204 protein-coding genes, 4 tRNA genes and 1 other RNA gene are annotated in these 225,510 nt (G+C 59.7%); 74 read left to right on the top strand and 135 right to left on the bottom strand.

Going from position 1 to position 225,510, the window contains the following annotated elements; genetic code table 11:
* Positions 1 to 350: 350 nt before the first annotated feature.
* Positions 351 to 914 (bottom strand): D-glycero-beta-D-manno-heptose 1,7-bisphosphate 7-phosphatase, encoded by a 564-nt coding sequence (gmhB, locus tag GT753_RS20260; RefSeq protein WP_015378880.1) that lies wholly within the window; start codon positions 912 to 914, stop codon positions 351 to 353.
* A gap of 189 nt (positions 915 to 1,103) precedes the next feature.
* Here gmhB and metN point away from each other — a divergent pair, with 189 nt between their 5' ends.
* From metN to proS, 6 genes are all read left to right on the top strand, one after another.
* Positions 1,104 to 2,135, top strand: coding sequence for a methionine ABC transporter ATP-binding protein MetN (metN, locus tag GT753_RS20265; RefSeq protein WP_004932012.1), 1,032 nt, complete (start codon positions 1,104 to 1,106; stop codon positions 2,133 to 2,135).
* Positions 2,128 to 2,781, top strand: coding sequence for a methionine ABC transporter permease MetI (locus GT753_RS20270; RefSeq protein ID WP_004932010.1), 654 nt, complete (start codon positions 2,128 to 2,130; stop codon positions 2,779 to 2,781). Before metN ends, GT753_RS20270 begins: the two co-directional genes overlap by 8 nt.
* 39 nt (positions 2,782 to 2,820) lie before the next feature.
* Positions 2,821 to 3,636 carry a MetQ/NlpA family lipoprotein gene (locus GT753_RS20275; protein WP_004932008.1) on the top strand — a complete coding sequence of 272 codons (816 nt, stop codon included), beginning with the start codon at positions 2,821 to 2,823 and terminating at the stop codon, positions 3,634 to 3,636.
* A 114-nt stretch (positions 3,637 to 3,750) separates the two neighbouring features.
* Complete coding sequence (rcsF, locus tag GT753_RS20280) at positions 3,751 to 4,155, top strand: Rcs stress response system protein RcsF (protein WP_004932006.1); 405 nt, start codon at positions 3,751 to 3,753, stop codon at positions 4,153 to 4,155.
* Complete coding sequence (gene tsaA, locus GT753_RS20285) at positions 4,152 to 4,859, top strand: tRNA (N6-threonylcarbamoyladenosine(37)-N6)-methyltransferase TrmO (RefSeq protein WP_004932003.1); 708 nt, start codon at positions 4,152 to 4,154, stop codon at positions 4,857 to 4,859. Before rcsF ends, tsaA begins: the two co-directional genes overlap by 4 nt.
* A gap of 120 nt (positions 4,860 to 4,979) precedes the next feature.
* Positions 4,980 to 6,698 (top strand): proline--tRNA ligase, encoded by a 1,719-nt coding sequence (gene proS, locus GT753_RS20290; protein ID WP_015378882.1) that lies wholly within the window; start codon positions 4,980 to 4,982, stop codon positions 6,696 to 6,698.
* A 60-nt stretch (positions 6,699 to 6,758) separates the two neighbouring features.
* Here the strand turns inward: proS and nlpE are convergent, their stop codons facing one another.
* The 3 genes from nlpE to GT753_RS20305 are packed head-to-tail and all read right to left on the bottom strand — an operon-like array spanning position 6,759 to position 8,437.
* Positions 6,759 to 7,442: an envelope stress response activation lipoprotein NlpE gene (gene nlpE / locus GT753_RS20295; RefSeq protein WP_004932000.1), complete on the bottom strand. Its 684-nt coding sequence runs from the start codon at positions 7,440 to 7,442 to the stop codon at positions 6,759 to 6,761.
* A gap of 29 nt (positions 7,443 to 7,471) precedes the next feature.
* The gene (arfB, locus tag GT753_RS20300) at positions 7,472 to 7,885 is read right to left on the bottom strand and encodes an alternative ribosome rescue aminoacyl-tRNA hydrolase ArfB (protein WP_160125893.1); all 414 of its coding nucleotides are present in this window, start codon (positions 7,883 to 7,885) and stop codon (positions 7,472 to 7,474) included.
* Between the two features lie 3 nt (positions 7,886 to 7,888).
* Complete coding sequence (locus GT753_RS20305) at positions 7,889 to 8,437, bottom strand: YaeQ family protein (protein WP_160125894.1); 549 nt, start codon at positions 8,435 to 8,437, stop codon at positions 7,889 to 7,891.
* Between the two features lie 214 nt (positions 8,438 to 8,651).
* Between GT753_RS20305 and GT753_RS20310 the strand changes: the two genes are divergently transcribed.
* Entirely contained in the window at positions 8,652 to 8,852 is a 201-nt protein-coding gene (locus GT753_RS20310) for a YaeP family protein (RefSeq protein ID WP_004931993.1), read from the top strand.
* Complete coding sequence (gene rof / locus GT753_RS20315; RefSeq protein WP_004931991.1) at positions 8,839 to 9,102, top strand: Rho-binding antiterminator; 264 nt, start codon at positions 8,839 to 8,841, stop codon at positions 9,100 to 9,102. The genes GT753_RS20310 and rof overlap by 14 nt, the downstream gene beginning before the upstream one ends.
* Positions 9,103 to 9,152: 50 nt before the next feature.
* Here rof and GT753_RS20320 read toward each other — a convergent pair whose 3' ends face one another.
* From GT753_RS20320 to rpsB, 25 genes are all read right to left on the bottom strand, one after another.
* Entirely contained in the window at positions 9,153 to 9,467 is a 315-nt protein-coding gene (locus GT753_RS20320) for a c-type cytochrome (protein ID WP_004931989.1), read from the bottom strand.
* Positions 9,467 to 10,798, bottom strand: a complete 1,332-nt coding sequence (tilS, locus tag GT753_RS20325) for a tRNA lysidine(34) synthetase TilS (protein WP_160125895.1) — start codon at positions 10,796 to 10,798, stop codon at positions 9,467 to 9,469. The genes GT753_RS20320 and tilS overlap by 1 nt, the downstream gene beginning before the upstream one ends.
* Positions 10,799 to 10,854: 56 nt before the next feature.
* Positions 10,855 to 12,306, bottom strand: a complete 1,452-nt coding sequence (gene dtpD / locus GT753_RS20330; protein ID WP_021505644.1) for a dipeptide permease DtpD — start codon at positions 12,304 to 12,306, stop codon at positions 10,855 to 10,857.
* Between the two features lie 68 nt (positions 12,307 to 12,374).
* On the bottom strand, positions 12,375 to 14,513 hold the full coding sequence (gene cadA, locus GT753_RS20335) for a lysine decarboxylase CadA (protein WP_004931982.1): 2,139 nt from the start codon (positions 14,511 to 14,513) through the stop codon (positions 12,375 to 12,377).
* A 95-nt stretch (positions 14,514 to 14,608) separates the two neighbouring features.
* Positions 14,609 to 15,952, bottom strand: coding sequence for a cadaverine/lysine antiporter (gene cadB / locus GT753_RS20340; protein ID WP_004931980.1), 1,344 nt, complete (start codon positions 15,950 to 15,952; stop codon positions 14,609 to 14,611).
* A gap of 370 nt (positions 15,953 to 16,322) precedes the next feature.
* Entirely contained in the window at positions 16,323 to 17,879 is a 1,557-nt protein-coding gene (gene cadC / locus GT753_RS20345) for a lysine decarboxylation/transport transcriptional activator CadC (protein ID WP_021505645.1), read from the bottom strand.
* An 89-nt stretch (positions 17,880 to 17,968) separates the two neighbouring features.
* The gene (locus GT753_RS20350) at positions 17,969 to 18,358 is read right to left on the bottom strand and encodes a VOC family protein (protein WP_015378887.1); all 390 of its coding nucleotides are present in this window, start codon (positions 18,356 to 18,358) and stop codon (positions 17,969 to 17,971) included.
* 107 nt (positions 18,359 to 18,465) lie between these two features.
* A complete protein-coding gene (locus GT753_RS20355) occupies positions 18,466 to 20,610 on the bottom strand; it encodes a lysine decarboxylase LdcC (RefSeq protein WP_004931974.1) in 2,145 nt (714 codons plus the stop codon).
* A gap of 112 nt (positions 20,611 to 20,722) precedes the next feature.
* Positions 20,723 to 21,682 carry an acetyl-CoA carboxylase carboxyl transferase subunit alpha gene (accA, locus tag GT753_RS20360; RefSeq protein ID WP_004931972.1) on the bottom strand — a complete coding sequence of 320 codons (960 nt, stop codon included), beginning with the start codon at positions 21,680 to 21,682 and terminating at the stop codon, positions 20,723 to 20,725.
* A gap of 12 nt (positions 21,683 to 21,694) precedes the next feature.
* Positions 21,695 to 25,183, bottom strand: coding sequence for a DNA polymerase III subunit alpha (dnaE, locus tag GT753_RS20365; protein WP_004931970.1), 3,489 nt, complete (start codon positions 25,181 to 25,183; stop codon positions 21,695 to 21,697).
* 77 nt (positions 25,184 to 25,260) lie between these two features.
* Positions 25,261 to 25,854, bottom strand: a complete 594-nt coding sequence (gene rnhB, locus GT753_RS20370; protein ID WP_015378890.1) for a ribonuclease HII — start codon at positions 25,852 to 25,854, stop codon at positions 25,261 to 25,263.
* Complete coding sequence (lpxB, locus tag GT753_RS20375; RefSeq protein ID WP_015378891.1) at positions 25,851 to 26,999, bottom strand: lipid-A-disaccharide synthase; 1,149 nt, start codon at positions 26,997 to 26,999, stop codon at positions 25,851 to 25,853. The genes rnhB and lpxB overlap by 4 nt, the downstream gene beginning before the upstream one ends.
* Positions 27,000 to 27,002: 3 nt before the next feature.
* Positions 27,003 to 27,791 carry an acyl-ACP--UDP-N-acetylglucosamine O-acyltransferase gene (gene lpxA / locus GT753_RS20380; RefSeq protein WP_004931964.1) on the bottom strand — a complete coding sequence of 263 codons (789 nt, stop codon included), beginning with the start codon at positions 27,789 to 27,791 and terminating at the stop codon, positions 27,003 to 27,005.
* 3 nt (positions 27,792 to 27,794) lie between these two features.
* Positions 27,795 to 28,250, bottom strand: a complete 456-nt coding sequence (gene fabZ, locus GT753_RS20385) for a 3-hydroxyacyl-ACP dehydratase FabZ (RefSeq protein ID WP_004931962.1) — start codon at positions 28,248 to 28,250, stop codon at positions 27,795 to 27,797.
* Between the two features lie 160 nt (positions 28,251 to 28,410).
* Positions 28,411 to 29,433, bottom strand: coding sequence for a UDP-3-O-(3-hydroxymyristoyl)glucosamine N-acyltransferase (lpxD, locus tag GT753_RS20390; RefSeq protein ID WP_004931959.1), 1,023 nt, complete (start codon positions 29,431 to 29,433; stop codon positions 28,411 to 28,413).
* Positions 29,434 to 29,436: 3 nt separating this feature from the next.
* Positions 29,437 to 29,934, bottom strand: a complete 498-nt coding sequence (gene skp / locus GT753_RS20395) for a molecular chaperone Skp (protein WP_004931958.1) — start codon at positions 29,932 to 29,934, stop codon at positions 29,437 to 29,439.
* Positions 29,935 to 30,090: 156 nt separating this feature from the next.
* Complete coding sequence (bamA, locus tag GT753_RS20400) at positions 30,091 to 32,517, bottom strand: outer membrane protein assembly factor BamA (RefSeq protein WP_004931955.1); 2,427 nt, start codon at positions 32,515 to 32,517, stop codon at positions 30,091 to 30,093.
* A 35-nt stretch (positions 32,518 to 32,552) separates the two neighbouring features.
* Positions 32,553 to 33,908, bottom strand: coding sequence for a sigma E protease regulator RseP (gene rseP, locus GT753_RS20405; RefSeq protein ID WP_004931952.1), 1,356 nt, complete (start codon positions 33,906 to 33,908; stop codon positions 32,553 to 32,555).
* 27 nt (positions 33,909 to 33,935) lie between these two features.
* Positions 33,936 to 34,778, bottom strand: a complete 843-nt coding sequence (cdsA, locus tag GT753_RS20410; protein ID WP_004931949.1) for a phosphatidate cytidylyltransferase — start codon at positions 34,776 to 34,778, stop codon at positions 33,936 to 33,938.
* Between the two features lie 9 nt (positions 34,779 to 34,787).
* The gene (ispU, locus tag GT753_RS20415; protein ID WP_021505651.1) at positions 34,788 to 35,546 is read right to left on the bottom strand and encodes a (2E,6E)-farnesyl-diphosphate-specific ditrans,polycis-undecaprenyl-diphosphate synthase; all 759 of its coding nucleotides are present in this window, start codon (positions 35,544 to 35,546) and stop codon (positions 34,788 to 34,790) included.
* A gap of 268 nt (positions 35,547 to 35,814) precedes the next feature.
* On the bottom strand, positions 35,815 to 37,020 hold the full coding sequence (ispC, locus tag GT753_RS20420) for a 1-deoxy-D-xylulose-5-phosphate reductoisomerase (protein ID WP_015378893.1): 1,206 nt from the start codon (positions 37,018 to 37,020) through the stop codon (positions 35,815 to 35,817).
* Positions 37,021 to 37,177: 157 nt separating this feature from the next.
* The gene (gene frr / locus GT753_RS20425) at positions 37,178 to 37,735 is read right to left on the bottom strand and encodes a ribosome recycling factor (RefSeq protein WP_004931943.1); all 558 of its coding nucleotides are present in this window, start codon (positions 37,733 to 37,735) and stop codon (positions 37,178 to 37,180) included.
* A gap of 118 nt (positions 37,736 to 37,853) precedes the next feature.
* A complete protein-coding gene (gene pyrH / locus GT753_RS20430) occupies positions 37,854 to 38,579 on the bottom strand; it encodes a UMP kinase (RefSeq protein ID WP_004931940.1) in 726 nt (241 codons plus the stop codon).
* A 153-nt stretch (positions 38,580 to 38,732) separates the two neighbouring features.
* Entirely contained in the window at positions 38,733 to 39,584 is an 852-nt protein-coding gene (gene tsf, locus GT753_RS20435) for a translation elongation factor Ts (protein WP_004931939.1), read from the bottom strand.
* Between the two features lie 129 nt (positions 39,585 to 39,713).
* On the bottom strand, positions 39,714 to 40,439 hold the full coding sequence (gene rpsB / locus GT753_RS20440) for a 30S ribosomal protein S2 (protein WP_004931937.1): 726 nt from the start codon (positions 40,437 to 40,439) through the stop codon (positions 39,714 to 39,716).
* A gap of 345 nt (positions 40,440 to 40,784) precedes the next feature.
* On the opposite strand from rpsB, the gene map reads away from it, so the two are divergent.
* The 4 genes from map (at position 40,785) to GT753_RS20460 (ending at position 45,693) form a co-directional block, all read left to right on the top strand.
* On the top strand, positions 40,785 to 41,579 hold the full coding sequence (map, locus tag GT753_RS20445) for a type I methionyl aminopeptidase (RefSeq protein WP_004931936.1): 795 nt from the start codon (positions 40,785 to 40,787) through the stop codon (positions 41,577 to 41,579).
* A gap of 73 nt (positions 41,580 to 41,652) precedes the next feature.
* Positions 41,653 to 44,307 (top strand): bifunctional uridylyltransferase/uridylyl-removing protein GlnD, encoded by a 2,655-nt coding sequence (glnD, locus tag GT753_RS20450; RefSeq protein ID WP_004931933.1) that lies wholly within the window; start codon positions 41,653 to 41,655, stop codon positions 44,305 to 44,307.
* A 42-nt stretch (positions 44,308 to 44,349) separates the two neighbouring features.
* On the top strand, positions 44,350 to 45,174 hold the full coding sequence (gene dapD, locus GT753_RS20455; protein ID WP_004931932.1) for a 2,3,4,5-tetrahydropyridine-2,6-dicarboxylate N-succinyltransferase: 825 nt from the start codon (positions 44,350 to 44,352) through the stop codon (positions 45,172 to 45,174).
* Positions 45,175 to 45,303: 129 nt separating this feature from the next.
* The gene (locus GT753_RS20460) at positions 45,304 to 45,693 is read left to right on the top strand and encodes a DUF3461 family protein (RefSeq protein WP_004931929.1); all 390 of its coding nucleotides are present in this window, start codon (positions 45,304 to 45,306) and stop codon (positions 45,691 to 45,693) included.
* Between the two features lie 57 nt (positions 45,694 to 45,750).
* Here the strand turns inward: GT753_RS20460 and GT753_RS20465 are convergent, their stop codons facing one another.
* From GT753_RS20465 to GT753_RS20485, 5 genes are all read right to left on the bottom strand, one after another.
* Positions 45,751 to 46,203 carry a flavodoxin gene (locus tag GT753_RS20465; protein ID WP_075685645.1) on the bottom strand — a complete coding sequence of 151 codons (453 nt, stop codon included), beginning with the start codon at positions 46,201 to 46,203 and terminating at the stop codon, positions 45,751 to 45,753.
* A gap of 33 nt (positions 46,204 to 46,236) precedes the next feature.
* A complete protein-coding gene (gene truC, locus GT753_RS20470; RefSeq protein ID WP_031300599.1) occupies positions 46,237 to 47,007 on the bottom strand; it encodes a tRNA pseudouridine(65) synthase TruC in 771 nt (256 codons plus the stop codon).
* 60 nt (positions 47,008 to 47,067) lie between these two features.
* A complete protein-coding gene (gene pbpC, locus GT753_RS20475) occupies positions 47,068 to 49,416 on the bottom strand; it encodes a penicillin-binding protein 1C (RefSeq protein ID WP_075685643.1) in 2,349 nt (782 codons plus the stop codon).
* Between the two features lie 49 nt (positions 49,417 to 49,465).
* Complete coding sequence (locus GT753_RS20480) at positions 49,466 to 55,441, bottom strand: alpha-2-macroglobulin (protein ID WP_075685641.1); 5,976 nt, start codon at positions 55,439 to 55,441, stop codon at positions 49,466 to 49,468.
* Positions 55,442 to 55,587: 146 nt separating this feature from the next.
* The gene (locus tag GT753_RS20485; protein ID WP_028127529.1) at positions 55,588 to 55,914 is read right to left on the bottom strand and encodes a YqcC family protein; all 327 of its coding nucleotides are present in this window, start codon (positions 55,912 to 55,914) and stop codon (positions 55,588 to 55,590) included.
* 178 nt (positions 55,915 to 56,092) lie between these two features.
* On the opposite strand from GT753_RS20485, the gene GT753_RS20490 reads away from it, so the two are divergent.
* Entirely contained in the window at positions 56,093 to 57,331 is a 1,239-nt protein-coding gene (locus GT753_RS20490) for an MFS transporter (RefSeq protein WP_015378900.1), read from the top strand.
* A 609-nt stretch (positions 57,332 to 57,940) separates the two neighbouring features.
* Here the strand turns inward: GT753_RS20490 and syd are convergent.
* Positions 57,941 to 58,489, bottom strand: coding sequence for a SecY-interacting protein (syd, locus tag GT753_RS20495; protein ID WP_015378901.1), 549 nt, complete (start codon positions 58,487 to 58,489; stop codon positions 57,941 to 57,943).
* Positions 58,490 to 58,552: 63 nt separating this feature from the next.
* Here syd and queF point away from each other — a divergent pair, with 63 nt between their 5' ends.
* The 3 genes from queF to xni all read left to right on the top strand — a co-directional run bounded on the left by queF (position 58,553) and on the right by xni (position 61,768).
* Positions 58,553 to 59,398, top strand: a complete 846-nt coding sequence (gene queF, locus GT753_RS20500) for an NADPH-dependent 7-cyano-7-deazaguanine reductase QueF (RefSeq protein ID WP_021505657.1) — start codon at positions 58,553 to 58,555, stop codon at positions 59,396 to 59,398.
* 192 nt (positions 59,399 to 59,590) lie between these two features.
* Entirely contained in the window at positions 59,591 to 60,955 is a 1,365-nt protein-coding gene (gene ppnN, locus GT753_RS20505; protein WP_021505658.1) for a nucleotide 5'-monophosphate nucleosidase PpnN, read from the top strand.
* 54 nt (positions 60,956 to 61,009) lie between these two features.
* Entirely contained in the window at positions 61,010 to 61,768 is a 759-nt protein-coding gene (gene xni / locus GT753_RS20510; RefSeq protein ID WP_021505659.1) for a flap endonuclease Xni, read from the top strand.
* A 39-nt stretch (positions 61,769 to 61,807) separates the two neighbouring features.
* On the opposite strand, the gene rlmM is transcribed toward xni, so the two are convergent.
* The 4 genes from rlmM to GT753_RS20530 all read right to left on the bottom strand — a co-directional run bounded on the left by rlmM (position 61,808) and on the right by GT753_RS20530 (position 64,878).
* The gene (gene rlmM, locus GT753_RS20515) at positions 61,808 to 62,911 is read right to left on the bottom strand and encodes a 23S rRNA (cytidine(2498)-2'-O)-methyltransferase RlmM (RefSeq protein WP_015378905.1); all 1,104 of its coding nucleotides are present in this window, start codon (positions 62,909 to 62,911) and stop codon (positions 61,808 to 61,810) included.
* Complete coding sequence (locus tag GT753_RS20520) at positions 62,904 to 63,299, bottom strand: DUF423 domain-containing protein (RefSeq protein ID WP_021505660.1); 396 nt, start codon at positions 63,297 to 63,299, stop codon at positions 62,904 to 62,906. Before GT753_RS20520 ends, rlmM begins: the two co-directional genes overlap by 8 nt.
* 51 nt (positions 63,300 to 63,350) lie before the next feature.
* Positions 63,351 to 64,268, bottom strand: coding sequence for a transcriptional regulator GcvA (locus GT753_RS20525; RefSeq protein ID WP_004931894.1), 918 nt, complete (start codon positions 64,266 to 64,268; stop codon positions 63,351 to 63,353).
* Between the two features lie 385 nt (positions 64,269 to 64,653).
* Positions 64,654 to 64,878 (bottom strand): YgdI/YgdR family lipoprotein, encoded by a 225-nt coding sequence (locus GT753_RS20530; RefSeq protein ID WP_004931891.1) that lies wholly within the window; start codon positions 64,876 to 64,878, stop codon positions 64,654 to 64,656.
* 196 nt (positions 64,879 to 65,074) lie between these two features.
* On the opposite strand from GT753_RS20530, the gene csdA reads away from it, so the two are divergent.
* Positions 65,075 to 66,280 (top strand): cysteine desulfurase CsdA, encoded by a 1,206-nt coding sequence (csdA, locus tag GT753_RS20535; protein WP_015378907.1) that lies wholly within the window; start codon positions 65,075 to 65,077, stop codon positions 66,278 to 66,280.
* A 19-nt stretch (positions 66,281 to 66,299) separates the two neighbouring features.
* Positions 66,300 to 66,734 (top strand): cysteine desulfurase sulfur acceptor subunit CsdE, encoded by a 435-nt coding sequence (gene csdE / locus GT753_RS20540; protein ID WP_021505663.1) that lies wholly within the window; start codon positions 66,300 to 66,302, stop codon positions 66,732 to 66,734.
* Here the strand turns inward: csdE and tcdA are convergent.
* Complete coding sequence (gene tcdA, locus GT753_RS20545) at positions 66,725 to 67,531, bottom strand: tRNA cyclic N6-threonylcarbamoyladenosine(37) synthase TcdA (RefSeq protein ID WP_004931886.1); 807 nt, start codon at positions 67,529 to 67,531, stop codon at positions 66,725 to 66,727. The genes csdE and tcdA overlap by 10 nt on opposite strands.
* An 84-nt stretch (positions 67,532 to 67,615) precedes the next feature.
* A complete protein-coding gene (gene mltA, locus GT753_RS20550) occupies positions 67,616 to 68,752 on the bottom strand; it encodes a murein transglycosylase A (RefSeq protein ID WP_004931884.1) in 1,137 nt (378 codons plus the stop codon).
* Between the two features lie 216 nt (positions 68,753 to 68,968).
* On the opposite strand from mltA, the gene GT753_RS20555 reads away from it, so the two are divergent.
* From GT753_RS20555 to GT753_RS20565, 3 genes are all read left to right on the top strand, one after another.
* Positions 68,969 to 69,045: transfer RNA gene (locus GT753_RS20555), tRNA-Met, on the top strand.
* A gap of 58 nt (positions 69,046 to 69,103) precedes the next feature.
* Positions 69,104 to 69,180, top strand: a tRNA-Met gene (locus GT753_RS20560).
* A gap of 65 nt (positions 69,181 to 69,245) precedes the next feature.
* Positions 69,246 to 69,322: transfer RNA gene (locus GT753_RS20565), tRNA-Met, on the top strand.
* A 90-nt stretch (positions 69,323 to 69,412) separates the two neighbouring features.
* Here the strand turns inward: GT753_RS20565 and amiC are convergent.
* Positions 69,413 to 70,666, bottom strand: a complete 1,254-nt coding sequence (gene amiC / locus GT753_RS20570; RefSeq protein ID WP_021505664.1) for an N-acetylmuramoyl-L-alanine amidase AmiC — start codon at positions 70,664 to 70,666, stop codon at positions 69,413 to 69,415.
* Between the two features lie 239 nt (positions 70,667 to 70,905).
* Here amiC and argA point away from each other — a divergent pair, with 239 nt between their 5' ends.
* Entirely contained in the window at positions 70,906 to 72,231 is a 1,326-nt protein-coding gene (gene argA, locus GT753_RS20575) for an amino-acid N-acetyltransferase (RefSeq protein ID WP_031300600.1), read from the top strand.
* A 38-nt stretch (positions 72,232 to 72,269) separates the two neighbouring features.
* Here the strand turns inward: argA and recD are convergent, their stop codons facing one another.
* The 12 genes from recD to rppH form a co-directional block, all read right to left on the bottom strand.
* On the bottom strand, positions 72,270 to 74,120 hold the full coding sequence (gene recD / locus GT753_RS20580; protein ID WP_160125896.1) for an exodeoxyribonuclease V subunit alpha: 1,851 nt from the start codon (positions 74,118 to 74,120) through the stop codon (positions 72,270 to 72,272).
* On the bottom strand, positions 74,117 to 77,668 hold the full coding sequence (gene recB / locus GT753_RS20585; RefSeq protein ID WP_160125897.1) for an exodeoxyribonuclease V subunit beta: 3,552 nt from the start codon (positions 77,666 to 77,668) through the stop codon (positions 74,117 to 74,119). Before recB ends, recD begins: the two co-directional genes overlap by 4 nt.
* Positions 77,665 to 80,553, bottom strand: a complete 2,889-nt coding sequence (ptrA, locus tag GT753_RS20590) for a pitrilysin (protein ID WP_015378913.1) — start codon at positions 80,551 to 80,553, stop codon at positions 77,665 to 77,667. Before ptrA ends, recB begins: the two co-directional genes overlap by 4 nt.
* Positions 80,554 to 80,785: 232 nt before the next feature.
* A complete protein-coding gene (gene recC, locus GT753_RS20595) occupies positions 80,786 to 84,157 on the bottom strand; it encodes an exodeoxyribonuclease V subunit gamma (protein ID WP_075686104.1) in 3,372 nt (1,123 codons plus the stop codon).
* A 32-nt stretch (positions 84,158 to 84,189) separates the two neighbouring features.
* Positions 84,190 to 84,546 (bottom strand): prepilin-type N-terminal cleavage/methylation domain-containing protein, encoded by a 357-nt coding sequence (locus GT753_RS20600; RefSeq protein ID WP_015378915.1) that lies wholly within the window; start codon positions 84,544 to 84,546, stop codon positions 84,190 to 84,192.
* A complete protein-coding gene (locus GT753_RS20605) occupies positions 84,536 to 84,982 on the bottom strand; it encodes a YgdB family protein (protein WP_015378916.1) in 447 nt (148 codons plus the stop codon). Before GT753_RS20605 ends, GT753_RS20600 begins: the two co-directional genes overlap by 11 nt.
* The gene (locus GT753_RS20610; protein ID WP_160125898.1) at positions 84,979 to 85,557 is read right to left on the bottom strand and encodes a prepilin peptidase-dependent protein; all 579 of its coding nucleotides are present in this window, start codon (positions 85,555 to 85,557) and stop codon (positions 84,979 to 84,981) included. Before GT753_RS20610 ends, GT753_RS20605 begins: the two co-directional genes overlap by 4 nt.
* Entirely contained in the window at positions 85,551 to 86,054 is a 504-nt protein-coding gene (locus GT753_RS20615) for a prepilin peptidase-dependent protein (protein WP_015378918.1), read from the bottom strand. The genes GT753_RS20610 and GT753_RS20615 overlap by 7 nt, the downstream gene beginning before the upstream one ends.
* Positions 86,055 to 86,228: 174 nt before the next feature.
* Positions 86,229 to 87,023 (bottom strand): thymidylate synthase, encoded by a 795-nt coding sequence (gene thyA, locus GT753_RS20620; protein ID WP_015378919.1) that lies wholly within the window; start codon positions 87,021 to 87,023, stop codon positions 86,229 to 86,231.
* A 7-nt stretch (positions 87,024 to 87,030) separates the two neighbouring features.
* Positions 87,031 to 87,903: a prolipoprotein diacylglyceryl transferase gene (lgt, locus tag GT753_RS20625; protein WP_015378920.1), complete on the bottom strand. Its 873-nt coding sequence runs from the start codon at positions 87,901 to 87,903 to the stop codon at positions 87,031 to 87,033.
* A gap of 223 nt (positions 87,904 to 88,126) precedes the next feature.
* Positions 88,127 to 90,373, bottom strand: a complete 2,247-nt coding sequence (gene ptsP, locus GT753_RS20630; protein ID WP_015378921.1) for a phosphoenolpyruvate--protein phosphotransferase — start codon at positions 90,371 to 90,373, stop codon at positions 88,127 to 88,129.
* Positions 90,374 to 90,385: 12 nt separating this feature from the next.
* Positions 90,386 to 90,913 (bottom strand): RNA pyrophosphohydrolase, encoded by a 528-nt coding sequence (rppH, locus tag GT753_RS20635; RefSeq protein ID WP_004931849.1) that lies wholly within the window; start codon positions 90,911 to 90,913, stop codon positions 90,386 to 90,388.
* Positions 90,914 to 91,609: 696 nt separating this feature from the next.
* Between rppH and mutH the strand changes: the two genes are divergently transcribed.
* The 4 genes from mutH (at position 91,610) to GT753_RS20655 (ending at position 94,732) form a co-directional block, all read left to right on the top strand.
* The gene (mutH, locus tag GT753_RS20640; RefSeq protein WP_004931848.1) at positions 91,610 to 92,296 is read left to right on the top strand and encodes a DNA mismatch repair endonuclease MutH; all 687 of its coding nucleotides are present in this window, start codon (positions 91,610 to 91,612) and stop codon (positions 92,294 to 92,296) included.
* Between the two features lie 100 nt (positions 92,297 to 92,396).
* Complete coding sequence (locus GT753_RS20645) at positions 92,397 to 93,113, top strand: TerC family protein (RefSeq protein WP_004931845.1); 717 nt, start codon at positions 92,397 to 92,399, stop codon at positions 93,111 to 93,113.
* 154 nt (positions 93,114 to 93,267) lie between these two features.
* Positions 93,268 to 93,486: a YgdI/YgdR family lipoprotein gene (locus tag GT753_RS20650; protein WP_004931843.1), complete on the top strand. Its 219-nt coding sequence runs from the start codon at positions 93,268 to 93,270 to the stop codon at positions 93,484 to 93,486.
* Positions 93,487 to 93,691: 205 nt separating this feature from the next.
* Complete coding sequence (locus GT753_RS20655; protein ID WP_015378923.1) at positions 93,692 to 94,732, top strand: NADP(H)-dependent aldo-keto reductase; 1,041 nt, start codon at positions 93,692 to 93,694, stop codon at positions 94,730 to 94,732.
* 33 nt (positions 94,733 to 94,765) lie between these two features.
* Here GT753_RS20655 and lplT read toward each other — a convergent pair whose 3' ends face one another.
* The 3 genes from lplT to GT753_RS20670 all read right to left on the bottom strand — a co-directional run bounded on the left by lplT (position 94,766) and on the right by GT753_RS20670 (position 100,708).
* Entirely contained in the window at positions 94,766 to 95,950 is a 1,185-nt protein-coding gene (gene lplT, locus GT753_RS20660; protein WP_160125899.1) for a lysophospholipid transporter LplT, read from the bottom strand.
* A complete protein-coding gene (gene aas, locus GT753_RS20665; protein WP_103086262.1) occupies positions 95,950 to 98,103 on the bottom strand; it encodes a bifunctional acyl-ACP--phospholipid O-acyltransferase/long-chain-fatty-acid--ACP ligase in 2,154 nt (717 codons plus the stop codon). Before aas ends, lplT begins: the two co-directional genes overlap by 1 nt.
* A 346-nt stretch (positions 98,104 to 98,449) precedes the next feature.
* Positions 98,450 to 100,708 carry a molybdopterin guanine dinucleotide-containing S/N-oxide reductase gene (locus GT753_RS20670; protein ID WP_044030593.1) on the bottom strand — a complete coding sequence of 753 codons (2,259 nt, stop codon included), beginning with the start codon at positions 100,706 to 100,708 and terminating at the stop codon, positions 98,450 to 98,452.
* Between the two features lie 221 nt (positions 100,709 to 100,929).
* Here GT753_RS20670 and galR point away from each other — a divergent pair, with 221 nt between their 5' ends.
* From galR to GT753_RS20685, 3 genes are all read left to right on the top strand, one after another.
* A complete protein-coding gene (galR, locus tag GT753_RS20675) occupies positions 100,930 to 101,949 on the top strand; it encodes an HTH-type transcriptional regulator GalR (RefSeq protein WP_160125900.1) in 1,020 nt (339 codons plus the stop codon).
* 159 nt (positions 101,950 to 102,108) lie between these two features.
* Entirely contained in the window at positions 102,109 to 102,453 is a 345-nt protein-coding gene (locus GT753_RS20680) for a type II toxin-antitoxin system RelE/ParE family toxin (RefSeq protein ID WP_160125901.1), read from the top strand.
* 5 nt (positions 102,454 to 102,458) lie between these two features.
* Entirely contained in the window at positions 102,459 to 102,761 is a 303-nt protein-coding gene (locus GT753_RS20685) for a helix-turn-helix domain-containing protein (protein ID WP_004931828.1), read from the top strand.
* A gap of 27 nt (positions 102,762 to 102,788) precedes the next feature.
* Here the strand turns inward: GT753_RS20685 and lysA are convergent, their stop codons facing one another.
* Positions 102,789 to 104,051: a diaminopimelate decarboxylase gene (gene lysA, locus GT753_RS20690; protein WP_021505676.1), complete on the bottom strand. Its 1,263-nt coding sequence runs from the start codon at positions 104,049 to 104,051 to the stop codon at positions 102,789 to 102,791.
* A 133-nt stretch (positions 104,052 to 104,184) separates the two neighbouring features.
* Between lysA and GT753_RS20695 the strand changes: the two genes are divergently transcribed.
* Positions 104,185 to 105,108, top strand: coding sequence for a LysR family transcriptional regulator (locus tag GT753_RS20695; RefSeq protein ID WP_160125902.1), 924 nt, complete (start codon positions 104,185 to 104,187; stop codon positions 105,106 to 105,108).
* A gap of 27 nt (positions 105,109 to 105,135) precedes the next feature.
* Here the strand turns inward: GT753_RS20695 and GT753_RS20700 are convergent, their stop codons facing one another.
* Entirely contained in the window at positions 105,136 to 106,044 is a 909-nt protein-coding gene (locus GT753_RS20700; protein WP_015378928.1) for a LysR family transcriptional regulator, read from the bottom strand.
* Positions 106,045 to 106,152: 108 nt separating this feature from the next.
* On the opposite strand from GT753_RS20700, the gene GT753_RS20705 reads away from it, so the two are divergent.
* Positions 106,153 to 107,037 (top strand): MBL fold metallo-hydrolase, encoded by an 885-nt coding sequence (locus tag GT753_RS20705; RefSeq protein WP_004931820.1) that lies wholly within the window; start codon positions 106,153 to 106,155, stop codon positions 107,035 to 107,037.
* Between the two features lie 68 nt (positions 107,038 to 107,105).
* Positions 107,106 to 107,753: a DsbA family protein gene (locus tag GT753_RS20710; protein ID WP_015378930.1), complete on the top strand. Its 648-nt coding sequence runs from the start codon at positions 107,106 to 107,108 to the stop codon at positions 107,751 to 107,753.
* Between the two features lie 28 nt (positions 107,754 to 107,781).
* On the opposite strand, the gene GT753_RS20715 is transcribed toward GT753_RS20710, so the two are convergent.
* Positions 107,782 to 108,489: a hypothetical protein gene (locus tag GT753_RS20715; RefSeq protein ID WP_021505679.1), complete on the bottom strand. Its 708-nt coding sequence runs from the start codon at positions 108,487 to 108,489 to the stop codon at positions 107,782 to 107,784.
* A gap of 205 nt (positions 108,490 to 108,694) precedes the next feature.
* Here GT753_RS20715 and GT753_RS20720 point away from each other — a divergent pair, with 205 nt between their 5' ends.
* Positions 108,695 to 110,422, top strand: a complete 1,728-nt coding sequence (locus GT753_RS20720) for an ABC transporter ATP-binding protein/permease (protein ID WP_015378932.1) — start codon at positions 108,695 to 108,697, stop codon at positions 110,420 to 110,422.
* Between the two features lie 36 nt (positions 110,423 to 110,458).
* Here GT753_RS20720 and agaF read toward each other — a convergent pair whose 3' ends face one another.
* Genes agaF through agaR form a run of 6 tightly spaced genes read right to left on the bottom strand, consistent with a single transcriptional unit; the run spans position 110,459 to position 115,139 of the window.
* The gene (gene agaF / locus GT753_RS20725; RefSeq protein WP_015378933.1) at positions 110,459 to 110,893 is read right to left on the bottom strand and encodes a PTS galactosamine/N-acetylgalactosamine transporter subunit IIA; all 435 of its coding nucleotides are present in this window, start codon (positions 110,891 to 110,893) and stop codon (positions 110,459 to 110,461) included.
* A gap of 10 nt (positions 110,894 to 110,903) precedes the next feature.
* Entirely contained in the window at positions 110,904 to 111,797 is an 894-nt protein-coding gene (locus GT753_RS20730; RefSeq protein ID WP_015378934.1) for a PTS system mannose/fructose/sorbose family transporter subunit IID, read from the bottom strand.
* Entirely contained in the window at positions 111,787 to 112,566 is a 780-nt protein-coding gene (agaW, locus tag GT753_RS20735) for a PTS N-acetylgalactosamine transporter subunit IIC (protein ID WP_015378935.1), read from the bottom strand. Before agaW ends, GT753_RS20730 begins: the two co-directional genes overlap by 11 nt.
* A gap of 14 nt (positions 112,567 to 112,580) precedes the next feature.
* The gene (gene agaV / locus GT753_RS20740) at positions 112,581 to 113,057 is read right to left on the bottom strand and encodes a PTS N-acetylgalactosamine transporter subunit IIB (RefSeq protein ID WP_004931808.1); all 477 of its coding nucleotides are present in this window, start codon (positions 113,055 to 113,057) and stop codon (positions 112,581 to 112,583) included.
* 1 nt (position 113,058) lies between these two features.
* Positions 113,059 to 114,342 carry a D-tagatose-bisphosphate aldolase, class II, non-catalytic subunit gene (locus GT753_RS20745; RefSeq protein ID WP_021505681.1) on the bottom strand — a complete coding sequence of 428 codons (1,284 nt, stop codon included), beginning with the start codon at positions 114,340 to 114,342 and terminating at the stop codon, positions 113,059 to 113,061.
* A gap of 23 nt (positions 114,343 to 114,365) precedes the next feature.
* Complete coding sequence (agaR, locus tag GT753_RS20750; protein WP_004931804.1) at positions 114,366 to 115,139, bottom strand: transcriptional repressor AgaR; 774 nt, start codon at positions 115,137 to 115,139, stop codon at positions 114,366 to 114,368.
* A 504-nt stretch (positions 115,140 to 115,643) separates the two neighbouring features.
* Between agaR and GT753_RS20755 the strand changes: the two genes are divergently transcribed.
* On the top strand, positions 115,644 to 116,855 hold the full coding sequence (locus tag GT753_RS20755) for an MFS transporter (protein ID WP_099982439.1): 1,212 nt from the start codon (positions 115,644 to 115,646) through the stop codon (positions 116,853 to 116,855).
* Here GT753_RS20755 and GT753_RS25735 read toward each other — a convergent pair.
* The 3 genes from GT753_RS25735 to GT753_RS20765 all read right to left on the bottom strand — a co-directional run bounded on the left by GT753_RS25735 (position 116,848) and on the right by GT753_RS20765 (position 119,193).
* Positions 116,848 to 117,015, bottom strand: coding sequence for a hypothetical protein (locus GT753_RS25735; RefSeq protein WP_021505683.1), 168 nt, complete (start codon positions 117,013 to 117,015; stop codon positions 116,848 to 116,850). The genes GT753_RS20755 and GT753_RS25735 overlap by 8 nt on opposite strands.
* A 23-nt stretch (positions 117,016 to 117,038) precedes the next feature.
* The gene (locus GT753_RS20760; RefSeq protein WP_103086267.1) at positions 117,039 to 117,152 is read right to left on the bottom strand and encodes a YmiA family putative membrane protein; all 114 of its coding nucleotides are present in this window, start codon (positions 117,150 to 117,152) and stop codon (positions 117,039 to 117,041) included.
* Between the two features lie 388 nt (positions 117,153 to 117,540).
* Positions 117,541 to 119,193: a multidrug ABC transporter permease/ATP-binding protein gene (locus tag GT753_RS20765; RefSeq protein ID WP_099982454.1), complete on the bottom strand. Its 1,653-nt coding sequence runs from the start codon at positions 119,191 to 119,193 to the stop codon at positions 117,541 to 117,543.
* Positions 119,194 to 119,370: 177 nt separating this feature from the next.
* Between GT753_RS20765 and GT753_RS20770 the strand changes: the two genes are divergently transcribed.
* The 3 genes from GT753_RS20770 to lldD all read left to right on the top strand — a co-directional run bounded on the left by GT753_RS20770 (position 119,371) and on the right by lldD (position 123,380).
* On the top strand, positions 119,371 to 120,291 hold the full coding sequence (locus tag GT753_RS20770; protein ID WP_021505685.1) for a LysR family transcriptional regulator: 921 nt from the start codon (positions 119,371 to 119,373) through the stop codon (positions 120,289 to 120,291).
* Between the two features lie 323 nt (positions 120,292 to 120,614).
* Entirely contained in the window at positions 120,615 to 122,198 is a 1,584-nt protein-coding gene (locus GT753_RS20775) for an L-lactate permease (RefSeq protein ID WP_160125903.1), read from the top strand.
* Positions 122,199 to 122,240: 42 nt separating this feature from the next.
* A complete protein-coding gene (gene lldD / locus GT753_RS20780) occupies positions 122,241 to 123,380 on the top strand; it encodes an FMN-dependent L-lactate dehydrogenase LldD (RefSeq protein ID WP_004931747.1) in 1,140 nt (379 codons plus the stop codon).
* Position 123,381: 1 nt separating this feature from the next.
* On the opposite strand, the gene GT753_RS20785 is transcribed toward lldD, so the two are convergent.
* From GT753_RS20785 to GT753_RS20795, 3 genes are all read right to left on the bottom strand, one after another.
* Positions 123,382 to 124,191: a MoaF C-terminal domain-containing protein gene (locus GT753_RS20785; protein ID WP_015378943.1), complete on the bottom strand. Its 810-nt coding sequence runs from the start codon at positions 124,189 to 124,191 to the stop codon at positions 123,382 to 123,384.
* 36 nt (positions 124,192 to 124,227) lie between these two features.
* Positions 124,228 to 125,442, bottom strand: coding sequence for an MFS transporter (locus tag GT753_RS20790; protein WP_254071036.1), 1,215 nt, complete (start codon positions 125,440 to 125,442; stop codon positions 124,228 to 124,230).
* Between the two features lie 401 nt (positions 125,443 to 125,843).
* On the bottom strand, positions 125,844 to 126,026 hold the full coding sequence (locus GT753_RS20795; RefSeq protein ID WP_154747461.1) for a hypothetical protein: 183 nt from the start codon (positions 126,024 to 126,026) through the stop codon (positions 125,844 to 125,846).
* Between the two features lie 137 nt (positions 126,027 to 126,163).
* Between GT753_RS20795 and GT753_RS20800 the strand changes: the two genes are divergently transcribed.
* Positions 126,164 to 127,081 carry a TIGR03571 family LLM class oxidoreductase gene (locus tag GT753_RS20800; protein WP_004931740.1) on the top strand — a complete coding sequence of 306 codons (918 nt, stop codon included), beginning with the start codon at positions 126,164 to 126,166 and terminating at the stop codon, positions 127,079 to 127,081.
* Between the two features lie 158 nt (positions 127,082 to 127,239).
* The gene (locus GT753_RS20805; protein ID WP_015378948.1) at positions 127,240 to 127,671 is read left to right on the top strand and encodes a VOC family protein; all 432 of its coding nucleotides are present in this window, start codon (positions 127,240 to 127,242) and stop codon (positions 127,669 to 127,671) included.
* Positions 127,672 to 127,677: 6 nt separating this feature from the next.
* Here GT753_RS20805 and GT753_RS20810 read toward each other — a convergent pair whose 3' ends face one another.
* Complete coding sequence (locus GT753_RS20810) at positions 127,678 to 129,222, bottom strand: BCCT family transporter (RefSeq protein WP_160125904.1); 1,545 nt, start codon at positions 129,220 to 129,222, stop codon at positions 127,678 to 127,680.
* Positions 129,223 to 129,380: 158 nt separating this feature from the next.
* Here GT753_RS20810 and betI point away from each other — a divergent pair, with 158 nt between their 5' ends.
* Positions 129,381 to 129,977, top strand: coding sequence for a transcriptional regulator BetI (gene betI / locus GT753_RS20815; RefSeq protein WP_160125905.1), 597 nt, complete (start codon positions 129,381 to 129,383; stop codon positions 129,975 to 129,977).
* 18 nt (positions 129,978 to 129,995) lie between these two features.
* Here the strand turns inward: betI and GT753_RS20820 are convergent, their stop codons facing one another.
* On the bottom strand, positions 129,996 to 131,765 hold the full coding sequence (locus tag GT753_RS20820; RefSeq protein ID WP_033633586.1) for an ABC transporter ATP-binding protein/permease: 1,770 nt from the start codon (positions 131,763 to 131,765) through the stop codon (positions 129,996 to 129,998).
* A 179-nt stretch (positions 131,766 to 131,944) separates the two neighbouring features.
* Between GT753_RS20820 and GT753_RS20825 the strand changes: the two genes are divergently transcribed.
* On the top strand, positions 131,945 to 132,802 hold the full coding sequence (locus tag GT753_RS20825; RefSeq protein ID WP_015378952.1) for a GyrI-like domain-containing protein: 858 nt from the start codon (positions 131,945 to 131,947) through the stop codon (positions 132,800 to 132,802).
* Positions 132,803 to 132,836: 34 nt separating this feature from the next.
* Here the strand turns inward: GT753_RS20825 and actS are convergent, their stop codons facing one another.
* Entirely contained in the window at positions 132,837 to 133,586 is a 750-nt protein-coding gene (gene actS, locus GT753_RS20830) for an amidase activator ActS (protein WP_160125906.1), read from the bottom strand.
* Between the two features lie 149 nt (positions 133,587 to 133,735).
* On the opposite strand from actS, the gene GT753_RS20835 reads away from it, so the two are divergent.
* Positions 133,736 to 134,305: an HdeD family acid-resistance protein gene (locus GT753_RS20835; RefSeq protein ID WP_004931723.1), complete on the top strand. Its 570-nt coding sequence runs from the start codon at positions 133,736 to 133,738 to the stop codon at positions 134,303 to 134,305.
* Positions 134,306 to 134,440: 135 nt separating this feature from the next.
* Positions 134,441 to 134,779 carry a hypothetical protein gene (locus tag GT753_RS20840; RefSeq protein ID WP_015378954.1) on the top strand — a complete coding sequence of 113 codons (339 nt, stop codon included), beginning with the start codon at positions 134,441 to 134,443 and terminating at the stop codon, positions 134,777 to 134,779.
* A 188-nt stretch (positions 134,780 to 134,967) separates the two neighbouring features.
* Here GT753_RS20840 and GT753_RS20845 read toward each other — a convergent pair whose 3' ends face one another.
* A complete protein-coding gene (locus tag GT753_RS20845; RefSeq protein WP_015378955.1) occupies positions 134,968 to 135,576 on the bottom strand; it encodes an OmpA family protein in 609 nt (202 codons plus the stop codon).
* 3 nt (positions 135,577 to 135,579) lie between these two features.
* A complete protein-coding gene (locus GT753_RS20850) occupies positions 135,580 to 136,056 on the bottom strand; it encodes a hypothetical protein (RefSeq protein ID WP_015378956.1) in 477 nt (158 codons plus the stop codon).
* Between the two features lie 388 nt (positions 136,057 to 136,444).
* On the opposite strand from GT753_RS20850, the gene GT753_RS20855 reads away from it, so the two are divergent.
* The 3 genes from GT753_RS20855 to GT753_RS20865 all read left to right on the top strand — a co-directional run bounded on the left by GT753_RS20855 (position 136,445) and on the right by GT753_RS20865 (position 139,557).
* Complete coding sequence (locus tag GT753_RS20855) at positions 136,445 to 137,059, top strand: 2OG-Fe dioxygenase family protein (RefSeq protein ID WP_228392538.1); 615 nt, start codon at positions 136,445 to 136,447, stop codon at positions 137,057 to 137,059.
* Positions 137,056 to 138,288, top strand: a complete 1,233-nt coding sequence (locus GT753_RS20860) for a cysteine desulfurase-like protein (RefSeq protein WP_160125907.1) — start codon at positions 137,056 to 137,058, stop codon at positions 138,286 to 138,288. The genes GT753_RS20855 and GT753_RS20860 overlap by 4 nt, the downstream gene beginning before the upstream one ends.
* Positions 138,289 to 138,564: 276 nt before the next feature.
* Positions 138,565 to 139,557, top strand: coding sequence for a LacI family DNA-binding transcriptional regulator (locus tag GT753_RS20865; RefSeq protein ID WP_031300612.1), 993 nt, complete (start codon positions 138,565 to 138,567; stop codon positions 139,555 to 139,557).
* Between the two features lie 119 nt (positions 139,558 to 139,676).
* Here the strand turns inward: GT753_RS20865 and GT753_RS20870 are convergent, their stop codons facing one another.
* From GT753_RS20870 to GT753_RS20885, 4 genes are all read right to left on the bottom strand, one after another.
* Positions 139,677 to 141,074 (bottom strand): cytochrome c, encoded by a 1,398-nt coding sequence (locus GT753_RS20870; RefSeq protein ID WP_015378960.1) that lies wholly within the window; start codon positions 141,072 to 141,074, stop codon positions 139,677 to 139,679.
* Positions 141,071 to 142,723 (bottom strand): GMC family oxidoreductase, encoded by a 1,653-nt coding sequence (locus tag GT753_RS20875; protein ID WP_004931708.1) that lies wholly within the window; start codon positions 142,721 to 142,723, stop codon positions 141,071 to 141,073. Before GT753_RS20875 ends, GT753_RS20870 begins: the two co-directional genes overlap by 4 nt.
* Positions 142,720 to 143,307, bottom strand: coding sequence for a sugar dehydrogenase complex small subunit (locus GT753_RS20880; protein ID WP_015378961.1), 588 nt, complete (start codon positions 143,305 to 143,307; stop codon positions 142,720 to 142,722). The genes GT753_RS20875 and GT753_RS20880 overlap by 4 nt, the downstream gene beginning before the upstream one ends.
* 375 nt (positions 143,308 to 143,682) lie before the next feature.
* Positions 143,683 to 144,153: a YhcH/YjgK/YiaL family protein gene (locus GT753_RS20885; RefSeq protein ID WP_015378962.1), complete on the bottom strand. Its 471-nt coding sequence runs from the start codon at positions 144,151 to 144,153 to the stop codon at positions 143,683 to 143,685.
* Between the two features lie 571 nt (positions 144,154 to 144,724).
* On the opposite strand from GT753_RS20885, the gene GT753_RS20890 reads away from it, so the two are divergent.
* The 5 genes from GT753_RS20890 to GT753_RS20905 all read left to right on the top strand — a co-directional run bounded on the left by GT753_RS20890 (position 144,725) and on the right by GT753_RS20905 (position 149,170).
* Positions 144,725 to 145,675: a 2-hydroxyacid dehydrogenase gene (locus GT753_RS20890; protein ID WP_021505698.1), complete on the top strand. Its 951-nt coding sequence runs from the start codon at positions 144,725 to 144,727 to the stop codon at positions 145,673 to 145,675.
* Positions 145,676 to 145,760: 85 nt separating this feature from the next.
* Positions 145,761 to 147,071: an MFS transporter gene (locus tag GT753_RS20895; RefSeq protein WP_044030560.1), complete on the top strand. Its 1,311-nt coding sequence runs from the start codon at positions 145,761 to 145,763 to the stop codon at positions 147,069 to 147,071.
* Positions 147,072 to 147,377: 306 nt separating this feature from the next.
* Positions 147,378 to 148,574: a tyrosine-type recombinase/integrase gene (locus tag GT753_RS20900; RefSeq protein WP_160125908.1), complete on the top strand. Its 1,197-nt coding sequence runs from the start codon at positions 147,378 to 147,380 to the stop codon at positions 148,572 to 148,574.
* Between the two features lies 1 nt (position 148,575).
* Complete coding sequence (locus GT753_RS25740; RefSeq protein ID WP_174242166.1) at positions 148,576 to 148,749, top strand: hypothetical protein; 174 nt, start codon at positions 148,576 to 148,578, stop codon at positions 148,747 to 148,749.
* Positions 148,750 to 148,882: 133 nt separating this feature from the next.
* The gene (locus GT753_RS20905; RefSeq protein ID WP_160125909.1) at positions 148,883 to 149,170 is read left to right on the top strand and encodes a hypothetical protein; all 288 of its coding nucleotides are present in this window, start codon (positions 148,883 to 148,885) and stop codon (positions 149,168 to 149,170) included.
* A 64-nt stretch (positions 149,171 to 149,234) separates the two neighbouring features.
* Here the strand turns inward: GT753_RS20905 and GT753_RS20910 are convergent, their stop codons facing one another.
* The 15 genes from GT753_RS20910 to xerD form a co-directional block, all read right to left on the bottom strand.
* Positions 149,235 to 149,813 carry a GNAT family N-acetyltransferase gene (locus GT753_RS20910; RefSeq protein WP_160125910.1) on the bottom strand — a complete coding sequence of 193 codons (579 nt, stop codon included), beginning with the start codon at positions 149,811 to 149,813 and terminating at the stop codon, positions 149,235 to 149,237.
* 31 nt (positions 149,814 to 149,844) lie between these two features.
* Positions 149,845 to 150,003 (bottom strand): hypothetical protein, encoded by a 159-nt coding sequence (locus GT753_RS25745; protein ID WP_174242167.1) that lies wholly within the window; start codon positions 150,001 to 150,003, stop codon positions 149,845 to 149,847.
* A 126-nt stretch (positions 150,004 to 150,129) separates the two neighbouring features.
* Positions 150,130 to 150,633 (bottom strand): HNH endonuclease, encoded by a 504-nt coding sequence (locus tag GT753_RS20915; RefSeq protein WP_160125911.1) that lies wholly within the window; start codon positions 150,631 to 150,633, stop codon positions 150,130 to 150,132.
* Positions 150,634 to 150,640: 7 nt separating this feature from the next.
* Positions 150,641 to 151,126 (bottom strand): hypothetical protein, encoded by a 486-nt coding sequence (locus tag GT753_RS20920; protein ID WP_160125912.1) that lies wholly within the window; start codon positions 151,124 to 151,126, stop codon positions 150,641 to 150,643.
* Between the two features lie 943 nt (positions 151,127 to 152,069).
* Positions 152,070 to 153,011: a hypothetical protein gene (locus GT753_RS20925; RefSeq protein ID WP_160125913.1), complete on the bottom strand. Its 942-nt coding sequence runs from the start codon at positions 153,009 to 153,011 to the stop codon at positions 152,070 to 152,072.
* 59 nt (positions 153,012 to 153,070) lie between these two features.
* Positions 153,071 to 153,457, bottom strand: a complete 387-nt coding sequence (locus tag GT753_RS20930; RefSeq protein ID WP_160125914.1) for a hypothetical protein — start codon at positions 153,455 to 153,457, stop codon at positions 153,071 to 153,073.
* 319 nt (positions 153,458 to 153,776) lie between these two features.
* Positions 153,777 to 154,562, bottom strand: coding sequence for a helix-turn-helix domain-containing protein (locus GT753_RS20935; protein ID WP_160125915.1), 786 nt, complete (start codon positions 154,560 to 154,562; stop codon positions 153,777 to 153,779).
* A gap of 318 nt (positions 154,563 to 154,880) precedes the next feature.
* On the bottom strand, positions 154,881 to 155,435 hold the full coding sequence (locus GT753_RS20940) for a recombinase family protein (RefSeq protein WP_089184989.1): 555 nt from the start codon (positions 155,433 to 155,435) through the stop codon (positions 154,881 to 154,883).
* Positions 155,436 to 155,802: 367 nt separating this feature from the next.
* Positions 155,803 to 156,540 carry a hypothetical protein gene (locus GT753_RS20945; RefSeq protein ID WP_160125916.1) on the bottom strand — a complete coding sequence of 246 codons (738 nt, stop codon included), beginning with the start codon at positions 156,538 to 156,540 and terminating at the stop codon, positions 155,803 to 155,805.
* A 526-nt stretch (positions 156,541 to 157,066) separates the two neighbouring features.
* A tRNA-Gly gene (locus GT753_RS20950) sits at positions 157,067 to 157,140 on the bottom strand.
* A gap of 147 nt (positions 157,141 to 157,287) precedes the next feature.
* On the bottom strand, positions 157,288 to 158,805 hold the full coding sequence (lysS, locus tag GT753_RS20955) for a lysine--tRNA ligase (protein WP_004931697.1): 1,518 nt from the start codon (positions 158,803 to 158,805) through the stop codon (positions 157,288 to 157,290).
* Positions 158,806 to 158,814: 9 nt separating this feature from the next.
* Positions 158,815 to 159,913 (bottom strand): peptide chain release factor 2 gene (gene prfB / locus GT753_RS20960; RefSeq protein WP_096242572.1). Its coding sequence is split into 2 segments (ribosomal slippage): positions 158,815 to 159,837 and positions 159,839 to 159,913, totalling 1,098 coding nucleotides; the frame shifts between segments, so codons are not numbered across the junction.
* A 166-nt stretch (positions 159,914 to 160,079) separates the two neighbouring features.
* Positions 160,080 to 161,813: a single-stranded-DNA-specific exonuclease RecJ gene (gene recJ / locus GT753_RS20965; RefSeq protein WP_033639478.1), complete on the bottom strand. Its 1,734-nt coding sequence runs from the start codon at positions 161,811 to 161,813 to the stop codon at positions 160,080 to 160,082.
* A 6-nt stretch (positions 161,814 to 161,819) separates the two neighbouring features.
* The gene (gene dsbC / locus GT753_RS20970; RefSeq protein WP_004931688.1) at positions 161,820 to 162,536 is read right to left on the bottom strand and encodes a bifunctional protein-disulfide isomerase/oxidoreductase DsbC; all 717 of its coding nucleotides are present in this window, start codon (positions 162,534 to 162,536) and stop codon (positions 161,820 to 161,822) included.
* 26 nt (positions 162,537 to 162,562) lie between these two features.
* Positions 162,563 to 163,462, bottom strand: coding sequence for a site-specific tyrosine recombinase XerD (gene xerD / locus GT753_RS20975; protein WP_004931685.1), 900 nt, complete (start codon positions 163,460 to 163,462; stop codon positions 162,563 to 162,565).
* A 106-nt stretch (positions 163,463 to 163,568) separates the two neighbouring features.
* Between xerD and fldB the strand changes: the two genes are divergently transcribed.
* On the top strand, positions 163,569 to 164,087 hold the full coding sequence (gene fldB / locus GT753_RS20980) for a flavodoxin FldB (protein ID WP_160125917.1): 519 nt from the start codon (positions 163,569 to 163,571) through the stop codon (positions 164,085 to 164,087).
* A 63-nt stretch (positions 164,088 to 164,150) separates the two neighbouring features.
* Here fldB and GT753_RS20985 read toward each other — a convergent pair whose 3' ends face one another.
* The gene (locus GT753_RS20985; protein WP_004931681.1) at positions 164,151 to 164,573 is read right to left on the bottom strand and encodes a protein YgfX; all 423 of its coding nucleotides are present in this window, start codon (positions 164,571 to 164,573) and stop codon (positions 164,151 to 164,153) included.
* Positions 164,554 to 164,820, bottom strand: a complete 267-nt coding sequence (gene sdhE / locus GT753_RS20990; protein ID WP_004931679.1) for an FAD assembly factor SdhE — start codon at positions 164,818 to 164,820, stop codon at positions 164,554 to 164,556. Before sdhE ends, GT753_RS20985 begins: the two co-directional genes overlap by 20 nt.
* 320 nt (positions 164,821 to 165,140) lie before the next feature.
* On the opposite strand from sdhE, the gene ygfZ reads away from it, so the two are divergent.
* Positions 165,141 to 166,133: a tRNA-modifying protein YgfZ gene (gene ygfZ / locus GT753_RS20995; protein WP_160125918.1), complete on the top strand. Its 993-nt coding sequence runs from the start codon at positions 165,141 to 165,143 to the stop codon at positions 166,131 to 166,133.
* 38 nt (positions 166,134 to 166,171) lie between these two features.
* Here ygfZ and GT753_RS21000 read toward each other — a convergent pair whose 3' ends face one another.
* Positions 166,172 to 166,669, bottom strand: coding sequence for a DUF2165 family protein (locus tag GT753_RS21000; protein ID WP_044030541.1), 498 nt, complete (start codon positions 166,667 to 166,669; stop codon positions 166,172 to 166,174).
* A 150-nt stretch (positions 166,670 to 166,819) separates the two neighbouring features.
* Positions 166,820 to 167,494, bottom strand: coding sequence for a hemolysin III family protein (locus GT753_RS21005; RefSeq protein ID WP_021505704.1), 675 nt, complete (start codon positions 167,492 to 167,494; stop codon positions 166,820 to 166,822).
* 183 nt (positions 167,495 to 167,677) lie between these two features.
* Here GT753_RS21005 and GT753_RS21010 point away from each other — a divergent pair, with 183 nt between their 5' ends.
* Positions 167,678 to 168,286, top strand: a complete 609-nt coding sequence (locus GT753_RS21010) for an HD family hydrolase (RefSeq protein ID WP_004931670.1) — start codon at positions 167,678 to 167,680, stop codon at positions 168,284 to 168,286.
* Positions 168,287 to 168,326: 40 nt separating this feature from the next.
* Here the strand turns inward: GT753_RS21010 and rbsK are convergent, their stop codons facing one another.
* The 12 genes from rbsK to GT753_RS21070 all read right to left on the bottom strand — a co-directional run bounded on the left by rbsK (position 168,327) and on the right by GT753_RS21070 (position 178,404).
* Entirely contained in the window at positions 168,327 to 169,253 is a 927-nt protein-coding gene (rbsK, locus tag GT753_RS21015; protein ID WP_015378971.1) for a ribokinase, read from the bottom strand.
* Positions 169,250 to 170,158 carry an allose kinase gene (alsK, locus tag GT753_RS21020; protein WP_015378972.1) on the bottom strand — a complete coding sequence of 303 codons (909 nt, stop codon included), beginning with the start codon at positions 170,156 to 170,158 and terminating at the stop codon, positions 169,250 to 169,252. The genes rbsK and alsK overlap by 4 nt, the downstream gene beginning before the upstream one ends.
* A gap of 10 nt (positions 170,159 to 170,168) precedes the next feature.
* Positions 170,169 to 170,840, bottom strand: coding sequence for a D-allulose 6-phosphate 3-epimerase (gene alsE / locus GT753_RS21025; RefSeq protein ID WP_015378973.1), 672 nt, complete (start codon positions 170,838 to 170,840; stop codon positions 170,169 to 170,171).
* A 31-nt stretch (positions 170,841 to 170,871) separates the two neighbouring features.
* Positions 170,872 to 171,906 (bottom strand): ABC transporter permease, encoded by a 1,035-nt coding sequence (locus tag GT753_RS21030; RefSeq protein ID WP_160125919.1) that lies wholly within the window; start codon positions 171,904 to 171,906, stop codon positions 170,872 to 170,874.
* Positions 171,907 to 171,916: 10 nt separating this feature from the next.
* Entirely contained in the window at positions 171,917 to 172,903 is a 987-nt protein-coding gene (locus tag GT753_RS21035; RefSeq protein WP_160125920.1) for an ABC transporter permease, read from the bottom strand.
* Complete coding sequence (locus GT753_RS21040) at positions 172,896 to 174,413, bottom strand: sugar ABC transporter ATP-binding protein (RefSeq protein ID WP_082997434.1); 1,518 nt, start codon at positions 174,411 to 174,413, stop codon at positions 172,896 to 172,898. The genes GT753_RS21035 and GT753_RS21040 overlap by 8 nt, the downstream gene beginning before the upstream one ends.
* Positions 174,414 to 174,415: 2 nt before the next feature.
* Positions 174,416 to 175,399: a substrate-binding domain-containing protein gene (locus GT753_RS21045; protein WP_025304134.1), complete on the bottom strand. Its 984-nt coding sequence runs from the start codon at positions 175,397 to 175,399 to the stop codon at positions 174,416 to 174,418.
* 47 nt (positions 175,400 to 175,446) lie between these two features.
* The gene (locus tag GT753_RS21050) at positions 175,447 to 176,265 is read right to left on the bottom strand and encodes a DeoR/GlpR family DNA-binding transcription regulator (protein WP_004931653.1); all 819 of its coding nucleotides are present in this window, start codon (positions 176,263 to 176,265) and stop codon (positions 175,447 to 175,449) included.
* Between the two features lie 381 nt (positions 176,266 to 176,646).
* Positions 176,647 to 176,964 (bottom strand): BrnA antitoxin family protein, encoded by a 318-nt coding sequence (locus GT753_RS21055; RefSeq protein ID WP_004931651.1) that lies wholly within the window; start codon positions 176,962 to 176,964, stop codon positions 176,647 to 176,649.
* A complete protein-coding gene (locus GT753_RS21060; protein ID WP_160125921.1) occupies positions 176,927 to 177,250 on the bottom strand; it encodes a BrnT family toxin in 324 nt (107 codons plus the stop codon). Before GT753_RS21060 ends, GT753_RS21055 begins: the two co-directional genes overlap by 38 nt.
* 77 nt (positions 177,251 to 177,327) lie before the next feature.
* On the bottom strand, positions 177,328 to 178,074 hold the full coding sequence (locus GT753_RS21065; protein WP_160125922.1) for an SDR family oxidoreductase: 747 nt from the start codon (positions 178,072 to 178,074) through the stop codon (positions 177,328 to 177,330).
* A 96-nt stretch (positions 178,075 to 178,170) separates the two neighbouring features.
* Positions 178,171 to 178,404 carry a hypothetical protein gene (locus GT753_RS21070; protein WP_004931645.1) on the bottom strand — a complete coding sequence of 78 codons (234 nt, stop codon included), beginning with the start codon at positions 178,402 to 178,404 and terminating at the stop codon, positions 178,171 to 178,173.
* A 189-nt stretch (positions 178,405 to 178,593) separates the two neighbouring features.
* Between GT753_RS21070 and GT753_RS21075 the strand changes: the two genes are divergently transcribed.
* The 3 genes from GT753_RS21075 to GT753_RS21085 are packed head-to-tail and all read left to right on the top strand — an operon-like array spanning position 178,594 to position 181,203.
* Entirely contained in the window at positions 178,594 to 179,253 is a 660-nt protein-coding gene (locus GT753_RS21075) for a response regulator (RefSeq protein WP_004931642.1), read from the top strand.
* Positions 179,254 to 179,257: 4 nt separating this feature from the next.
* Positions 179,258 to 180,664, top strand: coding sequence for an ATP-binding protein (locus GT753_RS21080; protein WP_021505718.1), 1,407 nt, complete (start codon positions 179,258 to 179,260; stop codon positions 180,662 to 180,664).
* Between the two features lie 11 nt (positions 180,665 to 180,675).
* A complete protein-coding gene (locus GT753_RS21085; RefSeq protein WP_031300620.1) occupies positions 180,676 to 181,203 on the top strand; it encodes a GNAT family N-acetyltransferase in 528 nt (175 codons plus the stop codon).
* Between the two features lie 10 nt (positions 181,204 to 181,213).
* On the opposite strand, the gene GT753_RS21090 is transcribed toward GT753_RS21085, so the two are convergent.
* From GT753_RS21090 to GT753_RS21125, 8 genes are all read right to left on the bottom strand, one after another.
* Positions 181,214 to 182,179, bottom strand: a complete 966-nt coding sequence (locus GT753_RS21090; RefSeq protein ID WP_044030533.1) for a zinc-binding alcohol dehydrogenase family protein — start codon at positions 182,177 to 182,179, stop codon at positions 181,214 to 181,216.
* A 108-nt stretch (positions 182,180 to 182,287) separates the two neighbouring features.
* Positions 182,288 to 185,167, bottom strand: a complete 2,880-nt coding sequence (gene gcvP, locus GT753_RS21095) for an aminomethyl-transferring glycine dehydrogenase (protein ID WP_015378983.1) — start codon at positions 185,165 to 185,167, stop codon at positions 182,288 to 182,290.
* 92 nt (positions 185,168 to 185,259) lie between these two features.
* Positions 185,260 to 185,646: a glycine cleavage system protein GcvH gene (gene gcvH, locus GT753_RS21100; RefSeq protein ID WP_004931633.1), complete on the bottom strand. Its 387-nt coding sequence runs from the start codon at positions 185,644 to 185,646 to the stop codon at positions 185,260 to 185,262.
* A gap of 46 nt (positions 185,647 to 185,692) precedes the next feature.
* A complete protein-coding gene (gene gcvT / locus GT753_RS21105) occupies positions 185,693 to 186,790 on the bottom strand; it encodes a glycine cleavage system aminomethyltransferase GcvT (protein ID WP_004931631.1) in 1,098 nt (365 codons plus the stop codon).
* A 506-nt stretch (positions 186,791 to 187,296) separates the two neighbouring features.
* The gene (gene ubiI / locus GT753_RS21110; RefSeq protein WP_004931629.1) at positions 187,297 to 188,499 is read right to left on the bottom strand and encodes an FAD-dependent 2-octaprenylphenol hydroxylase; all 1,203 of its coding nucleotides are present in this window, start codon (positions 188,497 to 188,499) and stop codon (positions 187,297 to 187,299) included.
* An 81-nt stretch (positions 188,500 to 188,580) separates the two neighbouring features.
* Positions 188,581 to 189,759, bottom strand: coding sequence for a 2-octaprenyl-6-methoxyphenyl hydroxylase (gene ubiH, locus GT753_RS21115; protein ID WP_088381904.1), 1,179 nt, complete (start codon positions 189,757 to 189,759; stop codon positions 188,581 to 188,583).
* A 1-nt stretch (position 189,760) separates the two neighbouring features.
* Positions 189,761 to 191,077 carry a Xaa-Pro aminopeptidase gene (gene pepP / locus GT753_RS21120; RefSeq protein ID WP_004931624.1) on the bottom strand — a complete coding sequence of 439 codons (1,317 nt, stop codon included), beginning with the start codon at positions 191,075 to 191,077 and terminating at the stop codon, positions 189,761 to 189,763.
* A gap of 55 nt (positions 191,078 to 191,132) precedes the next feature.
* Positions 191,133 to 191,711 (bottom strand): YecA family protein, encoded by a 579-nt coding sequence (locus tag GT753_RS21125; protein ID WP_004931622.1) that lies wholly within the window; start codon positions 191,709 to 191,711, stop codon positions 191,133 to 191,135.
* 319 nt (positions 191,712 to 192,030) lie between these two features.
* On the opposite strand from GT753_RS21125, the gene zapA reads away from it, so the two are divergent.
* The 3 genes from zapA (at position 192,031) to GT753_RS21140 (ending at position 193,244) form a co-directional block, all read left to right on the top strand.
* On the top strand, positions 192,031 to 192,360 hold the full coding sequence (gene zapA, locus GT753_RS21130; RefSeq protein WP_004931621.1) for a cell division protein ZapA: 330 nt from the start codon (positions 192,031 to 192,033) through the stop codon (positions 192,358 to 192,360).
* 40 nt (positions 192,361 to 192,400) lie between these two features.
* Positions 192,401 to 192,583, top strand: a non-coding RNA gene (ssrS, locus tag GT753_RS21135) — 6S RNA.
* Between the two features lie 52 nt (positions 192,584 to 192,635).
* Complete coding sequence (locus tag GT753_RS21140; RefSeq protein WP_048324702.1) at positions 192,636 to 193,244, top strand: 5-formyltetrahydrofolate cyclo-ligase; 609 nt, start codon at positions 192,636 to 192,638, stop codon at positions 193,242 to 193,244.
* A 48-nt stretch (positions 193,245 to 193,292) separates the two neighbouring features.
* Here GT753_RS21140 and serA read toward each other — a convergent pair whose 3' ends face one another.
* Positions 193,293 to 194,531, bottom strand: coding sequence for a phosphoglycerate dehydrogenase (gene serA / locus GT753_RS21145; RefSeq protein WP_004931617.1), 1,239 nt, complete (start codon positions 194,529 to 194,531; stop codon positions 193,293 to 193,295).
* 292 nt (positions 194,532 to 194,823) lie between these two features.
* On the bottom strand, positions 194,824 to 195,480 hold the full coding sequence (gene rpiA / locus GT753_RS21150; protein ID WP_004931614.1) for a ribose-5-phosphate isomerase RpiA: 657 nt from the start codon (positions 195,478 to 195,480) through the stop codon (positions 194,824 to 194,826).
* 204 nt (positions 195,481 to 195,684) lie between these two features.
* Here rpiA and GT753_RS21155 point away from each other — a divergent pair, with 204 nt between their 5' ends.
* Entirely contained in the window at positions 195,685 to 196,578 is an 894-nt protein-coding gene (locus GT753_RS21155; RefSeq protein ID WP_004931613.1) for a LysR family transcriptional regulator ArgP, read from the top strand.
* Positions 196,579 to 196,626: 48 nt separating this feature from the next.
* Here GT753_RS21155 and GT753_RS21160 read toward each other — a convergent pair whose 3' ends face one another.
* Together GT753_RS21160 and argO are read right to left on the bottom strand one after the other, a co-directional pair.
* Positions 196,627 to 197,358 (bottom strand): oxidative stress defense protein, encoded by a 732-nt coding sequence (locus tag GT753_RS21160; protein WP_031300626.1) that lies wholly within the window; start codon positions 197,356 to 197,358, stop codon positions 196,627 to 196,629.
* 121 nt (positions 197,359 to 197,479) lie between these two features.
* Positions 197,480 to 198,097, bottom strand: a complete 618-nt coding sequence (gene argO, locus GT753_RS21165; RefSeq protein ID WP_004931603.1) for an arginine exporter ArgO — start codon at positions 198,095 to 198,097, stop codon at positions 197,480 to 197,482.
* 210 nt (positions 198,098 to 198,307) lie between these two features.
* Between argO and GT753_RS21170 the strand changes: the two genes are divergently transcribed.
* On the top strand, positions 198,308 to 199,006 hold the full coding sequence (locus GT753_RS21170; RefSeq protein ID WP_160125923.1) for an RluA family pseudouridine synthase: 699 nt from the start codon (positions 198,308 to 198,310) through the stop codon (positions 199,004 to 199,006).
* Between the two features lie 7 nt (positions 199,007 to 199,013).
* Here GT753_RS21170 and GT753_RS21175 read toward each other — a convergent pair whose 3' ends face one another.
* Positions 199,014 to 199,553 carry a DUF2058 domain-containing protein gene (locus GT753_RS21175; RefSeq protein ID WP_004931599.1) on the bottom strand — a complete coding sequence of 180 codons (540 nt, stop codon included), beginning with the start codon at positions 199,551 to 199,553 and terminating at the stop codon, positions 199,014 to 199,016.
* A gap of 304 nt (positions 199,554 to 199,857) precedes the next feature.
* Between GT753_RS21175 and GT753_RS21180 the strand changes: the two genes are divergently transcribed.
* From GT753_RS21180 to GT753_RS21190, 3 genes are all read left to right on the top strand, one after another.
* The gene (locus GT753_RS21180) at positions 199,858 to 200,835 is read left to right on the top strand and encodes a DUF1852 domain-containing protein (protein WP_033632135.1); all 978 of its coding nucleotides are present in this window, start codon (positions 199,858 to 199,860) and stop codon (positions 200,833 to 200,835) included.
* Positions 200,836 to 200,860: 25 nt separating this feature from the next.
* Complete coding sequence (locus tag GT753_RS21185) at positions 200,861 to 201,892, top strand: methionine synthase (RefSeq protein WP_015378990.1); 1,032 nt, start codon at positions 200,861 to 200,863, stop codon at positions 201,890 to 201,892.
* 172 nt (positions 201,893 to 202,064) lie between these two features.
* Positions 202,065 to 203,414 (top strand): MFS transporter, encoded by a 1,350-nt coding sequence (locus GT753_RS21190; protein ID WP_160125924.1) that lies wholly within the window; start codon positions 202,065 to 202,067, stop codon positions 203,412 to 203,414.
* A gap of 81 nt (positions 203,415 to 203,495) precedes the next feature.
* Here GT753_RS21190 and mscS read toward each other — a convergent pair whose 3' ends face one another.
* On the bottom strand, positions 203,496 to 204,362 hold the full coding sequence (gene mscS / locus GT753_RS21195; protein ID WP_015378992.1) for a small-conductance mechanosensitive channel MscS: 867 nt from the start codon (positions 204,360 to 204,362) through the stop codon (positions 203,496 to 203,498).
* Positions 204,363 to 204,567: 205 nt separating this feature from the next.
* Here mscS and GT753_RS21200 point away from each other — a divergent pair, with 205 nt between their 5' ends.
* The gene (locus tag GT753_RS21200) at positions 204,568 to 205,236 is read left to right on the top strand and encodes a DUF1345 domain-containing protein (protein ID WP_160125925.1); all 669 of its coding nucleotides are present in this window, start codon (positions 204,568 to 204,570) and stop codon (positions 205,234 to 205,236) included.
* 219 nt (positions 205,237 to 205,455) lie between these two features.
* Here GT753_RS21200 and fbaA read toward each other — a convergent pair whose 3' ends face one another.
* The 4 genes from fbaA to GT753_RS21220 all read right to left on the bottom strand — a co-directional run bounded on the left by fbaA (position 205,456) and on the right by GT753_RS21220 (position 210,173).
* Positions 205,456 to 206,535, bottom strand: a complete 1,080-nt coding sequence (fbaA, locus tag GT753_RS21205) for a class II fructose-bisphosphate aldolase (protein ID WP_004931586.1) — start codon at positions 206,533 to 206,535, stop codon at positions 205,456 to 205,458.
* Between the two features lie 116 nt (positions 206,536 to 206,651).
* Positions 206,652 to 207,815, bottom strand: coding sequence for a phosphoglycerate kinase (pgk, locus tag GT753_RS21210; RefSeq protein WP_025160206.1), 1,164 nt, complete (start codon positions 207,813 to 207,815; stop codon positions 206,652 to 206,654).
* Between the two features lie 70 nt (positions 207,816 to 207,885).
* A complete protein-coding gene (gene epd, locus GT753_RS21215; protein ID WP_160125926.1) occupies positions 207,886 to 208,902 on the bottom strand; it encodes an erythrose-4-phosphate dehydrogenase in 1,017 nt (338 codons plus the stop codon).
* A 311-nt stretch (positions 208,903 to 209,213) separates the two neighbouring features.
* Entirely contained in the window at positions 209,214 to 210,173 is a 960-nt protein-coding gene (locus GT753_RS21220) for a LysR substrate-binding domain-containing protein (protein WP_274517900.1), read from the bottom strand.
* 82 nt (positions 210,174 to 210,255) lie between these two features.
* Between GT753_RS21220 and GT753_RS21225 the strand changes: the two genes are divergently transcribed.
* From GT753_RS21225 to GT753_RS21245, 5 genes are all read left to right on the top strand, one after another.
* Complete coding sequence (locus GT753_RS21225) at positions 210,256 to 211,341, top strand: tartrate dehydrogenase (protein ID WP_004931578.1); 1,086 nt, start codon at positions 210,256 to 210,258, stop codon at positions 211,339 to 211,341.
* 364 nt (positions 211,342 to 211,705) lie between these two features.
* The gene (locus tag GT753_RS21230; RefSeq protein WP_021505733.1) at positions 211,706 to 213,316 is read left to right on the top strand and encodes a BCCT family transporter; all 1,611 of its coding nucleotides are present in this window, start codon (positions 211,706 to 211,708) and stop codon (positions 213,314 to 213,316) included.
* 26 nt (positions 213,317 to 213,342) lie between these two features.
* Positions 213,343 to 214,467, top strand: coding sequence for an aromatic ring-hydroxylating dioxygenase subunit alpha (locus GT753_RS21235; RefSeq protein WP_015378998.1), 1,125 nt, complete (start codon positions 213,343 to 213,345; stop codon positions 214,465 to 214,467).
* A 45-nt stretch (positions 214,468 to 214,512) separates the two neighbouring features.
* On the top strand, positions 214,513 to 215,961 hold the full coding sequence (locus GT753_RS21240; protein WP_160125927.1) for an NAD-dependent succinate-semialdehyde dehydrogenase: 1,449 nt from the start codon (positions 214,513 to 214,515) through the stop codon (positions 215,959 to 215,961).
* A 41-nt stretch (positions 215,962 to 216,002) separates the two neighbouring features.
* A complete protein-coding gene (locus GT753_RS21245) occupies positions 216,003 to 216,968 on the top strand; it encodes a PDR/VanB family oxidoreductase (RefSeq protein ID WP_076741296.1) in 966 nt (321 codons plus the stop codon).
* A 30-nt stretch (positions 216,969 to 216,998) separates the two neighbouring features.
* On the opposite strand, the gene GT753_RS21250 is transcribed toward GT753_RS21245, so the two are convergent.
* The 4 genes from GT753_RS21250 to GT753_RS21265 all read right to left on the bottom strand — a co-directional run bounded on the left by GT753_RS21250 (position 216,999) and on the right by GT753_RS21265 (position 222,085).
* Positions 216,999 to 218,069 (bottom strand): ABC transporter ATP-binding protein, encoded by a 1,071-nt coding sequence (locus GT753_RS21250; RefSeq protein WP_015379001.1) that lies wholly within the window; start codon positions 218,067 to 218,069, stop codon positions 216,999 to 217,001.
* Positions 218,062 to 219,831: an iron ABC transporter permease gene (locus GT753_RS21255; protein WP_004931567.1), complete on the bottom strand. Its 1,770-nt coding sequence runs from the start codon at positions 219,829 to 219,831 to the stop codon at positions 218,062 to 218,064. The genes GT753_RS21250 and GT753_RS21255 overlap by 8 nt, the downstream gene beginning before the upstream one ends.
* Positions 219,832 to 219,909: 78 nt before the next feature.
* Positions 219,910 to 220,998 carry an ABC transporter substrate-binding protein gene (locus GT753_RS21260; RefSeq protein ID WP_041922370.1) on the bottom strand — a complete coding sequence of 363 codons (1,089 nt, stop codon included), beginning with the start codon at positions 220,996 to 220,998 and terminating at the stop codon, positions 219,910 to 219,912.
* Positions 220,999 to 221,167: 169 nt separating this feature from the next.
* On the bottom strand, positions 221,168 to 222,085 hold the full coding sequence (locus GT753_RS21265) for a DMT family transporter (protein ID WP_004931563.1): 918 nt from the start codon (positions 222,083 to 222,085) through the stop codon (positions 221,168 to 221,170).
* Between the two features lie 287 nt (positions 222,086 to 222,372).
* Between GT753_RS21265 and GT753_RS21270 the strand changes: the two genes are divergently transcribed.
* The 3 genes from GT753_RS21270 (at position 222,373) to brnQ (ending at position 225,139) form a co-directional block, all read left to right on the top strand.
* Positions 222,373 to 222,705, top strand: coding sequence for a tRNA-binding protein (locus GT753_RS21270; RefSeq protein ID WP_160125928.1), 333 nt, complete (start codon positions 222,373 to 222,375; stop codon positions 222,703 to 222,705).
* Between the two features lie 30 nt (positions 222,706 to 222,735).
* Entirely contained in the window at positions 222,736 to 223,617 is an 882-nt protein-coding gene (locus GT753_RS21275; protein WP_015379003.1) for a 2OG-Fe dioxygenase family protein, read from the top strand.
* Positions 223,618 to 223,816: 199 nt separating this feature from the next.
* Entirely contained in the window at positions 223,817 to 225,139 is a 1,323-nt protein-coding gene (brnQ, locus tag GT753_RS21280; RefSeq protein ID WP_076741295.1) for a branched-chain amino acid transport system II carrier protein, read from the top strand.
* Between the two features lie 69 nt (positions 225,140 to 225,208).
* Here the strand turns inward: brnQ and GT753_RS21285 are convergent.
* On the bottom strand, positions 225,209 to 225,510 hold a 302-nt coding region (locus GT753_RS21285; protein WP_275430434.1), incomplete at its 5' end, for a transketolase C-terminal domain-containing protein.

The raw sequence follows: 225,510 nt of genomic DNA on the forward strand, positions 1-225,510 counted from the left end.
TTACTGCATGAATTTTACTTCAGTTAGTCACTCTTCAAGACTTGATATTTTTTTGCATCCGAAGATGCTGGATATCGTCTTGTGGAGTGCCCACACAGATTGTCTGATAAATTGTTAAAGAGCAGTGAGTTAGGCGCTTTCGCTTGCTAACTCGAGGTGGCGTATATTACGCTTTCCTCTTTCAGAGTCAACCCTAATTTTCAGGATTTTTTCTCTTTCTTCCCGGCCGCCGTGTGAAGTGAATCACTTGCGCCGTGTCGATGGAGGCGCATTATAGGGAGCCGGTTCAGAATGACAAGCGATAATATGCATTTTTTATCTGACCGCTCACTATTCATGCGTAACGCCTATTAAACCCGCTTTTTGATGGCTGCCGGCAGGTCCGCCAGGCTATTTAGCACCCAATCGGCCAGCTTTTCACCCTGCTCCGTCACCGGCTTGCCGGTACGCACCAGCACCTTGGTGCCGACGCCGGCCGCGATCGCCGCCTGCATATCTTCCGGTTTATCGCCCACCATATAAGAAGCGGCCATATCGATGTTCAATTCCTGCTGCGCTTGCAGCAGCATGCCCGGCTGCGGTTTACGGCAGTCACAGACCTGACGATACTCTTCCACTACCGCCTCCGGATGATGCGGGCAGAAATAGATGCCGTCGAAGTCGACGTCGCGATCGGCCAGCGACCAGTCCATCCACTCGGTCAGGTACATAAACTGGTCTTCGCTGAACTTGCCGCGCGCAATGCCCGACTGGTTGGTCACCATCACCAGCGCGAACCCCATCTTTTTGAGTTCGCGACAGGCGTCAATCACGCCGTCAATAAAGTGGAAATTGTCGATTTCATGGACATAACCATGGTCAACGTTAATCGTACCGTCACGATCGAGAAAAATTGCTGGAACGCTTTGTGTCACCGCTTTGCTCCTGAGGGGCTGAATACGCTGACAAGTATCGCATGTTTTACCCCGCACTGAGAACGCCGGAGAACGTCGCTGGTCGTTGACTTAGACGTCTAGACGCCTTAACATCTGAGTCATACCTTGGTTCCACGCCGAGGTTTACTTTTATCTAGCCACGGGCAACCACGCTAAAATAAGAAGAATATGATTAAACTTTCTAACATCACTAAAGTGTTCCAGCAGGGTTCGCGCACCATTACCGCGCTCTCTGACGTGACCCTTCACGTCCCTGCCGGGCAAATCTATGGCGTTATCGGCTCTTCCGGCGCCGGCAAAAGCACGCTGATCCGCTGCGCCAACATGCTTGAGCGCCCTACCTCCGGCCAGGTGCTGGTCGATGGCCAGGATCTGACGTCTCTGTCGGAAAGCGAACTGACGCGCGCCCGTCGCCAAATCGGCATGATCTTCCAGCACTTCAACCTGCTCTCTTCCCGCACGGTGTTCGGCAACGTGGCGCTGCCGCTGGAGCTGGACAATACGCCGCGCGCCGAGATCAAAAAGCGCGTGACCGAACTGCTGGAGCTGGTCGGCCTGGCGGACAAACACGACGCCTATCCGGCCAATCTGTCCGGCGGCCAGAAACAGCGCGTGGCGATCGCCCGTGCGCTGGCCAGCAATCCCAAAGTGCTGCTGTGCGACGAAGCCACCAGCGCGTTGGATCCGGCCACCACCCGTTCCATCCTGGAGCTGCTGAAAGACATCAACCGCCGTCTGGGCCTGACCATTCTGCTGATCACCCACGAAATGGACGTGGTGAAACGCATCTGCGACCAGGTCGCGGTCATCAGCCAGGGGCAGCTGATCGAAAAAGACAGCGTCAGCGAAGTGTTCTCACACCCGAAAACCCCGCTGGCCCAGCAGTTCATTCAGTCCACGCTGCATCTGGATATCCCGGACGACTACGCCGCGCGCCTGTCGCCGGAGCGTCAGGGCGACCGCCAGCCGCTGCTGCGCCTGGAGTTCACCGGTCAGTCGGTCGATGCGCCGCTGCTGTCTGAAGCCGCTCGCCGCTTCAACGTGAACAACAACATTATCAGCGCCCAGATGGATTATGCCGGCGGCGTGAAATTCGGCGTGATGCTGGCGGAGCTGCACGGCAGCGACGAAGACGCGCTGGCGACGATTAAGTTCCTGCAAGAAAATCAGGTAAAAGTAGAGGTTCTGGGTTATGTCTGAGGCAATGATGTGGTTGATGGCGCGTGGCGTGTGGGAAACCGTCATGATGACCTTTGTCTCCGGCTTCTTCGGTTTCGTGCTCGGCCTGCCGGTAGGCGTGCTGCTGTATGTCACCCGCCCGGGGCAGATCATCGCCAACAATTCGCTGTATAAGATCCTGTCCGGGCTGGTGAACATCTTCCGTTCCATTCCGTTCATTATCCTGCTGGTTTGGATGATTCCGTTTACCCGCATGATCGTCGGCACCTCGATCGGCCTGCAGGCGGCCATCGTGCCGTTGACCGTGGGCGCCGCACCGTTCATCGCGCGCATGGTGGAAAACGCCCTGCTGGAAATCCCGTCCGGCCTGGTGGAAGCCGCGCGCGCCATGGGCGCCACGCCGATGCAGATCATCAAGAAAGTGTTGCTGCCGGAAGCCCTGCCGGGCTTGGTCAACGCCGCAACCATCACCCTGATCACCCTGGTGGGTTACTCCGCCATGGGCGGCGCGGTCGGCGCCGGCGGCCTGGGCCAAATCGGTTACCAATACGGTTATATCGGTTATAACGCCACAGTGATGAATACCGTATTAGTATTACTGGTAGTTTTGGTTTATCTGATCCAATTCTGCGGCGATCGCATCGTCAAAGCCGTTACCCATAAATAATTTCACCGCATATTAATGCGAGTCTAATGAGGAAGGGATATGTCGTTAAAATTTAAATCCATCGCGGCAATTGGCGCACTGATCGGCACGCTGGCTCTGGCGGGCTGTGGCCAGGATGAAAAGAATCCGAACCACATCAAGGTCGGCGTGATCGTCGGCGCTGAGCAGCAAGTGGCTGAAGTGGCGCAGAAAGTGGCGAAAGAGAAATACGGTCTGGACGTTGAACTGGTCACCTTCAACGACTACGTGCTGCCTAACGAAGCGCTGAGCAAAGGCGATATCGATCTGAACGCCTTCCAGCACAAGCCTTATCTGGATCAGCAGATCAAAGACCGCGGTTACAAGCTGGTGCCGGTCGGCAACACCTTTGTTTACCCGATCGCCGGTTACTCCAAGAAAATCAAATCGCTGGACGAGCTGAAAGAAGGTTCGCAGATCGCGCTGCCTAACGATCCGACCAACCTGGGCCGTTCGCTGCTGCTGCTGCAGAAAGTCGGTCTGATCAAGCTGAAAGACGGCGTTGGCCTGCTGCCGACCGTGCTGGACGTGACCGAGAACCCGAAAAACCTGAAGTTGGTTGAGCTGGAAGCGCCTCAGCTGCCGCGTTCTCTGGACGATCAGCAGATCGCGCTGGCGGTGATCAACACCACCTACGCCAGCCAGATCGGCCTGACGCCGGCGAAAGACGGTCTGTTCGTGGAAGATAAAGACTCGCCTTACGTCAACCTGCTGGTTGCGCGCGAAGATAACAAAGATGCGGAAAACGTGAAGAAATTCGTTCAGGCCTATCAGTCTGACGAAGTTGACGCGGCCGCCAACAAAATCTTCAACGGCGGAGCGGTGAAAGGCTGGTAAGCGCTTATTCACCCATTTTATTCCTATAATTGCAAGACGGGCCAAGGCCCGTCTTGTTATTTCCGCCATAGCTTGCTTCAATAGCGCCACTTTCATTAAGGCAGAGGAATCTCAATGCGTGTTTTACCTCTCTGTTTGTTAGCGCTCGCGCTGGCCGGATGTTCATCGCAGCGTATCGCGCCGTCCTCAACAAGCAGCACCAGCAAGCCGACCACCACCGCTCCGGCCAAGACCACGCCGGCCGCCCGCCCCGCTCCGGTAAAACTGTACAAAAGTGCAGAAGAGCTCGTGGGCAAGCCGTTCCGCGATCTGGGTGAAGTGTCCGGCGAATCGTGCCAAACCACCGTGCAAGACTCTCCACCGAATCTGGCCACCGCCCGTAAACGCATGCAAATCCGTGCGTCTTACATGAAGGCCAACGCCGTGCTGCTGCACGACTGCCAGATTGTCAGCGGCGTCGCCGGTTGCTATCAACAGGCCGTTTGTCAGGGCTCGGCGCTTAACGTCTCGTCCAAATGACCGAATTCGTTTTCGAGCAGATCGGCGTGATCCGCTCGCCCTATAAAGAGAAATTCGCCGTGCCCCGCCAGCCGGGGCTGGTCGAAGACGGCGGCGGCGAACTGCTGCTGCTGCCGCCTTACAACCAGGCGGAAGCGGTGCGCGGCCTCAGCGATTTCAGCCATCTGTGGGTGATGTTCATTTTCCATCAAACCATGGAGGGCGGCTGGCGCCCGACGGTGCGTCCACCGCGTTTAGGCGGCAATGCCCGCATGGGCGTGTTCGCCACCCGCTCCACCTTCCGCCCCAACCCGCTCGGCATGTCGCTCATTGAGCTGAAGGGCGTACGGGTGAAAAACGGTGAAGTGGCGCTGGAACTGGGCAGCCTCGACCTGGTCGACGGCACCCCGGTGGTGGACATCAAGCCTTATCTGCCGTTCGCCGAGAGCCAGCCGCAGGCCCGCGCCGGCTTTGCTCAGGCCGCGCCCGCCGGCGATATGCCCGTGCGTTTCGCACCGCAGGCCGAGCAGCAGCTGCAGCAACATCAGGCGCGCTACCCGCAATTAAGGCGTTTTATCAGCCAGGTGCTGGCGCAAGACCCCCGTCCCGCCTATCGTAAAGGAGAGGACATCGAACGGGATTACGCCGTCTGGCTGTTGGATTTCAACGTGCGCTGGCGCGTCGTGGACGGCCACACCGAAGTGTTGGCGCTCGACCCGCGTTAAAATTCCGCCGCCTCTCTTTTGGCGACCCGCTCGCGCTGGTAAACTAAACCACTTTTGTCACTTTTGGCCGCCACTCTGGCAGCCCGATGCAATTTGCAGTTCTAACGGAACCAAAACACCATGCGTACTAGCCAATATCTGCTCTCCACTTTGAAGGAGACACCTGCCGACGCCGAAGTGATCAGCCACCAGCTGATGCTGCGCGCCGGGATGATCCGCAAGCTGGCCTCCGGTCTTTACACCTGGCTGCCGACCGGCCTGCGCGTTCTGAAAAAGGTTGAAAACATCGTTCGCGAAGAAATGAACAATGCTAACGCGATCGAAGTTTCCATGCCGGTGGTTCAGCCTGCCGATCTGTGGCAGGAAAGCGGCCGTTGGGAGCAATACGGCCCCGAGCTGCTGCGCTTCGTCGACCGCGGCGATCGTCCGTTCGTACTGGGCCCGACGCATGAAGAAGTGATCACCGATCTGATCCGCAACGAGATCAGCTCGTACAAGCAGCTGCCGCTGAACTTCTTCCAGATCCAGACCAAGTTCCGTGATGAAGTGCGCCCGCGTTTCGGCGTGATGCGTTCCCGTGAGTTCCTGATGAAGGATGCCTACTCCTTCCACACCTCACAGGAGTCTCTGCAGGAGACTTACGACGCGATGTACGAAGCATACAGCAAAATCTTCAGCCGCATGGGCCTGGATTTCCGCCCGGTGCAGGCGGATACCGGCTCGATCGGCGGCAGCGCCTCGCACGAATTCCAGGTGCTGGCACAGAGCGGTGAAGACGATATCGTGTTCTCCACCGGTTCCGATTTCGCCGCCAACATCGAGCTGGCGGAAGCTGTCGCGCCGGCAGAGCCGCGCGCTGCAGCCAGCGAAGAGCTGCGCCTGGTGGATACGCCGAACGCCAAAACCATCGCCGAGCTGGTCGAGCAATTCCAGCTGCCGGTGGAAAAAACCGTGAAGACGCTGATGGTGCGCGCCACCGAAGAGAGCGGCCATAAACTGGTCGCCCTGCTGGTGCGCGGCGATCACGAACTGAACGAAATCAAGGCAGAGAAGCTGGCGCAGGTTGCCGCGCCGCTGACCTTCGCCACCGAAGAAGAGATCCGCGCCATCGTCGGCGCCGGCCCAGGCTCGCTTGGCCCAGTCAAGCTGCCGATGCCGGTGGTAGCCGATCGCAGCGTAGCGGCGATGAGCGATTTCGGCGCCGGCGCCAACGTTGACGGCAAACACTACTTCGGCATCAACTGGGAGCGCGATCTGCCGCTGCCGCAGGTGGCCGATATCCGTAATGTGGTGGAAGGCGACGCCAGCCCGGACGGTCAGGGGACGCTGCTGATCAAACGCGGCATCGAAGTGGGCCATATCTTCCAGCTCGGCACCAAGTACTCGGAAGCGATGAAAGCGACCGTGCAGGGTGAAGACGGCCGCAACCAGGTGCTGACCATGGGTTGCTACGGCATCGGTGTCACGCGCGTCGTGGCCGCCGCCATTGAGCAGAACCACGACGAACGCGGCATCATCTGGCCGGACGCCATCGCGCCGTTCCAGGTGGCGATCCTGCCGATGAACATGCACAAGTCATTCCGCGTGCAGGCGCTGGCGGAAGAGCTGTACAACACCCTGCGCTCCCACGGCATCGATGTGATCCTCGATGACCGCAAAGAGCGTCCGGGCGTGATGTTCGCGGATATGGAACTGATCGGCGTGCCGCACTCTATCGTTATCGGCGATCGTAACCTCGATAACGAAGAGATCGAGTACAAGAACCGCCGCGTCGGCGAGAAGAAAATGATCAAAACCGGCGAAATCGTTGATTTCCTGCTGGGCCAGATCAAACGCTAAGCGCCGATCGCCAGAGAATAAAAAACCCGCCTAGGCGGGTTTTTTTATATCCGAAACGCGTTACTTGCTGCTGCAGCTTTTACTGCGGTCGAACGCGATCTTGCCGTCCGGCACCACCGCTTTTTCAATCTGCCCCTCTTCCATCGACGGCTGCACGCTGAAGTGCGCGTTGAAGGTCAGGAACACCGGCTCGCCTGCAGTCTTATTGGCCTTGGCGTAACCTTGCTCCAGCGCGATGTTGTTATCCACCGGGAAAGTGATGCCGGTGGCGCAATCTTTGAACACCGCCGCGTCGGCCATATAGCTGTAGCTGCCTTTCATCACCATCGGGGTTTTAGGCAACGGCTTTTCGACCGGCTCCAGACGGTAATTCAGCTTGGACTCGATCGGCGCGCCGCTGCGATCCAGCATCTCCAGGCTCTTGCCCACCGGACGGAAGTAGCGTTTCTCGCCGGTGCTGTCGGTCAGCACCAGCTTATCCGCGGTGCGCGCCCATTTGCCGTAGTCGGCAAAGGTCTGATCGCCGTCTTTGCTGCCGCGATAGGTTTCCTGCAGCACGAAGGTGCCGTCTTCATCCAGGAACAGCGCCGTATCCAGACCGCCGCAATCGGCGCAAGGCAACACCCCTTGATAACTCTGCGGCATCGCCTGCAGCGGTTGTTCCTTCGGTTGATAATGATTGTTGCATCCCAACAACGAGAGTGCGCCTGCCGCCAAGAACAGGGCTATCGTAATTTTCTTCACAGTTATTCTCCTACTGTGTTCATGTATTCCTAAGTGCGAACCTTGCCGCGCAGCGCCTTGGTGGCGCCTTTACGCGTCTTGCCTTCCAGGCGACGCAGTTTCGCTCCTTTCGTCGGCTTGGTCGCCTTGCGCGTTTTTTCCACCACCATCGCCTGCTGAATCAACGCGACCAGCCTGGCCAACGCCGCTTCGCGATTCAATTCCTGACTGCGATACTCTTGCGCCTTGATAATCACCACGCCTTCGGCGGTAATTAAATGATGATTCAGCGCCAGCAGCCTTTCCTTATAATACTCTGGCAGGCTGGATGCCCGGATGTCAAAGCGCAAATGGATCGCCGTTGAGGTTTTGTTCACGTGCTGGCCGCCCGCGCCCTGCGCGCGGATAGCCGTCAATTCCAGCTCATTATCCGGTATGGCGACGTTTCTTGACAGTTCCAGCACCGGTCACACCTGCGCCCGCTGCCACTCGGCAAACTGGATTTCCAGACTATTCTGAGCATCGGACAGCCAAATAGTTCCTTCCTGCAGCGTCGCCTGCAGCGTCATGGTGCGGCTGGCCAGCGCCGTCAGCCGCACCAGCTGCTCGTCGTCGAGGAAGCGTACGCTCAGGTTCTTGTAACCGGCCACTTTGCCCTGCATCGCCTGCCACCAAACGTGCGCGGCGCGCTCGCCGTAAGCGTACAACACCACGCGCGGCGACTGGTTGCAGGCCTTGCGAATGCGCTTCTCGTCAGGCAACCCCATCTCGATCCACATTTCCAGCCCGTTATGGTCGTTGCGCTGCCAGATCTCCGGCTCATCGTCGGCGCTCAGCCCTTTGGTGAACACCAGCCGCTCGTCGGCATGGCAGATCCAGGCCAACAGGCGCAGCATCATGCGCTGTTCATTTTCGGACGGGTGTTGCGCCAGCGTCAGCGTGGCGTCGTGATAGAAGTGACGATCCATATCAGCGATATTGACCGCGGCTTTATAAATGGTTGCTTTCAGCGCCATGGGTGACCTCGTTGTTATTCGGCGACAGTGTACTTGATCAGGGGTGAACGCCGCCAGCGCAGCCCGGCTCGGCGCAGAACGAAAGGCGTGTCGGGGTGCTGATAACTCCATAACAGCTGTGCTATAGTCGTCTAGGATAGGATAAAACTCCGAGAGCCTGCGCCTCATCGCGAGAGCGGTCTTGATGATGCAGAGGTTCTTAAGGGAGGAAACTGTGCAACAATACTGTGAGTTAGTACGCCGTACTTACGCCGAGATTGGCAGTGGAGATCTTGGCTACGTGCCTGATGCGCTGGCTTGTGCGTTAAAGGCATTGGACGATGTCGCAGCGAACGACGCGCTACCGTCCTCCGTTAGGGAACAGGCGGCCTTTGCCGCCGCTAACTTATTGGTGAGCGACTATGTTGATGAATGATGAGTACCAACCCATCAATTGCGATGACTACGACAACCTGGAACTCGCCTGTCAGCATAAACTTATTCTGAAGCTGGAGTTACGCGACGGAGAAGTGATCGAGGCCAAGGCGATCGACCTGCTGCAAAAGAAACGCGTTGAGTATCTGACCATCGAACAGAACGGCCAGCAGCGCGACCTGCGGCTGGACCATATCAGCAGTTTCAGTCATCCGGAAATCGGTACCGTGGTCGTCAGTCTGTCGGACTGAGCAGCGGTAACCCCATCCCAACAGGGCAGCCCAACGGCTGCCCTCGTCATTTAGGGCTTCAGGCTGGCGTAATAAGCCGCCAGATCGGCGATATCGTCATCCGACAGCCCCGACACATAGGCCTTCATCACCTCGGCCTGGCCGCCGTTGCGCTCCCCTTTCTTATACGCCTGCAACGCGTGCTGCAGGTACATGGCGTTCTGCCCGGCCAGATTCGGGTACATCGGCACCGTCACCTTGCCCTGCGCGCCGTGGCACGCCGCACAAGCGGCGGCTTTGGCCTGACCGGCGGCCGCATCCCCCGCCGCCAACGCCGGCAGGCTGAACAGGCCGGCGGCCAACAGCGTGATCCCCACTAACTTCATCAGTGCTCCTCGCGATTATGATTTTTTTCCCAGCGCAGCCGCCACGGGCGTTCGCCTTCCGGCACCTGCCCCGCCTCACAGACGAATACGCCCAGCGCGGCGATCAGCTGCTCATCATAATAAATCAACGGGATGCGTTCACGCTGCCAGGGAGGAATGCCCAGCTCCTGCCACAGTTTTTTTATCGGCCGCGAATGGGCGCGCCCCACGATGCGCACCGCGCCCTGCACGCCGCCGAAACGAATGCTAATCTGCTGCGATAGCAGCGGCGCGCGCAGCGCCAGATCGCCCTCACCGGCAACCAACAGCCCCAGCCCGTCCGGCAACGTCAGCGGCTGGTCAGGCCGCCAGGGCAGATGCACACCGCGCAGCGCCGCCAGCGGCGGCAGCAGGTGCAGTCGGCCACGGAAACGGCGGATCTGATAGGCGCCGAGCTGCAGCTGCGGTTCGGCGTCTTCCCGGCTGAGTGCCACCTCCTCCCACAGGCGCTGTAGCTGCTCACGCGCCGGCATAGTGACGTTAAACAACGCGATCCAGCGCCGCAACAAGGCGAAACGCCGTACCGGCGAACAGTCGGTCAGGCCGTCGATCGCCAATGAGCGATCCGCCGCCAACAGGCTTTGCAGCGGTTCCGCCAGCAGTTCGTCCAGCAGCTGCTCCTGCTCGGCGCACAGGCTGGCGCTGCGCGCCACCGCCGAAGCGAAGTGCGGCCAGCGCTGGTTGAGCTGCGGCAAAACCTGCAAACGCAGGAAATTGCGATCGAAGCGCGTGTCCTGATTGCTGTCGTCATCTATCCAGCTTAAGGCGTGGCGCTGCGCGTAGCTTTCCAGCGTTTGACGCGAGCAGCCCAGCAACGGCCGCAACAGCAAGTGCTCGCCCAGCATGGCGCACGCCGCCATCGCCGATAGCCCCGCCGGCCCGCTGCCGCGCTTGAGCGCCAACAGGAAGGTTTCGCTTTGATCGTCAAGGTGTTGGGCGGTAAGCAGCGCTTCTCCCTCAACCAATGCTGCGCTGAAAGCGGCATAGCGCGCCGCACGCGCCGCCGCTTCGATGCCGCCCTGGCGGGCATCCACCTGCACGTGCGTCACCGTCAGCGGGATCCGCCACTCGGCACATCGGCTGCGGCAATGCTCCACCCAACGGTCGGCAAAGGCGCTCAGGCCATGATGCACGTGCAGCGCACGCAGCTGCAGCGCCGGACGTTGGCGGCGCAACGTCGCCAGCAGATGCAGCAGCACGCTGGAATCCAGGCCGCCGCTGAACGCCACCATCAGCCGCTGCTGCGCGCCCAGCTGGTCCGCTACCTGCGTCGTTAATTGATCAGTATCCATCGGTAGGCTTTGTCACTTCTACATAGCTGCACGTTAACCCCGCCTACCGCCATCAATCAAGCATTAACCGTCCGGGCCTGGCGTCGCGTCAGCAGCCACCAGCCGCCCAGCACCGCGATCACCGCCAGCGCGCACCCGGCCGCCCCCCAGCCGATCTGGGCGAAAATGCGGCCATACGCCTGCATCGCCGCCCCTTCGATGTGATCCTCGGCGGTCTGATTGGCGATGATGCCCGCCAGATAGTTGGCGATCGAACCGGTCGCCAGCATATAGATACCGGTCAACACGCCGGTGGCGCCGGGGATATTCAGCCGGGTGATCTGCGCCATCGCCACCGGATCGATAAACAGTTCGGCGAAGCCCATCACCGCCAGGCCGGCGATCATCAGCCCCATCGAACCCGGCCCGTGCAGCCGCGTATTGAGCGCCATCAGCATAAAGCCGACGCCGATCAACAGCAGACCGAAGGCGAACTTGCACCAGATGCGCAGCGTCCGGTCGCCCGCGCCACCGCCGCTCGCCAGCCAGGCCAGCGCCACGCCGCCCAGCATCACCGCGCAGGCGTTAACCGACTGGAACAGCGCGGTCGGCACCGTCCAGCCGAACCAGCGCCGGTCGACGAAGTGATCGATAAACAGGCTGATGGAGCTGCCGCCCTGCTGGGCAAAAGCCCAGAACAGCGTGCCCAGCAGCATCAGTACGATGATCTGCCACAGCCCCCGCCGCTGGCCGGCGTCCGCACGCAGCATAATGCGCGCCACCAGCGCCACCGCCGCCACGCACACCAACCCGAGCAAATAGCCGGCCCAGTCGCGTTCAAACAGCAGCGTGAAGAACAGCGGCGACGCCAGCAACGCCGCCAGCAGCCATCCCCAGTGCGGCAGGCCCAGGCTTCTGGCGCGCATCAGCGGGGCATTCACGCCGCGGGTGTGGCGGAAATGGCGTCCGCCCAGCAGAAAAATCACCAGGCCGGCGAACATGCCGATCCCGGCCAACGCAAAGCCGACGTGCCAGCCATAGCGCTCGGCCGCCAACCCACAGGCGATCGGCGCCAAAATGGAACCGACGTTGCCGGCGGCGTACAGCAGCGAGAAGCCCCCTTCGCGGCGCGAGTCCTGCGCCGGGTAAAGCTCGCCCAGCAGGCAGCTGATATTGGATTTGAACAGGCCGTAACCGCAGATGATGATCGCCAGCGCCAGATAGAGCGACTGGGCGGAGACCGCGCTCAGGCCGAGCACGATATGCCCCAGGGTCATCAGCGCCGCGCCGGCGATCACCGCGACGCGGTTGCCCAGCAGGCGGTCGGCGAGCCAGCCGCCCAAAATAGGAGTGACGTAAACTAACGAAGCGTAAGCGCTGTAGAGATCGATGGCGTGGCTGTCGGTATAGCCGAGTTGGTGGGTCAGATAGAGGATCAGTAACGCACGCATGCCGTAAAAGCTGAAATATTCCCAAATTTGTATCGCTACGACATAGTAGATTGCGCGCGGCTGTGAGGGTGTTTTCATGGTGGTCTCCCATCAGTCGGTGAACGACAAAGGGGAAGCGCGAGCGCCTCCCCTGTTTTTGGCTGCGGTTATTTCGCCTTCAGCACTTTCACCCGATAACGTCCGTCCGCCTGACGGTAGGCGCCGTGAATGTCGGTTTCAAAGCCCGGATAATGCGCGCCGATTTCGCACAGCATCTGCAGGAACTCCAGCACTGGCCGGCTCTCTTCGGTCAGCATCTCGCCCGGCATCACCAGCGGCACGCCCGGCGGGTATGGGAGGATCATGTTGGCGTTGACCTTACCGACCATCTCTTCCAGATAGACCTCTTCCACTTCGCCGTGCAGCTCTTTCTGGAACGCCTGGTACGGGTTCATCACCATGGTTGGCAGCACTTCGAATGCGCGGTACATCAGGTCCGGCAGGTTGTGTTGCTCCACCAGGCGGTGAATATTCTGCGCCAGATCCTGAATGCGCATGTTTTCATAGAAATCAGGCGCTTCCTGATACAGCGAAGGCAGCATGTTTTTCACCCGCAGGTTCAGGTCGAACGAACGTTTGAAGTCGGTCATCGCGCGCAGCAGGCTGAGCGCCTTGGTTTTATCGATGCCGATGCTGAACAGGAACAGCAGGTTGTACGGCCCGGTTTTCTCGACGATGATGCCGCGCTCGTCGAGGTATTTCGCCACGATGCTGGCCGGGATGCCGAACGGCTGCATCTCGCCTTCCTTGCTCATCCCCGGCGTCAGAATGGTGACCTTGATTGGGTCCAGATACATGTGTTCATTGTCGATGTTCTTGAAACCGTGCCAGGCGCTGTCGGAGCGCAGCGGCCAGCATTCCGGCTCATCGATATGCTCCGGCTGCCAGACGTCGAAGAACCAGCCGTCGGACTCGACTTTCAGGCGTTTGATCTCTTTACGGAACTTGATCGCGCGTTCGATAGAACCGTGGATCAGACGCTTGCCGGCGTTGCCTTTCATCATCGCCGCAGCGGTTTCGGTCGAGGCCACAATGCCGTAGTGCGGCGAAGTGGTGGTATGCATCATGTAGGCTTCGTTGAAGGTCTCTTCGTTGATGTCGCCCTTCACATGGATCATCGACGCCTGCGAGAAGGCCGCCAGCAGTTTGTGGGTGGACTGGGTTTCATAGATCACCTTGCCCTCCACGCGGCCGCCGCTCATGCCGCACTTGCCTTTATAGATCGGGTGGAAATTGGTGTAAGGCACCCAGGCGGAGTCGAAGTGGATAGACTTCACGTCCAGGGTGTTCTTGATAAAGTCGGTGTTGTACAGCAGGCCGTCATAGGTGGAGTTGGTGATCACCGCGTGCACCGGCCAGGTGGCGTTCGGGGTGTCCTTCACGCGTTTGGCGATGGTGGCGCGCTGGAACTCGCTCTGCGGAATGCCGCCGAGGATGCCGTAAGCGTTGCGGGTCGGGCGGAAATAGATCGGCGTGATGTCGCTCATCATCATCAGGTGAGTCAGCGACTTGTGGCAGTTACGGTCAATCAGCACCGTGCTGCCCGCCGGCGCCGAATACATGCCGACGATCTTGTTGGCAGTGGAAGTGCCGTTGGTGACCATGTAGCTGCGTTCGGCGTTGAACACGCGGGAAATGTACTCTTCCGCCTCTTTGTGCGGGCCAGAGTGATCCAGCAGCGATCCCAGCTCGGACACCGAAATCGAGATATCCGACTTCATGGTATTCGGGCCGAAGAAATCGTAGAACAGGCTGCCGACCGGGCTTTTCTGGAACGCGGTGCCGCCCATGTGGCCCGGCGTACAGAAGGTGTATTTGCCTTCGCGCACGTATTTGAACAGCGCCTTGGTCAGCGGTGGCAGGATGGTGTCGATATATTCGTCGGTATTCTGTTTGATCTTGGCGGCGATATCGGTTGCCGCGCCGAGCGCATACTCGAAGAAGCGCACCTGCATGCGCAGATCGTTCAGGCTGACGTCCAGCGTCGAATAGGTGTTGGCGAATGCGTACAGCGGCATGTACTCGTTCAGTTGGCTGATCTCTTCGCACAGCTCCAGGTTGTATTTGTCCCAGTCGAAGATCACCCCGCACAAGCGGGCGTTGTTCTCAATCAGTTTCAGCAGGTCTTCGCGATCGTTAGGGTAAACGATGCGGAAATCCAGACTTTCCAGCGCCTGATGCAGTTCACGGATAGGCTCTTCTTTAAAGTAGACACCCATGTGATTCATGATGGCGATAACGTTCATATGCATTTCTCCTGGCAAAGCAAGCCCCTTCCCGTCGCGGCTGACAGGTCGGAAAGAAAGGGGCTGGGTAAATTCAGTCGGTCAGCGGACGCGAATCAGTGCGCTTTGGCCGTGGTGTTTTCATCGACCGCCGCTGCGCTGGCAGCCTGGCGGGTATTCATTTTCCGGGCGTAGAACATCAGGATAATCAGGCTGATGATAAAGGTGCCGGACAGTTCGAAAGAGTTGGCGCCCATCAGCGCGATGAAGCAGAAGCCGCAGCCGCACACTGAAGCGATCAGGCTCAGCAGGTTGCGCACGTTGACCCCTTCAAAGCGGATCAGGTCTACGCAGGAGTAGAAGTAAGGCAGCATGGTCAGCAGCACCGCGATGCCGGTCAGCTCGCCGAACAGGTCGGACGCTTTGCCGCCGGCGGAGCTCATCAGGGTGATCAGCACCATCAGCGCGGTCATTTTGCAACCGGCCAGCAGCAGGCCTTTCTTCGGAATGCCGTTTTTATCCAGCTCGCCGTACACTTTCGGGAAGTTGCCGTCGTTGGCGGCGCGCACCCCGGCCTGGCCGACCAGCATCATCCACGAACCGAGCGAGGTCAGGCAGGCGAAGGCGGTGAAGGCGGAAACCATCGGTGCGGCCCAGTTGCCCATAATCGCCGAGGCGCTGATGGCGAACGGCGCGCCGCTGGCGGCCATTTCAGACGCCGGGAACATGCCGCTGATCACCTGGGTGGCGGCGATGTAGATGATGCCCGCCAGACCGGTGCCGAGCATGGTCGCCAGCGGTACGGTGCGTTTCGGGTTTTTCACCATGCCGGTGCTGACCGCCGCGGATTCCACGCCGATGAACGCCCACAGGCACAGCAGGATACTTTTGATGACCGCATGGCTGTCGGTGGTGCCGGAGGTGTTCCAGTTAGCCTGGTAGGTGGCGGCGTCAAACCAGTGCCAGCCAAGGGTGGCGGTCACGATCACCGGGATCAGCACCAGCACCAGGCCCAGGGTGGTCAAACGGCTGACCCAGGTTCCGCCCAGCATGTTCACGAAGGTGAAGACCCACACGATGGCGATACAGGCGATGCCGGCGGGTACCGGGTTATTCAGCGCCGGGAAGAAGGTGGAGAGATAAGAAACGGCGGTAATGCCGATGGCCAGGTTACCGATCCAGTTGGCATGGTAATAAAGCACGCCGGTCTGGAAACCGAAGGCCGGGGAAATTTCACCGGCGTAGGCGATAGGGCCGCCCTGCTGTGGGTTTTTGGTGGCGAGGCGGGCATACACATAAGCCAGCGACATCGCCCCGATAATCGAGATCACCCATCCCCAAATGGCGATGGATCCGAGACTCGCCAGGTTGGCGGGCAATAAGGCAATCCCGCTCCCCATCATATTACCGGCGACCACGCCGGTGCAGGCAATAAGCCCTATTTTCTTGGGTGAAGCCATGGTCAGTTTCTCCTGATTTACGTTTCTTATAAGCCACGCCCATAAATAAAAGATTTTAATGAGCCGGCTTGATAGTCAGGATGCTAACCATCGGGGGGAATAAAGTCCTAAAGATAAAGTGAGATTACGCTCATGATCATACAAATGATAACCTGAGGTTTTTCATTAACACATCAAGATAAAAAGACAGGCTAAAGAAAAGATAAACATCATTTAAAAACAAAAAGATGACAAGGTTAATAACGCATAACAAATGGCAAAAAAGAAATAATGTCGCGCAGCAAAATAATACATTCATGCAACATGACTTCACCAATAAATAACGCCGCCATGATCCCCGAAGAATAAGAGCGGCGTGATATTGGGTTAATTATTGGCGCTGATAGTTATTTAAATAAGGCACCACGTTGGTCAATGACGTCTGGAATACGCCATTGGTGATCCAATGCAAGGTATCCTCACCGGGGCGAAGATTGAAGGCGGTAATATAAGAGTCGGCCGCCAAATGATTCTGCCCCTGCATTTCATACACCTTGCCCAGCAGCACATAATTCAGCCACGACATTTGCAATTCAATCCCCAGATCGATCGCCCGGTGCGCCTCGTCAATACGCCCCTGCGTCAAAGCATCTACCGCCAGAACCTGCTGCATAATCGGCGTGTTCTTCAATTCGGGGATCGCCGCCAGATGGCTGATATCGGCGCGCAGTTGCCCCAAGGCCGGGCTGTCGAACGGTTGATAAGAATTGCGCAGCAGATCCACCAACGCTTTTTCAGCCAGCAGATAGCGGAAGTTCGGCGCGCTGTTAATCAGCTCGCTCAGCTGGGCGCTGGCGCGGGTCAACGAATCGGCGTCACCGCGGATCAGCAACTGATGCGCCTGGTAGAAACGCTGCAGCAACGGCCCGTTGTCCGGCAGCAACTGCGCCAGACGCTGCTCCAGCTGTGGCGGCCAAGGCTGCTTCAGCGCCGCGGACAGGCTGGCGAGGAAGTCGGTCTGGATCTTCAGCTGGTTATCGGCGGTGATGAAGTAACGCTTGTCCAACATGATCGAACTGTCGGCGTTATCCACCAGCCGCACGGAGAGGAAACACTGCTGGGCGCGGTAGTGGCGCTGATTGACGAACTCGATATACAGCGACTTGCCCGAGTTGCTGGGGCCGGAATAGTTGTAGTTGGTCTGGTCGTGCACCAGGAAGGTCGAGTAAGTGTTCAACGAATCGGTAATCAGCTCGCTGACGCCCACCACATAAGAGAGCTGCGGCATCCAGTTGCTGCAGCTCTCGCCGCCCTGAATGCGGATATCGATATCGCGCGGGTTGAGCAGCACCGGCATGGTCGATACCGGCACGCGCTGCGACAACGTGGCGATGCCGACAAACGCCACGCAGACGCTTAGCGCACTCAGAAACGCCAGCCACACCCAGAACGTCGAGCGGCGATAAAAATGTGGCTTCTTCTCGCCGGGCGCGGCAGCCGGCACGCTTGCCCGGCGCGGCGGCACATAGGGCGTATCCTCTTCATCATCGCTGCCGTCTTCCGGCTCATGCATGATCACCGCGATCTGCGGCGCCGGTGCAATCGCGGGTTGTGTCTCCCCCTCTTCACACCAGATCACCGACGTCGCCAGCTTATACCCGCGCTTGGGCACGGTGATAATGTATTCCGGGCTATCGCTGTCGCCGTCTTTCAGGTACTTGCGCAGCTCTGAAATACATTGGGTCACCACGTGGTTGGTGACAATATTGCGCTTCCAGACGTTGTCAATCAGCTCGTCGCGGCTCAGCACCACGTCGGGGTGCCGGGCGAAATAGCACAGCATGTCGATCAGGCGCGGTTCCAGCGTTTTCTGGCGACCATCGCGGCTGATGGTGTTGTCGGCAGGAGTAACCAGCCACTCCCCGACGCGAAAAGCAGGCTCTTGCATGGCGGAAATAACTCTGTAGGCATGTAGGGCAAGGGCGCGATCATAGCATAACCGCCCCCGGCTGTGGCCGCCGGGAGGCGATTAAGCCGTTAACTCTCGTATAATTCTAACGGTAAACCATCGGGATCGCTGAAAAAGGTAAAGCGGGATTGGGTGTAGGGATCGACACGCACCGGTTCGCAGGCAACGCCGGCCGCCTGCAGATGAGCGATAGCCTGATCGATGTCGTCGACGCTGAACGCCAGATGGCGCAGGCCGCAGGCCTCCGGGCGGCTGACGCGAGCCGGCGGCGAGGGGAAAGAAAACAGCTCGATGGTGTATTGCCCGTTGAGCGCCAGATCCGCTTTCCAGGAGCCGCGCTCCTCACGGTAGACTTCGCTCAGCAGGGTAAACCCGAGAATGTCGCAGTAAAAACGCTTGCTGGCGGCGTAGTCCGCGCCAATGATCGCGATGTGATGCACCTGACGTAATGCCAGCATAGAAACCCTCTCCTGTTCATTCTGATGGGGCACGGTATCCGGCGGCGGCGATGCCGTCAATGAAAAAGCCCGGCTTATCTTGCCAAACCGCCGGGCGCGTTATGGCCTTATGGCTGCGGGGCTTTCAGCACCTTCACCAGATAGCACCCGTCTTCCGTCAGTTTGGCGCCGTGGATATCGGTTTCAAAACCGGGATAGCGCTCACCGATCGAGCATAGCATCAGCAGGAAATCGAGCACCGCCCGGCTCTCTTCGGTGATCATTTCCCCCGGCATCACCAACGGCACGCCCGGCGGATAAGGCAGGATCATATTGGCCGCCACCTTGCCCACCAGCTGATCCAGCTCGCAGGTTTCGACATTGCCGCGCACCTGCTCCTGGAACATCTGGTGCGGCGTCAGCTTCATTTCCGGCAGCACGTCGAACGCCCGCTGCATCAGGCCTGGCAGATCGTGTTGGCGGATCAGGCGATGAATGCCGGCGGCCAGATCCTGGATGCGCATATGGCGATAGAAATCCGGATCTTCGGCGTACAGATCCGGCAGCATGTTCTTCACCCGCAGGTTGAGATCGTAGGCGCGCTTGAAGTCGGTCAGGCCGCGCAGCAGGCTCATCGCCTTGGTTTTATCGATGCCGATGCTGAACAGGAACAGCAGGTTGTACGGCCCGGTCTTCTCCACCACGATGCCGCGTTCGTCGAGATACTTCGCCACCAGCGCCGCCGGGATCCCCTCTTCCTCCAGCGCGCCCAGCTCATTCATGCCCGGCGTCAGGATCGTCACCTTGATCGGATCGAGGTACATATGATCGCGATCGGTCTGGCCGAAACCGTGCCAGTTATCGTCCGGATCCAGCGGCCAGCACTGCGCCTCATCGATCTCTTCCGGCTGCCAGATATCGAAGAACCAGCTGTCGCTTTCCTCGCGCAGCCGCTGCACTTCACGGCGAAAATGCAGCGCGCGTTCCACCGAACGGTTGATCAAACGGCGCCCCGGGTTGCCGCGCAGCATGGCGGCGGCGGTCTCCATCGACGCCACGATGCCGTAGTGCGGCGAAGTGGTGGTGTGCATCATGTAGGCTTCGTTGAAGGTGCTCTCATCGTAGTCACCCTTGATATGAATCATCGAGGCCTGCGAGAAGGCGGCCAGCAGCTTGTGGGTGGATTGGGTTTCGTAGAAAACCTTGCCGGGCACCCGCTCGCCGCTCATGCCGCTTTTGCCGTCGTAAATCGGATGGAAGTTGGTGTAAGGCACCCAGGCGGAGTCGAAGTGGATCGATGGCACCTCCAGCGTCTGCTTAATGTAGTCGGTGTTGTACAACAGACCGTCATAGGTCGAGTTGGTGATCACCGCGTGCACCGGCCAGGTGGCATTCGGCGTCGCCTGCACCCGGGCGGCGATGCTCTCGCGCGTGAATTCGCGCTGCGGGATCCCGCCGAGGATGCCGTAGGCGTTGCGCAGCGGGCGCAGATAGATCGGCACGATATCGCTCATCATCAGCAGGTGGCACAGCGATTTGTGGCAGTTGCGGTCGATCAGTACCGTGCTGCCCGCCGGCGCCGAATACATGCCGACGATCTTGTTGGCGGTGGAGGTGCCGTTGGTGACCAGATAGCTCTGCTCGGCGTTGAAGGTGCGCGCGATGTACTCTTCGGCCTCCAGGTGCGGCCCGGTGTGATCCAGCAGCGAACCGAGCTCGGTAACCGAAATCGAGATGTCGGCCTTCAGGGTATTGGCGCCGAAGAAGTCATAGAACAGGCAGCCGACCGGGCTTTTTTGAAACGCGGTGCCGGCCATGTGGCCCGGCGTGCAGAAAGTGTACTTGCCTTCGCGCACATAATTGAACAGCGCCTTGGTCAGCGGCGGCGTAATGGTGTCGATGTATTCCGCGGTGTACTGCTGGATGCGCTGCGCGATGTCGTCCGCCGCATTCAGGCCGTACTCGAAGAAATAGAGCACCATGCGCATTTCATGCAGGCTGACGTCGAAGGTGGAGTGGGTATTGATAAAGGCGTACAGCGGCAGGTATTCGTTCAGCTCGTTGATCTCGCTGCACAGCTCCAGGCTGTAGTCGTCCCAGTCGAAGATCACCCCGCAGATGCGGGCGTTGGCTTCGATCAGCTTCAGCAGGTCACCGCTGTTTTTGGGGTACACCAACTGGAATCCCATGGCGGCCAGCGCAGCGTGGAGCTCGCGAATCGGCTCATCTTTGTAGTAGACGCCCGTCGGGCCCATGATGGCGATGATATTCATCGGCAGCTCCTGTCAGTTAACGGCCAAGTCTCTATAACACCACGAAAATCCGGCGGTGTGTAGCCAAAAAAAAAACCGCCCGGAGGCGGTTTCTTGCAGCGAAGCACAGAACTCAGCAGTAGCCGTAGTTCATCAGACGCTGGTAACGGCGGTTGAGCAACTCTTCGTCGTTCAGACCATCCAGATCTTTCAGATCGGCCAGCAGCTGCGCTTTCAGCGCGGCGGCCATCGCCGGCACGTCGCGGTGCGCGGAACCCAGCGGCTCCGGGATCACCGAGTCGATCAGCTTCAGCTCTTTCAGACGCGGTGCGGTGATGCCCATCGCTTCTGCCGCCAGCGGGGCCTTATCGGCGCTCTTCCACAGGATGGAAGCACAGCCTTCCGGCGAAATCACCGAGTAGGTGCTGTACTGCAGCATGTTCACCTTGTCGCCCACGCCGATCGCCAGCGCGCCGCCGGAGCCGCCTTCGCCGATGACGGTGCAGATGACCGGCACGTTCAGACGCGACATCTCACGCAGGTTGCGCGCGATAGCTTCCGACTGGCCGCGTTCTTCCGCGCCCACGCCCGGATAAGCGCCCGGGGTATCAATAAAGGTGATGATCGGCATCTTGAAGCGTGCGGCCATTTCCATCAGGCGCAGCGCCTTGCGGTAGCCTTCCGGCGCCGGCATGCCGAAGTTGCGGCGGATCTTCTCTTTGGTTTCACGGCCTTTCTGATGCCCGATGATCATCACCGGGCGGCCATCCAGGCGCGCAATGCCACCGACGATCGCTTTGTCGTCAGCGTAAGCGCGATCGCCCGCCAACTCTTCGAAGTCGGTAAAGATGTGTTTGATATAATCCAGGGTATAAGGACGGCGCGGGTGGCGTGCCAATTGGGCAATCTGCCAGGCCCCAAGATCGGCAAAAATCTTGCGCGTCAGCTCAACGCTCTTTTCACGCAGGCGCTGAACCTCTTCGTCCAGATTAATATCTAATTTTTCGTCTTGACGGCTGACTGCAGTCAGCGAGTCAATTTTCGCTTCCAGCTCTGCAATCGGCTGTTCAAAATCAAGAAAATTCAGACTCATAGCATTCCTATTTTAGTCAAATTCCAAGTCCACCTGCTCATTGCCTACCAACGTCCGCAAGTCGATCAACAAGCGGTCGGTGGGCGTCACGCGCCAGGTTGCGCCAAAACGCAGCTTGGCTCGCGCATCTTCCCGTTGATAGTAGAGATGCACTGGAATCGTCCCCGATCGATGGGGTTCCAACGACTGACGGAGACGGTTCAAAAGCTGGTCATCAATTTGCCTGTCAGTCAGCGAGATAGCAAGCCCGCGAGCGTATTTTTCCCGGGCTTCACTGATGTCCATTACCTCGCGGGCCATCATTTTAAGCCCGCCGCTAAAGTCATCAAAGCTGACCTGTCCACTGGCGATAAGGATACGGTCTTTTTCCAACAAATGCTGGTATTTTTCTAACGCTTCGGTGAATAACATCACTTCCAGACGGCCCGAACGGTCATCCAGCGTGCAGATGCCGATGCGGTTGCCGCGCTTGGTCACCATCACCCGCGCGGCGACCACCAACCCGACGGCGGTAGTCATTTTGCCCCGATCCGTCGGGTGCATGTCTTTCAAACGCTGGCCACCGGCGTAACGTTCGATCTCCTTCAGGTACTGGGTGATCGGGTGGCCGGTCAGGTACAGCCCCAGCGTCTCCCGTTCACCGTCCAGCACCACCTGCTCCGGCCAGGGCGCGATATTGGCGTAGGATTGCTCTACCTGCTCCGGCGCTTCCGCCAGCACGCCAAACATATCCACCTGGCCGATAGCTTCGGCTTTCGCATGCTGATCCGCCGCTTTCAACGCGTCGCCGAGCGAATTCATCAGCGCGGCGCGGTGCGGCCCAAGGCGATCGAACGCCCCGGACATGATCAGTTTTTCCAGAATGCGGCGGTTCAGTTTCTTGATGTCGGAGCGCGCGCAGAGATCGAACAGGTCTTTGAAGTAACCTTGTTCGCCGCTGTTGCGCGCCTCGATAATCGCCTCGATTGGCCCTTCCCCTACGCCCTTGATGGCGCCGATGCCGTACACGATCTCGCCGTCGTCGTTGACGTGGAAGTGATACAGGCCGCTGTTGATGTCCGGCGGCAGGATCTTCAGCCCCATGCGCCAGCATTCGTCCACCAGCCCCACCACTTTGTCGGTGTTGTCCATATCGGCGGTCATCACCGCCGCCATAAACTCGGCCGGGTAGTGGGCCTTCAGCCACAGCGTCTGGTACGACACCAGCGCATAGGCGGCGGAGTGCGATTTGTTGAAGCCATAACCGGCGAATTTCTCCACCAGGTCGAAGATTTTCACCGACAGTTCGCCGTCGATGCCGCGCGCTTTGGCGCCGTCTTCAAAGCCGCCGCGCTGCTTGGCCATTTCGACCGGGTTCTTTTTACCCATCGCACGGCGCAGCATGTCCGCGCCGCCCAGCGTGTAGCCGGCCAGCACCTGGGCAATCTGCATCACCTGTTCCTGATACAGGATGATGCCGTAGGTCGGCTCCAGCACCGGCTTGAGCGACTCGTGCTGCCACTGAATGTCCGGGTAGGAGATCTCTTCACGGCCGTGTTTGCGGTCGATGAAGTTATCCACCATGCCCGACTGCAGCGGCCCCGGACGGAACAGCGCCACCAGTGCGATCATGTCTTCGAAGCAGTCGGGCTTCAGACGTTTGATCAAATCTTTCATGCCGCGCGATTCAAGCTGGAACACCGCCGTGGTTTCCGAGCGCTGCAGCATGTCGAAACTTTTCTTGTCGTCGAGCGGGATGGCGGCGATGTCGATCGGTTCCAGCCCGGTCTTGGCGCGCCGGGCGTTGATCATCTCCAGCGCCCAGTCGATGATGGTCAGGGTGCGCAGACCGAGGAAGTCGAACTTCACCAGCCCGGCGTATTCCACGTCGTTCTTGTCGAACTGTGTCACCGGGTGGTTCCCTTCGGCATCGCAGTACAGCGGCGCGAAGTCGGTGATCTTGGTCGGCGCGATCACCACGCCCCCGGCGTGTTTACCGGCGTTGCGCGTTACCCCTTCCAGCTTGCGCGCCATGTCGATCAGCGCCTTGACCTCTTCGTCGGCCTCGTAAATTTCCGGCAGCTGCGGTTCGGCGGCGAAGGCTTTCTCCAGCGTCATGCCCGGATCCGGCGGCACCAGCTTGGAGATGCGATCGACGAAGCCGTACGGGTGCCCCAGCACGCGGCCCACGTCGCGGATAACCGCTTTCGCCGCCATGGTGCCGAAGGTGATGATCTGCGATACCGCTTCGCGGCCGTACATCTCCGCCACGTGCTCGATCACCTGGTCACGCTTCTCCATGCAGAAGTCGACGTCAAAGTCGGGCATTGAGACACGTTCCGGGTTCAGGAAGCGTTCGAACAGCAGATCGAACTCCAGCGGATCGAGGTCGGTGATTTTCAACGCATAGGCCACCAGCGAACCGGCGCCGGAGCCGCGCCCCGGGCCCACCGGCACGTTGTTGTCCTTCGACCACTGGATAAACTCCATCACGATCAGGAAGTAGCCGGGGAAGCCCATCTGGTTGATCACCTTCAGCTCTACGTCCAGACGCTCGTCATATTCCGGGCGGCGCTGCGCGCGCACTTCAGGATCGGGGAACAGGAACTCCAGACGCTCTTCCAGCCCCTCTTTCGATTTGAGCACCAGGAAGTCCTCGGTGCTCATATCGCCGGTCGGGAACTGCGGCAGGAAGTATTCGCCGAGGCGAATGGTGACGTTGCAGCGCTTGGCGATTTCGACGCTGTTCAGCAGCGCTTCCGGGATGTCGGCGAACAGTTCGCACATCTCGTCTTCGCTGCGCATGTACTGTTGCGGGCTGTAGTTGCGCGGCCGCTTAGGGTCGTCCAGCGTAAAGCCGTCGTGAATGGCGACGCGAATCTCATGAGCGTCGAAGTCATCTTCCACCAGGAAGCGCACGTCGTTGGTGGCCACCACCGGCAAGCCGCGCTCAGTGGCCAGCGCCACCGCCGCATGCAGGTAGTTCTCTTCGTCCTGACGGCCGGTGCGGATCAGTTCCAGATAGTAACAGTCCGGGAAATGCTGCTGGTAGAAATCCAGACACTGATCCACCTGCGCCTGGTTGCCGCGCAGCAGAAACTTGCCGACGTCGCCCTGACGCGCACCGGAGAGCAGGATCAGCCCTTCGCGATGTTCAATCAGCCAGTCGCGATCGATAGTCGGGCCGGCGGCGCCGTAGCCGCGCTGATAGGCGCGAGAAATCAGCAGCGTCAGGTTCTGGTAGCCTTCGTTGTTGCTGGCCAGCACCGTCAACTGAGCCAGTTCATCGCCCAGCTCTTCGCTTTGCACATGGAAATCCGCGCCGATGATCGGTTTGATCCCGGCGCCGTGCGCGCTGCCGTAGAATTTCACCAGCCCGCACAGGTTGGTGAAATCGGTGATTGCCAGTGCAGGCATGGCTAACGCGGCGGCTCTTTTCACCAGCGGCGCCGTCTTGGCCAATCCATCAATCATGGAGTAGTCACTGTGGACGCGCAGGTGAATAAAACGAGGTTCGGCCATCTCCAGATACCTGATTGAAGGGGCTCAGCAGGCTGAGCCCGGGTTAATGCTATCGTCGAGCCGGTCAGGCTCGCAGACTACAGCGCCAGCGCTCTTTTCACCGGCGCGAAACTGCGGCGATGATGCTCGGTGGCGCCCAGCGCGGCCAGCCGCTCCAGGTGGAAGGCGGTCGGGTAGCCTTTATGCTGCGCGAAACCGTAGTCCGGGTACTCGCTGTCCAGCTCGGCCATTTCGCGATCGCGCGTGACCTTCGCCAGAATGGACGCCGCGCTGATCTCCGCCACGCGGCTGTCGCCCTTCACCACCGCCTGCGAACGCATCGGCAAGCTCGGGCAACGGTTACCGTCGATTAAAACCATGTCCGGCGCGATATGCAACCCGGCCACCGCGCGCTGCATCGCCAACATGGTGGCGTGCAAAATGTTCAGTTGGTCGATTTCCGCCGGTTCGGCGCGCCCCAGGCTCCAGGAGAGCGCCTTGGCGACGATTTCGTCATACAGCGCCAGGCGGCGTTTTTCACTGAGTTTCTTGGAGTCCGCCAGACCGACGATCGGCTGCGCCGGATCGAGGATCACGGCGGCGGTGACCACCGCGCCGACCAACGGGCCGCGGCCCACTTCGTCCACACCGGCAATCAGCGTGGCAGCGGGATAGATAAAGGGTTCAATCATGCTTTCGCCAGCTCCAACACAGCCTGAGCGGCCTGTTCGTCCGCACCGCAACGGATGCTTTGGTGCAAGGTAAGGAAAGTCTGTTTCAGCGCGTCGGTTTCCGGGCTCTCTTCCAGCAGCGGCATCACGGCGGCGGCCAGTTTGTCCGGCACGCAGTCATGCTGCAACAGCTCGGTGACGATCTCGCGCCCCGCCAGCAGATTCGGCAGCGAAACGTAAGGCGTTTTTACCAGCTTCTGCGCCAACCAGAAAGTGAACGGCTTCATGCGATAGCCCACCACCATCGGGCACTTGGCCAGCATGCACTCCAGCGCCGCCGTACCGGATGCCAGCAGCGCCGCGTCGCTGGCGATCATCGCTTCGCGCCCCTGCCCGTTCAGCAGGTGTACGGTCAAATCCGGTGCAACCTCGGCCTTGATGCGCTCAAACTGCTCGCGCCGTTTGGCGTTGACCAGCGGCACCACCACTTCCAGCTCGGGATAACGGGTGCGCAGCAGCTGCGCGGTTTTGAGGAAATCGGCGCTCAGCATCTCGACTTCGGCGCCGCGGCTGCCCGGCAGCAAGGCCAGACAGCGCGCCTGCGGAGCGATGCCAAGCTGAGCGCGCGCCGCCAGCCGGTCGGGCTGCAACGGCATGGCGTCCGCCATAGTGTGGCCAATAAACCGGCAGGGGACGTTGAAACGATCGTAAAACGCTTTTTCGAAAGGGAGAAAGGCCAGCACCAAATCGGTGGCTTTGCCTATTTTGAAAACGCGCTTTTGTCGCCAGGCCCACACGGAAGGGCTGACGTAGTGGATGGTGCGAATGCCGCGCTGCTTGAGGCGGCCTTCCAGCGTGATGTTGAAGTCCGGCGCGTCGATGCCGACAAACACGTCCGGCCGCAGCTCACCGAAGCGGCGGGTAAGATCCTTGCGGATCTTCAACAGGCGTGGCAAACGCTCGAGCACTTCCACCACGCCCATGACCGCCAGCTCTTCCATTTCGTACCAGGCTTCGCAGCCTTCGGCCTGCATCAGCGGGCCGGCGACGCCTACGAAACGCGCGCCGGGGATCTGCGCCTTGAGCGCACGGATCAAGCCGGCGCCGAGAATGTCACCGGAGGTTTCTCCGGCGACCAGTCCGATAGTCAATGGACGATTCGACATAACTCAGCGAATGATGCCACGGGTGGAACGGGTGAAGAAATCGAGGTATTGCTGCACCACCGGCTGTTCTTTGGCCAGGGCTTCGATTTCCGCTTTCGCTTCATCCAGCGTTTTCTCGCTGCGATACAGGATTTTGTAGGCGTTGCGGATTGCCTGCATTTCATCCTTGTCAAAACCGCGGCGCTTCAGGCCGACCGCGTTGACGCCGAACGGCGTAGCGTGGTTGCCCTGAGCGATGACGAAAGGAGGCACGTCCTGAGCGACACCGGAACAACCGCCTACCATCACATGCGCGCCGATAATGCAGAACTGGTGGATCGCCGTCATGCCGCCGATGATGGCGTGATCGTCGATTTCCACATGCCCCGCCAGCGTGGCGTTGTTGGCCAGCACGCAAGCATTGCCGACCACGCAATCGTGGGCGACGTGCACGTTGACCATCAGCAGGTTGTCGTTGCCCACTTTAGTCAGGCCGGTACCCTGCGCGGTGCCGCGATGAATGGTCACGCTTTCGCGGATGCGGTTGCGATCGCCCACTTCAACGCGCGTCGGTTCGCCCGCGTATTTCAGATCCTGATTCACTTCGCCGATAGAGGCGAACTGATAAATCTGATTATCGCAGCCAATCTTGGTAATGCCGTTCACCACCACGTGGGATTTCAGCACCGTGCCGGCGCCGATTTCCACCTGGGAGCCGACGTAGCAGAAAGGGCCGATATGCACGTTGGCGCCGATCACGGCGCCTTCTTCGACTATCGCGCTAGGATGGATAAAGGCGGTTTGGTCAATCACGGATTAAGCCTCCCGGCTGCGGGCACACATCATGGTTGCTTCGCAGACAATTTTACCGTCAACGGTCGCCACGCCTTTGAAGCGAGTCAGACCGCGGCGAGTTTTCTCGAAGGTGACTTCCATGACCATCTGATCGCCTGGCACCACAGGGCGCTTGAAACGTGCTTCGTCGATACCGGCGAAGTAATACAGCTCGCCCGGCTCCAGTTTGCCGACGCTTTTAAACGCCAGAATACCGGTGGCCTGCGCCATGGCTTCCAGGATCAATACGCCTGGGAAAATCGGTTTGCCAGGGAAATGGCCCTGGAAAAACGGTTCATTCACCGATACGTTCTTCACCGCACGCAGATATTTGTGCTCTTCAAACTCGAGGACGCGGTCGACCAGCAAGAACGGGTAACGGTGAGGAAGCAGATCCAAAATTTCTGCAATATCCAGAGTATGAGTGTCAGTAGTCAAAATACTCTTCCTGTCTCTAAAAACTGATGGCATCAACAACACGGCCTGCGCTGACCCCAAAAGGAGATCATCATGCAGGCCGCAAATTAACATCTCTTTGCGCTTTTGGTCTCACGACCAACGCGTTTCGTTTTGTACCCGCCAGGGCGGGCGGCAATGATTAGTCTTTTCCGACTTTACGTTCGACAGCTTTCAAGCGTTTGCTGATCTCATCGATATTCATCACCAACGCAGCGGTTTTACGCCAAACCTTGTTAGGCTGCAACGGAATGCCCGAAGAGTATACCCCAGGTTCGGTGATTGGTCGCATAACCATTCCCATTCCGGTAACAACAACCTTGTCGGCAATCTCCATGTGACCGTTGATCACGCTGGCACCGCCGATCTGGCAGTAGCGGCCGATTTTCAGGCTGCCGGCCATGATCACACCGCCGGCGACGGCGGTATTGTCGCCAATCACGACGTTATGTGCAATCTGACATTGGTTGTCGATGATAACACCATTCCCGATTTGGGTGTTATCCAAAGCGCCGCGGTCAATGGTGGTGCAAGCGCCGATTTCGACGCGATCGCCGATAATCACCGTGCCCAACTGAGGGATTTTGATCCACTCGCCGCGCTCGTTCGCATAGCCGAAACCGTCCGCGCCAATCACGGTGCCGGACTGGATCAGGCAGCGCTGGCCGATTTCAACCGCATGATAAATTGTGACATTCGCCCACAGACGCGTTCCCGCGCCGATGCGTGCGTGTTTGCCGATGAAGCAGCCCGGACCGATAACCACGTTATCGCCAAGCACCGCACCCGACTCAATCACCGCGTTTGCCCCAATGGCGACGTTCTGCCCCAGCTGCGCTTCAGGCGAGATCACCGCGCTTGGCGCGATATCCTGCGCTGGTGCCGGCGTAGTGTCCATCAGTTGCGCCATGCGCGCGTAGGTCAGATAAGGGTTTTTAACCACCAGCGCCGCAGCACGGCAGTGTGGTAAATCCGCTTCGGTAAGCACCACGGCGCTTGCCTGGCAGGAAGACAGCTGCTCTTGATAGCGGCTGTTTGACAAAAACGTGATTTGGCCAGGCTGTGCCGAATGCATAGAAGCAATGCCGGTGATGACGAGATCGCCATCACCGTGCAATTGTGCATCCAACTGCTGCGCTAAATCAGCCAGTCGAATTGAAAGCATGTGTTATTTAACCTGTTTCAGCACGTCAGCAGTGATATCTTTGGAAGAGTCTGCATAGGCAACGGCGTTGGCGTCGATCACCACGTCATAACCGCCTTTGCTGGCGACAGATTTCACCGCGTCCTGAATACGGCTCAGGATCTTGTTACGTTCTTCCATCTGGCGACGGCGGTTGTCCTGCTCGAAAGCCTGGGCTTTCTGAGAGAACTGCTCGCGTTGCGCCATCACGTCTTTTTCCAACTTGCTGCGGTCGCTGGCTTTCATGGTAGCGCCGTCACGCTGCAGACGTTGCATTTTGGTCTGCAGGCTACGTTCCATGTTCTGGAGTTCGCTTGCACGGCCTTTAAACTCGTTTTCCAGCTGTTTAGCGACCGCTTCGCGGGCCGGCAGCTGTTGGAAAATGCTGGAGACGTTAACGACAGCGATCTTATCTGCTGCCTGAACGCCAGCTGAAGCAGCCATTGCTAAACCGAGGCCTGCGGCACACAACCACTTTTTCACTATAAACTCCTTACCATCACCCATTTGTGTCATATGACACTGAAGTACACAATTTGCCAGACTTGTCCCACCAAACAATGAGAATCATCTCCCTCTGCCGGCGGGCGCCTGGCCATTGCGATTCTTAATAACTGTTATGCCCAGAGGCGAGACCCGTTACCAGGTCTTACCGATGTTAAACTGGAACTGTTCGGACTTGTCGCCTTCGTATTTCTTGATCGGGTTGGCGTAAGAGAACACCAATGGCCCCAATGGCGACATCCACTGCAGCGCGATACCGGCGGAAGAACGAATATTGCTGGCCTTGCTGTAGTCCGGCACGCCGTACATCAGCGTTTCGTCGGTATTCTTCCACTTGGTATCCCACACGGTACCGGCATCGATGAACAGCGAGGTCCGCACCGAGTTGGCGTATTTCTCGCTGATGAACGGCGTCGGGGTGATCAGCTCCAGGCTGGCGACCGCCATGGCGTTACCGCCCACCGCGTCATCCGAGCTACAGATGCTCTGACGCGAGGTCGTGCTGCCGGCGTTGAACTGACACTGGTACGAGTTGGAGTTGTAGTACACCGCCTTCGGACCAATGGTGTTGGACTGGAAGCCGCGCACGGTGCTCGAACCACCGGCGTAGAAGTTCTCGTAGAACGGCATTTCCTTGCCGCCCAACCCATCCGCGTAACCCAGACGGCCACGGCCCAACAGCACCCAGGTGCGATCGTCGTTGATCGGCACGTACTGTACGCTGTCCAGCGTCACCTTGTAGTATTCGTTGTCCGAGCCCGGAATGGTGACCTTACCGTTCAACGTGGTGCGGTTACCCGAGGTCGGGAAGTAGCCGCGGTCCAGGTTGTTGTAGGTCCAGCCCAGGTTCAGCGTAAAGTCGTCGGTCGAGTAGCTGGCGCGGTCGGTTTTGTTCGCATCCACGCCCATCGAGTCGAGGTAACGCCACATGGCGATCTGCGGCTGCATGTTCGACAGGCCGTTGTGGACGTAGCCCAGGCCGGTACGCAACGAGTTGTTTTCGTTGATCGGGAAGCCCAGCGTGCCGTCGATACCGTAACTCTTGTTGGTATAGTCCGACAGATCCGCGTCATCCGCCTTAAAGTCGTTGTAGAAGATGCGGCCGCCCAGGCTCACACCGTCAACGGTGAAGTACGGGTTGGTGACCGACAGTTCGGTATAGGTCTGATAGTCGTTCTTGGTGCCGCTGATGCCGACCGAGTACCCGGTACCCAACCAGTTATCCTGCTGCACGCCCGCCTGGAAGCTGACGCCGCTCTCGGTGCCGTAACCGACGCCGAAGTTGAAGGTACCGGTGTTGCGTTCTTTCACCTTGTAGGTCACATCGACCTGATCGGCGGTGCCCGGCACGCGCTGGGTTTCCACGTCAACCGTTTCGAAGTAGCCCAGACGGTTCAGACGCTCTTTGCCCTGCTCGACCTGCTCGTTGCCGAGCCAGGCGCCTTCCATCTGGCGCATTTCGCGACGCAGTACGGAATCCTTGCTGGTGTCGTTGCCTTCGAACTTGATGCGACGCACGTAGAAGCGGTTGCCCGCGTCAACGTTGACGTGCAGTTTGACGGTTTTATCCGCGTCGTTGATCTCAGGCTGAGTGCCGACGCGCGGGTAGGCGTAACCATAACGGCCCAACATCGTTTTGATGTTGTCTTCCATTTTGGTCACCTTGCTGCCGTTGTACAGCTCGCCTGGCTCGATTTTGGTGATCTGAGCGACTTCCGCCGAGTGGCCGGCCAGATTGCCGTTCACGACAACATCGGAAAGCTTGTACTGCTCGCCTTCGGTGATGTTGATGGTGATGTAGATGCCTTTTTTATCCGGCGTCAGGCTCACCTGGGTAGAATCGATGTTGAAGCGGGCATAGCCGCGATCCAGATAGAAGCTGCGCAGGGTTTCGAGATCGCCCGCCAGTTTTTGCTTCTGGTATTTGCGATCGCCGACCAGGTTCCACCATGGCACTTCGTCACGCAGTTGGAAGCGTGAGATCAGTTCGTCGTTGGTGAAGGCATGGTTGCCGACGATGTTGATTTGTTGAATCTTGGCGGAGACCCCTTCCGTGAACACCAGCTTCAGGTCGACACGGTTGCGCGGCAACGGCGTGACTACGGCTTTCACCGAGGCGCTGTATTTACCGACGCTGTAGTAGAAGTCTTCCAGCCCTTTTTCAATGCTGGAGATCGTGGTGCGGTCGAGCGCCTCGCCCACCCGGACGCCGGAGGCTTCCAGGTTCTGCTTGAGCATGTCATCCTTCACCGACTTGTTGCCGGAGAAAGTGATGCTGGCGATGGTAGGACGTTCCTTCACCTGCACGATCAAGGTATTACCATCGCGCAGCACGCGCACGTCCTCGAAGTTGCCGGTGGCAAACAAGGCACGGATGGTATTACTGATGTCATCGTCAGTGACGGTATCGCCGACGCGAACCGGCATGTTGAGTAACGCCGCACCGACGGCGACTCGCTGCAGGCCTTCGAAATGAATGTCTTTCACTACGAACCCGTCTGCACCGTATACGGTGGCGCTGCCAAACAGCAGCGACGCTATGAGCAACTTTTTCATCGCCATCGTTGTTATGCGTTCTTCCTAACCTATCCCCGCCCCTAGAGGCGGGAAAAATCATTGAAAAGTGCAAGACCCATCAACAACACCAGCACGATCGAACCTATGCGGTAGCTGTAGTCCTGTACTCGCTCGGAAACCGGCCCCCCCTTCAGCTTTTCTATCGCCAGGAAGAGGAGATGCCCACCATCTAACACCGGTAATGGGAACAGGTTGATGATACCCAGGTTGACGCTAATCAACGCCAGGAACATCAGATAATACACGAACCCGACTCCGGCTGACGCCCCAGCTCCCTGTGCAATCGAGATCGGGCCACTCAGGTTGTTCAGCTTTACATCACCGGTTATTAATTTGCCCAGCATGTTGACCGTCAGCCGCATCAGCTGCCAGGTCTTGTCGCCGGCCTGATACAGCGCCGGGAACGGTCCATACTGGCGAATCGTTTTATACTCGTCCGGCAGCGGCAGCACTTTTGGAATGATGCCTGCAAACCCCACCGATTTGTCTTTTCCCACCGGCTTTGTATCCGGTATCAGCGTCAAAGACAAGGGGGCGCCGTTTCTTTCAATCTCCAAAGCCAGCGGTTGCCCCGGGCCATCGTGGATACGCTTCACCAGCGTCTGCCAACGACCCAACGGCTGACCATCGACTTTAACGATCCTGTCCCCCGCTTGTAAACCCGCCTTTTGCGCCGCCGAGTTAGGCTGCACTTCCGCCAACACGGATTCGATCTGCGGGCCGCGCGGCATAATGCCCAGCGCGACAACGGGATCCTGCTTGTCCGGTTCAAAGTTCCACTGGCGCAAGTCCAGGGTTTTGGTCACCACCTGCGAAGAGCCGAACGGCGCTACGCCGACTTCGGTTTGCGCATCGCCAATCTTCGCCACCAGCGCCAGACGAACTGACTCCCAATCAGGCGTTTCGATGCCGTCAACCGACTTTAGTTCCATGCCAGACGAAATTTCGGCCTTGGCGGCGATGGATTGCGGCGCGATTTCGCCGATCACCGGGCGGAAACTCGGCACGCCGATGATGAACACCAACCAATAGGCAAGGATAGCAAACAGGAAGTTGGCGATGGGGCCGGCGCTGATGATGGCCGCGCGCTGCCAGACGGTTTTGTTGTTGAAGGCCTGATGGCGCATTTCCGGCGCCACCGACTCCACGCGCTCGTCCAGCATCTTCACGTAGCCACCGAGCGGAATCAAAGCGATGACGTACTCGGTGCCCTGGCGATCGGTGCGGCGCCACAGCGCCCGGCCGAAGCCGATGGAGAAGCGTTCAACGCGCACGCCGCAACGACGGGCAACCCAAAAGTGTCCGAACTCGTGCACGGTAATCAAAATACCGAGCGCAATCAGAAACGCCACCAGGTTCCAAAGCACGCTGACCATCATCCCTCACTTTCCGTCATTGACGGATTAAAACACCAACAGCATCAGGCAGGCAAACACCGGCACCGCCGCGGTCAGGCTGTCGATACGGTCCAGTATGCCGCCGTGGCCGGGAATCAAATGACCGCTGTCCTTGATGCCCGCTTCGCGTTTGAACATGCTTTCGGTCAAATCGCCCAGCACCGAAGCCAGCGCGGCGATCACCGAACAGGCCAACAGCGTGGTCGGCACCACGTTCAGCGGCGCGTAGCGGCCGAACAGCCAGGAAATGACCGCCGATGTCAGCAGCCCGCCGATCAACCCTTCCCAGGTTTTACCCGGCGAGACCTTCGGCGCCAGCTTATGCTTGCCGAACAGCTTGCCGAACATATAGGCGCCGGAATCCGCGCCCCACACCAGCAGCATCACGTACAGCAGCCACCAGGCGCCGGTAAACGGGTTTTGCTCATAGCCGAACTGGCGCAGCGCCAGCATGCCCCAAAAAAACGGCACGATGGTCAGCAGGCCGAACAGCAGGCGCAGCGGGCGCGAATTGCGCCAGATGGCGGCCGAGCCGGGGTAAAACAGCACCAGCAGCAGCGCCGCCAGCCACCAGGCCAGCGACAGCCACAGCGAGCCGCTTACCTGCGGCACGGATTGATGGTAGGCGGGAACGCTGAGCATCATCAGCGCCAGCAGAAAACCGCACAGTATCGCCAGCCAGATGCGCTGCGAACGGGAGGTAAAACCGGCCAGTTGGCCCCACTCCCAGGCTGCTAACATGCACACGACGAGCGTTACCAGAGCAAAGGCCAGCGGCGGCAACAGGAACAGCGCCGCGATAACGATCGGGATTAAAATCAGAGCAGTTATGAGGCGATACTTCAGCAAAAGTTCTCCCTAGGACGCATCGGCGCCGATAGGTGTTGTTCCCCCGAAGCGGCGCTCACGTTGTGCAAATGCATTCAGCGCACCTTCAAAGACAAGTTCATCGAAATCAGGCCAGAGCACATCAGTAAAGTAAAGTTCAGCATAGGCGATTTGCCACAGCAGGAAGTTACTGATGCGATGCTCGCCACCGGTGCGGATAACCAGATCCACCGGCGCCAGGTCGCTCATGCAAACCCGTTCGCTCAATAATTCCTCGCTGATCTGATCCGGGTGCAACCCCCCGCCCCGAACCTGCTCGGCCAGTTCCCTTACTCCCTGAATGATATCCCAACGGCCGCCGTAGTTGGCAGCGATATTGAGCGTCAGGCCATCGTTATTTTCCGTCAGTGCTTCAGAGCGGCGGATCCGCTCCTGCAAACGCGCGCTGAACCGGCTAATATCGCCGATCACCCGCAGCCTGACGTTATGTTTATGCAGGCTTTTTACTTCACTATCCAAAGCGCGGACAAAAAGCTCCATCAGGGCAGAAACTTCCTGCACCGGACGGTTCCAGTTTTCGCTGCTGAAGGCATAAAGCGTGAGTGCATCTAAATGGTGGCTGGCGGCAAAACTGACCGCGCGGCGAACCGATTTCACCCCTGCTTTATGACCGAAGACACGTAACTTGCCCTGACGTTTGGCCCAGCGTCCGTTACCGTCCATGATAATGGCGACATGGCGCGGCCCCGGGGAAGATGGATTAGCCTCTTGTTGGTTTGCGGACGACATAACTCGTACTTATTTCCTCAATAGAAATATAACTGCCTTTCCGGAACATCAGACCCTTACGCGCAAAAAAAGCCGTGTGCCCGACACGGCTTTCAGCCTGCCCACGCGATACCCGACGCAGCCGGGTCGCCATTGGCGCACAAGGCGCCAATCGAGCCATAATTCAACGGTATAACCGCTGACAGGTGGCGCAGACTATACCACCTCAGCGGGGCATGAACAAACGGCCCCGCGGCGGCACGCGCGAATTACGAGCAAAATCGGATAATCACCGTGATCGGCCGCACAACGTGCGAACGCGTTCCTCGGCGGCGGCGCGCGCCTGGCGGTCAATGTCTAAGACCGCTTCGATGCTGGTCGGTTCCTGCAGCGCGAGACGCTCCACCACCTGGCGATTGACCGCCGCAATGTCGGTAAAGCGAATCTGCTGCTGCAAAAATGCCGCCACGGCGATTTCATTGGCCGCGTTCAGCGCGGTGGTCGCCGCCTGGCCGGCCTCGAACGCTTCGATCGCCAAATACAGGCAAGGATAACGTTCGCGTTCCGGTTCAGCGAAGGTCAGCGAACCGATGCGGCAGAAGTCCAGCGCTTCCACGCCGGAGTTCACGCGCTGCGGATACGCCATCGCATGGGCGATCGGCGTGCGCATATCCGGCGTACCCAACTGCGCCAGCACGCTGCCGTCGGCATAGCGCACCATCGAGTGAATCACCGACTGCGGGTGCAGGATCACTTCCATTTGCTCGGCCGAGGCGTTAAACAGCCAGCGGGCCTCAATGTATTCCAGACCTTTGTTCATCATGGTGGCGGAGTCCACCGAGATCTTGCGGCCCATCGACCAGTTCGGGTGGGCGCAGGCTTGATCCGGCGTCATCGCGGCGAACTGTTCCAGCGGCGTGGTACGGAACGGGCCGCCGGAGCCGGTAAGTACGATGCGCGAAACACCATGACTGTCCAGTGAAGAGTATCCCAACTGGCGCTGAATACTCTCAGGCAAACTCTGAAAAATCGCGTTGTGCTCGCTGTCGAGCGGCAGCAGTTGCGCCTGGCTTTGCCGCACCGCGTCCATAAACAGGCGGCCGCAGGTGACCAGCGACTCTTTGTTGGCCAGCAGCACCTGCTTGCCTGCGCGGATCGCCGCCAGCGTCGGCAACAGCCCCGCAGCGCCAACGATGGCCGCCGTCACTTGATCGACGTCGTCCAAAGCCGCCAGTTCGCAGGCCGCTTGCTCCCCGGCCAATACCTCGGTAGCGACGCCGTTTTCCGCCAGAATGGCGCGCAGCTCGCGGGCGGCGCTTTCATCCGCCATCGCGGCGAAGGCGGGCCGGAATTCGATGCATTGCTGCGCCATAACCGCGACGTTGCGGCCGGCCACCAACGCTTTGATCGCAAAACGCTCGGGATTCGCCCTGACCACGGCCAGGGTGCTGGTCCCTACCGAGCCGGTCGAGCCAAGAATGGTCAGTTGCTTCATGAGTTCACTCTGAATAACTGTCTGATGAGATCGGAGGTGCTCCAGTGTGGAACCTTGGACAGCGCTTGTCCATGATCTTTCAGTACGATGAAACGGGATCTGCGCCACAAAAAACAAAGCGCCGCCCAGGCGACGCTTTTTTTCTGCGCGATGCTGATTAGAAATCCATCAGCTCTTTTTCTTTCTCCGCCAACGCGGCGTCGACCAGCTTGATGTAAGCGTCGGTCATTTTCTGAATCTCGTCTTGTGAACGACGTTCTTCGTCTTCGCTGATCTCTTTGTCTTTCAGCAGCGCCTTGACCTTGTCGTTGGCGTCGCGACGCACGTTACGCACCGCTACGCGGCCCTGCTCGGCTTCACCGCGTACGATCTTGATCAGATCCTTACGGCGTTCTTCGGTCAGCGGAGGCAGCGGAACGCGAATGTCAGAACCGGCGGAAGACGGGTTAAGGCCCAAATCGGAGCTCATGATCGCTTTCTCAACGGCCTGGCTCAGGCTGCGGTCGAACACGTTGATTTTCAGCGTGCGGGAGTCTTCCACGGTCACGTTGGCCAGCTGACGCAGCGGGGTAGCGGCGCCGTAGTATTCCACCATGATGCCGTCCAGAATGCTTGGCGAAGCGCGGCCGGTGCGGATCTTGCTGATTTGGTTTTTGAATGCTTCTACGCTTTTTTCCATGCGTGAATCAGCATCTTTTCTGATTTCATTAGTCACGTTGCAAACCCTTGGAAGCTGGTTACTTGGCAGGCGATACTCAAGTATAGCCCGTAATCGTACTCGGAGAGCGCGCGGCGCCTAGCGTCACGCGCTCCGAAAAGGGGTGTGAACAGCCTTATTTGCTGATCAGCGTACCTTCGTTCTCACCCATCACCACGCGGCGCAGCGCGCCAGGCTTGTTCATGTTGAACACGCGGATCGGCAGACCGTGATCGCGAGCCAGCGTAAACGCCGCCAGATCCATCACTTTCAGCTCGCGCTCCAGCACGTCCTGATAGGTTAATTGTTCATACAGCGTCGCATCCGGGTTTTTCACCGGATCGGCGGAGTAGACGCCATCCACTTTGGTGGCTTTCAGCACCACGTCCGCTTCGATCTCAATGCCGCGCAGGCAAGCAGCGGAATCGGTGGTGAAGAACGGGTTGCCGGTACCGGCGGAGAAGATCACCACGCGGTTGTTGCGCAGCAGGCTGATCGCCTCTGCCCAGCTGTAATTGTCACACACGCCGTTCAGCGGGATCGCCGACATCAGGCGGGCGTTCACATAGGCACGGTGCAGTGCATCACGCATAGCCAGGCCGTTCATCACGGTAGCCAGCATTCCCATGTGGTCGCCCACTACGCGGTTCATGCCGGCTTGCGCCAGGCCCGCGCCGCGGAACAGGTTCCCGCCGCCAATAACTACACCGACCTGAATTCCCAGTTCGACCAGCTCTTTCACTTCCTGAGCCATGCGATCCAAAACGCTGGCGTCGATACCAAAACCTTCTGCACCTTGCAGGGCTTCGCCACTCAGTTTAAGCAGAATACGCTGATATACGGGTTTTGCATTGGTTGCCATGGTGTTCTGTCCTAAGAAGCAGTATTAGTATTGGGGATTTCAGCCGATGAAACGCGCCTGAGGTGAGGTGAGTATCACGCTGCAGGGCTTGCCACCGGTGTAATTCTGGCTGGATAGTATGGAACCGCCAGACGGCGGTTCCATCGACAGTCATTAAGACTGTTTGCTCATCGCGGCAACTTCAGCAGCGAAGTCGGTTTCGACTTTCTCGATGCCTTCGCCCACTTCGAAGCGAATGAAGTTGGTCACGTCAGCGTTGTGCTCTTTCAGCACCTGAGCAACGGATTTGCTCGGATCCATAACGAAAGGCTGACCGGTCAGAGAAACTTCGCCGGTGAATTTCTTCATGCGGCCTTCAACCATTTTCTCTGCGATTTCTTTCGGCTTGCCGGACTGCATGGCGATGTCCAGCTGAACCTGGTACTCTTTTTCTACCACTTCAGCAGACACGTCTTCTGGCTTCACGAATTCTGGCTTGCTCGCCGCAACGTGCATTGCGATTTGCTTAACCAGCTCTTCGTCAGCGCCTTTAGCCGCAACCAGAACGCCGATACGCGCGCCGTGCAGGTAGCTGCCCAGCACTTCGCCTTCCAGGGAAGCAACGCGACGAATGTTGATGTTTTCGCCGATTTTTGCCACCAGCGCTACGCGCTCTTCTTCGAACTGTGCTTTCAGCACGTCAACGTCAGTGATTTTGCCAGCCATAGCGGCATCCAGCACTTTGTCGGCGAACGCCTGGAAACCGGCGTCTTTTGCTACGAAGTCAGTCTGGCAGTTAACTTCCAGAATGATGCCGTAGTTGCCTTCGATCTTGGTTTTGATCACGCCGTCAGCAGCCACGTTGCCTGCTTTTTTAGCGGCTTTGATCGCACCGGACTTACGCATGTTTTCGATTGCCAGTTCGATGTCGCCGTTGGATTCAACCAGCGCCTTCTTGCAATCCATCATGCCAGCGCCGGTACGCTCGCGCAGTTCTTTTACCAGGGCAGCGGTAATATCAGCCATTTCTTTTTCCTCGGTTATCTCGCGTGGAGACAGTTCTCATTCAGATAAGCAAAGGGGGCCTTAACAGGCCCCCCTAACCAACATATGTCAATACCTGGTTAATAAGGGCTCAGTGACGAGCTTGCCTTATTATTCAGCTTCTACGAAGCCTTCTTCCGCCTGAACGGCCAGATCTTGAGAACGACCTTCACGCACAGCGGCAGCAACAGCAGTCAGGTACAGGTTTACTGCACGGATTGCGTCGTCGTTACCAGGGATGATGAAGTCAACGCCGTCTGGGTTGGAGTTGGTATCAACGATAGAGAATACCGGGATACCCAGGTTGTTGGCTTCTTTGATCGCGATGTGCTCGTGATCGGCATCGATAACGAACAGTGCGTCTGGCAGACCGCCCATATCTTTGATACCGCCCAGGGAGTTTTCCAGCTTGGCCAGTTCACGAGTGCGCATCAGCGCTTCTTTCTTGGTCAGCTTGTCCAGGGTGCCGTCTTGAGACTGGATTTCCAGATCTTTCAAACGCTTGATGGACTGACGAACGGTTTTCCAGTTAGTCAGCATACCGCCCAACCAGCGGTGGTTCACGAAGAACTGGTCACAGCTGTTCGCAGCGTCTTTTACCGCTTCGCTTGCTGCGCGCTTGGTACCAACGAACAGGATCTTGCCTTTACGGGAAGAGATCTTGGTCAGTTCAGCCAGAGCGGCGTTGAACATTGGTACGGTCTGCTCCAGGTTGATGATGTGAACCTTGTTACGAGCGCCGAAGATGAAAGGCTTCATTTTCGGGTTCCAGTAACGGGTCTGGTGACCAAAGTGAACACCAGCCTTGAGCATGTCGCGCATGGAAACAGTTGCCATGATTAAACCTCTATAGATTAATTGGGGTTATGCCTCCACGTATCCCATAACGCCGACCCTGGCGGCGACAAGTCACCTCAGGGCACCCCGGCGGATGTGCCGATACGTGTGTGTTATTTACACAAAATGAGTGCAGTTAAAGTATTTTCGGCCGATTCCCGCCAGGTCACAAGAACCAAGTCGCGGATCGCCGGCGCGCTTTATACCATAAACCCGCCGCCGACACCAACTTTTGTTGCGTTTCGCCGGGCGTCAGGAAATGAGATTTGGCAGCCCCCGGCCGGGCTGATACCATAAGTCACTGCTTCTTATTGTCGACGATAACGACACCTGCGGACGAATTTCATGGCAATCTCAATTAAAACACCTGATGACATCCAAAAAATGCGCGTGGCCGGCCGCCTGGCCGCCGAAGTGCTGGAGATCATCGAGCCGCACGTCAAACCTGGCGTGACCACCGGCGAGCTGGACCGTATCTGTCACGAGTACATCACCAACGAGCAGCAGGCCATCTCCGCCTGCCTCGGCTACCACGGCTTCCCGAAATCCGTGTGCATCTCGGTGAACGAAGTGGTGTGCCACGGCATCCCGAGCGACGACAAAACGCTGAAAGACGGCGACATCGTCAACATCGACGTGACCGTGATTAAAGACGGTTTCCACGGCGACACCTCGAAGATGTTCATCGTCGGCAAACCGACCATTCTGGGCGAGCGCCTGTGCCGCGTCACTCAGGAAAGCCTGTATCTGGCGCTGAAGATGGTCAAACCGGGCATCCGTCTGCGCACCCTGGGCAAGGCCATCCAGCAATTCGTCGAGGCCGAGAAATTCTCCGTGGTGCGCGAGTACTGCGGCCACGGCATCGGCGAAGTGTTCCATGAAGAGCCGCAGGTGCTGCACTATGACGCGGACGACGGCGGCGTGGTGCTGCAGGCGGGCATGGCCTTCACCATCGAACCGATGGTCAACGCCGGCGACTATCGCATCCGCACCATGAAAGACGGCTGGACGGTAAAAACCAAAGATCGCAGCTTGTCGGCGCAGTATGAGCATACTATTGTGGTCACTGATAACGGCTGCGAGATAATGACGTTGCGCAAGGATGACACCATCCCCAACATCATTACGCACGAGATGTAAGCACTGCGGCGCACGCCGCGTGCAGAATGTCACCAGGCCGGCTTATGCCGGCCTTTTTTATGGGCTGCGCACTATGTCTGACAATCTCCTTCAACCGGCTGTGCCGATGCCGCCCGCCTCTCCCAGCGTCTACGGCGACGACGAGCTCACCTGCCCGCTGCTGAAACAGCGGCTGGAGCAGTTCCAGCTGTGGCTGGCGGCGGCGTTCGACGCCGGATCCAGCGCCGAAAGCCTGGTGGCGGCGCGCAGCGACTTCATCGATCGCCTGCTGCGCCGGCTGTGGACGTTCTACGGCTTTGAAGATATCCCGGAAACCGCGCTGGTGGCGGTCGGCGGCTACGGCCGCGGCGAGCTGCATCCGCTGTCGGATATCGACGTGCTGGTGCTCAGCCAGCGCCGGCTGACGGAGCAACAGTCGCAGCGGGTCGGCGAATTCATCACCCTGCTGTGGGATCTCAAACTGGAAGTGGGCCACAGCGTGCGCACCCTGGAAGAGTGTCTGCTGGAAGGGCTGGCGGATCTGACCGTGGCCACCAACCTGATCGAATCGCGCATGATCTGCGGCGACGTTGCGCTGTTCCTGCAGATGCAAAAACATATCTTCAGCGACGGCTTTTGGCCTTCGCCGCAGTTCTTCCACGCCAAGATCAGCGAGCAACAGGAGCGTCATCAGCGCTACCACGGCACCAGCTATAACCTGGAACCGGATATCAAAAGCAGCCCCGGTGGCCTGCGTGACATCCACACGCTGCTGTGGGTGGCGCGTCGCCACTTCGGCGCCACCTCGCTGGACGAAATGGTCGGCTTCGGTTTCCTCACCCAGGCCGAGCGCAACGAGCTGAACGAATGCCAGAGCTTCCTGTGGCGCATCCGTTTCGCGCTGCATCTGGTGCTGCCGCGTTACGACAACCGTCTGTTGTTCGATCGTCAGCTCAGCGTCGCGCAGCTGCTGCGCTATGAAGGCGAAGGCAACGAGCCGGTCGAGCGCATGATGAAAGACTTCTACCGCATGACGCGCCGCGTCAGTGAGTTGAACCACATGCTGCTGCAGCTGTTCGACGAAGCCATCCTGGCGCTGGACGCCACCGAAAAGCCGCGCCCGCTGAACGACGATTTCCAGCTGCGCGGCGATCTGATCGATCTGCGCGATGAAACGCTGTTCATCCGCGAGCCGCAAGCCATCATGCGCATGTTCTACCTGATGGTGCGCAACCGCGAGATCAAAGGCATTTACTCCACCACCGTGCGCCAGCTGCGCCACGCGCGCCGCCACCTGAAACAGCCGCTGTGCACCATCCCGGAAGCGCGCGATCTGTTTATGGCCATCCTGCGCCACCCCGGCGCGGTGTCGCGCGCGCTGGTGCCGATGCACCGTCACAGCGTGCTGTGGGCCTATATGCCGCAGTGGGGCAAGATCGTCGGGCAGATGCAGTTCGATCTGTTCCACGCCTATACCGTCGACGAACACACTATCCGCGTGCTGCAGAAGCTGGAGAGCTTCGCCGAGCCTGAAACCCGGCCGCGCCATCCGCTGTGCGTGGAGCTGTACCCGCGCCTGCCACACCCGGAACTGCTGCTGCTGGCGGCCTTGTTCCACGATATCGCCAAAGGGCGCGGCGGCGATCACTCGATCCTCGGCGCGGAAGACGTGGTGGAGTTCGCCGAACTGCACGGCCTCAACTCGCGCGAAACCCAGCTGGTGGCCTGGCTGGTGCGCTGCCACCTGCTGATGTCGGTCACCGCGCAGCGCCGCGATATCCAGGATCCGACGGTGATCCAGCAGTTCAGCAGCGAAGTGCAGAGCGAAACCCGCCTGCGCTATCTGGTGTGCCTGACGGTGGCGGATATCTGCGCCACCAACGAAACCCTGTGGAACAGCTGGAAGCAGAGCCTGTTGCGCGAGCTGTATTTCGCCACCGAAAAACAGCTGCGCCGCGGCATGCAAAACAGCCCGGATCTGCGCGAACGGGTGCGCCACCATCGCCTGCAGGCGCTGGCGCTGCTGCGCATGGACAACATCGACGAAGAGGCGCTGCACCGCATCTGGAGCCGCTGCCGCGCCGATTACTTCCTGCGCCACTCGCCGAATCAGCTGGCCTGGCACGCCCGCCACCTGCTGGCCCACGACTCCACCCAGCCGCTGGTGCTGGTCAGCCGCCAGGCGACGCGCGGCGGCACCGAGATCTTCATCTGGAGCCCGGATCGCCCTTACCTGTTCGCCGCCGTCGCCGGAGAGATGGATCGCCGCAACCTGAGCGTGCACGACGCGCAGATCTTCACCAACCGCGACGGTATGGCGATGGACACCTTTATCGTGCTGGAGCCGGACGGCAGCCCGCTGGCGCAGGATCGCCACGCGGCGATCCGCCAGGCGCTGCTGCAGGCCATCACCCAGCGGGAGTACCAGCCGCCGCGCGTACGCCGGCCGTCATCCAAGCTGCGCCACTTCAGCGTGCCGACCGAGGTCACCTTCCTGCCGACCCACACCGATCGCCGCAGCTACCTGGAGCTGACCGCGCTCGATCAACCCGGCCTGCTGGCGCGGGTGGGCGAAGTGTTCGCCGATCTGGGGCTGTCGCTGCACGGCGCGCGCATTTCCACCATTGGCGAGCGGGTCGAGGATTTGTTTATCCTGGCCGACGGCGAGCGGCGCGCGCTCGACCAAGAAACGCGCAGAAAGTTGGAGCAACGGTTGACAGAGGCCCTCACCCCAAACGATAAAATGTGATACAAGTAACTTTTTACCGACAACATCAGGAAAGAGAACAGCATGCAGCAATTACAGAACGTTATTGAAAGCGCCTTCGAACGCCGTGCGGACATCACCCCGGCGAACGTAGACACCGTAACGCGCGAAGCGGTAAACCAGGTGATCGGCCTGCTGGACAGCGGCGCCCTGCGCGTCGCCGAGAAGATCGACGGTCAATGGGTCACCCATCAGTGGCTGAAGAAAGCCGTGCTGCTCTCTTTCCGCATCAACGACAACAAGGTGATGGACGGCGCGGAAACCCGCTACTACGACAAAGTGCCGATGAAATTCGCCGACTACGACGAAGCGCGCTTCCAGAAGGAAGGCTTCCGCGTCGTGCCGCCGGCCACCGTGCGCCAGGGCGCGTTCATCGCTCGCAACACCGTGCTGATGCCGTCTTACGTTAACATCGGCGCCTACGTCGACGAAGGCACCATGGTCGACACCTGGGCCACCGTCGGCTCTTGCGCGCAGATCGGCAAAAACGTTCACCTGTCCGGCGGCGTCGGCATCGGCGGCGTGCTGGAGCCGCTGCAGGCCAACCCGACCATCATCGAAGACAACTGCTTCATCGGCGCGCGTTCCGAAGTGGTGGAAGGCGTGATCGTGGAAGAAGGCTCGGTGATTTCGATGGGCGTATACCTCGGCCAGAGCACCCGCATCTATGATCGCGAAACCGGCGAAATCCATTACGGCCGCGTGCCGGCGGGTTCGGTGGTGGTTTCCGGCAACCTGCCGTCGAAAGACGGTTCTTACAGCCTGTACTGCGCGGTGATCGTCAAGAAGGTCGACGCCAAAACGCGCGGTAAAGTCGGCATTAATGAGTTATTGCGCACTATCGACTAAATTGAAATAGCGGGTGATTCACCCGCTATTTTTTTGTCTGCGTTTCGCTGGCAGTCACAGTCGCAGATCTCGCTTTCCGCCATAATCGCAGTCGTGGAATATAACGATCACATCTAAAGAGGGCGCAGTATGTACGATAACTTGAAGAGTTTGGGCATCAATCAACCGGAAGACGTCGATCGCTATAGCCTGCGTCAAGAGGCCAACAACGACATCCTCAAGATCTATTTCCGCAAGGACAAGGGCGAGTTCTTCGCCAAGAGCGTGAAGTTCAAGTACCCGCGCCAGCGTAAAACCGTGGTGGCGGACAACGCCGGCCAGGGCTACAAGGAAATTCACGAGATCAACCCGAACCTGCGTTATGTAATCGACGAGCTGGATCAGCTGTGCCAGCGCGATCAGGTGGAAGTGGATCTGAAGCGTAAAATCCTCGACGACCTGCGCCATCTCGAAGGCGTGGTGTCGCACAAGATTGCCGAGATCGAAGCCGATCTGGAAAAACTCACCCGCGGCAAATAATGCGGTTCGGTTGACCCGCATCATCGCCAAGGCGCCCTTTTGCGGCGCCTTTTTACTTTACGATTGCAGCAGCGTGCTCCACTGCTCGACCCACGGGCAGGCGGCCACTTCCGGCTCCGGCTGTTCCATCGCATCGATCTCCAGCACTTCGCCAACGCGGGTGGCGCCCTGCTCCTGCAGCAGCGCGTCGAACGCGCGCCCGGCGCCGCAGAAGTTGTCATAGCTGCTGTCGCCCAGGGCGATCAGCCCATAGCGCAGCTCCGGCTGATAGCCAACCTGATCGCGGATAGCGTGGAACAGCGGCGCGATGCTGTCCGGCAGATCGCCCTGCCCGGTGGTGGAGGTGATCACCAGCGCGTAGTGCTGACGATAAAACTGCCAGGCCTCCAGCGTGCCCTCTTCGAACAGTTTGACCTCATGGCCCTGCTCGCTGAGGATGTTTTGCGCCTCTTCCGCCACCAGCAGCGAATTGCCGTAGACCGTTCCCACGAAGATACCAACCTGAGCCATGGCTCCTACTCCCTTCATTATCTTTAAAAATTGTCAGCTATCCTGACCGTTAGCCGCGCTAAACTCAACCCCGGCAAGTTCAGGGAATACCCCCGCCCAGCCGAACTGCGCCATCACCCCTTGCCAGGCTTCGTCCCAGCGCGCCGTTACCTGCAGCGGCTCGCCGGTCACCGGGTGCTTCAGCTGCAGATGGCTGGCGTGCAGCATCAGGCGCGGGCAACCGAAATGCTGCGCCATCCCGCGGTTCTGCCGCAGATCGCCGTGCTTGCTGTCGCCGATGATCGGATGGCGAAGATGCGCCATATGGCGCCGCAGCTGATGTTTGCGGCCGGTTTCCGGCTGCAGTTCCACCAGGCTATACCGCGCGCTGTCGTAGCGGCCGACGGCCACCGGCATCTCCACCTGCGCCAACGGCCGGTAGTGCGTCACCGCCGGCTGCGGCCCCTTGTCGGCATCGGCATGTTTATCGGCGATTTTGTCCAGTTCCGCCGTCAGCGGATAATCGAGAGTCGCCCCCTCCTGCACGTAACCCCGCACCACCGCATGGTAGGTTTTCTGCACCTGATGTTGTTCGAACTGCTGCGACAGCAGGCGCGCCACCTCGCTGGACAGCGCCATCAGCAGCACGCCGGAGGTCGGGCGATCGAGACGGTGCACGGTAAAAACGTGCTGCCCGAGCTGATCGCGCACCGTCTGCATCATAAAGCGGGTTTCATGACGATCCAGCCAACTGCGGTGCACCAACCAACCCGACGGCTTGTTCACCGCCACCAGGTGCTCATCCTGATATAAAATCTCAATCACATCACGTTCCCAGGTCAATAACCGTTTCGGGCGCGAGTATAACAGGCATGAGACGCAACGCTAGTTCACCCATTCGATGGTCACCAGCCGCGTATCGGCGCGGCCGCGCTCGTCTACCGCCCGAATGCGGTAGCGCCCGTTGTCGATAGGCCGCCAGTCGATCGGCTTTTTGCTGGCACTGCTGCCGAGATAGATATCGTCGACGAACCAGTACACCGTCTTGCTGTCGGCGTCCGTCACCGCATTGAAGGCGATTTTGTCCCGCCCCTGCTGCGACTGGCGCAGGGTATAGGTGGTGTTTTTCAGCGGTGAAGTGATGCGCGGCGCGCTGCCGCCGACGGCGATGCCGTTGTCCTTGCAGCGATTGACCGGCGGCGCCCGCTTCGGCAACCCGGCCTGAGCGAACACATTGGCCAGATCGGAAGGCCAGAACTCAAAGATTTCGGTGCGGGTCTGCGCCGCATCATACGGCGGGCAAACGACCTCACCGCTGTGAATATCCAGCACCACCGGCCGGTAAACGCTGTCGACCTTGATCGGCGACTTGCCGGGAATGAACCAGGTCTTGCCCTTTTGCTGGCACCACGGCGTCGGCAGATCGCCGCTGGCGAGACAAATGTCCACCCGCCGCAGCCGTTGGGGGAACGGGTGTTTCGGTTCCCGCAGGCCGGGATAGCTGGCGTTGACGCTGTCGATGATGTTGAAGAACAGCGGCGCGGCGGCTTCGGCGCCGACCAACGCATTGTTGCCTCGCCCATCGAAGTTGCCTTCCCACACCACCAGCACATAAGGGCCGAAAATCCCGACGCTCCAGGCGTCGCGAAACCCCCAGGAGGTGCCGGTCTTCCAGTACACCGGCAGCGACGAAGAACGCTGCGCCAGCGTATCGCCCGGCCGCCGGTGCTGGCGCAGCATATCCAGCGTGATGAAACTGGCCTCCTCGCTCAGCAGCCGTACCGGCGTCGATTCGGCCTGGTTCAGCTGCATGCGCAGCGGCCGCAGCTCGCCGCGATTCGCCAGCAGCGCATACAGCTTCGCCAATTCCTGCGCCGTTACCTCGCCGCCGCCCAGCACCAGCGACAGCCCATAGTGGCTCTCGTTGGCCATATTGGCGACGCCGGTCAGGCGCAAGAACTGATAAAAGGTTGGCTGACGCAGCTGCGAGGCGACATAGACCGCCGGGATGTTACGGCTGAAATTCAGCGCGTCGGTGGCGGTCACCGGGCCGAGAAAGCGCCGGTCGAAATTTTCCGGCGCATAGGCCCCAAACGACGAAGGCACGTCTTTCAGAATGGTCATCGGATGCAGCACGCCCTGCTCCATGCCCAGCGCGTAGATGAACGGCTTCAGCGTCGATCCCGGCGAGCGTTTGGCGTTGGTGCCGTTCACCTGCCCCTGAATCGGGCGATTGTAATAGTCCGCCGAACCCACCAGCGCGCGCACCCCCATATCGCGGCTGTCCACCAGCAGCACCGCGGCGTTCTGAATGCCGCGGCTGCGGTTGCGGGCGATAAAGGCGTTGACCTGCCGTTCGACCAGCCGCTGCAACCCGGCGTCCAGCGTCGTGTCGACGCGGGTATCGCGCTGCACCAATTGCTGCGTCTGCAGGCGCAGCTGTTCGATAAAGTGCGGCGCAATATAGGGCACTTGTTCAGGCTGCCGCAGCGCCAACGGCAGGCGGAACAGCGTTTGCTGGCTGGCGTCGGTGGGGTAAACCTGTTGCCAGCGCAGGAACAGACGGTTGCGCGCCTGCGTCAATGCGGCGCCGAGCACGCCGGTTTTCGGCTCCAGACGGTAGCTGGGTGACTGCGGCAACACCGCCAGCGTCAGCGCCTCCGGCAGAGTCAACTCCCGCGGCGACTTAGCGAAATAGATCAGGCTGGCGGCGCCGATGCTTTCAATGTTGCGGCCGTAGGGCGCGTAATTCAGATAGGCTTCCAGGATATCGCGCTTGGAGTAGCTCAGTTCCAGCTGCACCGCACGCAGCACCTGCAGCAGCTTGCCGCCCGGCGTACGGGTATTGAGATGCCAGCGCATGCGCGCCAGCTGCATGCTGATGGTCGAACCGCCCTGCATTTTGCCGCCGGCGACATAGCTGCGCCAGAAACCGCGCATCAGGCTGACGGGGTTAAAGCCGGGGTTATAGTAGAACCAGCGATCTTCGTGCAGCAGCAATCCGCGCACCGCCAGCGGCGACACTTGCTCCAGCGGGGTCCACAGCCGGTAGCGATCGTCGTTGGCCAGCGTAATGCGCAGCAGCGCGCCGTGCCTGTCGTAATAAACGGAAGACTGCGGCAGCCCCTGCCACAGGGGCGGATGCGGCCACAGCCGAATTGCGGTCAACAGCAGCGCCAGTAAAAACACCGCCATCAAGCCGTTTTGCAGCACGCGCCCGGTCAGGATCTTCATACGTTCTCAGCATTCCGGCGCCAGACGCTGGCCTGGCGCCGGATACGGCCTAGTCGTTGCCCGCCGGCACCACCACCAGCTTGCCGCCGCCGGCCGACATGGCCTGCACTTCACGGTCGTACATGGCTTCGCCGTAGGCCGGTGGAACAATAAAGCTGCCGGTATTGGTGGCTTTGATTTGATAAACGAACTCCTGCACCTCAGTGCCGGCGCTGCCGTAGATAATCACCCGGTCTTCGCGGATATCGCTGTAGTCCGGTGCCCAGGTGGAGCCAGATGCGGCCAGCGGCGACTGCCAGCCGCCGCGATCGTCGCTCTCTTCACCGGCGTCGGCCGGCTCCGGCGGCGTCTGCTGCACCACTTCGAACCCGCCCGGCAGCAGATCGACGATCGCCAGGTTGCTCTGCCCCTCTTTCGAGTTGGCGCGCACCTTCAGATGGACGTTGATCTTCTGCCCCAGCGTCACCTGCGTCACCGGCTTGCCCTGTTCGTCGGTGTAATCGCGGACGATCTCAATCCCGCGCGACAGCGCTTTTTGTGGCGCATTCAGATCGTAACCGGCCTGCGTCACCACATACCAGGCCGGCGCGCTGCCGCCGTTGGTGAAGCGCACGGCGGTAGCGTCGGCGTTAAATTGCCCCTGAACGAACAGCCCCTGCAGCTCGCTGATGCGCTGCGGGTCGCCGCCGCTTTTGCCCACCTGCACGATGCCTAACGCGTCCGCATTGGCGGATTGCGCCGCCACCTGGATCGAATAGCTTTCCAGCGCCAGAATGCTCATTGCAGAGGAGTAGGTGGTGTAACGCTCTTCTTTCAGTGCCTTGACCATATTCTCCAGCACCTGCGGCGGGATCGACGCCACCTTCTCAGGGAAGTGACGGGTAATCAGATACAGCCGCGTCGCATCCTGCACCAGCGGATCGAAATAGTTCTGCGTCCACCAGGCGCTGTCATAGGCTTTGCTCAGTTGCTGCCAGCTCGGTTGCAACAGCGCGGCGGCTTCGTCGTCCATCTTCAACAGGCGATAGGAAGAGGCCAGATAGAGTGCGCTCAGATCGGTTTTCCAGCCTTCGCCATAGCGTTTTTGCAGCGTATCCTGCACCGCCGCCAGCGAGTTGGTGGTCACTTCGCCCTGCAGCGTCAGCAGGTAAACCGCCCAGCTGCGCAGGCGCAGCAGATACAGATCGTCGAATCCGCTGGCCGCCAGCTCGCGCAACGCGCCGTTGGCTTCATCCAGCATGCCTTCCGGCAGGGCGTAGCCCGCCGCTTTGGCTTCGAGCAGATACTGCACCACATAAGGCGTGACGAAAGGATCGGCATCCGGCGACGAACGCCAGGCGCCGATCGCCCCGCTGTCATTCTGACGGGCGCGCAGCACGCCCAGCAGATTGCGCAGCTGCTTGCTGACTTCCGCCTGGCTCAGGCTGCTTTTCATCTCCGGATGACGGCTCTGCAGCATCAGCGGAATGGAGCGGCTGACGATCTGCTCGGAACAGTAATACGGGTAATCCGCCAGGTATTGCGCCAGCCCGCTGGTCAGCACCAGCGGCGAATTCGACACCGCCGCCCGGCGCTGCGCGAAGGCGTCGAACATCTGGCGCAGGCCGTCGACGTTCTGGCTGCCGCCGCTCATGCGCCCCATCACCGACTGGGTGCGGTACGGCGCCGCCGGCCGTACCGAGGTGCTGACGGTGCGGCGGCTGGCCTGATCGCCGTAACGGGCGTCGAACACCAGCGGCGCATCACCCAGCACGGCTTTGGCGCGCAGGCGGAAGGTGATAACGCCTTCACGTTTTTCCGCCAGCGTCAGGCTTTGCGTCGCGTTGCCCACCACCTCCAACTGCGGCGGCGGCGTCAGCAGGACGTTGATGGCCACCGACTGGCCGTTCAGCCCTTCGAGGTTGTTGCTGACACCCACGCTGACGTCGAACTCGTCGCCCGGCGCCACCATCGCCGGCACATTCGGCGTCATGATGAAGCTGTCGCGCACCGTGGCGGCGGTTTGCGCCTTGCCGATTTTCTCCGGCGTCACCGAAATCGCCATGACGCGGATCTTGCCGTTGAAGTAATCCGGCACCGGATAGACGAACTGTTTCTCGCCGCTGACCTCGGTAATGCCGGACCAATAGGCCACCGGCTTATCGCGCTTGCGCTTGAACGGGTTGAGGTTGAGATCCAGCCCTTCGCCCGCATCGCCGCCCGGCGCCGCGGTCAGCGCCATCAGCTTGCTGAATTCCGGCAGGATCAGATCGAGGATCTGCGAGCTGCTCACGTTGAGTTCGCGCTTGCTGAAGAAGAACTCCAGCGGATCCTTCAGACGGTAACGCGCCACCTGCAGAATGCCCTCATCGACGGCGAACAGCGCCACCTGCTGCGGCGCATCGGTCTTGACCGTCATCGTCAGGTTTTCACCCGGCTTGATGACCTCCGGCGCCGTCACCTCGAGGCTGTTTTGGCGCGCCTTGGTGCTGATCTTGAACGGCATCACGCCGTAGCTCAGCGGGCTCATGAAGATCTCGCTGGAGTTGATGTCGCGCACGAACTGCACGTTGATGTAGCCGTTGCCCTCCATGCCGGCCGGCACGCGGATCGTCTGCACCGAGCTGGTGGTGTCGGTGTGGAACCACTGCCAGGCGTAAACCTTGTCCTTTTCAATGGTGATCAAGCCGCTACCGGTATAAGGCGCGTTGATCGCCACCTCGATCTCCTCGCCCGGCTGGTATTCCGCCTGGTTGAGTTTCAGCTTCAGTTCGGCATTGCGATCCAGCGAACGGCTCAGGTTGGCGTTGCCGGCCACGCTGTAGGCGACGCGATTGAGCGTCTTGCCCTGCGCATCTTCAATCACCAGCACGAAGTCGCCCGGCTTATCGGTCGCCAGCCGCAGATCCGCGCCCTGCTCGCTCAGCGCCAGCGGCTGTTCCGACAGCTGCACTTCCTTCATCTTCGACTGGTATTTGTAAACGCCCGAATCCTGTTTGGTCAGCACCGAAATGTATTTCTGCTCGATCAACACCTGCTTCAGGTTCGGCATGGCGATCTGTTTCAGGGCCGGATCGATGGCGATCACGTTCAGATGCCGCTCCGCGTCGCGGTTGATGTAGCCCAGATCGCCGTCCGCCTTCACCCCAATCAGGTAATCGTAAGGGGAAACCAGCGTACGGGCGGTCGCCGCCACCGAGCGCCCGCCGCCGGCAACGAACGCCTCCGACAACAGCTGCAGCTGATAAGTGGCGTCGGCGTAGGATTTCAGATCGAGCGGAATATCGGCCGCGCCGTGCTCATCGGTGGTGCGATCTTCCAGCTCGGTCTCGAACCCGTCGCTGTTTTGCCGGTTTTCGTAGAACGCATAATCCGGGAAGCGATCGAAGCTCGGATACATTGGCCGCAGCGTCAGCCTGGTGGTCACACGGCGATCCTGCGCCGGGGTGCCGAACAAGTTCTGCACATCGATGCTGGCCTTCAGCTCGGACGGTTTTACCCAGCCTTGCTGGCGGTCAGGCGTCAACGCCAGCTTCACTTTCAGCTGATCCGGTTCGAACTCCTTCACATTGACTGCGGTATGGCCGAGCAGCGTGGAGGTATCGTTATTTTTGCCGATCAGATACAGATAGACGTTCCACTCGCCGGTAGGCGAATTTTCATCGGTGGTATAGCTCAGCTCGTTGAAACCGCTGGCGCCCAGCGTCAGCGGCACGGTGGACATCAGCTTATCGCGCGGATCGCGGATTTCGGCGCGCACCGGCACGCCGGCCAGGCCAACGCCCCAGTCGGCGGCGCGGGTGATCAGGCCGATGTTAAAGGTATCCCCCGGCCGATAAACGCCGCGATCGGAGAACAGGTAGCTGCTGAGCGTGCGCGGATCGGTCGGCGTTTGTTCACCGGCAACGTCGAAGCGCGAGAAATCCAGCCCGCGATCGTTATAGCTGCCGGTCGGCAGGAAGGAGACATCCCCTTCTTTCTCCACCAGGAACATCACCGGCTGGCGCTCGTTGGTGTACACATCCAGCGCCGGGAAACGCACGTGCCCATCGGCGCCGGTGGTTTGGCTGAGCAGCGTCACGCCGTTTTTGGCCACCACCGACACGGTGGCGCCGCTGACCGGCGCGCCGCTTTGGATCGACTGCACAAAGACGTCGCGCGTCTTGTCCTGCGAGCTCTTGGCGACGATGCCCAGATCGGTCACCACCACAAAGCGCGAATCGCCGACGTCGGGCTGTTCTTCCCCTTCGCTCTCATCCTGTTCCTGATCCTGCTCGGCGCCCGCCTCTTCCGCCGCCGGTTTTCGATTCGGCTGCCATTCAGACAGCGTCAGCAGGAACACCCCGCGATGGGAACTGGCGTTGGTGGAGAGATAGCGGGAAAGATCGATGCCCTGATAGTTCACTTCCCCCGGCCGCTCGTTGTTGAGCGCCGTCTGGTATTTGAAATGCTCGGTGAAATACTCGTCGTTGAGCCGGTTGAATTCCGTGGAGGAGTATTCCCGGCTTTTGAAGGAGACGATATGCTGCAGCTGGCTCGGGATCACCCGCTTGATGTCCAGCCGCAGGCCCGCCACGTTGCGCGCCGCCACGCTGATCTGCTTGTCGCCGTTGACCGACAGCAGCGAGCCCTGCGACATGAACTGCAGCGATTTCGGGAACTCCGGCACTTCGACCACGCGGTAAACCTTCTTCGGCATTTTGTAACCGCCGGCGGAAACCAGCTGGTTATCGATCTCGAGCAGCACAAAGCGGTGCGCCGGGGCGTCGAAACGGAAGCTGAACTGCGGTTGGTAGGCCTCTTCCGCCTCGTTAAGCGTCAACGGCAGCGACGTCGCCTGCGCCAGCACGTTTTTACCGACGCTGTCGATCGTCCATTGATAGAAATCGTCGGCATCGTTGGCGGTCTCGGCATCGCTCGGATCGTGCTGCGGCAGCAGCCAGGCTTTCGCGGCCCGCGCCAGCTCTTTATCCTTCACCGCATCGCTGAAACCGACCACCAGGGCACGCTGCCCTTGGCCGCCGTCGGTATCCACCACCTGGGCGCTGGCGTCGCTCAGCGCCAGGCTGTACAGCGTCGGTACTTTGACCCAGTTGCTTTTCGCCTCTTCGACCGTATTGCCGGCCGCCGTCGATTTAACGCCCTTGCCGACGGTCAGATGCACTGCCCCGCCCTGATCCAGCGCCTGCAGCGGCTCGGAATGCACCCAGGCGTTCAGTTTTTTCTCGTCATAGACCAGAGAGAAATTCAGCTTTTTCTCGGAGGTGGCGCTGCCTTCTTTCAATCCCAGCGAAATCTGTTTTTCAAAGCTGCCGACGTCAACCGGCGCGTTGAACTGCAAATTGAAGATCGCGCTGCGTTTTTGCGCATTTTGCGGATCGCGGTAATACTCGGCCTGCCCCAGGCGGTAATCGAACGCGGGCACGGTGAAGGCATAACGGGTTTTGACTAGCTTGACCTGCGGCGCCAGCAACGTGGCGGGTTCAAGGGTCACCTCATATTTCGCGCCCATCGGCAGCGGCTTTTTCGCCGTGAACACCAGTGTCGACTCATTGCTCCATGCCCACTGCCCTTCCGCCGACGGTTTCAGAGTGATGCCGGCGCTCACGGTTTTGCCCGCCGCGGTTATCGGCGCAGCCGAGCCGCTGAAGGTCAGGCTCACCGTTTGCGGCGCCTGCCGGGCGGCGGCGTAGTCTATCGGCTCGGGGTTGGACAACTCGGCGTTGATCTCCTGAACCACCATCGGCGCCGGTTCAATCGGTTGGGGCCGGTTTTGCCACCAGTGCCAACCGTAAAATGCGCCGCCCGCAACGCCTGCCAGCAGCAGCAGGCTCAGACCGACCGCTTTCGGGTGTTTATCCACGCCGCTTTCCAGCCGCAAAAAACCGCGCGGCAGCGCAGCCCACCAGGCCGGCGCACGCCAGCTGAGGTTGCCGACCAGCGGTCTCAGCAACCGCCCCAACAGCGACAACGCCCCGCCCAGCAGGCGACAAACGCCCTTAACCAGGGTAAAAGGCAAACGCAGGATAAACCTTAATAAATCCATTATTGCAGCACCTCATCATCCTAATGCAGCTCCCGGTCAACCGCCGCGGTTAAACCGAGCCGAAAGACGCCGTCGGCTCTCCTGCCCGGCATCCGCGCGAGTACTCTACACTGCCGGGCGGCAAAAATCTGCGCGCCGCCGGCGCATTACGGCTCTTTATTCAACATCAAATCCAGCTGTTGCAGCAGCACCAGCAGCGGCAGACTGCTCGGTTCACGATCTTTCAACGCCTCTTCGAAATAAGGCGTGATGGCGAAGCGCGTCGGCAACGGCGCCTCGGCGTCCAACAACGCATACATGCGCGGCAAGAACACCCACTGCAGCCAGGCTTCGGCCGACATGCTGTCGATGCAGAACGGCTCGGTGCTGGAGAAAGCCTCATGCTCAGGGGGCGCGGCCTGCCACAGCGCCAGATCGCGCATGGATTGTTCAATCGCCTGCAAACTGCGGCGCACCTGGTTATGTATACTCATCTGCATTCCCGATCTCTTTTCATCATGGTATTCAGCGCTCTGGCTGAAAGGCGGCAAAGCATAGCATTTTTATAGCCCAAATTCGGCGCGCCTGAGACAGCTCGCCGTTTTTATCTGGTGACGTTCGCCGTCGCGCGGCACAATAGGCCCACCGAATTCACCACACAGATAAAGATTCATGTCCGTAATAACAGAGAAAAAAAACCACGCGACGCCCGGTAAGGCCATGTTGGCCTCGGTCACCGGTTATGCCATGGACGGGTTTGACCTGCTGATCCTCGGCTTTATGCTGCCGGCCATCAGCATCGAATTGGGATTATCCTCATCGGCAGCCGGTTCGCTGGTCACCTGGACGCTGATCGGCGCGGTGCTGGGCGGCGTGATCTTCGGCCACCTCAGCGATCGTTTCGGCCGCATCCGGGTACTCACGATCACCATCCTGATGTTTTCCCTGTTCACCGGCCTGTGCGCCGTGGCGCAAGGCTATTGGGATCTGCTGGCCTATCGCACCCTGGCGGGCATCGGGCTGGGTGGCGAGTTCGGCATCGGCATGGCACTGATCGCCGAAGCCTGGCCGGCGGAGAAGCGCAACCGCGCTTCGGCTTACGTCGGCATGGGCTGGCAGTTGGGGGTGCTGGCGGCCGCTTTCCTGACGCCGCTGCTGCTGGAACACATCGGCTGGCGCGGCATGTTCCTGGTCGGCCTGCTGCCGGCGCTGGCGTCATTCCTGATCCGCCGCACGCTGGGCGAACCGGAGGAATTCGTGCGGCAGAAAGACGCCGGGCAGCCGCTTTCCTTCCTGCAGCGTTTGCGCCTGCTGTTTAAGGATCGCGCCACCGGCAAGGCCAGCATCGGCATCTTCATTCTCTGTTCGGTGCAGAACTTCGGTTACTACGGGCTGATGATCTGGATGCCGACTTACCTGGCGAAAAACTTTGGTTTCTCGCTCACCAAGTCCGGCCTGTGGACGGCGGTGACGGTCGTGGGCATGACGTTCGGCATCTGGCTGTTTGGCGTGCTGGCCGACCGCTTCGCCCGCTGGAAGATTTTCGTGCTGTATCAGGTCGGCGCGGTGGTGATGGTGATCGGCTACGCCCAGTTGAGCGACCCGATGCTGATGTTGTTCGCCGGCGCCGTGATGGGCATGTTCGTTAACGGCATGATAGGCGGCTACGGCGCGTTGATTTCCGATACTTACCCGGTACAGGCGCGCGCCACCGCGCAAAACATCTTGTTCAATCTCGGGCGCGGCGTCGGCGGCCTGGGGCCATTGGTGATCGGCGCGCTGGTGACGCAGGTGTCGTTCACCGCCGCTATCAGCCTGCTGGCGGCGATTTACCTGCTGGATATCTACGCCACGCTGTTCCTACTGCCGAAAAAACAGGGCGCAGGCGATACGCTGGGCGCGATTGGTTAACGCTGGCGATGGATTAAGCAGAGAAGCACGCACGGCGGGATAGAACAAAAAGTTGGGGGCACTGCGTTAACAGTGCCCCCGGTTCGTTTTATAGCCATCCCGCTACACAGCGTGCTCCCTGCTCAATCCTTGAAAACTTTTCCTGCGGCCATCCTGACCAAGTGGTCCTTGCATCATCCTGCAGCATCGTCCTGACGCGGTTCCTCAGCCTTCCTGACCCGCCGACAGTCCTGTGCCGGCTCTCAATCTCCGTCCTGGAGGTGTCCCTGGTTTCTATCCTGAAACATCCTGGGCATCTCCTGACGCCATCCTTCGCTCTTGCCTGAGCGCATCCCTTTCTTCGTCCTGAAGCTGCATCATCCTGATGCTTTCCTGCTCCACCGGTTCCGTTCCGGTAACGATAAGATCGCTTAAATTCCCCGGAATCACAAGGGTTTGGGAGGCGTCTCACACTAAATTAAGCCTAAGAGTTATCCTAAAGAAATTCTAACCAATTGATCTGGATAACAATAATCTCATAGTCTGGAAAAAGGTGGGAAAAATTAAGAGCGATCTCTCACACCCTGTGTGAGAGATCTCTTACACGGGCGACGGCGAATCCGCCGCGCTTCAGTCCAGCACCGGGCGCAGCGCATCGAGGAAATTCCCCAGCGTCGCCGCCAACAAGGTGCGCTTATCGCTGCCGAATTGTTCCAGCACCACGTTGCCGCTAACGTTGCACAGCGACACCATCGTCATCTCGGATTCGGTGGTCGCCAGGAACAGCGTTGGCGACAGTTTGAGACGTTTTTGCGTCACCAGATGACCGATCAGGTTCTCCTGCAGGCGGATAAAATCCTCCTCGCTCCAGACCTGCAGCAGGCTCAGGCGATGCTCCCCAAATTGCGCGCTCATGTCGCCCGCGTATTGCTGCGTGTAAAAACGGTGCGCATCCGGCTGCAAACGCAGCTCCAGCGCGGCTTCTACCCTCTCCAGCGTCGCCGCCGGCTCGAAAGGCTGCGGCAACCACAGCACCTCGTCCTCGCGATTCTCCACGATGCAGGGCGACGGCACGCCGTACAATGCCTGGCTGGCCGGCGCGTGGCCGCGCGCTTGCTGCCACAACTCGACATAGCGTTGAGTGAATTCACGCAGAGCGTGCGATACATCATGGTCCATATTCTTTCTCGCATACGTTAAACTGACGGCCATTGTACCTATCTCTGAGCGAGGTGACAGCAGATGTCCTCCTATCAAGACCACCAGGCCCTGTCAGGGCTGACGCTGGGCAAACCCACCGCCTACCGCGATCGCTACGACGCCACGTTGCTGCAGGCGGTGCCGCGCAGCATGAACCGCGAGCCGCTGGGGCTGTATCCCGACAACCTGCCCTTCCACGGCGCGGACATCTGGACGCTGTACGAACTCTCCTGGCTGAACGCCAACGGGCTGCCGCAGGTGGCGGTCGGCGAGATCAGCCTCAACGCCGACAGCCTGAACCTGATCGAATCGAAAAGCTTCAAACTGTATCTCAACAGCTTCAACCAAACCCCGTTCGCCGATTGGGAAACGGTGCGCAGTACCCTGCAGCGCGATCTGTCTGCCTGTGCCCAGGGTGAGGTAAGCGTCACCCTGTTCAGCGTCGAGCAGCTGGAAGGCACGCCGATCGCGCGTCTGGCCGGCGACTGCATCGACCAGCAGGATATCCGCATCGACAATTATGAGTTCAACGCCGACTGCCTGCTGAACGCCGCCGGTGAAGAGGTGGTGGAAGAGCAATTGGTCAGCCACCTGCTGAAGTCCAACTGCCTGATCACCCATCAACCGGACTGGGGCTCGGTGCAGATAAGCTACCGCGGCGGCAAGATCGATCGCGAAGCGCTGCTGCGCTACCTGGTCTCCTTCCGCCACCACAACGAATTCCACGAGCAGTGCGTCGAGCGCATCTTCAACGATCTGATGCGCTACTGCCGGCCGCAAAGCCTGACGGTTTACGCCCGCTACACCCGCCGCGGCGGGCTGGACATCAACCCGTGGCGCAGCAACGTCGTATTCGCTCCCGCGCACGGCCGCCTGGCGCGCCAATAAGTGCGAAACATTGCTCAACAACTGAGCTAACGAGCGGTTTATGTTGGTAAAAGCCCAGGGACGGCGGTAAGGTTAAAACGAGGCTGCGGCCGGGCAGAGCGCCCGCTGCGCCGCAGCACGCCAACCATAACGAGATGCTGTTTTGCTGCGTATGGATTACTACCGCCCCGCACCGGGTGCAAAGGAGTTACCTTGATTACACACATCAGCCCGCTTGGCTCTATGGATTTATTGTCGCAGCTGGAAGTAGACATGCTGAAGCGCACCGCCAGCAGCGACCTGTACCGCCTGTTCCGCAACTGTTCGCTGGCCGTGTTGAACTCCGGCAGCCAAACCGACAACAGCAAACAGCTGCTGTCGCGCTATGAAACCTTCGACATCAACGTGCTGCGCCGCGAGCGCGGGGTGAAGCTGGAGCTGGTCAACCCGCCGGAAGAGGCGTTCGTCGACGGCCGCATCATCCGTTCGCTGCAGGCCAACCTGTTCGCCGTGCTGCGCGACATCCTGTTCGTGCACGGCCAAATCGCCAGCGCCGGCCGTTTCCAGCACCTGAACCTGGAAAACTCGGCCCACATCACCAACCTGGTATTTTCGATCCTGCGCAATGCGCGCACGCTGCATCTGGATGAAGATCCCAACATGGTGGTGTGCTGGGGCGGGCACTCGATCAACGAGAACGAATATCTGTACGCGCGCAAGGTCGGCAGCCAGCTGGGCCTGCGCGAGCTCAACATCTGCACCGGCTGCGGGCCGGGCGCCATGGAAGCGCCGATGAAAGGCGCGGCGGTCGGCCACGCGCAGCAGCGTTACCGCAACAGCCGCTTTATCGGCATGACCGAGCCTTCGATCATCGCCGCCGAGCCGCCTAACCCGCTGGTGAACGAGCTGGTGATCATGCCGGACATCGAAAAACGCCTGGAAGCCTTCGTGCGCATCGCGCATGGCATCATTATCTTCCCGGGCGGCGTCGGCACCGCCGAAGAGCTGCTGTACCTGTTGGGTATCCTGATGAACCCGGAGAACAGTGAACAGGTGCTGCCGCTGATCCTGACCGGGCCGAAAGAGAGCGCCGACTACTTCCGCGTGCTGGACGAGTTCATCATGAACACGCTGGGCGACGAAGCGCGCCGCCATTACACCATCATCATCGACGATCCGGCGGAAGTGGCGCGGCAGATGAAAAAAGCCATGCCACTGGTGAAGGAAAACCGCCGCAACACCGGCGACGCCTACAGCTTTAACTGGTCGATCCGCATCGCGCCGGATCTGCAACTGCCGTTCGAGCCGACCCACGAAAACATGGCTAACCTCAACCTGTATCCGAACCAGCCGCCGGAGCAATTGGCCGCCGCGCTGCGCCGCGCCTTCTCCGGCATCGTCGCTGGCAACGTGAAGGAAAACGGCATCCACGCCATTGAGCAGTTCGGCCCGTACAAGCTGCACGGCGAACCACAAATGATGAAGCAGATGGACAGCCTGCTGCAGGGCTTTGTTGCCCAGCACCGCATGAAGCTGCCGGGCAGCGCCTATGTGCCCTGCTACGAAATCGTCGCCTGACCCTCAATCCCGGGCGGCGTAACGGCCGCCCTGTTTTTTCTGACCTTACCGCCCATGATGATACACCTACTGATTGTCGACGCCCTGAACCTCATCCGCCGCATTCACGCCGTGCAGGGCTCCCCTTGCGTCAACGCCTGCCGCCACGCGCTGCAGCAGTTGCTCCAGCACAGCCGCCCGACCCACGCGGTGGCGGTATTCGACGAGGACGACCGCAGCGACAGCTGGCGCCACCAAATTCTGCCGGACTACAAGGCCGGGCGCTCGCCGATGCCGGAAAACCTGCAGCAGGAGATGCCGCAGCTGCGCGAGGCCTTCGCCGAGTTGGGCGTCGCCAGCTGGCATTCGCCCGGCAATGAGGCGGACGATCTGGCGGCCACGCTGGCGGCGAAGGTCGCCGGCGGTGGCCACCAGGTGACCATCGTCTCCACCGACAAAGGCTATTGCCAACTGCTGGCGCCGAACGTACAAATTCGCGATTACTTCCAGAAACGCTGGCTGGATATGCCTTTCGTGCAACAGGAGTTTGGCGTGCAGCCGCAGCAGCTGCCGGACTACTGGGGGTTGGCGGGGATCGGCAGCAGCAAGATCCCCGGCGTGGCCGGCATCGGACCGAAAACCGCCGTGCTGCTGCTGCAGCAGTCGGGCAGTCTGGACGGGCTTTATCAGCACCTGGAGCAGGTGCCGGAAAAATGGCGCAGTAAGCTGGAGCAGCACCGCGAGCTGGCCTACGTCAGCAAACAAGTCGCCACGCTGCGCACCGATCTGTCGCTGGACGGCAACCTGCAGCAGCTGCGCCTGCCGATACAATAAGGGCGCTGCAAGCAGCGCCCTTCATCAGGTTTAACGCGGTTAATCGCGCTCGTCGCGGCGGCCCGGCACCGCCGACCACATGCGGCGCACGTGTACGGTGATCTCTTCACGATCGTGATACAGCTGCTTGGCGTGCACTTCAGCGCTGATGCCGGCGGCGCTCAACGCTTCGCGGATGTTCATCAGGTTTTGCGACACTTCCTCATAGCGCTTTTTCATCGGCAGTTTGAGGTTAAAGATCGCTTCGCGGCACCAGCCTTTCACCAGCCACTGAATCATCAGGCTGGTCACCTTCGCCGGTTTTTCCACCATGTCGCACACCAACCAATAGATCTTGCTGCTGTTCGGCTCGAACTTGAAGCCGTCGGCGCGGTGATGCGTTACCTGGCCGGTTTCCATCAGGCTCGGCGCCATCGGGCCGTTATCCACCGAATGCACCATCATGCTGCGTTTCACCAGCTGATAGGTCCAGCCGCCCGGGCAGGCCCCCAGATCGACTGCGTGCATGCCGCTGGCCAGGCGCTCGTCCCACTCGTCGGCGGGGATGAACACGTGGAACGCTTCTTCCAGCTTCAGCGTCGAGCGGCTCGGCGCATCGGCCGGGAAACGCAGACGCGGAATGCCCATATAGAACGGTGAGTTGTTGTTGCTGTAGGAATAACCGACGTAGCAGCAGCCCGGCGCGATGAAAAATACATGTACCACCGGGCGAGTCGGGTTCTCGCGCGCCATCAGCACCTTCTGCTCGCGCATCGCGGCGCGCAGCGGCACCGTCAGCTTGCGGCAGAACTTCATCAGCTCTTTGCTTTCGTTGGTGTCCGGCACTTCCACCCGCAGCTCGCCGCCGCGATCGACCACGCCGATCAACATGCCGACGATCGGCGATACCCGATCTTCCGGCGGCAGATCGCGCAGCAACTCCCCCACCACGATCATCTGGCGGGCGAAAATCAGTTCGCGGAACGGAATTTCCCGCGCCAAACGGTCGGCATCGTCCGGCTGATAGCATTCGAACAACACGTAACCGCTGTGCTCTTTTACCCGCGCAAAGCCGTAAATCTCCAGCTGGGCGGCTTTATCGGTGATCTCCGCCGCACACTCTTTTTCGAAGCCGGGGCGGCAGTACAACGCAATCTTATTCATGGCGCTCGGCCTTTTTCCTCAGACGCAAAGCGCCAATCAACATCAATATCCAGCCGATCAAGAAGCACACGCCGCCAACCGGCGTGATATATACCCAGACCTTCAGGTGCGACAGCGCCAGGCAATAGAGGCTGCCGCTGAACAACACGGTGCCGAACGCCAACAGCGCTCCGCTCCAGTAAAACCACAGGCTCACGCGGCGCTGCATCGCGATCGCCAGCGCCAGGATAGCCAGGGTGTGGAACCCCTGATACTCCAGCCCGGTGCGGATCCAGGCCATTTCGTTGGCGCCCAGCGTGCCGCTTAACACATGCGCGCCGAATGCGCCCAGCGCGACAAATACAAAGCCGCTGATAGCGGCGAAAACCAGCATGGAACGGCTGCTCATCGTGATCTATCCCATTAAAAATCACCGGCCGCGGCAAGGCGGCGGCCGGCCTTATTGTTCGTAGCGGAAGCGGAACTTCTCTTGTTCGCTGGCGGCACGCGCCAGGATCCACTGCCGGAAGGCGGCTATTTTACCCAGTTCTGCCTGGCTGTCATGACATACCAGATAAAAAGCATTTTTACTGACCAACACATCGTTGAACGGGCACACCAGACGACCGGCTTCAATCTCGGTTTGCGCCATCACGTTGTTCACCAGCGCCACGCCCTGACCGTGCACCGCCGCCTGCACCACCATGGCGCTGTGGCTGAAGATCGGCCCCTGCTGCACATTGATGTGTTGCAACCCCAGCTGGCGCGTATAGGCCAGCCAGTCACGGCGTGAAACGTCATGCAGCAACGTATGATAAGCCAGATCGTCTGCGGTTTTCAGCGGATGATCGCCGGTCAGCAGGCTCGGCGAACAAACCGGCAGCAGATATTCCGCATACAGGCGCTCGGCGCGCAGCCCCGGCCAATTGCCGCGGCCGTAGAAAATCGCCACATCGACGTCGTCCGCCAGCTTGTCTTCTTCGCGGTCCACCGCCTGGATGCGCACATCGATCCCCGGATAAGCTGAGTTAAAGCCGGACAAGCGCGGCACCAGCCACTGAATGGCGAAGCTCGGCGGCAGACTGACGGTCAATGCCCCCTTGGCGCTGCGCGCCTGCAGCTTGCGCGTCGCCTCGTTGATCGAAGAGAAGATCTCCTTGATATCGAGGTAGTAACTTTGCCCCTCTTCGGTCAGCAGCAGCGAGCGGTTGCGCCGACGAAACAGCTTCAGCCCGAGGAAGTCCTCCAGCGACTTGATCTGGTGGCTCACCGCGGCCTGGGTCACGAACAGCTCTTCCGCCGCCTTGGTGAAACTCAGGTGGCGAGCGGCCGCATCGAACACGCGCAGCGCATTGAGGGGAGGTAAGCGTTTAGACATTAAATTAGCTACTTTTGTGTAACATTAATCCGAATGATTCGGCGCCGAAAATCGGGCGGCTTTGCGTGGCAAGCCATCGGTAAACGCTAACGGCGTATTGCCATTAGTTTTTTTTATCCGAGCCATTATAATTTGTCCGTTGAGGATGCGCCAGCAAATACCTATAGTGGCGGCACTTCCCGGGCCGGAACGAAAAGGGAGTGGGTGTCGAGGACGCCGATGAACTTTTGGCTTGTGGTTGTGATGTTGTGTTTGCAAATTGTCCGGCGATTCCGGACATGGTAGCTAGGCTACTGTTTTTTCACTTCCTGTACATTTACCCTGTCTGTCCATAGTGATTTTATGCAGCACCGCAAAACTTGCGGTGCTTTTTTTTGCCTGACGGTTACTGGTTGCTTTCAACCATCTCTTTCACATCGGCGCGGTTGATCTGTTGCTCGACGCCGTTGGCGTCTTTATAGCTGATCATGCCGGTATCGTTATCCACTTTAGGCTTACCGTCAGCGACAATGGTGCGTCCGTCATTGGTATGCATCACGTAGTTGCTGGAACAGGCGGCCAGGGTGAACGTAAGCATCAGGGCAGAGATAACTGCGGCTGTTTTCTTCATTGAGGACTCCTTTGTAGTTTTAAATGCTGATAAATACCTTTTATGTGTATAGATGCGATTAATAAGCGCACGTTTAATAGCATAACAAACTTTCCCAATTTTGCCAGGCGATAAGTCCTAATCGGCGCGAACGCTTGTCTCCGGCGGCAAAATAGGACAGGATCACCCATCGACTCAAGCCAGTGACAATCAGGGTATGACGCCTTTTAACCCCAGCCTTTTTCGCCAACAGTTTCCCGCGCTCGCGCAGGACGGCATCTATCTGGACAGCGCCGCCACCGCGTTGAAACCGCAGGCGGTGATCGACGCCACGCAGCAGTTTTATCGCGACGACGCCGCCACCGTGCACCGCAGCCAGCATCGGGCGGCGCAGGATCTGACCGCCCGTTTCGAGCAGGCGCGCGGCCAGGTCGCGCAACTGATCCATGCGCCGTCGGCCGACGACATCGTCTGGACGCGCGGCACCACCGAGGCGATCAACCTGGTGGCACAGAGCTACCTGCGCCCGCGTCTGCAGCCAGATGATGAAATTCTGGTGAGCGAAGCGGAACACCACGCCAACCTGATCCCCTGGCTGATGGTGGCGGAGCAAACCGGCGCGCGGGTGGTGAAACTGCCGATCGGCGCCGATCGGTTGCCGGACCTGGCGCAGCTGCCCGCCCTGCTCAATGACAAAACCCGCCTGTTGGCGCTGGGGCAAATGTCCAACGTCACCGGCGGCTGCCCGGATCTGGCGCCGGCTATCGCGCTGGCCCATGCCGCCGGCGCGCGCGTGATGATCGACGGCGCCCAGGGCGTGGTGCACGGCCCGGCCGACGTACAGCGGCTCGACATCGATTTTTACGCCTTCTCCGGCCACAAGCTGTATGGCCCGACCGGCATCGGCGCGCTGTACGGCAAAGCCGAGCTGCTGGCGCAGATGGCGCCGTGGCAAGGAGGGGGAAAGATGCTGATCCAGGCGTCGTTCGACGGCTTTACCCCGCAAAAGCCGCCGCACTGCTTCGAGGCCGGCACGCCAAACATCGCCGGCGTGCTGGGATTGGCCGCTGCGCTCACCTGGCTCAGCGAACAGGATATGGCGGCGGCGGAGCGCTACAGCCGCGAGCTGGCGGACCGGGCGGAACAGCGGTTGGCGCAGCTGCCGGGCTTTCGCAGCTTCCGCAGTTCCGGTTCCAGCCTGCTGGCGTTCGATATCGCCGGCGTACACCACAGCGACATCATCACGCTGCTGGCGGAGCAAGGCATTGCGCTGCGCGCCGGCCAGCACTGTGCGCAGCCGCTGATGGCGGCGTTAGGCGTCAGCGGCACGCTGCGCGCGTCGTTCGCTCCCTACAATACTCAACAGGACGTCGATACGCTGGTCAGCGCGTTAACTTACGCCCTCGATCTGCTGGCCGACTGACTTGACTCCCGGAGACGCTATGCTCGCCCCCCATCCTTTTGGCCGAGAGATCACCGCCGACGCGTTGATCGCCACCTTCAGCGCACTGAAACAGTGGGAAGACCGCTACCGCCAGCTGATTATGCTCGCAAAACGGCTGCCGCCGCTGCCGGAAGCCTTGCGCAGTGAAGAAATGGCATTGAGCGGTTGTGAAAACCGCGTCTGGCTGGGGCACCAGTTGCTGGAAGACGGCACGCTGCACTTCTATGGCGACAGCGAAGGCCGCATCGTGCGCGGCCTGCTGGCGGTGCTGCTGACCGAAGTGGAAGGGAAAACGCCGCCGCAGATCGCCGCAATGGATCCGCTGGCGCTGTTCGACCGCCTGGCATTGCGCGCGCAGCTGAGCGCCACCCGCGCCAGCGGCCTGGCGGCGTTGGCCGCCGCCGTAAAGGCGATCGCCGCCCGTTACGCCTGACGCGCCGCCTTCGCCACCATCTTTTTCAGCGCGTGCGACACGGCGACGAAGCCGAAGGTGGCGGTGACCATGGTCGCCGCGCCGAAACCTGCGCTGCAATCCATTCTTTTCGGCCCTTCCGCCGTGCTGCGCGAAGCGCATACCGAGCCGTCCGGCTGCGGATAAACCAGCGGCTCGCTGGAGAAGACACAGTCGATGCCCAGCTTGCCCTTGCCGTTTTTCACCACGTTGAAATCGTGCTTCAGCCGCTCGCGCAGTTTGGCGGCCAGCGGATCCTGAATAGTCTTCGCCAGATCGGCCACTTCGATTTTAGTCGGGTCTATTTGCCCGCCGGCGCCGCCGGTAGTCACCACCGGGATCTTGAAACGGCGGCAGTAGGACAGCAGCGCCGCCTTCGGCCGCACGCTGTCGATGGCGTCGATGACATAGCTGAAGTTATGGTCCAGCAGCTCGGCGACGTTGTCCGGGGTAATGAAATCATCGATGCAGGTCACCCGGCATTCCGGGTTAATCGCCAGGATACGCTCCGCCATCACCTCGGTTTTGGATTGCCCGACATGCTGACGCAATGCGTGGATTTGACGATTGGTATTGGTGACGCAGACATCATCCATGTCGATCAGGGTGATGGCGCCGATGCCGGTGCGCGCCAGCGCCTCAGCCGCCCAGGAACCCACGCCGCCGATGCCGATCACGCAGACGTGTGCCTGCGCGAACACCGCCAGCGCCTGCTGGCCGTACAACCGCGCCGTGCCGCCGAAACGCTGCAGATAGGCTTCCGAATAAGCTGTGCTCATAACGCTTTAATTACCTTCGTAATGCAAATGATAAGGGCCGGAAAATCCGGCCCTTGCGGGTCAATCTTTTCACGCCGTATGCGTTTAGCGGGTGGCCAGCAACGAACCGCCGCCGTTTGACTGATTGGCGCTGAACAGCTGGCCACCGCCGTTGTTCTTCAGCACCCAGACGCGGCCGTAGTGGTTGTAGTACCCCGCCGAGTGGCCGGCTTCCGGCCCGATGCCCTGATACATGTCAAAATGCTGGCCCTTGATGGCGCCGCCCACGTCGAGCGCGACCATCAGACGCATCTCGTATTTTCCCGTGAATTTACCCTTGTTGTCCAGCAGCGGCACTTCGGCCAGCAGCGTGGTGCCCGCCGGGATCAGCGAACGGTCGGAAGCCACCGAGGCTTTGGCGATCAGCGGCACCGCACTGGCGCCTTTCACCGGCGCAAAAGCTTCCGGGCGGAAGAACACGAACGATGGGTTCTGCTCCAGCAGCTCACGCACCTCTGCGGCGCTGTGGGTATCCGCCCACTGACGGATCGCCTGCATCGACATGTCCGCCTTGGCCACTTCGCCGCGATCGATCAGCACCTTGCCGATGCTGCGATAGGCGTGGCCGTTCTTGCCGCCGTAACCGAAGAACACCAGCGGCTGGCCGTTGCCGTAGTCGACATAACCGCTGCCCTGGACTTCCATCATGAAGTTGTCCATCAGCGAGTTGGTGTAAGCGATGATATAGCGATCGTCGAGCGCGCCGGAGTAGATGCCCGCGCGATCCGGCAAGCGGCCCCTGCCCTTCGGCGGCATGCGGTACAGCGGATAGCGGAACTCGCCCTGTTGGGTATAGCGCGCCTGCACCACCGGCGTATAGTAGCCGGTAAACTGCACGTTGCCGTAATTGTCGACGCCTTCCATCTGGTAAGCGCTGAGGCCGTACTGGCTCAGCATGCGCGTGTCGGCGCCGGACGCCATCCAGCTTTGCACCGCCTGATAGGTGCTGTTGTTGCGGTTAAACAGCGAAGGCGACGCGTACTTGATCTCCATCAGCTGATCCGAGTAATCCTTGGCGTTGACCGGCGAACCTTTGGCGTTGGGCTGATTGACCAGCTCCAGCGATTGATCCAGACGGCCGTCCTTATATTGCTGACCCCGATCGGTCGGCTTGGACGAACAGCCCGCCAACACCGCCACCATCAACCCGCCCAGCAGGTATTTGCCCCAACGTCCTTTCATCGCGCACACTCTCAAACTGATATGATCTACCGGCTGAACGATAACAAACGCTCATTGATAAAGGAATCGCTGCAAATAAAAAAAGCCGCACGGAGGATGGTGATGAAAAAGAAGGCAAATTGCGGGCAAATTCAGCAGAAAAACGGGTTTAGGGCAATAAAATGCAAAAAGGGTTTGCAACAAAACGCATGGAGAGTATAGTGCGCATCCATCGGACGCGGGGTGGAGCAGCCTGGTAGCTCGTCGGGCTCATAACCCGAAGGTCGTCGGTTCAAATCCGGCCCCCGCAACCAACCGATGCCGCATTGGCGGTATTTTTCGTTTGGTTTCGATAACAAAGTATTACACGGACGCGGGGTGGAGCAGCCTGGTAGCTCGTCGGGCTCATAACCCGAAGGTCGTCGGTTCAAATCCGGCCCCCGCAACCAACCGAATGTCGTACCAGCGGCATAACATGAACGGTGGTTTCGTCGTAATACCGCATCAAGACGGACGCGGGGTGGAGCAGCCTGGTAGCTCGTCGGGCTCATAACCCGAAGGTCGTCGGTTCAAATCCGGCCCCCGCAACCAACTCTTGATGACAACAGATAAGCACCCTGACGGGTGTTTTTTTGTATCTGCAATCCGCGAAAATAGCCGGACTCGCGCCCGGCCCTGCCGTTATCGACTCGCCAGCGCGCCGCCGTTGGCGAAATAAGCCTTGATGCCCGCCAGAATCGACTCCGCCACCTGCTGCTGGAAGTGGCTGGTGCGCAGCTTGCGCTCCTCTTCGATGTTGCTGATAAACGCCGTTTCCACCAGGATCGACGGGATATCCGGCGCCTTCAACACCGCAAAACCGGCCTGATCGACGCGATTCTTGTGCAACCGGTTGATTTTGCCCATCCGGTTCAACACTTCCTTGCCGAATTTCAGGCTGTCGTTGATGGTCGCGGTCTGGATCAGATCGAACATGGTGTGGTCGAGATAGCGGTCGCCGCTCTTGCTGACGCCGCCGATTTGGTCCGAGGCATTCTGCGTCTGCGCCAGGAACTTGGCCGCCGAGCTGGTGGCGCCTTTGGTGGACAATGCGAACACCGATGACCCGCGCGCAGCGCGGCTGGTGAAGGCGTCGGCATGAATCGAAACGAACAGATCGGCGCGCTGCTTGCGCGCCTTGGCGACGCGCACCTTGAGCGGAATAAACACGTCCTCATTACGCGTCATGAACACTTTCATGTTCGGCTCGCGCTTGATCATGGCGTTCAGCTTGCGGGCAATCTGCAGTACGATGTCTTTCTCGCGCGTCTTGTACTTGCCGATCGCGCCGGGATCTTCGCCGCCGTGGCCGGGATCCAGCATGATGACGATCGGCCGATCGCGCCCCGCTTTGCCGGCCTGCGGCGCTTCCGGCGGCAGCGTGCGCTCCAGATCGCCCTTGTTGTAATCTTCCAGTAACGCCAGTAGCGGATCATATTCCTCGCCGCCGCTGCCGCCCTTGGTCGGATAGAGATCCATCACCAGACGGTTGCGATACTCCGGCACCGGCGCCAGCGTGAAAATATGCGGGCTGACGCTTTGTTTGAGCTCCAGCACCAGCCGCACGGTATTCTGATCGAACTGGCCGACGCGCGCCTGCTTGAGATAAGGATCGTCGGCGCGCACCTGCCCGGCGATGCCCTTCAGCACGCTGTTGAGGTGAACGCCTTCGATATCCACCACCACGCGATCGGGATTGGTCAGGGCGAACTGCTTGTATTTCAGCTCGACGTTGGATTCCAGCGTGACGCGGGTATAGGTGGAGGATGGCCAGACGCGCACGGCGATCACGTGCGATGATGCGGCGAAGCCCGTACGACTCACACTCAGCAACCAGCTGGCGGCAACGCCCTGTAATAAACGACGGCGGCCCAGATTGTGATTAGCGTTTGGCATGCGGCTCCGGCAGTAATAGCTGTTTACAACAGATGAAAAAAACACCAATGAAATGGGGATGCCGAAAACTTTAACCAATCATTCCAGCCCTGTCATCAGAAAATCTTTTTATGGTTTTTCAATTTATTAACGATTTAGCGCCCTTAGCGCACGCTTCATGACGATTTCCCACTTGCCATCGGCGCAATAAAAGAATAAAAATACAAAAATATCGTATAAATATGCAAAGAGGTTTGGCCGTGAAGGAACGTAGTACAGAGCTGGTGCAAGGATTCCGTCACTCAGTCCCCTATATCAACGCCCACCGCGGCAAGACGTTCGTCATCATGCTCGGCGGGGAAGCCATCGAACACGAGAATTTCTCCAACATCGTCAACGATATCGGGTTGCTGCATAGCCTGGGCATTCGCCTGGTGGTGGTTTACGGCGCGCGGCCGCAGATCGACGCCAATCTGGCTCAGCATAACTATGAGCCGATCTACCACAAACACACCCGCGTGACCGACGCCCATACGCTCGAACTGGTCAAGCAGGCCGCCGGCCTGCTGCAGCTCGACATCACCGCTCGGCTGTCGATGAGCCTCAACAACACGCCGCTGCAAGGCGCGCATATCAACGTAGTCAGCGGCAACTTCATCATCGCGCAGCCGCTGGGCGTTGATGACGGCATCGACTACTGCCACAGCGGCCGCATTCGCCGCATCGATGAAGACGCGATCCACCGTCAGCTCGACAGCAACGCCATCGTGCTGATCGGCCCGGTCGCGGTTTCGGTCACCGGCGAGAGCTTCAATCTGACTTCGGAAGAAGTCGCGACTCAGCTGGCGATCAAACTGAAAGCGGAAAAAATGATCGGTTTCTGCTCCTCGCAGGGCGTGACCGACGCGGAAGGCAACATCCTTTCCGAGCTGTTCCCCAACGACGCGCAAAAGCGCCTTGAAGAGCTGGAGGAAGGCGGCGATTACCATTCCGGCACCGTGCGCTTCCTGCGCGGCGCGGTGAAAGGCTGCCGCAGCGGCGTGCGCCGCAGCCACCTGATCAGCTATCAGGAGGACGGCGCGCTGGTGCAAGAACTGTTCTCACGCGACGGCATCGGCACCCAAATCGTGATGGAGAGCGCCGAACAGGTGCGCCGGGCGACGATCAACGACATCGGCGGTATTCTGGAGCTCATTCGGCCGCTCGAACAGCAAGGTATTCTGGTGCGCCGTTCGCGTGAACAGCTGGAGATGGAGATCGACAAATTCACCATTATCGAACGCGACAACCTGACCATCGCCTGTGCGGCGCTGTACCCGTTCCCGGAGGAAAAAATCGGTGAGATGGCCTGCGTGGCGGTGCATCCCGATTACCGCAGCTCTTCGCGCGGCGAGATGCTGCTGCAGCGGGTGGAAAATCAGGCGCGGCAGATGGGATTGAAGAAGCTGTTCGTGCTGACCACCCGCAGCATCCACTGGTTCCAGGAGCGTGGCTTCACTCCGGCGGAGGTCGACGTGCTGCCGATGCAGAAGCAGGCGTTGTACAACTATCAGCGCCGCTCCAAAATTCTGCTGGCGGATCTGTAATCCCTGTGGGCGCGGCCGCTACCGCGCCCCTTCATCGCTTATTCCGTTGCCTGCAGCCGTTCAGCCAATCCGCTGCGGCGCTGGGTCGGCATACGAATGGCCCGCAGCAGCACCGCCTCCGTGGCATACAGCGAGAGCTGCTTACGCGCACGGGTGATCGCGGTATAGACCAATTCACGCGTCAGCACCGGCAGGAAGTGATTCGGCAACACCAGCACCGTATGGTCAAACTCCGATCCCTGAGATTTGTGCACCGTCATGGCATAGGCGGTTTCATGCGCCGGCAAACGGCTCGGCTGCACCGACTTGATGCTTCCATCAGGCAGTTGGAAATGCACGCGCAGCTCGCCGCGCTCATCCGGCAGCGTAATGCCGATATCCCCATTGAATAACCCCAGCGCGCTGTCGTTGCGGCCGATCATCACCGGCCGCCCCCGATACCAGCGGCCGAGCACGCCCGGTTTGCGGTCGATCAGACCGGCGCGCTGCAGCCCGAGTTCAATACGTTCATTCAGGCCGGCAACGCCGAACGGCCCTTCACGCAGCGCGCACAGTACCTGGAAGCGGCTAAAGGCGGCCAGCACCGCCGCCGCATCCGCGCCTTCGGCAGTCAGCCGCAGATAGTCGCGATAGCCCGCCACGCAGGCATCCAGCAGCGCCTGATACTCTTCGCTCGTCGCCAGCGCATAGCCCGCGACATCGCCGAAACTGCCGTTTAATGCCGCCAGCGCGCGATCCCCCGCACCGGCGTTGACCGCCAACGCCAGCTGACCGATGCCGGAACGGGCATCGAAACGGTAGCTCTTGCGCAGCAGACACAGGCTGTCGCGCACCGCCGCTTCCGCATCAGCCTGCCGCCCTGCGAGCGAACAGCCGGTCAGGCGGCTCAGCTCTGCGGCACGCGCATCGCTGTATCCCTGCTCGGCAAAACGGCAAATGTCCCCCAGCACCGCGCCGGCCTCCACCGAGGCCAGCTGATCGCGATCGCCGAGGAAAATCACCCGCGCCCGATCGGGCAGCGCGGCAATCAGGCGCGCCATCATCGGCAGATCGACCATCGAGGCCTCATCCACCACCAGCACATCCAAATGCAGCCGGTTGCCGCGGTGATAGCGCATGCGTTGACTGTTCGGCTGCGCCCCCAACAGGCGGTGTAACGTCGCCGCCTCGGTCGGGAACAGCGCCTGCTGCGCCGGGGTCAACGCCAGCTGACGGCTGGCGCTGCCAAGCGACTCCGTCAGACGCGCCGCCGCCTTGCCAGTCGGTGCCGCCAGCTGAATGCGCAAGCGCGCGCTTTCATCCAACTGCACCAGCGCCGCCAACAGCTTGGCGACGGTGGTGGTTTTACCGGTGCCCGGCCCGCCGGAAATGACCGCAATGCGCCGCGTGGCGGCTACCGCGGCGGCGATCTTCTGCCAATCGGGTTCGTCGCTCGCCGAACCGAACAAGCGGTCGAGAATAGTGCGCAGTTCAGCCTCCGGCACCGCCAGCGACTCGCCTTCGCCGCCGATAAACGCCGCCACTTCACCTTCGTTTTGCCACATGCGCTGCAGATACAAGCGCGGCCCGCGCAGCACCAGCGGCGTAGCGCTACTGCCGTCCCCGACCGCCGCGCTGGCCGCCAGGCGCTGCTGCCAACGCTCGCTATCCGGTCGCCCGGCCGCCTCCCACAGCGCCAGCGCCAGCGCCGGTTGGCGCCCTTCAAACAGCGTATCCGCCTGCAGCTGCTCCAGCATCAGACAGACGTGACCGGCCCCCGCCTCTGCGCTCAGGCAGGCGGCAGCCAGCAAAATATCGGGCTCGTCTTCGTTCGCCACCACGCGGGCGAACTGCACGTCCAGCGGGCGCAACACGCCAAGCGCCACCGCCTGCTCCAGCAGTGCGATCATGATCCATCCTCCGTCGCAGCAGCCTCGCCGCTGAACAAGCGATCCATCCCCGCCACCAGCTCAAACTCGGGAAGACAGGTGAAAATGCCGTTGCCCGGGTGCGCCGCATCCACGCCGCGCAGGAACAGATAAATCACCCCGCCGAAATGGCGCCGGTAATCGTAATCCGGCAGCCGATGACGCAGATAACGGTGCAGCGCCAGCGTATACAGCTGATATTGCAGATCGTAACGATGCTCCGCCATCGCCTGCTCCATCGCCGGCCGGGTATAGGCGCTGCTGTCTTCCCCTAACCAGTTGGACTTGTAGTCCAGCAGGTAGTATTTGCCCTGCCAACAGAACACCAGGTCGATAAAGCCTTTCAGCATGCCCTGCACCTGATGGAAATCCAGCGCCGGGCAGCGAGCGGAAAGCGGATCGTAACGCTTCACCAGAGCATCGAGACCCTTCGCCTGCAACAACTGATTAATCGGCAAATAGAACTGCAGCTCGGCCTGCTTATGCTGCGGCGTCAGCGCCGCCAGCGTCACGCCGCTGCCATCGAGCGGCGTGTTGAGCAATACCTGCATCCACGCCAGCAAAATCGGCTGCCAGTGTTCAGCGAACCCTTGCTGCTGCAGCTGTTCCAGCAGCCACTGTTCGTCGAGCGGCTGGGTGAAGTCCAGCGTTTCAAACAGGCTGTGCAGGAAAGTGCCGGGCGTTGCGCCGCGCGGGAAGGTATGCGGTGTAAGCGCTGGCTCACTTTCTTCCCCGCGCTCACCGGCTGCGTCGATATCCAGACGCGGCAGCAGATCCTGCATCAGGCTCGCACCGTGCTGCTGCAAACCGGTATAGCTGGTCACCCGCCAAAAATCCTGGATCCGCCGGGTAAAGCTTTTCGCCGCCAGCGCTTCGGCCAACGCCGTCTGGGGCTGCCAAGGCGCCTCGTCCGGCGATTCAACCAGCGACAGCGCAATGCCGCCACCCGCCAATTGCTGCAGGCGCTCCTGCAGATACACGGCGTCGCCGGGCTGCCCGCCCTGCACCAGATAGCCCAATGCGCTGCGGTGCAGATCGGTATCGCCCTGCTTCTTGCGCGTGCCCTGGAACAACGGCGCGATGCCGATGCTGCAGTGGTACACCGAGCGGGTCAGCGCCACGTACAGCAGACGCAGGTCTTCCGCTAACCGCTCCTCCTCCGCCCAGGCCTGGCTCTCTTCATTGGCGTCGAGGTCCAGCAACGCCTGGAAACTGTGGCGATCGTGATACAGCGCCTGCTGCTGCTGGCGGAAGTTGCCGACGAACGGCAGCCACACCAGATCGAACTCCAGCCCCTTGGACTTGTGGATCGTGATCACCTGCACCAGATGCCGGTCGCTCTCCAGCCGCAGCTGCTGATTGTCGGACTGGCGATTAGGCTGGGCGATCTGCTGCGCCAGCCAGCGCACCAGCGCATGCTCGCTGTCGAGCTGCGCCGCCGCTTCTTGCAACAGCTCCCCCAGATGCAGCACGTCGGTCAAGCGACGCTCGCCGCCGGCGCTGGCCAGCAGGTTCTCCGCCAGTTGGCGCGCTTTCATCACCTCGCTCAGCATCGGCAACACGCCGCGGCGCAGCCAGAGCGTGCGGTAATTGTCGAATTCATTAACCAGCGCGTCCCAGGCGCGCTCATCGCGGCTCAGGCCGTCCAGCGTCGGCGCGTCCAGCCCCATCAGCCCGGTGGCCATGGCGCTGCGCAGCGTACGCTCCTGCTCCGGTGCCAACACCGCCTGCAGCAACCACAGCAGGTCTTTGGCCTCCGGGGTGTCAAACACGCTGTCGCGGTTGGACAGGTAGACCGACGGGATAGACAGCGCGCTCAGCGCATCGCGCACCAACGCCGCCTCATTGCGGCTGCGCACCAGCACCGTGATATCGGAGGCTTGTACCGGCCGTGACGCCTTGCCGCTCTGCAGCCGCGCCAGCCCCTGCTGCCCGGCGCTGAGCCAGTCGCGAATTTGCGTGGCGCACAGGCGCGCCATCAGCTGTTGGTAATCACTTACACCCACGCCTTCTCCCTGCTGCAGCCAGAACTGCATCGCCGGCTGCGGCGTGCCGTGCAATTCAAACGCCAGCCCTTGGTTCTTTTCCGCCGCGTTAACCTCAATAAAGGGGATTTGGCCGAACAGGAAAGGTTTTTCTACCTGAGAAAACAGGTGATTGACGCTGGCGACCATCGACGGCGACGAGCGCCAGTTGGTCTCCAGCGTATAGTGGGCGCTCACCTCTGAACGCGCACGCATGTAGGTAAAGATGTCGGCGCCGCGAAAGGCGTAAATCGCCTGCTTGGGATCGCCGATCAGCAGCAGGCCGCAATCGGGCCGGCCGACGTAAAGTTTTTGGAAAATACGGTATTGCTGCGGATCGGTATCCTGGAATTCATCGATCATCGCCACCGGATAGCGCTGGCGGATCGCCTGCGCCAGCTGTTCGCCGCCGCCGCTTTGCAGGGCGCCGTCCAGCCGGCTGAGCAGGTCGTCAAACCCCAGCTCGGCGCGCTGGCGCTTTTCCTGCTGAATGGAAGTGCGGATCTCGCTGAGCGCGCGCGCCATGATCAGGTCGCGCAGCGTCAAGGGTTCATCGAACAGTTCGTCTATCGCCGTGAACAGCGCATGACGCGGCGGCTCGCCCTTCTTGGTCTTCTCCAGCAGCACCGACTGGCGAAACTTGTCCAGCTCCTTCGGCAGTTGGTAATCCTGGGTCTCCTGCCCGCTCCATTCGCCGACCTTGTTCAGCCAGTTCGGCAGGTGTTTGCTGCTGTAGCTGCGCTTATCGACGCCGGACTGGGCGATTAACGCCTCCAGATCGCCCGCCGCCGCCCGCCATTGCGCCTTGATGGCGTCGATGCGCGCGACGATCTGCTCGTGGCGCATCAGGACGGTTTCTTCGTCCTTCGGCGGCCGCCGCAGCGCCGGCGCTTCACCGTGCAGATAGCCGGAGAGATCGGCCAGCAACGCTTCCGGGCCGCTCCACTCCTGGCTGACCGCACGCGCCACGCCCAGCGGCAACGGATAGCAGTGGCGACGCCAAAAGTCGGCACAGGCCTGCCGCCGCAGCGGCAGCTCGTCCTGCACCAGCGTTTGTTCAAACAACATGCCGGACTCGAAGGCGTTGTGCGTCAGCATCCGTTGGCAAAAGCCGTGAATGGTGTAGATCGCCGCTTCGTCCATTTGCCGCTCCGCCGCCAGCAGCTGTGAGGCGGCGTCGCTCAAATCGTCAATTTCTTCCATCAGCGCCGAAAACAACGGGTTGACGCTGACACCGCGCACGCAGGCGATGCGCAGCCCGTGGATATTGTCGCGGATGCGCCCGCGCAGCTCCTCGGTGGCGGCCTCGGTAAAGGTCACCACCAGGATTTCTTCGACCGTCAGCGGGCGGGGAAACGCCGCGTCACCGCCCAACCCCAGCAGCAAGCGCAGGTACAGCGCGCCGATGGTAAAAGTTTTGCCGGTGCCCGCCGACGCTTCTATCAGGCGTTCGCCGAACAGCGGCAACGACAGCGGCTCCAGCCTCTGCGGGGCAATTTCCGTCATGGTGTTGCCACTTTACGCGGCAAAATCTGCTGCAATGCCGACGCGTTCGGATAGGTGACCCAATCCTTAGGCGCCGCGTAATCCGCCTTGTCTTGCCCGCTGCCGCTAACCTGCGACAGCACCGCCAGCCCCTGTGGCTGGATCACCGCCTGGTGGAAATAATCCGCCAGTTTGGCCGGCGTCAGCTGTTGCACCTGCGCGATCAGTTTCTGACGAGTATCGAAGGCGAAGTTGCCGCGATCGAAATCGTTGGCGAACCGGCTGGCCTCTTCGCTCAGAGTTTGCGGCCGCTGTTTCAGCTCATTGATGAGCGCCTGTTTGTACTGTTCAAAGTCCGCCTCGCTCATGTCGCGCAGGCGTTTCTCGGTTTTCGGGTAGAAATCCTGATAGCGCTGGTACAGGTAGGCCGGCTGTTTGCTGTTGCTCTGCAACAGGAAGCCCACGCCCCACTGGCGCCCCACCGACATCGGGAAAGCGAAGACCGCGTACCCCAATTGCTCCTGCGTGCGCAGCTGGCTGTAAAACCACGGCTGAATAATCTGCCCCAGCAGCGAACTGTAGGCCATGCCGGTCACTTCGTCGTAGCCGGTCGGCACATAAACCGCCGCCAGCGCCGAGTCAGTGCTGCTGCCCACCTGTTGCAGGTTGGCCAGATGATCTTTGTCCACCACCACGTCTTCGCCGTGCCACCATTCGCTCCCGGTACAGCCCAGACGATGTTTCAGCGTCGACGCCAACGTGTCGACCTGCTGCTTGCTCATGTTGCCCACTACCAGCAGCTCCGGCGTGGCCTCGGCCAGCAGGCTGTCGCGATAGGCCAGCACGTCTTTCAGCGTTAACGTCTTCAGCACTTCGCGGCGCTCGCTGCGTTCGGAATACGGCACGCGGGAAACCATCTGCACCGGCTGAATGGCCAGCTCAAACGCCTTGCCCTTCTCGGCGGCGTCCAGCTGCTCCAGATACCAGGACTTGGCCTGCGCCAGCTGATCTTCCGTCGGCGTGAAGCTGGAATAGCCCTCGATCAGCGCCGTCAGCAACTGCGGCAGACGTTGGGTGAAACCGTTGGCGTTAAACATCAGGCCGTTGTTCGGCGAGGTCGAGAAGCTCAGCCCACCGACCGATGCCTGATAGCTCAGCTGATCCAGCGCCAGGCCGGCCAGATAATCCGTCAGCGAGAACAGCACCTGATTGCGCGCGGAATCCATGGTTTTGGCGTTGCGGAAAGCGACGGTGACGTCGGCCTTCGGCTCGTCGGCGAAGTAACGACTCGGCATGTACAACACGCGCAGGCCGGGTTTATCCACCACCATTTCCGGTTTCTTGAACTCGTGCGATGGCTTGGTCAGGGTAAAGTCATCCGGGATGTACGGGTTGAGCGCCGGCAGCGACAGGGAAATGCCGCTCTCCAACTGCTGCCACTGCGTAAAGCGCTGCGGCGTGATTTTGTCGACTTGGTAAGGCGCGTTAACGAAATAGGCCGTCTTGTTGTGCGGTTCATCCGGGCTGACGAACCAGATGCGCGCGTTTTGCGGCGTCATGGCGTCCAGGCGTTCGGCGATCGCCTTTGGATCATAACGGTCGGCCAGGTAAGGCGCGTCCAGCGCATGCTCAACCGGCACGCGCAGCATGGTGTCCACCAGCCATTCGATGTAGTCCATGTCGCGCGTGATCGAGGGATAGCGGAAGTCCAGGTTCAGAACATGCGAGATTTCATCGAAGTAGCTCTGCTTGATGCCCTCGCTGCGCAGCATTTTCAGGTAGTTGAAAATGGCGGCGACGACCTCATCGCGCTGGGCCAGGCCTTTGTCAGTAAGTGAAACGCTGATGGCGAAGACGCCGCCGTTGCGATCCACCATCGGATCGGCGCCGGCATTGATGGCGTCCGCCAACCCTTGCTTCTGCAGCCAGTCAGACAGGGTGTTTTTGCTGCGGTTGCCGATCAGGTAGCTGATGTAGGTATCGGTTTTGCTGCGAAACGCGGCGCTGTTGTTATCGATGCGGAACTCGACCTTCAGCTGCTTGCGCGGCTGCGCCGGCACATAGTGAATGATGATGCCCTGCTGTTCCGGCGTGACGGCCGGCACGGTGATCGGCGGCACGCTGGCGTCATGATTCGGCACGCGGCCAAAGGTTTTCGCCGCAATGCCAGCCAACTGCGGCAGCGACTGATTACCGTACAAAACGCCCATCATCAGATTGGCGGAATAGTAACGCTTATAGAAGCCGGTCAGTTCATCGTGCAACTTGCTGTCCGGCTTGTCTTTCAACGTATCGAGATTGCCGCCGGAGAAGCGCGCGCTCGGGTGCGCCGGGTTCAGGGTTTCCGCGCCGACCTGCGCCATGCGCATGCCGTCGCGCGAACGCGCCATCGTTAACTCGGCGTTCACCGCGTTACGCTCGCGATCGGCATTGCCCGGATCCAGCAGCGGCTCGGCAATGGCGTCGGCCATGCGGTCGACCGCCGGCTCCAGCGCGTCATTTTCCACTTCCAGATAGAAGGCGGTGCGATAAGAGGCCGTGCTGGCGTTGTGGCTGCCGCCGTGCTTTTTCAGGAATTCGGACAGGTTTTCCGGCTCTGGATAGCGTTTGGAGCCCATCAGCACCATATGTTCCAGATAGTGCGCCAATCCCAGTTGGCTGTTCGGATCTTCGAGCGATCCAACCGGCAATGCCAGCGCCGCCAGCGATTTCGGCGCCTGGGCATCGGACACCAGCAGCACCGTCATGCCGTTAGCCAACTTGATCGCCTCGTACTGACGCGGATCGTGCTCGCTCTTGTTGATCTTCTCCGCCAGCGGTTGCCATCCTTGTGCGGCCCAACTCAACGGCGCCCAACACATAGCCAATAATACCAGCCCGGTGATGCGGGCCAACTGTCTGCGCATATCCAAAATAAACCCCTATTCTGACATCGCCACGCCCACTCCCTGACGCTGGCGACGTACATCAAAACCACATAACCAAATCTGTACTCGCCGGATTCTTCGCCAATGTGGCGCCCCAAAACGCGGCGGGTATATGCCTGTACGTTATGTAAGACCGGGAATCACCCCAATGGTTGAATATAACCTTCGTTATTTTTACCACCTCCCGCCGCACAGCACCACCGGGGGATTGTTACCCCAGGTTATGACGCGCCACCGGCAGCAGATAACGCTCTGTTTCGGCCAGTATTTGCGCTAAGTATTCATTATCCAATTGGCGGAACACTCGCTGAACGTAGGGATCTTCCCCTTCTCCGGGAATGCGCTGATCGCCCTGCCAGGCCTGCAGCAATTTGGCGCGAGCCTTTGTTTGCGCTTCTTCCTCCCAGTCGATTTGCTGTGTTTCCGGCTGATAGCACTGACTCAGCCACGCCCAGCCGCTCTTGTTCAGCAACAACAGCGGCTGACACAGACCGCGCTGATAACCCGCCAGCAGCTCCGCCAACTGCGCCTGCGCCTCTTCAGGCGCCAGCGCGGCAAAGCGCCAGGCGGAGTTCTTGCGGCCGTAGATGCGGCTCTCGCCGGTGCCGCCGGCGCGGCAGTACACCAGATGCTCCAGCCACAGCAATATGCCATCCACCGCCGACAACGTGGCGGGCCGCCAGCGCAACAGGCCGTCATCCTGCACCTGATGCAGCCAGCCGCTGAGACGTACGCCGGCAATATCGATATCCAATTCCAGGCTATGGCTCTCTGCGCGTTCCGCACGCACCTGCTCGGCCAGTTCGCTCATCTCTTCCTGCTGCTTTTGCCAATAGATCTCGCCAAAGGCGCCATAGGGCAAGCCGCCGGCGGCACGCACCCGCTGGAACAACCGTTCGGGATCGTCGCCGTCGATCAGGGTATTCAGCAGTTGGCTGTTGAACTGGTAGCGGCTGAGGTTATCCAGCGTGAAGGGCTCTTCGTCCGGCAGCTCAGTCTCTTCCAGGATAAAACTGACGCCCAACCGCAATTGGAAAAACGCGCGAATCGGATGGCGGTAAAACCGCAGCAGCTCATCCAATGATATTTGCTGCAGCGCTTCGGCAGGCAGCGGCTGGTTGAACGCCGGATGCGCCGCACCGCGACCATCTGCGGCGGGCAGCCACTCGGCGGCATAGCTTTGCGCCTCCGAGCCCGGCAAGAAATTCTCGGCGGCGAACGGCATGCGCGCATGCCACTTCAGCAAGTGCTCACCAACCCGCCGGGCGCTGTCGTCTGCGCTGAGTTCCTCATCTCCCGGCAGGCAATAGCTTTGCTCCAGGTACTCAAGCAGCTCAGTGACCAGCACAGAAGGGTAGCGCGGGCTGTTGTCCTGAATGGAACGGCCGATGAAGCTGATATATAGCCGCTGCTGAGCGGACAGAATCGCTTCCAGGAACAGATATCGGTCGTCATCGCGGCGGCTGCGGTCGCCGCGCTTGACCTGCTGCGCCATCAGATCAAAGCCCAGCGGCGGCAGCGTGCGCGGATACACGCCGTCGTTCATGCCCAGCAGGCACACCACCTTGAACGGAATCGAGCGCATCGGCATCAGCGTACAGAAGTTGATTTGCCCGGCGAGGAAGCGCTGGCTGATGCGCTCCTGATCGAGGCGCGCCGCCAGATCGTCGCGCAGAATGGTCAACGGCACCTCATCGGGATAGCGCGCCGCCAAGCCAAAATTAATGGCCTGCTGCCACTGCTGCTCAATCAATGCCAGCACCACTTCGGTATCGCTGTCCGCTGCGAAGAAGGCATCCAGCAGTTGGCGGCACAGCGGCAGCCACGCCTCGAGCGAGCGCGCTTCGCTCAAGATTTGCCGCCAGTGGCTGAGCTGCGCCAGCAGGTCTGCCAGTTGCCCCGCCAGTTCGGCGACCAACCCGCTCGATTCATCGTAAGGCAAAATGCCCTGCCAATCGCCGGCGTTGCTGTCCATCGCGTAACCGAGCAGCATGCGCGTAATGCCGAATCGCCAGGTGTGCTGGCCGGTGGCGGGCAGATCCAGTTCGCGCACGTTATCGTCGTCCAGACCCCAGCGCACGCCGGATTCACCGACCCAGTGACGCAACAGGCGCAACCCCTCTTCGCCAATGGCGAAACGGGCGGCCAGGGCAGGTACTTCCAGCAGCGCCAGCACCTGTTCCGACGTAAAGCGGCTTTGCGGCAAATCGAGCAGGGAGATGAACGCCTGCAAAGCCGGATGCGCCTGGCGCGCTTTACGGTCAGAAATGGCAAACGGCAGGTAGCGCTCGGCGGGGGCATTGCCGAACACCGCCTGAATGTAAGGCGTGTAGCTGTCGATATCCGCCACCATCACGATGATGTCGCGCGGCGTCAACGCGGGATCCTGCGCAAGCATGGTCAGCAGTTGATCGTGCAGCACCTCCACTTCCCGCTGTGGGCTGTGGCAGGCGTGCAGGCTGAGGGAGCGGTCGTTTTCATCAAGCGGACGTTTGCTGAAGCTGCTTTCCAGCGTTTCCGCGGTAATACCGATTACCGCATGGTCTTCCAGTTCCAGCATATCGCGCTGAACGGCGTGCAGCATGGTATCGGCCGGGATATCGACAAAGGCGTCGACCTCTTGCGCCCCTTCCATCTGCGACAGCAGGTAAAGGTGATCGCGCCCCAGCTTGCCCCAGGAGGCCAGCAGCGGGTTGCTGAGTTGCTGCTGCCCTTCGGCGTCAAACAGGCGCGCCGCGTCATCCGGCTCGCGGAACAGCCCTTGCTCGCGCGCCTGATGATAGTGACGACGCTTGCGGCTCTGCAAGCGGGCCAGAAAGGCGTAATCCTGAATATCACCCCAATAGTAGCGACAGGGGTTGGTGAACATCAGGTGGATGTCGATATGCCGCCCCAGCGCCTGCAGCGCTTCCAGATAGATCGGCGGCAATGCCGAGATGCCGCAGATAAACACCCGCGGCGGCAAACCGGGCGGGCACGTTTTTGCCTGCTCCAGCGCGTGGATAAAGCGGCTGTACAGATTGGCGCGGTGCCATTCCGGCTGCCCCAATTCGCGCGTGTATTCCACCAGTCGCGCCCAGAGCGGCGCCTGCCATTGCTGAGCCTCCGCCAGACCGTCGATGCGCTCGCCGCGCTGCCAGCTCTCCAGCCACTGCGGGCGATAAACCAAATATTGGTCGAACAGGTCGGCGACCCGGCCAGCCAACTGGTGGATTTTGCGCTTGTCGCCGTCATCGGTCAGATAGTGCTGCAGTGGCGCAAACGCCGGCTGAGTCAGCATCTCCGGTAACAACCACATCAGCTTCCAGGTCATGGCATCCTTGCTGAAGGCGCTCTCTTTCGGAATATCCGGCAACACCCGGGTGAACATGTCCCAAATGAAGGTCGCCGGCAGCGGAAACGCGACATTGGCGGCGATACCGAACTGTTCCGCCAGCTGCATCTGCAGCCATTGCGCCATACCGGGGCTTTGCACCAGCACCACCTCCTGTTGAAAAGGATCGGTCAACGGATCTCTGGCTATCAGCGCGCTGGTCAGCGTTTTCAACAAATCCAGCTGATTGGAATGATAAACCGTGAACATGAAGACTCCTTTAAAACAAGATACGTACCGGCTCAAAAACGGGTGCAATACCAGCGGCTCAGCGTCGCCCACTGCCGTTGCGGAGTTTGTACTCTGACCGTCAATCGGCGGCAATCCGCATCCGCGCCGTCGAACGCCGTCTCGCGTCGCCAGCCTTCCGGCAGCGGTTCGGCATCGAGCCGACCGGTGACTGCGAACGCCTCCAACTGCTGATGCGCCATCACCCAGGCTTGCCGGTAGTGCCACTGGCGCTGGAACGACTGCAACAGCACCTGATGATACTGTAACAAGCCCAGCAGCGACACCGAGAACAACAATGCCGCCACCAACACTTCCGGCAGGCTGAAGCCGTTGCGGGATAACCGCCCTGCGCGAGCGTTAACCCTCACAGTCGGCCGGCCTTTTCTCGGGGCAAAAATCCAGCCGGCCGCCCGGCTGCGCTTGCACCCTGCCGACCGATTCCGCACCGTCAAACGCGCCCCATTGATACAGCCAAAGCGGCTCACCGCCGCGCATCTCCCCAAGGCCGCGTACCGTCACGACGCCCGCTCTGGCAGACAGCCGGGCGCAGGCCGTCAGTTCCGCGCGCTGCCTGCATAACCAGGCCGCCGCACTCAGCTCGGCGCGCGGCCAACGCTGGAGCATGCCCCAACTCAGCGCCGATGCGGCCTGATTGTAAGCCTGGAGGTAGCGCTGCTGATCGGCGGCCAGTAACAGCGCGTTATCCAATTGCCGGTGCTGGGCATTGAGCAACATCAACCCCAACGCCAGCAGCAACATTACCGCCGCCAAAGTACTGCCACCTCGCTGGCTCCGCCGGTTCATGGCAACGCCGCCATTTCGACGCTCCCGCTCAGGCTGCGCCTGATACGCGCATCGCCGACAGAGCGCCCCGCCAGAGTCAAACGGGCCAGCGCACCGCCATACTCCCCGCGCTCTATCGCCACATGAAACCGCTCAATGCGCACTTCGTCACGATCGAGCAGCCGCTCCCAGCCGCCGCCGTCGCATTGGCTTACGCCGCGCTGCCCTTCCAAGCCGCCATTGCGCAGCCGATAGCCGAAATAACCTGCATCCTCGCCCGAGGTGAGCCATTGCCCACTGCGGGTGATATCGTAAGCGAAGATAACGCAGCTGCCCGCCGCTTCTCCCACCGCCTGGCCGATCAGCAGCGGGCGGCCGGCGCACTGCCCGGCACAGAAACCGGCGCGGCGCAGGTCTTTCTCGATGCCGAACGCCAGTTGCCGCAGCGTTGACTCCAGCCGAAAATGCTGGCCGACGGCCACGTTTTGCTGGCGCAACAGCGGGTAGGTTTTCGCGGCGCCGAGCGCGATCACGCTGCCGAACACCAGCGCCAACATCACCTCCGGCAAGGTAAAACCGCGTTCTACAGTCAGCATGGCGCGATCCCCCTTATCCGGAGCCCTTCGCTGCACAAACGCAGCCGCCCTCGGGCGGACAGCACTAGCCGCAGGCCGCCTGCCTCGTTGCTGAGCAGGATGTGCCCCGCCTGCGCGGTATTGCGCAAGCCGTAAAACCCGATCTCTTTGTCGGTGTAGCCGCTCAAAACGACGTCGCGGTAAGACGGTGAGAAAACGGAACCCTCGGCGGAAGCGCAATCCGGCGGCGGCACACCGCCGCCCAGGCACCAGGGCGTGCCGTTCTTGAACCACAGCAGCGTCGTGCGGTTGCGCCAGTTGGCGTCCGCCTGCAGTCGCAGTAAAAACGCCAGCAGCTGTTGGGCAGTATGTTCCAGGCGCAACGTTTGCTGATGGTGACGCCATTGACCGACGCCCCAGCCGGTGAGCATGCCGGCGATCAGGAGCGCAGCCAACAGCTCAATCAGCGTCATGCCACGCTGGCGGTGATCGATGTTCGAGAGCGTATTTTCATTCATGCGGCCAGTTTAAGGGCCGTAACAAGGCGGTAAAGCCGCATGCGCAAGCCTTGCGGCAAACTGCGCAATGTTTTCCCTGTAGCGACAAATGGCGACAATAAAATGCGGCGCGGCGCGCAATGCGGATAAAAAAAGGGGCGCAATCGCTGCGCCCCTGGTGTGATGCGGTTAAGGTCAGATCGCGACCGGCGCCTTGATGGCCGGGTGCGGATCGTAACCTTCGATCTCGAAGTCTTCGAAACGGTAATCGAACAGCGAAGCCGGCTTGCGTTTGATCACCAGCTTCGGCAACGGACGGGGTTCACGCGTCAGCTGCAGCTTCGTCTGTTCCATATGATTGCTGTACAGATGGGTATCGCCACCGGTCCAGACGAAGTCGCCGACGTCCAAATCGCACTGCTGCGCCATCATATGCACCAACAGCGCGTAGCTGGCGATGTTGAACGGCAGGCCGAGGAAGACGTCGCAGGAACGCTGGTACAGCTGGCAAGAGAGCTTGCCGTCCGCCACGTAGAACTGGAAGAACGCGTGGCACGGCGCCAGCGCCATCTGGTCCAGCTCACCGACGTTCCAGGCGGAAACGATGATGCGGCGCGAATCCGGATCTTGTTTCAGCTGCTGGAGCACGTTGCTCAGCTGATCGATCTGACGACCGTCCGCCGCGCCCCAGGCGCGCCACTGCTTGCCGTACACCGGGCCGAGATCGCCGTTTTCATCGGCCCACTCGTCCCAAATGGTGACCTTGTTGTCACGCAGATAGGCGATGTTGGTATCGCCGTTCAGGAACCACAACAGCTCATGAATGATCGAACGCAGATGACATTTCTTGGTGGTCACCAACGGGAAACCTTCCTGCAAGTTGAAACGCATCTGGTGGCCGAAAATCGACAATGTGCCAGTGCCGGTACGGTCGGCTTTAGGGGTGCCCTCGGCGAGCACCTTGTTCATCAAATCCAGATACTGTTTCATTTGTCCCTCACGACAGTTGTTGCTGCGGGCGACGACGGTACGCCCAAATCATCATAATAACACCGGCCACCACCATCGGGATGGACAGGATCTGCCCCATGCTGATCACGCCGTCGAACAGGCCAAGCTGGGCATCCGGCTGGCGGAACGCTTCAACGATGATGCGGAATGCGCCATAACCGATCAGGAACAGGCCCGATACGGCACCCATCGGCCGCGGCTTGCGGATGAACAGGTTCAGAATGATAAACAGCACCACGCCTTCAAGCAGCAGTTCATACAGCTGGGACGGGTGACGCGGCAGCACGCCGTACTGATTCAGCAGCGGCAGCAGAGAAGGGTCGGCGGCGGCGAGCGCCACGTCTTCGCTGCGCGAGCTTGGGAACAGCATCGCCCAAGGGGTGTCGGTGGTCACGCGGCCCCACAGTTCACCGTTGATGAAGTTGCCGAGGCGGCCGGCGCCCAGGCCGAACGGGATCAATGGCGCGATAAAATCGGAAACCTGGAAGAAGGTGCGCTTGGTGCGGCGAGCGAACCAGAACATCACCAGAATCACCCCCATCAATCCGCCGTGGAACGACATGCCGCCATCCCAGACTTTAAACAGATAGAGCGGATTATCCAGGAACAGCGGCAGGTTGTAGAACAGCACATAGCCCACGCGGCCGCCGACGAATACGCCCAGGAAACCGGCGTAGAGCAGGTTTTCCACTTCGTCCTTGGTCCAGCCGCTGCCCGGCTTGTTGGCGCGGCGCACCGCCAGCCACATGGCAAAAACGAAGCCGACCAGATACATCAGGCCGTACCAATGCAAAGAAACCGGGCCAATGGAGAAAATGACCGGATCAAATTTAGGAAACGCCAGATAGCTATTGCTCATCTATCACCACAACATGTCTGTTATTTTTCCCCATGCGGGGGCGGGCAGGTGCCAAACGTCGGCGCAGGTTGTCACACGCCTTTCAAACGGCAGCGTTGACCGCTGCGGTTTGCAAGACGACGAACATGCGTCGCGCTGAGGTTGCGCATCATAACATAGGCTTAGCGCGGTCCGGGCCGGCAGCGCGGGAAAAGTTCTGTAAAAAAATCACATCGCGCGGCGATTATCTGCCGCCGCGAATCAACCCGCCCATGCCGCGTCGTTCCATAAACGCCGCCACCAGATGGCGCACTTCGGTGGTCATTTGGGTGTTCAACACCCGGTGCGCCAACACTTCCGCGTCGGCAAGGTCGATATGCCGCAGCAGGTATTTGATGCGCGCCACGCTGCGGCCGTTCATGCTCAGATTGCGATAGCCCATGCCCACCAGCAACAGCGCGCCCATGGGATCGCCGGCCAACTCACCGCACAGGCTAAGCTGCAGCCCGGCTGCTTTCCCCTGCTCGGCGATCAGCTTCAGCACCTGCAGCATCGCGGGATGCAGGCTGTCGTACAGCGAGGCTACCCGCGTGTTGTTGCGATCCACCGCCAGCAGGTACTGGGTCAAATCGTTGGTGCCGACCGAGATGAAGTCGACGCGCCCGGCCAAATGCGGGATCAGGAAAATCATCGACGGCACTTCCAGCATCACGCCGATTTTCGGTTTCGGGATCGCGTAGCCAAGCACCTCTTCCACCTCGCGCCCGGCGCGGTCAATCAAGCGCTTGGCCTCATCGACCTCTTCCAGGCTGGTGACCATCGGCAGCAAAATGCCCAGGTTGCCGGTGCCGGCATTGGCGCGCAGCATAGCGCGCACCTGTATCAAAAAGATCTCCGGCTGATCCAGAGTGATGCGGATGCCGCGCCACCCCAGGCAAGGGTTTTCTTCGCTGATCGGCATATAGGGCAGTTGCTTGTCGGCGCCGATATCCAGGGTGCGCAGCGTAACCGGCTTGCTCGGATAGAGCTGCAGCATGCCTTGATACTGCGCGACCTGTTCTTCTTCGGACGGGAAACCGCTTTGCAACATGAACGGGATTTCGGTGCGGTACAACCCCACGCCATCCACTCGGCCGCCCAACAGCTGTTCATGTTCCGGGCTGAGGCCGGCGTTCAGCATCACCTGAACGCGTTCGCCGCTTTTCAACTGCGCCGGCTGCTCGACGTCGTCTTCCGCCAGCTTGCTCAACTCCAGCTCTTCGCTGATCAGCCGTTGGTATTCCTGCACCAACACCGGCTCAGGATCGACCAGCAGTTCACCGCGATAACCGTCGACGATCAGCAACCGCTGGCTGAGCAGAGAAGGCTGGATGTCGGCGCCCATCACCGTCGGCACGCCCATCGCACGCACCAAAATCGCCGCATGCGAGTTGGCGGCGCCGTCGCGCACCACCACGCCGACCAGGCGATCCTGCGGCACTTCGGCCAGCAATGTCGCGGTCAGCTCATCTGCCACCAGCACAAAACGCGCCGGCCACTGGGTGGCGCCCTGGGTGGTGTCGTCGAGGTGGAACAGCAGGCGTTGGCCCAGCGCGCGCAGGTCGCTGCCGCGCTCGCGCATATAGGTGTCCTGCAGTTTGGCGAACTGTTCGGCAAAGGCTTCTATCACCTGCTTCACCGCCCACTCCGCCACCGAACCGTTGTCGATTTCGGCGAACAGTTCGCGCTTGAGGCGAGCGTCGTTTAACAGGTGAGAATAAAGATCGAAGATCGCCGCGCTCTCTTTTTGCGAGCTGGCGGCAAAACGCTTGCTGAAACGGCGAAACTCCGCGCCGGCCTCTTCCAGCGCCAGCGTCAGGCGCTCGCGCTCGCTGGCGGTGTCCAGCGTCGACGCGCGGTAAACCTGATCGAGCGAAGGCTGGCTGCTGTCCTGCCACCCTTCCGCCACCGCCACGCCGGGCGAGGCCGCCAGCGCGCGCACGCGCGTTTGGCGATACTGACCGAAAATGGCGTTGAGCTGCGACTGTGACAGGATCCCGGCCATCTGCGTGGCCAGGGTGACCATGAAAGACTCTTCGCTTTCATCGAACTGGCGCAGCTCGCGCTGCTGCACCACCAGCACCCCCAGCAGTTGGCGCCGATGAATGATCGGCACCCCGAGGAAGGATCGGAAACGATCCTCTTTCACCTGCGGAACGTATTTAAAACTGGGGTGGCTTTGGGCATCGGCCAGGTTGATAGGCTCGGCTCGGCGGCCGACCAACCCGACGACGCCCTCGTCAAACGCCAATGCGATAGTGCGCCCACGCGGCTTTTTCAGCCCGCGCGTGGCCATCAGGTAGTAACAGCGGCGATCGTTGTCCGCCAGGTAGATGGAACACACTTCGGTGTCCATCGCCAGACAGGTTTCATTGACCAGCAGATCCAGCGCATCCGTCAGACTGGCCGCCGCGGCCACCTTCTCTACAATTTCTCGCAAGCGCGTGAGCATAGTCGGCTTAACTTAACCTCTCTTTCGGCGATAAGCGGGGGCCTGCCGCGGCGCCGCCTGCTCTTGCATCGGCATCACGGTCACGGCGAATTCTTTCATCACCCGGCGGTAGACGTCGCGTTTGAACGACACCACCTGGCGCACCGGATACCAGAAGCTCACCCAGCGCCAACCGTCGAACTCCGGCGTGCTGCTGCGCTGCATATTGATATCAGCGTCATTGCACAGTAGCTGCAACAAAAACCATTTTTGCTTTTGGCCGATACAAACCGGCTTTGTGTCCCAACGCACCAAACGTTTCGGCAATTTATAGCGCAACCAGTTGCGGGTCGAAGCCAGGATGCGCACATCCTTTTTACTCAGCCCCACTTCTTCGAACAGCTCACGGTACATCGCCTGCTCCGCAGTTTCGCCAGGGTTAATCCCACCTTGGGGAAACTGCCAGGAGTGCTGACCGTAACGGCGGGCCCATAGGACCTGCCCCTGACGATTACAGATTACGATACCAACATTCGGGCGGTAGCCATCATCATCGATCACCGGACTACCTCGATAAGCTTAAATTCGCATAGATGTCCTGATTGTTTCACACAAGCTACAGGCGGTAAACCACTGCTTTACGGCGCTGCGGGCCGGATAACATTGGGATAACTCACAGATATAGGCAAAGTTATAAACATACCCCAGCCTTTCAGACCGGTTTTATTCACTTTTTCTGTGGATAGGTGTGTGCAGAACTCGAGGGATAAGCCGGTAAAACTCTCGCCCCCTAAAATCCCCCCTCATACCTAAAAACAAATATTAAACTTAAAAACATACAGTTAACCAATATCCCACAGTGATTTACAGGGCAAAAATGTGATCTATGCACGGTAAGGATCTTACCCTGGCGAAAGATCCACCAACGCCGTTTTTATCCACAGATTATCCGGGCAAGTTACGCACAAAACGGACAAATTCGTAAAAATCCGCCTGAGTCAAGGCTGTAAATTGAACCAGTGATCGGTAAAAATTTGGGTTATCCCATAAATCTGTGGATAAATAGGTGTAAGATCCTGTTTATTGTCGGTGGCTTCAGGTGAACAAGCCCCGCAAGTGCATTGTCGCCCGCGCAAGGAAAGAAAAAAAGTCATGTAAAATCATGCTACTATTATTCTTTTCCCCAGGCGACTGGGGTTAGCGTTTCCCGTGTATCTATGCAGTACGTTTTTCAACCAAATTCGACAGGCTTGATTTATGGCGTTTTTATCCCCTCTGCCGCCCCCGCCGGAAAATGAACGGCAGCTGTTCGAGCGCGCTCAGGCGCTGGCCGGCTTCAGTTTTGGCGAACTGGCCGCCCGCGCGCAGTTGCCGATCCCCAAGGATCTGAAACGCGATAAAGGCTGGGTGGGCATGCTGCTGGAGCTGTACCTCGGCGCCATGGCCGGCAGTAAACCGGAACAGGATTTTCCTGAGCTGGGCATTGAGCTGAAAACCATTCCTGTCGACGCCGCCGGCAAACCACTGGAGACCACTTTCGTCTGCGTCGCCCCGCTCACCGGCAACAGCGGCGTCACCTGGGCCAGCAGCCACGTTCGCCACAAGCTGGCGCGCGTGTTGTGGATACCGGTAGAGGGCGAACGGCAAATCCCTCTGGCGCAGCGCCGCGTCGGTTCGCCGCTGCTGTGGAGCCCGAGCCTTGCTGAAGAAGAGATGCTGCGCCGCGATTGGGAAGAGCTGATGGATCTGATTGTGCTCGGTCACGTAGAACGCATCACCGCACGCCACGGCGAAGTGCTGCAACTGCGCCCCAAAGCGGCCAACAACAAGGCGCTCACCGAAGCCATCGGCGAACAGGGGCAACCTATCATGACGCTGCCGCGCGGTTTCTATCTGAAAAAGGGTTTTACCGGCGCGCTGCTGGCAAGACATTTCTCAATCTAAGCGATTTCGTTTAACTCTGGTTTAGCTAGCCCTGTCAGCGCCACGATAAACGCGTATAATTCACGCTTTGCATTTATTAAGTATTAAGGTGTGTCGGGCAATGTTCGAATGGATTATGGATCCCAATGCCTGGTTAGCGTTAGGTACGCTAACCATTCTTGAGATCGTACTGGGTATTGATAACATCATTTTTCTGTCGCTGGTGGTGGCGAAGCTGCCCAAAGCGCAACAGAACAAAGCTCGCCGAATGGGCTTGGCCGCCGCCATGCTGATGCGCCTGGCGCTGCTGGCCTCCATCGCCTGGGTGATCCGCTTGACGCACCCGCTGTTCACCGTGCTGGATCACGCCATTTCCGCCCGCGATCTGATCCTGCTGCTGGGGGGACTGTTCCTGATCTGGAAAGCCAGCAAAGAGATCCACGAAACCATCGAAGGGTCGGAAGAAGAGCACCACACCAAGGTGCACAGCTTCTTCGGCGCGATCGTACAGATCATGCTGTTGGATATCATCTTCAGTCTGGATTCGGTGATTACCGCCGTGGGCCTTTCCGATCACCTGTTCATCATGATGGCGGCGGTGGTGATTGCCGTCGGCGTGATGATGTTCGCCGCCCGGCCGATCGGCGAATTCGTCAATCGCCATCCGTCGGTGAAAATGCTGGCGCTGGCGTTCCTGATCCTGGTGGGCTTCACGCTGATGCTGGAAAGCTTCCAGGTGCACGTGCCGAAAGGCTACATCTACTTCGCCATGTTCTTCTCCATGTCGGTAGAAGCGCTCAATCTGATGCGCAGCAAGAAAAATCGTTCGCCGGAATAACCCTGCGCGGAGGCCGCCATCGGCGGCTTCCGCCGTTTCGTTGCCCCCTCATTTCAGTTTTTCTTATCAGATAAAGACTTATCTGAGACGTCCCCGGCCAAGAGTTTGCTAATCTTGAAAGAATATTGTTTTTGCATAATCGAGGATCCGCAGGATGAAAAAGTGGGTAATGGCAGTGTCTGCGCTAGTGATGGCGGCCGGTTTGGCGGGATGTTCCAGCGACTACGTCATGGCGACCAAAGACGGGAACATGATCCTGACGCAAGGCAAACCGGAGATCGACGAAGACACCGGACTCATCAGTTATAAAGACGAGAAAGGCAACCACCGCCAGATCAACGGCGATCAGGTTTCCCAGGTTATCGAACGCTAATCACCGCTCGCCGGCTATCGCCCGTTCAAGCGCGGTAGCCCTCATTCGTCTCCGCACTGAATCCGCTTCCCCCATCTTCACCGCTTGGTTATAGTCAGGAAAGGCGACATCGCCGCCCGACGGACTTTGCGCCGTCTTCTGAATTGGGCTCCTGTTTCACCGGGCCGCGCGGCCCGTCAGCGCTAACAAGAAAGGAAGGCCGTTAATGCAATACCACCGTATTCCCCACAGTTCTTTAGAAGTGAGCGTGCTGGGACTGGGCACCATGACCTTTGGCGAACAGAACAGCGAAGCCGACGCCCATGCGCAACTGGACTATGCATTGGCCGCAGGCGTGAACCTGATAGACACCGCCGAACTGTACCCGGTGCCGCCTCGCCCGGAAACCCAGGGCCTGACCGAGAGCTATATCGGCAGTTGGATCAAGGCGCGCGGCAATCGCGAAAAAATCGTCCTGGCCAGCAAAGTTTCGGGCCCGGTACGCGGCACCGACAGCAGCATCCGTCCGCAGCAGGCGCTGGATCGCAAAAACATCCGCGCCGCGCTCGACGCCAGCCTCAAGCGGCTGAACACCGATTATCTCGATCTTTATCAATTGCACTGGCCGCAGCGTGCTACCAACTGCTTTGGCAAACTCAACTATCAATACACCGAGGACAAAGCTACGGTCACGCTGTTGGAAACGCTGGAAGCGCTGACCGAGCAGGTGCGCGCCGGCAAGATCCGCTATATCGGGGTTTCCAATGAAACGCCCTGGGGCGTGATGCGCTACCTGCAGCTGGCGGAGAAACATGAGCTGCCGCGCATCGTGTCGATTCAAAACCCGTACAGCCTGCTGAACCGCAGCTTTGAGATTGGCCTGGCCGAGATCAGCCAGCACGAAGGGGTGGAACTGCTGGCCTATTCTAGCCTGGCGTTCGGCACCCTGAGCGGTAAATACCTCAACGGCGCAAAACCGGCCGGCGCGCGCAATACGCTGTTCACCCGTTTCAACCGTTATTCAGGGCAGCAAACCCAGTTGGCGATCGCCGAATACGTGGCGCTGGCCAAAAAACACGGGCTGGATCCTTCGCAGATGGCCTTGGCCTTCGTGCGTCAGCAGCCATTCGTCGCCAGCACTCTGCTGGGCGCCACCTCGGTGGATCAGTTGAAAATCAACCTCGACAGCCTCGACGTGATTCTGGATGAGGACGTGCTGCAGGCGCTCGAAGAAATCCACACCCGGTTTACCATTCCGGCGCCTTGATAGCCTGAGGGCGCAGCCTGGCTGCGCCCCGTTTCACCGCCGCTGAGACCACCACAATGCGCTAATCGCCAGCGCAAACACCACGCCAAACCCTACGCCGACGCCCACCACCGGCACGCCCAGCTTCACGACCAAAGAATACAGGCCCAGCATCAGCAACATGGCGGCGTTTTCACCCAGGTTTTGCACTGCGATCGCATTACCGGCGCCGACCGAATGTTTGCCCCGCTCCTGCAGCAACGCATTGAGCGGCACGACGAAGAAGCCCCCCAGCATGCCGATGAGCGCCAGCAAGACGTAGGCATTGAGCATGGTCGTTTGCAGCGCAAACACCGCGACCGCGATGCCGATCAGGATCCCGGCCGGCATGCAGCGTTTCACCGTCTTCAGCGTGACGAAGCGCGCGGCGGCGCCGGCGCCCACCACGATGCCGACGGCCACCATGGCGTTCAGCAGCGTCGGCGTGGCGTTATCGGCGATGCCAAGCGCCACCGGCACCCACAGCACCAACAGAAAACGCAGCGTCACGCCGGCCCCCCAAAACAGGCTGGTGCCAATCAATGAGAAACGCGTCTGCCCATCGAGCCATAATGTGACGCAGGCGGTAAAGAAACTGTTCGTCATGGCCCGCGGCCGCCATGAAGCCCCTGGGCGCGCCGCCGCCAGACGTGGAATATACAGGTTGGCGACCACCGCCCCCGCGTAAACCAACGCGCAGGCCGCCAGCGCCGCGACCACGTGCCAGTCCGCCAGAATACCGCCGGCCACCGAACCGGTCAGAATGGCGGCGATGGTCGAGGCCTCCATCAGGCCGTTAGCCTTGACCAGCTTCTCGCCGCTGGTGATCTCGCCCAGAATGCCGTATTTGGCCGGAGAATACGCGGCGGCCCCCACGCCGACCAGGCTGTAACCCAGAAACGGGTTCCCCCCAAAACAGATCACCAATGCCCCCGCCAGCTTCAGCGCGTTGGCGAACATCATCACCCGCCCTTTGGCGAAGCTGTCGGCCACCTGGCCGACAAACGGTGCCAGGATGATGTAGGTGGCGACGAAGGCCATCTGCAGGATCGGCTGGCTCCAGTCCGGATACAGCTGCTGCTTGATCAGCGCCAGCGTGGCGAACAGCAACGCATTGTCGCCGAACGCCGAGAGGAACTGCGCGCTGATCACCGCGATCATGCCGCGTGACAACAAAGGGGATTCGGTCGAAGGATTCATCAGGCACTCTCCGGCTGTTCGGCCATATGACGCAAGGTGACGAAATCAGGTTTGCCGCTGCCGAGCACCGGCAGCGTTTTCAACAGGCGAATATCGCGCGGCACCGCCAGCTCCGGGCTGCCCAGCTCGCGCGCCACCCGCAGCAATGCCTCGCGGGTAATGGCGGGATCGGTGGTGAACAGCACCAGTGCCTCGCCTTTGCTGCTGTCGCTTTTGACCGTGGCGGCATGCAGTTTTTCCGGCGACAGCCGTTGCGCCAGCAGTTCGACGCTCTCCAGCGACACCATCTCGCCCGCCAGCTTGGCGAAGCGCTTCACGCGTCCGCGAATGGTGCAGTAACCCTGCTCATCCAGGCTGACGATATCGCCGGTATCATACCAACCCGGCTGCAGCACACCGTTCGCATCTTCCGCCGCCGGCGGTTCCAGCTCACCGGGACGTTCAACCCGCAGGTAGCCTTTCATGATATTCGGCCCCTTCAGCTGCAGGCGGCCGCCGTTATCGATGCCCGGCACCGCGATCAAACGCGCCTCCATCTGCGGCATGATACGGCCAACGGTGCCCACCTTGGTCGCCAGCGGCACGTTGATCGACACCACCGGCGCGCACTCGGTCACGCCATAGCCTTCCAGAATGCGGATGCCGTATTTATCCTGATAGATCTGTTTGGTGCTGTCCGCCAGTTTCTCCGCGCCGGCCACCACATAGCGCAAGCGGGCGAAATCATACGGATGCGCGAAGCGCGCATAGTTGTTGAGGAAGGTCGCCGTGCCGAACAGTACCGTGCAGTTACGGTCATACACTAACTCCGGCACCACGCGATAGTGCAGCGGGCTGGGGTAGAGGAAAATGCGGCTGCCGGTGAGAAGCGGCGTCAGCAGCCCCACCGTCAGGCCGAACGAGTGGAACAGCGGCAGTGACGACATGAAGCGGTCGCGCGGCGTGAAATCGGCGATGGTGCGGATTTGTTCTACGTTGGCCAGCAGGCTGGCATGCGAATGCACCACGCCCTTGGGGTGGCCTTCGGAGCCGGAAGTGAACAAGATCAGCGCCGCGTCCTCCGGGCGTTGCGGCAACATCGCGCGCTGCGGTTGCAGCAAGTGCCGCAGGATCCACAGCTTGTCCGCCAGCGTAACGGTGTCTTTCAGATCCTCCAGATACACCCAGTTGGCCTGCGTCACCTGCTCCGGCAGATGGGTCAGCTTGCCCTTCTCCAGGAACTGACGCGAGGTGACGATGGTCTTGATGCCGGCGGCGGTCATCGCGCTGTTCAGGCCGTTGGCGCCGGCGGTGTAGTTGAGCATCGCCGGAATGCGGTTGCGCAGCGAAGCGCCGAAGATCGCCGCCGCGGTGATGGTGGCGTTGGGCAACAGCAGCCCGACGTGCTCCCCTTCGGCGGTAAAGCGCTGCAGAATGCGGCTGACGCCCAGCGATTTCTTGATCAGCGTTTGGTAGCTGTCCTCTTTGAAAGCGATGTCTTCGATACAGGGCTTGCGGTGCCCATAGCGCTGCTGCGCCGCCAGCAAGGCATGGAACAGCGTCTGCGGTTCGCGCGTCTCCATGCGCGCCCGCATCATGATCTGCATCAGCCGATCGCCCGCCAGCGCCCGCCGCTCGCGCGCACGCGGAGCCTCCGGCATCGGCAGCGTGGTCGGCGGCAAGATGCGGATGCTGATTTGCGGAAACCAGCGGATCTTGAACACCCCGGCCATGCGGCCGAACGGGCTGAATTCGGGGCCGTCGATCCGCACCGGCACCACGGTGGCGCCCGATTTGGCGGCGATAAACGCCGCGCCGTCGTAGATTTTCATCAGCGCGCCGGTTACGGTGATGCGCCCTTCAGGGAACACCACGATCGGCCGCCCCTGTTCGACCATGCGCACCAGCTGCTTGATGGCCATCGGCTTGGTGGGATCGAGCGAGACGAAATCGATGTAAGGCCGCAGCCAGCGCATAAACCAGCTCTCGCCGATGCTGGCATAGACCGCAAACACCGGTTTTATCGGCAGGAACAGCGCCAGCAGTACGCCGTCGAGGAAAGAGACGTGGTTCGGCGTAATCAGTAATTTTTGCCGTTCGAAGTGCTGGACGTCCCCTTCGACCCGTACCCGAAACAACAGGCGAAACAGCGCGCGCAGCAGTGAAAAGATCATGCCCTTCTCCCTTGGCCATGGAGGCGTAAATCGTTGTAGGGAAAAGAATACTATATGGCAGGCAAAAAAAAACCTACGCATCCGCGTAGGTTGGTGCAATTGAAAATGGCTTCAACATACAGAGTATGCTGATTTCTCACCAATCAATACCTCTGGGATCACCTACTCTAGAGAGATGGCATGCAGGAAACTACCGCCGAATCGCAAGAGTTCTGCTCCAAATGCAACCAGCTGTAAATTTCCCGCGATCTGCTGTAATAACTCAATGAAACTTAAACCTTCCCGCAGCGACGAAAAAATAAATATAACAACGACCGAGCCAGTGACCCAGACGTGAAATCTTCACTCATCGCGCGCTGACCTCGACCAGGCAGCTCATGGCGTTCGGCCCCTGCGTCAGCGGCGAGGTGCCGATATCCAGCGTCAGCACGTTCGGGTTGCCCGCCTGCTCGACCGGCCGGCGCTGCGCGTCGAAACCCGGCTCGAACCAGGCACCGGTCGCCATCAACACCACGCCGCGCGTCACGCCATCGGTGAGCGATACCCCCGCCAGACAGCTGCCGCGCGCATTGCTGACCAGCACTTCGGCGCCGTCCGCCACGCCGCGCGGCTCCGCATCGTCCGGATGCATATACAGGGTTTCGCGCCCGGCGGTCTTGTTGCCCTGCGCCAGCGGCGCCGGATCCATCTGGCTATGCAGGCGATCGCTCGGCTGAATGGAGATCAGGTGCAGCGGCCAGTTTTTGGCCTGCGGCGCACCCAGCCACTCCACCGGCGGCCGCCACTGCGGATGCGGAGCGAAATCTTCGTAGCGATAGCCGGCGATCCGCTCGCTGAACAATTCGATCTTGCCGCTGGGCGTTTGCAGCGGGTTAACCTGGGGATCGGCGCGAAACGCGTCAAAAAATACAAACTCTTTGGCCGGCGCGGGCAGCTCGACATAGCCCCGTTGCCAGAACGCCTCAAACTCGGGCCAGGCGACGCCGGCGCGCTGCTGCGCCGCGCCGCATTGCCGATAGATAGCTTCGATCCAGGCGCGCTCATCGCGGTTTTCGGTAAAGCGCTCGCGATAACCGAGACGCTCCGCCAGATCGGCGAAGATATCGAAATCGTTGCGCGCCTGATGCTGCGGCGAAATGGCCTGATGCATCGCCAACACGTAGCGATCGCGCGACGAGCCGCCGATGTCGTTGCGTTCCAGCGAACTGGTGACCGGCAACACGATATCCGCCATTTTGGCTGCCGCCGTCCACCAGATATCTTGGACGATCACCGTATCCGGCTTCTGCCAACCTTCCACCAGTCGGTTCAACTGCTGATGGTGATGGAACGGGTTGCCGCCGGCCCAGTGCACCAGATGGATATCCGGATAATGCCGCGTCTCGCCGCAAAATTGATAGGCTTCGCCGGGGTGCAGCAGCATGTCGCAGATGCGCGCCACCGGGATCGCCAGCCCGGCCGGGTTATCCCCTACCGGCATGGTCGGCGCGGGGGTATCCACGCGCGGGTTGCCGACGCCGTTCATTGAGCCGTGGCCGAACGAAAAACCGCCGCCCGGCAGCCCCACCTGACCCAGCATCGACGACAGCGCGATCATCATCCAGTACGGTTGCTCGCCACGATGCGCGCGCTGCACAGAGTAGGAACAGGTGATAAAACTGCGCACGCCGATCAGCTGCCGCGCCAGCAGCGCTATGCGCGCCGTCGGAATGCCGGTGATGGCGCTGGCCCAGGCCGGCGTTTTCGCCACGCCGTCGCTCACGCCGTTCAGGTAATCCGCCAACTGTTGATAACCCACGCAGTGGCTGTGCAGGAAGGCTTCATCCTGCGCGCCCAGCCGCTGGATTTCGTAAGCCAGCGCCAGCATCAGCGCCACGTCGGTATTCGGCCGGATCGGGATCCATTCCGCATTGACGAACTCGGGGCAATCATCGCGCATCGGGCTGATGTTGACCACCGGCGTACCCTTGCGCGCCAGCTTTTGCAGCCAGGGCTTGAGCGCATGTTCCGCCGCGCCGCCGGAAGAGACCTGAGCGTTTTTCAGCGCCAACCCACCAAACGCCACAAACAGCTCGCAATGCTCCACCACGCTCGGCCAACTGGTGACGCGCCCGGTCAACGGCGAGAAAGTGCCGATCACATACGGCAGAAAGAACTGCGCTGCGCCCCAGCTGTAGTTGCCCTGCTGATCGACCCCACCGCCGCCGCTGAAATAGAATCGCCGCACCAGCGAGCGGGCATGGTGCAACCGCCCGGCCGACGACCAGCCATAAGAGCCGGTAAACAACCCGGAGGCGCCGTAGCGCTCGCGCACCCGGCGATTCTCCTGCGCCACCAAATCGAGCGCCAATTCCCAGTCCACCTCGACGAAATCTTCCCTGCCGCGCAGCGTACGGTCGCTGCCCTCGCGCTTTTGCAGCCACGAGCGGCGCACCGCCGGCTTGCGAATGCGTTTGTCGGAGTAAACCATCGGCGCGATGGAATCGAGCAGCGGCGAAGGGTCGGGATCGTCGACGAAGGGTTCACAACGGATAAGCCGGCCGTCTTCAACCACGGCGGTATAAGCGCCCCAATGGGCGAGCTGCGGATAGCGTTTAATGGACATGGCGTTCTCGGCGCAAATCGGAATGCACAGACGTTACCTCAAGCCCACCGCCGGTGCCAACGTACAAATTGCGCTATCGTTCGGTAGCAGTTGGTTATGCGTACAGACTCGAAGAGATTCTGCAACCGCCGCCACAAGTTGCGCACGAGACCGCTTGCAGCCCCGGTTTTTTTCCGCAAAACTGGGGGATGTAAGCGATTACCCAGGATGTGTTGACTGATATGGCTACGATAAAGGATGTTGCCAGGCTGGCGGGGGTTTCCGTGGCCACGGTATCCCGCGTGATAAACAATTCCCCCAAGGCCAGCGAAGGGTCGCGCACCGCAGTGCAGGCCGCGATGGAACAGCTGCAGTATCACCCTAACGCCAACGCTCGGGCGCTGGCGCAGCAATCCACCGAGACGCTGGGGCTGATCGTCTCCGACGTTTCCGATCCCTTCTTCGGCGCGATGGTCAAAGCGGTCGAGCAGGTGGCCTACGCCACCCACAATTTTCTGCTGATTGGCAACGGTTACCACGACGCCGAAAAAGAGCGTCAGGCGATTGAACAGCTGGTGCGGCACCGCTGCGAAGCGCTGGTTGTGCACGCCAAAAGGCTGAGCGATCAGGAACTTTGCGGCTGGATGCAACAGATCCCGGGCATGGTGCTGATCAATCGCACGCTGCCGGGCTTCGAAACGCGCTGCGTGGCGCTCGACGATCGCTACGGCGCCTGGCTGGCAACCCGTCATCTGATCCAGCAAGGGCATCAGCGCATCGCCATCATCTGCTCCACCCACCAGATTTCCGACGCCACCGACCGGCTGCAGGGCTATCTCGACGCGCTGCGGGAACACGGTATCGCGGTGGATGAAAAGCTGATCACCTATGGTGAACCGGACGAAATCGGCGGCGAACAGGCGATGACCGAATTGCTCGGCCGCGGCCGTTCGTTCTCCGCCATTACCTGCTACAACGATCCGATGGCCGCCGGCGCGCTGTCGGTGCTGAGCGATAACAGCGTCGACGTACCGGGGGAAATTTCGCTGATCGGTTTCGACGACGTGCTGATTTCGCGCTATCTTCGGCCGCGCCTGACCACCATTCGCTACCCGATCGTGGCGATGGCCACCCAGGCGGCGGAGCTGGCGCTGGCGCTGGCCAACCGGCAACCGCTGCCGGAAATCACCAACATGTTCAGCCCAACGCTGGTGCGCCGCCACTCGGTCGCCACCCTCAACAACGCACACGAACAGCCGTAATTCCCGCCGCCGCATGGGTGAGCCGTCACCCATGCGCTCAGATTGCGCAGCCCGCCGCATTTCCCGCTTTTGGATTTTTTCCGCTCCCAGCGTTCGTACATATTGTTGGCACAATAACCTTTACACTATATAGCATAAACGCTATATTTGGAGCGCGTCATGTGGCAAGTGGTGACCGTCGAACGGTTTGACGACTGGTTTTTAGCGCTGAACAACGCCCAGCAAACAAGCATCCTGGCGGCGATCTACAAATTGCAGACGTTCGGTCCGCAATTGGCGCGGCCGCATGCCGATACGCTGCATTTTTCCGACGCGGTCCGGCAGTTGAAGGAGCTGCGCATTCAACATCGCAGGCGCCCTTTCAGGGTGTTTTTCGCCTTTGATCCACAGCGGCAAGCGGTATTGCTGTGCGGCGGCGATAAAACCGGCGACAAACGCTTTTACCAGCGCATGTTGCCCATCGCCGCCATGGAGTTTTCACATTATCTGGCAACCCGGAGGTAGTGCAGATGGCCAAACCTTTATCCCAACTGATCGATAAACTCGATCCCGCCGTCGTTGCCGCCGCCAGACAAAAAGCGGACCAGGAGATTTTCGAGCTGCGGCTGGCGATGCTGAGGGAAGAGTTGGCGGTTTCTCAGGTTGAATTGGCGAAGCGGCTCGGCATCAGCCAACCCTCCGTCGCCAATTTGGAAAAGCGCGGCAGCGAAATCAAACTGTCGTCGCTCAAACGCTATATCGAGGCGATGGGCGGCACGCTGTCGCTGGATGTGCAATTGCCCAATGGCCAGCACCGCCGCATGACGCTGTGAAGCGGGCGCCGGGCGCCCGCCCGCTGATCAGATAAGTTCCAGCGCGATCAGCTCTTCGATGGTTTGGCGGCGGCGGATCAAACGCGGCTCGCCGTTTTCGAACAGCACTTCAGGCAACAGCGGACGGCTGTTGTAGTTGGAGGACATCGACGCGCCGTAGGCGCCGGTATCGTGGAACACCAGATAATCGCCGATCTGCACCGGCGGCAGCTCGCGAGTTTCCACGCCGCCGCCCGCCTGCTGGGTAAACACGTCGCCGGATTCGCACAGCGGCCCGGCGATCACCGTGTCGCGCAGCGCTTGCCCCGAGGTATCGCGCCCATCGGCCGGCAACAGCGAAATATGGTGGTAACTGCCGTACATCGCCGGGCGCATCAGATCGTTAAAACCCGCGTCCACCAGCACGAAGTGGCGGCTGCCCATGTCTTTTACCGCCCGCACTTCGGCCACCAAGACGCCCGCTTCTGCCATCAGGAAACGCCCGGGTTCGATCTCCAGCTGCACCGGATGCCCCAGATGCGCGGCGATGCGTTCACGCGCCCGGTTCCACAAACCGAAATAGTGTTCGGTATCGATCGCCTCTTCGCCGTACTGATACGGGATAGACAGGCCGCCGCCGGCGGAAATGGCGCTGATGTCATGACCGAGATCGATCACCTGCTGCACCATCGCATCGCAGACCCGCTCCAGATGCTGGTAATCGACCCCGGAACCGATGTGCATATGCACGCCGATCAGCTTCAGGCCGTAGCGGCGAATTTTCTCCACCGCCTGCGGCAGGTCGGCATACCAGATGCCGTGCTTGCTGTTCTCGCCGCCGGTGTTGGTTTTCTGGCTGTGGCCATGGCCAAACCCCGGATTAATGCGCAGCCACACCGGATGCCCTGCGGAAACCTGGCCGAGCTGATCCAGCATGTCGATGGAACCGGCGTTAACCGGGATCTTCAATTCGCTGACGCGCGCCAGCGTGGCGTGATCCAACACGTCCGCGGTAAACACGATCTCGCTCGGTTCGCCGCCCGGTTGAAAACCGGCCTGCAGCGCCCGTTCGATCTCGCCCAGCGACACCGAATCCACCTTCACACCCTGCTCGCGCATCAAGCGCAAAATATGAATGTTCGAACAGGCCTTCTGCGCGAAACGAATGGTGTCGAAGTGGCGCAGCTGAGCGATGCGCTGGCTGATGATGTCCGCATCATAGGCCCAGACCGGGCAACCGAAACGCTGCGGCAAGGCCAGCAGGTTAGCGGCGTTCAACGCGGTGGAGGTGTCGTGCAACGGGCGTGGCATGGTGATATTCCCAATTCGAAAATGACGGCAGATAAAGCCATAGTGCCGCACGCTGAATCGAGTGGAAAATATCTATTTAGCCGTAGTCTATTCATTTATGATATGGCTTTCTCTACAGTCGAGCGGCCTCGCCATGCACAGTATCTCTTTGCGGCAGATCGAAATCTTTCGGGCGGTGATGACCACCGGCAACCTGACCGAGGCGGCAGCCCTGCTGCAAACCTCGCAACCGACCGTCAGCCGCGAGCTGGCGCGCTTTGAAAAGCTGATTCGGCTGCAGCTGTTCGACCGGGTGCGCGGGCGTTTGTCCCCCACCGTGCAAGGGTTACGGTTGTTCGAAGAGGTACAGCGCTCCTATTACGGCCTCGATCGCATCGTCAACGCCGCCGCCGGCATCCGCCAGTTTCAGCAGGCGCAGCTGTCGATCGTGTGTCTGCCGGTATTCTCCCAATCGCTGCTGCCGGCGGTGTGCCAGCCCTTTATCGAACGTTATCCGGAAGTCAGCTTCAGCGTGATCCCGCAAGAGTCGCCGCTGCTGGAAGAGTGGCTGTCTGCCCAGCGCCACGATCTCGGGCTGACGGAAACCACCCTCACGCCGGCGGGCACCGAACGGGTGACGCTGATGACGTTGAACGAAGTGTGCGTGCTGCCGACGGGCCACCCGCTGCTGGTAAAAGACCAGCTGACGCCGCAGGATTTCGCCGGGCAAAACTTTATCAGCCTGTCGAGCACCGACAGCTATCGTCACTTGCTGGATGCGCTGTTCGCCGAACAGGGCGTCGAACGGCGCATGGTGATGGAGACCCACAGCGCAGCATCGGTGTGCGCCATGGTGAGGGCCGGCGTGGGCGTATCGATCGTCAACCCGTTGACGGCGCTCGACTATGCCGGCAGCGGGGTGCACGTGCGGCCGTTCAGCATCGAGGTACCGTTCACCGTCAGCCTGATCCGGCCGCTGCATCGCCCTTCTTCTGCGCTGGTCACGGCCTTTATCGACCATCTGCATCAGCAGGCGGCCGGTTTCCCCGCCCGGCTGGCCGCCGCTGTCAGGCGCTGAAAGCGGCCAGGGAATATTGCCGAGACCTTAGCGCAGCGTCGCCTGCCACTGCGGATCGGTGGCGAACCACTCCACCAGAAAGTCCAGCATGGTGCGCAAGGTGGCGGGCATCTGGCGACGCGAGGTGTAGATGCCGTAGATGCCCATCGACTGCGGCCGGTAATCCGGCAACAATTCGACCAGTTCGCCGCTGGCCAGCAGCGGGGCCGCCGAATAATAGGGCTGCATGGAAATGCCCGCGCCCTGCACCGTGCCGGCCATCAACACCACCGACTCGTTGGCGCTCAGGTTGCCGCTGACCGCCACCGCCGATTTCACCCCCTGAGCATCGAAGTGCCACAGGCTTTTGCCGAAATAGGAGTAGGTCAGGCAGTTGTGCAACGCCAGATCCTGCGGTTGGCGCGGGGTGCCGTGTGCCGCCAGATACGCCGGCGCGGCGCACACCACCGATGCGCAGGTGGACAGCGGACGGGCGATCAGGTTGGGATCCAGCTCGTTGGTGATGCGCAGCGCCAGATCGATGCGCTCTTCCACCAGGTTCACCGCCCGGTTGTTCATCTGCAGATCGACCGCCACCTGCGGGTGACGCTTCAGATACTGAGCGACCGCCCCCACCAGCGCCGTTTGCCCGAGCGACTGCGAACAGGTAATGCGCAGCAGGCCGCGCAGTTCGTCGCTCTGCCCTTCCTCCACCAGGTCGATCTCCCCCGCCAGCGCCAGCATTTGTCGGCAACGTTCCAGAGTACGCTCACCGGCATCGGTCAGACTAAGCTTACGGGTAGTGCGGTGCAGTAAACGCGCCCCGGCCCATTGCTCCATCTGCGCCAGGTAGCGCGTCACCATCGCGCGCGACATCTCCAGCGTTTCCGCGGCGGCGATCATGCTGCCGCGATCGACGATGGTGACAAAAACTTCAGCGGCGGTAATGCGATCCATGATTAGTCCGATTTATGCAACGAATAATTGCTTATTATCCGGTTTTTCTATCGCTTTATGCAACCTAACATCGTTACAACATTAACCGATACCTAAGGACCTCTGCCCATGTTTAAGAAATCACTGTTAACTCTGGCCTTCACCGGCGTCGCCACCCTGAGCACTTACGCCACCGCTGCCGATACCCTGACCATGGAAGTGTATAACCCGGGCGAGAAAAGCGTGTTCCCGGTGTCTTCCGAAATCGTCAGCGGCCAACACGAAGTGGCGCTGATTGACGCTCAGTTCCAGCGTAACGATGCCGAAGAGCTGGTGAAAAAGATCAAGGCGACCGGCAAGAAGCTGACCACCGTTTATATCAGCCACTCAGACCCGGATTTCTATTTCGGTCTGGACGTGATTAAGGCGGCCTTCCCGGAGGCGAAAATCATCGCTTCGCCAGGCACCATCAAGGACATCAACGCCACCAAAGACGGCAAAGTCGCCTATTGGGGCCCGATCCTGAAAGACAACGCGCCGAAAACCGTGATCGTGCCGCAGCCGCTGCAGGGCGACAGCTTCACCATCGACGGCCAGAAAGTGGAAGTGAAAGGCCTGAACGGCCCGACCCCCGATCGCACCTTCGTGTGGATCCCGGCGCTGAAAGCGGTCGTGGGCGGCGTCGCGGTCGCCGGTGACAATATCCATCCGTGGATCGCCGACAACCAGACCGTGGAATCGCGCCAGCACTGGCAGCAGACGCTGAAAAACATCGAAGCGCTGAAGCCGCAGGTCGTCGTGCCGGGCCACTTCCTGCCGGGCGCCGCACAGACGCTGGCATCGGTGCACTTTACCCAGAAATACCTGACCACGCTGGAAGCCGAACTGCCGAAGGCCAAGGATTCCGCCGCGCTGATTGAAGCGATGAAAAAACACTACCCGACGCTGAAAGACGAATCGAGCCTGGAACTGAGCGCGAAAGTGCTGAAAGGCGAGATGAAGTGGCCGCAATAAGCGCCCGTAAGTGATTGAACCAGCCCTGGCGCCGCGGCGGCTTGCCGCGCGCCAGGCGAGGAGTAAAAATGACCGAAACCACTCTGCATTACATTTTCGATCCGCTGTGCGGCTGGTGCTACGGCGCCGCGCCGCTGGTGAAAGCGGCTCAAAGTCTCCCCGGGTTGAAGGTTGTGCCGCACGCTGGCGGCATGATGACCGGTAACAACCGCCGCCAAATCACCGATGAATGGCGCAACTACGTCATTCCACACGACAAACGCATCGCCGAGATGACGGGACAGCCTTTTGGCGAAGCCTATTTCAACGGCCTGCTGCGCGACACCACGGCGGTGATGGATTCCGAACCGCCGATCACCGCTATCCTGGCGGCGGAAAAGCTGGCGGGACGCGGGCTGGACATGCTGCACCGCATTCAGCAGGCGCACTATCAGGAAGGCCGGCGCATCGCCGATACACCGGTGCTGGAAGCGTTGGCGAAAGAGCTGGGGTTGCCTTCGGCGGCGTTTATCGCCGAAATGCGTTTCAACAGCGGTGCGCCGACCGCGCAACACATCGCGGAAAGCCGGGCGCTGCTGGCCAAAGTGCAAGGCCAGGGCTTCCCGACCTTTGCGCTGCAGGATAGTGATGGCCGCCTGCATCTGCTGCCGGCCGGCAATTATCTGGGCAATGTGGAAGCCTGGAAGAACCTGCTGGGCGCCGCCGCGCTGGCATAACCCTGCTCGCCCCGATCGTCGGGGCGGGTCATTCTACCCGCACGAACCGCCCTTCCGCCCGCACGTTGTGACCGAACCCGCAATCGCCCCGCGTGTGCATTTCCAACGCTTGCTCGCCAAACTCCATCGTCACGTCGCAGACCTGCGCGCTTTCCGCTTCATGCTGGTGGTAGACAGCCTTGCCGTGTTCGATCGGCAGCTCGGCGGAGAAGTCCCCCATGTTCGGCCCGTAATACAGCCCCATCTGCGGCATGGCGTAGCCGGAGAAATCGATCAACCAGCGCTCGCCCTGCGGCTTCACCGCCACTTCGCTCCACACGCCTCGCCCGGCGTATTGCCAGTACACGCCGCCCGGCCCCTGCGGCTGCGGCCGCTGCGCCAGCCGTTGGCGCAACAGGCTCAGGTTGTGCTGTGATTTGTCATCGTGCGGCGCCAGCGCCAGATAGGCCTGCGCCTTGAGCAATTCGCCGGCGTGCATCAGCGACAGCGCCACGTTGTTGTAAGCCGTGGCGACAGCCTGCTCGCTCAGGCCGCAAAACTCGCTCCAGGCCGCCTGATCGCGAAAGATGTCGGCGGCTTTGGCGTAATCTTGCCGCTGATAGGCCTTTTTTCCCAGTTCGGCGTAGCTCGCCACCTTTTGGCAATCGGCGGCGATGTCCGGCTCGTCAATGTGCGCCCAGGCCCGGGCGCTGGCGAAGACGCCGCAGGTCAGCAACAGGGGAAACCAAGCCTTCATCGTTTATCCTTTCTGCAAAAATTCGGCGCCAGTATAACCGCCCGGCGCCGGAGTGTATGCCGCAATTGCGCCCGCCAGCGTGCCGCTGGCGATTCAGCCGCCTTATTTCAAACGGTTAGCGGAGTCAAAACTGCTTACAGTCGCGGTTTGTTTGTTACCGGCCCGCAGCCCATGCTGAACAAAATACCGCAATTATCGAGCCGTTATGAACGCAACCCCCTTGCAGAAACACGCCGTGTGGCAGCTGATCAAACCCTTTTGGGTGTCTGAGGAGCGATGGCGCGCCTGGGCGATGCTGATCGCCATCGTCATCCTGTCGCTCGGTCTGGTCTATATCAGCGTGCAGATCAACCAGTGGAACCAGGTGTTCTACGATGCGTTGCAGAACAAAAACTACCCGGTGTTCAAGGCGCAGCTGTGGCGCTTCACCTATCTGGCGCTGATCTTCATCGTGCTGGCGGTCTACAAGATCTACCTGACTCAGGGGCTGCAGATGCGCTGGCGGCGCTGGATGACGGAAAAGTTCATGGGAAAATGGCTGGCGCACCAGGCGTATTACCACACCGAGCAGCAGCAGATCGTCGATAACCCCGATCAGCGTATCGCTGAAGATCTCAACGTACTGACCCAATATACCCTGTCACTGTCGCTCGGGCTGCTCTCCAGCCTGGTGACGCTGTTTTCCTTCATCGACATTTTATGGCACGTCAGCGGGCCGATGACCTTCGCGCTCGGTCAACACGCCATCACCTTACCCGGCTATATGGTGTGGTTCGCGCTGCTGTATGCGGTGCTGGGATCGCTGCTGATCTGGTGGGTCGGCAAACCGCTGGTCATGCTGGGCTTTAACCAGGAGCGGTATGAGGCGAACTTCCGTTTCGGCCTGATCCGCATCCGCGAAAACAACGACGCCATTGCGCTATACCACGGCGAACCGCGCGAGGCGCAACAGTTGGGTGACCGTTTCGACACCATTCGCAGCAACTGGTGGGCGATCATGCGCATCACCCGGCGGCTGAACATCGCCACCAACTTCTACGGCCAGTTCGCCATCGTGTTTCCCCTGCTGGTGGCGGCGCCGCGCTACTTCTCCGGCGCCATTCAGATGGGCGGCCTGATGCAGATCGCCTCGGCCTTCGGCCAGGTGCAGGGTGCGCTGTCGTGGTTTATCGACGCGTTTAACGACTTGGCGACCTGGAAAGCCTGCGTTAACCGTTTGGCCGGCTTCAACGCCGCCGTCGATCAGGTTCACCATCAGCCGCGCGGCATTCAGTTGCGGGAAGAGAGCGCCCATCCGTTGACGCTGGATAACCTCAGCCTGAACTTGCCCGACGGCCAGCCGCTGCTGGCCGGCGCCGAGATGACGCTGCAACGCGGCGATCGCCTGCTGATCGTCGGCCCTTCCGGCTGCGGCAAGTCGACGCTGCTGCGGGCCATCGCCGGTATCTGGCCTTACGGCGCGGGCGCCATCGGGGTGGCGGCCAACGCCAACACGCTGTTCCTGCCCCAGCGCAGCTACATTCCGATCGGCACGCTGCGCGAGGCGCTGAGCTACCCGAGCCTGGCGTCAGAATACAGCGACGAACAGTTGATGCGGGTGCTGGAAAACTGCCGTCTGAAACACCTGCAGCGCTGGCTGGATACCTCCGCCAACTGGAGCCATCGCCTGTCGCCGGGTGAGCAACAGCGGCTGGCGTTCGCCCGCGCCCTGTTGATTCGCCCGAACCTCCTGTTCCTCGACGAAGCCACCAGCGCGCTGGACGACGAAACCGAGCAACTGATGTACTGCCTGCTGGTGGATGAACTGCCGGACATGACGCTGATCAGCGTAGCGCACCGCAACAGCGTGGCTAAGTACCACCAGACCTGCTGGCGCTTCAGCCGCGGCGAAGACCAACCGGCGCGCCTGGCGCTGAGCCCGTTGCCGGCATAACTCACGAAGCCGGGCGCAAGCGCGCCCGGTTTTCGTTCAGATGCCATCGGCCTGCGCATCTTCGCACTTCACCCGGCGGCGTTCATGCCACAGGCTGGTCAGCCCGCGTTTACCGCTCGCCAGCGCCACCTCGCGAAATTCATCCAGGCTCAGTCCGTCACGTTCCAGCATCATTTCCGCCGCCAACTGCATGTTGACACCGGTCAGCACTTCGCAATCGCCCCGCGCATCCGCCAGCTCGCAGGCGCTACGAAACGGCGAACCGCCGAGCATGTCGGTGAGGAACACCACGCCGTCCGGCTGCGCCACCGCCGCCAGCGCCGAGCGTAAGGCGTCGTTGAGCTGCGCGGTGCTCATCTGTTCGGGGAAATCGACCGCCGCGCAGTGCCGCTGCGGCCCCACCACCTGTTCCACCGCCTGCAACAGCCCGGTGGCAAAGCCGCCGTGGCCGGTAATCACAATGCCTGGCATAGCCCGCTCCTCACAAAATACCGATAAATTTGCCCGCCACGCCGATGACTACGGTGACGCCAATCAGCTTCACCGGCGAGAATCCGCGCTTCATCAGGAAGAAAATGAGCAGCGTGAAACACAGCGGCAACAAGTTGGGCATCAGCTTGTCCAGCACGTCGGTCTGCAGCGCCACGCTGGCCTTGCCGGCATGCATCACCAGCGGCGTGGACAGGTGCACATACGAGGCCACCAGCGCGCCGATCACCGTCATGCCGACAATGGAGGCAGCGTGCGAAATGCGCCGGGTGTGGGTCTTCAGCAGCGCCAGCGCGCTGGTGCCGGCCTGATAGCCGTAGTGCGCCAGCCCAAAACGCAGGCCGAAGTGGAACAGGTTGAACAGCAGCAGGAAGACGATCGGCCCGAACAGGCTGCCCTCCAATGCCAGCGAAGCGCCTATGCCGGCGCAGATCGGCAGCAGCGTCAGCCAAAACAGCGCGTCGCCGATGCCGCCGAGCGGCCCCATCAGCGCCACTTTCACCGCGCGAATGGTGGAGATTTTCTCCTTGTTCTGCTCCATCGCCAGCACCAGGCCGGACAGGAAGGTGACGTCGAACGGGTGCACGTTGATAAATTCCATGTGCATCTTCATCGAGTTGGCCAGATCCTGCGGGTTGCGGTGGATCTTGCGCAGCCCGGGGATCAACTGATACAGCCAGCCGCCCGCCTGCATGCGCTCGTAGTTGAACGACGCCTGCAACAGCAGCGAACGCCAGGCCATGCGGTTGATGTCGCCGCGCGTCAGCGCTTCGGCGGGCTGGCTGTCCAGATAATCGTCCTGTTCCACCTGGCTGGTGGCCAGCGCCTGCGCCATGCGCTGCTCGGCTTTTTGCGCCAGCAGATCGTCGGAATCGTTAAATGCCATCTTCGGCGTCCTCCTGCGGAGCGGGCCGGGTGGTTGCCTCTGCCGCGCCGCGTTGCGTGTTGAAGAAGTCGATCAGAGCGATCGCCAGAGCCCCCAGCGCCACCGCCAGGATCGGCAGCTTGAGAAACGTGACCGAGATGAAACCGAGGATAAAATAGGCCACGTAGGTTTTTTTCATCATCACTTTCATCAGCAGCGAGAAACCGATCGCCGGCATCATGCCGCCCGCCACCGCCAGCCCGTCCAGCAGCCAGCCCGGCGCCTTCTGCACCATGGCGCTGGCCGCATCGGCGCCGAAGTAAATCGGCAGGAACGCCACCACGAAATAGAAGATGAACAGAATGCTGATGCCCAGGTAATTCACCCGTTCGATGCCGCGCCAGTTCAGCGCTTTCACCATGCGATCGCAGCGGTGCATCATCGGTGAAAACAGCGTAAACAGCAGCGTGATGCAGCCCTGCACCGCGATCGAGAACGGCACCGCCACGCCGATCGCCACTTTAGGATCGGCCTTGGTCAGAATGGCGAATGCGGTGCCGATCACCCCGCCGATCACCACGTTCGGCGGTTGGGCGCCCGCCAGCGGCACCATCCCCATCCACACCAGCTCCAGCGTGCCGCCCACCAGCAATCCGGTATAGACATCGCCCAAAATCAGCCCCACCAGCGGCCCCATCACTACCGGCCGGTGGAAGTGGGTCAGACCGTCGAACAGGTCAACCCCCGCCAGCCCGGCCAACAGCGCAATCAATAACGCATCCGTCAACATGCTTTCCCCCTGGCTCAAAAGAGCAGTTTGCCGATCGCCTCGCCCGCTTCATCCGGCACCCGGCGCACTTCGCACTCCACGCCCAGCTCCGCCAGCGCACGGAACGCGGCCACGTCGCCGTCGTCCAGCGACACCGTTTTGTGCACCTGCCGCTTCCCCTCGGCGAAGTGCATATTGCCGACGTTGACGAAACGGATCGGCACCCCGCCGCGCACCAGCGTCAACACATCCTGCGGCGTTTTGCACACCAGAAAGATCTTCTGCCGATCCGCCGCCTTGTGGATCACGTCAATGGTTTTCTGCAGCGTGAAATAACGGGTCTGCACCCCTTCCGCCACCACCATGTCCATCAGGTTCTGCTGCACCGGATCGGCGGCGGCCTCGTCGTTGGCCACCACCACCAGGTTGGCGCCGAGGGTATTGGTCCAGGTCACGCCCACCTGGCCGTGCACCAGGCGATTGTCGATGCGGGTCATTAAAATGTTCGGCATATCAGCGGCCCTCCGGGTAACAGGCGGCGTGGTAATCGTCGAGCACCTGCGTCACTTTATGCAGCACCCACTCCTGCGGATCGGCGCTCAATTCGCCGGCGTTCAGCGCCCGCGCCTGATCCGGCAGGTACTGGCTGAGCAGCGCCAGCGGCGCCGGGCTGCGGCGCAGGTTGTCCAGCAAACCGTCGACCGCCTGCTGCACCTGCGGCTGCGGCCAGTAGTAACGCACCCGATCGCTCAGGCTGTAGTGGCGATCGAGGTACTGTTGGTGCGGCGTGCCGTGGTAATAGCGGCTCCACTGCTGCGGCTGCTCGCGCATCACCTGCTCCAGCGTGGCGCACAGCTGCGCCGACTGGCGTTCCCCCAGCCATTCGCGTTCGATGCGATCGAGGGCGAACAGCGCTTCGCGCAGCGCAAAGGTCAGCGCCGGCCCCACCTTCAGGATGGCGAAATGATCGCGCACCAGCTGGCGGTAGGCCTGCGGCGGCTGATAGTCCGTGGAGTGCGCTTCATAGATCATGCCCGGCTGCCGTTCAATGAAATGGCTCAATGCGTCGGCGCGCTGTGGCTGGTAGTGCTCAACGCTGTGGTGATCGAACTCGACGCCCGGCTGCACCACCAGCGCGATAGTTCGCTGCCAGGCATCGTTCAGCTCGGCCTTTTGCCAGGCGATACGATGTGTTTCCAGCGTTTGCGCCACCGCCTGCGGCGTGGTGACCTGCAGACCCGCCAGCGCCTCCTGCGCGCCGCCCGGCACCGGCACTTCGGTGCCGATCACATAGACCGGCGCTTCGCCGCCGCTCTGCGCCCAGGCGCGTTCCGCTACCGCGCACAAACGCGCCGCCCGCTCGGCAACCGCGGCATCCCCCAGAGGCGAGGGATCATCGGCGCACGACATGGAACAATCGAGGTGAATTTTGCGAAATCCGGCGCGAACGTAATCGTCTATCAAGGTTTCCGCCAGCGCCATCGCTTCCTGAGCCGGGCGATCTTGCCAAGCGTTGGGCCCCAGATGATCGCCGCCCAGCCACACGCGCTCGCGCGCCAGGCCCACTTCATCCGCCAGACGCCACAGCGCATCGCGAAACTGGGCCGCCGTTTGGCCGGTATAGCCGCCGAACTGATTGACCTGATTGGACGTCGCCTCCACCAACACCGGCGTGCCACGCGCTTTGGCCTGCCGCAGCGCGGCCTTCAGAACCCAGGGATGGGCGGAACAGACGGAAAAGATCCCGACCGGCATACCGGCCTTGTGCTGCTCGACAAGCTGTAACAACTGCTGCATGAAGCCCCCATGCAGGCGCCGTGCTACCGATCGGCGATGATGACCTCAACGCCCAGCTCGGTTAACGCCCGCTCGTAATCGTCCGGAAGACGGCTGTCGGTGATCAGCCGATGGATTTGTCCGGCTTCGCGAATCATGCAAAAGCTTTTGCGACCAAATTTGCTGGCATCCGCCACCGCGATAATCTCGCGCGCCACCTCGCACATCACGCGATTGAGGTGCGCCTCACCGGGGTGAGGCGTGGTGATGCCGGCGCTCAGATCGAACCCGTCGACGCCCAAAAACAGTTTGTCGAAGCGGTACTGACGCAATTGCTGCTCGGCAGCCGGACCGTAGAGCGAGTAAGAGTTGCGGCGCACGCTGCCCCCCAGCACCATGACTTCCACCCCGTCGTTTCCCGAAAGCTCGTAGGCAATGTTCAGCGCATTGGTCATCACCACCAGATCGCGCCGCCCCTTCAGGAACGGCACGATCTGCGCGGTGGTTGAACCGGAATCGAGGATCAGCGCATCGCCGTCGCGCACATAGCCGGCCGCCGCGTTGGCGATCAGCGTTTTGACGTCGCGATTCAACCGCCCTTTGTCCCGCAGCGGCCGATCGAAAGCGAATTGCTGATTGAGCATCGCGCCGCCGTAAGCGCGCAGCGCACACCCTTTTCGTTCCAGAAAGCGCAGATCGTTGCGGATCGTCACCGTGGATACCGCAAACTGTTTGCTGAGCTGCTCCACGCGCACGCTGCCGTGCTCGCATAACAGATCGATAATGTGTTCACGTCGCTTTGCGGTATTCACTGGCATGAGCTGCGGTCCTCAGGTTTCCGGCATCGCCGGGGAGAAGATGGCTTTCGCTCTACTGCGCTGGCATTACAGCAAAGCGAAAGCAATGAAATTGTGATCGGGCTTACAGCCCCGTTTTAGCAAAAAAACCGCCAAAAAACCTTTCGAATCGAAACGGATCGAAAAACCTAAAAGTGGAATGGGAGAAAAATGAAATGCCATGACGTGCGCTAACCCCCGGAGCGCTGAGGCGTGGGCTGCACGGAAAGCGAAAGCGGCGCATGGTGCGCCCCACGCCATGACTTTTAGTTCACTCAGTGACCAGGATCACATAATGATAATTATCCTGCGGCCGGCGGGGATTAACCGCCACCATCCCGCCGGGCCATCCCCTTGTCAGTACGAGCCATCTTCCCTACACTTGCGATCAGATATCGGCCCCTTGTCGGTACGTAAGCGTTAACGTCAATCAACGCATCACGCCATGCAGCGCTGATTGACTGCATGCCCTGGTGCGAGGAACCCATGCCGCAACCCGCTTCATCCACCGCGACCCCGCGTCGCCGGTTACACCGCCCTATTCTGCTGATCGTCGGCATTATGCTGATCGCGGCCAATTTGCGCGCCGCCCTGACCAGCGTCGGCCCGCTGCTGGAGCAGATCCAGCAACAGCTGGCGTTGTCCGCCACCGCCGCCGGCCTGATCAATTCGCTGCCGCTGATCCTGTTCGCCATCCTCTCGCCATTGACCCCGACGCTGGCGAAACGCATCGGTATCGAGCGCACCCTGGGCCTCGCCCTCGCGCTGCTGATCTGCGGCATCGCCCTGCGCTCCCTGCCGCAAGACGCCATGCTATGGCCGGGCAGCATCCTGATCGGCGCCGCCATCGCCTTCGCCAACGTGGTGCTGCCGACGCTGGTGAAAAGAGATTTCCCACATCGCGCCGCCGCGATGATCGCCGCCTATGCGGCGGTGATGTCGCTGGTTGCCGCCATCGCTTCAGGTTTGGCCGTGCCACTGGCTTCGCTGGCCGACCTTGGCTGGCGGTTCTCCTTGTTATGCTGGGGCTTGCCTGCGCTGTTGGCGCTGCTGGTGTGGTTGCCGCAGCTGCGGCGCTCCGCCACACCCGCCACTAAAGAGCCGCAGCCGACGGAGCCGCAACGCTATCGCTCTCCCTGGGGCAGCGCGCTGGGTTGGCAAGTGGCGATGTTCATGGGGCTGCAATCGATCGCCTTCTACACCATCATCGGCTGGTTCAGCGCTTTTGCCGCCAGCCACGGCACCTCCGCTCAGCAGGCGGGTTTCGAACTGTTCGTTTACCAGGTGGTGGCGATCGTCGCCAACTTTGTCATGGTGGTGATTTTGCCGCGGGCGCGCGATCAGCGGGCGATCGCGTTGGGCAGCTCTCTGCTGATCTTCATCGGCGTCGGGGGATTATTGGTGCAACCCGCCAGTTCACTGGTGTGGCTGACGTTTGCCGGGTTGGGGGCGGGGAGTTCGCTGGTGCTGGCGCTGTCGTTCTTTGGATTGCGCAGTCAGCATCATCATCAGGCGACGCTGTTGTCGGGTATGGCGCAATCCGTCGGTTATCTGTTGGCGGCGCTGGGGCCCACCCTATTCGGCCTGCTGCACGATCTGACGGAAGGCTGGCGCTTGCCGTTGATCGCCCTGCTGGGCCTGACCGTCTTGCAAATGCTGTTCGGCGCGCTGGCCGGTCGCAGCCGCGTGATCAGCTAACGCTGCGGCGCAATGGGGGCCGCACGGGCTCAGAGTCGGTGTCCTGCCATAAATCATCAATAAAGGCGCGCTGCTCATCGCTCAGCACCCATGACGGCGGAATTTTGGACTGTGCGCGACGCTCAGCGCCCTCACGGTTTTTAGCCTGCTTTTTGTTCACGAATCGCCTTCCTGCTTAACCTGCTAACTCAGTAACCAGTAAATCACGGCGGTGGTTAACAGCCAGAACAGCCCGCTACCGATAAACACACACAGCCATGCTCTACGTTTGATATCCGATCCATCCTTGCTCACCACAGCGCCCCCAACCAATAGATTAAACCACTCAAACAGCAATTATTGATCTGTTTTAACGATCGATAAAGTCGTTTTTTCCTATGGAAATTTAAAAAACAGCTGCTAGCCATAGACCTGCATCACCGCCTCAGTAAGAACGGCACCGTGGATATCACTGTTATCGGCAGGCGATAACTTGAATTGATAGGCGAACGAACGTGCAGTGTGCCATACCTTGAAAGGTCAAAATCAAACCACTGGTAAATAATTCAACCATCAATTATTTGACTGGTCATAAGCCAAATCGGCAACAGACAGCGCTGAAGGCGGGGGATAAAATGAAGCGACGCACTGGGATCATACGGTGAGAAGCACCGGCCCGCGTTGGTCTCGCTCGGGCCGGCGTGAGTTAACCGATTCTGCTGACGGAATCCCGGCTGGCGTGTTCACGCTCGCTGCCGGTCAGCTCACGTAAATGACCCGAGCGCATCTCAAGCAGCCGATCGGCATGTTCGAAATAGTGATCGTCATGGCTGATGGCAAACACCGTTTTGCCCAGCGCGCGCAGTTCTGGCAACAGCTCGCGATAGAAAATGCGCCGGAATTGCGGATCCTGATCCGCGGCCCATTCATCCAACAGCAAGATATCGCGCTGTTCCGCCACGGCCAGCAGCAAAGCCAGACGCTTGCGCTGCCCCTGCGACAGTTGCGGGTTAGTCACCCTGGCGCCGTCGAACTGCAGCTTGCTTTTCATATTCAACCGCTCGATCCAGCCGGCGACCAGTTCCGCATCGGGTTCGCCGCCTTCCGGCCCTTGCAAACGATCGAACTGATGAAAATCAGTGAAAATCGCCGAAAACAGCCGACGATAGTCCGGCATATCCGCCGCGGTCTGCGCGACGCCATCCAGAACGATGTGCCCGCTCACCGGCCGGTACAACCCGGTCAACAGCATCGCCAGCGTTGACTTGCCGCTGCCGTTGCCGCCGATCAAAAAGATCAGCTCGCCACGCCGCAGCGTCAGATTAAGCGGCCCGACGGCAAAACCGGGCTGTTGCTCCGTATCGGCATAGTGAAAAACCACGTCGCGCAGCTCCAGCGTCTGCCAGGAACGGCCGGCGGCGGCAGGGAACGCCGGTTGGTACTCGGCCAGGCGCAGCGTCTTCAGCTTGTTGAAAGCGACTTCGGCGCTGACCAGCGTCGGAAACGCCCCGACCGCCTGCAGTAATGGCGTGCGCAAGAACAGCAGCGTCAGAGAATACGTGGCGGCCACCGCCGAGTTCGCCCATCCCAGGCTGTTAGCCATAAAGAACACCAGTCCGATCGCCCCCAACATCATGATATTTGACCAGTTGAGCGCACTCAAATGGAAGGTATCGGCGCGAATGATATGGTGGCGGTAAGCTTGCGCATCGGGTTGATAGGTCTGTTCGTACAGCGCCTGCGCTCGCTTGCGGTTTAACGTCAGTTCCTTGCGACCGTCAATCACCGATTCGTAATGATGATAGAGGCGCTCTTCCGACTCGCGCAAACTGGCCATATGGCGATAAACCCGCGAGACCAGGCAACCGCTGCCCACCACGGTGACGGCGACCCACACCGCCGTCACCGCCAGCATTTTCGGTGATAGCCACCCCAGATAGGCCGCCGATCCCAGAGTTAAAATCACCCCTTGCACCAGTTCGGGCAAGCGCACGAAGGCGACGGTGATATTGCGGACATCGCTGGAGAGACTGGCCAACAATGAGGCGCTGCCTAACTGTTCAAGGCGTTCAATATCGGTATCCAGGATGCGCTTCACTAACTGCCCGCGCAGGCGGTAGACGAAGTAATGGCCCAATGTCGTCAGCGCCAATTGCGATCCCAGCGTGACCGCCATCAGCAATGCCAGCAGAGCGAGAAACATCGGCAGCACAGCCAATGCATCGCCGCCGGCGTCCATCAGGTATTGATTGATAAACGCAATGATACCGATGCCCAAGCCAGCGCTGGTCATGGTCAATGCCATAACCGCCAGAAATGGCCAACGATACTGGTGATAAACCACCCGTAGCAGTTCCATGAAAAACCTCTGAAGTCGCGATCTGGCAGGCATTGTAAGCGGCGTGAGAATGAGATCAAGACGAATTCTCATTGCTCGCGCAGCCTCTGAATTCGACGCCAAGGGCATTTTGATGATTGCTTATTGAAACGAGAGACTTACACTGGCGCCACTTGCCGCTGAAGGGAACAGCCGATTATGCTCGCCACTCACGAATACGCCAACGACCTGATTCTGTTTGCCCTGATTGTCGACTGCGGCTCGTTCAGCAAGGCCGCGGAGAGCGCCGGCATCACCAGCTCGGTGGTCAGCAAACGCATCGGGCGGCTGGAAAAATCGCTGGGTGCCCGCCTGCTGTACCGCACCACCCGCAGCCTGACGCTGACCGAAAGCGGCCAGGCGCTCTACCAGCAGGCCAAAGAGATCGGCGCCAAAGTGCAGGAGGCGCTGTACGCCGTCAGCGAAAAGAGCGAAGAGTTGACCGGCACCATCCGTATGTCGGTGCCGACCATTTCGGGCGAGCTGTTGCTGAGCGAAAGCGTGGCGGAATTTTGCGCCCTGCATCCCAGCCTGAAGGTCGAAATGCGGCTGGAAAACCGCTTCGTCGATCTGGTGGAAGAAGGCATCGATCTGGCGATCCGGACCGGCACCATGCCGGATTCCAGCCTGATTGCCCGGCCGATCTTCGATTCCCGCTGGGTGATCGTCTGCTCGCCGGGCTACCTGGAAAGCCACCCGGAACCGCGCAGCGCCGACGATCTGCTGAGCCACAACTGCCTGACCTACACCTACCAGGAGAGCGGCACCGCCAACTGGCTGATGAAGCGGCCGGGGCGCAACGACATCTACGAGCTGCAGGTTAACGGCAACCTGTCGGCCAATAATGCGCGGGCGATCCGCAAAGCGGTGATCGGCGGCCACGGCATCGCCATGGTGCCGCGCTGCATGGTGTATGAAGATTTGCAGGACGGTAAACTGATGGAGATCCTGGCCGGCCACTGCGGCAAAGTGCTGGGCATTTACGCCGTTTATCCTTACACCCGCAATCTGCCGTTAAAAACCCGTCTGCTGATCGAACATATCATCGGTTCCTACCAAAATATCAGCCATTATTTTTGAGTTCCCTGCTCTGATTATTTCCCTGCGGCCGTAAAAAGAGGCGGGGATTACCGCATTTTTGGACATGAACTATTGAACATTACCGCTTAATTAATGTGAGCTCACGCATTCATCACACAAAATTACTTCCTATCAAACTGATTTTAAAGCAGTTAATTTAACGCCTCCTGCCGGCCAGTTTCCCACCGCCGGCGTCGTTCGCCGATGTTAAAAAATTACCGCATGGCATCGTCGCCAACGTTGTGATTAGAATGAAAATGTTGCGGTAATTAACCTTTCAGCTACATATCTCTGCCCATAAAAATAATAACCCTGAGGATCTTATGCCCCTGCTTTTCAGTATTGCGCCCATCGTCCTGCTGATTTGGATGATGACCAAAAGGAATGGCGTGCCCTCTTACCTCGCCCTGCCGCTGACGGCCGCCGTGGTGTATGCCCTGCAGCTCCTGTGGTTCGATGCCTCGCTGCGGCTGCTGCATGCCAATATCATCACCGCGCTGGTGTCGACGCTGACGCCGATCACCATCATTGCCGGCGCCATCCTGCTCAACAAACTGATGCAGGTAAGCGGCGCGGAAAACGTGGTGCGCCGCTGGCTGGAAACCATCAGCCCCAATCCCGTGGCCCAGTTGATGATTATCGGCTGGGCGTTCGCCTTTATGATCGAGGGCGCCAGCGGCTTCGGCACCCCGGCCGCCATCGCCGCGCCGATTCTGGTCGGGCTGGGCTTCAACCCGCTGCGCGTCGCCCTGCTGACGCTGGTGATGAACTCGGTACCGGTCTCCTTCGGCGCCGTGGGCACCCCTACCTGGTTCGGCTTTGCCAATCTCGGCCTGTCGGACGCCAGCCTGCTGGAGATCGGCCGGCAAACCGCGCTGATCCACTTCGTCGCCGGCTTCGTCATTCCTCTGCTGGCGCTGCGCTTTATCGTTTCCTGGCAGGATATCCGCCGCAACCTGCCGTTTATCCTGCTCAGCGTGCTGAGCTGCACCCTGCCCTATCTGTTGCTGGCCCAGGTGAACTATGAATTCCCGGCGCTGGTCGGCGGTGCAATCGGCCTGGCGCTCTCGGTGCTGCTGGCGCGCGGCGGCATCGGCCTCGCCCGCGGCGACAAACCGCAGAGCGCCGGGCAGGCGGTGCCGTTCATGCAGGTGGTCAAGGCCATGACCCCGACCCTGCTGCTGATTGCTATTCTGATAGTGACGCGCGTCCACCAGCTGGGCCTCAAGGCGCTGCTCAACAACACCGCGCTGCTGTGGCGGGAAAACCTCGGCTGGCTCGGAGAGCTGCGCATCAGCCGGGCGCTGATCGTCGAACTGCAGCAGGTGCTGGGCACCTCCGCCGCCGCCGGCTACAAAACGCTGTATGTCCCGGCGCTGATCCCGTTCCTGTTGGTGGTGCTGCTGTGCATTCCGTTGTTCCGGCTGAATGGCGGCCAGGTGCGGCAAATGTTCAGCGAAACCGGCGGGCGCATCGCGCGGCCCTTTATTGCGCTGTTCGGCGCGCTGGTGATGGTCAACCTGATGATGCAGGGCGGCGACAACGCGCCGGTGATCCTGATCGGTAAAGCGCTGGCGGCGCTGACCGGCGGCAGCTGGCTGCTGTTCTCGTCGTTCCTCGGCGCGCTGGGCTCGTTCTTCTCCGGCTCCAATACCGTTTCGAACCTGACGTTCGGCGGCATTCAGCAGTCGATCGCCCAGAGCAGCGGTCTTGACGTCAACCTGACGCTGGCCTTGCAGTCCGTCGGCGGCGCCATGGGCAACATGGTGTGCCTGAACAACATTATCGCGGTCTGTTCGATCCTCGGGATCGGCAACGCCGAAGGCAAAATCATCAGAAAGACCGTACTGCCGATGCTGGCGTACGGCGGGATTGCGGCCGGTATGGCGGCGATCCTCACGCTCTGACCGACAACTCGTTATCGCAAGCAAGACAAGAAGGTAAACACTATGATCATCTCCGCGTCAACCGACTACCGGGCCGCCGCCCAGGCCAAACTGCCGCCGTTTCTGTTTCACTACATCGACGGCGGGGCCTACGCGGAGCATACGCTGAAGCGCAATACCGCAGACCTGGCCGATATCGCCTTGCGCCAGCGCGTGCTGCGCAATATGTCCGAACTCAGCCTGGAGACCACGCTGTTCGGCGAGCAGCTAGCGATGCCGGTGGCGCTGGGGCCGGTGGGGCTGACCGGCATGTACGCCCGCCGCGGCGAAGTGCAGGCCGCGCGCGCCGCGGCCAAAAAAGGTATTCCGTTCACGCTGTCCACCGTGTCAGTCTGCCCCATCGAAGAGGTGGCGCCGGCGATCGATCGGCCGATGTGGTTCCAGCTCTACGTGCTGAAAGATCGCGGCTTTATGCGCAACGCGCTGGAGCGCGCCAAGGCCGCCGGCGTGAAAACGCTGGTGTTCACCGTCGACATGCCGGTGCCGGGCGCCCGTTATCGCGACGCCCATTCGGGGATGAGTGGCCCTAACGCCGCCCTGCGCCGCGTGCTGCAGGCGTTTACCCATCCGCAGTGGGCCTGGGACGTCGGCCTGCTCGGCAAGCCGCACGATCTGGGCAACGTCTCGGCCTACCGCGGCAAACCGACCAGCCTGGAAGACTACATCGGCTGGCTGGGCGCCAACTTCGATCCGTCGATTTCCTGGAAGGATCTGGAGTGGATCCGCGAATTCTGGGACGGCCCGATGATCATCAAAGGCATTCTTGATCCGGAAGACGCCAAAGACGCGGTGCGCTTCGGCGCCGACGGCATCATCGTCTCCAACCACGGCGGCCGCCAGCTGGACGGCGTGCTGTCGACCGCGCGCGCCATGCCGGCGATCGCCGACGCGGTGAAAGGCGACATCACTCTGCTGGCCGACTCCGGCATCCGCAGCGGCCTGGACGTGGTGCGCATGATCGCGCTGGGCGCCGACAGCGTGCTGCTGGGGCGCGCCTTCGTCTATGCACTGGCGGCGGCCGGCGAAGCCGGGGTGGCTAACTTGCTGGATCTGATCGACAAAGAGATGCGCGTCGCCATGACACTCACCGGCGCGAAAACCATTGCGGAGATCAACGCCGGATCGCTGGTCAGAAACGCCTGACTCACAGCGGCTGCACGCCCTCCGGGTAGGCGTTGTAGCTCATCTTGCTGATGAACGCCCCAGCCGGTGACACCAGAACCCGGCCGGCGGCGTCCAACCCGAGGAAGGTGCCGGTGCAGCGCCCGGAGATAAAGTCGAAGAAGAACACCGAGCACACCGGGATAATCTTTTCCCGGAAGGTGAACAGGAACATCTCGTCCTCAAACTTGTAGTAAGTGGCGTAATCCATGTCGCCGTGCCCGAACTGCTCGCCGCGCAGGTTTTGCCAGGCATAACGCTCGGTGTTGACGTAGAAGTGCTCGTAGTAATGGTTGGGGCTGTAAACGTTCAGCGTGCGATAACCGATCAGCTCGCGGGTCAGATGCGGCGCGATGCCGCCCGGCGTAACGCCGGCAATCAGCCCAACGTGGAAGCTTTGCTTGAGGCGGGATCCCTTTTCCACCGTTTGTTCGGGCAACAGCGTGCTGCGCACCAGCAGCGCCCGGCCGCTGTCGCGGTTGAGCACCAGCGTCAGGCATTCGTTGCCCGGCGACTGCAACGGAATGTTGAAGAAATAGCGCGCGGCGGAGGTTTGCACCTCTTCGTAAGCGTCCTCACCGCTCTCCCCTCCCCAGGCCCACAGCACCCGCTGCCGATCGGCGCTGAAACGCAGCGTGATTTCCCCGCCGTCTTCAAAGGCGATCTGCAGCGTTTTGCCGCGCCAGTCCTGGGTGCCCGGCAGCCGGTTGGTGTCGATGCCGCGCGCGAAATCGTCGTAATTCTTCCAGTCCGGCTCGGCATTTTGATTCAGTACGGATGGTTCTGCTGACATCTTCGCTCTCCTTGATTGAATGGGATGAAAACCGCCTCAGACGTCGGCGATGCCCGCCGGTTTCACCGCTCGGCGGTTCACCACGGCAGGGGCGGTTTCATCGAGAAAACAACTCAGTACGCCGGCGCACACGGCGCCGGCGGCCGCCAGCCACATCACGCTGACCAGCCCGTAGCGATCGGCGATCAGCCCGGCGATAAACGGCGCCAGGCAGCCGCCAATCACCTCGCCAATTCCCATCACCAGCCCCAACGCGGTAGCGATGCGCGCCGGCGACACCGTTTCAGACGGGATGGTGGCCATAAACAGCGTGAAACAGCCAAGGCCGGTATAAGACAGGAACACCAGCACGCCCAGCAGCCACGGGTTATCGACGTAGCTCAGAAACAGCGGGCAGCACACCGCCAGCAGCGAAAAGAAGATCAGCGTCGGCTTGCGGCCGAAGCGATCGGAAATCGCCGGCACCGCCACGCCCCAGAACACCCAGGCGGCGCCGATGGCGCTCATGATGCCGCCCATCGAGCCTTCGCCGAAGCCGCGGTCGGTCACCAAAAAGTTGGGGGTGAAGGTAATGATGATCATGAACCAGGTGACGAACACACAGGAGATCAGAATGCACAGCGCCACGTTCTTGATTTTGAACAGCTCGCCGTAAGCACCTTTGTTCGCCGTCTTGTCGGCCGCCGGCACTGCGCTGAAAGCGGGATCCTTCTTGCCGTTCACATAGCGATAGATCAGCCACGCCAGAATGATGCCCGGCACGGCGGTCAGGTGAAACGCCATGCTCCAGCCCCACTTCTGCGCCAGATAGATGATCAGCGGCGGCGCGATAATACCGCCCAACAATCCCGGCGCCGCGCCCTGGATCAATCCCATGTTGAAACCGCGGCGCTGCGGCTGCGATTTTTCCACCATCAACGACTGTGCGATCGGCAATACCGGCCCTTCGGCGATCCCCATCAACGCCCGGAAGATCAATAGCATGGCAAAGCCGCTGACCAACCCCGACAGCGCGGAGAACAGCGAAAACACCAGGATCGACAGGATCAGCATCGGTTTACGGATATTAAAACGATCGGCTATCGCCCCCAGCCCGGCGCCAGACAGCGCCCAGGTTAACGCCAGCACCGCCGACAGGGTGCCGAGATGCACGTTGCTGAGCTTGAGGTCGGCGGCAATCATCGGAAACAGAAACGAGATGGTCAGACGGTCGACAAACACGCAGCCGAAAACGAAAAATAAAATAATCAACAACCGGTTCTCTTCACTTAATGCGCTGCGAGGCTCTGGCGATGTATTCATAGCGTCATTTGTCCATAAGTTAACTTATGAATGGCGACCCGCCATGGCATAAGTGTGTTAAGCGCTCGGCCAAGAGAGAAATTGGCCCTCCGTCACGACAACAACTCATTAACATGTTAATGACATAAAATTATCGCAAGCCGGCGGTCTGTCAACCGGCGCTCTCCGAGAGACAAATGAAATTCTGAACGGGTACTATTTCAATATCGCATTATCACCTTCAGGTTATTTATCCTTCTGTTCTTGATACATATAAAATAATGTCCGGTACTTTCTTGCGATTAAAAAAAGCCTGTTTGCGCGTTATTTGCGAATAATCCCATTGATGACGCTTCAGGTTTATTAATTTTTCATCGGCATTGAATGATCCCCGCACGCGCTTCAGAGCCATTTTTATCTATTGAATCATCTAGTTTTATTTTAAGGCCGCAGAAAAAACTAACTCTTACGAGGGAAAGGCCAACGGCGGGGTTATATAACCCCGTCTGGACAATAGCAAAAGCGCAGAGCGTGACGTAAATCACGGCAATCATGCCGTATCCTGTAAGGTAATTATGCTCGCAACAGCAATTATCTATTGCGATTAGGGCTGTTTATCTCAATTAATCGTCATGCAACACTTCGTGCCATCGTTCGACACCGCGCCGCAAGGCCTGAGACGGAGTGACACATGAGCATCGAAAGACTAACCCGGGAGCCGCTTTCCATCGGTATTGAGCTGCCGTTGGACAATGATTGGTCCACCAGCGGGCAGCTGAAACGCCAGCAGGACGGGCGGCCGTTCGGCGTACCGGACATGAGTGAACACGCTGCGCGCATCAAGCTGGCCGATGAGCTCGGCTTTCGCGCCGCCTGGGTTCGCGACGTGCCGCTGTACGATCCTGACTTCGGCGACGCCGCGCAGGTGTTTGAGACCTTTACCTACCTCGGCTACCTGTCCAGCCTGACGCGCAATATTCTGCTGGGCACCGCGGCCGTGGTGCTGCCGCTGCGCCAGCCTTGGCTGGTGCGCAAAGCGGCTTCCACGCTGCAAACGCTGAGCGGCGATCGTCTGCTGCTCGGCGTCGCCAGCGGCGATCGCCCCGTGGAGTACCCGCTGTTCGGCGCCGATTACGCCGCGCGCGGTGAAAACTTCCGCACCAGCGTCGGCATTCTCAAAGGTGAAGCCGACAGCGCGCTCCAGCCCGGATTGCGCCTGCTGCCGGCCACGCCGCCGCCGCCGCTGCTGGTCGCCGGGCTGGCGCAACAAACGCCCGAGTGGGTGGGCAAAAATATGGATGGCTGGCTGTCGTATCCCGGCACGCCTGCGGACCACGTTTCGCGAGTCAAACTCTGGCGTAACGTAGCCGGTGACAAGCCCTACGTCAGCTTTATTCATCTCGACCTCACCGATAACGCCGACGCGCCGATTCAGCGCCATCGCTTCGGCATCAAGAGCGGCCGCAATGGATTGATTCAGGAACTGAGCGCCATGCGTGACGCCGGGGTCAACCACATCGGCCTGCATTTCCGCCGCAACCAGCGGCCGCTGGAAGAGACGATGCAGGAGATCGGTCAACTGGTGTTGCCGGAATTCCATCGCGCCTGACGCCCGCTTTAGCCCGCTATTCCGACCTGAGCGGGTCTTTGCCCCGTTACCGGGGCTTTTTTATTTCCGCCGCTGCTAGTTCATAACAACTCAGTCTAATCCCTGCGGCCAAACGGCGGCATGATGACGGGGCAACGAGCCACCATGAGGAATGAGCAATGACGGCAAAACTGACAGAAGCGGGCTTTTGGCGCAAAACCGCCGACTCTTCATCGCTGCGCGAGCCGCGCGTGCTGATCCGGGTCTACGTCGACGAAGGCGAGATTGACCGCGCCATCGCGTTTTACGAGCGGCTGCACGGCGTGGAAGCGGATATGCGTTTCGACTTTCCCGAACATCGGCTGGTGCTGGCGGCGGTGGGGCCGTTTCTGATCCTGGAAGGCTCGGAAGAAAGCCTGCGTCCTTTCCGCAGCACCGTCGGCACGTTGCTGGTCGATGACATTTATCCTTACCACCAGCGGCTGCTGGCCGCCGGGGCCGATATCTTCTTTGGCCCGGTGGACGTGCCCACCGGCGCCTGTTTCAATGCGCGCCTGCCGGACGGCACGATTATCGAATACGTGCATCACCGGCCGCGCGCGGACGAATAAGCCGCCTCAAGGGAGCGCCGGCGTCATGGCGTAACCGCGCAGATCCTTGCGCAGGCTGACCATGTACAACACGATCACCGCCGAGAACGGCAGGCCGCACAGCACCACCGCGGTCTGCATCGCGCTGAAACTGCCGGCGTACAGCAACCCGGCGCAGATCAACGTGGTGACCGCCGCCCAAAATACCCGCAGCCAGGCCGGCGCGTCATCGTGGGCGGAACCGCCCTGGCAGGAGAGGTTCGCTATCATCAGCGTGCCGGAATCAACCGGCGTCAGGAACAGCACGAAACTGATCACCACCACAAAACCGGCGGTCAGCTGGGTATAGGGCAGGTATTCGAACAGCTTGAACACCGCCATCGGCGGATCGCTTTGCGCCACCTGCCCGAGGATCGCCTGCCCGCCTTCCAACACCAGGCTGATGGCGGTATTGCCGAAGATCGACAGCCACGCCAGCGTGAAGCCCAGCGGGATCAGCAACACGCCGAAGATCAATTCACGAATGGTGCGCCCTTTGGAAATGCGCGCGATGAACAGCCCGACAAACGGCGCCCACGCCACCCACCAGGCCCAATAGAACAACGTCCAGGCGCCCTGCCACTGGCGCGCCTTGCCGTACAGATACATATCGAAGCTGCGGCTGACCAGCGAAGTGAGATAATCGCCGAGGTTCTGCAACATGCCGTTGAGCAGATTCAGCGTCGGGCCGGCCAGAAACACGAACAGCAACAGCAGGCACAGGAAGCCGACGTTGATGTTCGACAGCATCGCAATGCCCTTCTCGACGCCGGTGACCGCCGCCAGCGTGGCCACCACCATCATCACCACGATCAGCGCCAGCAGCACGCCGGTGTTTTGCGGAATATCGAACAGATAAAACAGCCCCGAGTTCACCAGCAGCGCGCCGATCCCCAGGTTGGTTACCATCGAAATCACCGTCACCAGAATGCCGAAGCTGTCCACCAGATGGCCGGCGCCGCCGTGGGTGCGCTCGCCGAAGATCGGGTATAACGCAGAGCGCAGCGCCAACGGCAGGCCGCGGCAATAGGCGAAATAGGCCAGCGCGGTGGCGATCAGCGCATACAGCGCCCAGCCGTGCAGCCCCCAGTGCAAAAAGGTCAGCGCCATCGCCTGCCGCGCCGCCTGCACGGTGCCGCCGCTGCCTTCCGGTGGCGACAAAAAATGATCCAACGGCTCATAGGCGCCGTAGTACACCAGCGCAATGCCGATGCCCGATGAGAACAGCATCGCCACCCACGAGGGATAGCTGAACTGCGGCGGTTCGTCATCCTGGCTGAGGCGAATCTGGCCGAAGCGCGACAGCGCCAGCCAGAAGACGAACACCATGCAGGCGACCATCAACAGCATGTAGTACCAACCGAACACGTCGGCGACCCAACTTTGCGCGACGTTCAACCACTGTTTGCTGGCTGCGGGAAACAGCACGACCAGCGATCCCAGCAGCAGGATCACCGCCGCCGAGCCGAAAAATACCGGGACATTCAATCTGACAGGTTCTTCGTCAAGCGATGGAGGAGTTTTTGTTGTCATTGGCAGGCTTCCATGATGCGAAAGACAGACGATTTAAATGCAACTTTTGATTAACATTTTATCGTCATTTATTTGACATTTTCGCAGCATATAGAGTATTGATTGACCGTTCAATCAATCAAATCCAAAGTGTGATTGGCCTATCAGTTGAGGAAAATATGTACCGAAGAGACATTCCGGAGCAGCGTAAGGAGCAGTTGATTAACGCCGCCTTCGAGACCATAAACGTCGTCGGGCTGGCCGGCGTCACCCTGTCTCAGGTCGCGAAAGAAGCCGGGCTGTCGACCGGCATCGTCAGCCACTATTTTGGCGATAAAGAGGGGTTGCTGAGCGCCACCATGCGCAAGATCCTGCGCGATCTGCGCGACGCGGTGGCCGAGTGCCGCGCGCAAGCGGCGAGCGACAGCCAGTCACAGCTGTTCGCCATTATCCAGGGCAACTTCCACCCCAGCCAAACCAACGCCGTGTCCATGCGCGCCTGGCTCGACTTCTGGGCCGCCAGCATGCATCAGCCGGTGCTGCGCCGCCTGCAGCGCGCCAACGATCGGCGGCTCTATTCCAATATTTGCTGCCAGTTCCGCCGCGAGCTGCCGCTGCAGCAGGCGCGCGACGCGGCGCGCGGGCTGGCGGCGATGATCGATGGGCTTTGGCTGCGCGGCAGCCTGGCCGGCGGCGAGACAGACCTAAAGCAGGACTGCCGCATCGCCTGCGACTACGTGGCGCAGCGGCTCAACGCCGCCCAGCAGCAGGGGTGAACGTGAACGGCGGCTCCATCAGTGCGGTTCCTGCTCTTCACTGTACTGGGTTTGCCACATGGCGGCGTAGCGGCCGTTCGCGGCCAGCAACGCCTCGTGCCCCCCGCGCTCGACGATCTCCCCCGCCTCCAGCACGATAATTTCATCGGCATCCACCACGGTGGAGAGCCGATGAGCGATCACCAGCGTGGTGTGGTTGCGGCTCACCTCGCGCAGGTGCCCCTGGATTTCGCGCTCGGTCTGGGTATCCAACGCGCTGGTCGCCTCGTCAAACACCAGGATGGCCGGATTTTTCAGAATGGTGCGCGCAATCGCCACCCGCTGCTTTTCCCCGCCCGACAGCTTCAGCCCGCGCTCGCCCACCCGGGTGTCGTAACCGTCGGGCAGACCGACGATAAAATCATGGATATGCGCCAGCCGCGCCGCCCGTTCGATTTCTTCATCGCTGGAGCCGGTTTTGCCGTAACCGATGTTATAACGCAACGTATCGTTGAACAGCACCGTATCCTGCGGCACGATGCCGATCGCCTGCCGCAGGCTGGCCTGGGTCAGTTGGCGAATGTCCTGGCCGTCGAGGGTAATGGCGCCCCCCTGCACGTCGTAAAAGCGAAACAGCAGGCGCGACAGCGTGGACTTGCCCGCGCCGGAGGCGCCGACCACCGCCACCGTGTGGCCCGCCGGAATGGTAAAGCTCACCTGCTTGAGGATCGGCCGACGCGTGTCGTAACCGAAGCTGACCGCGTCGAACCTCACTTCGCCGCGATCGAGGCGCAGCGGCTGCGCATCCGGGCTATCGACGATCTCACGCGGTTCCTGCAGCAGATCGAACATGTTCTCCATGTCGATCAGCGCCTGGCGCACCTCGGAATAAATAAAGCCGAAGAAGTTCAGCGGCTGATACAGCTGCAGCAGATAGGCATTGACCAGCACGAAGTCGCCGACCGTCATCGTCCCCTGCGTAATGCCCCGCGCCGCCATAGTCATCATCACGATCAGTCCGATCGAGATAATGGCGGTTTGCCCCAGGTTGATCGCCGTAAAACTGAATTGGTTCTTGATGGCGGCGTATTCGTACAGCCGGCGCGACAGGTCGAAACGCTCGGCCTCGAACTCTTCATTGCCGAAGTACTTCACGGTCTCATAGTTCAGCAGGCTGTCGATGGATTTGCTGTTGGCGTCGGCGTTGGCCTTGTTGAGCTCGCGGCGAAAGCGGGTGCGCCAGCTGACCGCCAGCACGGTGAACAGGATGTAGCAACCGACCGTCGTCAGGATCGCCAGCGCGAACCAGCCGTTCAGCATATGCCACATGATCGCCGTGACCAGCGAGAGCTCGAACAGGATCGGCACGATGGAGAACAGCAGCCGTGACAGCACCGTGGACACCGCCTGAGTGCCGCGCTCGATGGACAACGACAATCCGCCGGTCTGGCGCTCCAGATGGAAACGCAGGCTCAGCGCATGCAGCTGGCGGAACACCCGCACGCCCAACAGGCGCGTGGCGTTCTGGCTGACGTGGATAAACATCACGTTGCGCAGTTCCTCAAACAGCGCGCCGCCCACCCGCGCCACGCCGTAGGCGACGATCAGCCCCAGCGGCACCGCCAGCATTTTCGCCGTCTCGCCGCTCAGCGCATCGACCATCGCTTTATAAGCCAGCGGCACCAGCGTGGTGCTGACCTTGGCCGCCACCATGAACACGAAGGCCACCACCAGATACCAACGCAGCCGCGGGTTATCTTTCGGCCACAGATAGGGCAGCAGGAATTTCAGCAAACGGGAACGATCCATCATGTAATATTCATCTTCTCGGTCGGGATCGCGGCGCACAGCCGCGCGGGGTTATGAGTTTGGCCTGGCCGGCGGCGAACGCCGCACCATTCCGTTTTCCTGCAGCGATAACTCAGCATCATCCGTCAGGAGAAGTGGCGGCGGCTCGGGCAAAGTTCAGGCATGGAGGAGACAATCACATGACCCAGACGTATGCAAAGCGCTTTGCGCTGGTCTTTGACTATATCGACCGCCACCTGGACGAGGCGCTCACCGTCGAAAAACTGAGCGAAGTGGCCCACTTTTCGCGTTTTCACTTTCAACGCCAGTTTAGCGCGTATTGTGGCATCTCGGTGTGGCGTTATATCCAGTGGATGAGGCTCAAACGCGCCTCGTACCGCCTGGCGTATAACCCGCTGGAGCCGGTGATTGACATCGCGCTGGACGCCGGTTTTCAAAACCCGGAGTCCTTCAGCCGCGCCTTCAAACAGGCGTTCAGCCAAACGCCAAGCCAGTTTCGCAAACGGCCGGCCTGGATCGATTGGCAACAGCGCTTTCCCGAGCCGAAACACAAAAGGAAACAACCCATGAAGGTAGACATTCTCGACTTCCCGGCCACGCCGGTGGCGATGATCGAACATCGCGGCCCATCCGCGCTGGTCAACGAAACCGCCGCACGCTTTATCGAGTGGCGCAAAACCAGCGGCCTGTCGCCGGTCAGAAGCAGCCGCACTTACGGTATCGCGCCGCACGATCCGGCCACCACCGAAGCGCAGGACTTCCGCTTCTACATCTGCGGAGAGGTCACTGCGCCGATCCCGGAGGACAACGCCTTCGGCGTGGTGAACAGCACGCTGCCGGCCGGGCGCTGCGCGGTGCTACGCCATCTCGGATCGCTGGATGGGCTCTCGGAAAGCGCCCGCTATCTTTACAGCGAGTGGTTGCCGGCCAGCGGCGAGGAGCTGCGCGATTTTCCGCTCTATTTCCACTACCACAACTTCGTGCACGAGGTGGCGGAATATGAACTGGTGACCGATCTTTATCTGCCGCTGAAATAGCTGACATCCGGCTCCGCAAGGAGCCGGATTGACGTTAACAGGACGGCGACGAACCCTGCGGCGGCAGATAGCGCTGCGGATCTAGCGCGGTGGCGCGATAGCGGATCTGGAAATGCAGGAACACCGAATCGGTGCCGGTGCTGCCCATAGTGCCAATCTTCTGCCCCGCTTTCACATCCTGGCCGTTGCGCACCAGCGTGGTGTCGTTGTGCGCATAGGCGGTAATGAAGTCTTCGCCGTGCTTAATCATGATCAGGTTGCCGTAGCCGCGCAGCTGGTTGCCGACGTACACCACTTTGCCCTTGGCGGAAGCATAGATCGGCTGGCCGCGTTTACCGGCGATGTCGATGCCCTTGTTGCCGCCATCGGCATTGGAGTACGCCTGCACGATCCGGCCGCTGGTCGGCCAGCGCCAGCAACGTGCGGCGCCCGGCGGCGGCGTTTGCTTGGCGATCGCGGAGGAAGATGTTTTACGGCGCGTGGCGGCGGTTTTGGTCGGCGCGCCGCCGCTCAGCCGCAGCTTTTGCCCCACTTCCAGATTATAGGGCGGGCGTATCTTGTTGATTCTGGCCAGATCGCTGACTTCGCTGTCGGTGATCCAGGCGATGTAATACAGCGTATCGCCCCGTTTGACGGTGTAGGACTTGCCGGTGTAGCTGCCCTTCGGCAGTTTGTCGTAGTCGCGGTTGTAGGTGTTTTTACCCGAACATCCGGCCAACAACAGCCCCAATGTCAGACACACCGCGATGCGGCGCCACCTCGCCAGCTTGCTTCCTATGCTCAAATCCTGTCCCCAATCGTCTTTTCGGTTCTGATACGCCTCAGCCGCACAGTGTAACATTTGCGCCGGGTCAGTCAAAAACCCCCAGACGGTCTATGCTAAACAGGTAAGGATGACTGATTAATTACCCAACGACGAAATGGAGTACTGTCATGTTGAACCTCGACCGCAATAATCTGCCCCTCCTGAGCGAAGAACTGCTCAAAAAGCAACGCACCACCCTGCTGATCATCGCCTTCCTGCTGCTGGCGGGCGGCATACTGTGCCTGGTCAACCCTTTCGCCTCCGGCGCGGCGCTGAGCATCGTGGTGGGCGTCCTGCTGCTGTTGAGCGGCGCCGGGCTGATTATCGCCATGATCGCCAACCGGGCGCAGAATACCTGGCCGATGATCGGCGGCATTCTGCTGGGCGTGGCCTACCTGATTATCGGCTATGTGTTCATCACCAGTCCGCTGGCGGGCATTCTGGCGCTGGCGGTCTACCTCGCCGTGCTGTTCGCGCTCGGCGGCATCGCGCGCCTGGCAGCCGGCTATATGCGCCGCGGATTGCCGGGCAACTGGCTGCAGTTCGTCATTGGTGTACTCGATTTGATCATCGCCTGGATGCTGATCGGCTCAGGCCCGGCGGCGTCGGTCACGCTGGTGACGGCGATCGTCGGCATCGAAATGCTGGTCAGCTCCTTTGCACTGTTCCAGGCGGCGAATCTGTTTAAACGCGCCTGACGCTACCGGCCCGCCATCGCGGGCCTCATCGCTTTTGTTGCTTCCAGACAAAACAAGGCGATACCCCCTCGGCTTGTCCGTGGTTATCTTCATCGGTAAGTGCCAATATAGGCGCAGACAAGGGAGCTGAAACCGATGACAACCCATTCCAACCCGTTGAACTCGCGGGAAGTCTGCCTGCAATTACGCCATTTCAATCAGGTAATCGGGCAACAATGCCGCAATATGGCGCGCCAAAATACCACCTGCCCGTGCTGCCTGACGGACATCGCCACCGGTTGCGACGCCGGAATCAAACTGTGCGGCCAGCAGTTGGCCAAACCCAACCCGCAAACCCCGTTATTCCGGCAGATTCGCAACTTGCTGCTCGATCTGCGCGCAGAAGCGATAGGGGTTCACAGAATTGACGTCCTAAACCGCACCAATAACGAAATATCCTGGCTGTTGCGCGAGCTGTATTTCGAGACGTTCTGATCCCGCATTTTGTCGGCGCCGCTAAAGCGAAAGCCGAAAGCGAGATACGGGCTTTTGGCGACGCGATCGTGTTCATCAATCATTAGCGTCACCGGCTCCACGCCATACAGCCTGAACTCCGCGAGCAGTCAGCGGGAGGAGCCCGTTTAAAAGCGGCTCTGGCAAAGGAAACGTCCACCGGCGCGGGGTTAACCGGCGGCAGCGGTTTTCGGCAACACGAAGTCAACCCGCCGATTCTTGGCCCGGCCCGTCGGCGTGTCGTTGGAAGCCACCGGTTCAGCCTCCCCTTTTCCCCGTTCACTCAGACGAGATTTTTCTACCCCATGTGCGATCAGCCAAACAGCCACCGCACGTGCGCGTCGCAGCGACAGATCCTGATTATATTTATCGCTGCCCACCGCATCGGTGTGTCCCTCGATCACCACGTTCCCTACCGGTTCGGCAGCGATAAATTGCGCCACCTGTCGCAGCGCAGGCTCCGCTTTAGCAGCAATCGCATCGCTGTCGAAGGCAAACAGCACATCGCTGCGCATCGATAACGTTACGGCATTTTTGCTGTCTCTGACGGAAATGTCGGCGGATTGTTTAGCCAAATCCGCTGCCTTACTCTGCAGATCAAGGACGCCGGCATTCAGCCCCGAAGGCAAACCAACCAAATCCAGCCGGGTAGCCTTGAGATCGAGTATCACCGGTTTCCCCACGGACGCCGGCTCTCCGCTGTCAGCCCATGAACCCAATGACACCAGCCCAAAGGCTAACATCCCACCCACACAGGCGGCTTTCCTGAGGCCGTTCATCGCTCAACGATCCGTAATGGCTATCGGCCCGAGCGGCTCGACGTTGGCGATCGTCAGGTACACCTCTTTCACATCAGGTGGAGGCGCGGGGAAGCTGCCAAACCAGGTGGCGACATAGGGAATGCCTGAGCTTGAGCTGAATGACACGTTGGGAGAGGCCAGTGGGACATTATTGCTATCGGTAAGCAGCAGGTATTTTTTATTACCCACCAGAATGTAGAAGGATTTCTCAAGACTGCTTTTATCCAGACTGCTATACAAGCCTTGTCCATTAAGGTTGTCTTTCAACCCTTTGAAACGCACTTTGATGGTCAGTATTTCACCGTGGCGCACGGCCTCGGTCACTTGCGCTTCGGCTACGCCGCTGCTGACGATCCCGGTAGCCAACGGGGTCACGGGGGGATCCTCCGCGAACGCCATGCCGGGAAACATTATCGAAGCAAACAGGCAGGAAATGACGAATTTTCTGACATGCTGCATGATCGGAGTCCTTATTCAGGAGGGAGTTGAAGATTGTTCTTTCAACAATCAGGCAATTCCACTGCGGTCACTCGGTCCCGGAATTATAGTAAAGCACCTCATATTCATGAGAGTTATCCCTGAAAGCGTAACCTTGGTCACGTTATGCTTGCGCATGAACTCTCACCCGTAGTGCTTATTTTGCTGAATGACCGGCTTCATACAGGCATTGCCTTCTGCTCATCCTCTCTGCTGTTCACCCCACTTTACGACCGCCGTCACACCTCGCTACCGCTAAATTGCGTTGGTTATAGAGTCGTCTACAATTCAATCGAATTACCCCCTACAACATCAGAAATTATTATTATTAGAGGTGATTATGTTACAGAAACACGAAAACGTAATAAGTATGACTGTACTAAGCCCGCAAGCCACCCAACAGCTGATGCCATCGTTCTCCTCCTTGCCCCACACGCAACACGCCGACGGCAAATATCGCCTGCGCCGTTATTCGGTCGTTAAATACCTCAACCCCAACGTCGTCGAAGTGGGGCCGCGCACCTTCATGCAGTCGGATCAGATCAACCACTTCCAGGGCAATGTGGTTCGCCGCTTCGAACCTATCGACAGCGCCGTGTTGCAGAGCGCCGGCATGGCGGAGATGTGCAACCTGTTTGCAGAAAGCAACGAACTGCCGGAAGGCGCCGAGATAGAGATCCACCAGATGCGCGTGGTCGCCATCGAGAAAGACACCCAGGTGGCGCCGGAAGGCATTCACCAGGACGGTTTCGACCATATCGCAATGATCGCCATTCATCGGCACAACATCGTCGGCGGTGAAATCATGCTGTATGACGACAGCCACCACGCCCCTTTCTTTAAAAAAGCGCTGGCGGACGGTGAAGCCGTGCTGCTGGCGGACAGCAAACTGTGGCACAACGCCACGCCGATCAACGCCGTGAGCCCGGAAGAAGAAGGTCATTTGGATCTCTTTGTCCTCACCGCTCGGGGGGAGAAAGCATGACCTTTACCCCCGAGCTCGCCCGCGCCCAGTTCAGCGCGCTGTCACAGCAGATCGACGGCAAACCGGCCATCTTTTTCGACGGCCCCGGCGGTGCGCAGGTTTCACGGGGCGTGCTGGAAAAAATGACCGACTACCTGGGAAGGTACAACGCCAACCTGGGCGGCCACTATTTCTCGAGCCGGGTCACCGGCGAGGTGATGGGCCAGGCGCGGGAATCGGTGCGCGCCTTGTTAAATGCGCCGTCGCCCGACAACATCGTCTTCGGCATGAACATGACCACGCTGACTTTCCATCTCAGCCGCATCATCAGCCGCGACTGGCAGACCGGCGATGAAGTCATCGTCACCGCACTGGATCACTACGCCAACGTCTCCAGTTGGCAGCAGGCTGCCGCCGACAAAGGGGCCGCGGTGCATCAGATACCGCTGGAGAGCGCCGACTGCGCATTGGATGCCGCGAAAGTGTGCGAGCGCATCAACGCCAACACCCGTCTGGTGGCGGTCAGCTACGCCTCCAACGTCACCGGCAGCATCGTCGATATCAAAACCATCGTCGAAGCCGCGCATCGGGTCGGCGCGCAGGTGTATGTCGACGCCGTGCACTATGCGCCGCACAACCTGATTGACGTGCAGGCGCTGGGCTGTGACTTCCTGGTGTGTTCCGCCTACAAGTTCTTTGGCCCGCACGTCGGCATGGCCTACATCGCGCCGCAGTGGTTGCAGCGCCTGCGACCTTATAAGGTCGAGCCGGCCACCGACGTCGGCCCCGGCCGTTTCGAGACCGGCACGCAAAGCTTCGAAGCGCTGGCCGGCGTCGCGGCCGCTATCGAGTATTTGGCGCAGTGGGGCACGCCCGGTGCGCCGTTGAGGCAGCGTTTGCAGGAGAGCTTCGCCGCCTACCACCGGCATGAAGAGGCGTTGTGCAGCCACTTCCTGCAGAGGCTGCAACAACTCGACGGCGTGCGGCTTTATGGCAACCCCCGGGCGGACAGCGCGCGCCGCACGCCGACCTTCGCCCTGACCTTCAGCGGCCACACGCCTGACGCGATCGCCCGCCGCCTGGGGCAGCACAACATCTGCGCCGGCAGCGGGCATTTCTATGCGTTGGGCTTGGTGCAACAGCTGGGGTTGCAGGACGGCGGCGTGCTGCGCATCGGCATGATGCACTACAACACTCGGGGCGAGATCGATACGCTGTTCAACGTGATCGCCGAAGATATTCTCAGTTAATCCGGCCATATCGGCCCGTTCATCTTATTGAGCGGGCCGAATCAAGTATCAAACTGCCCGTCTTTTCTTCCACCGCGTCCACGGCGCACAGATGCGTGCCTTTCTTTCCCCGCGTTACGAAATGCGGAGATAACGAACATATAATGCCGGAGACCGGAATCGGCGCATCGTGCGGTTGTCACCGGATACGGCGGAGGCAGCACATTGCGTGCATTCTCTTTTGACTCGGCAGTGGGCATAATGACAAACACGGTCTGGATCAGATGAGTATGAATGGTGAAGTCGCAGCGCATTACGTTAAATGACATTGCTGTACTGGCTGGTGTCACCAAAATGACGGTCAGCCGCTATCTGCGCACGCCGGACAGGGTTAAACCGGAAACCGCTGCGCGCATCGCCGCCGTGATCGAGGAAGTCGGCTATCAGGCCGATCCTGACAATCCCGCCCTCTATTCCAATAGCCCTCCCCTCATCGGCGTTCTGGTTCCTTCTTTTAACAATCTGATATTTGCTGATGTCCTCGCCGGCATTGAATCCGTGACGTCTGTACAGGGTTATCAGACGCTGGTCGTCAATTATGACTACAACAGCAAACGCGAAGAGGAGCAAATTGCCGCGATCCTGGCTTTTAAGATCAAAGGGCTGCTGCTGACCGAGTCGGTTCATAGTCTGCGGGCGGAAAAATTCCTGAAGACGGCAAAAATACCCGTTGCTGAAATCATGGGGCTGTCAGGCAATGCAGATCGAATTAACGTGGGTTTTGATAATGTGAAAGCCGGCTACGATATGACCACCATGTTGCTGGCCAGCGGTAAAAAACGCATTATCTATTTTGGTTCAATGTCTGATATCCGCGATGAACAGCGTTACACGGGATATTGTCAGGCAATGGCTAACCATGATTTACCTACCGGTCGTATTTCCCCCAATAAGATCTCTTCCATTTCAATTGGGACAGGCATGATGACGCTTGCGAGCCAAATGTATCCGGATATGGACGGTATTCTCTGTACCAACGACGATCTGGCCGTGGGCGTGTTACAGGAATGCCTGGCAAACGGTATCAGCGTTCCAGCGCAAATTGCCATTGCCGGATTTCACGGTCTTGAGATCGGGCAGATCATCACCCCCCGGTTAGCCAGCGTACTGACGCCACGGTATGAGATGGGGAAAGTGGCGACAGAAATCATAATAAAAAAAATTAAAGGGCTGCCGACCATTGAACGTGTCGATCTCCACTTCCGCCTGTCAATGGGGGAGACAATATAGCTTTCCTCGCCAGTCACTTCAGTACTGGCCATAATTGCCCGCTTCGCCAGAAAAACATCACTCGCTATCCCGACCAGAAATTCGGCCAGATGGCGCCACCCACCTGACCGAACGCCCCCTTAACGTGCCTTGCGGCGCCGGAGCCAGAATAGGACCAGCAGAATAATGACGACCGCCGCGACGGCCATGCCAGGCAGAATCATCGGCTGTGCGCGCGCCAACAGCGGTTTCGGGCCCCCGGCGCGCACCTCACTCACGTCCTCCTCAGTCACGCTCAGCGTGCTGTTGCCGTATTTCTGCAGCACGAAGTTAGCGATATCGGCAACCTGCTTATCCGTCAGCTCTCCGACATAGGAACCGGCGCCAAAGCTCGGCATCAGTACGTGCTTGCCGTCAACCCGGCGATCAACCCCCTGCAAAATGGCGGCAATCAGGTTTGACGGATTGCTCGCGGCCGTGGTGGAGTTGTTGAATAGCGAAGGGTAGGCCTGGTTCAAACTGCCGCTGCCGTCCGGCTGATGGCAACTGGCGCAGTAGCCGCTGTAGAGCGCCTCGCCGCTATTGAGCGTGTGGTTGGCGTTGGGCGAATTCATGCCGCGGAGATGGGGCTCAACGTTGTAGTGCGCCTGGCTAAGGCCATTGCCCTGGCGCCCCTCGCCCTGTGACGGCACGGTCTTCAGGTAAGTTGCAATCGCCCGCAGCTGCCGGTCGGTCAGGTATTGGAAGCTGTGCTCAACGGCTTCAGCCATTGGCCCCGCAGCTTGTGCGCGCCCTTCCGCCCGACCGGTTTTCAGGTAGTCCACTAACTCCTGCTCGCTCCAGTCGCCGATCCCTTCCTGGCGATCGGCGGTGATATTCGGCGCGTACCAAGCCCCCAACGATGCCCCCATCAGGAAGCGCGAATTGTCTTCCGCCATCAGCACATTACGCGGCGTATGACAGGTTCCGCAGTGAGCCGGGCCCTGCACCAGCGCAGCCCCCTCGTTCCACGCCTCACCTTTCGTCACATCCGGGGTGAAACGCCGATTGTCCAAATAAAGCATGTTCCACACCGCCATGGAGAGGCGGATGTTGAACGGAAACGGCAGATCGGTTTGGCGCTTGGCCGGCTCATCGACCGGGGCAACGCCATGCATGAAATAGGTATACAACGCGTGGATCTCGTCATCACTCAGACGGGTATAGGCGGTGTAAGGCATTGCCGGATAGAGATACGTCCCATCTTGCCGGATCCCAGAACGCAGAACCTCGGCAAACGCCGCTTCAGAATAGCCGCCGATGCCGTATTTTACCGATGGGGTTATATTGGTGGCGTAGATAGTGCCCATGGGAGAAGCAATGCCGTACCCCCCGGCAAAAGGCTTGCCCTGCTGCTGCGTATTCGTATGGCAGGCCATGCAGTCCGAGGCGATAGCCAGCGCTTGCCCTCTAGCGATCAGATCGCCGTCCTGGGCATGCGCCGCGAAGCCGCTTCCCAGCAGCAGCGTCGCTGCCAGCGAGTGGGTGATTTTATTCATTTGCTCTCCAGGGCGCGCAGTACGTCATTGGCCGCCTTGAGTCCAAGCGCCGCCATCGTCAACGTGGTGTTGACAACGCTGGCTGAAACCATGGCGCCTCCACCCGGGATCCAAAGGTTGTCATGATCGTGGGCGCGGCAATTGCCGTTCACCACCGAGTTCGTGGGATCGCTGCCCATGATCGTGCCGCCCATAATGTGGTTGTTGGCATTCAGCTTGTCGTTAATCACAAACTCTTGCGCATCGAACAAGTCGCCAATCTGCCGTAGCTGGATTTTGACCACTTCCAGCCCTTTACGCACATAATCGCCGACGTCGTAGTGGATGTCCGGGCAGGCCAGGCCATGCTTGTCTTTGCGGGTGGGGCTCAGGGTCAGACGGTTGTTCGGGTCCGGCAGCGGTTCCAGGCTGATGGAGAGATCCACCGAGCGGCTGGCGCGATCGCGCACTTCATCCTGCAGCGCCTTGCCGACCTTGCCCGTTTTCAGGACTTCAAGGGCGGAGGGGATCACCCGGTTGATATTGTTGATGATGATCTTGTTGGCGGAGTGGTCGCTGCGAAACGCGCCGTCACGATACCCCACCATGCAGCTGCTCTGCGCCGGGCCGCGGCCAACCCACAGGGCCTCTCGCGCCAGGAAGGAGCAGTGCAGGCCAGAGTGATCCATCATGTTGCGCCCCACCTGATCCGAGCTGTTCGCGATGCCGTTCGGGTTCTTTTCGTTGGCCGCCAGCAGCAGCAAGCGCGGGTTCTCAATCCCATTGCAGGCCAGAACGAACGTTTTACCGATCGCCCGATGGGAGTTATGCGCCGTGTCGTACCAGTGAACGGCGGTGACGCGGTTATTGTCGTCGGTGTCAATTTTGTACACCACCGCCTCGGGGATCACCTTCGCCCCCTTGTGTTCGGCCCGTTCAACGTGGTGAATGCCGTTGTACATCGCCCCGATAGGGCAAATCGGCTGGCAATTGTTATTGCCGCAGCAGGTGGGCCGTCCGTTCCAGGGCCGGGTGCTGCGGCCTTGCGGAATGGGCACCGATTTAAAACCGTGAGGATTAACAATCTCAGCAATGCGTCTGTCGCCGTAGGCCCAGGGCACCATGTCCATCGGGTAAGGCCCGCTGCGTTCCGCAGGGGACTGCCACTCCGGATTATTCGGGCCGGCAACGCCTATTTCCTCTTCGGCTTTCGCGTACCACGGTTCGATATCTTCGTAGGAAATAGGCCAGTCTCTCCCCACGCCATAGAGGGATTTCATGCGAAAATCATTGGGATGGTTGCGCCAGCAAGAAGCGGCCCAGTGCCAGGTGGTTCCCCCCACCACACGCAAATAGCCCTGTTTAAAGCCTGAGCCATTGGGGCCGGTCAGTTTGATATAGTCGTTCTCCGGGAAATAGAGCGGCGCGGTGGCGTACTCCGATTGCGGGTAAAGCCCCTGAAAATCCGACCCCGCACGATTGTGCAGTGGCATATTGCGCCAGTTTTCCACAGCCTGTGCGCGCTCAATGCGCGGGCCTGCCTCAAGCACCAGCACCGAGTAGCCCTGGCTCACCAAAGCATCCGCCATCAGACCGCCCACAATACCGGAACCGACAATGACGACATCGGCCTCTGCATCGCCGGAAGCATTAATTATTGGGCTTTTCACACGCGGTCCTCATATTTTTTATCGGCTACGGCAGGCAAATCTGTTGCGGGAATGGAAGGTTGGCGGGTAACGCCCGGCGGCAAGCCGGTCCACCACAGCGGGCCAAAATTGCACCAGGTCGGCACAATCAGGGCATCCTGAACCGTGCGATACATCAGCGCCTCTTTATAACTAATCAACTGACCCTGCTCAGCGTTTGAAGGATCTACGGTTCCGGTATACCACGCGGTCACGATCGCCTGGATAAGCTCCCTCTGCCCCTGTTCAATCGCATGTCGGTTCAAGGTTTCCGCATCGGTGGCTTGCTGGCTCAGGATGAACAGGGCGTTGAGTTGCGAGTTCAACTGCGGAAAATGTTCGCGCAGTGCGGAAAAATAGCGGGCGGAGAGTGTGACGTCCAAATCGTCAAACTCGGTAATTTTTCTCGAAATTTGCAAAAATTGCGCGTATTCAACGGGCGAGGCGGCAATTTGCGCCCGTTCGGCATAGGTTATATTTGAATAAGGCAACAGGCTGGCGGCGACGATGACGCCCACCATTTTCCCCAGCGCCTCCCTGCGGGTAAGCACGATTTGCAACGACATTATTAGCTCCGAAATAATTTATTTTTATATAGTTTTTTTAATATCTATCAGAACGCAGGCAAACCAAAATAAAAAATTGTGCTAATGGGGAGGAACCGCATTAAAAGATCAAGGCGTTATGAGATTGGCTACATCGACTACAGAGGTAAACTCCGGCCTTTAATGATGTAATCTGAATCTGAAGCAAATATCCCTGTAAATAATACGGCGTAATCTCTGCCGTACATTTATTCAACCCAACTCAATCTTTAAAAGTTAGGGGCTATGGCTTTGACGGGAAAGGCGCATTCTTCGGAAGCGCTGCAGACGGCGGATGAGCAAGGCTTTCCGCCGGGCAGCCTGAAGTAGCGATACCAGCCGCCGCTGAACGTCTTGCTACGTCAGCAGGGCGCCGTCGATTTTCGCCACAATTTTACGCAGAACTGCCGGCGTTGTGCAGGTACTCATCGGGCGATGCAGTTCCCCCGGAAAGATAACGGCCAGTTCACCGGGTTGCAGGTGGATGAGAGTCTCACCGGGGATCGCCGGGCTAAACCCAAGGTCGTGCGCCTCGTTAAATGGCTCACTCAACGGCAAAGGCAGCCCCAGAACCCCGGCGCCAATCACTTCTCGCCCTTCTAGGACAAGATGGATATCCAGATACTGGCGATGAAACTCCGGCTTCTGGTCGGCCAACAGTTTGGTTTCCCCTTCAACGACGTTAAAGAACATCTGTTTACCCTGCACCTGATAGTGGCCGACAGGTAAATTGTACGGCTCACTTTCAATAATGCTGGCCAGCATTTTTCGAATGGCTGCCGGATAGAATTTATTATTTACGGCAGTGGTTAAGGCATCAATAATCATAATATTTTCTCTGGTAGATATCGATTCGGTATTTCACCGACAAGAACAATGGCTGGGTAGTTTTATGGCAACAGGCAATCTCGGCGTAATTACGGTAGAATCGCTATTCGATCGTTCTACGGGCGCCACTATGAATAAGCAACAAAGCAAACCGCTTTCTTGTTAATATTTACAGCCTATCACCACTGTGAGTAAACTCCACCTGAAAGGCTATTCGGCATGGTGAAATAAGTCATGACCTATCTCACGGTTTTTAGCCGCTTAAAACTGTGACAAAAGTCACTTAATTAAGTGTTACGAAACGACGTTACTTATCCTGTGATCCACGGCAGAAAATCACTGGATATTCACCGCTCTCACCAAAATCGATCGATTTAGCCTTCTCCCCCTACGGGCATAATGAGTTATTTTCCCCGATAGTCACTGACAGAAACCACGAAATTGCACACGAGATCACGCCAGCAGTAACATGCTTTTTTAACACTCTTTGGCGTGATGCAGATCGCAAAAATAAGCGGTAAAAAAACGTCTGATACAGGGTATCCCCTATTTTTCAGACAGGATCGCAACGATGCACACTGACACTCAACCTACCATTTTGCTTATCGCGCCGGTGATGGATGCTTTGCAAGCCGCGTTGGACGCCCGCTACCGGGTATTCCGTCTCTATGAACAATCAGATATTCCAGCCTTCCTGGTTCGCCATGGCGCAGACGTTCAGGCGGTGGTCACCCGTGGTGATGTGGGGGTAACCCGAGAGACGCTGGAGCAATTGCCGCAGGTGGGCATGATTGCTGTCTTTGGCGTGGGAACCGACGCTATCGATCTCGACTACACCCGGGAACGCCATATCAGCGTCGGGATCACCGCCGGCGTGCTGACCGATGATGTGGCAGATCTGGCTCTGGGGCTAATGCTGTCCGCCAGCCGCCGCCTCTGCCAAGGGGACCGATTTGTACGCGAAGGCCGCTGGGAAACGACGCCGCCACCGCTGGCGACCAAAGTGAGCGGTAAACGCATCGGTATTTTCGGCATGGGGAATATCGGCCAAGCCATCGCCCGCCGGGCGAAAGGCTTCGATATGACCATCCTGTATACTGACCGCCAGCGCAAAGACGGCCTGGATTACCAGTGGTGCGCCGATCTGCACACGCTCGCAGCACAGAGTGATTTCCTGGTGATCGCGGCATCCGGCAGTGCGGAAAACCGCGGGATTATTGATGCCAGCGTATTTAACGCCATGCCCGAACGCGCCTGGCTTATCAATATTGCCCGCGGCAGCCTGGTCGATGAGGCGGCGCTGATAAAGGCGTTACAAAATCATGTTATCGCCGGGGCCGCTCTGGATGTCTTTGAAAACGAACCCCATGTCCCGACAGCGTTCTTTGCTCTCGAGAATGTTCTGCTTCAACCCCATGTGGCCAGCGCTACCGTAGAAACTCGTCAGGGAATGAGCCAATCCGTTTTGGATAATCTGGCAGGTTATTTTTCACATCAGGATATTCCTGGGTTAATTCAATAAAAATGATCGTTTGAGTTACGAATAATCATTTTTATCCGCCAACTCAATATCCTCTGTGAATGGCGGATATCATCGAGACGCTATTATGACCGATAAAATACCAGGAACCCGCTGGCTGCGGGTTATCGCGCCGATCCTTATCACCTGTATTATTTCATTTATGGATCGCGTTAATATCAGCTTTGCTCTGCCGGGTGGCATGGAACAGGATTTAGGTATTACCAGCCAGATGGCTGGCGTGGCCAGCGGTATCTTTTTTATTGGTTATTTATTTCTGCAAATCCCTGGCGGACGACTTGCGGTTTACGGTAGCGGAAAACGTTTTATAGCCTGGTCGCTCGTGGCCTGGGCGATTGTCTCTATCGCCACCGGGTTCGTCACCCATGAATATCAACTGCTCGTGCTGCGTTTTATTCTCGGGATCTCCGAAGGGGGAATGTTGCCCGTCGTGCTGACCATGGTAAGCAATTGGTTCCCGGAAAAAGAACTGGGGCGCGCCAATGCCTTTGTCATGATGTTTGCCCCACTAGGGGGGATGCTGACCGCCCCGGTTTCCGGCGCGATTATTGCCACTCTCGACTGGCGCTGGCTGTTCATTATCGAAGGCTTGTTGTCGGTCGTGGTGTTGACCATTTGGTGGCTGGTAATCAGTGACCGTCCGGAAGAGGCGCGTTGGCTACCGGCGAAGGAACGCGACTATTTATTGACCGAACTGGCCCGGGAGCGCAAAGCGCGGGAAGGGAGGGTGCCGGCAGCGAAGGCGCCGTTAAAAGCGGTGTTTCGCAACAAGGGATTGATGCGCCTGGTCGTGCTGAATTTCTTTTACCAGACCGGAGACTATGGGTATACGTTGTGGCTGCCCACCATCTTGAAAAACCTGACCGGTGGCAGCATGGCCAATGTTGGGGTATTGGCGATCCTGCCGTTTGTTGCCACTCTGGCGGGGATTTATGTGATTTCGATGTTCAGCGATCGCAGCGGTAACCGCCGTTTGTGGGTCAGGATCTCCCTGTACTGTTTTGCGGCGGCGCTGATAGCCTCGGTGATCCTGCATGAGCACGTGGTGGCTGCCTATATCGCGCTGGTGGTGTGCGGCTTCTTCCTTAAAGCGGCGACCAGCCCCTTCTGGTCAATTCCCGGACGCATTGCGGCGGCGGAAGTGGCGGGCAGCGCACGCGGGGTGATCAACGGGCTGGGCAACCTCGGTGGGTTCTGCGGCCCCTATCTGGTAGGCGTCATGATTTATCTGTACGGACAGAACGTCGCGGTTTGCGCGCTGGCGGCATCGCTGTTGCTGGCAGGAAGTATCACCTTCCTGCTGCCGAAAGAATGCGACCGCTCCTGCGAAGAAACGGACAACCGCCTGCCATCCGGGGCTAAACAGAAGTGGAGTTAAACGGCAATGGCGCGCTGTGGGCAGCAACGGCGGCTCACACCCGCATCAGGATTGGGCGGCGCGTTGTATTATCGCGGTTAAATGCCAGGCCAATGGCTTGAGCGACTCACAAGCCAACCCGCACCAAACGGTGATGCAATCGTTGAGAATCAGCTTTTCTAAAAACGGTTATAACTCAATGGGGTGATGCATAGGGAGATTGGAGCGGGTGAAGGGAATCGAACATAGGTACTTTCCGAACTGTCGGTAAGTGTCTAATCCCATTGCTGATGTGGTGAATACTACATCAGAGAATGGGATAACGCTATGGGTAACAGTACCAGAAATCAGTACTTGTACAGACACGAATCCGGTATTTGGATGTTTCAAATAGCAGTGCCTCAGCATATGCGGCATTTAACAAATGGCCGGAGGCTGTTCAGGAAAAGCACTGGTCAGCGTGACGTCCAGAAAGCCCGAACAGTGCGCGACCGATTAGTTGTTGAATGGAACCACGTAAAAGAAAAACACGCTGTTGATACCGAAACTATAACGTTAAATCGCGCCATCAATGCGGTACAGCGACTAGGACAAGTATCAGCAGTGACTTCCGGTAACCGGGTAATGCTTCAAGCCGTTACTTCCGAATACCTAACTGAATACAAGAAAACACGCAGCCCCAGCACCATCAGTAAACACACCCTAGCGGTACGGCTCCTGCTCGAACATTTAACCGTTGCTGATACCGAGATAACCGGCATCACCCGCACATCGGTGACGCAGTTCATCCGTGCGCTAAAACCCAAGAAATCCGCCCAGACAATCCAGAACTACCTGTCCGGCCTGAACTCGGTGTACGAGTACGCCCGCCGCTGTTATGACGGAATCCCCGCCGCGTCACCATTCATAGGGCACCGACTTGAGGCGAAGAGGACTGTTAGCAGTTACCAGCCGTTCACGCAGGCAGAGATTACAACCCTTCTCGTTAATGCCGAGGAAGAACTTCACGACGTTATTTTTATTGGCCTGTACTCAGGAATGCGTCTGAATGAAATTGCCTCTCTCGGTGTTGATGACGTGCCGGAAATCGACGGTGTGCAGTGCTTCCGTATTCAGGCAGCCAAAACAAAAGCAGGCGTTCGATTGGCGCCTATTCACTCTGCTTTGGTAGACATCATCCAGAAGTACAAACGTTTGAATGCTCAGGGGCAGCACGGGCGGTACTTGCTGCCTAAAGCAAACGCCATCAAGAGAGCAGATGCCAAGCGCGGACCGTGGTTCAGTCAGCAATTTACCCGCCTACGGAATAAGGTACTGCCGAACGCTACAGACCGGCAATGCTTCCACAGCCTGCGGGGAATGTTCATCACTGAACTAGACCGGGCAGGTGTGCCGGAAGACAGGATAGCGCTGCTTGTCGGTCACGAGAGAGGCAAGACGGAATCTTTCAGGACATACAGCGGCGGGGCTGAGTTGGCCGAGTTAAGAGAAATTGTGCAGCTAATCAATTACAAGGGGCGGTGAAATGAAAGACGACTTCACTTTTATTGATAGAACTCCGCTGACACCCGACGAACTCGCGTTTCAATGCTTAGCACTTGCCCATGCTGCGTTAGGCACGAACGAGCCAGCAGTCAGAGAAACATTGCTGTTCATCATTTCCGAAAAGGCGGAGCGGCTTTACTCGGTGCTTTCCTGACGGGCTGTGAACAGATCGTTTTGGCCGATCGATACAGCGATATTGATCTACCAAAGCAATTATCAATCAACCCCGATAGCTGCCAGAATGGCAAGATATGACCAATCGTCTATCTTGCCTAACTTGAGGCTGTATGAAGAAATTAGTACTAGCGCTGAGCCTCTCATTCAGCGTAATGACAGCATCAGCCAGCGACTTGGGTTCTGTAACAATTCGCTTTATAGATACGTTCACAGTATATCCTGTGAAAAATCCAACGCCAGAAACCACTAACGCATGCATCATAGAAACAACGGATGGAATTTCAGCTCATCCTGGCCCGTGCTCAAAACACATAAAGTTATTTCTACGCCTGTGGGAAACAGGAAACCCCGGTATTCCGTATACAGTTGAAGAGAACGGCAATCGCCACGGCGGATAATGATTAGACTGGGGAATGCACAGCTAACACTTTGAATGCACAGAAGAGCTATACTTAAAGTCGGCTATTCATCTTTCAGAGTATACAGATCGATAAACATGATTGGATGCTCAGCAGCTTGATTTTCCTCCGTATCAAGAAGTACCATTCCTTGATTCTGATAGAAATCAATAGCTGTTCTCTTAGCGTCAGTAATCAAAAAACGGCACCCTATGCGAGGCCTAATATCATCACAAGCCAGTAGCAAGGCATGTTGGAAAAGCCTACTTCCAAGACCACTACGCCGTTGAGTGGCATCAATTGCCAAACGAGCTATTTTTACTGCGGGTAAATATTCGTAACGTCCAGCTCTTTCACACCCGTCGAGGGGGTAATCAGTTAAAGCCACCTGACTACAGGTTAGGGTTATGTAGCCCAATACCTTGTAAGGATGAATGTTAACATTAGATGCTTTATCCATCCGCTCATTGTCATCTACAGCTACATACGTTTGAGCTATGCAACCATTCTGGAACGACAAAGCATCATTTTGGAGAAAAGTTTTTAATGGTTGGAACTCGGCACTACCGCTACTAAAGCGCCTGTGATTGTGGAATTCAGTTAGAGGAATTATTTGAATGTTAGGTTGTAAACCTGCGTCCATCTATGTCTACAACCTACTTGAGAAGCAAATATTAGATAGTAACGATCGCTTTTTTACGCATCGCGCGAGCAGCCTCAAGAGAGCGCTTAGCGTTCTCATTAGGTTTGCTATCATGCATTTGCTTATGCATTTGCTCGGCATCTTTACCGCTCAGGACGGTTCGGCCGAACATACTACTTGAAATAGCCATCAATGCCTCCTGTGTTTTAGCGATTAGGCGATGTTCAATACAACTTTGGTTATATTACCCCCAAGCAATAGCATCGTCAACAAGTTCGCCCTCAACAAGCGATAGTACTATCGGGGCATTGAACGGCTAACGATAGCAAAAGAAATCGTTATGAAGACCCTCTCGTATCGCTGTAACTCTTGGAACTAGAACGCTTAAATCTTTGGCATTTATACGCCACCTAACACCATTCCCCTGTACCTGCGCCCTGTAACCGCACCCTGCTCTGCTGATACCCTTCGGTAGTGTGGAGAGCTTAGTCCTTGAACGCGAGTTCTGATTGTTCTGGGAGCGTGTGGCCAACCGCAAGTTCTCTGGATTGTTATTCCCTCGATTGCCGTCAATGTGGTCAATGCATAGCTCCGCAGGGATTTCTCCATTCAGCAACCACCACAGCACGCGATGCGCAGCTAGTTTCTTACCTTTAACCTGCACAGACCAGTAACCGTCTTTGCCAAGTGTACCGGCGGTACCTCTAGCCTTAACCCGATTCGCTAAAGGTCGTTTCCATGCAAGGCCGCTGGGAGAGTCAGAATCAGGCGCCAGCGCGCACCGAAGCACCCGCTCAATTTCTTGTGGGAAAGTACTCATGTCGCCCTCAGATTTCACGTAGCAGCGCCGCGCTGCGTTCACCAGGACTCATCGCATCGATAGCAGCCAGTTTTAGGGCGGGGATGCGTACCGTCTTGGTTCGGGATTTCAAATGCAGCGCCGGTGTCACAGGGCGCTGTCCCTGCCCAGCCTGTACGATAGCGGTGAGCAGTTGAATCTCTCTTTTCAATTCAAGTTGTTCCCGCACCAATTCAGCGGGCACGTACTGGAGTTCTCGCTCAGCGGTGTACCCAAATCCCAAATCGGTAACGTCACGCCAACCAGTATGAATATGAACCTCATAGTTCATTGGCTGTAGATGCTGTTGCCGGAACAGCTCTCGTCCCTCACCGGGAAAGAACACCGTACATGGCGTGCCGGCAACTGGGCCTGTATCACCACCTACCCGATGCCGCAAACCAGAGGGAGAATCATCGGCCAGTACAAACTGCTCGTCGATTGGCTTAATCCCCGGGATTTCTTTGTAGAACATACCGTCTCCCTTTAAAGAGTTTGGCCAGCAGCAGAGTGAAGCGCCTGTAAAGACGCCTTGATGGTGTTGGCAGACCACAGAGCGCCATCTAATCCGACAACGTAATAACCCGGTTGAGATTTCTTCTCGCAGCCTGCGGGGTCGCCCGCATTACGTCTGCGGGTGCCCTTACCCCTGTTCCACTCCCTCCAGACTAACCCAGATGGAGAAGCGGCACTTAACGCCAGCTCAGCATTGAAGCGTGCGGCTTGTCGGATTGTTACTACACGGCGGGGCAGTTTACGGCGAGGTTTAGGCGAAGCACTGGCAGTGATTCCGGCACTACATTGAGTCATTCTTCCTCCACATCCAGCACAGGGCTGGGTCAATTAAATGGTCAGTCTAAGGTAGGGGGAGCCGCAGCTCGGCGTGTACGTGCCCCCAGATAGCGTTAAAGGCAGGGTCTTGTTTACATAGGTTTCGAACGGTGAAGGCGTCAGGTTCATGCACAGAAATAACCACAGCCACACCAGCTAGGTTCTCCCCGAGGAAGTCACCGTCACGAAATACCCAGTCCCCACAACGGATTTCCCCGAGCTTGCGGATTCTGTCTCTTAGGTCACGTTGATACATCAGCGCCTGCCTACGGGCTTGATACTCTGCTGAACGCTCCTCAGACAGTGGCGTGTACACCGAGCCGATGCCATTGATAAGCGTGAAACACAATGGGATGCGCTGCCCGGCACAGAAAGCACAGGCTAGATTCCGCGTGTAACGCTCGCTATGGCCACAGGTAGGACACATCCACCCATGCTGGTAAAAGCGTTTACGACCATCCATCACGGCTGCATATCGCTCAGGATTATTCTTCTTGATGCTTCTCAGGCGGGGCTGGTACTCGGCGTACCCCAGCCGCATTAACTGGAGTTCGCGATTGCTAGGGTGCTTGCCGTTCGGTAAAGGGTTAAGATTGGAGTTCATCAGCGAACACCTCCCCCAGAATTGGCTTGCCGCGCGCCTGAATGTTACGCACCCGGTTAATCTGCTCACGCTGCTCCAGAGCGATTGTACGGGCCGCTGTGGATGCCTGAATCGGATACCAGCCCGAGTCCGTCCACACGCTCAGAATCCACTTACCGCCCGGCTGCACAGCCATATTAAAGCTAGTCCCATCATACGAAGTCTGGTCTGCCCGGACTGGTAAGTTAAAGGTACAACCAGCCTGGACTTGAGTTTGCTCAGCCCATGCATCAGCGGCGGTGCGATAGTCAGCCCCCACGGCAGGGAGTACACATGTTAAGTCAGTACCGGCCATCTGAGCCGCCATGTTCGGCTTCCCATCAGCTAGCATATCCAGCAGCGACTGCACCTCGGCTTCACTGAAACTCTTACGCAGGGCGTGCAGGTGCATGAATCCATCAGCCACAGACTTATAATCAGCAGCCAGCTTCTCTGAGGCAGCGGCACGGGCTGCACGCTCAGCCTCAAGAATGCGGTCACGCTTCTCACGGCACATCTTGTTCACCAGCTCAGCACCGATAATCCCAAGTAGAGAATCGATATCCGCCAACGATTGAACATGCCAACCTCGGGTAATATCTCGGACGTCTAGCGCAACTCGTGAATGGGCGCTTGTTCGGTACTGGAAGGATAATTCATCGTCAGGGTACTGTACCGCCTGTAACGGCTCAGGAAGATCCTGGATCGTCTCCGCAGCCTGCACGGTACCAGCGTACCCAAGAACAGCTGTAACCGCACCACGATCCATTGAGAGCGCCTCATGGGCATCGGTGGGCATGCCCCGCTTCGGTGGTGCCTCACTCTGAGCCTTTGCTGCTTCCGCCGGGGACAAAACACCGGGGACATTCAGAACGGTGACGCGCTGGGTTTTGTTTGATGTTTTCATGGAATCTCCTAATTAATTATTTCATATAGATTTATGGGGTTATGTCGCTGGTGCAGGCCTTACTCAACGTCACGCAGGGCTTCCAATGCTTCGCCCCACTTCGCGCCCCACTCGGTGCTACCTGTGCGCCCATCGGCTGAGCCAGTCTTGGCGTACAGGGCTATCATGCGGGCATCCGCCGCGGTTAATTCACGGTCACCTATCAACTCATCAACGGCCTGTTGGTACACACCGTGCTGGTTCGCGTTCGCGCCACGCATCCGCCGGCCAAGGTCATGCAACATCTGACGCTCCTGATGATTAAAGCTGCTGCTACCGCCGCTAGATCGAGATACCCCCGAACCACTGGAGCGGGAAACCGATTGTGGCTCCTTTTGGTAGTGCTGGTTGAAGCTGGTTGATACGTTGCTTCTCGGTTTAAACATTGAATTGAAATTGCTGGACATACACCCTCATAGAGTTGTTGTTGAGTTTTTATCTGCTCGCCAAAGCAAAGCGTGAAGAGGGAACCCAGCGGAAAGCTCGCCGGGTGAACCGTGCTCAAGTTAGGAGATAACAAAGAATGGATAGATAAAGGAACGCCACGCCGGTAAGGACAAACCCGGTAACCAGCCGGAACCCGGCGCAGCGTTGTTATTCGGTAAAGCTCTGTACTTGTGTTTCGGCAGGCAACTACAGGGCAGAGGTTATATATATATTTATATATAAGACTTTTGGCTGTTTTTTGGGGTGCCAAAGGGTGCCAAACCTGACACCCTCACTGGCTTACAGGCCGTGGGCTTTCACCCAGTTTCGGACTGTGCTCTGTGAAATGCCCGTTGCCGACTGAATAGCTTTGTAGCCAAGTCCTTGCTTGCGTAGCTCGATGACTCGCTGTTCTGGCGTCTGCCCTGCATCCTCGATTGCGTGGCGCTTCTCGGTGCTATCCTTGAACGCTTCCAGCTCTTTCAGACGCGCTTCCATGTCCTGCATACGCTGTTCATGGTCATTCAGCTTACGAACAACCATAGCGGCATTCTGGAGGCTCTGTAGACCGGAGCTGATAGTGTCGGCATCCATACGAATAGGATTCCCTTGCTTTTGAGCGGTAACAACTGCGGGGTGGTCTGAATTGGCGCGTAACCCTTTCTTTAAACGTCTGCGTTGCTGTGGTCGGCTCATCACTGGCTTAACATCCTTTCCGGGTAATAGGCTACGAACAATATCGATGCTGGGGCGAGGTGTGCCCGTGTGGTAGGCATCCAGCGACTCTTTGACGGCAGAGGTAACTTGTGACTGTTTCAGGCCAACGCGGTTCGGGTTCTGCATTGCTAACTTACGGATAGTAGCCTCTGCGCGTAGCTTGTCCGCCACAGCCGCTTTCATATCAGAACTCGAATGTGTTGTACGGTAGCGCTCGTACAATTGTTTAATTGCCGGTGCTTGCAGGTCGTTAGCCGACGGCACCCAGCCACTTTGAAACATACGCCAGTTCATAGCGTCCATTTTATTCAGGCCTGGTGGTGTGCTGTCGCCGCCGAACTGGTCAGGTAAATCCATTTCTTCGAACATTCTTTCTCCGTTGTGTTTAACCAAATCCCAGACGTGACTTATCGCACCACTAAACGAAGTGGTATGGGGTTGGCTTGGTCAGGTTTTTATTTACTGTGATAGGAGAAAGCGCATTCATATTCAGCCTCAAGGGAAAGCATAATATGAATATTCTCTCGATGATTTGGGGCAGTCACTTCCCACCTCCCCTTAGAGTGGTGGTCTTAATTGCTACTACTGACGAAACCCACTCTCATAGCGGTGTGAGTTATTACTTCTCATCTCCCCTTAGAGTGATACACTAAAGAAATTTCAATATGAAGGAATAAGTTATCTGTACTAACTAAATTCCTTTTTGATACGGTAAAAGGTCGCCCGACCACAACCAACCAGCTTGATAATATCATCATTACTGTGGGTGCCTAGCCGGATATATCTGTGTATTTTCTCCCGCAGTTCATCATCCTTCTGGCGCCCCTTGAAAGCTCCACGCTCCTTGGCTGCTGCAATGCCTTCACTCTGCCGCTGTCGAATAAAACTACGCTCCAGTTCGCCCACAGCACCCAGCATAGTAATCATAAACTTACTGGTCGGACTATTATCAAATGTCATACTGTTATCGATGAATGACACACTGACGCCTTTCGCGGTGAACTCTTCCAGCAGATCCAGTAAATCCTTTGTATTACGTGCCAATCGATCTACGGACTTCACCCGTACAGTGTCCCCGGCACGAACCATTCCACGAAGTTTAGTCAGCTCTGGCCGGTCGGTGTTCTTTCCGCTTACCTTGTCCAGTAGAACCTCATCACAGTCAACCAGCACTAGTGTTTGGCGGTCGGGATTCTGGTCTTTTGTTGATACACGTGCATACCCAAAGATTTTAGAGCTCATACATACACCTCCATAGTCTTTTATTAGTAACCCAAATGATACAGTATCTTTTGAGTTATGCAATAGTGTATTTGAGACTAAACAGATACGCTGTCACACAGTATCAGCAGGCAATACTCAAATGATACCTACTTATTCTATCCTGCGATTTGTAAGGTACGCAGTGGCGTTAAAAATGCTCGTCAATGTAATGGGATACTTCTGGATAAGAGGCCGCAGGGATCGGTACAGGACGATATAGGTATGGTTAGCCTACCCCTCCCCGCATTCGGCACACGTATAACAGAGGGGTATGGGGGGACTGATGACCGTGGGTCGGTGGAGGGAGGGCCTTGCATGAGTATAATAAAATTCACTTGTTAATATACTAGGCACCGCTACTCTTGCGTTTATCTATGATCATATTGAACATTCCAGCAATTTCTTTTAACTCGTTAACTTCCACTTTATTGATTCTAGCGCTACTACCACTAACCAATTGAGAGTTTAATCTTTTAGCCCTAATATCGTGTAAATCCTTCCCTAAAGATAAAACATATGTCACCAGAAAACCGTCCAGCATGAAATAATAAATCATGCTACACTTATCCGTACCGTGTTCCATTCTAAAGTTTGAAATTATGCTCCTAATTACTTCATCGGGAATATTCCCTGTACTGTCTACGATACGAACGACCGATAACCTAAAAAAGTGATCGAGTCTAAGATTGGTATGCATACTTATTTTTAAACTATTGGAAAAAATACATTGTCGCAATAATTCCTGCAAGCGCTCCTCTAATAAAACCGCCTGAAAGGTAGGATGTGTTGATAAAGAAGCTCGCCACAGAATACTTATGAAAAAAAGATACGTTCTTTTGTAGTCAAACCCATTAATTACGATGTGGTTATCATTTTTGATTACGTTTTCGGATCGTCTAAAAATAACCGTCCCATAAACTTCATAATTAGAACTTAAGAACTGCTCGCAATCACCACACAGTAATCTTTCTTTTGGATCGGAGTTTGTTAGTTTAGGCTCTTCCTCGGTACTTGATACTAATAGCAATTGACCCGATTCTTTTTTCAATCTTTTATAGTAACTACGCGGAATAATATGAGACATTTTGAGAACGGCTTCTTTACCACATAATTTACATATTTCCATTTTTTTTATTAATCCCATCAAGAACGTGCATATTACTTTTAGGTATAGAAGCCATAAAGCCCCGGTTAGTGATACCTAAGCAGCGGAGCGTCAGCGACATCATCAGATTATCATAGCGCATCATCGTTATCAGGTCGCCCGTGCATCCAAACGGAACCGTGGGCCAGCCGGAGATAGAGCCGGATCTTTCGCTACCGGTGCGTATCACTTGAGCCTGTTTATCCCTGTAAAGGGGCATCGGGGCTGAATGCTGCGATGTACTATGTTTTGGGAGAGTTTAGAGCCGGTGGCACGGCATGCTGTTCTTGTTGAGCTATCGCGGTAAGACAGTAGAACGACCGCTAGCGGTTTGATATGCTCCCAGAGCCACACACCAAGCCGCAACAGCGATGGGCAATTCCTTGGGATACCTTTGTAGGTACCTGAACATTCAACCACTTCTTAACTTGCTGATTTTTACCGAGAAGGTACTAACAGAAAGGATTGGAGCGGGTGAAGGGAATCGAACCCTCGTATGCAGCTTGGGAAGCTGCCGTTCTACCATTGAACTACACCCGCATCGGTGTGCGACAGGCATTATAACCGGTTATCGGCGACGGGCAAGCGGAGATGGCGCGTAACTGTCGATGTTTTAAGCGGTTAAGTCCCGTAGACGAAAAAAAACCGGCGCAGTTGCCTGCACCGGTTGTTGCACGCTAAACGGGATTATTTCTGTGGGCGCATCGCCGGGAACAGAATCACGTCGCGGATGGTGTGGCTGTTGGTGAACAGCATCACCATGCGGTCGATGCCGATGCCCAGACCGGCGGTCGGCGGCAGGCCGTGCTCCAGCGCGGTGACGTAGTCTTCGTCGTAGAACATCGCTTCGTCGTCGCCGGCGTCTTTGGCGTTCACCTGATCGGCGAAGCGCTGCGCCTGGTCTTCAGCGTCGTTCAGCTCGGAGAAGCCGTTGCCGATTTCACGGCCGCCGATGAAGAACTCGAAGCGGTCGGTGATTTCCGGGTTCACGTCGTTGCGGCGCGCCAGCGGCGACACTTCAGCCGGGTACTCGGTGATGAAGGTCGGCTGAATCAGATGGCTTTCCGCCACTTCTTCGAAGATCTCGGTCACGACGCGGCCCAGGCCCCAGCTCTTCTCAACCTTGATGCCGATGGATTCAGCGATGGCCACCGCTTTGCCCATGTCGGCCAGGTCAGCCAGATCGGTTTCCGGACGGTATTTCTTGATCGCCTCGGTCATGGTCAACTTCTCGAATGGCTTGCCGAAGTCGAACACTTCGTCGCCGTACTGCACCTGAGAGGTGCCCAGCACTTTCTCGGTCAGGGTGCGGAACAGGGTCTCGGTCAGCTCGATCAGATCTTTGTAATCCGCGTAAGCCATGTAGAGTTCCATCATGGTGAACTCTGGGTTATGACGCGGAGAAACGCCTTCGTTGCGGAAGTTGCGGTTGATTTCGAACACGCGCTCGAAGCCGCCGACCACCAGACGCTTCAGATACAGTTCCGGCGCGATGCGCAGGTACATGTCGATATCCAGCGCATTGTGGTGCGTGATGAACGGACGCGCGGACGCGCCGCCCGGGATCACCTGCATCATCGGGGTTTCGACTTCCATGAAGCCGCGTTCCACCATGAAGTTACGGATAGCGGACATCACCTGCGAACGCACCTTGAAGGTGTTGCGCGATTCTTCGTTGGCGATCAGATCCAGGTAACGCTGGCGGTAACGGGTTTCCTGATCCGCCAGGCCGTGGAATTTGTCCGGCAGCGGACGCAGCGCTTTGGTCAGCAGACGCAGTTCGGTGCAGTGGATCGACAGTTCGCCGGTCTTGGTTTTGAACAGCTTGCCGCGCGCGCCGAGGATATCGCCCAGGTCCCACTTCTTGAACTGCTCGTTGTACACGCCTTCAGCCAGATCGTCGCGCGCGACGTACAGCTGAATGCGGCCGCCCACGTCCTGCAGCGTAACGAAGGATGCCTTGCCCATAATCCGGCGGGTCATCATGCGGCCGGCGACGGTCACTTCTACGCCCAGCGCTTCCAGCTCTTCGTTGTCTTTATCGCCGTACGCGGCGTGCAGTTTGTCGGAGGTGGAGTCGCGACGGAAGTCGTTCGGGAACGCAATGCCGTTCTCACGCAGGCCGGCCAGTTTCTCGCGGCGGGACTGCAGTTCGTTATTGAGATCCAGCGCCTGATCGGCGCCCTGTACTTGTTGTTCAGACATTTCTATTCCTCATAACCCGGCTTTCAAACTTGCCTCAATGAATTTATCCAGGTCGCCATCCAGTACGGCCTGCGTGTTACGCGTTTCGACGTTGGTGCGCAAATCCTTGATGCGGGAGTCATCCAGCACGTAAGAACGGATTTGGCTGCCCCAGCCGATGTCGGACTTGTTGTCTTCCATCGTCTGCTTATCAGCATTTTTCTTTTGCATCTCAAACTCGTACAGCTTGGCTCGCAGCTGTTTAAACGCTTGATCCTTGTTCTTATGCTGAGAACGATCGTTCTGGCACTGCACCACGATGTTGGTTGGCAGGTGAGTAATACGTACGGCGGATTCGGTTTTGTTGACGTGCTGACCGCCCGCACCGGAGGCGCGGTACACGTCGATACGCAGATCCGCCGGGTTGATTTCGATATCGATATCGTCGTCGACTTCCGGGTAGATGAACACCGAGCTGAACGAGGTGTGGCGACGGCCGCCGGAGTCGAACGGGCTCTTGCGCACCAGGCGATGCACGCCGGTTTCAGTGCGCAACCAGCCGAACGCGTAGTCGCCGATGATCTTGATGGTGGCCGATTTCAGGCCCGCGACGTCGCCGTCGGACTCTTCGATCACTTCGGTCTTGAAGCCCTTGGCTTCAGCCCAGCGCAGGTACATGCGCAGCAGCATGCTGGCCCAGTCCTGCGCTTCGGTGCCGCCGGAGCCGGCCTGGATATCCAGGTAGCAGTCGGCGCTGTCGTATTCGCCGGAGAACATGCGGCGGAATTCCAACTGATCCAGCTTGCTCATCAGTTGATCCAGCTCGGCGACCGCTTCGTTGAAGGTCTCTTCATCGTCGGCTTCCACCGCCAGTTCCAGCAGCCCGCCGACGTCTTCGCCGCCCTGCTCCAGCTGATCGATGGTTTCAACGATGGCTTCCAGCGCGGCGCGCTCTTTGCCGAGCGCCTGCGCGCGCTCCGGCTCGTTCCAGACGTCCGGCTGTTCCAGCTCGGCGTTGACTTCTTCTAGGCGTTCCTTCTTGGCATCATAGTCAAAGATACCCCCTAAGAACCGCAGTCCGCTCGGACAGGTCCTGAATTCGGTTTTTTACCGGGTTAATTTCAAACATGGTTTCGTTCTTTTACGTTGATGTCGTCGATGGCGGAATGCCATTGGAACCGCTAATTCTAACGGATCCGGGCGGCAGTTTATAGCGAGTTGGTCAGTTTTTGTGGCGTTCGGGAAGGATGCCGGGGATTGGAGAGCCCAATCCCCGAATTGTGTTCAATTTCACTTCAGCGCGGCCAAAGATGCTGGATCAGCAGTTGCACATTGCGGTTGCCGCGAAACTCGTTGACGTCGAGCTTGTAGGCCAGTTCCACTTCGCGCACGCTGCTGTCCGGCCACAGCGTGGTGTCCACGTTAAACGCGATGCCGTCGAGCAGCGGGCCGCCGCCGAGCGGTTCCACCATCAGCTTCAGGTGTTTCTCGCCCACCAGCCGCTGCTGCAGAATGCGGAACTTGCCGTCGAAGGTCGGTTCAGGGAACGCCTGGCCCCACGGGCCGCCCTCGCGCAGCAGCTCCGCCGTGGTCAGCGACAGCTCCTGCATCGCCAGTTCGCCGTCGGACCAGATAACCCCTTCCAGCATCGCCGGATCGAGCCATTCCCCCACCAGCTCGCCGAAACGCTGGCGGAACTCGTCGAATTTGGCCTCTTCCAGCGACAGCCCGGCCGCCATCGCGTGGCCGCCGAACTTCATCATCAGCCCGGGGTTCAGCATATCCAGCCGCTCCAGCGCGTCGCGCATGTGCAAGCCGGGCACCGAACGGCCGGAGCCCTTCAGGATGCCGTCGCCCGCCGGCGCGAACGCGATCACCGGGCGGTGGAAACGCTCTTTGATGCGCGAAGCGAGGATGCCCACCACGCCCTGATGCCATTCCGGGTGATACATCGCCAACCCATAAGGCAGCTCGGTGCTGGTGCGCTCCAACTGATCGCACAGCTGCAGAGCTTCCACCTGCATGCCCTGCTCTATCTCGCGGCGCGTCTGGTTCAGCGCATCGAGATCGTTGGCCAGCATGCGCGCCTGCGCAATGTCGTCGCTCAGCAGCAGCGCCACGCCGATAGACATGTCGTCCAGCCGGCCGGCGGCGTTGAGGCGCGGGCCGAGGGCGAAACCGAGATCGTTGGCCGCCAGCTGGCGGGCGTCGCGGTTGGCCACCTCAAGCAGCGCGCGGATGCCCGGTCGGCATTTGCCGGCGCGGATGCGGTTTAACCCCTGATACACCAGAATGCGGTTGTTGGCGTCCAGCGGCACCACGTCGGCCACGGTGCCGAGCGCCACCAGATCCAGCAGTTCCGCCAGATTCGGCATCGCCAGCGCGCGCTGCTCGAACCAGCCGCTGTCCCGCAGCCGGGCGCGCAGCGCCAGCATCAGGTAGAACGCCACGCCTACCCCCGCCAGCGATTTGGACGGGAAGGCGCAGCCGCGCAGGTTGGGATTGACGATCGCTTCAGCCGCCGGCAGGGTCTCGCCCGGCAGGTGGTGATCGGTCACCAGCACCTGCATGCCTTTGGCGTGCGCCACGTCGACGCCGGCGTGGGAGGAGATGCCGTTATCGACGGTGACAATGAGTTCTGCGCCGCGCGCCGCCGCCTGCTCCACCACTTCGGGGCTCAGGCCGTAACCGTCTTCGAAACGGTTAGGCACCAGATAATCGACGGCTGCACCGCCCATGCTGCGCAGCGCCAGCACCGTCAGCGCGGTGCTGGTGGCGCCATCGGCGTCGAAATCGCCCACCACCATGATGCGGCGGCCGTCGGCTAGCGCCTGTTGCAGCAGGCTGACGGCGTCGTCGATGCCGTCCAGCTGTTGCCAGGGCAGCATGCCCTTAACGCCGCGCTCCAACTCTTGCTCAGCCTGCACGCCGCGCAGGGCGTAAAGCCGGCGCAGCAGCGGCGGTAAACTGGCGGGCAGATGCGTGTCGTCCGCCGCCGGGCGGCGGCGTAGTTGCGTTTTGATACTCACCGGCGATTAACCACCGGCTTTGGTGGCGGCCTGATGCGCGTCCAGCATGGCGGCCATCTCTTTCGGCCCCTGATAGCCCGGGATCATCATGCCGTTTTCCAGGATGATGGCCGGCGTGCCCTGAATGCCGAACTGCACGCCCAGCTCGTAATGCTTGCTGATGTCGGTTTTACAGGTCGCCGGAGAAACGGCGTCGCCCTTCATGGCGGCGTCGAACGCCTTGGCCTTGTCGGCGGTGCACCAGATCGACTGCATGTCTTTTTCAGCCTGGGATGCCAGCCCCTGGCGCGGGAATGCCAGGTAACGCACGGTAATACCCAGATCGTTGTACTCTTTCATCTGCTGATGCAGCTTGTGACAGTAACCGCAGGTGATGTCGGTGAACACGGTGATCACGTGTTTCTCTTTCGGCGCCTTGTACACGATCATCTGATCTTTCAGCGCGTCCATCTTGCTGCTCAGCAGTTGGTTGGTCACGTTGACCGGCTCTTTGCCGCTGACGTCGAACAGCGGGCCCTGCAGGATGTGCTTGCCGTCTTCGGAGGCGTACAGCACGCCGCTGTCGGTCAGCACGGTTTTCAGGCCGTTGACCGGTGAAGGCTGCACGTCCGCCTGCTGGATGCCCAGGCTGGCGAGCGCTTTTTTGATCGCCGCGTCATCGGCATGGGCGGCGCCGGCCACCGAGGCCACCAGCAGTGAAAGCAGCATTAAACCTTTTTTCATTATTCCAATCCTTTCGAACCCGCCGCTCAGGCGCGCGGGTGATGCTGTTGATGTAGCTGTTTCAGTCGTTCGGTCGCTACATGAGTATAAATTTGCGTGGTCGAGAGATCGCTGTGCCCTAACAACATCTGTACGACACGGAGATCGGCCCCATGGTTCAGCAAATGGGTAGCGAACGCGTGCCGCAACACGTGCGGCGACAGACGCTCGCTGTCGATGCCCGCAAGGATGGCATAGTGTTTGATGCGATGCCAGAACGTCTGTCGGGTCATTTGCTGGCAGCGGGTGCTGGGGAACAGCACATCCAGCGTCTGGCCGTTGACCAGCCATGGGCGGCCGTGCTCCAGATAGTTTTCGATCCAGTAGACCGCCTCTTCGCCCAGCGGCACCAGCCGCTCCTTGTTGCCCTTGCCGATCACCCGCACCACGCCCTGACGCAGGCTGACGTCGCTGATGTTCAGCCCCACCAGCTCGGAAACCCGCAGCCCGGTGGCGTACAACACTTCGAGCATCGCCTTGTCGCGCAGCTCCAGCGGCTGATCGACGCAGGGCGCCTGCAGCAACGCATCGACCTGCGCCTCGCTCAGATCTTTCGGCAAGCGCTGCGGCAGTTTGGGAGACGCCAGCTGCGCGGTGGGATCGTCGGCGCGCAGCTTTTCGCGGTACAGATATTGAAACAGGCGCCTCATGGCGCTCAACAAACGCGCGGAGCTGGTGGCTTTGTAACCGCCATCCACCCGCTCGGCGAGAAACGCCTGCAGATCCAGCGCCTGCGCCTGCAGCAAATCGGTCTTCTGCTGGCCAAGCCAGGCGCCCAGGGCCTGCAAATCCAGCCGATAGGAGGCCAGCGTATTTTCCGCCAGATTGCGCTCAAGCCACAGCGCATCCAGGAATTGTTCAATCAGCGCATTGTCTTGCTGTTGCACGCGGTCCTCTCTTTGTTGCATTTCCACCCGCGCCATTATGCCTTAAGCCGGCGCAAATCAGGTATACTCGCTGCAATTCTCTAAACAGCAACGTAACGGTTTACACATGAAGATTGGTCTGTTTTACGGCTCCAGCACCTGCTACACCGAAATGGCGGCAGAAAAAATCCGTGAGATTCTGGGTGAAGACCTGGTCGACCTGCACAACCTGAAAGACGTCTCACCCAAGCTGATGGAGGACTATTCCATTCTGATCCTCGGCATCCCGACCTGGGATTTCGGCGAACTGCAGGAAGACTGGGAAGCGATCTGGCCGCAGCTGGCGGCGCTGGATCTGAAAGGCAAAATCGTCGCCATGTACGGCATGGGCGATCAGCTCGGTTACGGTGAGTGGTTCCTCGACGCGCTGGGCATGCTGCACGATCACATCGCGCCGCTGGGCGTACAGTTCATCGGCTTCTGGCCCACTGAGGGTTTCGAGTTCACCAGCCCCAAACCGCTGAGCACCGACGGCAAACACTTCGTCGGCCTGGCGCTCGATGAGGTCAACCAATACGATCTGAGCGAAGAGCGCCTGCAGCAATGGTGCGAACAGATCCTGTTGGAAATGGAGCCGCTGCTGTAGCCGCTATCGGGCGTTCCCCCCAACGCCGAGCGCCGGCGGCATGATTCGCGCCGGCGCCCCCTATCAACCTTGTTCGCCGTCACCCGCCGGCGGATACAGCAACAGCTGCCGCAGGTGGCGCCATTCCTCTTTGCTCATGCAGTCGGAAGCCAGCCACAGCCGGCGGCGCTTTTTGCCTTCCATCGGCTGCAGCGTCAACAGCATGCCGTAACCCGGCATCCACGGTTTTTTCGCCAGCCGCCACTCGCGGCCGTGCCAGCTGAAACGCCGATCCGCCAGCAGCCGCAACTCGCCCTGCACCGCGGCGATGCGCTTCTGGCTGCGAATGCACTGAAACACCACCAGCGTCAGCAGCACCAGCCAGAGCGGGCCAAAGCCTTCCGGCCAGGGCGAAATCAGGATCAGCAGGATCAGAACGCCGTGGGTCAACAGTGAAAACAGCTGGGTGCGCCAGGAAATGCGGATATCACATCGCCACTGGGCCACGGTCTTTATTTCGCGTTTGGATCAGGGTCACCATTCTCTGCAGCTCGCCGTCCTGCGGCGCGCCATGATTCATCAGCCAGTTGAACAAATCGGGATCGTCGCACTCCAGCAGGCGGATAAACAGCGCCTTGTCCGCGTCATTCAGGCTGTCGTATTCGTATTCGAAGAACGGCATGATGGAGATGTCCAGCTCGCGCATGCCACGGCGGCAAGCCCAGTGAATACGTGCTTTGTTGTTAATATCCATGTTGTTATGACTCACCTCTTTTCAGCGCGGCAGCGCCAGCGCAGGGTTCAAATGACACACTGTATGGCAACGCCGTCGCAATATAATTCCATCAACCGGGGATCTGTCTGCAAGGGTGCCCTGGCCGCAAGCCTATAGAGTAACAATTTGACATACACGCCGGGAAGGCGCTTTGTGGCGGAAAACGCAATAAAGCGCAAAATGCCAAAAAAAGCGCCCCCCGGCGCCGCGGCGCGAATAACAGTTTGCAAAGCCCGCCGCCTCTTTTACCATGGGTCCAATACCCTTCAGGTAAGCTAAACGTTGAGCAGGAACTTACTATGGCGCATAACATTCCATTCCCACCCCGTCAGCCCTCCGCTTCCACCCATCTGCCCCTGACGCTGATCTCGCTGGAAGATTGGGCGCTGGTGACGCTGAACGGGCCGGACACGGTGATATATCTCCAGGGCCAGGTGACGGCGGACATCGACGCGCTGGCGGCCGATCAACACGTGCTGTGCGCCCACTGCGACGCCAAGGGCAAAATGTGGAGCAACCTGCGTCTGTTCCACCGTGGCGAAGGCTTCGCCTATCTGGAGCGCCGCAGCGTGCTGGACAGCCAACTGGCGGAAATCAAAAAATACGCGGTGTTCTCCAAAGTCACCATCGCCGCCGATAATGACGCGGTATTGCTGGGTGTCGCCGGTTTCCAGGCGCGCGCCGCGCTGGCGGGCCTGTTCGCCACGCTGCCAAGCGCTGAGCACCCGGTGGTGCAGGACGGCGAGACCACGATTCTGCACTTCAATGCACCGGCGGAGCGTTTTCTGCTGGTGACCCGCCCCGCCGTGGCCGAACAGCTGATCGGCAAACTGCATGACCAGGCGGAACGGAATGACAGCAACCAGTGGCTGGCGCTGGAGATCGAAGCCGGTTATCCGGTTATCGACGCCGCCAACAGCGCGCAGCTGATCCCGCAGGCCACCAACCTCCAGGCGCTGGAAGGCATCAGTTTCAGCAAGGGCTGCTATACCGGTCAGGAGATGGTGGCACGCGCCAAGTTCCGCGGCGCCAACAAACGTGCGCTCTACTGGCTGGAAGGTAAAGCGGCTCGCGCCCCGCAGGCGGCGGAAGATCTGGAGCTGCAGCTGGGGGAAAACTGGCGTCGCACCGGCACCGTACTGGCGTCGAGCCAGTTAGCCGACGGTACGCTGTGGGTGCAGGTGGTGATGAACAACGATCTGGATGCCGACAGCAAGCTGCGGGTGCGCGACGATGCCGCCAGCCAGCTGGCGATCAAACCGTTGCCCTACTCGCTGGCCGAAGAGAAATAATCCGTCGGCCGCAGGCCCCCTGCCTGCGGCCATCTTTGTTACTCGTCCAACTCCCCGTCGCGCTGCACCAGATAGATCAGCACCAAGATGATGGTGACGAAGAAGCGAAACGCGCTCGGTACGCCGTTCCATTGCTGCGACATCCACATGCCGAACCACTCCCCTCCAATCGACATAAAACCGACCTGCCAGGTAAGGAAGCCCAGCGTCAGCCCCGCTACCGCCCATTTTTTTCGGCCGTTGAAGGCGTTGGCGGGCAGTTTCAGGCCGCACAGCAGGCGCAGGCCACCAATCCAGCACAGCAGCGCGGTCAGACTCTCCAACGCAATGATGAAAATATAACCGGCGTGATGCAGCCACGGCGTCTGTATCGAGCGGTAGCCGATGGTGGCGTCGGGGAAAAGGGTATCCATCATAAAGACGTGGCGCACGAAGGCGAAATTGGAGCCGTAGTCGGTGAGGTTGCCGAAGGCGACCAGCGAAGCGAACAAGGCGATAGCGCAGACCAGCAGCGCTTTGGATAAGCGAACGATCATCTTGATGAGTCCTGAACAGAGGTTAGAGAAACGGTATGCGGGCTCAGAAATGAAGGACAGGGCTTGCTGGATACCCGAAAGAAGCAAGCGCCTCTTTTTTAAAACAAAAGAGGCGCTTGTTCAATACGCATTCAGATGTAGCGGCAACGCTTAGACGTACAGGTAGATCGCCATGAAGTGGCAGGCGCTGCCGCCGAGCACGAAGCCGTGCCAGATGGCGTGGCCAAAGCGAATGCGCTTGGAGGCATAGAAAATCACGCCCAGGGTGTAGACCACCCCGCCGATCGCCAGCAGCGTGACGCCGCCGGCCTCCAGCCGCGTAACCAGCTGATAAATCACGATCAGCGACAGCCAGCCCATCGTCAGGTAGGTCACCAGCGACAGGGCTTCAAAACGGTGGGCGAAGGCCAGCTTGAACAGTACGCCAAGCAGCGCCAACCCCCAGATTACCGCCATCAGGCCCTTCGCCAGCGGCGAATCCAGCCCTACCAGCAAGAACGGCGTGTAAGTGCCGGCAATCAGGAGATAAATGGCGCAGTGGTCAAATTTTTTCAGCCAATGCTTGGCCTTTTGATGCGGGATCGCATGGTACAGCGTAGAAGCGAGAAACAGCAGGATCATGCTGCCGCCGTACAGGCTGTAACTGGTGATGGCCGTCGCATCGGCGCCGGTATTCACCGCCTGCACCAGCAGCAACACCAGGCCGACAATACCGAACACCAGCCCGATGCCGTGGCTGATGCTGTTGGCGATCTCTTCCGCCCACGGATAAGCCGCGGTGACAATCTTATTGTTCCCGGCTTTCACTACGTCCGTTTTCCCCATAACGCGCAACCCCTCAAAATGCCCTGCTTTGTGCGAAATTAACGCAAAGCAGCTTAACTGAGAATAATTCCAGTGTACACGTGTACGCTAAAATAAAAATGTGAACGCGTGTAACCATCGAAATCCCCCGCCCGCTGGTCTACAATCGTCAGGCTTCAACCCACCCACCTTGAGGTTTACACCATGTCATCCGCTGTACCCGCGTTAGATTTCGGTTCAATGACCCAGGCCATCCAGTTCCTGATGGAAATCGATAAGTTGAAAGGCGTGCAACGCCGCACCAAGGTACTGGGCACCCAGCGCCAGGAAAACTCCGCCGAACACAGCTGGCATTTCGCCATCGCCGCCATGAGTCTGGCGCCCTACGCCGGTGATGACGTAGACATTCAGCGCGTGATCCAGATGGCGCTGCTGCATGACATCGTGGAAATCGACGCCGGCGACGTGCTGGTCTACGATCTGGCGGCCCGCGCGGCGATCCACGATCAGGAAGTGGCGGCGGCGCGCCGTCTGTTCGGCATGTTGCCGGAGGCTCAGCGCGAGTATTTCACCGCTTTATGGCAGGAATATGAAGACGGCGAAAGCGCCGATGCGCGCTTTGCCTTGCTGCTGGATCGCACCATGCCGATGCTGATGAACCTGCACAATGAAGGCCAGAGCTGGGTGGAAAACGGCATCAGCCTGGAGCAGGTGCTGGCGCGCAATGCGTCGATCGCCGACGTGCATCCCGAGCTGTGGCGCCATATGGAGCAACATCTGCGGGACGCGCAGCGCAAAGGCTGGTTGAAGTAAGGGAGCCGGGCTGCCGCCTCTGCGCCGCAGCCCGTCAACGTCAAGCGAACGCCTGCTGGCGTTCCAACGCCTCCTCATAACTCGGCATCGATCCCGCCGCCCCGGCGCGTTCCACGCAGACCGCCGCGTAGGCGGCGGCGAAGCGCGCCGCATCGGCTAACGGCACCTGATTCGCCAGCTGCGCCGCCAGAGCGCCGTTAAACGCATCCCCCGCGCCGGTGGTGTCTTTCGGCTGCGCCGGAAACGCCGGGATCAGCTCACTGTTTTCCCCGTCCGAGAACAACGCTCCCTGCGTGCCCAAGGTCACGATCAGCAAACGAATGCCCTTGGCGTGCAGCACCTGCGCCGCCTGACGCGCCGAAGCCACATCCCGCACCGGCACGCCGGTCAGCAATGTGCATTCGGTGGCGTTGGGCGTCAGCAGATCGACCTGCGCCAGCAGGCTGTCCGGCACCGGCTGAAACGGCGCCGGGTTGAGAATGATGAACGTCCGCGCCTCGCGGGCGATGGCAATCACTTGTTCGATCGCCGGCAGGTTGTTCTCCAACTGGGTCAACAGAATATCCGCCGCGGCGATCGCCGGGCGGCACTGGCGCACCTCGTCCTCGCTGACCGTCAGGTTGGCGCCGGGATCGACGGCGATCATGTTCTCCGCATCCTCGCCGGCAACGTAGATAAGCGCATTGCCGGTCGGGCAATCGCCGGTCGAGAACAGCGTCACCGCATCGAAGCCGGCCGCGGCGAGATGACGCCGGGCGAAGGTGCCGAAGTCGTCGCGCCCCACCTTGCCGATATAATGCACCCGCGCCCCGGCGCGCAGCGCGGCGGTGGCCTGGTTGGCGCCCTTGCCGCCCGCCCCCATCATACTGTTACGGGCGATCAGCGATTCGCCGGGCTGCGGAAACCGCGCCATGCCGGCGACGATATCCAGGTTGAACGAACCGAACACGCAGACTTTGCCTTTCATTGCTGGTACTCCCTGCTCAATTGGAGGTGGCGCCGGGCTGCCAGACAGGCGCCTTTGCTGCCGGTTTCATCGGTCAGGCGGCTGATGGAGATCGCCAATCCCTGTGCCGGCTGCGGCCCGCGCAGATGACGGCGGATCTCTTGCTCCAGCCGCGCCAACGGAAAACCGCGCATGGCGATCACGCCGCCGCCCAGGATCAGCCGTTGGGGGTCGATCACGTTCATTTCGATGGCGATGGTCTGCGCCAATCGTTCAACGAAACGCCGCAAATCCGGATGATCGCCATGGCGTTCGAACAGCCGGTCGAACGGCGTTTGCGCCGCGTTGGCGCGCGCCCAGCCGGTCAGCCAATGACCGGAGGTCAGACTCTCGACGCAGCCCCGTTTACCGCACGGGCATTCGCCCAGATGGCCGGGCCAGGGAATGTGCCCCAGCTCGCCGGCGGCGCCATGCGCCCCGTGGTAAAAATCGCCGTTCAGCCACAGGCTGTTGCCCATGCCGGTGCCCAGATACAGCCCTACCGCCACCTGCGGCAGCGCCGGCAGCTGCTGCAAATCCCACCACAGCAGATGGTTGACGTCCTTGTCCATTCGCACCGGCAGCGCCAGCAAATCGGCCAACAGCGCCGCCACCGGCTGGGCATCCAGCGCCGGAATGAACGGCAGCGACAGCACCCGCGAGCGATCGCGGCTGAGGATCCCCGGCAGCCCCAGCATCACCTGCGCCACCTGACGATCCTCACAATGCCGGGCGATAAGATCGCCCAACGTCGCCAGCGGATCGGCCCGCTGCGCCCAATCGGCGGTCGCTATCTTGCGGTAACCGCTGAACTCGCCTTCATCATCCATCAACAGCAGACGGGTATTGGTGCCGCCGACGTCAACGCCAAGAAAATACCGCATCATATCCCCCGCCTCAGGCCGCCTGCCGCATCTGATCCAGCATCTTTTCCCACGCCGTTTCCAGATCCGGATCGAGGTTGAACAGCCCGGAACTGCCGACGATCAACACTTCCGCGCCGGCGCCCATCAGATCGCGGTAGGTGCGCTGGTTACAGGATCCATCTATTTCGATCAGATAGTTCAGATCCTGTTGGCGTTTCAGATCGCGCAACTGGCGGATCTTGTCCAGCATTTCGGGAATGAACGGCTGCCCGGCATAGCCCGGATCGACGGTCATGACGGTGACCTTGTCCAGCAGGTGAAGGTAGTGGCGAATAAACTCCACCGGCGTGGCCGGGTTCAGCACCACCCCCACTTTTTTGCCCAGCGCGCGGATTTGATTGATCACGCGGAACGCGTCGCGGTTGATGGTTTCGGCGTGCGGGCAGATAAAGTCCGCCCCGGCGCGGGCGATCGGCTCGATAAAATCGGTTGGGTTCTCCACCATCAAATGCACGTCCAGCAACAACGAGGTATGCGGGCGGATCTGTTCGATAAAGAACGGCGACAGCGTGATGTTTTTAACGTAGTGCCCGTCCATGATGTCGATATGCAGCATATCGGCGCGGCGATTCAGCACCGCCAATTGCTGCCGGATATCCATCAGGTTCATGCACATCAGTGAAGGTGAAATCTGGTATTTCATTAGCGTTATCCTGCGCAAAAGGGAAAAGGGATCAGTGGCCCGCCGCGATTCTGGCCTGGGCCGCGCTGCGGCGCATCGCCCGCCGCTGCTGATAGCGATGGCGGAAAAACTTCAGCGCCAGCACCGCGATCAGCACCGCGCCCCACATCGCCAGACTGAAATGCGGGCTGACGTTCATCAGGTTCAAACCGGTCGCGATCACCTGCAGCACGATCAGCGCCAACACCACGCCGCTGACCCGGCCAAAACCGCCGAACGGATCGGTGCCGCCCAGTATGATCGCCAGCACCGTGAGCAGCAGGTAGGAGTCGCCGTAACCCATGCGCGCCGAGTTGAAGCGCGCCATCATCACCAGCCCGGCAATGACGCACAGCAGGCTGGAGAGGGTGTAAATGGCGATCAACACCCGATGGGTATTCACGCCGCTGAAGTGGGTGGCGTTGATGTTGCTGCCGCTCATGTAGACGCATTTGCCGAGCCGGGTTTTCTGCAAGAACAGCGCCAGCAAGGCGGCGACCACCAGGAAGATCCACAGCGGTACCGGCACGCCCAGCACGCGCTCGGCGCCGATAAACCGCACGATCTCCGGCATGCCGCTCAGGGCCGCGCCGCGCGTCAGGTAAATGCCGATGCCGTTGACCGTCGTCATGGTGGCCAGCGTCACCAGAATCGGATGCGCGCCGACGTAGGCCACCAACGCGCCGGTCGCCGCGCCGATAAGCCCGGCCAACAGCATCGCCGCCGCCAGCGCCAACGCCAGCCACAGCGCCTGCAAGCCCAGCCCGGCATCCGCCGGCAGGTAGCTGATGAACAGCCAGGCCATCAGCAGGCTGGTCAGGTTGGCGCTGGCGATAATGCACAGGTTCAGGCCACCGCTGAGGATCGGGATGAACATCGCCAGCGTCAGCAGGCCCAGCTCCGGCAGCTGGAAGGCCACGCTGGTGAAGGTGGCGCCGCTGAAGAAGCGCCCCGGCATCAGCAGGCTAAAGCCCAGCACCACCGCCAGCAGCAATGCCAGCAGACCGACGGCGACCCCGTCCGGACGAAATTTCAGGTTGTTGCCCATCAGGCGCTCCTCAGGCGAAACCGACGTCGGTTTCTTTGCGTTTCTTGTAGTGAGTGACGGTGATCGCCGCGACGATCACCAGACCGATCACCACGTTCATGAAGTAGCTGGACACGCCGATCAGGTTGAGGCCGTTTTTCAGCACGCCGATCAGGAACACGCCCATCAGCGTGCCGACCACGCTGCCCTTGCCGCCGTTCAGGCTGGCGCCGCCCAGCACCGCCGCCGCCAGCACGTCGAGCTCCCCGCCCACCAGCGCGTTGGGCACCACTTCCCCCATGCGGTACACCTGCACCAGGCCGCCGATCGCCGCCATCGCGCCCAGATAGCCATAGGCGAACAAATGCAGCAGGCCAACGCGGATGCCGATGCGCCGCGCCGATTCCGCATCACCGCCCACGGCAAACAGCTGGCGCCCGAGGTGCGTTTTGTTCAGCAGCAGCCAGGTCAGCAGCGCCACCGCCAGCATCACCAGCGTCGGCAAACCGAGCTGATAGCTCTGCTCATCCAGCTGGAACGGCAGCACGCTGCGCGGCAGCGTCCACCAGTCCGGCAATGCGTACAGGCTGCGGCCGTTGGTCAGCCACATCAGCATGCCGAACAACAACGCCTGCATGCTGATGGTGACGATGATCGAGACGATGCGCAGGCAGTAGATCAACAGCGCGTTGACCATGCCCAGCACGGCGCCGATCGCCAACGCCAGCAGAATGCTGCCCGCCGGGCTGGCCAGGCCGTAGTGGGTCGCCAGCGTGGCGATCAGGTACTGCACCACCGAGGCGACTGCGGCGAAGGAGATATCGATGCCGCCGGTCACCAGCACTACAAACAGGCCGAGGGCGAAAATACCGCTCACCGCATAGCTTTCGCTGAGATCGAGCAGGTTTTGCACCGTTAAAAACCGATCGCTGAGCAGTGAAAAGACCATGACCGTCAGCAGCAACACCCAGGCCAGATAGCCTTCGTTGCCGCGCGGTTTCAAACTGAATCTACGCATTGACCGCCTCCGCCAGCTGTTGCTGGCTCACCTGCCCCGGCAGGTATTCGCCGATCACGCTGCCGCCGCTGAAGTGCAGCACCCGATCGCAGTTGTAATACACCTCCGGCACCTCGTCGGAGATCAGCAAAATGGCGATCCCCTCCTGCGCCAGCAGATGGATCAGTTGGTAGATGCTGGCCTTGGCACCGACGTCGACACCGACGGTCGGCGAGTCAAGGATCAAGATCCGCGGCTGGGTCAGCACCCACTTGGCCAGCACGATCTTTTGCTGATTGCCGCCGGACAGCGTCGAAACCGCCTGATCCGGATCCGCCACCCGCACGCCGAGCTTGGCGATCCACTCCGCGACGATGCGATTCTTGCGGTAGTCGTCGATCAGGCGAAAACGCCCGCGCAGCTTATCGAGAATGGTCAGCACCGCGTTATCCGCCACCGACTGTTGCTGCACCAGACCCAGCGTCAGGCGATCCTCCGAGACGTAGCCGATGCCGGCCTTGATCGCGTCCTCATGGCCGCGAAAGCGCACCGGTTTGCTGTCGAGGTAGAGTTTGCCGCTGTCCGGCCGGGTCATGCCGAACAGGCTCAGCGCCAGCTCGGTACGCCCGGAGCCGAGCAGCCCGCACAGACCGAGCACCTCCCCCTGATGCAGACGGAAGCTCACATCCTGATACTGCCCAGCGCGGCTCAGGCGATCCGCCTCCAGCATCACCCGATCCTTATTCAGGCTGGGCGCTTTCAGGTGATAGTCCAGCTTCAGACCGGTCATCAGCTCGGTCAGACGATCGCCGGTGATCTCCGCCGCCGGCCAGGTACCGACTTTGTTGCCGTCGCGGATCACCGTGACGCGATCCGAGATCTCCAGCACCTCGTCCAGCCGGTGGCTGACGAACACCACGCAGATGCCCTGCGCTTTCAGATAGTCCACCGTGCGCAGCAGTTGGTTGACCTCGGTGCGGGTCAGCGAAGCGGTCGGTTCGTCCATGATCACCAGCCGCGCCTGCGCCACCAGCGCACGGCAGATCGCCACCTGTTGGCGCTGCGCGATCGGCAGCTCCGCCACCCGTTTGTCGAGATCCAGATTGAAACTCAGCGATTGCAGCTGGCGTTCGGCGGCGCGCCGCAGCCGCGCCGGGCGGTGCCAACCCAGCAACCCGCGCAGGTTGTGTTCGAAGGCGATGTTTTCCGCCACCGTCAGGTTGGGAAACAGCGACAGATCCTGATAGATCACCTGAATGCCGAAGGCGCGCGCCTGATCCGGCGACAGCCGGCCGAAGGTTTGCCCATCGAGGGTAATGCGGCTGCCGTCGTCCGGTTGATAGACGCCGGCGATCGCCTTGATCAGCGTGCTCTTGCCGCAGCCGTTGGTGCCGGCCAGACAGTGCACCTCCCCCGGCATCAGCGCCAATGAAATATCGTTCAGCGCACGCTGCCCGCCAAAGGTCATCGACAGCTGTTGCAGTTCGATAAGCGGCGCGCCCTGCGTTGCCGTATTGCCGGAAATCGCCATGATTACAGCCCCATTTTCACCAGCTTCGGCAGGTTTTGCTTATCCAGGCTTTCGGTGGCGTTGCCGAGAATGGTGTGCTGCTGCGCATCCACCTGCACCTTGCCCATGCCTTCGATGGTCATGCCGTCGGTGATTTTCTCCCCCTTGTGCATCATGTCGGCGATGCGCACGAACACTTCGCCGGCCACCATCGGATTCCAGATGTAACCGCCCTTGATGGCGCCGCGATTGACCAGCGAAGCGCCCTGGCCCGGGCTGAACGGCCCGATGACGCAGATATCGTTGCTTTTGCCGCGGTTGAGCACCGCGCGCCCGGCGCCGATCGGCCCCTGCGAGCCGAACGCCAGTACGCCTTTCAGATCGGGATACTTGGCCATCAGATCGTTGGTGGTGCGCACGCTGTCATCCAGCGATTCCCCCACGCCGAACTTGTCGCCCACCAGTTGCATGTTCGGGTAGTGCTGCTTCTGGTAGTTGATGGCCGAGTCCGACCAGGTGATGTGCAGCGGCACCGTCAGGCTGCCGACGTATACCGCGTACTTGCCCTGCTCTTTCATGCAGGCGGCCAGTGCTTTCATGTGGTTGACCCCGTGCTGCGAGGCGTCCACCAGCTCAAAATCCCAGTCGGCGTACTTCTGGCCGGGGGATTCGTGCACGATCACCTTGATGCCCGCCTCCTGCGCGCGCTTGAGCACCGGCTCGAGCACCCGGGCGTCGTTCGGCACCACGCCGATGATGTCCACCTTCTGCGCGATCAGATCCTCGATGGCGCGCACCTGCAGCGCCGGATCCGCCGCCGTCGGCCCAACCATCCAGGCGTCGATGCCGCGTTTGGCGCTCTCGCTTTTGATGCCGGCCTCCATGGCGTTGAACCAGGGAATGCCGCCGATCTTCACCACCACGCCCATTTTCAGCTTGTCCGCCGCCTGCGCAGAGACCGACAGCAGCAGCGAGGCAAACAGACCGACCAGTACGGATTTTTTCATTGTTCTCTCTCCACAAGTGTTGGCTGTAATAAGGGTTTTCATTGTTGTTATCGCGCCGCCCTTTTCGCGGCGGGTGAAACTTCAATCACGTCGACGTTGTTCCAGGCCAGTTCCTGACGAAATTCGTCGTCGCTGAGCCTGTCGGTGATCAGCGTGTCTATTTCCCGGTAATGGCAAATGCGGGCGAACGAGCGGCGGCCGAACTTGTTGCTGTCCACCAGCAGGAACTTGCGTTCCGACGCCAGCAGCATCTGCTGCTTCAGCCGCGCATGGTGCTCATTGCTTTCGCGGATGCCGCCGTCCTGGCAGATGCCGTGGCAGGAGAAAAACAGCTTGTTGATCACGAACTCCTTCAGCATCTGCTCCGCCAGCACGCCGATAAAATCCTCGTACTTGGCGGAATACTCGCCCCCCAGGCCGATGGTGCGCACGTTGGCCTTGCAGGCCAGCGTCTGGATGATGTGCAGCGAGTTGGTCAGCACCACCAGCGAGATATCCGGCAGTTGGCGCGCCAAAAACCAACTGGTGGAACTGCTGTCCAGCAGCAGGCAGTCCCCCGGCGCGATAAATTCCAGCGCGCGTTTGGCAATGCGCGTCTTCTGTTCCGGCGCCTCGTTGCTGCGCTGGCGGAAAGATTCCCCCTGGTCTATCTCGGCGGGCACATAGGTTTTCTCCACCGCCGGCGGCTCGACGAACACTGCGCCACCGTGGCTGCGCAGCAGCAGGCCGCGCCGTTCAAGCAAGGCCAGATCACGCCGCGCCGTCTCGATAGAGATGTGGCACAGCTGCGCCACCTCCTGCACCATCACGCGGCCGCGCTGGCTCAAGACTTCGGTGATAAAGCGATGACGTTCTACAGGCAGCATGTTTCTTTTCTCCTCCACAACGTTGATTACGATATCGATTTGCCGCGTCGCGTTTTGCGCGCGGACGCAAAGCGCATCGCCCTGCGATCGGTCAACGATCGCGATGTGATAGTTGTCAAAAAAATCGGGAAGGAAATGAAATGAATAATTACGAAAGTGTGGAGTAACAGGCAGTTATGATGCGCGTACGCCTGAGGTAAACAGGAGAGAAACGGTAAACGGTCACAATTCCACGCTCCGCAGCATGACCGTTAATGACCGTTTGTGTGGTTTTGACCGAGCGCCGCAATTAGACCGCCGGCGTTGATAACGCATTACCTGAAAAAACGGCAAAAAAAATCCGGTGAGAACCTCACCGGATCGTTAGCCGCCTGGCACACATTATTCCCCGTGTTCATGCTCTTTCAACATCGCCTCACGCAACACGGCGTTCAGGCGTTTCTGATAGCCTTTGCCTGGCCGCTGAAGCCAGGCCAACACATCCGCATCGATGCGGATGGTTTTCGATACTTTCATCGGTTTATAAAAACGCCCCTGAACCGCAGCCTGCCACTTTTCCTCATCCAGTGCCGGCGCATCGGCATAATCGATGTCCTCGTCCGGCAACGCACTCAGTGAAGCAATTTGCGCTTTCTGCTCCTCCGTCAACGGCGGGAGTACGCTATGGGCCAGATTTTTGGCGGAATTTTTGCGCTTCATATCTTCCCCTCTCTTTGGCATCGGCCTTGCGTGCTGAAATGATACGCACGATCTCTACTGTATCGCCTTCGACATCCGTTTCGATCGTCGTATGTGCCACCAGCAACAGCAAGCAGGATCCGACCATGCCGATCGTTTGCCAACGTTCTTCTCCACCCTCGATCCTTTCCAACACAGCCAAATGGTTGGGATGCAGAAAAACCCGTTGCGCAATCTCAAAACTGACACGGTGTTTGCGCTGGTTACTGTGATTTTTATCCTGATTCCATTCAAAATAAACATACATTTTTGTAACTACATTTTGATTGTTATTTAATCAAAATACCTCGCATCCGGAGGGATGTCAAAAACCTACGGATGCGTTCAACGCCCGCCAGCGGCCTCGATAAAGGTGCCGGTCACGTAAGATGCGGCGTCAGACAGCAACCAGGCGATCGCCTCCGCCACTTCCTGCGGCCGGCCGCCGCGCTGCATCGGCAAACTGTCCTTCACGCGATCCACCCGGCCAGGCTCGCCGCCGCTGGCGTGCATCTCGGTATAGATGAATCCGGGCCGCACGCCGTTGACGCGAATGCCCTGCGCCGCCACTTCCCGCGATAACCCGATGGTCAGCGTATCGACGGCGCCTTTCGAGGCAGCATAGTCGACGTACTCTCCCGCCGCCCCCAGTCGGGACGCCGCGGAGGAAACGTTGACGATGGCGCCGCCCCGCCCGCCATAGCGCAGCGCCATGCGCTTCACCGCCTCGCGGCAACACAGGAAGTAACCGGTAACGTTGGTGCCGAGCACCTGATTGATGCGCTCGGCGGTCAACTGTTCAATGTTCGCCTGCTGGAACAGAATGCCGGCGTTGTTGACCAGCGCACTGAGCGTGCCCAGCCCGGCATCCAGTGCGCCGAACATCGCCATCACCTGCGCTTCGTCGGCCACGTCAGCCTGCAATGCCAGCGCCTTACCGCCCTGCGTTTCAATCTCCGCCACCACCTGCCGCGCCGCACTTTCGTCACGCAGGTAATTCACACCCACCGCATAGCCCTGCCGGGCCAGCAGCAAAGCGGTCGCGCGGCCAATTCCCCGGCTTGCGCCAGTCACCAATGCCACTTTCGTCATCGTATTTTTTCTCTGGTTGGCGATATAAAAATAACGGCCTGCGCACAGGCTCCCCGTTTGCCAGTCAGAGTATAGAGCGGCGCTCTAGAAAACGCTTCAGAGCTGAGCCAGGCGGCGCAGCAGCTTTTTAATCCGATATTTCGCGCAGCCGGAGGCGTCCGTTACCGCCACCTGATGGCCCCGCTGCAAACCGGAAGCATGCAGGCCTTTGTGAGCAGGGCTGTGCACATCGCCGCGAAACGACAGCATCAACAGCACGAGTAGCATCGCCACGCCTGAATACATCAGCCGCCGCGAGGCGCCCGCGAGCGGGGAACCGTCAGTCTGCATGTTTCGCTCCCTCAGCCATGATTTCGAATGGCAGCAAAATAACTGAAATCCCCCCTCGTTCCCTTAACGCGAGATTAAAGCCAGATTAAGGTTTGCTTAAGAACGTGCAGGCAGCGCAGGTTTCCCCGTTGTCTTCCCGTCAGCGTTATAGTTAGATAAGCGCGACTCAAGGATCTCAGCGGAAATAACGTGAACATACTGTTGGTGGAAGACGACCTGCAATTAGGCAAGGCGCTGTGCCGAGCATTGGAGCTGGCCGGCTTTAATTTGTGCTGGGTGCGCCTGCTCGTCGACGCGGAAAATAAACTTTCATCCGGCGGGTTCGATTTGATGCTGCTGGATCTCACGCTGCCGGACGGTGACGGTTTGCAGAGGCTGATCGCCTGGCGCGCCGCCGGGCAAAATATCCCGATCATCATCCTGACCGCCCGCGACCGCATTGAAAGCCTGGTGAACAGCCTGGATTCCGGCGCGGACGACTTTCTGGCCAAACCCTTTGCGCTGCCCGAACTCATCTCGCGCGTCAAGGCGGTCAACCGGCGCATGGCGGGCTTCGCGTCACAAACCTGGAGCCTCGGCGCGCTGTATCTCGATCCGGTCAACCATCAGGTCATGCTGGATAACGAACTGCTGATGCTGTCGAAAAAAGAGTATCACCTGCTGCACGAACTGATGCGCTGCGCCGGCACCGTGGTGCGCAAAGCGGTGTTGGAACAGCGGCTGTTCGGCCACGGCGACAGCGTGGAAAGCAACTCGCTGGAAGTGCACATGCATAATTTACGGCGCAAGATCGGTAAAGAAAGAATTATTACCGTACGCGGCATTGGTTATTTGCTGAAGAAAGAGTAGCGAAATGATCGGTTTCAAATCCTTCTTTATGCGCACCATTATTTTCCAGGTGCTGGCCATTTTATTATTGTGGGGGATCCTCGTCGCCTGGGTGAAATATTGGTATTACCCCGACATGGAGAAATATTTCGATAACCAGCAACGCATCGTCGCTGCAGGCATCGCCAATATTCTCGACGAAACCGGCACTGACCATATCGATTACCGCGGCATCATCAAGACCATTGAAGGCATGTACATTGATTCCATCAATAACGGCATGCAGGATGAAATCGACTATCACCCGCTGTTTGTGGTTTACGATCGAGACAACCGGGTGCTTTACAGTTCGCAAACGCAGGGAGAGCCGCTGCGCCTGCCGCCTTCGGTGCTGTCCGGCTCGGTCAATTACGCCGGCGCCAACTGGCATCTCGCCGGCAGCTGGAGCGAGAATCGCCAGTACCGGGTGATCGTCGGCGAATCGTTCAACGATCGCACCACGCTGTTCGGCAACCCGGCGGAGAGCACCGCCGTACCGCTGCTGGGCATTCTGGCGGCCATCATCATCACCTTGCTGTTTACGGCCTATTTCAGCCTGCGGCCGCTGCGCCAGATCGCCCGAACCATTTCCGATCGTCAACCCGGCAATCTGTCGCCGATCAACGTCAGCGAGCAGTATCAGGAAATCCGGCCGGTGGTGATGGAGGTTAACAAACTGATGGCGCGCATCGACGCCGCCAATCAGCGCGAGAAACGATTTATGGCCGACGCCGCGCATGAGCTGCGCACGCCGATCGCCGCCGTGCTGGCGCAGCTGCATTTGCTGACCCAGGTCAGCGAGCAGCAGGAGCGCCGGGAAATCATCGGCGACATGCAGCAAGGGCTGGATCGGGCGGCGTCGCTGTCGCGCCAGCTGATCAACCTGGCCAAGCTGGAGGCGGAAGATTTTCCGCTGAAGATTGAGGCGGTGGACATCTACGCCGAAATTGGAAAATGCATCGCGCAGCACGTCCCCTATGCGCTGGAAAAAGATGTCGAACTGTCGCTCGACGGCAGCGAGGAGGTGGTGGTGAGTACCGACCGCCATGCGCTGATCGCCATCTTCACCAACCTGCTGGACAATGCGCTCAAGTATGCGCCGCCCGGCAGCCGCATCGAAGCCAATATCCGCTCGCTGGCGCCACTCGGCTGCTATATTACGTTGCGCGACAACGGCCCCGGGGTGAGCGAAGAGCACCTTCCGCGCCTGTTTGAGCGCTTTTACCGCGTGCCCGGCACGCAGCAGACCGGCAGCGGGCTGGGATTGGCCATCGCCCGCAACCTGGCCGACAAAATCGGCGCGCAGCTGCGCGTCACCGAAGGTCTCGACGATCGCGGCATCGGCTTTATCATCGATTTGCCGGAAAGTTACCGGCCACAGATTGAGAGTTAACCACGAGCATGATCGCCCCTGTACTGCTGCAACGGCAGCAACTCGACCGGCTGTGGGATATCGACCGCAGCGAAATTATCGACACCCTGTATCGCCTGCAGGACGGCAAGCTACACCCCTACCCGGACTACTACGATGTGCGCGGCTGGGATCCGCACGATCGGGAAACCTATACGCCGATCCACGAAGCGTGCTTCGATCGCGGCGGCGCGTTCTTCGCGCTGTTCGAAGGCGAGGAGATCGTGGCAGCGGCGGCGCTGGACACCGAACCGCGCGGCCCGCGGCAAGATCTGCGCCAGCTGCTGTTCTTTTACGTCAGCGCGCACCAACGCGGCCAGGGGTTAGGCAAGCAGCTGTTCCAGCTCTGTCTGCGGCAGGCGGCGCAAGAAGGCGCCGCCGGGCTGTACGTCTCCTCCATTCCCAACAAAAGCACCGTAGACTTCTATCTGGCGCAGGGCTGCCGGCTCATCGAACAGCCGGATACCGAATTGTTCGCCCGTGAGCCGGAGGACATTCACCTGGTCTGCCTCTGCCGCTAGCGGCCAGGGCTTAGCGGGCGATGCGTATCACCGAACGCACGTCGCTTTTCTTGTTCAGATCCCACACCTCGGCGATCTCCGCCAGCGCGTGCTCCTGCGTCTCGATAGTGAGCGCTCCGGTCGCCGCCAGCGCCAAAATCTCGGTCGCGTAGCGCTGCATCTCCGGGATCGGCGGGAAGTTGCCGGTGCCGCTGCCGAGGATCTGCAGCTGATTGCTGCGCAGCACCGCCGCCGGCAGCCGGATGTCCGGCGCGGCCATCGAGCCGACGTTGACCAAGCGAATGCCGCGCCCCCCGGCGTAAGACGAGAGATCGTGATTATTGAGCGTCGCCAGCAGCGCTTCGGTCGCCGGGCCCCAGATGTAATCGACAATCACCTGATAACCACCCGGCCCCGCCGCCGCCGCGAAGGCCTGCGCCAGCGCCTCGCCCTGCAGGCTCAGATCCACCGTGGCGTCCACACCCAACGCCTCCAGCACGCTCAGGCGCCGACCGGCGGCAACGATGCGCCCGGCCCCCGCCTGACGCGCCGCTGCAACCGCCAGTTTGCCCGAGGTGCCGGTAGCGCCGATGATCAGCACCGTTTCTCCGGGCTGCAGATCCGCTCGCCAGCGCAGCGGCAGCCAGGCGGCGAAGGCCGGATTGATCAGCGCCGCCGCCGTGGCGTCGTCCACCGTCTCCGGCACCGGCACCGTCCAGGACGCGACGCTGCGCTCGGCCATCGCGCCGTAAGGGCGACGGAAAGAGGCGAAGTACACCCGTTGCCCGTCCGCCGTACGGCCCACGCCGTCGGTGCCGGGCACGATCGGCAATTGCTTCGGGCTGGAATAATGAGTGCCGGCGACGGTGGCGCGATCCAGCTGCTTGATGCCGGCAGCCAGAACGTCGATCGGCACTTCATTCGCCTGCGCCTGAGGCTCCTCAAAGGTGCCGAAAACCGGGGCTTGCCCCAGCGCTGTTACGATTGCCGCTTGCATGATGACTCCTCAAATCGTGGGAACGTACCGGAAAGAATAGGCCGCGATAAAATAAAAAGGGACACCGCATCATGCGGTGTCCCCCAAACACAAACTTTGCCGAACGTGTTATTCGTAATCGCTCATCGGCACGCAAGAGCAGAACAGGTTACGGTCGCCGTACACGTCGTCCAGACGCTTAACGCTCGGCCAGTACTTGTTCTCACGTACGCCGGCCACCGGGAACACCGCCAGCTCGCGGCTGTACGGGTGCTGCCAGTCGTTGACCAGCTCCGCCTGCACGTGCGGCGCATTCACCAGCGGGTTGTCTTCCAGCGGCCATTCGCCTTTGGCGACGCGGTCGATTTCGCTGCGGATCGCCAGCATCGCATCGATAAAGCGATCCAGCTCCACCTTGCTTTCCGACTCGGTCGGCTCGACCATCAGCGTGCCCGCCACCGGGAACGACATGGTCGGCGCGTGGAAGCCGAAGTCGATCAGGCGCTTGGCGATGTCCATTTCGCTGATGCCGGTCTCTTCCTTCAGCGGACGAATGTCGAGGATACATTCGTGCGCCACGCGGTGATCGCGGCCGGTATACAGAATCGGATACGCGTCTTTCAGACGGGTGGCGATGTAGTTGGCGTTCAGGATCGCCATCTGGCTGGCCTGCTTCAGGCCTTCCGCGCCCATCATGCGGATGTACATCCAACTGATAGGCAGGATGGAGGCGCTGCCGAACGGCGCCGCGGAGACCGCGCCCTGCTGGGTGGTTACGCCGTCGATCTGCACCACGCTGTGGCCCGGTACAAACGGCGCCAGGTGCGCTTTCACGCCGATAGGGCCCATGCCCGGGCCGCCGCCGCCGTGCGGGATGCAGAAGGTTTTATGCAGGTTGAGGTGCGAAACATCCGCGCCGATGTAGCCCGGCGTGGTGATGCCCACCTGGGCATTCATGTTGGCGCCGTCCAGATACACCTGACCGCCGAACTGGTGCACGATCTGGCACACTTCACGGATGGTTTCTTCATACACGCCGTGGGTCGACGGGTAGGTCACCATGATGCAAGAGAGTTCTTCGCCTGCCTGCTCCGCCTTGACGCGCAGATCGTGCAGATCGATGTTGCCGTTCTTGTCGCAGGCCACCACGACCACGCTCATGCCCGCCATCTGGGCGGAGGCCGGGTTGGTGCCATGCGCCGAGCTCGGGATCAGGCAGACGTGACGGCCCGCTTCGTTGCGGCTTTCGTGGTAGCGGCGGATCGCCAGCAGGCCGGCGTATTCGCCCTGCGCGCCGGAGTTCGGCTGCATGCACACCGCGTCATAGCCGGTCAGCTGCACCAGCCACTGAGACAGTTGGCCGATCATCTGTTGGTAACCGGCAGCCTGCTCCGGCGGGCAGAACGGGTGCAGTTCGGAGAATTCAGGCCAGGTGATCGGGATCATTTCCGCCGCGGCGTTCAATTTCATGGTGCAAGAGCCCAGCGGGATCATCGCCTGGTTCAGCGCCAGATCCTTACGCTCCAAGCGATGCATGTAACGCATCATCTCGGTTTCGCTGTGATAGCGGTTGAATACCGGGTGGGTCAGGATCGGATCCTGGCGCAGCATGGCGGCCGGGATCGATTGGCTGTTTTTGCTCACCGCCGCGTCTAACGCGTCGATGTCCAGACCGTGATTGTCGCCGGCCAGCAGTGCGAACAGCGTTTGCACGTCTTCACGCGAGGTGGCTTCATCCAGCGTGATGCCGACGGCGCCGTGAATGTCGGTACGCAGGTTGATACCGAAGCTCAGCGCGCGCTCCAGCACGGCGGCCTTGTCCTTCACTTCGACGGTCAGGGTGTCGAACCAGGTGTGGTGACGCAGCGTCAGGCCGGCCTTCTGCAGCCCGGCGGCCAAAATGTCGGTCAGGCGATGGATGCGCCCGGCGATGCGCTGCAGGCCTTGCGGGCCGTGATACACCGCATACAGGCTGGCGATGTTGGCCAGCAGCACCTGCGAGGTACAGATATTCGAGTTGGCCTTCTCGCGGCGGATATGTTGCTCGCGAGTCTGCATCGCCATGCGCAGCGCGGTGTTGCCGGCGGCATCGCGGGAAACGCCGATGATGCGGCCCGGCATCGAGCGCTTGAACTCGTCGCGGCAGGCGAAGAAGGCGGCGTGCGGGCCGCCGTAGCCCATCGGCACGCCGAAGCGTTGCGCGGAGCCGAACACCACGTCGGCGCCCTGCTTGCCCGGCGCGGTCAGCAGCACCAGAGCCATGATGTCGGCAGCCACGCTGGTGATGATTTTGCGCGATTTCAGTTCGGCCAGCAGCGCGCTGTAGTCGTGCAGTTCACCGGTGGTGCCCACCTGCTGCAGCAACACGCCGAACACGCCGTCCAGCTCCAGCACTTTTTCCGCTTTATCGACGATGACGTCGAAGCCGAAGGTTTCGGCGCGGGTGCGTACCACGTCCAGCGTCTGTGGATGTACGTCGTCAGCCACGAAGAAGCGGTTGGCGTCTTTCAGCTTGCTGGCGCGTTTGGCCAACGCCATCGCCTCGGCGGCGGCGGTGGCTTCATCCAGCAGCGATGCGGAGGCCAGATCCAGGCCGGTCAGATCGAGGGTCACAGTCTGGAAGTTCAGCAGCGCTTCCAGACGGCCCTGCGACACTTCCGGCTGATAAGGGGTGTAAGCGGTGTACCAGCCCGGGTTTTCCAGCATATTGCGCAGGATCACCGGCGGCGTCAGCACGGCGCTGTAGCCCATGCCGATGTAGGATTTGTAGCGCTGATTCTGCGAGGCGATCGCCTTCAGCTCAGCCAGCGCCTGATGTTCGGTCGCCGCGTCGCCAACCGGCGGCGGCCCCGGCAGCTGAATGTCCGCCGGCACGATCTGTTGGATCAGCGCGCTGAGCGAGCGAGCGCCCACCGCTGCCAGCAACTCCTGGCGTTGTTCCGCAGAAGAGCCGATGTGGCGTTCGATGAACGCTTCGCTGTGTTCGAGTTGGCTGAGTGTCTGAGTCATTGCTACAAATTCCTGAATGCTTGCGTGATACGGGATATAGCTTGAACGGTAACTAAAACGCCCCGGCCGAAAGGCCTGGGGCGTGGGCACGATTACTCGTCGATCGAGGCCTGATAAGCCGCGGCGTCCAGCAGGTTCGCCAGCTCGCCTTCGTCGGAGGCTTTAATCTGGAACAGGAAGCCGTCACCGTAAGGTTCGCTGTTCACCAGCTCCGGGGAGCTTTCCAGCTCGGCGTTCACCGCCACGATTTCACCGCTGATTGGCGCGTAGATGTCCGACGCCGCCTTGACGGATTCCGCCACGGCGCAGTCTTCACCGGCGGCGACTGTGCGGCCCACTTCCGGCAGATCGACAAACACCATATCGCCCAGCAGTTCCTGCGCGTGTTCGGTGATGCCTACGGTGTAAACGCCGTTACCTTCTGCGCGAACCCACTCGTGAGAGGATGCGTATTTCAATTCTGTTGGCACATTGCTCATCGCCGGTTACTCCTTCGAAGAAATAAAAGAATCAATCAATAAAAAATCAATTTGTCAGCGGCTTGCCGGCGCGAACGAAACCGGGCTTGGTCACTTTGACCGGCATCTCGCGGTTGCGGATCTGCACGATGGCCTGCTCGCCGATGCCCGCCGGCACGCGCGCCAGCGCGATGCTGAAGCCCAGCGTCGGGGAGAACGAACCGCTGGTGATCACGCCTTCGTGGGTTTGCCCCGCCGCGTCGGTGAAACGCACCGGCAGCTCATTACGTAATACGCCTTTTTCCGTCATGATCAAGCCGACCAGTTGCTCGGTGCCCTGCTCGCGCTGTTGTTCCAGCGCTTCGCGGCCGATGAAACGGCGATCTTCCGGCTGCCAGGCGATGGTCCAGCCCATATTGGCGGCCAGCGGCGAAACGCCTTCATCCATCTCTTGCCCGTAGAGGTTCATGCCCGCTTCCAGGCGCAGGGTGTCGCGCGCGCCCAGACCGGCCGGCTTGACGCCCGCGGCCAGCAATTTTTGCCAGAAATCCGCCGCCTGCTCTTTCGGCAGCGCGATCTCATAGCCGGCCTCGCCGGTGTAACCGGTGGTGGCGATGAACAGCTCGCCGGCCTGCACGCCGAAGAATGGCTTCATGCCTTCGACCGCGCTTTTTTGTTCCGGGGTGAACAGGGTGCCGGCGCGCTCTTTGGCCTGCGGGCCCTGCACCGCGATCAGCGCCAGATCGTCGCGCACCGTCAGCGCGACGCCATACGGCGCGGCGTGCTCTTCGATCCAGGCCAGGTCTTTGTCGCGGGTGGCGGAGTTCACCACCAGGCGGAAATAGTCTTCAGTGAGGAAATAAACGATCAGGTCGTCGATCACGCCGCCGGAAGCATTCAGCATGCCGGTGTACAGCGCTTTGCCGGGTTGGGTCAGTTTGGCGACGTCGTTCGCCAGCAGGTAGCGCAGGAACTCGCGGGTGCGAGCGCCGTGCAGATCCACGATGGTCATGTGAGACACGTCGAACATGCCGGCATCCTGACGCACCGCGTGGTGCTCATCGAGCTGCGAGCCGTAGTGCAGCGGCATCATCCAGCCGTGAAAGTCTACCATGCGCGCACCGCACGCCACGTGCTGGTCGTACAGTGGGGTTTGCTTTGCCATCTTTTCCCTCTTTCCACTCGTCGCTAGAAGTTAGGGTGCTGCCACGCAATGCGGCGGAGCCTGGCTCGCGGCCCGATCGCCATGGCGCACTGACTGCTCAACACAAATGCTGCGCCGGGACGGGCGAAAACTGCGTGCAACCGCCGTGACGCAAACGATACCTTTCCCCCGAACTTATCACCGAACGACCACATTAACCATAAGTTAAAATAGGCTCATCGCCGTTCCGGGGCGGTAAAATGCCGGGCTAGTGTGCAGAGTTTTTCACTGGAAAAATGCGCCTTAAGGCACAAAATTAACAATTAAAGCGGCAAAATGCCGAACTTATATAACAAACCTATGGCCGCACATGGGATCCGGACTTTTGATAACCGAACATGGAATTAGAAAAAGTAATGATAAAAAGCGGCTGAAATTAGATTATTTCAAATGAAGGGTTATATAAGGAAACGCGATGGCATAAAGCGAGAAGCGCGAGCCCGCTGCGGGCTCGCAGAAGGCAGGTGTCAGGCAAGCCACTCGGGCAGATCGTTCAGGCCCATCGCCTGACGCACCAGCTTAGGCTTGACGCCAGGCAGGCTGTCCGCCAGCCGCAGCCCCACGTCGCGCAGCAGCTTTTTGGCCGGGTGGTTGCCGTCGAACAGTTCGCGGAAACCCTGCATGCTGGCCAACATCACCGCCGCGCCGTGTTTGCGGCGGCGCTCATAGCGGCGCAGATAGAGGTGCTGGCCAATATCCTTGCCCTGCCGCTGCAGGCGGCGCAGTTCGGAAATCAGCTCGGCGGCGTCCATAAAGCCCAGGTTCACGCCCTGTCCGGCCAGCGGATGCACGGTATGCGCCGCATCGCCCACCAGCGCCAGGCGGTGCGCCGCGAAGCTGCGCGCATAGCGGCCGGTCAGCGGGAACGCCAGCCGTTCGCTTTCCAGGCTGCAGGCGCCCAGACGCATATCGAAGGCCATCGCCAGTTCGCGGTTGAATTGTTCCGGCTCCAGCTGCTTGAGACGCTCAGCGTCTTCCGGCGCGACCGACCAGACGATGGAGCTCAAATGCGGATCGCTGAACGGCAGGAACGCCAGAATGCCGTCGCCGTGGAAAATTTGCCGCGCCGTAGCCTGATGCGGCTCTTCGGTGCGGATGGTGGCCACCAACGCGTGGTGGCGATAGTCCCAGAAGGTCAGCGGGATATCGGCATGCTGGCGCAGCCACGACTGGGCGCCGTCGGCGCCAATCACCAACCGGGCGGTCAGCATACGGCCGTCCTCCAGCGTGATGAAGGCGTCATTCTCGCCCCACGCCACCTGCTTGAGCGCGGCCGGGGTAATCAGCGTGATGTCCGACAGGCTTTCGGCGCGCTTCCACAGCGCCTGCTGGATCACCGAATTTTCGATGATGTGGCCGAGATGGCTGAAACCGCACTCGTCGCCGCGGAAGGCGATTTTGCCGAAGCTGTCGCGATCCCACACTTCCATCGCGTTGTAGGCGCTGGCGCGCTGCTGGAGGATGTCGTCCCACACGCCGATATGCTGCAGCAAACGCTCGCTGGCGGCATTGATGGCGGAAACGCGCAGCGCAGGCTGCTCCGACGGCGGCGCCATATCCGGCTGGCGCTGCTCCAGCACCGCCACGCGCAGCCCGCTGCCCTGCAGGCCGCAGGCCAACGCCAGCCCCACCATACCGCCACCGGCGATAATCACGTCAAATGATTGCATGCTGCTCGATTTCCTTAAATAACGCGCGACGCCTTGCCACGCCGCGTTTTTGGGCGCGCCACAGGGCGCCCGATTCTATGTCTAACGTTCCACCCAGCCCAATGTGCGCTTGGCGAAGGCGTCGCGCACCGCCGGCAAACGCGCCATCGCCATCAGCCCCAGATTGCGGCCGACCACCAGCGGGGCATAACGGTTGGCGAACAGGCGAATCAATCCGTCGGTCACGCCGATCGTCGCCTGCTGATCGTTTTGTCGCCGCTGCTGATAGCGGCTCAGCAGCGCATAACCGCCGGCGTCTTCGCCGCTGTTCATCGCTTCCGCCAGCGTTTCCGCCAGCGACATCACATCGCGCAGACCAAGGTTGAACCCCTGCCCGGCGATCGGATGCAGCGTCTGCGCCGCGTTGCCCACCAGCGCCAGCCGGTGGCTGACATGACGATCGGCGGTTAGCAGGCCAAGTGGATAACTGTGCCGCTTACCGGCCTTGAGGATGCGCCCCAGCCGCCAGCCGAAGGCCTGTTGCAGCTCGGCGATAAAACGCGCGTCGTCCCAGGCATCCACCCGGGCGCGATCTTCGCGCGCATGGCACCACACCAGCGAACTGCGCCCCTGTGACATCGGCAACAGCGCCAGCGGCCCATAACGGGTAAAGCGCTCGAAAGCTCGCCCCTGCGGATCTTCCGCCGTGGTGACGTTGGCGATGGTGGCGAACTGCGGATAGTCCTCCTGCCGCCACTGCACGTTGCAGGCCTGCGCCAGCGCCGAACGCGAGCCGTCGGCCGCCACCAGCAGCTGCCCGCGCAGACGCTGGCCGTTGTCCAGCAGCACTTCCGCCCGCTCCGCGGTGCGAATCACGTCCACCACCCGCGCGGGGCAGTGCAGCGTGACGCCCGGCGCCTTCGCCAGCAGCGCGAACAGCCGCTGCCCGGCGTCGTGCAGTTCGATCACCTGGCCGAGCGCATCGACCTGATAATCCTGCGCCTGCAGATTAACGAAACCGGCGTGACCGCGATCGCTGACGTGCACCTGAGTGATCGGCGTGGCGCAGTCGCGCAGCGCCGGCCAAACGCCGATGCGCGCCAGCTGTTGGCAGGTGCCCTGCGCCAAAGCGATGGCGCGAGCGTCAAAGCCCGGGTGGCTGCGGTCGTCCGGCCGGGTCGCCTCGACCAAATCCACCGCCATTCTTCCCTGAGTAAGCGACGAAATGGCCAGCGCCAACGTCGCGCCCGCCATCCCGCCGCCAACGATAATAACGCTCATGCTACGACCTTGCCGCCGCCATCAAGGCCTCGATGGCATCGGCGTCTTTCACCACGGTGGCGGTCAGGTTTTCATTGCCGTCGGCGGTGATCACGATGTCGTCCTCGATGCGGATGCCGATGCCGCGGTATTCCTCCGGCACGTCCGCATCCGGCGCGATATACAGCCCCGGCTCCACGGTCAGCACCATGCCCGGCTCCAGCAGCCGATCGCGGCTCGGCGTGCCGTAGTGGCCAACGTCGTGCACGTCGAGACCCAACCAGTGGCTCAACCCGTGCATAAAGAACTGACGGTGAGCCTGCTCGGCGATCAATTGATCGACTTCACCTTTCAATACGCCCAGCTCCACCAGCCCGACCACCATGATGCGCACCACTTCGTCGTTGACTTCGCGGATGCTGGTGCCGGGCTTAAACAGCTCCAGCGCACGCTGCAGCGACGCCAGCACGATATCGTACACCGCGCGCTGCGGCCGGCTGAACTTGCCGTTGACCGGGAAGGTGCGGGTGATGTCGCCGGCATACCCCTGGAACTCGCAGCCCGCGTCGATCAGCACCAGATCGCCGTCGCGCATCTGGCTCTCGTTCTCGGTGTAGTGCAGGATGCAGCCGTTTTCGCCGCTGCCGACAATGGTGTTGTAAGACGGGTAGCGAGCGCCGAGGCGGGTGAACTCATGATGAATTTCCGCTTCCAGCTGATATTCGAACATGCCCGGGCGGCATTTTTCCATCGCGCGGGTATGCGCCAACGCGCTGATCTCACCGGCGCGGCGCATCACCGCCAGCTCTTCCGGCGATTTGAACAGGCGCATGTCGTGCAGCCACGGCCGCCAGTCGGTCACGGTGGCAGGCGCCTGCAGATTCTGGCGGAACCCCTTGCGCAGCTTGTCCAACGCGCCGAACAGGATCTGATCGGCATAGGCGTATTCGCCCTGCGCGTGGTAGACCGCATCCAGGCCGTTGAGCAGCAGGTGCAGTTGGTCATTGATTTCATCGAACGGTAGCGCGCGATCCACGCCCAGCTTTGCCGGTGCGGCGTCTTGCCCCAGGCGGCGGCCAAACCAGATTTCCGCCGTCAAATCGCGCACCCGGTTGAACAACACGCTGTGGTTGTGCGTTTCATCGCTTTTAATCAGCACCAGCACCGCTTCCGGCTCATTGAAGCCGGTCAGGTACCAAAAATCGCTGTTCTGCCGGTAGGGATAGTCTGAATCTGCACTGCGCGTCGTTTCCGGCGCAGAGAAAATAACCGCCGCGCTGGCCGGCGCCATTTTCGCCAACAGCGCCTGGCGGCGGTTGTTGAATTCCTGCTGAGTCATTACCTTCTCCTGAAATCATGCCATCCGCACCGCCGGCGGAGGGGCGATAGAACGTTTAGTGCAGCGTCGGTTTGATATTTTCCGGCGCCGTCGGTTTGTGACGGGTGAATTCGCCGTGGCACATGATGGCGGCGACCCGCACATACTCCGCCACTTCTTCCAACGACTGTTCCAATTCTTCCTGATCTTCGTCTTCGTCGTAGCCCAGTTGTGCGATGTTGCGCAGATCGTCGATCGCTTCACCGACTTCGTCTTTCACCTGAGCCAGCTTCGGCTGCATCATGCCCAGACCGAGCAGGAAGTGGTTGACCCAACCGGCCAGCGCGTCGGCGCGATCGAACACGCTGACGATCTCCCCTTCAGGCAGCATCAGTTGGAACAGGAATTCGTCATCTTCCAGCGTGTCACGCGTCGCTTCATACAGCTGCTGCAACGGTTGGCTGAGCGCCTGTGGGAAGGCGACGCCTTCGTTGGTCAGATCGTGCACCAGCGCCTGCCAGCCGGCGTCACGGCTGCCGCCACACAGCAGGCCGCTGATCAGGCCGTGCATTTCTGCCGCGGTCAACGCCACCGACTGCTGGTTGAGGGCCACGGTTAAAGATTGGTAACTTGGAAATGTATTCTGTATAGACATGCGCATTCGTCATCGTTGGCAGGATAAGTTCGTGTTATGCTACCACCAAGGTCCGTCGCTATACCAGATAAGCGCGACACCTCAGTGGCTAGTTATAATCGCGATGTGGCAGGTTTCACACTGCGCCGGCGGGTGACGAAAGTGCGGTAAATACGCATTTTGAAACCCTTTTTTGACTGGCAATGTGCGCCACAGTAGATTACAACCAGGTACTGAAAAAGGGGTTGTATCTTGGTACCGAGGTATATATAGTGGCGCCCGCTTTGACGGCCCGGCCAGGGCGGACAAGGCTGGCGCGAAATTTAGGCAGGAAGGTGGCATGTCTGCACAACCGGTAGATATTCAAATTTTTGGCCGCTCGTTAAGAGTCAATTGCCCGCCAGAACAACAAGATGCGTTGAATATGGCGGCGGACGATCTTAACCAACGGTTGCAAGATCTTAAAGTTCGCACTAGAGTCTCCAATACTGAGCAACTGGTTTTCATCGCGGCATTGAACGTCTGTCACGAACTTGCTCAAGAACGGTTGAAAACCCGTGACTACGCGTCCAATATGGAACAACGCATACGGATGCTGCAGCAGACCATTGAACAAGCGCTGCTTGAACAAGGTCGCATCTCTGAACGTCAGGATGCACAATTCGAATAACTTAAGTTGTTGAAATCAAAGTTTCGGCAACGAGTACAAAATTTCTCTGAGATGTTCGCCAGCGGGCCAGTCCCCTGAGCCGATATTTAGTACAAACAGAATGTGTTGCTCCGCGATCGGTGAGCACGCTCGGTGCGCCGAGAAGCCTTAAGATTGCGACGGCACGTTCACCTTGAACCATGGGTTCAAGGGTTACAGCCTGCGACGGCATCTCGGAGATTCCCCTTCTCAGCGGTTTATGTGTGCTGAACACCACACAGAGCAAGCCTGATACGATGCCTTTTCAACCCCAATTCGCGCAGCAGCGCCAAACCATTCGTCAACTCATTCGCCAACGTCGGCGCGAGCTTACGCCGGGCCAGCAACGCTTTGCCGCAGAAAAGATAGCCGAACGCCTCGTCACGCATGAACGCATTCAGACGGCGCACAGCATCGCGGTGTTTTTGTCGTTTGACGGCGAACTCGATACCGGGCCGCTGATCGAACGGCTGTGGACGCTCGGCAAACGGGTTTACCTGCCGGTGCTGCATCCGTTCAGCCCGGGCCACCTGCTGTTCCTGCGCTATGCGCCGGAAACGCCGCTGGTGCGCAATCGCTTCAATATTCTCGAACCGCGCCTCGATGTGCGCAAGGTGTTGCCGCTGGGTGAACTGGAGGTGGTGCTGACACCGCTGGTGGCGTTCGATCATACCGGGCAGCGTCTGGGCATGGGCGGCGGCTTTTACGATCGCACCCTGCAAAACTGGCGCAGCGGCGGCCCCTATCCCATCGGCCTGGCCCATGATTGCCAGCAGGTGGAGCATCTGCCGACCGAACACTGGGATATCCCGCTGCCGGAAATCCTCACCCCGCTCTGCAGCTGGGCGTGGCACGAGCCAAAATAGCAAAAGGCCGGATCGCTCCGGCCTTTTTCGTTGCGGCATGCCGCCGAATCAGAACAGCAGGCGGGCGCGGATGGTGCCGTCGATGGCCTTCATGCGCTGCAGCGCGGCGTCGGCGCGCGCGGTTTCCGCTTCGATGTCGATCACCACATAGCCGATTTCCGGCCCGGTTTGCAGATACTGTGCGGCGATGTTAACCCCCTCTTCGGCAAAGATCTGGTTAATCTGCGTCAGCACGCCCGGACGGTTTTCGTGGATGTGCAGCAGGCGGCTGGCGTTCGGGCCATGCGCCGGCAGCGACACTTCCGGGAAGTTGACGGCGGACAGAGTCGATCCGTTGTCGGAGTATTTCGCCAGCTTGCCGGCCACTTCGTCGCCGATGTTCTCCTGCGCTTCCTGAGTGGAACCGCCGATGTGCGGCGTCAGCAGCACGTTGTCGAACTCACACAGCGGCGAGTTGAACGGATCGCTGTTGGTCGCCGGCTCTTCCGGGAAGACGTCGATCGCCGCGCCCGCCAGGTGATTGCTGGCCAGCGCGTCGCACAGCGCGGGAATATCCACCACGGTGCCGCGCGAGGCGTTGATCAGAATGGCGCCCGGTTTCATCAGCGCCAGTTCTTCCGCCCCCATCATATTTTTGGTCGATGGCGTTTCCGGCACGTGCAGCGTCACCACGTCGCTCATATTGAGCAGATCGGACAGATGGCGCACCTGCTGCGCATTGCCCAGCGGCAGCTTGTTCTCGATGTCGTAGAAGAACACCTTCATGCCCAGCCCTTCGGCCAGAATGCCCAGTTGGGTGCCGATATGGCCGTAGCCGATGATGCCCAGCTTTTTGCCGCGCGCCTCATAGGAGCCCACGGCCAGTTTGTGCCACACGCCGCGGTGCGCCTTGGCGTTGGCGGCCGGAATGCCGCGCAGCATCAACAGCAGCTCGCCCAGCACCATTTCGGCCACGGATCGGGTATTGGAGAAGGGGGCGTTGAAGACCGGAATACCGCGTTTGGTCGCCGCTTTCAGATCAACCTGATTGGTGCCGATGCAGAAGCAGCCCACCGCCACCAGTTTTTCTGCGGCGGCGAACACCTCTTCAGTCAGATGCGTACGCGATCGGATGCCGACGAAGTGTGCATCGCGGATGGATGCCTTCAAAGATTCGGTGTCTAACGCACCCTTGTGGTATTCGATGTTGGTATAACCGGCGGCACGCAAATTATCGACCGTGCTCTGATGAACCCCTTCCACCAACAGGAATTTAATCCTGTCTTTCTCCAATGATACTTTTGCCATTTACCCGACCCTATGTTCAGACTTCAGAAGCGGCTGTGACGACACAGCTCCCATCCAACATAACAAAAATAACGCGGGCGGCAATACAAACGATTGCCTGCCCGGCAGGACAAGGCGCAGCGTTGATGGCGGTTTACGGCAGAAAATGCCATAGGGAAAGTTTTCGGCAGAAGCTTTGGGGAGTCAGTTTTCACAATGTGACATAAGTCACCAAATTTGCCGTTTTTCAGAAAAGATATTTTAACCGAAGAATTATGCGGCCCGGCACCGCCGGGCCACAGACGGCAGAAGCTTATTTGACCACTTTCACGCCTTCCGGGGTGCCGACCAGCGCCACGTCCGCGCCACGGTTGGCGAACAGCCCCACGGTCACCACGCCGGCGATGCCGTTGATCTTGTTCTCCAGCGCCACGGCGTCGGTAATGCTCAGGTTATGCACATCGAGGATCACGTTGCCGTTGTCGGTCACCACGTTCTGGCGATACTCCGGCAGGCCGCCGAGTTTCACCAGCTCACGCGCCACGTAAGAGCGAGCCATCGGGATCACTTCCACCGGCAGCGGGAACTTGCCCAGCACGTCCACCTGCTTGCTGGCGTCGACGATGCAGATAAACTTCTTGGCAATGGCGGCAATGATCTTCTCGCGCGTCAGCGCCGCGCCGCCGCCCTTGATCATCTGCATATGGCCGTTGATTTCGTCCGCGCCGTCCACGTAAATATCGAGCGAGTCCACTTCGTTGCTGTCGAACACGTGGATGCCGAGGCTTTTCAGCTTGGCGGTGGAGGCATCGGAGCTGGACACCGCGCCTTCGATCTGGTGCTTGATGGAACCCAGCGCGTCAATAAAGTGGGCGGCGGTAGAGCCGGTGCCGACCCCGACGATGGTGCCCGGCGTCACGTATTCCAGCGCCGCCCAGCCCACCGCTTTTTTCAGTTCATCCTGCGTCATAATATGTCCCTTGCCTCTGTACGAAAACGTGTGCGTATTATAGGGTAAAACGCTGTTTTTCACGCCGGCAGGATCACACTTATTTACCGCAGCCCGCATTTTTACCCGCCTGGCGGCGAGCTGGGAGCGTAATTTTTCCACCTGCGCCATGCGTAAAATGTGGCATAGTGCCGGTATCATTCTAATTTAAGGGATATCTTTCCGATGAAACGCCCAGACTATCGTACGCTGCAAGCGCTGGACGCGGTGATCCGTGAGCGCGGCTTCGAGCGCGCCGCGCAAAAACTCTGTATCACGCAATCGGCGGTATCCCAACGCATCAAACAGCTGGAAAACCTGTTCGGCCAACCGCTGCTGGTTCGTACCGTGCCGCCGCGCCCGACCGAACAGGGGCAAAAGCTGCTGGCGCTGCTGCATCAGGTGGAGCTGCTGGAAGAAGAGTGGCTGGGCAACGACACCGGCGTCGATACGCCGCTGCTGCTGTCGTTGGCGGTCAACGCCGACAGTCTGGCGACCTGGCTGCTGCCGGCGCTGAAGCCGGTGCTGGCGGACTCCCCGATTCGCCTGAATCTGCAGGTGGAAGATGAAACCCGCACCCAGGAGCGGCTGCGCCGCGGTGAAGTGGTGGGCGCGGTGAGTATTCAGCCGCAGCCGCTGCCGAGCTGCCTGGTGGATCGGCTGGGGGCGCTGGACTACCTGTTTGTGGCCTCCAGCGGCTTCGCCGAGCGCTATTTCCCGAACGGCGTCACCCGTTCCGCACTGCTGAAAGCGCCGGCGGTGGCCTTCGACCATCTCGACGACATGCACCAGGCATTCCTGCAGCAGAACTTCGATCTGTCGCCGGGCAGCGTGCCCTGCCACATCGTGAACTCATCGGAAGCCTTCGTGCAGCTGGCGCGTCAGGGCACCACCTGCTGTATGATCCCGCATCTGCAGATCGAAAAGGAGCTGGCATCCGGTGAACTGATCGATCTGACGCCGGGGCTGTACCAGCGCCGCATGCTGTACTGGCACCGCTTCGCGCCGGAGAGCCGCATGATGCGTAAAGTGACCGACGCGTTGCTGGAGCACGGGCATCAGGTATTGCGCCAGGATTAAAACGAAAAAAGGTTCGCCGCGGCGAACCTTTTCTTCAATACCACACCCTTACTGCGCGGCGTTACGCTGCAGCTCGAACACCACATCCACCTGATCGTCGAAGTGAATGCTTTGCTGTTCATAGGTTTGCGCCGCGTCGTTTTCCGCCGCCGCGCCGGCCGCCTTATACATCCGCGCCACCGGCATCGGCTGGTAGTTGGCGACCCGGTAGCGAATGCTGTACACCGGCCCCAGCTTGGCGTGGAAGCCTTTGGCCAGGGATTCGGCCTGCTGAGTCGCGTTCTCGATCGCTTTTTGCCGCGCCTGCTCGCGATACACGTCCGGCTTGGCGACGCCCAACTCCACCGCGCGGATCTCGTTCAGGCCGGATTTCAGCGCGCCGTCCAGCAGCTCGTTCAGTTTGTCCAACTGGCGCAGGGTGACCTGCACCTGGCGCACCGCCCGGTAGCCCTTCAGCACCGACTCGCCGGTTTTCAGGTAGTCGTATTCCGGCTGGGTGCGCAGGTTGGCGGCGCTGATGTCTTTCTTCTCGATGTTGTTTTTCTGCAGGAAATCAAAGTACTGCGCCACGCGCTCGTCTACCTGCTTCTTCGCCTGGGCGGCGTCTTTGGAGGAAACGCTTACCTCGATCGCCAGGGTGGCGATATCCGGCGTGGCGTCCACGCTGGCGGTGCCGGAGGTGACGACGTGCGGCCCTTCAGGCAATTCAGCCGCCTGCAGCGCCATCGGTAACGTCCCTAATCCGACCATTGCGGCCATAGCCAATGCTTTTAGCTTCACAGTGTCTCCTTAATGACAGGCTGTCTCTGATCGCCGGCTTTTCCCTGCGAGAACCGCCGGATTCCTGGCATCAAACGTAGCATATCGCACGGCGTTTTGAATTCGGATTAGTGACAAATTCTTATAAATTTGCCCCCTGCCAGGCCAGCTGCAGCGCGATGCCCCACATCACCAACCCGACCAGCGCATTGATGATGCGCTGCGCCCGCTGCGTATTCAGCCACGGCGCCAGCCAGGAGGCCAGCAGCGCCAGGCCGAAGAACCACACCGCCGACGCGCTGACCGCGCCAAGCGCGAACCAGGAACGCACGTCCGCCGTCAGCTGTCCGCCCAGGCTGCCGAGCACCACGAAAGTGTCCAGATAGACGTGCGGATTCAGCCAGGTGACCGCCAGCATGGTGACCACGATGCGCCAGCGGCTCTGCGCCAGCTCCTGCGCCGCGGCCTGCGCCGGTTGCGGGCTGAAGGCGGAACGGAACGCGCCCCAGCCGTACCAAAGCAGAAACGCCACACCGCCCCAGGTGACTAGCGCCAACAGCAGCGGCGAGCGGGTCAGCAACGCGCTGCCGCCGAAAATACCGGCGCAGATCAGCACGATATCGCTCAGTGCGCACAATGAGGCGATCATCAAATGGTACTGACGGCGAATGCCCTGATTCATCACGAATACGTTCTGCGGGCCCAGCGGCAGGATCATGGCGGCGCTCAGGGCAAAACCCTGCAGGAAGACGGCTAACATGGGAAATTCCTCGAATGATAAAAGGCGCCGGACGTGGGCGCGTATCGGTCAACACGCGCATCATACGAGGAAGCGATCATTAGGTGAAATTGATGTTTCTAATCCAGTATCAGAAGCACTAATACTCCAAGCGGCGGGATTGCGCCGTCAAATTCGCTCATCGACGCGAAATTCGCTATCATCCGCCCCCACCCTCCAGCCGGCCACCCGATGTCTACGATCACCGATACCTTTATCGCCCCGCCATGCCATGACCAGATAGAGATCCTCTATCTGGACGATCATCTGGCGCTGATCAATAAGCCGGCCGGGCTGCTCAGCCTCTCGGGCAAGAATCCGCAGAATCTCGATTCGGTACACCACCGGCTGGTACAGCTGTTCCCCGGCTGCGCCCTGGCGCACCGCCTGGATTTCGGCACGTCCGGTTTGATGGTGGTGGCCCGCAACAAGGCCGTCAACGCCGCGATCTGCCGGCAGTTCAGCGAACGCACCGTCAGCAAAGTGTACAGCGCGCTGCTCTGCGGCCATCTGGCGGATAACGAAGGGGTAATAGACGCGGCGATCGCCAAAGATCCGGCGCTGTTCCCGCTGATGTCGATTTGCGCCCTCCACGGCAAGCCCGCCCGCTCCCGCTATCGGGTCGTCGAGCGTTTTTATCGTGAAACGGAAGGCGGGATCTCGCTGCCGCTGACGCGGGTGCAGCTCACCCCGGAGACCGGACGCACCCACCAGCTGCGTATTCACAGCCGGCAATTGGGCCATCCTATTTTAGGTTGCGATCTGTATGGCGGGCGCCTGCTGCCGGGTACCGAACAGACGCCGCGGCTGATGCTGCACGCCAGCGAGCTGGACTTTGTGCACCCCATCAGCGGAGAGCGGATAGCCGCTCGTCACGCCGCGCCGTTCTGAACGCGGCTTACCACATCAAATCGTCAGGCACTTTAAAGTCGGCGTACGGATCGTCTTCATCCTGCTCTTCCTGACTCAGCGCACTGTGCAGCACTATGCTGGCCGCATCGCGCTGCGCGATTTTATCGGCGACGCTCGCGGGGATAATCGCGTATTCACACTCTTCGCGGCTCTCGACAACCAAGCGGGCAATGGCGAGGCGGCCATTGATCAGCTGCGTCTGGGTCGCTTTATCCACCAGGATTTTCTTGATCAGGTTACCGTCGGTGAAGTTGAAACCGATATCGCCTTTCGCCAGGACGATGCGGTTCATCTCGATCAGCTGCTTCACCTGCGCCTTGTATTCTTTGGACAGCGCGGCCTGCTTTTGCTGCTCGCTCAATTGCTTATCGCGCTCAAGCTGCGCCTTTTTATTCTCTTCCACCGCCTCTCTGGCCTCGCGCGCCTGAACGCGTGATTTTTTAGCCGTTCTCTGGACTTTGGCCATTTTCTTGCTGGTTACCAAGCCCGCTTTGAGCATCTGCTCTTGTAAGGTGAGTTTTGTCATGTTCGTGTCTGAAGCCGTGGGGTCATGGTGGGATTATACCCGTAATTTTTCAGGCTGCACCAGCTTGCCGGGCGGCTTGCAACGCAGGGCAACGGCGGCAACCCCACCTGAACCCCAGATCATGAATGTGGCTCATGTGGTAATGAAATTAAGTCTCTTTCACTCCCACCGGGACTCTGGCAAAAATAGACCTCATTAACGACAGACAATATGAAATCGGCTGAATGAAAAAATAGAAAAACAAGCCATTGAAATAAATGGATAAACCCAGCCTTCATATCATATAACAGGATGCTATAAGACGATGAATAGAGACTTTACCTTTACGATTAAGAGCAGTTCTTTCGATGAAGATTATAACCCTTCTGAAAATACGCGTATCACCACCAACTTCGCCAATTTGGCCAGAGGGGAAAACCGCCGGGAGAACCTGCGCAACACGCTGGTGATGATTAACAACCGCTTCAATTCGTTGGCGCATTGGGATAACCCCAAGGCCGATCGCTATGCGGTCGAGCTTGAAATCATTTCGGTTGAGATGCGCATTGAAGATCACAGCGCCAGCTTCCCGGTGATAGAAATCCTGAAAACCAACATCCTTGATAAAAAAACGCAAACGCGTATCGAGGGCATCGTCGGGAACAATTTCTCCTCTTACGTGCGCGATTACGACTTTAGCGTCTTGCTGCCGGCGCACAATAAAAACACGGCGGAATTTACCATTCCGGATGATTTCGGCGATTTGCACGGCAATATCTTTAAGCACTTCGTCAATTCAAACGAATACCATGAGAATTTCAGCAAACCGCCGGTGATCTGCCTCAGCGTGTCCAGCAAAGACACCTATCATCGGACGGGCAATCAACACCCGGTCTTGGGCGACGAGTATCGGCAAGACGGCGCTTCGCTAACCGACCGGTATTTTAAAAAAATGGGCCTGCAGGTGCGCTATTTCATGCCGAAAAATAGCGTCGCGCCCCTGGCGTTTTATTTCCCCGGGGATTTGCTGAGCGATTACACCGATCTGGAGCTGATTGGCACCATCAGCACGATGGAGACCTTCCAAAAAATCTATCGGCCTGAAATTTACAATGCCAACTCGGCGGCGGGGCAATGCTATCAGCCAAGCCTGAATAACCAGGATCATTCATTAACCAAGATTGTTTACGATCGCGAAGAGCGTAGCCAGTTGGCGATTGAGCAGGGGAAATTTACGGAAGAGCAATTTATCAAACCCTACAAGCCTATTCTTGAGCAATGGTCTGCCCACTACGCGCTTTGATTCACTTAAATACAGGTCACCTATCATGAAAATATTGCTCCCCACATCGACCGCCGGCAGCTTACCCAAACCGGTCTGGCTGGCCCAACCGGAAACCCTGTGGTCGCCCTGGAAATTGCAAAATGAAGAATTAATCGAAGGCAAGCAAGACGCCCTGCGTTTATCGCTGGCAGAGCAACAACAGGCCGGCATCGATATCGTCAGCGATGGCGAGCAAACCCGTCAGCACTTCGTCACTACGTTTATCGAACACCTCAGCGGCGTCGATTTCGAGAAACGCGAAGTGGTTAAAATCCGCAATCGCTACGAGGCGAGCGTGCCAACCGTGGTGGGGGCGGTCTCGCGTCAAAAGCCCGTTTTCGTTGAAGACGCCAAATTTTTACGCCAGCTGACCCAGCAGCCGATTAAATGGGCCCTGCCGGGGCCGATGACCATGATCGACACGCTCTATGACAACCACTATAAAAGCCGCGAGAAATTGGCCTGGGAGTTCGCCAAGATCCTCAATCAGGAAGCCAAAGAGCTTGAGGCCGCAGGCGTCGACATTATTCAGTTTGATGAGCCCGCATTTAATGTGTTCTTTGACGAGGTGAATGACTGGGGCATCGCCGCCCTGGAAAGAGCCGTTGAAGGGCTTAAGTGTGAAACCGCCGTACATATCTGCTATGGATACGGCATTAAGGCCAATACCGACTGGAAAAAGACGCTGGGCTCTGAGTGGCGGCAATATGAAGAGGCGTTTCCCAAGCTGCAAACGTCGACTATCGATATTATCTCGTTGGAGTGCCATAACTCGCACGTGCCGATGGATCTGCTTGAACTGATCCGCGGCAAAAAGGTGATGGTCGGCGCCATCGACGTGGCGAATCATGCCGTTGAGACGCCGGAAGAAGTGGCCGACACGCTGCGCAAAGCGCTGCAGTTTGTCGATGCCGACAAGCTCTATCCGTCGACCAACTGCGGCATGGCTCCCCTGCCTCGTCAGGTCGCCCGCGGCAAGCTGAATGCGTTAAGCGCAGGCGCCGAGATCGTGCGCCGAGAGCTGTTGGCCAAATAACCGCGCCAGCGCCCGCCGCAGTAGCCTCCTGCGGCGGGCGATTATCAATCGACTCCTTCTCCCCGCAACGCCCCCGCGCTGGTGTATACTCGGATTTCTACGCGATGCCAGCCACAGCGGCCTGAACGGCCCCTCAGCCAGCCCACACCAGCTTAATAACAGTGGAACCCTCATGAGCCCAGATACCGCTCGCATCAGCGAAATCATCGATCGCGCCAGGATCTCACCCTACCAAATCCTGATCCTGACCTTATGTTTCCTCATCGCCCTGCTGGACGGCTTCGATACCGCCATCATCGGCTATATCGCCCCGGCGCTGCGCGAAGAGTGGGGCCTGCAGCCAGCGCAGCTCTCCCCCGCCTTCGGTGCGGGATTGTTCGGTCTGCTGATCGGCAGCCTGCTGTTCGGGCCGATCGCCGACGCTATCGGCCGCAAGCGCGTGCTGCTCGTCGCGGTGCTGGTGTTTGGCGGCTGCACCCTGGCTTCAGCCTATGCGCATTCGATCGAATCCCTGACCTGGTTGCGCTTTATCACCGGCATTGGCCTCGGCGGCGCGATACCGACCTGCATCACCCTCAGCTCTGAGTACTCACCGGCGCGCCGGCGCATGTTGATGGTCACCCTAAGCTGGAGCGGCTTTACCGCCGGGCTGGCCCTGGGCGGCCTGCTGGCCGGGCAGATCATTCCAGCGTTCGGCTGGCGCGGCCTGCTGCTGGTCGGCGGCATTGCACCGTTGGCGCTGCTGCCGCTGTTGGCCTGGCAGATGCCCGAGTCGGTGCGCTTTATGGCCGCCAGCGCCAAACATGCCGATCGGCTGCGCCGGGTGGTCGAGCGTATCACCGGCCAGCGTTGGACGGGGGGACCCATTGTCGATGACGAGCGCCCGGCGCAGGCCAGGTCGCCGATCTCGCACCTGTTTATCGAAGGGCGCGCCGTGCGCACCCTGCTGCTGTGGGCGGCATTCTTCTGTTCGCTGTTCGTGTTCTACCTGCTCACCAGTTGGCTGCCGACGATCCTCAAAGACGCCGGTTTCGATATCGCCCACGCCTCGCGCATCGGCGCGATGGTGCCGCTCGGCGGCACCCTGGGCGCCATCCTGATGGCGCTGCTGATGGATCGGGTCGGGCCCTATCGCGTGCTGGCCTTCTCCTACCTGGGCGCCGCGCTGGTGATCGGCGCTACCGGTTACCTGATGGGCGACGCATACACGCTGGCCGCCGTCGTGTTCCTGATAGGCTTCGGCGTGGCCGGCGCGCAAAACGGCCTGAATCTGGTTTCCGCCACCCTTTACCCGACCGCAGCCCGCGTGACCGGCGTCAGCTGGGCCATGGCCAATGGCCGCTTCGGCTCGATCGTCGGCTCGATGCTCGGTGCCTGGATGATGACCGCCGCCGGTTCGCCGGAAGTGTTCTTCCTCTGGCTGGCGCTGCCGGCGCTGCTGGGCGCAGCCGCCATCTTCCTGCTTTATCGCCTCAGCCTGCGCCGCCGCGCGCCGCTCACCGAACCGGCGGCCGGCATCTGAACTCGCGGAAAATAAAAGGCCGAGACGCCATCAGTGACGTCTCGGCCTGCAATCAAAAAGGGGGCCAAGGCCCCCTCTCTGTTATTCCGCCTTGGCGGAAGCGTCTTCGGTGCGATACAGGTGCACGTCCATCTGCGGGAACGGAATGCCGATGTTGTGGGCATCCAGCGCGCGCTTGAAGTTTTCCATCAGATCGAAGTACACGTTCCAGTATTCCGCGTTGGTGGTCCAGGAACGAGTCACGAAGTTCAGAGAGGACGGCGCCATCTCGTTCAGACGCACGGTCACGCCTTTAGCGTGCATAATGCGCTTGTCGGCGGCGATCACGTCGCCCAACACCTTCTTCACCACGTCGATATCGGCGTTGTAGGCCACGCCTACCACGATGTCCACGCGGCGGTTCGGTTCGCGGGAATAGTTGATGATGTTGCCGGCGATGATTTTACCGTTCGGCACCACGATGGTTTTGTTGTCTGCGGTACGCAGGGTGGTGGAGAAAATCTGCACCTGATCGACGGTACCGGCCACGCCGCCCAGATCGACATACTCACCCACGCGCAGCGGGCGGAAGATCACCAGCAGCACGCCGGCGGCGAAGTTGGACAGCGAGCCTTGCAGCGCCAGGCCGACGGCCAAACCGGCGGCACCCAGCACGGCGATCACCGAGGTGGTCTGCACGCCGACGCGCCCCAGCACCGCGATGAAGGTGAACGCCAGCACGCCGTAACGTACGATCGCCGACAGGAAGTCCGCCACCGTGGCGTCGATGCCGCGCAGCTTCATTACGCGGTTCAGCGCATTGCCGACCACGCGGGCCACGATCGAACCGATGATCAGGATAACGATGGCGGCGACGATATTCACCGCATACTGGATCAACAGATCCTGGTTCTTCACCAACCAGTCGCCGGCACCGTTGATGCCGTCTACTACATTCAAATCTTTCATTCGTGTCGTCCTAACTCAGTCCCTAACGGGAGAAACTCGCAAAAATACACTGGCTTCGGCAGCCAGTAGGAAACCACCGCCTAAGGGTAACCAACATTAAAGGCTCATGCCAACCGTCAGCGTTAAAAATAGCCGAAACCGCCCGCCGCTTCTTCTATGCTGAAAACAGCGCGTTGGCCATTTCACGATAAGAGATCCGTTCTTCATGCACATTCGCTCTTCGCTTAAACACTATTGGCAAGTGCGGCCCAGGCTGCTGTTTTCCGTCGGCGCCGGGCTGTTGTGCTTCCTGCTGCTGCCCGCACAGCTCTCGTTGTTGCAGCGTTTGATGATCGGCTGGAATACGCTGGCCTGGCTCTATCTGCTGTTTCTCTGGCGGCTGATGCTGGTCAGCACGCCGCAGCACATTCGCCAGATCGCCCGGCGGCAGGACGAAAGCGCCAGCACGGTGTTGGCGCTGGTCAGTTTCGGTTGTCTGGTGAGCATTCTGGCGATCCTGTTCGAATTGAGCAGCGCCAAACAGGCCAGCGACTCGCTGAAAACCCTGCATCTGGCACTAACCGGCGGAACGCTGGCGGTTTCCTGGCTGCTGCTGCCGACCGCCTTCACCATGCACTATGCTCATCAGTTTTATCGCCAGGGCGCACAGCAGGATCCTTTGCCGCTGCTGTTCCCCGGCAACCTCACCGAGCCGACCTATCTGGACTTCGCCTACTTCTCCTTCACCATCGCGGTCGCGTCGCAGACCGCCGATGTGGCGGTCGGCGCGGCAGAGGTGCGCAAGATCACCCTGTTGCAGTCGGTGATCTCCTTCGCGTTCAACATGCTGATCCTGGGCCTGTCGATCAACGTCGGTGCCGGCCTGCTGGGCTGAAAACGAAAAAGGCTCCCCGCAGGGAGCCTTTTAATCACAAACAAAGGAGGAAAAAACGTGGTTTTTCCTCCTTTGTGATCATCAGCCGAAAATCAATAAATTGATTTTCCTTATTTTTTATATTTTGCCAACGGCGAGCCAGGCAACGCCATCAGGCTTGTCATAAACAACAAGGCTCCCCGCAGGGAGCCTTTTGCATCGTGCAACAGCTGGCGAAGATTACAGAACGTCTACCGCGTTCAGATCTTTGAAGGCCTGCTCCAGACGCGTCACCATACTGGTCTGTGCTGCGCGCAGCCAGACGCGTGGATCGTAGTATTTCTTGTTCGGCTGATCGGCGCCTTTCGGGTTGCCCAGCTGGCCCTGCAGGTAAGCTTCGTTCGCTTTGTAGTACTGCAGGATGCCGTCCCAGGTCGCCCATTGGGTATCGGTGTCGATGTTCATCTTGATCACGCCGTAGCTGACGGACTCTTTGATTTCCGCATCGCTGGAACCGGAACCGCCGTGGAACACGAAGTTCAGGCTGTTATGCGGCAGGTTGAATTTCTCGGAAACGTATTTCTGAGAATCGCGCAGGATGGTCGGAGTCAGCTTAACGTTACCTGGCTTGTACACGCCGTGCACGTTACCGAACGAGGCTGCGATGGTGAAGCGCGGGCTGATGGCGTTCAGTTTTTCGTACGCGTAAGCCACGTCTTCCGGCTGGGTGTACAGCGCGGAAGCGTCCATATGGCTGTTGTCCACGCCGTCTTCTTCACCGCCGGTGCAGCCCAGTTCGATTTCCAGCGTCATGCCGATTTTGGCCATGCGCTTCAGGTAGGCGCTGCAGATCTCGATGTTTTCTTCCAGAGATTCTTCAGACAGATCGATCATGTGGGAAGAGAACAGCGGTTTGCCGGTAGCGGCGAAGTGCTTCTCGCCGGCGTCCAGCAGGCCGTCCAGCCATGGCAGCAGTTTCTTCGCGCAGTGGTCGGTGTGCAGGATCACCGGCACGCCGTAGTGTTCAGCCATCTGGTGAACGTGGTGTGCGCCGGAGATAGCGCCCAGAATCGCAGCGCCCTGAGGCACATCGGTCTTCACGCCTTTGCCGGCGATAAACGCGGCGCCGCCGTTGGAGAACTGAACGATGACCGGCGCGCGCACTTTAGCCGCGGCTTCCAGCACTGCGTTGATGGAGTCGGTACCCACGCAGTTTACCGCTGGCAGCGCAAAGTTGTTCTCTTTAGCAACTGCGAAGACTTTCTGAACGTCATCACCCGTGATGACACCCGGTTTTACGAAATCAAAAATTTTAGACATGTTACTTTGTCCTGTTTCGTCGGCCGTAGATGGATGTAAATCGATGTTTTCACGCCGCGCAGCGTTAGCCGCGCGGTATAAAACAAACGGGCGGCTTTCGCCTCCCGTTGTCTGAATTACTGCTTAGCGCGCTCTTCCAGCATCACGACTGCAGGCAGCGGTTTCCCTTCAACGAATTCCAGGAATGCGCCACCGCCGGTGGAGATGTAGGAAATTTTGTCAGCGATACCGAACAGATCGATGGCTGCCAGAGTGTCGCCGCCGCCAGCGATAGAGAAAGCGTCGCTATCGGCGATCGCGCGGGCGACAATTTCGGTGCCCTTACGGAAGTTAGGGAACTCGAATACGCCAACCGGGCCATTCCACAGAATGGTCTTGGCGTTCTTCAGGATAACGGCCAGACGCTCGGCAGAGACGTCGCCCATATCCAGAATTTGCTCGTTGTCCTGGATCTCGTTGGCCTGCTTCACGGTCGCGGTCGCGGTCTCAGAGAACTCGGTCGCCACGCGCACGTCGGTCGGCACCGGAATGTCGCAGGTTTCCAGCAGTTTCTGCGCGTTCGGGATCAGGTCAGGTTCGTACAGGGACTGGCCCACGTTGTTGCCCTGCGCCGCCACGAAGGTGTTGGCGATGCCGCCGCCGACGATCAGCTGATCGGCGATTTTGGACAGGGAATCCAGCACGGTCAGTTTGGTGGAGACTTTAGAACCGCCCACGATGGCGACCATCGGACGGGCCGGGTTGCCCAGCGCTTTGCCCAGCGCTTCCAGTTCGGCGGACAGCAGCGGGCCGGCACAGGCGACAGGCGCGAACTTGCCCACGCCGTGGGTGGAAGCCTGCGCGCGGTGCGCGGTGCCGAATGCGTCCATCACGTACACGTCGCACAGCGCCGCGTATTTCTTGGACAGGGTTTCGTCGTCTTTCTTCTCGCCCTTGTTGAAGCGGACGTTTTCCAGCACCACCAGTTCGCCTTCGGCGACGTCGACGCCATCCAGATAATCCTTCGCCAGACGCACTGGGGATTTCAGATGGTCTTTCAGGTAGTTGACCACAGGCAGCAGGGAGAATTCTTCGTTGTACTCGCCTTCGGTAGGACGACCCAGGTGGGAGGTTACCATCACGCGGGCGCCTTGCTTCAGCGCAGCTTCGATAGTCGGCAGGGAAGCGCGGATACGCGCGTCGGAAGTCACTTTACCGTCTTTTACCGGCACGTTCAGATCGGAGCGGATCAGTACGCGTTTACCCGCCAGATCCAGATCGGTCATCTTAATTACAGACATGGTGAACCCTCTTTATTGAATCTCTATAAAATTGCCTGAGCAGCGCGCCAATCACGCCGGCGCCGCCGTACTAGAAACCGCTGGCAGCCATTGCCCGTGTTGTATCCAACATCCGATTGGCAAAGCCCCATTCATTGTCGCACCAGACCAAGGTCTTTATCAGGTGCTGCCCGCTGACCCGGGTCTGCGTACCGTCGACGATAGCGCTGTGCGGGTCATGGTTAAAATCGATCGAGACCAATGGTAATTCCGTGTAGTCAACTATACCACGAAATGATTCCCGTGCGGCCTTTTGCAACAGCTGGTTGACCTCCGCCACCTTCACCGCGGCGCTCACGCTGACGCTCAGATCGATAGCCGTCACGTTGATGGTCGGCACGCGCACCGAGATAGCCTCGAAGCGGTCGCAAAACTGCGGGAAGATGCGGGTGATGCCCGCGGCCAGCTTGGTATCGACCGGAATGATCGACTGGCTCGCCGCGCGGGTGCGCCGCAAATCCGCGTGATACGCGTCGATCACCGGCTGATCGTTCATCGCCGAGTGAATGGTGGTCACGGTGCCGGATTCGATGCTGTAGGCGTCGTCCAGCAGCTTGATCACCGGAATAATGCAGTTGGTGGTGCACGAGGCGTTGGACACGATGCGATGTTCCGCCAGCAGCGTCTGATGGTTGACGCCGAACACGATGGTGGCGTCCAGATCGTTGCCGCCCGGGTGGGCGAACAGCACTTTCTTCGCCCCCGCCGCCAGATGGGCTTCGCCATCCGCCCGGCTGCCGTACACGCCGCTGCAGTCCAGCACCACGTCGACGCCCAATTCGCCCCAGGGCAACTGCTCCACCGCCAGTTGATGCAACAGGCGAATCGCGTCGTCTCCGACGCTCAGCGTGTCGCACTCTTGCCGCACATCCCAGGCGAAGCGGCCGTGGCTGGAATCGTACTTCAGCAGATGGGCCATGCCTTCGGCGTTCGCCAGCTCGTTGATCGCCACCACGGAGATTTCCGCCCGTCGTCCCGATTCGTACAGTGCGCGCAATACGCTGCGGCCGATGCGGCCAAAGCCGTTTATCGCTATGCGGATGGTCATGCTGCTCCTGAAAAAGGGCCGTCCACGCCGGGTGACTCACCGGCGCCGCCCGGCGCTGACTGGTTGTCTCACTAACCCGCATAGAGTAGTGGATCGTACCGCCCGCTGTGAATCGCCGAGTTTGCATTATTCCCGCGCTTCAGCGGTTTTTCACCGCCGTCACATCGGCATTTCTGTTGAAGAGTGCTTCAACTGAAACGCTTCAGCTGAGCATAAACCAAAGTTTTGGCAAAAGGAACAGGTGCAACAGTTCCTCAGGTAACGGAGGGGAGTTTTACGAGCATAAGATGATCTGGCGCACATTTTTGGCCTCAAGACCGCGACGGATTTTCGCTCGCCGGCCCCGTTTCGCCGTAGTGCTCACGAAAATAGTCGCGCAAAAATTCGACCGTCACCCGCACTTTCGCCGACGTTGCTAGCCGGGAAACGTATACCGCCCAGATGTTGGCCGGCTGATAATACTCCGGCAGGATGTGCACCAGCCTGCCGCTGTCGATGTTCTCTTTCACGTCCCAGGCGGAACGCAGCGCGACGCCCTGCCCGTCCAGGCACCACTGGTGCACGATTTCGCCGTGGTTCGACGCCAGCGCCCCCGTCACCTTCACCGTCTCTTCGCCGCCCGGCCCCTGCAGCCGCCACAGCCCGAACGGGTGATCGCGTTCCTTGATCACCAGACAGGAACGGCCCGCCAGCTCAGCCGGATTTTTCGGCACGCCGTGGCGCTGCAGGTACGCCGGCGAAGCGCACAGGATGCGCTGATTGTCCGCCAGCTTGCGCGCAATCAAATTGGGGGCGATATCGTCGCCGATGCGGATATCCAGATCGAATCCTTCGCTGACCAGATCCACCAGCCGATCGGACACGTCGAGCCGCAGTTCCAGCTGCGGGTACTGCCGCGCCAGCGCCGACAGCGCCGGCGCCACGAAACGCCGGCCGAAGCCGAAGCTGCTGACCACGCGCAGCATGCCCTGCGGCGCCTGGCGCACCTCGGACAGTTCGTCCATCATCTGATCGACATCGTTGAGAATGCGCTGCGCCCATTCGTAGATGCGTTCGCCGTCTTCGGTGATCGCCACCCGCCGCGTGGTGCGGTGCAGCAACGACACGTCCAGCGCCTTCTCCAACAGCGCGATGCGCTTGCTGATAAAGGCAGGCGAAACACCCAGCTCTTCGGCGGCGGCGGCGAACCCGGCGCGGCGCGCCACCAGCACGAACACCCGCAGGTCACTCAGGATCGGCATATTGTTCATGATTCGTGTTTTATGTTTCACCGTTTTCGCGATTGATTAACAGTTAGTCAATTATAGGATAAGAGTGTTGTCAATCTCCCCTACCTACAAATGAGACCTCTGTATGAGCAAAACTTACAAGATTGCCGCTATCCCCGGGGACGGTATCGGACGGGAAGTGTTGCCGGAAGGCATACGGGTATTGCAGGCGGCGGCGGCGCGCTGGGATCTGTCGTTGGAATTCGACACCTTCGAGTGGGCCAGCTGCGACTACTACCAGCACCACGGCCAGATGATGCCGGACGATTGGTTTGAGCAGCTCAAGGGCTTCGACGCCATCTATTTCGGCGCCGTCGGCTGGCCGGACACGGTGCCCGACCACATTTCGCTGTGGGGTTCACTGCTTAAATTTCGCCGCGACTTCGAGCAATACGTCAACCTGCGCCCGGTGCGACTGTTTCCCGGCGTGCCCTGCCCGCTGGCGAACAAGCAGCCGGGAGACATCGATTTCTACGTGGTGCGCGAAAATACCGAAGGGGAATACTCCTCGCTCGGCGGACGGATGTTCGAAGGCACCGAACGCGAGATGGTGATCCAGGAATCGGTGTTCACCCGTCAGGGCGTGGACCGCATCCTCAAGTACGCCTTTGAGCTGGCGCAGCAGCGCCCGCGCAAGCGTCTGACCGCCGCCACCAAGTCCAACGGCATGGCCATCAGCATGCCGTACTGGGATGAGCGCGTGGCGGAGATGGCGCGCCAATACCCTGATATCGCCTGGGATAAACAGCACATCGATATTCTGTGCGCGCGCTTCGTGCTGAACCCCGAACGCTTCGACGTGGTGGTCGCCTCCAACCTGTTCGGCGATATCCTGTCGGATCTCGGCCCGGCCTGTACCGGCACCATCGGCATCGCGCCGTCGGCCAACCTGAACCCGGAACGCAACTTCCCGTCGCTGTTCGAGCCGGTACACGGCTCGGCGCCGGACATTTTCGGCAAAAACATCGCCAACCCGATCGCCATGATCTGGAGCGGCGCGATGATGCTGGACTTCCTCGGCGACGGCGATGCCCGCTACCGCCAGGCGCACGACGGCATCCTGCAGGCGATTGAGCGCATTATCGCCGACGGGCCGCGCACGCCGGACATGCGCGGCGACGCCTCCACCCAGCAAGTCGGCCAGGCGATCGCCGCCCTGCTGCAACGCTAAACGCCGTTGATTTTCCTGCGCAGGGCGCCCTTTCGCGCCCTGCTTTGCCACGTCCGTTTTTCCGCTTCGATCGCCGCCGCAAATCCGCTGAAAATCACCGCAGAAAGCACGCCAATACCCCGGTCAAGATCACAACAAATTGTTTACATACTGTGTTTTATCCTTTTACAGATGCCCTAATTGTGGCCCTCCTGTAATTTGTGCACACTCAAAAATGTTAATGAAGAGTAAACATTTCCGGTGGCGTTCTGTCGGGGCGTTTGCTCCTCGCGGTGTAACAAAACAAAGGGTTCAAACCAACAAGGCCCGGGCGCGCCCTACGCTTCGCGCACCGGCCCACCACCGATAACAGGAGTTCACTCCCATGCAGAGCACCCCTAAAAAGGATGTCACGCTCATCGCCATCAGCCTGTGCAGTATTGCGCTGATCGCCCTTTGCCTGATGCTCTTTCCGGCTCAATCCGCGCTTATCGCCAACACCATTTTCAACGGCGTCACCCGGCTGTTCGGTTCAACCATTCAAATCCTGGTGCTGATCGCCCTGCTGGTGGTGCTGTATCTGGCGTTGAGCAAATACGGCAACATCCGCCTCGGCGAAGGCAAACCGCAATACTCCACGCTGGCCTGGCTGTTCATGTTCATCTGCGCCGGCCTGGGCTCGTCCACCCTGTACTGGGGGGTGATGGAATGGGCGTATTATTACCAGACGCCGGGGCTGAACATCGCGCCGCGCACCCCAAAGGCGCTGGAATACAGCATCAGCTACTCCTTCTTCCACTGGGGCCTGAGCGCCTGGGCGACCTACGCCCTCGCCTCGCTGATCATGGCCTACCACTTCCACGTGCGTAAGAACAAAGGGCTCAGCCTGTCGGGGATCATTGCCGCCATCACCGGCGTGCGTGCCAACGGCCCGATCGGGCGGATGGTGGATCTGATTTTCCTGGTCGCCACCGTCGGCGCCCTCACCATTTCGCTGGTGCTGACCGCCTCCACCTTTACCCGCGGGCTGACGGCGTTGACCGGCATCCCGGATAACTTCACGGTACAGGCGACGGTGATCCTGCTGGCGGCAGTGATCTTCTGTCTCAGCTCTTACATCGGCATCGACGGCGGCATGCAGCGCCTGAGCAAAATGGTCGGCTGGGGCGCCTTCGCCTTCGCCGGGCTGGTGCTGCTGGTCGGCCCCACCGAGTTCACCATCAACAACACCATCAACGCCATCGGCCTGACGGCGCAAAACTTCCTGCAGATGAGCCTGTTCACCGACCCGATGGGCGACGGCAGCTTCAGCCGCAGCTGGACGGTGTTCTACTGGCTGTGGTGGATCTCCTATACCCCGGGCGTGGCGATGTTCGTCACCCGCGTCTCGCGCGGCCGCAAGATTAAAGAAGTGATCTGGGCGCTGCTGCTCGGCAGCACCCTCGGCTGCTGGTTCTTCTTCGGTTCGCTGGAAAGCTACGCCATGCACCAGTTCATCAGCGGGCAGCTCAACGTGCCGGAGATCCTCAGCACCCAGGGCGGCGAAACCGCCGTGCAGATGCTGCTGACAGCGCTGCCGCTCGGCAAGCTGTTCCTGGCCGCCTATCTGTTCATCATGATCATTTTCCTGGCCTCGCACATGGACGCCGTGGCCTACACCATGGCCGCCACCAGCACCCGCAACCTGCAGGAGGGGCAAGATCCCAGCCCGATGCTGCGCCTGTTCTGGTGCGTAGTGATCACCCTGATCCCGCTGTCGATCCTGTTTACCGGCGCCTCGCTGGACACCATGAAAACCACGGTGATCCTGACCGCGCTGCCGTTCCTGCTGGTGCTGCTGGTGAAAACCTACGGCTTTGCCCGCTGGCTGAAACAGGACTACGCGGCCATCCCGGCGCACCTGATCGAAAGCAGCCCACCGGCGCTGCCAGACGCGCCGCCGGCCGCCGAACTCTCCGCTCCATCGTCGTATCAACCGCGCCCTATGGCGAAATGACAATAAGAAAAGAGGAAGGTTAACTTATGAGCACTCTGATCCCTGAATTTACCTTACCGAAAGATTTCTGCGCCGACGCCCGCGAGGCTTACACCATTCCGGCCCGGTTCTATACCCACCAGGCAGCGTTCGAGCACGAGAAAGAGCAGGTGTTCGCCACCAGTTGGATCTGCGTGGCGCACCGCAGCGAGCTCGCCCAACCGAACGACTACATCACCCGCGAGATCATCGGTGAAAACATTCTGGTGGTGCGCGGCCGCGACAAAGTACTGCGCGCCTTTTACAACGTCTGCCCGCACCGCGGCCACCAGCTGCTGGCGGGCGACGGCCGGGCGAAAAACGTCATCACCTGCCCTTATCACGCCTGGGCGTTCAAGCTGGACGGCGAACTGGCGCACGCGCGCAACTGCGAAAACGTGCAGAACTTCGATAAGGAAAACTCGCATCTGGTGCCGGTGCGGGTCGAAGAGTACGCCGGGTTTATTTACGTCAATCTGGACTCGCAGGCCGGCACGGTGGAAGACCAGCTGCCGGGCCTCGGCGCCAAAGTGCGCGAGGCCTGCCCGCAGGTCGACGATCTCAAGCTGGCGGCGCGCTTCGTCACCCGCACCCCGGCCAACTGGAAGAACATCGTCGACAACTACCTCGAGTGCTACCACTGCGGCCCGGCGCACCCCGGCTTCGCCGACTCGGTGCAGGTCGACCGCTACTGGCACACCCTGCACGGCAACTGGACGCTGCAGTTCGGCTACGCCCGCCCTTCCGAGCAGTCGTTCAAGTTTGAAGAGGGTAAAGAAGCCAGCTTCCACGGCATCTGGCTGTGGCCGTGCACCATGTTCAACATGCCGCCGCTGGAAGGCATGATGACGGTGATCTATGAGTTCCCGGTTGATGCGGAAACCACCCTGCAGCACTACGACATTTACTTCACCAACGCCGATTTGAGCGACGAACAGCTCAAACTGATCGACTGGTACCGCGACGTGTTCCGCCCGGAAGATTTGCGGCTGGTGGAGAGCGTGCAAAAAGGCCTCAAATCGCGCGGCTATCGCGGCCAGGGGCGCATCATGGCCGACGGCGCTGGCAGCGGCGTCAGCGAGCACGGCATCGCCCACTTCCACAACCTGCTGGCGCAGGTTTATCAACCCTGATGCGACGGGGCCCAAGGGCCCCTTCCCCTGACTTGTGAGGTTCTCGTGAATATTTCCGATCGGGCGCTATTCCGCCAACAGGCCTACATCAACGGCCAATGGCGCGACGCCGACAACCAGGAAACCCTGCCGGTGAGCGATCCCGCCACCGGCCAACTCATCGGCAGCGTGCCCAACATGGCGACGGCCGAAACCCAATCGGCGATCGACGCCGCCCAGCAGGCGCTGGAAGGCTGGCGCGCGCTGCCGGCGCAACAGCGCGCGCAGCTGCTGCGCCGCTGGTTCGAACTGATGCTGGAACACCAGCAGGATCTGGCCAGCCTGATGACGCTGGAGCAAGGCAAACCGCTGGCGGAATCGCTGGGCGAAATCCGCTACGCCGCCTCCTTTATCGAATGGTTCGCCGAACAGGCCAAGCGCACCAATGGCGACATCATTCCTTCGCCGAGCAGCGATAAACGCCTGATGGTGCTGAAGCAGGGCATCGGCGTGTGCGCGGCGATCACGCCCTGGAACTTCCCGGCGGCGATGATCACCCGCAAGGCCGCACCGGCCCTGGCGGCCGGCTGTACGCTGGTGGTCAAACCCGCCAACGAAACCCCTTATTCGGCGCTGGCGATGGCCGAGTTGGCCGAGCGCGCCGGCATTCCCGCCGGGGTGTTCAACGTAGTGACCGGCAACTCGCAGGCGATCGGCGCCGAGCTGACCCGCCACCCGCAGGTGCGCAAACTCAGCTTTACCGGCTCCACGCCGGTGGGCAGGCTGCTGATGCGCCAGAGCTCGGACACCATCAAGAAGGTGTCGCTGGAACTGGGCGGCAACGCGCCGTTCATCGTGTTTGACGATGCAGACATCGATGCCGCGGTGGAAGGCGCGCTGATCGCCAAATACCGCAACGCCGGGCAGACCTGCGTGTGCGTCAACCGGTTCTACATACAGCGCGGCGTTTACGCCCAGTTCGCCGAAAAATTTGTCGCCCGGGTAGCGGCGCTGCAGGTCGGCAACGGTTTCGAACCGGGCGTGCAAATAGGCCCGCTGATCAACCGCAAGGCGCGCGACAAGGTGCTGGAGCTACTCGATGATGCGCTGAGCAAAGGCGCCCAGGTGCTGACCGGCGCTACGCCGCACACGCTGGGCGGCAACTTCTTCACCCCGACGGTGCTGGGCGACGTACAGCCCGGCTCGCTGCTGCTGGAAGAAGAGATCTTCGGCCCGGTCGCGCCGCTGGTGATATTCGATGACGAAGCCGAGGCGATCCGCCAGGCCAACGACACCATCTACGGATTGGCCGCCTACTTCTACACCCGCGATGCGGCGCGCATCTGGCGCGTTTCGGAGCGGATGGAGTACGGCATGGTCGGCATCAATACCGGGCTTATCTCCAACGAGGTGGCGCCGTTCGGCGGAGTGAAACAGTCAGGCCTGGGGCGTGAAGGCTCCGAATACGGCATCGAAGACTATCTGGAGCTCAAATACCTGTGCCAGGCGGTATAACTTTTTTATGCGCGGGGACGCCCGCGCTTTGGAGCCAATGAATGACCAGCTATCAGATGCTTGATGTTCGCGTCGTCGACATCGAAACCGTCACCGCACAGGTCAAGCGCTTTACCCTGGCGGATCCGCAAGGCCGGCCACTGCCCGCCTTCAGCGGCGGCAGCCACATCATCGTGCAAATGCAGGACGGCGAGCAGCGCTACAGCAACGCCTATTCGCTGCTCAGTTCACCGTTCGAGCTCGACCGTTACCAGATCGCCGTGCGCCGTGAGTCCCCTTCCAAAGGCGGTTCCGACTTCATGCACGATCGGCTGGCGATCGGTGATACGCTGACCATCAGCACCCCGAATAACCTGTTCGCGCTGGCGCCGGAAGCGCAACATCACGTGCTGATCGCCGGCGGCATCGGCATCACGCCGTTTATGGCCCATCTGCATGAGCTGCAACGCAGCGGCCAACGCTACCATCTGCACTACTGCTTCCACAGTGAAGAGCACAACGCCTTCCAGCAGCAGCTGATGCAAGCGCCGTTCGCAGACAACGTCAGTTGCCATGTCTCCAGCCTTGGCGGCCGGTTGGATCTGGCGCGCACGCTGGCCGACGTGGAACCCGGCGCCCATATCTACGTCTGCGGCCCGGCGGCGCTGAACGAAGCGGTCTACCGGATCGCCGCCGAACGGGGTATCGATGCCGCGCGTTTACACAGCGAAGCCTTTGCCGCCGAAGACACGGCGGGCGGCGCCTTTACGCTGGTGCTGGCTCGATCGGGTATTGAACTTGAAGTGGCGGAAGACATGACCATCCTGCAGGCGCTGGAAAACAGCAAGGCAGCCAGGGTCGAGTGCCTGTGCCGCGAAGGCATTTGCGGCACCTGCGAAACCCGCATCGTCGAGGGGGAAGCCGACCACCGCGATCAGTATCTCAGCGACGAAGAACGCGCGGCGCAGCAAACCCTGTTGATTTGCTGCTCGCGCGCCAAAGGCAGCCGGCTGGTGCTGGATTTGTAAAAGGAGCGCCCGCATCGGCGGGCGTCCTGGTTAGGCTTTCGGGAATATCCACAGATGCTCGGCCGGCAGGGAGAGCCGGCACAGCGCCCGATCGCGCGCCTCATGCCCATAGGCGCGCACCACGAAGTCTTCGGCCACGGTGCGGAACAGGTATTCCCAGCGATCGCCAAGATACATGCTGGTCAGCAACGGCAGCTCAAGCTGGTTGCCCTGCGGATCTTCGCCCAACTGCACGCGCTCCACGCGGATCACCGCCGTGCCCTCCTGCCCGACCTGCACGCCGGCGCCCGCTTTGCCCCACAGCGCCCAATCCTTGCCTTCGATGCGCGCCCGGTCGCCTTCCAGCGCCACGATCTTGCCCGGCAAGCGGTTGTTGCTGCCCATGAACTCGGCGGTGAACAGCGTGGTGGGCGAGCCGTACATCTCCTGCGGCGTGCCCTGCTGTTCGATTTTGCCGTTATTGAGCAGCAGGATGCGATCGGAAATGGCCATCGCCTCGTTCTGATCGTGAGTCACCATCAGCGCCGACAGACCGAGCTTGATGATCAGCTCGCGCAGGAATACCCGCGCCTCTTCGCGCAGCTTGGCGTCGAGGTTGGACAGCGGCTCATCCAGCAGGATCACCGGCGGGTTGTAGACCAGCGCACGCCCGATCGCCACGCGCTGCTGCTGGCCGCCGGAAAGCTGGTGCGGGTGCCGCTTGGCCAGATGCCCCAACCCGAGCTGATCCAGTACCGCCTGCACTCGCTGGGCGATTTCCGCCGAGCCGGTCTTACGCAGCTTCAGCGGGTAAGCGACGTTCTCAAACACTGTTTTATGCGGCCACAGGGCATAGGACTGAAACACCAGCCCCAGGTTGCGCTCTTCGGCGGGAATTTCGCTGCGCGCGCTGCCGTTGTACACCGCGCTGTTGCCGATGACGATCCGCCCCTGGCTCGGTTTCTCCAGCCCGGCCACCGCCCGCAGCAGCGTGGTTTTGCCACTGCCCGACGGGCCCAGCAGCGAGACCACTTCGCCCCGTTTCAGATCCATCGACACCCCTTTCAGCACCGGGTTGTCGCCATAGGTCAAATGCAGATTCTCTACCGAAAGTTCAATCATGTAATTTCACTCCAAAGCGCAAGGCGATCCCCAGCCCCAGCACCACCAGCAGAATATTGATGAACGACAGCGCGGCGACGATATCGATAGCGCCCGCGGCCCACAGAGAAACCAGCATCGAGCCGATGGTTTCCGTGCCCGGAGACAGCAGATACACCCCGGTGGAATATTCGCGTTCAAAAATCAGGAACATCAGCAGCCAGGAGCCGATCAGGCCATAGCGCGACAGCGGAATGGTGACGTGGCGGGTGATCTGGCCGCGGCTGGCGCCGGCGCTGCGCGCCGCCTCTTCCAGCTCCGGCCCCACCTGCAGCAACGTGGAAGAGATCAGCCGCAGGCCGTAGGCCATCCACACCACGGTGTAGGCCAGCCAGACGCTGAATATGGTGCTGCGCAGCGAACGCAGCCAGACAATCCAGTTAGCACGCAGCCATTCGGCCATCGGCAACGCCGACAGCCAGCCTTCCTTGAGCGATTTGTCCAGCCACATCGGCAGGAACAGGAACACCCACAGGAATGCCAGACCGGCCAGCAGCCCCGGCACCGCGCGCGGCACCAGCACGCTGTAGTCGAGGAAGCGAGTGGCGCCATCCGGCTTGCGGTGCATCGCGATGCCGATAAACAGGTAGCACGCCACCGCCAGCGCCCCGCCGATCACCCCGATCGCCATCGAGTTGACGATGGCGCGCAGCAGGTTGGGCTGCGCCCAGATGGTGCGAAAGGTGTTGATCGACAGTTCGTCCCAGACAGACACGCCCACGCCCCAGTTGGAGATAAAGGCGCGCAGCACCACGCCGATCAGCGGCACGCCGATGGTCACGGTCAGCCAGAACACCACCACCGCGCCGGCCACCCAGCGCCATTTACCCAGCGGCAGCGCGCGGGCCTGCGAGGCTTTGCCCTTGACGGTGACAAAGCGGTTGGCGGTGCGCATCAGCCGGCGCTGCAGCATCACCAACGGAATAGTGATGCAAATCAGCACCACCGCCACCGCCGCCATCAGATGGTAAGACGGCGTGCCCAGCTTGTTGGTCAACTGGTACAGGTAGGTCGCCAGCACCAGGTTGCCTTCCGGATCGCCCAGCACCAGCATCAGGCCGAACACTTCCAGCCCGAGGAAGAACAGCAGCACCCCGGCGTACAAGATAGACGGCCGCACCATCGGCAGACTGACGGCGGTCATCACCTGCAGCGGTGTGGCGCCGGCGGTGCGCGCCGCTTCTTCAACGTCGGAGCCCACGCTGCGCAGCGCCGAGGAGATGTACAGGTAGGCGTGGGGCACGTGCGTCAATCCGGCTATCACCACGATGCTGGCCATTGAGTAGATGTTCCACGGCACGAAGCCCAGCAGCGCCTCCGCCCACAGCGAGAAGAAGCCTACCGGCCCCGCCGCCACCACGTAACCGAAACCCAGCACCATCGGCGACACGAAGATCGGCACCAGAATCAGCGGTTCGATGATTCGCCGCCCCGGCAGATCGGTGCGCACCATCAGGAAGGCCAAAATACCGCCGAGCGGGATGGCGATAATCACCAGGCCGAATGCCAGAATAAATCCGCTTTTCAGGGCTTTGTAGAAATCCGGGTCGGTAAAGATGAACTCGAAGGCCTCAAGGCTGAAGACCTTGGAAGGAGAGAAAAACGGTGCCGAGAGGAAGCTTTGAATGATGATAAACGACAGGGGGACATAGATAACCAGCGCGGTTATCAACACCACCAGGCCGCGCGGCAGGCTCTGCCACTTTCTGCGCCATGCTTGCATAAATGCTCCCTATGGTTGTAAACGACGACCAAAGGGCGCGCGCCCGTGCGACAGGCGCGCGTCCGAATGCAGTCCCTGTTATTTCGCCGCGGCGGCGCGCCATTGTTTGATGTAGTCGAGACGCTTGGCCGGCTGCAGATATTCCAGCAGGCTGTCATCGACCGGGATCGGCTTGAGCGCGTTACCCAACAGCTTGGTCATGCCATCGATGTCGTTCTTGCCTTCGATGTCGTTGCGGATCGAGGGGATATCCGCCTGATTGGCGAGAATATTTTGCCCTTTCTCCGACAGCACGTAGTCGAACCACAGCTTGGCGGCGTTAGGGTTGCCGGCCTCTTTGCTGATGAAGCTCACGCGCGACAGCACCAGGGTGTAGTCTTTCGGATAGACAATGCCGAGCGACGGGTCGCTCTTGGCGCGAGCCTCGGCGTACGAACCGAGGATATTGAAGCCGATCAGGTTTTCACCGGAGGAAACGCGTTCCATCATGGTGCCGGTGGAGGATTGCACCGCCAACCCGCCCTTGGCCACATCGGCCAGCGTTTTGAAGTAGTTAGGATCGGCCTTGAAGTCCTGCACCGACAGCATGAAGCCGACGCCGGATTTTTCGATGTCGTAGGTGGTGACTTTCTTCTTGAATTTGTCCGTCTGGCCGGCGATAAGCTTGGCCAGCGCCGCATGCGAATCCGGCACATCGCCTTGCGGGATCAGGCGTTTGTTATAGATAAACACCACCGGCTCGTAGGTGGTGCCATACACCTTCTCTTGCCATACCGCCCATTTCGGCAGCTGAGCCTGCTCGGGGGAGGCATATTCCTGCGCGTAATCGCCCGCCAGTTTCAAAATGGTGTCCATCGACGAGCTCCACACCACGTCGCCGCTGGTGCCGCCGGCCGCCTGCTCGCTGATAAAGCGGTTATACAGTTCGGTGCTGTTCATGTCGTTGTATTCGACCTTGATGCCCGGATACAACGCCTCAAACCCCTGGATCAACGGCGCCGCCGCCTTGGTGTCGGTGGTCGAGTAAATCACCACCTTGCCTTCTTTCTTCGCGCCGTCGACCAGTTTCTGATAGTCGGCGGGGTAGCCCGCCGGGAAGGCCGCATAGGCGGACACGGAGCCCAGCAAGGTGATTGCCGCTACGGTCGCGCTGATTTTTTTCATCATCATCATCCATCCCCTGATCACATTTAATAAACCAAAAATTAACATATAGTTAATAACTGAGACGTAGCAACGGCGTTGCTTTGTTATCTTTCGGTTTTGTGAGGTTGGACGTTTTTCAGCCAATAAAAAAGCCCGGCAGCGCGGGCTTTACGGCACTTCCAGTCGCAAACTATTCGGCCAGGCGAGAACGCCGCAGCAGGCGAATTCGCTGTACGATGGCGACCCCCAGCAGGGTCAGGGCAAACCCCGCCAACTGCACCAGCGACAGCGCCTCGCCAAACAGCGCATAAGCCTGCAGCGCTGCCGCCGGCGGCACCAGCAGCATCAGCGCGGTAATACGAGTCAAATCGCCGTGGCGCACCATCCAGATGAACAGCGCGGTGCCGCCCAGCGACAACACGCCGGCCGACCACAGCAGCGAGAACCACAGCGTCGGCGAATTGTCCCAGGCGCCGGAGCCCATCACGGCCGCCAACGCGCCGGTCACGATCGCCGCGCCGAGGTGCTGAATGGCGCCCGCCGCCCGCAGATCGGCCGCCGCCAGCGAAGACTTCTGCACCATGATGCCGATCGTCAGCGCGACGATGCTGCCAAACCCCATCAGGATCGGCAACAGCGCCATATTGCCGACATCAATGCCGGTCAGCCGGGGAGAAAGCACCAGCGCAACGCCGATAAAGCCGATCGCCAGCCCGGCCCAGGAGCGTAACCCTATCGATTTGCGCAGCACCAACGCGAAAATCAGCGCGGTGAACAGCGGCTGCAAGCCGCCGATCAGCGACATCACCCCGGCCGCCAGGCCGTTCGCTACCGCCCACCAGCTTGCAGCGAGATAAACGCCATTCATCAACATGCCGGTCAGCAGGTGCATCACGAACTGCCGCCCCTTGGGCCAGGCGCAGTGCAATGCCAGCAAAGCGAATACCGCGGCGGCGATCAAAAAGCGAAAGGTCAGGAAAAGGTTGGGATCGGCATGATCCGCCACCGCCCGCGCGGCAATAAAACCCGTCGACCAAATTAATATCAGGAAAAACGGCGCGATAAATGCCTTTCGCCGATCGCGTTTTTCACGCGGGGTTATTTCCATATCACTACCTGAAAGAATGCGGTTGATGAATGAAGGCATACTAACCAATTTAACACGGGCTTAACAGTGCCGAGCGGACGCCCAAGTTCAGATGGTGCACATAATTACCGGTGAATAATGAAGTTTCAATTTCATATAATTCATCAAGCTTATAATTAATTACGCTACGTTACGACAATGTAAATTAATTGCTACATCGGGTATAAATATTCCCCTCTTGGCGACATTGTCGGGATAATTCCCCTTTGCTAGCCTTTCTGAAGCCATTTAATTAACGGGACTGACTCATGGCCGAAATCACTGATTTTATGAAACTGGATATGCGTATTGGCGAAATTATTTCCGTGGAATATAACGACAAGGCGTTAAAACCCGCCTATAAACTGCGCATTGATTTCGGCGAGGAAATTGGCATTAAAAATAGCTCGGCACAATTATGCGAAAACTATCAGGAAGATGACCTGCTTGGCAGAAAAGTCATCTCCGTCGTTAATTTCCCCGCCAGGCGGGTTGCCGGACTTAAATCCGAAGTGCTGGTTCTTGCCGCGGTCACCAGGGATCAAGGCACCGTCTTGCTGAAACCCGATTTCGACGTGGAGATCGGCAGCAAGATTTTATAACCGCCCCATCATTCGTGAGGCCACCGAGAAATGCGACAGTTATCTCTGCTTGATGAAGTTAAGAAGGCATACCAGGAACACCGTTCAGCCTTTATCCCCGGCGCTACCATGCAGGCAATCCTGCTGGCGCTGGGCGCGCGGCCGGAAGATTTCGCCAGGCTGCAGCAGGTCAGCGCCAATCTGGCGGATGATCCCACGCTGCCTTTCCGCAAGTCCAGAAACGGCCGTTTCTGTTTCGACTTCGATCGCGCCCGGATTGAGCGGCTGGAGTTCCAGCCTTTCGTGCTCTCGGTCGAGGAAGACTTCATCCGCTACGATTCAGGAAAGGTGCGTCATTTCCGCGGCATCAACGACGATCTGCAGTTGAATACGGCCTTTCAGGCGCTGATGAAATTCAAAGCCTACGTGATCGATGGCGTGGGCGTGACGCCGCGCCCCCGGCTTAATCAGAAGATCAACAAGTTCGTCTGCACCGTATTCAACCTGCGCACCGTCACCACGCCGCAGATGCTGGGCGAACCGGCGCTGGAAGGTGTGCACAGCGACGGCGTCGACCACACCATGACAACCTTCCTCGGCTGCGACAACATGACCGACGACAGCGCCAAGACCTTTATTCACGATATGCGCGAAACCAGCGGGATCAAATTCGATCGGGCCCGGCCGGAATGGATTTTGGGCGAAATACAGCATCGGCATTTCCTCGACACCCTGCTGATTGTCGACCACGAGCGCAAACACAGCCTCTCTCCGGTGAAAGCGCAGGACAAACGTAAGGATTCAACCCGCGATATGCTGATCTTTTTCACCCGCAAACCGGTCGAAGACGGCCACGTCTCTTTCGCGTACGACTCTTTTAAACCGCATATCGAAATCCCGCTGTCGATAGACATGGTGGCGCGTGCGAGCTAACGCGCTGCCGGGCCGGCCGCCATGATCCCTCTGTGCGGCCGGTTCACGCCAGGATAAACAGCGCTGGATTAATCAGGTTTTTGTCGCCGAATTATTATATCCTGCCGGACGAAAATTTTTGCGGGCGCTCGCTGCCCCACGCGCCAGCCCTCTGCAGGCGGGCCGTTTATTTCATGAATACAGGCAGTGCCATACCGTTATGACCAAGAGTTTATCCCCGAAAGACATTATCGCCCTGGGCTTTATGACCTTTGCCCTGTTTGTCGGCGCCGGCAACATCATTTTCCCGCCGCTGGTGGGGCTGCAGTCCGGCGAACATCTGTGGCCGGCCGCCCTCGGGTTTATGGTGACCGCCGTCGCCCTGCCGGTGATCGCCGTGATCGCGTTGGCGCGCGTCGGCGGCAGCATCAGCCTGCTTACCGGCCCTATCGGCCGCACCGCCGGCCTGCTGCTGGCGACCGTCTGCTATCTGGCGCTCGGCCCGCTGTTCGCCACGCCGCGAACCGCCAATGTCTCTTTCGCCCTCGGCATTGCGCCTTTCACCGGCGACGGCGCCCTGCCGCAGTTCATCTACAGCCTGCTGTTCTTTACCCTGGCGATGATTGTGTCGCTATATCCCGGACGGTTGCTCGATAACGTCGGCCATATTCTGGCGCCGCTGAAAATTCTGGCGCTGGCCGCGCTCGGCATCGCCGCCCTGATCTGGCCCGCAGGCGCGCCGCTCTCCGCCGTCGGCAGCTATCAGGCCGCGGCGTTTTCCACCGGCTTCGTACAGGGTTATCAAACCATGGACACGCTGTCGGCGCTGATGTTCGGTTCGATTATCGTTACCGCCGCCCGCTCGCGCGGCGTCAGCGATAGCGGGTTGCTGCTGCGCTACACCCTGTGGGCCAGCCTGATCGCCGGCGTCGGCCTGACGCTGGTCTATATCTGCATGTTCAAGCTCGGCGCCGGCAGCGGCAGCCTGCTCGAGAATGGCGCTCAGGATGGCGCGGCAATCCTGCACGCCTATGTACAGCACACCTTCGGCGATCTGGGCAGCGTCTTTATGGCGGTGCTGATGTTCATCGCCTGCCTGGTAACGGCGGTTGGCATGACCTGCGCCTGCGCGGACTTTTTCTCACGCTACCTGCCGCTCTCTTATCGCGCGCTGGTGGTCATCCTCGCCCTCTTCGCCATGCTGGTTTCCAACATGGGGCTGGCCAATCTGATCCGCGTCTCACTGCCGGTGCTGACGGCGATCTACCCGCCCTGCATCGCGCTGGTGTTGCTCAGCTTCAGCCAGAACCGCTGGCGCAGCGCCAGGCGCGTCTTCGCGCCGGTGATCGCCACCAGCCTGGTGTTCGGCCTGGCCGATGGCCTGAAGGCTTCCAGCTTCAGCGGCCTGCTGCCCGCCTGGTTCGATAAGCTGCCGCTGGCCGAGCAGGGTCTGGTCTGGCTGCAGCCTACGCTGTTGGTGCTGTTGCTGGCGGCGGCTTACGACCGGTTGCGCAGCGCCGAAAGCGTCAAGGCCGCGTCGTAATCGCGATTTCCGCCCATAAAAAAAGCCGGTCATGATGACCGGCTTTTTTATCGGCTTGCGCCCGGCGGCTTACTTCAGCAGCGCCTGCGCCTTCGCCACCACGTTGTCCACGGTGAAGCCGAACTCGGCGAACAGCTGCTCCGCCGGCGCCGACTCACCGAAGGTGGTCATGCCCACGATGGCGCCGTTCAGGCCCACGTACTTGTACCAGTAGTCCGCGATACCCGCTTCCACCGCCACACGTGCCGTCACCGCCGCCGGCAGCACCGACTCACGGTACGCCGCATCCTGCTTGTCGAACGCGTCGGTCGACGGCATCGACACCACGCGCACCTTGCGGCCCGCCGCGGTCAGTTTGTCCGCCGCTTCCA

This window comes from Serratia sp. Z4, assembly GCF_009900725.1.
Lineage (GTDB): Bacteria > Pseudomonadota > Gammaproteobacteria > Enterobacterales > Enterobacteriaceae > Serratia > Serratia nematodiphila.

Coding starts and splice junctions, on each gene's coding strand:
- metN (WP_004932012.1), top strand. CDS start 1,104: ATGATTAAACTTTCTAACATCACTAAAGTGTTCCAGCAGGGTTCGCGC.
- GT753_RS20270 (WP_004932010.1), top strand. CDS start 2,128: ATGTCTGAGGCAATGATGTGGTTGATGGCGCGTGGCGTGTGGGAAACC.
- GT753_RS20275 (WP_004932008.1), top strand. CDS start 2,821: ATGTCGTTAAAATTTAAATCCATCGCGGCAATTGGCGCACTGATCGGC.
- rcsF (WP_004932006.1), top strand. CDS start 3,751: ATGCGTGTTTTACCTCTCTGTTTGTTAGCGCTCGCGCTGGCCGGATGT.
- tsaA (WP_004932003.1), top strand. CDS start 4,152: ATGACCGAATTCGTTTTCGAGCAGATCGGCGTGATCCGCTCGCCCTAT.
- proS (WP_015378882.1), top strand. CDS start 4,980: ATGCGTACTAGCCAATATCTGCTCTCCACTTTGAAGGAGACACCTGCC.
- GT753_RS20305 (WP_160125894.1), bottom strand. CDS start 8,437: ATGGCGCTGAAAGCAACCATTTATAAAGCCGCGGTCAATATCGCTGAT.
- rof (WP_004931991.1), top strand. CDS start 8,839: ATGTTGATGAATGATGAGTACCAACCCATCAATTGCGATGACTACGAC.
- GT753_RS20320 (WP_004931989.1), bottom strand. CDS start 9,467: ATGAAGTTAGTGGGGATCACGCTGTTGGCCGCCGGCCTGTTCAGCCTG.
- tilS (WP_160125895.1), bottom strand. CDS start 10,798: ATGGATACTGATCAATTAACGACGCAGGTAGCGGACCAGCTGGGCGCG.
- dtpD (WP_021505644.1), bottom strand. CDS start 12,306: ATGAAAACACCCTCACAGCCGCGCGCAATCTACTATGTCGTAGCGATA.
- cadA (WP_004931982.1), bottom strand. CDS start 14,513: ATGAACGTTATCGCCATCATGAATCACATGGGTGTCTACTTTAAAGAA.
- cadB (WP_004931980.1), bottom strand. CDS start 15,952: ATGGCTTCACCCAAGAAAATAGGGCTTATTGCCTGCACCGGCGTGGTC.
- cadC (WP_021505645.1), bottom strand. CDS start 17,879: ATGCAAGAGCCTGCTTTTCGCGTCGGGGAGTGGCTGGTTACTCCTGCC.
- GT753_RS20350 (WP_015378887.1), bottom strand. CDS start 18,358: ATGCTGGCATTACGTCAGGTGCATCACATCGCGATCATTGGCGCGGAC.
- GT753_RS20355 (WP_004931974.1), bottom strand. CDS start 20,610: ATGAATATCATCGCCATCATGGGCCCGACGGGCGTCTACTACAAAGAT.
- accA (WP_004931972.1), bottom strand. CDS start 21,682: ATGAGTCTGAATTTTCTTGATTTTGAACAGCCGATTGCAGAGCTGGAA.
- dnaE (WP_004931970.1), bottom strand. CDS start 25,183: ATGGCCGAACCTCGTTTTATTCACCTGCGCGTCCACAGTGACTACTCC.
- rnhB (WP_015378890.1), bottom strand. CDS start 25,854: ATGATTGAACCCTTTATCTATCCCGCTGCCACGCTGATTGCCGGTGTG.
- lpxB (WP_015378891.1), bottom strand. CDS start 26,999: ATGTCGAATCGTCCATTGACTATCGGACTGGTCGCCGGAGAAACCTCC.
- lpxD (WP_004931959.1), bottom strand. CDS start 29,433: ATGCTTTCAATTCGACTGGCTGATTTAGCGCAGCAGTTGGATGCACAA.
- bamA (WP_004931955.1), bottom strand. CDS start 32,517: ATGGCGATGAAAAAGTTGCTCATAGCGTCGCTGCTGTTTGGCAGCGCC.
- rseP (WP_004931952.1), bottom strand. CDS start 33,908: ATGGTCAGCGTGCTTTGGAACCTGGTGGCGTTTCTGATTGCGCTCGGT.
- ispU (WP_021505651.1), bottom strand. CDS start 35,546: ATGTCGTCCGCAAACCAACAAGAGGCTAATCCATCTTCCCCGGGGCCG.
- ispC (WP_015378893.1), bottom strand. CDS start 37,020: ATGAAGCAACTGACCATTCTTGGCTCGACCGGCTCGGTAGGGACCAGC.
- pyrH (WP_004931940.1), bottom strand. CDS start 38,579: ATGGCAACCAATGCAAAACCCGTATATCAGCGTATTCTGCTTAAACTG.
- tsf (WP_004931939.1), bottom strand. CDS start 39,584: ATGGCTGATATTACCGCTGCCCTGGTAAAAGAACTGCGCGAGCGTACC.
- rpsB (WP_004931937.1), bottom strand. CDS start 40,439: ATGGCAACTGTTTCCATGCGCGACATGCTCAAGGCTGGTGTTCACTTT.
- map (WP_004931936.1), top strand. CDS start 40,785: ATGGCAATCTCAATTAAAACACCTGATGACATCCAAAAAATGCGCGTG.
- glnD (WP_004931933.1), top strand. CDS start 41,653: ATGTCTGACAATCTCCTTCAACCGGCTGTGCCGATGCCGCCCGCCTCT.
- dapD (WP_004931932.1), top strand. CDS start 44,350: ATGCAGCAATTACAGAACGTTATTGAAAGCGCCTTCGAACGCCGTGCG.
- GT753_RS20460 (WP_004931929.1), top strand. CDS start 45,304: ATGTACGATAACTTGAAGAGTTTGGGCATCAATCAACCGGAAGACGTC.
- GT753_RS20465 (WP_075685645.1), bottom strand. CDS start 46,203: ATGGCTCAGGTTGGTATCTTCGTGGGAACGGTCTACGGCAATTCGCTG.
- pbpC (WP_075685643.1), bottom strand. CDS start 49,416: ATGAAGATCCTGACCGGGCGCGTGCTGCAAAACGGCTTGATGGCGGTG.
- GT753_RS20480 (WP_075685641.1), bottom strand. CDS start 55,441: ATGGATTTATTAAGGTTTATCCTGCGTTTGCCTTTTACCCTGGTTAAG.
- GT753_RS20485 (WP_028127529.1), bottom strand. CDS start 55,914: ATGAGTATACATAACCAGGTGCGCCGCAGTTTGCAGGCGATTGAACAA.
- GT753_RS20490 (WP_015378900.1), top strand. CDS start 56,093: ATGTCCGTAATAACAGAGAAAAAAAACCACGCGACGCCCGGTAAGGCC.
- syd (WP_015378901.1), bottom strand. CDS start 58,489: ATGGACCATGATGTATCGCACGCTCTGCGTGAATTCACTCAACGCTAT.
- queF (WP_021505657.1), top strand. CDS start 58,553: ATGTCCTCCTATCAAGACCACCAGGCCCTGTCAGGGCTGACGCTGGGC.
- xni (WP_021505659.1), top strand. CDS start 61,010: ATGATGATACACCTACTGATTGTCGACGCCCTGAACCTCATCCGCCGC.
- rlmM (WP_015378905.1), bottom strand. CDS start 62,911: ATGAATAAGATTGCGTTGTACTGCCGCCCCGGCTTCGAAAAAGAGTGT.
- GT753_RS20520 (WP_021505660.1), bottom strand. CDS start 63,299: ATGAGCAGCCGTTCCATGCTGGTTTTCGCCGCTATCAGCGGCTTTGTA.
- GT753_RS20525 (WP_004931894.1), bottom strand. CDS start 64,268: ATGTCTAAACGCTTACCTCCCCTCAATGCGCTGCGCGTGTTCGATGCG.
- GT753_RS20530 (WP_004931891.1), bottom strand. CDS start 64,878: ATGAAGAAAACAGCCGCAGTTATCTCTGCCCTGATGCTTACGTTCACC.
- csdA (WP_015378907.1), top strand. CDS start 65,075: ATGACGCCTTTTAACCCCAGCCTTTTTCGCCAACAGTTTCCCGCGCTC.
- csdE (WP_021505663.1), top strand. CDS start 66,300: ATGCTCGCCCCCCATCCTTTTGGCCGAGAGATCACCGCCGACGCGTTG.
- tcdA (WP_004931886.1), bottom strand. CDS start 67,531: ATGAGCACAGCTTATTCGGAAGCCTATCTGCAGCGTTTCGGCGGCACG.
- mltA (WP_004931884.1), bottom strand. CDS start 68,752: ATGAAAGGACGTTGGGGCAAATACCTGCTGGGCGGGTTGATGGTGGCG.
- amiC (WP_021505664.1), bottom strand. CDS start 70,666: ATGCCAAACGCTAATCACAATCTGGGCCGCCGTCGTTTATTACAGGGC.
- recD (WP_160125896.1), bottom strand. CDS start 74,120: ATGATCGCACTGCTGGAGCAGGCGGTGGCGCTTGGCGTGTTGCGCCCG.
- recB (WP_160125897.1), bottom strand. CDS start 77,668: ATGACGGAAATTGCCCCGCAGAGGCTGGAGCCGCTGTCGTTGCCGCTG.
- ptrA (WP_015378913.1), bottom strand. CDS start 80,553: ATGCGCAGACAGTTGGCCCGCATCACCGGGCTGGTATTATTGGCTATG.
- recC (WP_075686104.1), bottom strand. CDS start 84,157: ATGTTCACGGTTTATCATTCCAATCAGCTGGATTTGTTGAAAACGCTG.
- GT753_RS20605 (WP_015378916.1), bottom strand. CDS start 84,982: ATGAACCGGCGGAGCCAGCGAGGTGGCAGTACTTTGGCGGCGGTAATG.
- GT753_RS20610 (WP_160125898.1), bottom strand. CDS start 85,557: ATGCTGACTGTAGAACGCGGTTTTACCTTGCCGGAGGTGATGTTGGCG.
- GT753_RS20615 (WP_015378918.1), bottom strand. CDS start 86,054: ATGAATGAAAATACGCTCTCGAACATCGATCACCGCCAGCGTGGCATG.
- thyA (WP_015378919.1), bottom strand. CDS start 87,023: ATGAAACAGTATCTGGATTTGATGAACAAGGTGCTCGCCGAGGGCACC.
- lgt (WP_015378920.1), bottom strand. CDS start 87,903: ATGAGCAATAGCTATCTGGCGTTTCCTAAATTTGATCCGGTCATTTTC.
- ptsP (WP_015378921.1), bottom strand. CDS start 90,373: ATGCTCACGCGCTTGCGAGAAATTGTAGAGAAGGTGGCCGCGGCGGCC.
- mutH (WP_004931848.1), top strand. CDS start 91,610: ATGGCGTTTTTATCCCCTCTGCCGCCCCCGCCGGAAAATGAACGGCAG.
- GT753_RS20645 (WP_004931845.1), top strand. CDS start 92,397: ATGTTCGAATGGATTATGGATCCCAATGCCTGGTTAGCGTTAGGTACG.
- GT753_RS20650 (WP_004931843.1), top strand. CDS start 93,268: ATGAAAAAGTGGGTAATGGCAGTGTCTGCGCTAGTGATGGCGGCCGGT.
- GT753_RS20655 (WP_015378923.1), top strand. CDS start 93,692: ATGCAATACCACCGTATTCCCCACAGTTCTTTAGAAGTGAGCGTGCTG.
- lplT (WP_160125899.1), bottom strand. CDS start 95,950: ATGAATCCTTCGACCGAATCCCCTTTGTTGTCACGCGGCATGATCGCG.
- aas (WP_103086262.1), bottom strand. CDS start 98,103: ATGATCTTTTCACTGCTGCGCGCGCTGTTTCGCCTGTTGTTTCGGGTA.
- GT753_RS20670 (WP_044030593.1), bottom strand. CDS start 100,708: ATGTCCATTAAACGCTATCCGCAGCTCGCCCATTGGGGCGCTTATACC.
- galR (WP_160125900.1), top strand. CDS start 100,930: ATGGCTACGATAAAGGATGTTGCCAGGCTGGCGGGGGTTTCCGTGGCC.
- GT753_RS20680 (WP_160125901.1), top strand. CDS start 102,109: ATGTGGCAAGTGGTGACCGTCGAACGGTTTGACGACTGGTTTTTAGCG.
- GT753_RS20685 (WP_004931828.1), top strand. CDS start 102,459: ATGGCCAAACCTTTATCCCAACTGATCGATAAACTCGATCCCGCCGTC.
- lysA (WP_021505676.1), bottom strand. CDS start 104,051: ATGCCACGCCCGTTGCACGACACCTCCACCGCGTTGAACGCCGCTAAC.
- GT753_RS20695 (WP_160125902.1), top strand. CDS start 104,185: ATGCACAGTATCTCTTTGCGGCAGATCGAAATCTTTCGGGCGGTGATG.
- GT753_RS20700 (WP_015378928.1), bottom strand. CDS start 106,044: ATGGATCGCATTACCGCCGCTGAAGTTTTTGTCACCATCGTCGATCGC.
- GT753_RS20705 (WP_004931820.1), top strand. CDS start 106,153: ATGTTTAAGAAATCACTGTTAACTCTGGCCTTCACCGGCGTCGCCACC.
- GT753_RS20710 (WP_015378930.1), top strand. CDS start 107,106: ATGACCGAAACCACTCTGCATTACATTTTCGATCCGCTGTGCGGCTGG.
- GT753_RS20715 (WP_021505679.1), bottom strand. CDS start 108,489: ATGAAGGCTTGGTTTCCCCTGTTGCTGACCTGCGGCGTCTTCGCCAGC.
- GT753_RS20720 (WP_015378932.1), top strand. CDS start 108,695: ATGAACGCAACCCCCTTGCAGAAACACGCCGTGTGGCAGCTGATCAAA.
- agaF (WP_015378933.1), bottom strand. CDS start 110,893: ATGCCAGGCATTGTGATTACCGGCCACGGCGGCTTTGCCACCGGGCTG.
- GT753_RS20730 (WP_015378934.1), bottom strand. CDS start 111,797: ATGGCATTTAACGATTCCGACGATCTGCTGGCGCAAAAAGCCGAGCAG.
- agaW (WP_015378935.1), bottom strand. CDS start 112,566: ATGTTGACGGATGCGTTATTGATTGCGCTGTTGGCCGGGCTGGCGGGG.
- agaV (WP_004931808.1), bottom strand. CDS start 113,057: ATGCCGAACATTTTAATGACCCGCATCGACAATCGCCTGGTGCACGGC.
- GT753_RS20745 (WP_021505681.1), bottom strand. CDS start 114,342: ATGCAGCAGTTGTTACAGCTTGTCGAGCAGCACAAGGCCGGTATGCCG.
- agaR (WP_004931804.1), bottom strand. CDS start 115,139: ATGCCAGTGAATACCGCAAAGCGACGTGAACACATTATCGATCTGTTA.
- GT753_RS20755 (WP_099982439.1), top strand. CDS start 115,644: ATGCCGCAACCCGCTTCATCCACCGCGACCCCGCGTCGCCGGTTACAC.
- GT753_RS20765 (WP_099982454.1), bottom strand. CDS start 119,193: ATGGAACTGCTACGGGTGGTTTATCACCAGTATCGTTGGCCATTTCTG.
- GT753_RS20770 (WP_021505685.1), top strand. CDS start 119,371: ATGCTCGCCACTCACGAATACGCCAACGACCTGATTCTGTTTGCCCTG.
- GT753_RS20775 (WP_160125903.1), top strand. CDS start 120,615: ATGCCCCTGCTTTTCAGTATTGCGCCCATCGTCCTGCTGATTTGGATG.
- lldD (WP_004931747.1), top strand. CDS start 122,241: ATGATCATCTCCGCGTCAACCGACTACCGGGCCGCCGCCCAGGCCAAA.
- GT753_RS20785 (WP_015378943.1), bottom strand. CDS start 124,191: ATGTCAGCAGAACCATCCGTACTGAATCAAAATGCCGAGCCGGACTGG.
- GT753_RS20795 (WP_154747461.1), bottom strand. CDS start 126,026: ATGATTGCCGTGATTTACGTCACGCTCTGCGCTTTTGCTATTGTCCAG.
- GT753_RS20800 (WP_004931740.1), top strand. CDS start 126,164: ATGAGCATCGAAAGACTAACCCGGGAGCCGCTTTCCATCGGTATTGAG.
- GT753_RS20805 (WP_015378948.1), top strand. CDS start 127,240: ATGACGGCAAAACTGACAGAAGCGGGCTTTTGGCGCAAAACCGCCGAC.
- GT753_RS20810 (WP_160125904.1), bottom strand. CDS start 129,222: ATGACAACAAAAACTCCTCCATCGCTTGACGAAGAACCTGTCAGATTG.
- betI (WP_160125905.1), top strand. CDS start 129,381: ATGTACCGAAGAGACATTCCGGAGCAGCGTAAGGAGCAGTTGATTAAC.
- GT753_RS20820 (WP_033633586.1), bottom strand. CDS start 131,765: ATGGATCGTTCCCGTTTGCTGAAATTCCTGCTGCCCTATCTGTGGCCG.
- GT753_RS20825 (WP_015378952.1), top strand. CDS start 131,945: ATGACCCAGACGTATGCAAAGCGCTTTGCGCTGGTCTTTGACTATATC.
- GT753_RS20835 (WP_004931723.1), top strand. CDS start 133,736: ATGTTGAACCTCGACCGCAATAATCTGCCCCTCCTGAGCGAAGAACTG.
- GT753_RS20840 (WP_015378954.1), top strand. CDS start 134,441: ATGACAACCCATTCCAACCCGTTGAACTCGCGGGAAGTCTGCCTGCAA.
- GT753_RS20845 (WP_015378955.1), bottom strand. CDS start 135,576: ATGAACGGCCTCAGGAAAGCCGCCTGTGTGGGTGGGATGTTAGCCTTT.
- GT753_RS20850 (WP_015378956.1), bottom strand. CDS start 136,056: ATGCAGCATGTCAGAAAATTCGTCATTTCCTGCCTGTTTGCTTCGATA.
- GT753_RS20855 (WP_228392538.1), top strand. CDS start 136,445: ATGACTGTACTAAGCCCGCAAGCCACCCAACAGCTGATGCCATCGTTC.
- GT753_RS20860 (WP_160125907.1), top strand. CDS start 137,056: ATGACCTTTACCCCCGAGCTCGCCCGCGCCCAGTTCAGCGCGCTGTCA.
- GT753_RS20870 (WP_015378960.1), bottom strand. CDS start 141,074: ATGAATAAAATCACCCACTCGCTGGCAGCGACGCTGCTGCTGGGAAGC.
- GT753_RS20880 (WP_015378961.1), bottom strand. CDS start 143,307: ATGTCGTTGCAAATCGTGCTTACCCGCAGGGAGGCGCTGGGGAAAATG.
- GT753_RS20885 (WP_015378962.1), bottom strand. CDS start 144,153: ATGATTATTGATGCCTTAACCACTGCCGTAAATAATAAATTCTATCCG.
- GT753_RS20890 (WP_021505698.1), top strand. CDS start 144,725: ATGCACACTGACACTCAACCTACCATTTTGCTTATCGCGCCGGTGATG.
- GT753_RS20895 (WP_044030560.1), top strand. CDS start 145,761: ATGACCGATAAAATACCAGGAACCCGCTGGCTGCGGGTTATCGCGCCG.
- GT753_RS20900 (WP_160125908.1), top strand. CDS start 147,378: ATGGGTAACAGTACCAGAAATCAGTACTTGTACAGACACGAATCCGGT.
- GT753_RS25740 (WP_174242166.1), top strand. CDS start 148,576: ATGAAAGACGACTTCACTTTTATTGATAGAACTCCGCTGACACCCGAC.
- GT753_RS20905 (WP_160125909.1), top strand. CDS start 148,883: ATGAAGAAATTAGTACTAGCGCTGAGCCTCTCATTCAGCGTAATGACA.
- GT753_RS20910 (WP_160125910.1), bottom strand. CDS start 149,813: ATGGACGCAGGTTTACAACCTAACATTCAAATAATTCCTCTAACTGAA.
- GT753_RS25745 (WP_174242167.1), bottom strand. CDS start 150,003: ATGGCTATTTCAAGTAGTATGTTCGGCCGAACCGTCCTGAGCGGTAAA.
- GT753_RS20915 (WP_160125911.1), bottom strand. CDS start 150,633: ATGAGTACTTTCCCACAAGAAATTGAGCGGGTGCTTCGGTGCGCGCTG.
- GT753_RS20920 (WP_160125912.1), bottom strand. CDS start 151,126: ATGTTCTACAAAGAAATCCCGGGGATTAAGCCAATCGACGAGCAGTTT.
- GT753_RS20925 (WP_160125913.1), bottom strand. CDS start 153,011: ATGAAAACATCAAACAAAACCCAGCGCGTCACCGTTCTGAATGTCCCC.
- GT753_RS20930 (WP_160125914.1), bottom strand. CDS start 153,457: ATGTCCAGCAATTTCAATTCAATGTTTAAACCGAGAAGCAACGTATCA.
- GT753_RS20935 (WP_160125915.1), bottom strand. CDS start 154,562: ATGTTCGAAGAAATGGATTTACCTGACCAGTTCGGCGGCGACAGCACA.
- GT753_RS20940 (WP_089184989.1), bottom strand. CDS start 155,435: ATGAGCTCTAAAATCTTTGGGTATGCACGTGTATCAACAAAAGACCAG.
- GT753_RS20945 (WP_160125916.1), bottom strand. CDS start 156,540: ATGTCTCATATTATTCCGCGTAGTTACTATAAAAGATTGAAAAAAGAA.
- lysS (WP_004931697.1), bottom strand. CDS start 158,805: ATGTCTGAACAACAAGTACAGGGCGCCGATCAGGCGCTGGATCTCAAT.
- dsbC (WP_004931688.1), bottom strand. CDS start 162,536: ATGAAAAAAGGTTTAATGCTGCTTTCACTGCTGGTGGCCTCGGTGGCC.
- fldB (WP_160125917.1), top strand. CDS start 163,569: ATGAAGATTGGTCTGTTTTACGGCTCCAGCACCTGCTACACCGAAATG.
- sdhE (WP_004931679.1), bottom strand. CDS start 164,820: ATGGATATTAACAACAAAGCACGTATTCACTGGGCTTGCCGCCGTGGC.
- ygfZ (WP_160125918.1), top strand. CDS start 165,141: ATGGCGCATAACATTCCATTCCCACCCCGTCAGCCCTCCGCTTCCACC.
- GT753_RS21000 (WP_044030541.1), bottom strand. CDS start 166,669: ATGATCGTTCGCTTATCCAAAGCGCTGCTGGTCTGCGCTATCGCCTTG.
- GT753_RS21005 (WP_021505704.1), bottom strand. CDS start 167,494: ATGGGGAAAACGGACGTAGTGAAAGCCGGGAACAATAAGATTGTCACC.
- GT753_RS21010 (WP_004931670.1), top strand. CDS start 167,678: ATGTCATCCGCTGTACCCGCGTTAGATTTCGGTTCAATGACCCAGGCC.
- rbsK (WP_015378971.1), bottom strand. CDS start 169,253: ATGAAAGGCAAAGTCTGCGTGTTCGGTTCGTTCAACCTGGATATCGTC.
- alsK (WP_015378972.1), bottom strand. CDS start 170,158: ATGATGCGGTATTTTCTTGGCGTTGACGTCGGCGGCACCAATACCCGT.
- alsE (WP_015378973.1), bottom strand. CDS start 170,840: ATGAAATACCAGATTTCACCTTCACTGATGTGCATGAACCTGATGGAT.
- GT753_RS21030 (WP_160125919.1), bottom strand. CDS start 171,906: ATGGGCAACAACCTGAAATTTCGTCCGGACGGGGTCGCCGTCGGTCTG.
- GT753_RS21035 (WP_160125920.1), bottom strand. CDS start 172,903: ATGCGTAGATTCAGTTTGAAACCGCGCGGCAACGAAGGCTATCTGGCC.
- GT753_RS21040 (WP_082997434.1), bottom strand. CDS start 174,413: ATGGCGATTTCCGGCAATACGGCAACGCAGGGCGCGCCGCTTATCGAA.
- GT753_RS21045 (WP_025304134.1), bottom strand. CDS start 175,399: ATGAAAAAATCCGTACTGGTCGGTCTGTTTGCCTCGCTGCTGCTGTCG.
- GT753_RS21050 (WP_004931653.1), bottom strand. CDS start 176,265: ATGCTGCCTGTAGAACGTCATCGCTTTATCACCGAAGTCTTGAGCCAG.
- GT753_RS21055 (WP_004931651.1), bottom strand. CDS start 176,964: ATGAAGCGCAAAAATTCCGCCAAAAATCTGGCCCATAGCGTACTCCCG.
- GT753_RS21060 (WP_160125921.1), bottom strand. CDS start 177,250: ATGTATGTTTATTTTGAATGGAATCAGGATAAAAATCACAGTAACCAG.
- GT753_RS21065 (WP_160125922.1), bottom strand. CDS start 178,074: ATGACGAAAGTGGCATTGGTGACTGGCGCAAGCCGGGGAATTGGCCGC.
- GT753_RS21070 (WP_004931645.1), bottom strand. CDS start 178,404: ATGCAGACTGACGGTTCCCCGCTCGCGGGCGCCTCGCGGCGGCTGATG.
- GT753_RS21080 (WP_021505718.1), top strand. CDS start 179,258: ATGATCGGTTTCAAATCCTTCTTTATGCGCACCATTATTTTCCAGGTG.
- GT753_RS21090 (WP_044030533.1), bottom strand. CDS start 182,179: ATGCAAGCGGCAATCGTAACAGCGCTGGGGCAAGCCCCGGTTTTCGGC.
- gcvP (WP_015378983.1), bottom strand. CDS start 185,167: ATGACTCAGACACTCAGCCAACTCGAACACAGCGAAGCGTTCATCGAA.
- gcvH (WP_004931633.1), bottom strand. CDS start 185,646: ATGAGCAATGTGCCAACAGAATTGAAATACGCATCCTCTCACGAGTGG.
- gcvT (WP_004931631.1), bottom strand. CDS start 186,790: ATGGCAAAGCAAACCCCACTGTACGACCAGCACGTGGCGTGCGGTGCG.
- ubiI (WP_004931629.1), bottom strand. CDS start 188,499: ATGCAATCATTTGACGTGATTATCGCCGGTGGCGGTATGGTGGGGCTG.
- ubiH (WP_088381904.1), bottom strand. CDS start 189,759: ATGAGCGTTATTATCGTTGGCGGCGGGATGGCGGGCGCGACGTTGGCG.
- pepP (WP_004931624.1), bottom strand. CDS start 191,077: ATGACTCAGCAGGAATTCAACAACCGCCGCCAGGCGCTGTTGGCGAAA.
- GT753_RS21125 (WP_004931622.1), bottom strand. CDS start 191,711: ATGTCTATACAGAATACATTTCCAAGTTACCAATCTTTAACCGTGGCC.
- zapA (WP_004931621.1), top strand. CDS start 192,031: ATGTCTGCACAACCGGTAGATATTCAAATTTTTGGCCGCTCGTTAAGA.
- GT753_RS21140 (WP_048324702.1), top strand. CDS start 192,636: ATGCCTTTTCAACCCCAATTCGCGCAGCAGCGCCAAACCATTCGTCAA.
- serA (WP_004931617.1), bottom strand. CDS start 194,531: ATGGCAAAAGTATCATTGGAGAAAGACAGGATTAAATTCCTGTTGGTG.
- rpiA (WP_004931614.1), bottom strand. CDS start 195,480: ATGACGCAGGATGAACTGAAAAAAGCGGTGGGCTGGGCGGCGCTGGAA.
- GT753_RS21155 (WP_004931613.1), top strand. CDS start 195,685: ATGAAACGCCCAGACTATCGTACGCTGCAAGCGCTGGACGCGGTGATC.
- argO (WP_004931603.1), bottom strand. CDS start 198,097: ATGTTAGCCGTCTTCCTGCAGGGTTTTGCCCTGAGCGCCGCCATGATC.
- GT753_RS21170 (WP_160125923.1), top strand. CDS start 198,308: ATGTCTACGATCACCGATACCTTTATCGCCCCGCCATGCCATGACCAG.
- GT753_RS21175 (WP_004931599.1), bottom strand. CDS start 199,553: ATGACAAAACTCACCTTACAAGAGCAGATGCTCAAAGCGGGCTTGGTA.
- GT753_RS21180 (WP_033632135.1), top strand. CDS start 199,858: ATGAATAGAGACTTTACCTTTACGATTAAGAGCAGTTCTTTCGATGAA.
- GT753_RS21185 (WP_015378990.1), top strand. CDS start 200,861: ATGAAAATATTGCTCCCCACATCGACCGCCGGCAGCTTACCCAAACCG.
- GT753_RS21190 (WP_160125924.1), top strand. CDS start 202,065: ATGAGCCCAGATACCGCTCGCATCAGCGAAATCATCGATCGCGCCAGG.
- mscS (WP_015378992.1), bottom strand. CDS start 204,362: ATGAAAGATTTGAATGTAGTAGACGGCATCAACGGTGCCGGCGACTGG.
- GT753_RS21200 (WP_160125925.1), top strand. CDS start 204,568: ATGCACATTCGCTCTTCGCTTAAACACTATTGGCAAGTGCGGCCCAGG.
- fbaA (WP_004931586.1), bottom strand. CDS start 206,535: ATGTCTAAAATTTTTGATTTCGTAAAACCGGGTGTCATCACGGGTGAT.
- pgk (WP_025160206.1), bottom strand. CDS start 207,815: ATGTCTGTAATTAAGATGACCGATCTGGATCTGGCGGGTAAACGCGTA.
- epd (WP_160125926.1), bottom strand. CDS start 208,902: ATGACCATCCGCATAGCGATAAACGGCTTTGGCCGCATCGGCCGCAGC.
- GT753_RS21225 (WP_004931578.1), top strand. CDS start 210,256: ATGAGCAAAACTTACAAGATTGCCGCTATCCCCGGGGACGGTATCGGA.
- GT753_RS21230 (WP_021505733.1), top strand. CDS start 211,706: ATGCAGAGCACCCCTAAAAAGGATGTCACGCTCATCGCCATCAGCCTG.
- GT753_RS21235 (WP_015378998.1), top strand. CDS start 213,343: ATGAGCACTCTGATCCCTGAATTTACCTTACCGAAAGATTTCTGCGCC.
- GT753_RS21245 (WP_076741296.1), top strand. CDS start 216,003: ATGACCAGCTATCAGATGCTTGATGTTCGCGTCGTCGACATCGAAACC.
- GT753_RS21250 (WP_015379001.1), bottom strand. CDS start 218,069: ATGATTGAACTTTCGGTAGAGAATCTGCATTTGACCTATGGCGACAAC.
- GT753_RS21255 (WP_004931567.1), bottom strand. CDS start 219,831: ATGCAAGCATGGCGCAGAAAGTGGCAGAGCCTGCCGCGCGGCCTGGTG.
- GT753_RS21260 (WP_041922370.1), bottom strand. CDS start 220,998: ATGATGAAAAAAATCAGCGCGACCGTAGCGGCAATCACCTTGCTGGGC.
- GT753_RS21265 (WP_004931563.1), bottom strand. CDS start 222,085: ATGGAAATAACCCCGCGTGAAAAACGCGATCGGCGAAAGGCATTTATC.
- GT753_RS21270 (WP_160125928.1), top strand. CDS start 222,373: ATGGCCGAAATCACTGATTTTATGAAACTGGATATGCGTATTGGCGAA.
- GT753_RS21275 (WP_015379003.1), top strand. CDS start 222,736: ATGCGACAGTTATCTCTGCTTGATGAAGTTAAGAAGGCATACCAGGAA.
- brnQ (WP_076741295.1), top strand. CDS start 223,817: ATGACCAAGAGTTTATCCCCGAAAGACATTATCGCCCTGGGCTTTATG.